Raw genomic sequence first — 230686 nt, 5'->3', positions numbered from 1 at the left:
GGTTGCATAGGTATCTAACCCTTCGAATAATAGCTCCATCTTCTCACCAGGTTTAAGATCAGAATCGTATGAAAAGACCGTACGATACCACCATACCTTTTCTTCAATCCAACGGCATTTCTGATCTTGGTGGCCAAAGAAAGGATCATCAATAATGCCTTTCTCCCGAAGCGTCGTATGGATGTCACCGGGCACTGAGGTGGTCATCCAGAAATAATCAATAAACTCTGGCGATGCAACTTCAAGATCCCGGGCTTCCCCCACATGAAAATCACGAAGTTTCCAGTTTTCAGTTAATTTAATGTTCATTCTCTTCATCCTCTCTCCCAAATTAAAACGCCAAAACCACTTCGGTTTTGACGTTTTATTGTTATACGTATATCAAGCTATCTAAAATTTCTTGTACACTAAGTTCTGCGCAAGCCATTGATGTATCCGCGACTCCGTAATACATTTTAACAACATCGCCTTCCACGAGTGCACCGCAAGAGAATACAACATCGCCGAAGAATCCGTTCTTCTCATAATCCGCTTCCGGCTCCATGATAGGAGCATTGGAGCGCGCAATCACCTTCGAGGGGTCATTTAGATCTAACAAAACTGCTCCCATGCAATAACGATGTTCCAGCGTGGCTCCATGATACAGCTCCAGCCAGCCTTTCTCGGTCTTGAATGGAACCGCACCGCCGCCAATCCGGCCGCTATCCCACATCCCCTCACGCAAACCGATCAGATGCTTATGGTTACCCCAATATAATAAGTTGTCCGATTCTGCGATCCATATTTCCGGATCTCCCGTACTTTTCGTTGTTGGACGGTGCAATGCATAATATTTGCCGTTAATTTTCTCTGGGAAAATCAATACGTCTTTATTATCCGGCCCAAAGATCATGCCGTGGTGAGTTACATTCACGAAATCTTTAGTTGATACCAGCGATTCTCCAACGCCCACAGGGGAGACTGCCGAGAAATAAATATAGTAGGTATCCCCAATTTGGGTTACCCGAGGATCTTCTACCCCGAAGGTCTCCAGTGAATTGGAAGGGTACACAAATGGCTTCTCATCCACCGTAAAATGATGTCCATCCTTACTTCGAGCGATTCGGATATAAGATAATGAAGTCAAGTACTGAAATGTAGCACTAGCGGATTTATTCTTAATCACACGCGGATCAGAGAAGTCGAAGCGCTCATCATCTGTATTCAGATCCAAAATATCCAATTCATTGGTCTCCGGATTATAAATCGGAGCTTTCACAATTTTTGGATCCTTGCTAATTGGGCGTTCTGCTACACGGAGAAACATTAATATTTCACCATTATAGCTAGCAATACCGGCATTAAATGCACCAATCACTTCAAAGTCATCGTGATACGGCTTAACGTCCGCCGGTGTAATAAGTGGATTTTGTTCATAACGATAGATTTTCATGTTGTAATAACTCCCTTAACCAAATGGATTTCATACTTATAAAATTTCAAATTGAGCAAAAGGATCAGGGATTGTTGCTCGTTGTGCTTCCGCATCGCTGATTCCTGCATATATATTAGCTGTACCGTCCTCATGACGTACGAGCCCGCCGCTGAACACGACATCCTCCAAATCAGGACGTTTGGCAACGCCTGGCAAGAACTGATTGCGTACAGCGATTAATTGAATATCCGAGTACTCACCTGTTGCCGGATCGATAGCGAATACCATCGGGTAATAGTGACGATCGCCCGAATCATCAAAAGATGCGATATGCCCAAGAACACCGAGCAGTCCGTTCTTTAGCAAGTGTGCTTCATTCGCACCGCCCCACTCTTCATCAACAAACTGTCCATCCAATAACGGTGTTTCTTCGATCAATGGAATGGATAACGCTTCTAACGATGCAATGCGGGTAAAGCCGATTTTACCGCGTCCTCCTTTATCTCCTTGAGGGCGGGTCAGTACTCCGATGCTATCTTTCAGATCCACTAGGCGCAGATCTTTCATGCCATCCGGTCCTTTAAAGAAGGGTTCTAAGCTCGCGATGTTCTTCCCGCGGTAGAATACTGTACGCCACATTAAGGCATCAGCCTTTACCGGATGCGGATAAATTTGAACGCCTCCAACTATCAATTCGCCATTAATTTTCGTGAAAAAAGGATCTTGAAGTTCAAGGGTAGGCGCTCCTTCACGGGGTACCCATTGTCCATCACGTTCGACAAAAAAAACGACATCGGAATGCTCGCTGTCACGGGATTCAACCCGACCCGCAATCACCCACTCACCCTCATCTTGGAATGGAGCTGTAATATTGTAGACATCTTTATGATCTACACCTGTGAATGTTAATTTCTGTGTATTGGTTACGGATACATCTTTCATCGCGTATTCCATGAGCAGTTGTTCACATGTCTTCACAGCATTCTTGAGCAGTTTCATAATAATAAAGTTCCTCTCTAGTCAAATAATAGCGGCGCACGCATCCATATTGCGGCTTCATTCGGCAACAGAGTTACCAAGTCTGTACCGCTCACTATGTCTCGGCGGCTTGATAATATATTAGTTGCTTGCCCATCCAGCAGCTCACTAGGATCAATCTGTATGCTCTGATTATCGTAATTCAAGGCTACGAGCGCTCTGGTATTGGTTTCTTTCAATGTTCTTACATATAAAATAAGATTGCCTCTGCGTTCCAGTACGTCATAATCCCCGAATTGAAATACATCCTGTGTATTGCGCAAGTGGAGAAGCTTTTTATAATAATGTAATAATGAATTCGGTTGATTGCATTCGGACTCCACGTTTAATTGTTGATAATTTGGGCCCATGCCAATCCATGGTGTTCCTGACGTAAACCCGCCATGTGGACTTGCGTTCCATTGCATTGGTGAGCGAGACGCATCTCTTCCCTTTGCATTCGCAATTTTCAGGGCTTCCGCCCGGGTTATCCCCCGCTGTAGTGCGATTTCATATGCCTTCAATCCTTGGATGTCCCGCATATCTTCCAGCTTATGGGCTACGAAATTCCGCATCCCAATCTCTTCACCGAAATATAAGAAAGGTACCCCTTTTGCGGTCAAGGCCAACGTTGCCATAAGGCGGGCCCGTTCTTCCTCAATCTCCGCGTCCCCTTCACCAAAACGCGAAATTACGCGGTCCATATCATGACTACCGAAGAATAACGTTGGAATCTGATCTGTACGGTGCACCTTCTCCATCGTCTTAAGCTCGGCGAACAAATTCTCTGGACTAAATTCCTTTTGGCTTCCCAGATTGAAATTAAAGACCACATCAAACTTACCCGTTCCGCTGTAACGCTTCAGCATGTCCATATCTTCAGAGCCGACTTCACCTACCATGAACATTCCGCTATGCGCATGAACAAACCTGCTAATTTCCTCGATAGCATCCATAATTCCATCTTGATTCTGATCATGTACATGCTTCTGCTCACCCGTTACTTCATCCATCGGGTTATCCGGGAATTGATCGGACACCGATAAGAAGTTGATAACATCTAACCGGAAGCCACTTACGCCTTTGCCTAGCCAATAAGCCATAATATCCTTCATCGCTTCTTTAACTTCGGGATTCGCCCAGTTCAAATCGACCTGTTCTTTCGCAAACCCATGATAGTAATACTGTTCAGTTGCAGCATCCCATTCCCACGCGGTTCCACCAAAAAATGATTCCCAGTTATTAGGTACGCCGCCGTTCACAGCGTCCTTCCAAATGTACCAATCCCGCTTCGGGTTCGTCCTTGAAGATCGGGATTCCTTGAACCATGCATGCTCTGAAGATGTATGATTCAGGACAAGATCGGCAATCACTCTGATCCCGCGAGCCTTCGCTTCCTGAATAAACCGTTCGAAATCTTCCATCGTTCCAAAGTCTGGATCAATCTGACAATAATCTGCAATGTCATACCCGTTATCTACTTTTGGAGACTTATAGTACGGCGTTAGCCAAATCCCTCCGATGCCAAGTTCCCGCAAATAATCCAGCTTGGAAGTAAGACCGCCGAAATCACCAATCCCATCCCCGTTACTATCACAGAAGCTTGGCATATACACTTCATAGAATACCGTCCCTTTCCACCACGGCTGTTCCAACCGATAACCCCTCCTGTGCAGACCTATTTCAAGTTAAATTGCATGCCTTCCTGGAACTTCTTGCCGAAAATAATGAACAAAATAATGATTGGCAAGGTGAGCATCACTGCACCGGCATACATCGGACCCGGATACGATTGATACGGACCGAACATCTGAGATAATAAAACGTTCAATGTTAACATGCCGTCACTTCGGACGACGATCATATCCCATAGGAGCTCTGTCCAGCGTTCCATTAGCAGGAATAGGAATACAACGGTCGTAATGGACTTCGACATCGGCATCATAATCTTATACAGGATTTTGAAATCGGATGCCCCATCCAGCTTGGCAGCTTCAATGAAAGCGTCGGGTACCGCCTTAAAGAAGTTGGTGTACATGAAGATCCCCCATAAACTCATCGCCTTGGGAATAATGAGCGCCCAATACGTATCGAACAGTCCTACTTTTTGAATAATCAAAAAGTTAGGGATGATCAGAATGATTGCCGGAAAGAACATATGAAACAACACAAAGTTGTTAATAGAGTCTCTCCCGCGGAATTTCAGCTTCGCCAACGCATAAGCGACCATAATCGCGAACATCATCATTAAGGCTGTAGATACCAGGGAAACGAACACACTGTTAAAGAAGGCGTGAATCCATGGTCTTGTAATCCCGGTCTCACCACCTGTAAAGAGCCATTGATACGAGCGCAGCGTAAATTTCGTCGGTATCAGCTTCCGGTCTACCTGTGACCAATCTGCAAGTGAGTTCAATACCATATATAAATAGGGGAATACCATAATCACGAGCAGTACGATCGCAATCAGATAGCGGATCGACAGCCGGAGCTTGATGTTTGAATTAGACCCAACCATTGCGCTTACCCCACATTTCCAGAATTTTTCGGATTACGAATATAGATATAAATGTCGCAACCGCAGCCATAATCGCGATAGCTGATGCGTAACCTGCCTGCAGGTTCTTAAATGCTTGACTGTATATTTCCATTTGCCATGTATTCGTTGCATAGTTCGGTCCGCCGCCTGTTAATTGGTAGACCTCAGTAAAGATACCGAATGTTGCACCAAAGGATAAAATTAAGGTTGTATAAATCGCAGGGTAAAGCAAAGGCAACGTAATTTTCCAGAACCTTTGGCTGTCCTTCACGCCATCAATTGCCGCTGCTTCATATACTTCCTGATCAATGCTTTCTAAACCTGAAGTAAGAATTAACGCATAGTAACCTGTAAATTTCCAAGCCATAATCATCGCAACGACGAACAATGCCGAGAAAGATCCGCCGAGCCAGTCAATATCAAGACCTAACCGATCCCTTAGAAACGTCTGAACAGGACTTGTATGTGACAAAAAACCTTTAACAATAAGGGATGCAACAACCCCTGAGGATAGGTAAGGCAAGAAGAATCCAATAAGAAATACGGTTTTTAATTTAGGTAAGCCTTTTACAATTACCGCTACAAAAAGCGACATGGCTGTGACAATCGGTACAAATACGATCATAAATTTGTACGTTACCCAAAATGCCGATCTTACCCCTGGTGTGCCTAATGCTTTGGTAAAGTTCTTGAATCCTACAAAATCATAAGTTGGTGAAATCAAGTCCCAGTTAGTAAAAGACAAATATAGAGACCAAATAAGCGGGCCCAAGAAAAACACAGTCGAAAAAATAAGGTAAGGGCTGGCAAAAAGCCAGCCTAACCGATTATTATTTTTTTCAATCATTATTGAAGTTCCCCTTCAATCGCCTTCTTCATATTGTCCCAACCCGTTTTTGGATCAATCTCACCACGAACGATTTTGTTAAAGGCCTCTTGACCAATAAAGGTTTGCAATTCGTTGAATTTCGGATTGTCCATGGATGGAACAGCATTCGGGATTGCTTTTGCATACTCTTGCAATACAGGCGTTTTTTCAAATACAGGTTTAAATGCTTCATTCGTACCTACATCATCACGTGCTGGAGGCAAGTTCGTTTCTTGGAAAAAGGCAACATCGTTTTGAACATCCGAGTATACCCACTTGATGAATTCTATTGCAGCAGCCTGTTGCTCTGGACTTGCCGATGCATAGATAACAATTCCTTTAGCATCCGCAAAAGTTTTCGCATTTGCTGGATCCATACCGTCCGGAACAGGAGGCAATGTGACTTCAAAGTTCTTTTTGTACTCAAGCTCCGGATATTTCTCAGCCCACATGTTAAATGTCCAAGGACCGACATCCGTAAATACACCCACGCCATTTTCGAAAGGTTCCGTTACGTTCTGAGTCAAGAGCCCTTTCTCCTTACGAAGATTGTCCACGTAAGAAAGTACGTCTACACCAGCTTTTTCATCGCCAACAAATTGGCTACCCTCAATGAATTTGTTACCATCAGATGCTGCATTGTACAACATAAAGAAGTCGAACCATCTTTTCCATGATGTAGGATCTGCTAAGTCTGGTTTCGCCCAAAGATATTTATCCGGGTATTTTGCTTTTAATTTTTTCGTTGCGTCAATCACTTCACTGTATGTTCTCGGAATTTCGTTCACACCAGCTTCTTTCAAGATATCCGTTCTCCATCCGAACATCATCGCATTCGAGTAGATTGGAAGAACATATTGATGGCCATCGGCAAATTCCCAAGGCTCAATCGTTTTGGTCATATTACGTTTTGTCACAATATCATTGAAGCCAGCAATCGTATCCAATGGAACTAACGCCTTGCTGTTCGCAAGTTGTGCTGCAAAACCACGGCTAATATTCTCAGTCATCGTCGGAGCGCTTCCACCTGCGATTGCGGCTTGGATACTTGCCTCAGAAGTAGGGGACTCCTTGATGGCACTTACGTTAATTTTCACCTTAGGGTTAACAGTCTCATACTCTTTGGCGATTTTCTGCCAATATGCTTGTTGAGTCGGGTTAGGTGCAGCCCAGAACTCAATAGTTGTTACTCCATCTGCTGAAGTGCCTGAATTACTGCTCTTCGATCCACAACCGGCAAGAATCGTGAATACAAGCGTAAGTGCAAGCATTACTGAAAGCTTCTTCTTCATAAAATAAACCCTCCCTGAGTATCGATGCACATCAGTGCAGCATTTTGTAATTCCTAGATATGATTTTGTAACGTTACAAAATAAGATAAACATATACCTGTAAGCGACTTTGTAAGCGTTACATTTGCTATTATTATGGTTTTTAACGAAAATGTCAACCTGTTATTCGAGTATTAATGAAAAAGACACAATTAATCACATTACAAATTAACTTTACTAAAATGGTTTGTAATGTTAAAATAATTTATAGTTGTAATGTAGTTTTACAGCATAATCTTTAGTATTATGAGAGACAGTATGGAAGAATATTCATTACACTTCTAATTAGAAAGGACGTATCTTCGCATGAAGGTGAAGGTAACAATGCAAGATATCGCCGATCGATTGAATATATCGAAGAACTCTGTTTCTCAGGCTCTGTCCGGTAAAGACGGTGTGAGTGAGGAAACGAGACAATTAATTATCGATACTGCGAATGAAATGGGTTACACCTATTCGCGAGGGCGCAAAAGCACAGAAGAAGAAGCTGGAACCTTTGTCATTTTGGCATCAGAATTTGCATTTTCCAAACGTAACTTTTTTGGAGAAATTTATTTGAGTATTGAGAAGGAAGCAGCGAAGCGAAATAAGCGTATGGTTATTCAATCTATTGATCATCACGCTTCCGAACAATTGATTCTGCCTCCTATATTATTTGATCCTTCCGTAGAAGGAATCTTGATTCTGTCCCATATTACGACCCCATATATTCAAGCAGTGACGGGCACAGGGATTCCCACCGTGTTAATTGACCACCATCACCCTGATCTTAAGGCCGATAGTATTCTCACCAATAATCGTTATGCCGCTTATACAGCGGTGCAGCATTTAATTGAATTGGGACATACCCGTATTGGCTTCATCGGCAATATTCAATTCTCACCAAGCTATTACGAGCGTTTAGAAGGTTATCGCCTGGCTCTATACCAATCTGCAATTGAATACAACCCAATATGGGTGTTCGATTGTGCCATTGAAGAAATGGATGATGTGTTCAACGCTGTACAAAAGTTGGATAAGCAGCCTACAGCTTGGTTCTGTGTCAATGACGGCTTTGGGTTCTTGATCAATTCCGTGATGTACAAGCTTGGGTATCAGATCCCCCAAGATGTATCTATTGTGAGCTTTGATAATGGACAGTTATCACGGATAACAACTCCTTTGACTACAACGATGGATGTAGATTTGTCTTACTTTGGACGAAAAGCTATAGAACAACTCTTCTGGCGCATTGATCATCCCGAGGAGCCTTTTATAGAAATTCTCCTTCCTACCCATCTGATCATTCGGGAATCCACACAACATCCAAATACATAATCAGTTCATATAGACAGGAATGTTGTATGGAGAATAAATACACGCACATCACAAAAAGGGAGAGTCCCACAAGCCATGAAATGGCTGTGGAACTCTCCCTTTATTTGCAGATTAGGATGTATGTTGACGCTCGTTGTGGTCACTACGTGAATGGACCGTTGTTCCATTCATCCTACTACCAATATCCTCGGATTCCGGTCTGCATGCGGATCAATGCTTCTAAATAATAATAATCTCCCCAAATCATATAGCCATCAGGCACACGTCCGCCTCTGACATGATAGGAGCCATGCTTTAGAAGCCCCTCCGCCTCCGGATTTCCAGATGTCGCATAATGTTCTACTAAGGATTTCATGCTGCGGAGTAAGGCTGCTTCATAAATAGCGCGGTCCGGGTCATCTGCGTCCAGAAGATCCAGCAGCTCCAAAAGACCGGAAGCCGCAATGGCTGAAGCCGAGCTGTCGCGAGGGGTACTCGCTTCCACCGGCACATCAAAATCCCAATACGCCACATTATCCTCTGGAAGATGGCTGATAAAGTAATGAGCCAGACTTTTAGAAGTATTAAGGAAGTCTTCCTCTCGTGTATAACGATAAGCCAGGGCAAATCCGTATATTCCCCACGCTTGACCACGTGTCCAGGTCGATCCATCCTCATAGCCTTGATGTGTTCCTCCACGAATTGCACTTCCTGTAGCTGGATCAAAGTAAAAAGTATGATAAGAGGAAGCATCCCCACGCACAAGAAATTTCCGGCTCTTTAACGCATGTTCGAGTGCAATATCATAATAGCGATTGTCTCCCGCTTCCTCCGCAGCCCAGAACAGCAGAGGCAAATTCATCAAGCAGTCAATAATGATACGTCCCGCATTCTCGGGGTCACTCTCTAAACCCCAGGCCTGAAGGATTCCAGCGTTTTCACGCCAGCGCTTGCATAGAGTATCCGCAGCCTGTAGACCGACAGCTCGGGCCTCTTCGCTGCCTGTTATTTTCCACTCTGCTACTGCAGTCAGTGAGTACAAAAAGCCAATATCATGATGGTCCAGGGCGATGTGATGATCCAAACGATGCTTAAAGTCTTCTAACCAAGAAGCTGCCGCCTCCTTATAGAATGAATCTTTGCTATATTCATAAGCAAGCCACATCATGCCAACGTAAAATCCCTCTATCCAATCGTCATTGTCTCCCCATTCGTATTGTTGCCCCTCTGCGATATGAGGCAGTTTACCCGGATGGCCCGCGATATTACTCTTGATCTTACGAATAGCATCCTCAATTGCCGTTGTCCACATCTTTGTCTCTCCTTTCCAATAAATCAACCGTATGAAGCACTGCATGGTTACGAGGATCGTAGATAACAATCCTTCCGTCCGACTGCTGCTGAATAATCGGCGGTGATGACAGACTCTCCTGATTCTCCGGAGTATTCGTTGCTCCAAAGACAGCAGATATCAGTACCTGATCTCCCGGCTCCAGTCTGGAGATCAAGCTCGGAAGAAACGTCCGAGGCTTCAGCAGATTAGTATTCGGTTCGGGTAGCACGCATTCTCCCCGGTCAAAACCGCTTAGCATATGTATGGCACTGATTCCCCAGGGCAATTGCACCGAGACAGCAGTGTTAGATACATGAATGGTTTCCCGATCACTGCGTGAGAAGCCAGCAGACTGGCCAATGGCAAATCCACCCTCCGCTACGTCGAGACACCGGGCACTGTGAATGCTGTGAATACGGACATGCCACAGACCCGCTGGAATAATCCATGTCTTCACATGTACATCGCTCCAGGGATGCCAGCGTGAATATACATAATTCTCTCCAATTTCCCACGTCTCGCAGAATCTGCGTACCCGGTAATGTTCATCGCATTCACACAATGCTAACGTAGAGTCGTAAGCGCCTTGAACTAAGCCATAACCCGCCTTCGGCACACTGAATCCGAACAGCGTGGAGTAAGCAAACTTGGAATATTTAGCTGCGCTATGGGCCATATCAAAGTTAGCCATCTGACCAGAGGTATAGGCAATAACATGCTTATTTCCTTCCGGACGACTCACCAGCATACGTGCCTCTTCGAGTGGTAACATCTCTTTCAATACAGGCAGTGGTTCTTCTTCCGCTTGCCAAAAAGGATGATCGTCCGGCAAGGCAAGAATAAGCATAGCTTTAAAGGCCCAATACGGTGATCCGGGGGCATTGTAGTTCTCCGTCATTACCAGATTCGGGTAAGCATATCCGATACTTAGTAATCCGTCTATTCCCATAATAGGCTTCTCAAACCACCAACGAAAATGACGCATTATAATTCCTTTGAGAACGCCATATGAAAAAGGAAGGACCTCGGCATACACCAGCGCACTCCAGAAAGAGACCTGCGCAAAACGATAGGTCAGACTACGTCCGAAAGGAATCGCACTTCCGTCCTCAGCAAACCAATACATAAAATCTTTGGCAAATTGCGCGGATCTTTCCCGGTAAACTGCAGCCCTCTGAGGATCATCATCCGCCATCAATTTAGCATATATCAGCGTATAATAATGCATAGCAAAAGCAATATAATAGTCTCTCTGATCGGTCAGCCCGTCGGAATACCAGCCATCACTCAAGTAATAGGTATCAATCTTCTCCAAATAATGATTCATTATCTCTTGATCGTAGGGCAATCCGACTTTCTTAAAGCCCACATTCACAAGAACCGTGAACATCAGCCAGTTATTCGGGTTCGAACGATCCACATGATTGATCTGGTTCAACCAGTTATATACCTGCATTTTCTGAACATCACTCAGCGGCTCCCACAGCTTATGCGGCGCAAGAGCAAGCCCCAGTCCCAGCACAGCTTGTTCCACCATACGCTGGTCTTTGGTTGAGAATTCACCCCAGTATTCTTCATGTTCAGGGTCAGTCCCATTGACGATCCCCTCGAGGAACTTCGGCCAAAGCGCACTCTCCCCTCCCCCGCTGGCATGGGGAACAAGCCCCCATAACGGACGAGCGAAGGCTTCCATAAGTGCGGTAGCTTCATTGTATATTGATCCTGTAGCTCCCATATCGATTCCTGCACATCCAGAAGTAAATCGACTATCCAGCGGAGCATATAGGTCATTTAAGAACATTTGTAATTCATTTTTAGTACCCTTCAGTTCCACAGTAATGGTTCCTCCAATCCAAACTCAATGCCAAGCCGCATATTCACTAGGCCTCATGCCCATTTCCCGTTTAAACAGCTTGATAAAATAACTTTTGTTGGCATATCCCAGATACTCGGAGATCTCTTCCACAGTCTTTCCAGACTGATTAAGCAGCTCTTTTGCCTTCTGAAGCTTTAGCATATTTACATATTCGATGAAATTCTGGTTTGTTTCCCGTTTAAACAAGCGGCTGAAATAGCTGGCATTCAAGTTCAAGCGTCCAGCCATGTCCTCCAGCGTTATTTTCTCCGTTACATGACTGATCACGAACTGCTGGGCTTTAATAACTTCGCTCCGTTTGGACTTAATAGAGAATATACTTATTTTCCGCGCTAATTCTTCCAAGTACTGAACTAACCACTCTTCCAAATGCTCGAGGGTATCAATGTCACTCACCACGCTAAACAGCTTTTCTTCCGCCATAGGCAATGGAGACTGCAGCAGCTGTTTCGTCTTCAATTGCAAGTCCATCAGCAACCGGAGAACACATTCCTTAACTTCATTTGGATGAAACTTTTGCGTTGCCACCCATTCTCGCCATTCCTTTACATGAACACGAAGCTCTGTTTCCCTACTCAGGGCAATATCATCATTAATAACAGCGTACAGACTTCCATATTCGGCATAAATATCATCCCGCGAAAAGCTAATCTCTTCAAAACGGTGGATGCCCGCTGCTGGAAAATAAAACCGCTGGATCTTCTCCTTTAACATCCGCTGCAGTGTTCCGCGAATTTCCTCAGGACTGCGTGCCTCAGCACCAAATATGCAGGAGACAGACAGCTTGAGATATTTCTGTACCGCAGAGGCTGCATTTTGAATGGAATGATAGATCGCTTGGTGGTCTCTGGAAGACTGATCGCTGCAGAAAAGAATAACAATCTCCTTATGACTGTATCTCGAAATAAATAAACTGTGATCAGCCTCAAGCACTTCCTGCATAATATTCTCGACGGCAAAAGAAATCGTATATTCACTCATACGGCGCACCCGTGAAGCTTCCTCTGGACGGTCAATCACTATAAGCATTGGAATGTAGGTCTTGGCATGGATCATAATTCCGTTTGACCGGGCTTGCTCGATCCAAGCTACCTTGTCCCAAGATTGGTATAATGTATCTTTTAGAAACTTTTCTTTTAGCGCAGCACGGTTTTGTGATTGCTTTTGCTTATATACCTGCATCTCGGTATGCTGCTGCCTGTTCAGACCCACTTCCTTCACAAGTGTTCTGAGTGCATGTTCCAGCTGCTCGATATTCAGTGATTCTTTTAAAATATATTCTCCTACGTTTAGTTTCAGCGCCTGCTGAGCGTATTTGAACTCGTTGTGGCAGGACAGAATAATCGCACGAATTCCGGGCTTCATCGCTCTGAATTTCTCAAGCATCTCCAGTCCGTTCATCTTAGGCATACCAATATCGGTGATAATCAGATCCGGTGGATTCTGCCGTGCTTTTTCCCAAGCCTCAAGACCGCTATAATAACATCCGGTGAGTTCAATCCCGAGCTCACTCCATGACACGGCTTGCGACAAATAACGGATAACCGGATAGTCATCATCCACCAAAATTGCCGTCAGCATTCTCTATACCCACCTTTCCGTAGTTCAGTGGAAACTCCAAACAAATCTCCGTACCCACATCAGGTTCGCTTGATATATTCAACTTAAATGAAGCACCATAAATCATACTGAGGCGTTGGGCCACATTACGTAAGCCTATGCCGGAGAATCCTTTTCTGTCCTCTTCTGCAATTTGCTCACTACTGTATGCGGTTTCACGAAGTCTTTTTAAATTCTCCTGTGACATTCCGATACCATTATCCTTAATGGTGATAACCAAGGTTCCTGTAGTTGCAATAATACGAGCTTCAATAAAGATCTCACCACCAAACTGCTCGAAACCATGGATGATGGCATTCTCGATCATAGGCTGAATCATAAACCGAGGCACCAGTGCTTCAGCAGTTCCGTCTGCTAAATTCATTTCCAGCCTGACCTGATTCGCATGACGAAAATTCATCAAAGTCACATAATGAGATATCGTATCTGTCTCCTCACGAAGCGGGATAAACTCATTGTCTCTGTTAAAGGTCATACGGAGCAAAGACGACAACGAACCAATCAACTCGGCGTTCTCCTTGTCTCCTTGCATCAGAATATTTAACCGGATCGAATTCAACAGATTAAACATAAAGTGCGGATTGATCTGTGCCTGCAGCATTTCCAGTTCAGCTTTTCTTTTCCCTGTTTGCTCATAGGTGATTTGTTCAATCATGGACTCGATTCGATCTAGCATTTGGTCGATGGTACGGGCCAGCTGTGCCGCCTCATTATTCCCACGGATTAGCGAACGTTCGTCCAATTGACCACGACCTATTCGCTTTACAAAAGCACTTAATTTCACGATGGGCTGAGTCAGCTTAGAGATTAGAACGGTTAAGAGAACGGAAAAGAAGGTAAAGAATAGAATTTGCACGGCTAAGCTGATAAATAAAATCTGTTTATTCTTTGACAATGCCGCCTTCATAGGGATAATGCTCACCATCTGCCATCTGTTGCTGCTCAGCTCCTGGTCAACATACAAAAATTTCTCCCCACTGATCTCGACAGTATCAAGCCGACCTTCCTTTTTCCACCACGTCATTGTTTCACCAATTCGGGCTGGATCAGCATGTGAGACTACAGTTCCCTTGTCATCCAAAAGCATCATCTCTTTGCCATTGTCATTGTTCAGATAAGGGCGGAGTTTACGCTCATTGATGTTAATAATCATATATCCGATCGTGCTGCTGGAGGTCGATTGTATAGGTCTCGCAATAGTTACCCAATTGGCTGAGCCCTTATCAGAATAGTTGTAGTATGTGTCGTGCTCCGCTCTCCAGAAAGTCGAAATCGGCTGAGTTTGTTTCAATAGTGACATCCAACGCTCGCTATAAAAGGTTTTCGGATTAAAGTCGCTATAAGGATAACTCGTATAAATAAATCCATTCTTACCGATCAGCGTCACTTTCAAATACTCTGAAAGAACGAACATATCATCCAGCATCCGCGACATACGGTTATACTGGATGATCTCTTTCGCTGAATGGAGCGACTCTGGAACAGCAGACATCATCTGCCTGATTTCGCTGTTCTGAAGCACAAAATTGGACTGCTCCAGCGTTTGTTCAAAAATGGCATTCATATTGGCACTGGACGCATTGAGAGATTCTCTTGCGCTGCCAACGGCCTTCTCCAGAATCAGATCCCGGGTTAAATAATCTGTAACCATGTAAATGCAGACTAGCGGGATCAGTACGCAAATCATTGAAGACCAGACAAGTTTCATTCGAAGTGATTGATGCTTTCTAAACACGGATGACAGGCCCCATATCTGTTTTAAATTTGGAGCAGGAGGCAGAAATGCTTTCCTGCCCCCACATTATAAGCCCCCTTGGGGAAGCGTACAATCAGTCTCCGCCTACTTTCCGCTGTTGTTCTGAACGACTTCCGAAATTTTCTTATCGATATTGGTAACGGTGACATCCAGATCCTGTTGGCCAAGGAGATACATTTCCGCTTCTGGAATAACGTTGTTCTTAGCTTCATCCGCATATTTAGCCGGAACTTGCGTCGCACCAGGTGCCGAATTCTCCATCGTATATTTCAGGGATTCAACATCAATCATAGATGGATCCTTAGAACCACTCACAATCGTATCCACCAATTTGTTCGTATCCGACTTCGCCCAGCCAGAGAAGACACGTCCGCCAATTTCCAGTCCTTCTGAGGTATACCAGCGTACAAAGGTGTAAGCAGCTTCCTTATGCTTGGATTTAGCAGCGATCCCCATATAGGTTGGCTGAACAGGTGAGTAATGTTTGCTCTCACTATCCAGTCGAGGGATCGGCGCAAACGCGGTAACGAAGGTCGCTGGAATGGCATCCGTTCCACCCGATTCCGCAACCATCCAGTCACCCATCGGAAGCATCGCTGCTAAACCATTAAAATACTGATTCCGGTAGGCAAGCTTCTGCGAAATAATATCCTCGTAAGGAGTAGCACTCTTATCTTCGTACATCATTTTCTTCATCATCTGCAGATTAGCCTTAAATTGCGGGTCCAGGGCATTGGAGGTTCCGTCAGATTTTAGAAAAGTATTATCCTCAGGTTTACTCATCAGCTGGAGTTGGAAATAATCTGGCCAATTGTGCAGATATGCGCCAAAACGCTTCGTTGCGTCCTCACCCTTGGTCAATTTCTTGGCATACTCTTCGAAATCCGCCCAAGTCCAATCGGTTGGAACCGGCAGACCAGCCTCATCTAGCATTTCTTTGTTAAGAAGCACGAACCAGCGCTGCATAGATGACGGTAACGCATAGACTTTGCCATTGACCGTAGTGTCCACTAGATATTCATCGGAGAGCTTATACCCTTCTTTCTGAATATATTCGTCCATCGGTGCTAACACACCGATATCTGCACGCTGCGAATAGTTGGTATACGGCAGTTCGACAATATCCAGCGGGTCACTTGCAGCGGCCATCAAATCCAGCTTCTGCATAGAGGCTACAGAATCGCCTTTTTCATTCAGTAGATCCACTTCTACATGAATGTCGGGATGCGCCTTCTCAAACTCTGCGATAATCGTGCTCCACTTCGCTTTGGCTTCCGTCTGCCAGGTACTCAGCTTCAACGTAACCTTCTCTGCTGCAGGCTCCTTATTTCCACCAGCATCAGGCGCATCTGTTGCTCCTGCATTATTTGTTTTCGCATTTCCACCGCAAGCGGCCAATGACAACGCCATAGATGTGATCATAAGCACGGATAATAATTTCTTTTTCATATAGACCCTCCTATAAATGTGTTGGGTATACCTCGCTTTACAGCCAAAGCTATGTAACTGCTTACAAGAACATCCTAACATGCAGGATAGACGAGGAAAGTTCTCATATTCTACCGAAGAGAAACTATTTTGACTTTTATTATCCTTTCACGCCTCCGAGGGCAATCCCCTCAATAACCTGCTTCTGACCGAGAGCAAAAATAATCAGCAGTGGCAGAATTGCAGATACCGCACCAGCCATCATGAGGGAATAAACATCCCCGTATTGGTCCCCAAACAACCGAATACCTAACTGAATAGTAAACAGCTCTTTAGATTTCAAAAAAATGAGTGGATACTGATAGTCGTTCCAGGTCCAGATAAAACGCAGAATAGCATAAGTAGCTACAGCGGGACGGATCAGCGGAAATGCAATTTGTAGAAAAGAACGAAAATGACCTGCTCCATCCATCCGCGCCGATTCAAGATACTCGTTGTTTACCCCCATAAAAAATTGCTTGAGCATAAACGCACCGATAATACTAAAGCTGTTAATTAAGATCAATCCTAAATGCGTATCAATCAGATTCAGCCAGTTAAATAGTAGAAACTGTGGAACCAGCGAAGCCTGCGGAGGAACCATGTAAAGGGCCAATACAACTACAAACATCGCATCTCTACCCGGAAAACGTAGCTTGGAGAACCCATAAGCAGCCAGTGCGCATATCAGCACATTAATTATAGTCGTTGCCAGCGTAATATAAATGGAATTTCCGTAATAACGAGCGAAATCACCTGACCAAACTTGTTTATAATTCTCAATGAGGTTCCACTGCTGTGGCAGCCATTGTATCGGAAAATCAAACACATCTTTCTCCAGTTTAAAGGACGTGGATAACATCCATAGAAACGGTAAAAGAAATGCGATACCTAGCAGTCCCATTGCGATTGTCCAGAACGTTCTGGATAGAAGCTCTTTTCTCACTGTAATTTCTCCTTTCTGCCTTTAATAATTGACCCATTTTTTTTGCGCTAACATCTGCAGGGCTGTAATGATCAGGCAGATGAGGAACAGGACAAGTGCCATGCTAGAGGCATAACCAGTCTTCAATTGATTGAAGGCAGTGTCATATAGCTCATAAACGATAACGGTCGTGGAGTTGGCCGGTCCACCCTGTGTCAGCACTTGGATCAGATCGAAGATTTTAAATGAACCAATGACCCCTGTAACCAGCAGGAAAAAGGTAGTTGGCGAAATACAGGGAACCGTGATATTACGGAATTTCCGCCAGCTATTGGCCCCATCAATATCAGCTGCTTCATAAAGGTCCTTCGGAATACTCTGTAACCCAGCGATAAAAATAATAATGTTGTACCCGAGCTGAATCCAAATCTGGATCAACATAAGCGACGGCAAAGCATAATGGATATCAGCTAACCATTTTGGCGGATTACTCCACCCCAGTGACATCAGGAATTGATTGACAGGTCCTAATGAGGGATGAAACATTACCTGCCAAACCATAGCGATGGCAACTACACTGGAGATGTAGGGAAGGAAGTAAATCACTTTAAACAAGTCCTTCAGGAACACCTGTTTATCAATCAGGATCGCTAACAGCAGAGCAACGATGATCGTAACCGGTACTGTGATAATAAAGAGCAGATTGTTCAGCAAGCTTTTCATAAAAGCATCATCATGAAACAGTCTTATGAAATTATCCACACCCGCAAACTTAATCCCCCCTAACCCAGCTACAAAGTTCCAGTTCGTGAAGCTTAACAGCAGTGAGCCCAGCACTGGGATCAACGTCAAGATGATCAGCCCCAACATCAGTGGAGCGACGAATAAATACCCAGCGATTGCTTCGCGCGTATCCATTTTAAGATGAAATTTTCGTATCATAGTTCTCCTCCTTTACTTATCCATAATTGTAGAAAAAGTAAGCCGTAATCATAAGAACTAGAATTGTTCATTTTGGAACTAATTTTACCGATCCTTTAGTTGCGAAGTTTTCTAGACAACCAAGTATAAACGCCTTTGGCGTCCTTATAAGGACGCCAAAGGCGTTTATGCGAGAAATATAAGACATAAAGTATATTGTAAAACTTATACTTTCTTATATTTGCAAAAAAAGCGCGAGCCAAGCTCCCGCCATCCACTACATTTCTATTTTTCCACGTAAAGTAAAGATCGTTTTACACGGACGCAACCTCTACAACACCTTTTCCATCCCCACCCGTGCTTTTCAGCTTCTTACTAAAAATCATAAACAAGATGACGCCCATTAAGCTCGTTATAACTTCTGTTATGGTCATTGACCAGATCACGCCATGAAGTCCAAAAACAGAATGTAACACGATAATCATAGGGATAAACAATACGCCTTGTGTGATGGCCATAATGTTGGTTGGTACTCCCTGTCCTGTCGCTTGAAAAATACTCATAAACAAACCTGTAAATCCATTAAATAAAGCAGAAATCAGCATGGCTACCAAAATATAAGTTCCCATACTTAACACTGAAGGGTCATTCGAGAAGAAGTGCAGGATCGTTCCTCTAAACAGAAACACTAGACCTACAAAGACAAAAGCAATACCTCCGATATAGGCAAAAGCATGTTTAATCGTTGATTTAAGTCTCGCCATATTTTGACTAGCAAAGTTAAACGCAAATAGTGGAATTAAACCTAAGAATAGGCCCATTGATAAGAACTCCGGAACTTGCACAATTCTTAAGGCCACACCAAATCCGGCAACCACATTCTCTCCATATTGAATCGCGAAGTTATTTAACAAAAGCGTGCTCACAATCACAAAACTAAATTGCAATAACTCTGATACACCTATTTTGTATACTTCTAATTGATCTCGAACAGATATCTTGAAATGCTTCAAAAATCCTCTTAAATGCTCACTTTTCGTTTCTAAAAAATAGACATAATAAATCGCGGAACCCACATTCGCTAAAACCATCGCCAACGCAGCACCTGCCACATGCCATTTCAGCACAAGAATAAAGAGTGGATCAAAAATTAAACTTAAAGCCGTACTAATAAAGATACCGTACATCGATTCTTTGGAGGCACCTTCGGAACGGACTAGCTGTTCCAAGGCAAAATTAAGCACAATGGCAAATCCACCGGCAAAAAGGGTCAAAGCATAAGCCTTAGTAAAGTCTAGAGTAGCAGCATCTGCGCCTAGTAATCGCGTAATTGGATCAATCGCTAACATCGCTATTAGAGCAATAAGAATACCCACTATAATGCTTCCATAAAAAGTGTATCCGGCAACCTTCTTTCCCTTCTCCGTATCCTTTTGCCCCGCGAGCCTTGTAATAAATGTTCCGCCACCTACGCCAAGCATATTCCCAAAGGCCATTAAGACTGTGAAAATGGGTAGACCCAGCGTAATGGCAGTCAGCATACTAGTATTGTGGAGTAAGCCAACGAAATAAGCATTGATTACATTATAGATGGTACCAACAGACATCCCGATCATCATAGGAATGGATAAATGAGCAATTGCCTTCTTGATCGGCGCCGATTCTAAATAATATTGATTGGAGACTTCTGTTTCCATGATTAACCCTCCGAACGTTTATAGACTTGAATTAACTTTTTGCAGTAAAGACTTTAAGTTTGCTGTTTCTTCCGGACTGAGTGCTTTTGTAATGCTTGCTTCTACCCCTGAGAAAATCTCATTGAACTCCTCGACCAAAAGAGCGCCCTTTTCCAAAACAAAAATGCTCTTCTGCCGTTCATCATTTTCAGGTGTGACACGCTTGATATAGCCTTTCTTTTCTAACCCTTGAAGCATGCTGGTGATACTCGCCCCTTTTCTATTAAAGACTTCCGCCAAATCCTTTTGAATCACACCTTTTTCTTGATGCTCAAAAATATAACCGATCATGCGTCCTTGCTGTGAATTCAGCCCTAGCTCATTCAGCCTGGCGTCAGCTGTACTTTTTAGTTTCATCCCGATCTCTCGAATCAAATTAGAAAATGGTGTGTTTTCAACGGGTTTGCTCATTGTTATTTCCTCCGCATTCGTATTAGTTAGAACTCTAAGTAACATCATTATCATAATAGTTAGAACTCTAACTGTCAATGTTCTAACTAAATAAACTGATTTTATTCTTCCTTTAAGGTAAGTACATGACGGCGGTGAATGTTTGGACTTCCGGCCGCTGTTCCTTTGTAGAATGTTTTTTTAGTTCACCTTATTAAAAAACGCCCCTCTCCAGAACATGCCCGTAGACATGTACTGAAAAGGAGCGATTAGAGAAACTCACTTCACAAGTTCTTCCAGCTTTCCGAATAAAGCGGTTTTCGATTTCAGCTTGGACGCATTGCCGACTACAGTGAAATAGTTCTGTTCCGTCACAGCCTTAAGTAAATCGGTGTACTGTCTGATATCTTCTGGTGTTGTCGACAAGATTTCATCCCGCTCTCGCTGCAGTTCAGCCTCTGTCACCTGTTCAAAATAATGCCGGTCCGCCCGCCGTCCCTGTGCGCTGGGACTAAGAGGCTGATCCAGCATAGATAAGGTACCAATGATCGCTTTGGTCATCTCATCGGGATCTGCTTCATACCCCTCAACAAATCGATAAGCCTGATCATAAACCTCCAGCGTCTCCTGCAAATTCGGATCACGGTAGGAGGTGAACATCATTATCCCATCTCTGCGCAGAACCAGGTTCCCGCCATACGCACCGCCCTTCACACGTACGGCATTCCACAGATAGGTAAGGCTCATAATTTTCTTGAGCACCTGCATTTTCCCTGAATATGTGAATCCTAGCCTAGTGAAATCGTATCCCTTGACCACATATTGCACCTGGCTGGAAGACATGAATCCTTCATTGTCCGCATGTCCCTGTGCCGTAATCTTAGGCCTATTTACTACTGGCCGATCCTGGATACCCAGCTTCGCTGCATTAGCTATGAATTCTTCGTACAAATCAGGCGTACCAGTCACGCTGATGATCAAATTGTTTTTATTGAACAAATCCCCACAGATGCCCTTCAGTGTGTCTGCCACCTGAGCTCCCTGCTGATCGAACGTCTCGGCAAGCTCGCGGATAAAGCGATAATAAGTAACGCCGCTCTGTTGTTCCTGATACGCTCCCATATTTGAGAAATAGGACATCAGACGGCTGGCCGCAATCTCATTCCCTCTTTGATTCAGAATCGATTCCATCTGCGAGGCTTCCCGGCGGACGATTTCCTGCAGCTTGGTCAGATTGTCGAGCGCACTTGTATAGAGTATCTCTCGCAGCAGGTCCAGTGATTCACCAATATGCCCCGCCATCACCTTCACCAGCGCAGAGAATTTAGGCTGATAACTCGCCCCCGTAGCTTTTGCAGCGCCAAAGAGCTCATTCCTGAAATATATGCCCCCGGTTTTCATCCCGATTTCACTGGTGAGCTCTTTAATAGCGTAAGAGGCAGTCTCCATTTGGCCCAGTACCTCTGCCAATAGCACCAAATAAGGAATTCGTTCAGGAGCTATAACACCCGTATCCCAATAAAGCTTGCAGTAGGCAATCTTATGGGTAGCTACCTCATGGTGGATCACCTTTATGCCCTCATGGATTTGTTCATGGGTCGGCACCTGAGGTTCTACGCTGCAGTTAATATCCTGTAAAGACAAGCTCGGTAGCTTCTGTAAATCTTCGGCTGCATCCGCACGACTCTGCCGCGCCAGAAGATGCTGTGTACTCTGAACAAGCTGCTCCAACTGATCTGGTTGCAGTGACGCTTTGTATTCACTCAATTGATGCTGAGTGGATGCTTCCTTTTCCGCTGCGATCGTCTTGGACGGGTTCAGTACCACCACACTGCAATGATCACTGTTCAGCAAATAGTCCTCAATCAGCTTCTCAAAATAACGGTCCGCAAGCTTTTCCCGAATGGCCGTGATCACCTCTTCATAGCGCATGTGAGTAGTCGGCTGACCGTCATAGAGCCAGGACTTCATCACTTCGATATTGTAAGTAAGACCCTTCGGATACTGGTTAAAGTCCGCTTCCCGCAGTTCAAATTCCTTACTGTTAACCGCTGCAAGCACCAGCTTCTCATCTAGTCCGTCCTGGACCAAACGCTTTAATGTAGTCTTCACCAGCTCCACAAAAGCATCTTTGGAGGAGGCATTGGAATGCGTTAGCGTAATACCAAGCAGCGGTTGAACCATACTGTCGGAATAAAAAGCAAACGCGTCTTTGCCCAATCCGCTTTCGAGCAAGGCTTGCTTGAGCGGAGCTGCGTTGCTGTCCATCAGCATGCTTTTTAAAATATCAAAAGCGAGGTTCAGTTCCCGATCAGTAGAAGTTCCAATCACATAATTTAGACTCAAATAAGTCTTATCAGTGGCTGCTTCTGCTTCCAGAATCGGATAATCCGCTACCAGCTCCGTCATTCCAATGGGCTGTTGTAGGGCAATGGAAGTATCGAAGCTGTTTCGTTCATAAGACCCAAGATATTCCTGGTCTATGAATTGCAGCTTCTCTTCAATATTAACGTCTCCGTAGAGATAAAAATAACTGTTGGACGGATGATAATAATTGCTGTGCGCCTTGAGAAACTGCTCATAGGTTAGCGCAGGAATTTCCTGTGGATCTCCACCTGAAGAATGACGGTAAATCGTGTCCGGATACAATGACTTTTTGATTCTATCCATCAATACCGTAGTCGGCGAGGAATATGAACCTTTCATCTCGTTGTAAACCACGCCTTTATAGATTAACTCATCTTCGGGATGCTGAAGCTCGTAGTGCCAGCCCTCTTGCTCAAAAATTTCTTGTTGCTTATAAATATTCGGTTGAAAAACACTATCCAGATAAACCTCCACCAAATTAGAGAAGTCCTGATCGTTCCGGCTCGCTACTGGATACATCGTCTTATCCCCAAACGTAAATGCGTTCAGGAACGTCTGCATCGAGCCTTTCAGTAATTCTACAAAAGGTTCCTTGACCGGATATTTCTCTGAACCACATAATACGGAATGCTCCAAAATATGAAAGACCCCCGTACTATCTTCAGGCGGGGTCCTGAAGCTTACACTAAACACCTTGTTGTCATCCTGATTCTGCACGAACAGCAGCCTGGCGCCGCTCTTCAGATGTTCCAGCGTGAATACGTTGGATTCGTTCTCCGGGATAAATTCCTCATTAACAACCTGAAATCCATAATAAGTGTTCCCTGTGATCAAACAGCTCATAGATTTCCCTCCTCTGTTTAGGGATATGATAACTCTACATGAGCTTATCATATCCCTGGGCGATTATTCCATCAGCAGAAGGTCTCCGGGATTAATTTCTGGTTCACATAAAACAAGACCACGCCAGTATAATTACTGACAAAGCCTTGTTTTATTTCAAATGATCTTTTAATATTGCTCCGAGTTCAGCTGTGTATTTAGTCAACCTTAAGCTTATCTCTGTACGCATAACATCTCGAGTTAATCCAAAGCGTTCCTGATATCCTCGGCAAAAGATTTTGTAATACACCAAGAATTCCTCCTGTTCATCTGCCAGCACCCTGATATTCCGCTGTTTCAGCTCTTTTTGCAGCCGATAAGTATCCTGCATGATCCGGCGTTGAATGGCTTGACCAGCCATCAGATAGGCACGTTTAAGAATGTTGCTGGAGGGCTCGATCTCTTTCAGGCTCTTGCTAACCATAGTATCTATATAAGGAAGCAAAATGAGGTCTCGAACCATCGTACGTTCCTCCATAGTTATCATTTTATCTGGGTTCTCACGCTGCTGTTCCTCATACTGCTCAACATGCTCGGTCATGATCATTTTCGTTTTCCAGCGTTCATTACCCTCAAGTTTACTCATTTATAGTGACCTCCAATCTGTTCAGCTCTTTCTAGGGCAACACCGGATTCAAGCATAGATGAAGCTCTGATAAGAGCTTTACTGCCATAACGAGCTTTTATTTGATCGATTGCACGTTCTTTGTTGTAAGCCCGAACCCTGTCATCAAAGAGTGTAAGTTGGACGACGCTATCATCTGATAGGTTAGTCAAGGAAATCGCTAATCGACCTATGGGAAGGCCCGACCAGTTGTCTGCAAATAATTTTTGCGCAGCAGCAGCTACTTCGTGGGTTAGTGATGTTGGTTCGGGCAATGTCATCTGACGCTCGTAAGCATTTGAACGCTCTCCGTCCGTCTCTAAAACTGAAATAGATACTACCGATCCCATATAACCATACCGCCGTGCTCGCTGGCATACTTCAATGACGAGCTCAAGCAGCACAACCTCAATATCCGTATGCCTGGTGTATAAATTCCAGCGCAGAGCCTTACCATGTCCCACTGATTTGATTTGATGACGCATTCCTGTGACCACTGGACTAGGATCTAGCCCGCGCGCAGTTTGCCAATAATATTCCGCTTGAATATCACTTTGCTTACCCATGGTAGTTCGCATTCGTCGCTTAAATTCTGACAGTTCCATTCGCGCAATATCTCCAATTGTGGATATACCCATACGCCAAAAATTCTTGGTCATTCTAGCCGCTACCATAAACATATCCTGCACGGGAAGTTTCCAAAGGGTCGTCTCTAATTGGTCAAAAGAAAGTTCATATATCCCATCCTTCATCTTTTTGGCGTAGTTATCTGTCGCCATCTTTGCCATAACCTTTGTAGATCCAATACCTACCCGTGTCCAGACTCCCGTCGAAAGTAAAACATGGTGCTGAATTTTATGAATCATATCCTGCAGCGATCCTCCGAAATACGCAAGAGATCCTGTGACATCCAGAAACTGCTCATCGATACTGTAGGGTTCTACCAGATCGGTATATGTTCGGTAAATCTCTGATATCAAGAGTGATACTTTAATGTAAGTCCCCATGCGTGGCCTTATTACGATTAGCTCTGGGCATTTTGCTAAAGCTTCACCTACACGCGAAGCCGTTGTTACCCCCTTCGCTTTAGCAAGCGGGCAGGCCGCCAACACAATACCGTTCATTCTTGCTGGATCCCCCACTGCAACAGGTTTATCTCGATATTCAGGGTGGGCAGCTTTCTCCACAGAGGCGTAAAATGCCTGGCAATCAGACAGTAGAATGACGCGATTCTTAGGCATGGCGTTGTTCCTGCACGGGTTGCCATGAAAGAATATTTGCTACCAAGAACATGCGAGGCGTCCCTGTAGTCAGACAGCTTGCTCGTATGCGTCCGTCACGGATACTGTGTATTTCAATTTTCCGCTGGCTGATATTTCTCGCCTTATCCTGATATATAATTTCAATTATTTGGCCGATGCTGATTTGCATGCGATCGCCTCCATAAAAATAAGAACACTTGTTTGTATTATATGCGTAATCGGGAATTTTAAGCAACAAAAAAGGTGAGGTAATTTCCCCCACCATACCGGATCTGATTTTTTAAAGCTGAGAATAATCTAATCCAGACCGAACGAGATCACAGTTCATTAGATTGCATCCATGTGCTATAAAAAATGAGTATCCAGACTTGCGTATTCAATAGAGATTGAACAGACAACGAAAAAAGTTTACACTTTGATAGAGTAAACAACAGTAGTAAATTATTGATCTGTACTCAAAAGCTTTTTCTAGAAAGGAATTTTGCTAATGTTCCGTTCCTCCTACACCTTTCGCTCGGAAGAAGAAGCTTCCATGCTTCTGTTTGATTCTATCGGTTGGGAACAACTCGATTCACCTGCCTACTCCTTCAACGGCCAGAACCGGACGGAGAGAAGTTGTGTTATTTTTCAGTACACATTATCGGGAGAAGGTAGAATTGAAATAGATGGGGTTGTTCATCGGTTAACGAAGGGCAAAGCTTTTCTAGTGACTGTCCCCAGCATACACAGGTATTATTATCCGGAAGAAGGCACCGAGCCTTGGGAAGTTTTATGGCTCAATCTACGGGGGCCTTTAGCGATTTCACTTTGGAACCAACTCGCTGCTCATTGCGGTCCAATTGTAGAACTCCCCCAAGAATCGGTTTCGATAGATTTATTGTGGAGTACATTCAAGGACATTCAGGTTCATGAAGAAAGAGATTTGCATCTTTTAACGGGAAAAGTCTTTCAGTGGATCTTGTCCATGGAGAAATACCTCAAGAAACCAAATTTGTTAACCACCTATATAAAAAATGACAAGCTTCACGCCGCTATTCAATTCATGAAGGATGATCTGCATAATAATAATCTAAGCTTAGACGATGTTGCCGCTCATGTTGGTGTTTCCAAACATCATCTTTGCAGACTGTTTCAAAAAAACATCAATCTTTCACCCTTTGAGTATTTAAAAAGACGGCGGATCGAGTTGGCAGCTTCCAAGCTTAAAACAACAGATTTGAGTATCAACCAGATTGCGACGGAAAGCGGATTTGATAATGCCAGCTACTTCGGAAAAGTTTTCCGGTCCTATTTTGGGGTCAATCCTTCGACTTACCGCGAACAGGATCTGGCGTTCCAAACCAAACATGTATTTTTCGAAAATTGATCCATATAACAAAGGAGCAAGCCAGTGGCTTACTCCTTTTCTTATTAAACCTCTTTGAGTACAAATAATAAGCTTTTGAAATCGCCCTCAAGCTGTGGAAGTGAGAGTCCGAAGTGCATCAGCTCATCCCCTCTGTACACTTCACCGTTAAGCTCAAGTTTGTAGTTCTTAGCTGGGTCGAGTCCTTTCAACCGCAATCTGCGGAGAGGTGCATTAGGCTCGGCCAGAACTCTGAAGTACGTGGCAAAAGCTTCTTTTTTATCATCCGAAACAAACATCCACGCAGTCTGATTCCCCTCAAATGGACTAAGCAGTCGATAGAAATCACCGAACTGAATCAGCATTCTCAGTTCCTTGTACTCAGAAACCTGTTTCCGGATATCCTCCCGCTCATCATCAGTTAGCTTGGTCATGTCTAGTTCGTAGCCAAAGTTACCAGACATCGCAACATGACCGCGTGTTTCGAGTGGTGTGATACGGTGCACCTGATGGTTAGGAACAGCCGATACGTGAGCACACATAGAGCTTGCAGGATACACCATGCTTGTTCCATATTGGATCTTCAATCTTTCAATCGCGTCCGAATCATCACTGGTCCAGGTCTGTGGCATATAGTACAGCATTCCCGGATCATATCGTCCGCCGCCGCCGGAGCAGCTTTCGAACAAAATATGAGGGAAACGGGTGACGATACGCTCCAGCACATCATACAGTCCGAGAATATAGCGGTGAGCCGTTTCGCGTTGACGTTCCGCTGGCAGAAGAGCAGATCCAATCTCCGTCATATTCCGGTTCATATCCCATTTCACATAAGTAATCGGAGCCGATGACAGCACGGAGCTAACCGAATCAACGATATAATCACATACATCCTTACGGGATAAATCCAGAACGAGCTGCTGGCGAGCTAACGTTCTTTTGTGACCTGGTACATGAAGACACCAATCCGGATGCTCGCGATAAAGATCGCTTTCTGGCGACACCATTTCCGGTTCGAACCATAATCCGAACTCCATGCCCATTGCCGTAATGTCTTCCCCGAGTTTTCCGAGACCCTCTGGAAGCTTGCGGCGATCCTCTACCCAATCTCCGAGTGAGCTATCATCATTGTCTCGCTTCCCAAACCAGCCGTCATCCAGAACAAACAGTTCAAGGCCAAGATCTTTACCTGCTTGAGCAATTTCTTTGATTTTATCTGCGTTAAAATTAAAATAGGTCGCTTCCCAGTTGTTGATGAGAATAGGGCGCTTACGATCACGGAATTCACCTCTGCATAACCGGGTCCGGTACAGACGGTGATATGTTCTTGATAATCCACCAAGTCCTTGACTGGATCTTACCAGCACTGCTTCAGGAGCCTGGAAGGATTCTCCCGGTTCAAGCAACCATTGAAAATTAAACGGTTGAATGCCTATGCCCACTCTGGAAATGCCGTATTGATCCACTTCCGCTTGCGCAAGAAAGCTTCCGCTATACACAAGGCTGAACCCGTATACTTCACCGTGATCCTCTGTTGCATCTTTTGCAAGCAAGGCCATAAAAGGGTTCTGCTGGGAGCTACTAGCGCCGCGCTTACTGTCAATTCGCTGGATACCAGGTACGAGTGGTCTTTTGTGGATATGACGTTCTCTTGTCCAAGTACCAGATAATTGCAGCATGTCATAATCAGAATCATGGAAGTCAACATTTGCGCTTAACACACGCTTCAGCACCACATTGTCCTTACCTTGATTCTCAATCCGCACAGAACGTGTGATCACATCCTGATTATTAAACACGGTGTAGCTCAATACAGCAATCAGTCCGCTTTTGTCATCTTGAAGAAAAAGTTCCAGTGTCTCTGCTTCTTCTTCACTTTCAACATAAGTGGAAGGCAATCCCTTTAACTCAGGCTTCCCTTTATTGATCTTATAGCTCTTATAAAGGAAATCCGTAACGGTCGTACCATCTACCAAATGAACCTCAAGCGCTGGTTCCCGGAAATCACCATTCCCATAAGACGGAAATTCACTTGGAATAGTGTCGAGGGAAATCCTCTTGTCCTCCATCGTATAGGTCGGGCTAAAGGAGCAACGTTCCACCAAATTCAGCGGCTGCACTATTCCTTCTAATTTAGGACCCCAATAGATATGCGCTGGAAGCTCACCTCTAACGACTTCAATAACGTAGCTGGACTGCTCAGACTGTAAATGAAACACCTTGCGGCTGTCATCATAATAAATGCTCATAATATCCTCCTACTCTTCTTATCAGATCTTGTTGTAATATAACTGACTTAATTTATCTTGTTGTTTGAAGTCTATTTTAAAGATAATTGGAAGGGGATACAATCTTAATATCTATACCTTAAGTAGTAAAATATTGATCTATAAAAAATTCAATTTCATGTTATTAAGCTTTGCAGAACAATAAATGATTATTAGCGGCTATAGTAAAAAAAATACATAAAAAAAGAGGCCCCAAGATAAGGGCCTACTTCCTGTGAATCTTCCTAATTAAATATCAAATACGGAACGTACAGTAAGCTGTGCACGAAGTTCTTCCACCGTAGCTGGCTTGTCGAGATCTTTTTTAGCGATGGTAATGGTCCTAGTTGTACCACCCGACATATCAAAATAGTTGTCGCTGAAGATGGCATCTCTCTCCTTGAAGTCTAGGCCGACAAAACGAGCATACGTCTTAGCCTTCACGGTAATGACAAATTTTTCTTCTTCCTCGGTAAGCATAGCTTCAAGCTCAGGGTCAACGAAGCTAAAATGCTTCGGCTTAACAAACAGGACCGTGCCGCCACTCTTTGTCTCGCTCTCTACCTCAAAAGAATATTCCAGATAAGTCTCACGTTTCTTCCCTTTCGTATCCAGTATGTGGCCGAAATCAAGCTGTTCGAACTCAGCAGTACTTAACGCGGCAATCTCCACTGGCTTTGTGCCTTCCAGCAAGACCTCCGATGTCGTAGTAAGCAGTCTCCAACTCAGTTCACCAATAACTCGTTCTCTGCTTTCGTTAGAGACATGAAGGGAGACCTTCGTTCCTTCGTCATGGGCAGAAACAAGAATCGGCGCGAAGAAATGTTTAGCCGCATAATGCATAGCCTTCCACCGGCCATAATAGTCGATACTGGACCAAGAAGCTACCGGCCAGCAGTCATTCAACTGCCAGTACAATGCACCCATGCAGCGACCTCTATGTCTACGCCAGTGCTCAACGCCGCAACGCATCCCTTCTGCTTGGATCAGCTGTGAGGCATACAATACAGAATCAAAATCTTTCGGATATTTGTAGGTCTCCCCAATATAATAGAGAATTTTCTCATTCCCGGTATTGTTCTTCTGATGGGACTCCATGACATAAGAGAAGATATTGCGATCCTCCGGCAGCGTGAACGACTCGATGGTCTTCAGGCCCGGAAACGACTGTAACCCGAATTCAGACATATAGCGCGGATATAGCTTCCGGTAATCGGTAAACGGTTCCTTCCCATGCCAGACTCCCCAATAATGCATATCTCCGTAATTCTCGTCATTTGGCTTGTCAAAGCTACCTTTGGAGGATGGTGAAGCACGCCAGTAGAAGGTATTCGGATCAATTTCTTTAGCGATTGCCGGTAGAAGCACCTCATATTGCTTAATATAATCTGCCTTAAGCTGCAGTGAGTAATGCTTCTCCCAGTCCCATTCGTCCCAAGCCAGCTCCTGCTCGTTGTTGCCGCACCACAAGCCTAGCGAAGCATGATGGCGAAGACGTTTCATGTTATCGATGGTCTCGTGAGTGATATTCTCCTCGAAGGCTTCCGTCAGAGCATAAATGCCGCAGGCATACAGATGATCCTGCCAGACAATGAGGCCATATTCATCGCAGAGATCATAGAAATAATCATCCGGGTAATACCCGCCACCCCATACGCGAATCGTATTGAAATTGGCAGCGACACAGCTTTGGAGCAAGCGATCCGTGCGCTCCCTAGTCACGCGAGGTAGAAGATTATCTTCCAGAATATAGTCGGCACCTGTAGAGAAAATGAGCACACCGTTGACTTCAAAAGCAAACGATTCTCCCCACTGATCTTCTTCCTGCTTCACAGTAATAGTTCTAAGTCCAATCCGCAATTCTCTACGATCTAACTCCTGTGACTTTTCCTCAATTACAACCTCTACGTTATACAGTGGCTGAGCACCGAGATTATTCGGCCACCACAGCTCTGGCTCCATAATTTCCAGTGCAATATGTTGATCCGTCCCAATCATTTCAGACACACGATGCTCAATGCACAGACCCGCTGGTGTGTGAACTTTAACCACAATTTCTCGATCAGCCGCTTGCCAGCTCTCTGTTCTAACTCGAACATCCAGCATGACCTTATCCTTCTCATGGAATTGCGTAATATAAACATCATCAAGGCGAGCACTGTTGTAACCCTGAATAGAGAGACTACGCCAGATTCCTAGATCGGGTAACTTTGGACCCCAGTCCCAGCCGAACATGGAGTGCGCTTTGCGCAGATGCGATATCCCCTCTACCGCATCAGCACATCCACTGAGTGGCAATTCTGCTTGCTTCCGTAAAGTGAATTCTACTGGGGAGCGAAAAATGGCGTGGATAGTATTATCACCAGGCGTTAATACAGCCTTGATATCTACTTCATACGTCCGGTGCATATTGTCACTGTTCAGAATATTAGTTCCATTCAGGGAAAGCTCACAAAGCGTATCGAGCCCTTCACACAGCAGAAATACTCGGTCATGCTCTAGTACGCCTGCTTCCAGCTGAAAACTACGCTTATATTCGTAATCGTAATTGGACAGTTCCAGAACCTCATACTCCTGCTCGCGGTAGAACGGATCTGGCATTTCACCGGCATTCAACAAATCATGGTAGACAGAGCCTGGCACGCTGGCTTCCAGCCATTTCGGTTCATGAAGCCGTTTCATTTCCCATTTTCCGTTTAGATTGACAAGTTGCATATTTTCGCCTCCGCAAATGTGCTATTTTAACTTCTCGTATTAAAATGTTAACAATAATATGTATATATTTCTTCTATTGTGTTCGCAAAAATAGTGTGCTATTTTAACATCACTAACCCTGGAGGAAAAACATGATCAAATACACTGAGGCAAGCCATATAAACCCCGAATTGCTAGCTGATCCCTTCTGGGTAGAATCTCTGAGTCAGGTATCCCCAGAACATACGCATGATTTTTATGAATTTTTCATACTCACTGAAGGCCGATGCCGGCATATCGTCAACGGGGCTACCCAGCTTCTTCAATCTGGCTGCCTTGTCTTCATCCGGCCCGATGATACCCATTGCTATGAAGCTGACGGGGATAGCGATTGCCGCTTTCTGAACATTCCCTGCCGAAAAAGCTTCATTAATGATGCCTTTAGTTACCTGAATGAAGAAGAATTCCTGCACGGGCTATTAAATACTCCGCTCCCTAGAATCGCCATGTTATCTCAACTGGAGATGGATGATTTCATTCGTTCTTTCGAACGCATCCGAATGCTTTCTACCTTAGACAAAGTAAAGTCCAGGATTTATCTGAAAGGAATACTCGTAGATACACTTACCCAGCATTTTTTCTCTCCAGAAACCATCGAGCAGCCAGAATTCCCACTGTGGCTCGAACATGCCGTTTCCAAGATGCATCTAAAAGAAAACTTAAACAAAGGCCTTCATGCCCTGTACGAGTTGTCGGGCAGAAGCGCCGGTCATGTCAACCGGGCCTTTCGCCAGTACTTGAACCAGACACCAACAGAATATATCAACCAACTTAGGCTCAACGTGGCACGTAATCTGCTACTTACTACTGAACTACGTGTGGTCGAAATTGCTCTGGAGTCCGGCTTTGACAATGTCAGCCATTTCTATCATCAATTCAAAAAGTACTATCACCAGGCCCCGCTGGTTTTCCGCAAAAATGCGCATGCTAATAGACTAGTTTAATTAACATTTGAAAACATAGAAAAAGGCTCCCCCTCTGTCTGAATGCAGAGAGGAAGCCCTTACAATAATTATTTTGAATTCCACAGCTCCATACGCTCTGCGTACTTCTGGTTAATGATTTCTTCTACTTTCTCATCCCCAGCCTTTTTCATTTCCGCAAGCATCTTATCGAATGTCGCGTTGGCTTCGGCTTCAGTAGGAGCAATGATTACTCTCGTAATGCTTTGATCCATAATATCTTTTACCTTCTGTGCAGTCAGTGCTTCAGGTGTTCCGCCATCAGGGCTCAAGTTGTCATATGCCGCTGTATCCCATACGGAATCCCCAAGACTCTTGATTGCCATCTGATCTACTTCACTGCGTTGATATTTAACGGCCATATCGTAAGGCTGTTCATTTGCATCCAGACCATTCTTGATAAACCACAACCATTTGCGGACACCGCTCTTCTTGACTGTGTCGTCCCAGTTTTCCTTGAAGCTATCCAAGAATGCAGGGTCCGGTTTTCTCTTGCCATCCACCATGGTGTATTGAACGCCTTCTTGGCCCCACAGCAGCAAATGCTGTCCTTCATCACTTGCCAAGAAATTGAACAGCTTCATTGTTTCTTCAGGGTGCTTGTTGTTCTTAGTAATAGCGATAGCATCCCATCCAAGTGAGCTTCTTGGTCCAAATGTCGTTTGGGCAGGGTCTACTCCAGGGGCAACAACCTTGTATGGGAAGAGCTGATTATCTTCTCCGCCATCCTTCTTCAAAGTTCCGTTCCCGTTACCTGGATCCCAGTAAGCGCCTGGTGTGGAGAATACTGCGCCAGTAGCCAGCTTTTGAACCCAAGTTTGCGTTTTGCTAATCGCAAATTCCTTCTCAATCAGACCTTCTCTGTATAATTTATTTACGTAGAGCAACATTTCACGATACTTTGGATCCTTAACATCATATTGCAATGTTCCATTGTTATCATAGTAAGTTTTCAGACCCCACATGCCTTTGAATGTTCCAAGGTTGGCGCCCATATTCTCGCCGTTCATGGTCATTGGAATCGATTCTTTTCCATCAATCATTTTGTTTTTCGCTTTAAAATCCTTCAAAATCGCTTCTAATTCATCTGTTGTAAGCGGTGTTGAGCCATCTGCTTTGTCCGGTGCCAGATCTGCAAGCAGATTTTTTCTCATCAGCATCCCGAAGACTGGATCACTATCTAGTCCATACCAGTTAGCCAAGTAATAGTTCTTTCCATCTTTATAACGAGTCTTGGTCAGTGTGTCGCCATACATTTCCTTGATATCAGGGCCATTCTTCTCAATCAGCTCATCGAGTGGAATAAAGGCACCGCTTGTAATGTATTTATCAAGTGAAGCATCCCCACGGCTCATCACGACCACATCCGGATAGTCACCGCTGGCAAGCATCAAGCTTAGCTTCTCTGTCGGATTTCCTGTTGGCTGCTGAATAGAGATCTCAATGCCAGTCTTTTTAGTGATTTCTTGGGCGACAGCATCAGTAAAAGGCTCTCCCTTAGTATTTGAATCAAACCATGTAAGTGTAATCGGCTCTTGTTTTGTATTGTCTCCAGCCGCTTTGTTTGTATTGTCTGTTCCATCATTAGAGCCACAGCCCGCTAATAGTGAAGCAGATAATGCAGCAGTTATACTTACGCTCAACAATTTGTTTTTCTTTATCATAGACACCCTAATTCCTCCCATTAATTAAGTTACGTCACAAGTCTATCAAGCAACCAAGCAAGTCTGTCCGCTCACCCCCCTTCAGGGCCGCCAGCTGGACAACTCCTCTCCGGCTGGCGTTCGGTTATTTAATCATATTAACTCTTAACAGCTCCCAAAGTCATACCCTTAACAAAATACTTTTGCAGGAACGGATATACTAGAACGATAGGCAATGTTGCAACCATCGTCGCTGCCATCCGGATCGTATCGCTTGAAACAGCATTTCGCTTGGCGGAGTTTGCCAGCATTTGCGATTGCGATACCATACCTCCGGTCTGGAATTGACTCAGTATTTTGACGAGGACAGCTTGCAAGGTCTTCAGGTCTGAGCTGTAAGTAAATGCATAGGAGTCAAACCACGAGTTCCAATGCGATATTGCCTGAAAGAGGCCCACTGTCGCGAGTACTGGTGTTGTTAACGGCAGCACAATCCGGAAGAAAATCATTAAGTCGTTCGCTCCATCTACCTTCGCTGACTCCTCAATCTCACCAGGTAATCCCTCCATAAAGGTACGGACAATAATCATATAGAAGACATTCATCAAGCCTGGCAGAATAAAAACGGAGAAAGTGTCGATCATATTCAGGGCTTTAAGCACCATGTAATAAGGAATCAAACCGCCTCCGAAATACATCGTAAAGACGAAGTAAAGGTTCCAACCCTTGCGTCCCATCAAATTCCGCCGGCTTAGCGGATAAGCAAGCATCGTAATCACAAGAACCGACAGTGGTGCACCAATTACGGTCCGTTTAACTGTTACCCATATCCCATTCATAATTTCGGTATCTTTCAAAATTTGTTTGTAGCTATCAAAGGTGATATCTCTTGGCCAAAAGTAGACGCCGCCACGAACAGTATCCTCAGCAGCATTTAATGAAAGAACGAGAATATTCCAAAAAGGTAAGAAGGTAACTAGCAACACAAGGATAAGAATCAAATATACAAAACACTTAAAGATATGATCTCCGTATCTGTTCAAAAACATCTCAAGCGCTCCTCTCCATTTTGTTATTTAGAACAACGCTTGGTCGTTCACTTTTCTAGAAATTCGATTCACGATTACAACAAGAATGAAGGCAATAACGGATTTGAATACCCCCACGGCAGCCCCGTAGGAGAACATGCTGTTTTGTAACCCGTATTTGTATGCATAAATATCGATAACTTCCGAGTACTCAAGTACAGTGTTATTTTGCAACAGATATTGTTGTTCAAAGCCGGCATTCAAAATACCTCCGACTGCAAGAATGGCCAATATCACAATAGTTGGACGTAAAGCAGGGAGCGTAATATTCCACATTTGCTTGAATCGGCTAGCTCCATCTACTCTTGCGGCTTCGTAAAGCTCTGGATTAATAGCGGATATTGCAGCTAGGTACATAATGGCGCTAAAACCCATTTCTTTCCACATATTAGATAAGGCGATAATCCACCAGAATAAGGGTCCGTTTTGTAGAAAAGCTACCGGTTCGTTAACAATCCCGAGCGTTACTAAAAGATTATTGAACATCCCATCGGAAGCTAGCAGCGTAATTACAATGTTAGCGGCGATAACCCATGAGATAAAATGCGGGAGATAAGAAACCGTCTGTGTAAAGCGTTTGAAAAATCCCTGTTTTGCTTCATTCAGCACAAGCGCGAGTATGATCGGCGCAGGAAACCCGAATAACAAGGTCAAGAGGCTTGTCGCAAGCGTATTACGCATTACACGGTAGAAGTCTCCTGTGGTAAAGAAATATTCAAACCACTTAAAGCCAACAAAGTCAGCATGGAAAAATTGTTGAAAAAATGTTCCTCCACCCGGTTGATAGTTTGTAAATGCCATATACATACCAAACATAGGTCCATAGGAAAATAGCAATGTCGCAATTATGGCAGGGAGCATTAGCAAAAATAACCATTTCTGCTCTTTTAATCTGTACCAAAAATTATTGCCCCTGACTGTTTTGATAGCGCTTGCTTTATGCATCAAATACCCTCCCTTTTTATTTAGTGCAGCATACCCTGCTACATCTCGATTCAGCTTCTCTCCTATTTATCTTAAGTCCGTATAGGGCTCCTTTCTATACTTCAATCCTCCGAATGATAGCGCTTTTTAAAGGAGTTTCTGAACATTCGAGCATTGGATTTCGATATTCAGTCTGATATGATAAACTTGGCTTTCCGTGAATTCACAGTAAAGAAGGGACTTCTACGATGCGTCATTTTTACAAAAAGTATATTTATATGCCTTTTATCGACCTTAGCTTTCGCTCCAAGCTATTCCTCGTGTTCGTTCTGGTCACCATTATTCCAATGATGCTTTTTGTCTATTTTTCATTCGAACTTACAAAATCAAAGCTGACCGATCAAATCTACATCAATATGATGAATTCAACGGCCCAAATCAACAAGAACCTGGAGAACAAACTGGACAGCTATGAGCATATTTCCGCTTCTATTTACTTGGATAATAGGCTAGCCACTTACCTCACGAGCGAATATCAAGATGATCCATCTTATCTGGACGTCTATCAATATATTGGCAATCGTATAGACACGGTAATGGCTGCTTATCCCGATTTTGGTAGCGTTTTCATTTATTCCGACAATCCATCACTGCCCAAAGATAATTACTATATCAAGCCGGTTACACCCGAAGTGAAGGAGACAGAGCTGTACAAGCAGCTGATGCAGTCTCACGGGAATATTATTCATCTGTCCTCACCGCAGTCACAAGATAATCCCGCAATGTTTACACTGGCTAGGTTACTGAACAATAATCGCAACCAATATCCCTACGGTATTCTGGTCTTCGAAATATCCGAATCGGTGATCTATTCTTTAATGGAGAAAGAAGCAGGCGGCAAAGATATTTTTATCGTTAATGACAAGGGCCTTATTTTATCAGCCGCCGACAAACAATTATTAAATACAAGTCTGCCGGAAATGCTTGACCAGAACTTTGATGAATTGCCTTCTGGCAGATTTGATACTACCTATAAAGGGGAAAAGGCTTTCGCCGTCTATAACACGCTCACAAATGGATGGAAAACCGTCTCTATATTCCCTTATGACAGTATCATTCAGGATGCGAAATCACTGTCAGAGCTCATCATCAAAATCTCTTTAGGCTTTATAGTCGTCGCATTATTGCTGATTTATATTACTGCATCGATGTTTAGCAAGCGTATTCGAATGTTAATCCGAATGATCCGGCGGCTAGAACGTGGTGACTTCAACCCTACGAATGATGAATATTTAGGCAATGATGAGATTGGCCAGCTTCATTTTGCCTTCAAGCAAATGACTACACGCTTAAAAAGTCTAATCACCGAAGTGTATCAGAAGGAGCTACAGAATAAGGAGGCAGAGCTTGACCTGCTTCAGGCCCAGATCAACCCCCATTTTCTGTACAATACACTGGGCTCCATTTCGTCTCTTGCCCTAAAACATCAAGATACTCGCATTCAGGATTTGGTGCTTCATCTCGCCAAGTTTTATCGCATCTCCCTGAATAAAGGAAAGAGCATCTTAACTATTAATGAAGAATTGAAGCTGACGCAAAGCTACAATGCCATTCAACTGATCCGATTCAAAGGACAACTGAACATCACCTACAATATTGATGAAGCGATCTTACCTTACTCTACAGTCAAGCTAGCCTTGCAGCCTTTTGTAGAAAATGCGGTGCTTCATGCGGTGTGGAATCAGGAAAGCCCGCTAAATATTCATATCAAAGGCATAGTCGAAAATAGTGATATTATTCTATCTGTAATTGATGATGGCATGGGGATGAGCCGTGAGACACTTCACACTTTACTTGACGATAAACCCGGGCGAGGTTATGGGATTTCAAACGTAGATCGACGGATAAAACTGAGATTTGGTGAACATTACGGCGTTACTGTGTTTAGTAGGCTCGGAATAGGAACCACTGTGCAAATTCGCTTACCACAAAAGGAAATGTAAGGAACGACGCATCTGAATAACCGCAAAGCTTATTGAGAAATCAGAAATATTGATTAACAATTAGGGAAATCCTCCCTGAAATTTGGCGATTTTTGCTCATTATACTGATAATCAGGGAAATCCTCCCTGATTATTTGCTGATTTGGAGGTGAATTCAGAATTCGCCCGATTATTAGGGAGGATTTCCCTAATTACATCGCATCCAAGAATTTTTTGGCTATTTTTAGGGAGATTTTCCCTAATCGCTCTCACCTAGCCTAGTTACCACGAGCTTGCCACGAGCCCCTCGATATAACCATTATCATTTTAATAAAGCTTCAGTGAACACCAAAAACGAAGGAGCTAAGCATCTAGAGATTGCTTAACTCCTTCGTTCATTTGTATATTTGCAATATTTTACTTCATAATCAAGTTATAAATCACTTGGGTCGCTTCTGCTCGGGAAGCGATCCCTTTTGGTGCAAATAGACCTTCATTTTGACCTTGAACCAGTCCTAGGCTGGCTGCTCCCTTTACAGAAGCGGCTGCCCAAGAGGAGACCTGCTTCATATCTTTGAATGTCACATCAGTTGAAGCAACAGTTACTTTGCCATTCTTCAGCTCATAAGCTTTCATTAACATGACCGTGATTTCTTCACGGGTAATCTGTGCAGCCGGCTCGAACTTGGTCGCACTCCTGCCGCTCACGATGCCCGCCTTGTAAGCGATAGAAATGGACTCCGCGTACCAAGCAGACGGTGCAACATCAGCAAAGCTAACATCTCCCCTTGTGGTCAACCCTAGGGAATGAACGAGCATAGAGGTGAACTCGGCACGCGTAATCGCACGGTTTGGTTCAAACTTGTCTTTGCTAGTCCCTTGAACATACAGCTTCGCCGCCAGCTCTTGGATTGCAGGACTAGCCCAGTGATTGGCTGGCACATCGACAAAGGTCCGTTTGAGCTCCAGCACAGCATATTTACTGAAGTGGTTAACTTGTGCTGTCAATACACCATCAGCATAATTCGCAGAGATATATTCCAGCTTACCGTTATCCGCAATATAGTAAATGCCTCCACGCTTGGAATCAAAGCCTTCTCCCACTGTCAGGCTTAGCGTAATGGGTTGTTCGAACGCAGAAAGCATTTCTGTTGTGCCAGTTTTCGTGGTCACCGACAGACTGAACTCATAGATATCACCCATGAGTCTAACCTGTGCTTGAGTAGTTCCCTCCGCTGCAGCAATGATCTCATTCGCCTTGCTGCTGAGTGGTGCTAATTTCAGGGTTATCGTGCTATCATCCCGCTGACCTTCCGGTAGCTTGCTCTGCAACTGGCGGAGCAGATCCGCAGGCACCTTTATGGAGAACTTACCCGACTTCAAAACCAGCGTATGATTCGCCAACTGGCGAACTACATCGGAGGATAATTGTATCTGCTGTGTATCTCCCTTAATCTCCACGATGACATTACCAGATGCACGATCCACTTTCAGCATCTCTGATGTAAGGATTAGAGTGCCCGCGCCATTCTCTTGATCTACAATGCTACCAGGAGTACCGTTGTTGTTACCCGGATTCGCAGGGACTTCAGGATTTCCCGGTTCTACAGTGGAGGCTGCTTTGACTGTAACTTCTGCCGCAGCTTTGAAGCCGCCGTCTACTGTTTCCACAGTAATTGTGGTTTTCCCAGCATTTACAGCTGTTACCGTTCCATACACTACGGCAGCTACAGACGTATCGCTCGAAGTCCAGTGTACTGCTTTATTCGCCGCCTCTTCCGGAGATAGCGTAGCCGTCAACTTTCCGGTTTCACCAGCGGTTAATGTTAGCTCTGTCTTATCTAGCGATACACCTGTTACTTTCTTAGGTGCAGCTGTCAATTTTACCAGTTTCGATTCTGTCGGCTGCAAAGACAACGCGAGTGTTCCTGAAATAGTCGAAACCTCTCCCGTCCATAGGTCTTGCATCGTGTACGAATCCGCTACGTCCAGTCCGGCTCTACCAAGATTCACCGTTTTGTCTGCAGAAGCATTGGCGCTGTAGTTGAATACAGCCAGATAATAATCGTTGCCGTCTTTCATCACAAAAGTATCCGCTGCATTTGCATTCGTATTTCCTTCCAGCGGCTTGAACACTTTTCCTTTTAACGCTAATTCGAGAACCTCCTTGTTGTTAAACAAAGCAGTCATGTACTCCTGTGCCTTTGGATCGTTAACATCATCAGAGCCGAGAAGTACGGTACCGGCGATAACGCCAGAGTTCATTCGACTGCGAGCTTCAGTTAAGCTGGAAGCGCGGGCCAACGCCAAATGATCGGGATCCGTATAGGTGTAGATCGTGCCATTTTGCCAGAAGCCATAAGTTAACGAATTCAGCATGTACTCCGTTTCATTGATCTTGCCGTAGGTGTCGCAGGAAATACGTCTGCTGTGTGCATATTGGCTTGGAAAGATTGGCGCAATAGATGCGCTAATGAACATTTTTCCATCCAAACGATCCTTCACATAAAGCATTCCTTCATTGTAAGCTTGAATCCCTGTCGTTATGGTTGGATCGAAATGTTGTCCCTCAAGCGAACCGTGCGTCAAGAAATCCAATTTGATGAAGGTAAAGCCCAGATCCTTAAATTTGTCCAAAAAATAATTCATGCGCAGTTTAGCACCTGGATGTGTCACATCCAGAGGAAAAGCCCCATCCAGCGTCGGCAGCGGTTTACCCTCGGCATCTTTGAGGACAATATCGCCATACGTATACTTATTGTCGGTACCCTCTACCGGCTGGCTCATATTGTTGCCCCAATATACAAATGGTGCCCAATAAATACCTGCATGCTGACCATTGCCCTTAATTACTGATACAGCGTCAGCAAGCTGCTTATCATTCAAATTGTCCCAATAGGAATCCATATTAATAAATACATTACCGTTATTATTGAAATCATTTAGGTGCTCCTTATAATAATTGGAGACATCCACAACGTCTTGGTATGAAAGTGTACCTTCGTAAGCTCCCCAGCTGTTAAAACCAACAGGTACGCCTTGCGGCAACTCAGGATTCAGCAACAGTGGAGGTGTGATGATCGCATTAGCTTTTCCGTATTCCTCGAGTCCTGTGCGATAATCACTGAATGCCCCCACCATAATCATCGGCGAAGACAATTCTGCACCTGTAAGCATGCCATGAGGCTGGGTATCCCGTGTAACGTCGCTGGCTGCCCCGCCATAAACCGCTAGCTCATTCAGCCGATTAGAAGAACCTTTCCAGTCGATCCCGGTCTTCCACGTATCATGAGTTACCGACCCGAGCACAAGGCCGCTGCGTGTCGAGTTATTAAAAATAGTCGTCATTTCATAGCTGGTATCCGCTCGGTTCATAGATTGAGATTTATAACGAATCCAAGCATCATTGTCAAAAGGAACGGTCAGTACCCGGTTATCTGCACTGGCACCGATATCTACTCCACCTGAACGTTTTACGGTAATAGGCGACATATAATTAGTCTGTAGCGCCGTATCGCTAATGGCATCCAGACGAGTTAAGAAATACTTCTGATCGTCATAAAACTTGTAAACCTGTTTGAGCGTTGGCTGTCCAGCTGAGGTGTGAACAAAAGTAAGCTTCACTCCTTTGCCAAAGCCATCCTGAATTTCTACTGGAGCACCAGCACTTGCATGATTCTCATAGCTTGTAGTCTCAATGAGAGTATCACCGAGTTTGATGCTGCTATAGATTCCTTGCAGCTTCTGACCATCCGTCCACTTGTAGCTTGCGTATCCAGACTTAGTATTAAAAGAAACCTCATATTGTCCATTCGATACGAGAGTTCCATAAGTATATTCGGTAACGGTGATGGCCCCGTAGTTATTCGAAGTCCCTGGTGTCCCCAGATCACCATCCTCTTCAACTGGAGGATTAGGATCTGTACCCAATGCCGGTTCTACAATAATTCGATCCAGATCTGGCGCGTACCAGTTGCCGTCTGAGAATTTGATTGTATTCTCGCCTTCGTTCAGAGGCAGTGTAAGCTCATATGTGAGCGCCGTATCCCAGTCTGGTGTCTTTGGCAGTTCATAATACTGCTCTGCCCCACCATTAGCGCTGAGGTATAAGCTGCGCGGGTCACCTGAGAAATAAGCTACCGTGATCCGATAATCCCCTGTCATCGGAGCCGTAATCTTATTGAAAGTTAAGGAACTGCCGCCATTCAGATACCCTACCTTCTGTCCACCGGAAGCATTCGGGCTATCGCCAACTCGCGCTTCTCCAGTTAAATCATTGACCGGAGACTCCGCTTCATAACTGATCGTATACGGAATGACTTCAATCCGGTCGAAATCTGGAGAGTACCAGTCATGATCCGAGAAAGTGATCGTGTTCAGCCCTTCCTGCAAGGAGGCTTCTACATCATAAGTTCCTACCGTATCCCAACTTGCTGTCTTTGGCAGATCAACCAATTCATCCAGTCCATCATTCACCTGCATATAGACAGGCCGCTGGTCACCGGAAATATAGGAAATACGGATCAAATACGTTCCCGCTGCCGGCACAGTGACATTTGTGAACTGTAAAGTACTGTTTTTATTCATATCCTTTACAATTTTTCCACCGGAACCAACGCTGCTGTCCGCTATTTTGGCGTTGCCTGTAATTATATTTTCAGGCGCTTCAGCTTCTATGATTGCACCATGCAGCTTCTCCTTCCAGTCGCCTCCAGATCCTTCACCTGGGTCGCTGTCGTCCAGTCCACGAATTACGATCTTGTCGATGTCTGGAGAATACCAGTTGTTGTCATCAATCAGGATGCTGTTCTCTCCAGCATTCAGCGGAAGTGTCACATCATAAGTTCCCACCGTATCCCAGTCCACTGTCTTGGGTGGTTCTTCAAACTGCTTATCGCCGCCATTGGCACTGATATTGAATGGCCGCGAATCGCCAGAGATATAGTACACTGTAATTTTATAATTCCCACTCTCACTTACAGTCACATGATTGAACTGCAAAGTGCTTCCTTGATACATGCCTCCGACTTTCTGCCCCCCGGAAGCCGCTGGGTGTTCAGAAATAGAAGCATTGCCAGTCATAGCATTTCCATCAGCTTCAGCTTCATAGGTAGTATTCTCCGTATCATCGGCATAAACCGTACTGACAAACTGACCGCCACTGCCTATTACCAAGCAGATGATGACAAAGAACAAAAATCCTCTTTTCATTGCTTTCCCAAACATTTAATCCCTCCGTTTGTAGGTCTCCTTGCACTTTTGTGATATTCGGGCTATATCTGTCCATCAAGTCATTAAAGGAGTTGGTTAAGAAGCATCTTGAAAGCGCTACCGATTTTCGATGAACTAAAACTCCTTTGATTGCCTTGATGAATGAAGCCCCTCACATGTGCTAGTTATAATACATGCTTAATTGTAAAAAGCAGAGGGATTAATATCCATATCGCAAGTTTACTATTCGTAAGGGAAAGTAACTTTATTTCCTATTTGCCGAACTGAAGCGCTGGCACAATTATAGACTCTTCCTATACTCGTTAGGTGTAACCCCTTGGTTCTTCAGAAATAGGGAGATAAAATAAGATGTGCTTTCGTAACCGACTCTTTGGGCGATATCCTGAATTTTGAGCGAGCCGTCAGCCAGCAACTCTGTAGCCTTATCGAGCCGGATACGTGTTAAATAATCGTGAATCGTGATACCAGTCTTGTCTTTAAAAATGGAGCGTAAATAGTTGGGCGATAAATAAACCTGATCAGATAAGCTATTGATCGTAATCGGCTGATCAAAATTCTGGTCGATCATACTGCGAACCTTGTGAACTAGCTTCGTGTTTTTGTCCATAAGCCGCTCACCCAGCAAGCTCATAGCATTGCCTGCAGTGCCCAGGATCAAATCCTCAATCTCATTTAAAGTCAGTGCATTATAGATGGAATGATATAACTCCGCCCGTTTAACCCCCTCAGGAACAGGTTGATGCAGTTGCTCCAGCAGCTCGTCGACAAGATCAATCGCCCAATCGCAGATATTTTTTTTCTTGATTCTTAGTGTGGCTAGCCCCTCGAAATACTGATGCAGCTTCTGTGCGGCTTGCTCGAAATCTAGCTGATTGATAGCTTCAAACCACTCTTTCCTATTAAAAGGTGGCACATGCTCACTATCAAACTGGTTTGAAATCGCCAAGGCATGAATAATTGAACCCGTACCTTTATAGAAACGCTCGTTTAGGATTTCACGCGTCTGCTTATACAGACAATGAACCTCCGTTAATTCGGTTTCCTGTGCACCGACTGCTGCCGTCACTGTGAAATCCAGTCCACTTCGGATAGCCGCGGCCAGATCCTCCCACGCATAATACCCAGGCTGTTGGCGTGCTTCCATAAACACACCTACCTCCCCATCTTTGTAGGGCACAAATACCGTCTCTATATTCTTCGACTTGAAGAAATGATCCAGAAAAGCTACCAACCGGTTCTTACAATCCTCCAGACTCTGCTGTTCCCCCTCTGCCTCAATCGGATCGATACTGAACAGCGCCATTGCGTAGCGATTCCTCTCAGACTCACGGGTAAGCTTGCAATAGCTGGTCGCCAGATCAGCGGCATGTTCCGCATTTTTTTCATAGGAAAGCTCCTTAAGAAGGTTCGTTTTAGCCGCCTCCATGGAACGTTTCTTCATTTGAACTTCCTCACAGCGCTGCTTCACCTTTGCGATAACGCTTCCAATTTCATTCAAGTCGAGGGGCTTCAGTAAATATCCAACAGCACCTACATTTAGAGCCGATTTTACATAGTTGAATTCGTCATGCCCAGTCAGGAACATTAACTGCATCCAGTCATAGCTCTCATGTATTTTTTTAGCCATTTCAATACCGTTCATAATCGGCATCTGGACATCTGTAAGAATAATATCAGGTCTAATGGCCTCTATCTTCTCTAGAGCCTCTCTACCATTACTCGCAGTTCCGACGACATAAATACCCATTTCTTCCCAGCGGATATAATCTCTCATCATCTCAAGGCCTATTTCTTCATCATCAACTAGAAAAATACTATACACTGATGTCCCCTCCTCTTTGTTGTCTGCATCTGTTTCTTCTATTATATTCTTTTCCCCTTAGGCTACTATGATCCAAATAAATGAAAGTTATTTTCAGGCATAAATCGTTAATTTGCAGACATCGGCAAAAGGGCTATCCGGTCCATAACAGACCGGATAGCCCTTTAATCATGCGCTAATAACCCAGCATAATTAAAGCGGGGGTTCATATCACCCCCGCTGAATCATTATACCAACTCTAACTGACTGTTAAAATAGTAGCTTCCTCCTATTTCTCCTTGAACAGTAGCTCTTCTATCTCCCAACCGAAGTGTCACGGTTCCTGGTGAGTAGGTACGTATCGTAGCTTCCACCAATTGACCATTGTCCCAAGCTACATCAACCTCAGCATTTCCTTTGGCCCGCAGTCCAGATACCGATCCTGTACCCCATGCTTTTGGAAGTGCAGGCAGCAGATGAATCTCACCCTCATGGCTTTGCAGCAGCATCTCGGCAATAACAGCCGTACCCCCGAAATTCCCATCGATCACAAAAATATTGCACTCCGCTCCTCCAATGCCCGATTTGGAAAAACTAAATAAATTATCGAAACTGAGTCCACCAATCAAATGAGAAATATGATTAAAGGCCTTTTCCCCATCATACAATCTGGCAAAGCCGAGACCGAACAATGCGGCGGTAAATTCCACATCCTCCAGTTCTTCCTGAACCATCCGATTCTCAAGTGTTACTCTCACCGCAGCGCTAAGTTCAGGTGTCTTACCTGGTGTGATCTGATTACTTGGATATACCGCGAACAAATGGGCCAAATGCCGATGCTCCGGCTGCGCTTCCTCGTAGTCCTCGAGCCATTCTTGCAGCTGTCCTCTCTTGCCGATCTGAAATGGTGGCAGCTTGGATATCGCTTGCTCCAGCTGCTCCTGTAGTTCCTCATCCGTATTCAGTAGTTTCGCAGACTTCAAACAGAACTCAAAAAGGTCTTTCACCAGCATCTGATCCATAGTGGTACCCATAGACAGCTGCTGTGCGCCCTCGCTGCTATCCGTAGGATAGAAATGATTCTCCGGCGAATTAGAAGGTCCGGTCACCAGCCAGCCGTATTTTGGATGAATGGTCATATAATCTAGGAAGAATGCTGCGGCTTCTTTTAGCACTGGATATGCCTGTTGCTCCAGAAACACACGGTCTTGACTGTATTCATAATGCTCCATCAGATGCGTCGCAATCCATAGTCCACCTGTAACGTTTAGCCCCCAAGATGTCTCCCAGCCCGGAGCCGTGAATCCCCAGACATTCGAGAATACATGTGCTACCCAGCCTTTGCTGCCATAGAAATCGCGAGCGCTTGACTTTCCAGCATGAGACAAACCCTCAATATAGCGCATTAATGGTAAATGACTGTCCCCAAGATTTACGACTTCCGTCGGAAAGTAATTCATTTGCGTATTGATGTCCAAATGATAGTCACAGCTCCACCCCATACGGCAAGCCTCACCATCATTCCATATTCCCTGTAAATTCAGCGGTAACGGGGAGTCTGCCCGAGCTCCAGCAATAGTCAGGTAACGTCCGTACTGCAGGAACAACGCGAACAACTGCGAATCCTCCTCCTGGCCCTGTGCCAGTAATCGAATACGCCTGTCAGTCGGCAGATTCACCTTCCCAGTGGTACCTAATTGGATATCCACCTTACCATATTCTTGCTCATAATCTTCGATATGATCTTCTTTTAACTGCGCATATCCTTTAATCAAAGCCTGCTGTAATGTGCTGCTGCTCTCCATTTCCCACTCCGAGTTACTACGGTTGTAATCGGTGCTGACGGCAAAATAAATTCGCGCCTCATTGGCTCCGGCAATTCTCAATTGACCGTCCCCTCTGTACATCGTACCACCGGAAATGCTTACCTTAATTTGTCCCTTTGCCCATACCCCGCAAGTGCCGTCACTATGCACATTCTCTGTGGCTTGTCCTCTGAATTCAATAGTGTCGTCATTCACGACTTGAGTCGTAAACGACTCTGAACCACCCTCCAGACCGATCGTAAAGGATACACCTCCCGGTTCATCGCTCCAAATTCTTGAGACTACCAGATCATCAGCATGGGAGGCAAAAATCTCACGATGCAGCGTTGTTCCACTACTTTGAACCACTGTCTGGGCCACCGCACAGGTCAAATCCAGCTCTCGCTCGATAGCCGCTGCTGACCCGGAATCCGTGTCCTGTTCTGCAAAGTCAATGACAACCTCGCATAAACCAAGGTTCGTACCGAAATTTCGTTTCTTCGGCTGCAGATGTTGTTTGGCTAGACGGTCACCTTCGTTATAATCGCCAGCAAAGAAATACTTCCGCATCTCTTCCAGCGCAGCTTTGCCTCCGAAAGGAGCAGGCTCTGACTCAGCTTGACCCGACCAGTAGGTAACCTCGGTCATGTTCCATACCTCACGATACGGAGCAGCTATCACTACCGCACCTATTCTTCCGTTGCCCAGTGGCAATCCTTGTGACCAATCCGTTGCAGGGGTAGAATACCATAATCTAAAATCGCTCATTTTATTTTCTCCTGTCCATAGTAGAATCTGTGCAAGCGCGACAACCCTCTAAAAAATGTTGTTAATTAATCCGCTATATAGTGTAAAACTATTCATAATTCCATCTCTTTCAAGATGAATCATACTTTCATAAACCTATCCAATATGTTGCGGATTCATTGTATTTATCGTATCATTTGGATGAATCACTGTCTTTGTTGACCTGTTCGATTATTTGACGATTTGTACGGTAAGATAAGAAAAGAGGGGCCGCATGAATAAACTATCTGAAATGACTCCGTATGTCGGCGCAATCATGCCTTATGTGTACGACGGCAGCAGCAATGAGCATCTGAGAGTCGGTAATGCATACGCGTTCCACTTGTTTACTGATGGCCCCGGTGAGATGGAAATCGACGGAATACGTTATCCGATTGAACGGAGGACACTTGTCTTTCTCCGTCCCGGTCAGCCCCATGCTTTTCATATCATGCCTTCTCATCCACTGTCGTCCTACAACATCTATTTTGATTTATGGGACAACCGCTCTCCAGTATCTAATAACCTTTTATTTATCCATGCCCCTGAAGTCTTACAATTTGAAAAAAAAGCCACCGAAGCACCCTGCGCCGAGCTGAACGAGTTGCCTTGTGTATTTCCACTAGCTAAATATCCTCTGCTATACGATAGTCTTGTGATGATTGCCAAGTCTTACAATAACGTGCTGTTCTATCGTAATGAGATGGCCAATAGCTATCTGTACGGCTGGATCTTGAGCTGGTATAATGCCCTCCATCAGCATCAGCCAAGTGATTATCGTATTGTCCGCCTGCTGGAATATTTGAACACCCACCCCGAGCGTGGTAAGTCTATCGAAGATTGGGCACAGTTCTGCGGGCTCAAGCGGACATATTTCCATGAGCTGTTTCTACGGGAGACCGGAATGACGCCACGCGTCTACCATCATAATTTAGTCATGAGGCGGGCGGCAGGACTGCTTCTGGAGAGTGAGCTTAGTGTGACTGCGATCGCTGAGAAGCTGGGTTATCCTTCCATCCATCCTTTCTCCAGACATTTCAGTACCTGCTACGGCATTAATCCAACACAATACCGCCTTAATCCGCAAAGCCGAATACGAATGTAAGACTCCAACAAAAAAGAATACGCGCTATCCGCGAGAAGCGGTTACGCGTATTCTTTTTTCAATGTGTATAATCAGTTGGCTTTTGCCGTTAATTTGAAGATTTTGGACTCTGCCGGTTCGAGCGTAACTACAAGCTCTCCCGCTGTTTCCCCTTGTGTGCCTTCCCATAGATCAAGCAGTTGGTAAGCTGTTTGACCCTTCAACCCTGCACGCTCCAAGGAGATAGATTTATGAGCAGAATTCACAGCATCATAGTTGAAGACAGCAAGATAGAATACATCATCTTCTGCATCTTCAAGTACGAAAGTATCGGAAGCTTGCTTGCCAAGATCCCCTTCGACAGGGTGGAAAGTCTTCCCTAGGCGGGCGACATCCATAATCTCTTTATTGCCCAGCCACGCTTTGGCCCGTGCGGCAGCTTCTTCTTTTCGGAAATCATCGCCTAGCAGAAGTACCGTTCCAGCGATGACCGAAGCAGTCAGTCGGCTCCGTCCTTCATGCCAGCCAGTGGCATCTTGGTTGTGGCTCTTGTAGAGCACGGAATGATCCGGGTCATTGTAATGGTACAAGGTATGACTCATCCACCACCCATGTGTCAACGAGTTCAGCAAATATTCCGTATCGTGTAGCGTGCCGAAGACATCACAGGAAACCCGGCGGCTATGCGCAAATGCATAAGGGAACAATGGCGCGATGGATAGATTGATAAAGAACGGCCGACCGATCACCTCTGGTGAGAGCTTGTTCTGCAAGTAAGTCATCCCATAGTGATATGCCGCAATTCCCGTCGTAATTTCCGGATTGTAATGTTGCCCTTCCAGTGCACCATGTGCCAAGAAGTCTAGCTTGACATACTCGAAGCCTTCCGAGATGAATTTATTCGTATACCAATCTATTCTTTGCAGGTTGCCTGGATGTGTCGGGTCAATGGCCAGCCCTCCATCAACATCCGGCAAAATTTCTCCTTCGCTGTCTCGCAGCAAGATATCACCATAAGTGTATTTGCCGTTTGTACCTTCCACGAGATCTCCAAACTGAGCCGGACTTCCCCAGAAGGCAAAAGGCGTCCAGTAAGTTCCCGGTCTATGACCATTCTCCCGAACCAGGTCCAGTGCATTCTTCATTTCTTCTGGTGTGAAATTGTCCCAGAAAGCATCAAAGTTGATGTACAGTGTGTCCTCATTCTGGAATCCTAGCGGCTGCACTTCATTTTTCAGAAAATTACTGGTGGATGTATACAGATCATAATCAAGCTCAGCCATTGCCGCAGACCAGCTATTCCAGCCGATAGGAACGCCGCCATCCCATGACAAAGGAGCCTCTATCCAGGTATTAGCCTGACCGTACGCTTCAAGCCCTTTTCTATAATCATCATAGAACCCTACGAAAACGAGCGGTGACTCTACTCTTGTTCCTTTCACATAACCATGTGGCTGGAAATCGCGGGTCATTTCACTTACAGCGCCGCCGTAAAGATCCAGCTCCTCGATCCCTCCGCTCCGTTCGCTTTTGATACGAATCCCTGTCTTCCACACCTTGTGCGTAATGGAACCCATAATAATTCCCTGCCGGCTTTCCGGCGCGAACAATGCAGTTACTTCATAGCTTTCCGTATCCATCGGCGGCTTCACTACTGTATATCTGACCCACTTGTCGTTGTCGTACGGCACACGCAGAATGCTTGGTTCTTCGGGTTGCCCTGACTCCCCGCCAAGTGACACCGATTTGGTCTGAAGGACAGCCATCCGGTTTGCCTTGATCTCTTCATCGCTTGCGATTACGATTTGCATCAATACAAATGATGAAGATTCATAAATATAGAAATGCTGCTCCAGCTGTGGCAGCAGGGACGTTTCGTGCAAAATGACTACGTGAACACCTTTTCCAAAGCCCTCACGAACTACCACTTCCTGAGACTTCAGTGTGTGGCTCTGATAATGTTCAGTGTTATATTCCCTGCCCTGCCAGCGGAATGCACTGCGAATCCCTTTTACATGAGAAGTGTTTCCGCGGGCAACGGATGCTTCACCCGTCCCGAGATCAATCTCTAGATTCACCTCATCATTGGTTACACGGATAAGAGATGCTGTGTCCGTATTCACTTTTACCGTTGTAGCACTATCAGTTAGCATGATTTGCCTCCTTGTTACTGCGTTTTGGACCTTGAAGGCGGCAGGCTCTGTACCTGTGTCCCCCAAGTATGCCCTCATTATAAAGATCAGATAAAGCGTTTTCTATACAACGATCTTCCGATCCATACCGCGATCTAACACATCTAGCACAAACCTAAATCCCCCTAGTATTCATGTCGATGACAAGAAGAAGAGGCTGTACATAAAATACTGCTCATGCTCAACAATTTCGTATCCACACTCCGTTTTCACCTTCGGGCAGCTAGAAGAGATAGATTAGGGAAAACCTCCCTAAAAAAAGCCAGAAAACACTATATTTCAATGTAATGAGGGAAAACCTCCCTAAAAAACAGAGTGAATTCCAAATTCACCACCAGATCGGATGAATTTCAGGGACAAATTCCCTGATTGTTAGTCTTACGAGCAAAAATCTCCGAATTTCAGGGAGTTTTTCCCTAATTGTTGATCAGTATTATATTCGTACAAAAAAAACAGCAGCAGGACCTGTAATTCATGTCCCTGCTGCTGTCCATATTCGTATGAAACTAACTATTATTGCTTACCAACTATAAGCTTGTAGGTCTGACCTGCGGTCGTTGGAAAGCTCACCGTTCCATCTACGGAGCGGTCAAATTCCATCTCGTTGCCGCCATTACTCACCATAAGCGAAGCATCTGTGCGGATCACACATTCATTGCCTAGAAGGGAGGTAATCTGTGCTTCCACGAGATGGCCTCTATCCCACTGAATGCTAACTTCAAAACCACCGCGGGCACGTAGCCCCGCCACGCTTCCCTCCTGCCATTCATCTGGCAGTGCAGGCAGCAGATCGAGATACTCCAGGTGAGATTGCAGTAGCATCTCAGCAATTCCGGCAGAAGCGGCGAAGTTACCATCAATTTGGAACGGTGGATGTGCGCCAAGCAGATTGGCATAAACACCGCCGTGACTATACTGTTCGGACTCCCCATCCTTCACCAGCCGCAGCATGTTTGAGAGCAGTCGTAGTGAGCGGTTGCCGTCCCGGAAGCGGCTCCAGAGCGCAACTCTCCAGCCCAGACTCCAGCCCGTGCTCTCGTCCCCACGCCGTTCAAGCGAAGTTTTGGCGGCAGCGAACAGCTCAGGGGTCTCTTCTTCTGACAACTGCCGGCCCGGATAGATACCGACCAAATGCGAGGTATGTCTGTGATACATATCTTCATCCTCAAAGTCTAAGGACCATTCCTGCAACTGTCCGTACTTACCAACCTGCAGTGGCAATAAACGTTCACGAGCACTTACCAATTCTGCACGCAAATCCTCATCCGTTCCAAGCGTTTCCGAAGCCTCGATACAATTCGTAAACAGCTCCCAGATGAGCGAAATATCCATAGTAGCACCTGCGCTGACTGCAGCCAAGCCCTCCGCTGTCTGGAATTTATGCTCTGGTGAAGTGGATGGGGAGGTCATAAGCCTTCCGTTACCATCGTCAATAAGCCAATCCAGTGCAAACAGAGCCGCCTCCTTCATCACAGGATAAGCGGAAGTCCGTAAATATTCCTCGTCCCCGCCAAAAGCATAATGCTCCCAGAGATGTTGTGTCAGCCAAACGCCACTCATCGTCCAGTAAGCCCAGCTTGGATCTCCGTCACCATAATCCCCGACCGGTGCTGTCTGTGCCCAAAGATCCGTATTATGATGAGCCACCCAGCCTCGGGCACCATAGTTGACTTGAGCAGTCTCCGCACCCATCTTCGCCAAATTTCCGATCATATCCAACAACGGCTCATGACATTCCGCCAGATTACAAATTTCAGCTGGCCAATAATTCATCTCTGTATTGATGTTCAGTGTATAATTGCTACTCCACGGCGGACGGGTAACCGCATTCCATATTCCCTGCAGATTAGTAGCCTGTGTTCCGGGGCGCGAGCTTGCGATCATCAAATAGCGCCCATAATGAAACAGCAACTCGACAAGACCAGGGTCTTGTGCCGCGTATGTCGTAATCCGTTGCTCCGTGGACATCGACTCCGGGGCTTGTGTCTTACCTAATTGGAGCTTCACTCTGTCAAAAAGTGATCGGTAATCCTCGACATGCGCTTGAAGCAAGCTGTCGTAAGACTTTCCATTCACATCTGCCAAGTAAGAAGCTGCAATAGCAGAAGCATCTTTCCCCTCAGCTCCCGGGATTTTGTCAAAGCCATTAAAGCCTGTAGCCGCGCTGAAATAGAAGGTTGCAGCCGTTCCTCCCAACAGATGAATTCCACTACCGTCAACGGTAACTTCCCCATCCTCTGCTACTACGGAGAGTTGTCCTTCAAAGGCCATGCCCTTGCTCTTGCCAGGTTCTCCGTATTGGATCGGATTGTCACTCCAAAAATAGCTTGGATCAACATGCTCCGGTGCAGTTCCCGAGAGTACAAAGTTATCACCCTGAGCGTGAAGGCTATGCCGAAGCGAACTATCTAGTGTAGCATGTACATTCAGCGCTCCCGGTGCACTTGCAGTCAGACGCAGCACGAGCAACTGATCAGGATGTGAAGCGAACATCTCACGGGTATAAGTAACATTACCAATCTTGTATTCAACGCGGTGAACCGCATGTTCAATATCTAATGTCCGCCGATAGGATTGATAAACACCACCATGCTCAAAACGAAGTAGTAAATCTCCAAAAGGCAGATACGATTGGGTGTACGGACCTAGCATCTCTCTAGTCAGGGTGTCCGCTTCTGTATACCGGCCCTCCTGAATCAGCTTTCGAACCTTTGGCAAAGCTTCCTTAGCACCTGGATTATTCCCATCCTTCGGGAATCCCGACCATAATGTATCCTCGTTTAGACTGACTTTCTCCTGCTCCACACCGCCGAAGATCATACCACCCAGACGGCCATTCCCAATCGGAAGCCCTTCGGTCCATACATTTGCTGGCTTGTCATATTGAAGTTTCATTGGTTCTCTCCCTCACGATCTGTCATGAATTAAATAATGTATTCCCCCAAGTCTGCCCTCATTATAAAGATCAGATAAAGCGTTTTCTATACATCGATCTACCGATCCATATCGCGATCTAACACAACCTGCCCTAGCTCATTGAATTAATTATCCTGAATATCGACCTCGCTACAGGCGGTTAAACGTATCGCATCCGCAACACTGGAAAGACAGTTCGTACTTTCCCCACCCATGACAATTTCGTTAGCACTGAAGACCAGTCCGCGGGTGCTCTTGGCACTAAGGACTAACGTTTCACCAGTCTCGAACCTGTTGTTCTTAATAACTATACCCTCATGAACAGGAGTGCTCTCATCAACCTCTGTGTTCTCTGGCGAAATGAAAATAACCGGATGCTCGATGCCCCCGCATTCAATAAAATGATTCTCAGCGATGGTTACCTCCTCCACCTTGCCAGACTCATACCAAGACTCCGCATCCAGGGCAACCAGAATCGCACTCATTTGCATCCGATCAAAAACATTCCCCTTAATCCCTACTTTACGCCGGGTTGTCACAAGGATACCGCGGGTCGGTACCCGCGCGAGGTGATTATTTACGACTTCAACCTCAGGTGTCCAGGTTACATTCTCGATCACATCATGGCTGCCAATTCCTTCAGGAATAGACTGTGCTAAAGTCAATATTAGCTCGCGTGGGTTGAGACGCGTAACCTCTATCACTTCATTAGCAGCATAGGTGGTCAGAGAGCCAGAACGAACAAATTCAATTTCGTCTCCTGGATGGAAGGCCATAAAACCGTAAGTCTGCGGATGCATGAACCGAACCTTCACCCTATTCGTAGACAGCTTCTCCACGATCCGTAGATAGGTACCATGGACATTGACGACGTCATCATGAGAACCGGCAAAACGGCTGTCCACAATAGTTATTTTACCTCGGCAGCTGGACATGTGGATGAAATCCGCAAAGCCAGTAACCGTTCGGCCTGTCTCCAGGCGCGGCGAAATATCCATGCGTTGAAAGGTGAGAGTGTCGCTGAACTGCCCTACAACACCAAGTCCGTGTAAAAAATGCAGACCCACATCGCTGAAGGTGATGTTAGCGCTCTCCACAATGAAGACACCTACCTGATCGCGAATACCATCACGGCTTTGCAGAACCTGCCCGGGGACAACCTCAGGCCCATGATCAAAATGCAAGCGGAGCTTCATCGGCTCCAGCTCTTCAACCGAATCAGCCAGCCCCGACCAGTTGTCCACCCGCCAAGTCGTATTGCTAAGTGGATCATAGGTCTGCATTGGTCCTTCCGAGAAGCTCCAGCCCTCACCGATCCAGACCAGCTTGCCATCCCTGATCTCATACCGTGAATCGGAGTGAACCTGGACATCGAAATAATGAGTACCGCTTTCAGTAATCGTCATCTCTGTCACAGTCGGCCGAGCATAGTCGGTATGTAAATTACGAATCTCTATATTTTTGCAGCCATCCAGCAAGAACATAGTCTGCTTGCCATGGAAGATAAATAGAGAGCCATTGCCCTCAAATGTTAAATTGTGCAGCCCCTTTAAGAGAATTCCTATAGTCTTGGTGACATCCGGATTCTCTTCTTCACTGGTAGTGTTGGAAATGTAGTAGGGTGCTCGGATGGCCTCTTCCGGATAGAAATGATAGCAGCCTTTTGGACAATCCAGCAGGACCGGCCCAGTTATTTCGGCGGCTGCCTCAATAGCTCTTGTCATGGCTGGCTGAGCATCCAAGCCGGAATCCGGCAGAACACCAAAATCAGTCAGGCAGATTACGATAGGAGAAGAATCGACGCTGTGTTCTGTAGAAGAAATGATCAACACCCACTTTCCTAGAATTGTAAACGCTTAATAAGAGGCAGTATAATCCTCTAGGTTAGAATAATCAATTGTACATTAGCTGCAAAATGCGCAGACTAGTGCCTTTACTCTGTTCATCCTTTTCCCCTGTAATTCGCACGGTTACTTGCAATTCCTGACGTTGTTCCTCGATTCCGAACATAGCAATAATAGGCCGAAACGCAAGCGGACACCATTCATCGAATAAGTTAAACGCATGAAAGGGACCTCCATTGAGCGAATATTCGAATATCCCACTGTCCGGGCCGTAGAGCAGCAGCAGACCCACACTCTGTCCGGTTACTGCGTAAGAAAAAGATGCCTCTTTGCTGTCTGTATATAAATGCTCCGTTCCAAATCGCCAGTTCATCAGTGGATCATCAGAGGTAAGCTCGCGTAGCTCGAACCCATCTGCATGATCAGCGCCTCTGAAATCCAGTAAATTACCGTATTCATAATTTCGCTCCTCCAGAGGAGCAATACTTAACGCGCTTCCGGTATTTGAATGTGTGTTGTCAGGAACAAGAGCTGCATCCAAATATTCCTGTAAAAAAGAAGCATACAGCGCATGTCCGTCATCATTGGGATGATATCCATCCGGAGCCAGCTCAGTCCATTCCATTTGTCCGGCCTGGGTCTGTGCATAAACTCTAGCTGCAAAATTAACAGATGGAAGATCGTAATGCTCAGCTACTTCTTCGTGGACGGCAATGTTAAAGGGATTGCTCCCTGACAGATTCTTCTCTGCTGCCGTATACAAGAAGCAAATGTCAGTGCCGGGCGACAACCGTCTGCACTGGCGCACAATTCCTTCCAGACCTCTAATGGATTCTTCCCGGTCGTTGCCGTCATTGACGCTAAATTCAACGAATAGTAGATCAATCTTGCCGTATTGCAGAACATGCGACTGTAATCGGTGAGCGCCCAGCGTGGAATTCGTTCCACCCACTCCTGCATTGATGAAGCGGAATTCATGATTCGCAAATCGCACCTGCAGATACTTACCAGTCAGCGCTCTCCAGCTAAATGTGTCCGCGTCGGAAGCACCTGCCCCCTCTGTAATGGAACCACCCAAAAAGGCGACAGTCACCGGCTCCTTTCCCGCAAGTCTTACGCTTGTATTCGGTAGTCCCCGTCTTGGAACTACAAATTGATGATTGCAATGTTTCTCTTCTGTCATGACTAATCCTCCGTAAATAAAAATGTATATTTTTCCTTGAAATCAAGAAATCAGGTGCTGGGGTATATCTTACAGCACCTGATTCTGATTTCAATATTTTATTTTTTAGAAGTTTCGTAAGCCTTTTGCAAGATTTCGAGATAACGATCTAGCTTCAAGTCTTTCAGACCTTTTATATATGCATCCCAATCTTTATTAAGATCCTTGTTGCCCGTGATGAATTGAAGCTGATTTTGCTCAATGTAATTCTTGATGTTGGTTTGCAGTAAACTCGCTTCATCGATTTCACTTGGATCAATCCAAATCGACCAGATCGGGAATAATTCTTTAGGCTCATGTCCTTCATACAGCAGAGTCGCATCATACAATCTGCGTTCATAACCGCTGGAAGCGTAGATGTCAGTAGCTTGAACGAAGGTATCACGGTACTCTTTTGGCATATAGAAGTGCCCCATACCGCTCCAGCCCGCATTGCGCGGCGCTTCGCCCTCCGCCATAGGAATGGTCTTGATCACTGGTTTAACATCTTTGTCCAGCGCTACATCGCCTTCTTCTGGATCAGTCCAATCAATGCCCTTCATACCGCTGCCACCATTGGTCTGTCCTTCAGAAGTAAACATGTAGTCTACCATTTTAATTAAAGCGATCTGTGCTTCCTCGCTAGCTTTGTTGGTGATGACAAATTTCGCTCCTGGGGATACGCCACCTGCATCATGAGTCGCATAGGAGATACCTTCCGGTCCGCTAATCGGTGGTACAGGATTGTAGTGTGCCGAGCTTCTATTGCCCGGATCAATATTGACGAAAATCGCAGGGTGCATGCCCGCACCAGCGCCCAGAATTTCCGCATCGGCATTTTCACCGATTTTCTTAAAGGCTTCCGCATTCTGTGTGAATGCCCCTGGATCAATCAAACCTGCGTCAAACAGAGATTTGATATAGGTCAGGCCTTCCTTCCACTCCGGTGTGACAGCCGCAGATTGAACTTTTCCATCCATCATGTTCAGATAATTGCGGTCATCATCGTATACAAAGGCATTCATGAGGAATGGTACAATGCGTACACCAAACTCCTCAATGGAGCCACTCAGCGGCACTTCATCTGCTTTTCCATTCCCGTTCGGATCTTGTGTTTTGAAAGCTTCCAGCACTTTTTTGAATTCTTCGGTTGTCTTCGGCATTTCCAGATTCAGCTTCTTCAGCCACTCGGTATTGAGCCACATTTTGCTCGGATAGGAGCAGTGAAAGCATTCTGTGTAAGCGACAAGCCCGTAGATGTTACCATCAGGCGCTGTGTTAAGCGTTCTTAAATTATCGTTCTTTTCCATAGCCGCTTTAATATTCGGAGCATATTTATCAATTAGATCGTTCAGAGGAATCAGCACGCCCTGTTTGCCATACTTCAGAAGATCTGCCTGTGAGAACTGATCGATATAGTGAGTGAGCAGGTAAGCATCAGGGTAATCGCCACTAGCAAGTGAGATTTGGCGCTTTTCCTTGGCTCCGTCTGAAGGGTTGATTTCCCATTTGAATTTAATATTGAATTTGTCTTCCACAAATTTCGAAAATTTATTGGTAGGAACATCGATCCCGGATTCCTGAACCGAGAACACGCTGATTTCCACCGGTTTGCTTGCTGATTCCGAGTTACCTGAGTCAGCAGGTGCGGAGGATGTGTTATCTGTATTTTTATTAGCACATCCGCTTAACACCACCGTAAGAATTAATACCAGCACCAATGACAAGGTCATCATACTTTTCTTCAAATCCGATCACTCCCTTTTATAATTTAGACAGGTACGATATCTTTCTGTCATTTTACTGCGTGCCTCTCCCCCTCTCCAGATTCTGAAAGCTGTGAATTAGCCTTTAACTGAACCGACCAGCATTCCTTGGACAAAATAACGCTGAACAAACGGATAGATAACAAGTACAGGCAGAGTAGCGATAACTATAAGTGCATATTTGAGTAGCTCAGCAAGCTGCTGCCGCTCCACCATTTTCATCGCATCCATTGTACCTGCACTGTTGTTCTGGATGATGATGCTTCGTAAGACAAGCTGAAGCGGGAACAAATTCGCTGATTTCAAATAAATCAAAGCGTCAAAGTATGCATTCCACTGTCCTACCGCATACATAAGGACTAACACCGCGATAATGGGCTTCGATAACGGAATGACAACGCTCCAGACAAACCGCATATCACTGCAACCGTCGATTTCGCTGGCTTCCAGCAGCTCCTCCGGAATGGAGGATTGAAAGAATGACCGGGCAATAATGACCTGCCATACCCAAATCGCGTTTGGTATCAGCAGTGCCCAGCGGGTATCAATCAAATGGAGTTCCTTCACGACCATATAGGTCGGAATCAGCCCGCCGCTGAATATCATCGTAAAGGTGATGATCATCATCAAAGTGTTGCGTCCGAAGAAACCTCTGCGTGATAAAGGGTACGCGATCATGATCGTAAGCACAACACTAATGAACGTCCCTGCGGCTGTATAAAAAATGGAGTTGCCGTAGCCTGTAATGATCTCGGGTGTATTTAGCAGAACCTTGAAACCTTTGAAGGAAATATCTACAGGCCATAACCAGACTCGACCGGAGGTAACGGCTGCTGGACTGCTAATCGAGCTGCTGATGATAAAAATTAGCGGATAAATCACCGCGATGACCACGAGGCTGAGTAGAATATAAATAGTGGTCAGAAATAGCTTATCGCCAGTTGATTCTTTAATTTTTTGTTGAACTGCTGCCATGTGGTTGCTCCTTTCCTACCAGATGCTGTTGTTTGTGATGCGTTTAGCCAAGCCATTCACCGTAAGCAACAAAATAAGGTTGATTACCGAGTTGAATAGACCAACCGCAGTTGCAAAGCTATAATTGGCGTTCAGCAAACCGACCCGGTAGACATAAGTGGCAATGATCTCGGAATTCGCCAGATTGAGCGGGTTCTGCAGAAGATAGACCTTCTCAAAGCCAATAGCCATGACATTCCCAACATTCAAAATCAGGATGATGACGATGGTAGGCACAATACCTGGCAGATCAATATAACGAATTTTTTGAAAGCGTGAAGCGCCATCGACTTTGGCTGCCTCATAAAGCGTAGGATCTATACCGGCAAGCGCTGCTAAATAGATAACGGCACTATAGCCCGCAGTCTGCCAAATATCAGACCAGACATAAATCGAACGAAACATTCCCGGTTCTCCAAGGAAATTGATCGACTCCAAACCGAAGAAGTTGAGAGCGATGTTCGCAAATCCAAGACGAGGTGCCATAAATAGCATAATAATGGACACCATGACAACCGTCGAGATGAAATAAGGCGCAAAAGAGACCAGCTGGACGAACTTTTTGAACCTTCCCCCGCGCAATTCATTAATCATGAGCGCAAGGATAATCGGAATTGGAAATCCCGCCAGCAGCAGGTAACCACTAAGCATGATGGTGTTCTTGAGCAGCGTCCAAAACTGCGGATTATCAAAAAATAAACGAAAATTATGAAATCCAACCCATGGACTTCCCCATATACCTTTAATCACGTTGTAGTCCTTGAAGGCTAGAACCGCGTTCAGCATTGGATAATACTTAAAAATGAGGAAAAATAACAGAGGTGGAATCACGAGCAAATGTAGCTGCCAGTGCTTTTTCATACTTCTACGAGCATTTTGTAAAAATACAGAGCCCTTACGCTTCGGTAACGACTTGTGATGTAATACCATTTCTTTCTCCAGAACAATCCCCCCTAAGCAACCGCCAGTAGTTTATGATAGCGCTTTCTACGAGTTGATCATAATTGACTTTTATCCCCAAAGAAAAGGTACACTTGGGCATTTCAGCGTACAAATAACCCTATTCAGGGAGAACAAAATAGCTGTAGAACGGCCATTTTTCCGGAATCAGGCCCCTCTCTGGAGATTTTCAATCTGGACAATTCTACCGGCAGTTGAATAAAGCGCATGAGACAATTCAACCAACGCTTGATAGGATTGCGTTTGCAGAAATGCTATGCTGTTTTTGACAGTGCGCACTGTACATTTTGTTTTATTGGAGGTATACAATGCTCGACTTGCGTAAAATTGGAGCTTATATTTCGAAGCTTCGCAAAGACCAGGATTTGACCCAATTGGAACTTGCCGATCAACTGAATGTAAGTCATCAAGCGGTATCGAAATGGGAACGGGGCGACTCGCTACCCGATATCGGAACGCTTCCGAAGTTTGCGAGGTTATTCGGCAAAACGGTAGACGACATTTTAAATGCAGGAGACAATACAGAAATTCGGGAGCACCCGCACCTAGGAACGATGGTTGAGGAGATCGCAGAGAACAGGCCGGAACAAGTTGCAGAGATGGTCAATACCGGAGAGGCGGAGGTGGAGGAGCTTGTAGAAGTAGCGCCATTTGTAAAAGCAAGCGCTCTGCATAAGGTTACAGAACGATTAGACAGCAGCGTCCTTAAGTTAGACGTGATCATGAAGCTGGCTCCGTTCCTTGGAACAGGTACATTGGATGAACTGGTTCGTCAGGCAGAAGAGGGCGAAATTGTGTGGAATACCATTACTGGACTCGCTCCGTTCGTCAGCAGCGACACATTAAGTCGACTGGTAGATAAATCGATTGACGGTTCCTTAGAAGTGCACAATCTTGTTGGGATTGCCCCATTTCTGGAAAGAGAACATGTAGATCGCTTGGTACAACAAGCAGAAGAGAGCAGCTTGAGCTGGCATTCCGTTCAAGGGCTGGCACCCTTTATTAGCAGAGAAACATTAAACCGCTTGGTAGACCGGGTTGCAGACGGCACTATCGATGCGGACCAGATCATAAGCCTCACACCTTTTCTGGACAGGGAGAATCTCGAGAAGTTGATTGGTGGAGTCGAAGCTGAACATCTTAGCCCAGATCTGCTGGCAAGTCTTGCTCCTTTCGTCGATCAAGGGACATTGAGCAGAATGGTGACAAGCTTATTAAATAAAGTAAAGTAGACACGTATATCGGAGATCAGAGATCGGTGATCCATAGACCGTCGGCGATCCTCAAAGCTATCGGGAAACGTTAGTTGAACGACAACAGCGGCAGTCTAAGACTTTATTTATCAAGTCTTGGTCCGCCGCTGCTTCTTTTAATGAATCAGTCTAATACTTAATTTTCACCAAACAACTGTTTATTCATCAATAGACTGTCTATAAGCGCTCGGTGAAACGCCGATTAACCGCTTGAAGGCCCGTCTGAAAGAATGTGAACTGTTATAGCCCACCCGCATAGCAATCTCATCGACCGTATACCGACTATCTTTGAGCAAAATCACAGCCTGATCCATTCTCACTTTTATCAGATGATCAGAGAAATTGACACCGGTAACCTCTTTAAACAATTGAGAAATGTATTTTTCAGGCCGTTCCACCTGTTCAGCTACCCGGTACAGACTCAGCTCTGTATCCGAATAATTTTCTACGGTATATTCCTTGATCTGCTTAATAATCTGAATATGAACATCCTTCTTTTTATTTGCAATAAGTCCGCACAGTTCTTCCATAATGACAAAAAATTCGGTCTGAATCATTTCGAGTCGTTCCGATGAACCAATGTCTATGACCCTCCGCTTCACACTCTCGATGTCCGGGTATTCTGTAAAAGCCTTTTGATCCAGAAGCTTAAGAAACGTCCCTTTTATTTCACCAACAAGCTGTTGCTTCATTTCCATGGATAATTCACGCTGTTCCATGTTCTGGGCAACAATCGCACGGACAATCCGTTTAGCCTCTTCTAGCTCTCCAGCCCGAATGGTACTGATCAGACGTTGCTCTGTATCCAGTGGATAATAGTAGGTCGTATTCTCATTTTGGGCTTCGCTACTCCATACAATTCCTTTTTTATTCATGTAGACGGCATATTCCAGAGCTTGCTTGGCTTGGTCAAAGGAAAGGCTAACCTCCGTTATTTCTGTGAAAAGATCACCGAAGCCCCCCTGAGTAGTAATACGGTACTCATTAAAAACGTACTGCGCCAAATTCTCCAGAATGTTAGTGATATTTTCTGCCTCATACGCTTTGTCGGTCTCTTCTTCCTTGGAGAAAAACAGAGTTACCACTTTGTCGGAGCCCATATCCGTCATTAGTACATCCACTCCGAGATCCGATAGGGACTGCTTCAGCAGCAAACGGGAAGCATTCAGCTCATTGAGAATCTCAACGCTGTCCATACCGGCATAGCCGTTAATCTGAACAATTCCTACATATCCAGTGTTCTGTTTCAAGTTAATCCCCACCTGCTCGGCGGCAGTGAGAATCTCATCATGCGTTTTGAATTCACCTGCTAATAACCGCTTCAGAAATGCATCCCTGACCAACGGCAGCTGACGATTAAGTTCGGTTTCCAGCAACTTGTTCTTGGTGATCATATTGGCAATATTTCCGCTTAAAAAGTCAAATTCATTCTTGGCGGAGGCCTCTTCCTTGCCAAATTGCTCCTTCATGACGCTAAGCATATGGTTGATTGGAGCGCTGTTACGGTAAGCTAATATTAGTCCAACTATCAAGCCGATGAGTAATGTTCCTCCCGTAATTTGTATGGACATTTGCTTGATCTTGTTAGCATTCTCCATCAAAATATGCCGGGGAATCCCTGTCTGGTATACCCAGCCGTTCGAATCAGAACGAGTCGTGATCACTAGATCGTCTTCATAGAACTGACTAACCTTGTTTTTATCAAAATCCGAATCAGCGGTCATATGGGCCATTTTCTGCTCATCACTTCCCTGCAGAACAATCGTATTTCCTTCAGCATCGCTGATATGAACCCAGCCTCCGTATCGCTCAGTTAGACCAGATAATAGACTAGAAATGATTTTCTCGTCTATGATCACTACCGCGACAGCTGGTGAGGAATCGTTGAAACTATCCAGAGGGAGTGACTGCATATAGGTAATAACGGAGGTTTGCATGCCCCTGCTAACATAGTCACTGAGTGGCTTGATTTCACTGCGGTGGGTTTTCTCAAGCACTTCTTTGGTCCAATCCTGTAGCGAAAGATCCTTATAGTTGAAATTAGAGTAGTAATGTTCCGGCCGGTAAGAAGAACCTGGGGTTAGAATAAGATTATAATTGGCGAGGTAAATATAATAGTTTTGCAAAAAATCATTCGTCTGACCGAAAGTCAGGACATTCCGCATCGTTCTCCAAATGCCATACACGTTCGTCTCATTGTCTCTTTCATTCATCAGAACGTTTAGCTCTTGGTTGACTGCCAATTGCCTGGTAAACCCTTCTACTTCCGCCATGCGGCGCTCCAATATTTCCTGACTTTTCTGGAGCTGGGTGATCCCGTTCTCAATAGAGATAGACTCTGTCACAGAAATCGAAGTCAGATAGGACATATATCCGCCAATGCTGGGAATGACCAAAATGACTACATAGGAGATTAAGAATTTACGAAAGATATTGGAATATTTAAGCGTAGTGACCCCTCCCCTAATATCATTTCGATAGCGCTATCATTACCATAGATTAAAACATTTTACTTAATAGTCAAGTGTGCAAACCCAATTTTACAGGTACTAAAACTTTCAGAACTGGATAAAAAGCACCGATATACGCCGTTATCACTGCTTTTTATTCACCATCCGAATTTTTTTATCTTTCCAGTGTGTTAACCCTTCTAAGTTGTACCCATCGTATGGCGGGTAGAACGTGAAGGCACAAAACCGAATTCCTCCTTGAAACGATCCATAGCATACAAAGGCTTATATTCTTGACCGGAAAAATGATAATAATCCAAATTATAATCATTCCCCACCAACGGGGTAAGGAGCTCAGCCACTGGCAAATTGCTGCTAGCATCCGGCCCAACCAGATTGAGAGTTCTTACCCCCGGCTTAAGTGGAGATTCCAGTGCCGCAGTAATTCCCTCCACCACATCCTCAGCATGGACATGCCCCAGTGTGATGAACGGGAGCGTTGGCTTGGATCCTGTCTTCAAGACAGGAGGAATCCAACCTGGGGAGGCTACAGCTCCAAAGCGAAGATTGATAAAGTCGGTATCTTTATGATTGCGATGAAAATACCGGGTCAACTCCTCGACCATAGCCTTGCTTAGCCCATAGGCATCCGCTGCCAAACAGGGATGATCATCTGGGATAGGCAGCTCAAGCGAAATAAAATCCTCAGTGAGTCCACCCACCACGGCAATGGAGCTCGCTGTGATGAACTTTTGGCAACCGTGGTCAAGCAGATATCGGTACAATCTCCTTGTTCCCAGCACATTAACAGCAAGGCTTTCCTCCTCAGTAGAGCCGCCAGTAACTGCGGCAAGATGAATCACCGCCTGAATATCATACGAGTCCAGCCTGCTCAAATCCTCCGCCGAATCAAAAGAACCCTGAACATACGCAAAAGCCCCTTCCGGAGCTTGGCGTGACAGACAAATCACTGTATGTTTATCTGCCAAATACTTGGCTAGAGCCGTTCCGATAAATCCACTTGCTCCGGTAATTAGAATATTCATGCTCATCTCCCCTTCTTTTTCTCATCTCATATCATTCAGAAAAAAGGGGCCAAAGAAGGCCCCTCCGTTCATTCATCGCTCAACTTATTCTGTCCACTGTTCTCCGCCTTGTGTACTAGGCTTCGAGATATGGTCGGTCGATGCCTCCTCAATATCACCGAATGCCCAGTGGGAGACTGGAACATCGTTCCACCCTGACTGTGTGACACCCATAAGCGGGCCCCTGCCCAAAACTCTGTTGATAGCTGTAACGGCTTCCGCACGAGTAAGCTTGGAATTCGGGCGGAAAGTTCCGTCACTGTAGCCATTCATTATGCCTATATCTTGGGCTTTCTTTATCGCTGCCTGTGCCCAGTGACCGGTGATGTCAGAGAAGCCGCGACCCGATGTTGTAGAATTCGGGCTCAGCATGGCTGTTAAACTAGCCATTTCTGCACGCGTCAATGGTTGATTAGGCTTAAAAGTACCATCAATATAACCGTTCATTAGTCCCATCTTAGCTACTTTCGCAATAGCATCTGCCCCCCAATAGCTGGAGGGAACATCACTGAATGTTACGCCTGATCCAGTGGCCTCTTTCTCAGCAACCTTCGCTAGGATGGTTGCCATCTCAGCACGGGTAATGGGAGCATCGGGTTTAAAGAAGCCTCCCGGATATCCGTTGATATACGCCGAATGTCGCATCGTCTCGGCATCATCCTTCCCATCAGTTCCAGATGCCGGAGTTGGCGTCGGAGTCAGGGTAGGTGTGGATGAAGGCTGAGCTGGTATAGACGGCCCCCCTGCATCGGTCGGTGTAGGTGTTGCTGTCGGCGTTGGTGTTGGAGGTTCTGTAGGGTTCGTTGTTCCGCCATCACTGGTTGAGACTGTGAATTTCAATTGATCTGTCAGCATGAGATTACCTGATTTCTTCACAGCTTTAAGTGTGTGTAAGCCGCTTGCCAATCCAGAAATACTGTAAATCTCCTGTTGTGTCAGTCGACTCTGACTATAAGTATTCACGGTCTGAATCCATTGTCCGTCCACATAAATATCTACTTCACCTTGATCTGGACCCGTAGGTGTGATCAAGCGGATTCCAGTGCCCTTGAAGGTATATTCAAAGGAATCGCCTTCCACTGTCGTTGAATGCACATCATTAAGATAATCGCCACCAATAGTAAAGCTGAGGTTCAGCTTTCCCACTGGTTGTGATGCGAGATAAGATTTGTTCAGTGTAACACGGTCACCAGCTACCGTATAATCGGTCCCAGGAACCAGATGATATGATCCATTCGTAATGCCTATAAAGCTTTCCGGCTGTTGTAGAAGTGTAATCTCAATGTCCTGCTGAGCAGAAAGCGATTTATCAAAGCTCGCTGCGACCGGATTAATCATATTCGGAATCTCTACCTTGAGCATGTCAAGCAGCATGAATCTGCCTGATTTTTTCACAGCCTTGAGTGTGTGTTGTCCATCTGTAAGCCCAGAGATACTGTACAGAATCTGCTGTGACAATCGCCCGTTTCGATAAGCGCTTACCGTGCCCTTGAATTGATCGTCTACATAGATATCCATATCCCCTTGTGATTCGTCTACCTCAGTGAACAGTTGAATCCCTGTTCCTCTGAAGGTATATTCAAAAGAATCACCATTTTGCTCCGCATACTGCACATCGTCATTGTAGTCGCCCATTCCTCTTCCACTACTGCGGGACCAAGTACCGTTATATTTGATTCCCGGATCGTCATTATTAACCATCACATAACGGATGCCTGTAGAATCGCTAATGTGTACCGCTAGCGTCTGTGGATCACCGGCGTTAAAGATGATGTTAAGACTTGTTATGCCAGCAGATTGCTGTGCAAGATATTCCTTCTTAATGGTCAATTTGTCATTAGTCACCGTATAATCTTCTTCGCGGAGTGCCACTCCATTATTCTCAATACCACTCAGCGTATTACCATGCAGATTAAGCGTGACTGTGACATCCTTCTGTTGTTCCGTTGCTTTATCAAAACCAGCGGAAGTCGGAGTGATAGAACTGTTCTGACCCCCAGCCGGACTTTCTGTTGTCACTCTCAGCGCGTCGAGCAGCATATAATTTCCCGATCCCTTGCTTACCTTAAGCGTGTGAGAGCCGTTAGAAAGTCCTGATACACTATAAAGAGATTGTTGTACCTCTCTCGGTCCACTTGTATACGCATTTACAGTCTGTGCAACCCCATCGTCTAATGTAACAATCATTTCTCCTTGCGATTCATGCTTTTCCGTCAGCAGCTCAATGCCCGTTCCCGTAAAGGTGTACTCAAAAAAATCACCGTCTTTCTCGGTATAATGCACATCGCCATTATAATCTCCATGTTCTCGGGATGAGCTTACCTGCCATGTGCCGTTGTATTTAATGCCGCTGTCATTATCATTAATGTAAACCACATCCGTAACGGTGGTATTGCTTGCCGAAGCTGAATCCGCAGCAGGGTCAGCCCCAGAGTTAAGAGCATCCTCTTGAGGAGTGTTCGTAGCAGTAGCACTGGAATCCTTGATTGTAATGCTCAGATCCTGCTTCCCCTCTAACAGCTCCTTGCCTCCATTTCGCTTCCAATCTCCGCTGTAGCGCATCCCTGTATCATCGTTATTGACAGCTGATGTACCGCTTAGCGCGGTTACTTTAAGCATGCGAGAGGCATGGGGTTCAAGGATGCCACCGCTGAATTCCTTCTCAAAGGTTCCCAGTTCGGAATGGCTCCATAGGTCGCGCACTGAAGCCGGACCATCAAGGCCAAGATCACTCCATTTGACTTTAACCTCCGCACCCCGACTACCCAGATTGAACAAAGCAACGCTGTAAGTCCCATCTCCATTATTGGCGTACCAGACCTGCTGCTGGGTATCCATCGATACCGGATGACCAGGACGTCCGGCCTGATTTACGGCAATTACCTCATCATTGGTAAGCAGTTCTAGTCCATAACTATCCAGCCGTGTCATGTCATTCCCTGTATAGAGCGGTACGGAAGAAATGGACCAAAACGTCATCGCAGTCTTCCGCTCATCCTTGGTCAGACCATCCATGGAGCCGTTACCAACATTCAGAGAATCGAAGTCATTCCAGCCGCCAGGGCCTGCATCCCGCCACCAAAGTGCTGCTTTGGGGAATAATCGGGAAATACTCGGCCATGCTGTCAACCCACTGCCGTCATAAGATTCAACATCCCAATCAATTCGCCAACCGTTAGCATATTTTTTCCAGAATTCTACGTAATTGTGGTCGAGCGCCCAGGATAGCTCAAACCAGATGTTATTTCTATCCAAAGCCTTGGACCATGCTTCTACATCGCCGCGTGCATCCCGGCTCAAGTTGTCAATCCCCGACCCAGGGGTTACGCTGTCGAATTTGACGAAATCGATCCCCCACTCACCAAGCATATCTGCAATGGAATCCACATACTTCTGGGCACAGGGATTCGTGAAATCAATTTTATAGGTGTAGGAATTCCAATAATCCATAATGGTAAGCGGCTTGGCCGTAATATCCTGAATACGACATTCGCCGCCTGTCCCATACACCTCAAGATTTCGGTTATATGCATCGATAGATACCCCCGGGATCAGATAGATCCCAATCTTTTGTCCATTATTATGAACATAGTCAATGACCTCCTGAAATCCGTTCGGATAAAGGACTTCACTAGGAATAGGTCTCCCGTATTCATCCATATCGCCATTCCAGCCCGCATCAATATTAATATATTCATATCCATGGGCTTGCAGCTTCTCATGCATCGCATCCGATTGCTTCTTAACGCTCTCCGCCGATGTCCAGTTTCCTGCCCCATCATAAACTTGCATACTGTAACTGCTCCAGCCCATATACGGCTTTTGAGCCATACTCTTTTCCGCCGCTTGCGCAACATTGCCTTTCATTCCTGTAAAACCGAACTGTGCTGCTGCAATAATGAATACTAGCAGACTCATACCCAATCTTTTTCCCATTCGCTTCAAATCATCCTTACCCCCTCATGAAATGTGGTCAAAATTACTTTGATAGCGCTTTCTTTCGGAAAGATCATAATTGAATATGGATTTCCAAGATAGGTACATTTCGGTATTTTACGTACAAATAACCCCTAAATAGAGGGGCAAATAAACAGCCTAACAAACATAATTCCCTCGATTCTATGGAACTTAGTGAGAACACTGTACCTTAGTTATATTTGGACAATCACAAAACAAACTCTTGTTTCCTCGTTCCAGTGATGAAAATCACTTACTTTATTGGTAAAATAAAGAATAGTCTAGAGATACAAACGACATAGCAATAACAGATGAATGATATACAGAAGAAAGGAAGATCGCATTGAAGTTGGATTTGGATGGATTAAATGCTGATTTCTTAACTAGTATGCTTAAGGCATCTTTTTCATTGGAAAATTGGGGTGCTATGATTCAAATTGCAGATAGATTGATTACCCAGATTGCATTCATATATGAGACAAGCAGTGACACATTGAGAGAACAAAACCTGAAGCGGAGTATTCCCTATTATTTTGGATTTAGCTTATGTTCAAAAGGAATCGCACTGCAAAAGCTCGGTAAGTATCCTGAAGCTAGAATGTGTATTCAAAAATATGCTGAATTAGGATGGATCAAAGGGTTAGATGATGAAGGAATTAATGAAGTCAAATACTACTGTAATATTGCAAAAGCCAATACCTACGTGCTCGACCTTTTGGAAGGCCAGACAGGAGTCCTAAAGGAGTATGTTGAATTTATTAGAAACAGTGCTGAGGAAGAGTTACTACCGGGACTAATTACCATCTTGGAATCCTCGATAAAATATAACTATTCCGTAGATTGGATTCTGAGTGATCTTAAAAACAACGTAAATGACATAGAAAAGTATGTGACTAATGTGGATATAAGATATTACGAGGAATACATTTATTTGCTGGTGATGTATTACTACGAACAAGAGAATATGAACGAAGCAATCAACACTATTCTAGAAACTCTAATTTTTAGTATCAAAATTGAAAACGATACAAACCTCAAGAAATCAGTAGCACTCTTTGAGCTCCTAAGAGAACATGCTCATCAATCACAACTTCAAATGTATCACAACATAATGGAAAAAATAATAGTCAAAGAGTTTACTAATGAAAAAGAAAATGTTCTTGCTTACAGTCGTGGTCTTGATTAGTTCCAGCTTAATGATCGCCTCTGCAGGTGCTTCCGCTGTCGATTCCGGTTCTACAATTTACACCGTTAACAATCACGGAATGGGTCATTGATTGAAATTTTATAAGTGGATTATACAAAGGAGCGATCATCCGGCTATTGGATAATCGCTCCTTTGTATGTAAATGCATAAGATAGCTTAACTAAAGACAACAAAAAGTACTAGTTTCACATTATACATAATCCTATGTACTCTATCATTTTTTTATATACAATAATAAGAGACAACTGATGCCTGTGCTACGAAGGTGTTTACATACTAATCAACCATTAGAGGTGTATTTTAAAGATGAACAGACCTATTCGTTTTGGAATAATCGGAAGCGGCTGGCGGGCGGAAATGTATCTTAAGTTGGCTCACCTGCTTCCGCAGCAATTTCAGGTAACAGGTGTATTGATCCGCAACCCTGCCAAATACCAGCAACTGATCGACAAATGGAAACTGACCGTATACAGCTCGATAGAACACCTTGCGGCCGAGAGCGATTTTGTGGTCCTGGCGGTGTCCAAGACCGCTGCCGCCTCACTGCTGTTGGAGCTTGCAGCGCTGCAAGTACCTGTGTTGGCCGAAACACCCACCGCCTCTACGCCGGCTGAATATGAACTGCTTCGATTCAGCGCCATGGATTCCCCTCTGATTCAAATAGCTGAGCAATATCCGCTGTTGCCTCACCATCAGGCAAGAACCGCCTATATTCAAACCGGACATTTGGGCGAGGTAGGTCATGTTCAAGTCTCTGTTGCGCATGGTTATCATGGAATCAGCCTGATCCGTAAATGGCTCTCGATCACTGGCACAGCATGTGAAATCACAGCTCGCCGGCTAGAGGTTCCAATCATGGACTTCTCTTATAGGGGGAGGGAGGCCGAAGATGACCTGAAGACAGAGCAGCAGGATATCGCAATTATGGTGTTTCCCTCCGGCAAAAGCGCTGTGCTTGACTTCACTCGCTCCCAATATTTCTCGCCCCTCCGTACCAACCGGGTACTCATCCGCGGATCACATGGGGAAATTCGCGATAATGAGATTATCCGTCGCCTGGGAACCGAAGAGACGGAGTATATGAACATTAGTCGGATTCAAAGCGGACAGGAAGGCAGTCTGGAAAGTCTCTCCTTGCATGAATTGCGTGCAGGACAGCTTAGTCTATTTCAGAACCCGTTTCATCCCTCTCCCCTTTCTGATGAAGAGATTGGGATAGGACAAGCCTTATTGAATATGTCCAGCTTCCTGCACACGGGAATTTCAGCATACTCATTAGCGGATGCCTTAATAGATATCAGACTGTCATTCGCGGTCGATGAAGCCATCGCCCTTGGAAGCACTATAACTTTGCAAGATGAGATCAGGTCTGCCAAATAAAAACAAACACATGAGAAAGTTAAGAGCCTTCTCATGTGCCTGAACAATTTTATCCGATTCAATGACTCGAACAAGTGTAGCATGCAAAACAGAAATCAATGACCGCCCGATTTCAATGCCATGCCCTCATGCTCCATATGAAATTTAATTAAACGAACAAATATCCGATTACAGGACCCATAAAAATAACCAAATATATAAGTGTAATCCATGGCTGATAATGAATATAGAATTCTTTGAAAGAAAGACTCCAAGGGTGCTTAATGATCACCCAGCCCAAAACATCAATTATAATGCAAACTCCGGCCCATATTGCCCCTGTAATAAGAGCTTCTTCAAGGTTGGGTACAGATAACCCCCGCATATATAGCCAACCAAAGATAGAAAACAGAATGACATTATAAAGAGGATGCCAAGGCTTTGTTTTTTCATATCCCTCCCCCATACCTTTTTCGTCCATTGGACTCATTTTTAACGCGAAAATATTAAATACGGTATGTAAGACTCCAACAATAGTCACTATAAAATAGCAAATCCATAACCATAACATCGACATTGCAAAATCCTGCATAACTGCCTCCTTTTATTACCCCAGCGCATGCAACTGCTGCTTTTCCGGCTATGGAAATGAGACCATTCAAAACCGAGTTGTTGTTTGAATTGAAAACATCATATTTGACACGCTCAAGCTTGTGCTTGATAATACGATGGCTATTATGTTTACAGCCGGACTGTATCCAACCTGGTAACCCTTATAAATATGCGCTTGCATTGGATCTGATGAATTCAAATCATTGTACACACCCTTTTCGCGGAACCGAAAGAAACGAGTACGAAAAGGGAAAATTGCATATTGTTGGCAACCGCTCTTTTGACGGAAATGCGGTAAAGAGGCTGCCGTTATAAAACCAGAATGAACCAGCGTTAGCAAAATGCCAGCAAACCCGCTTAAAAACAAACAAGGGTTCCAGCTCAAATGAGCTAAAACCCTTGCTCTTAGTAATGCCGAGGACGGGGGTCGAACCCGTACGGTACTCACGTACCGCAGGATTTAAAGTCCTGTGCGTCTGCCTGTTCCGCCAAAGCCTTGATAACACTGGAGTTTTCAGTGCTTAAAGTTCAACACCTAGCCCTTTAATAGTCAGAATTATGTGCGTTTCTGGCTTTCTTAATTACTTGCTCTTAGGAAATACCCAACGATCATAATACTCCCACTCTGGTTTTCTTTCCTCGGGAATATTATCAATGCTTCTTCCATTGTTGCTGGTGCCGCATTTTCAACTTTCACTATGATCCAGAGGATAAAGCACGTACCGCATATTTCGAGCAATTGTTTCAAACATCAGCGATCATCGTCCGGTTTCTTCCCCTGCTCTTGGCCAGGTATAACGCCTGATCCGCCTTCTCCAGCAGCCCCTCCCGCTCCAATGCATGAACAGGATAATGGGCGATTCCCTGGGAGATCGTAACCCGTGTCGGGATTGGACCCCTGCTTTGTTCCAGTGCCCGCCGGACTCTTTCAGCTACGGTGAAGGCTTCCTCAGGTCTAGTGTGGGCCAGTAAGATGACGAACTCTTCACCGCCGTAGCGGTGGCAAACATCGTCTGGGCGAAACGAAGTAACTATAACTTTGGCTACATGTTTCAGCACTTCGTCACCGATGAGATGGCCGTAGGTATCGTTCACGAGTTTAAATTTGTCTACATCCAGCACAATGAGCGAAAACGGTTGCCCTGAGGCAATCCACTGGTCCATCGTATACTCTAACGATCTCCGGTTCATTAAACCGGTCAGTGCATCCGTCGTAGCCTCTTGGGTCAGTTGATCCGTCTGCTTCTGAATATCCGTCGCGGCAAGCAACACAGCCTTGGTCAGCAGATCTGCCTCTCGGCTCCATTGCGGCTTCGCTTCCGGCAATACAATCTTCTCCTTGCCCATCCTGCTCACCAGATTCGCCAGGGAGACAAAAGGCCGGGCCAACTTGCACGCTACGAGAATGACGCCCATTAGGAGTATAATGAACGGAAACAACGAATACCCGAGAATTGTCCGAAGGTGGCCCATCAGTTGATGATGAATGACACTAATCGGCGAAACGACCACAATTCCCCAGCCATTGGCCGGTACGCTGGAGTATCCGGCAAGCATTTCAACGTTACGGGTGTTGCGCACTTGCTGTTCCCCGCTTTCCCCTTTCATAAGTTTCTGTACAACCTTGTTACGGCTGACATCCTCCCCAATGAGCTGCTTATCCGGGTGGTACAACAGATGCCCGCTTGAATCCACAATATAATAATAAGAGCCAGAATCGTCCACGTTGTTGTCGCCAAAAATCATAGACAAAATATTGTTCTCTTGCAGATAAAACGTGCCGCTCAAAATACCGCGATATATGCCATTGTTGCTGAAAATCGGCTGACTCATAAAAACGATTAGTCTCTTGGTGGTTTGGGTCATATAGGGGGAGGATATGTAAGGTTTTTTGAACGCCAGAGCTTCCAAACCGACTTTAGAAGTAATATGGTCGCCTGTTGTCCCCAAACTAGTCGGTACTACGTTGCGGACCAGCCCGTCGGCATCGACCACGGCGATAGAATTGAAGTAATTGCTACTATTGCGCATCAGTTCTAAATTATCATCTACTTGCTTCGGCGTTGAGCCATCGTCATCGGAGAGTGTGGCAGCGCTATATTCCAAACTGCTGCGCATGGACTGAAATAAGGAATCCATTGTCTTGGTCATTCGGTCAGCGTTGTAGTAATTCAAATGGAGCGTAGTCTCCATCAATGATTGTTTTTTGGACTCGTAAGAACCGATCAGAAGAATGCTTGAGGTTAGTAGAACCACCAGCGTAACCAAGCCCGTAAGCAGCGATGTGAGACTGAGCTTTTTACTTTGACGCGGCTCGGCTCTTCTCAGTGTAAGCAAACTATAACCCTCCTTGAATCTTGAAAACTAGCTTTATCAATAATACAACAAATTAAGATGTTATTCGACAATAATCAACGAACTCCAATCTCTCACACCACTGTACGTACCGTTCGATATACGGTGCTTCATGAAATATTACATATTAAAAAGCTCCTCTCCAGAGCTTGTGAATTGACAAGCACTGAAAAAAGTATTTCCATATTACGTGAATAATGAAGACCTTAAAGAGTTTGGCTCTCTATTTATTGAGGAGATTTTACAATACTCCAAAAGTTTGACTCAATATAAATATGAGTAAATACACTTCAAGAAATAGTTTTTTTCATATTGGAGTCCTTCATTGTGCTTAATGAAAAGAGACTCTAAGTTGTGCAATAATTCATCAGGTAGTGGCTCTTTCATTAGTTTGTTAAGTATTTCATTCCTTGCTCCGTTGTTCTTCAAAAATGAGAATAGCAGGTTTGCCTTATCCATACGATTCATTAGAGCATAGGCAACAAACCATACTTCAGGAGCAGAAACTTGAACACCATTCCAACTCGAAGTCGGAACTGTTGGCATTTTACAAAGCCCTTTAGTAGAATAAATCGAGAAGTTCCCTAATATTTCAACCTGAGGGTTTCTTTTGTGAATTAATAGTTTATACTCACTTCCGAAAGGATAATCCCCACTCTTTAGTTCCTCAACTTTGAAGTTTCGTAGAGCATCTATGATAGTTTCTTTAGGTGCGTCAGTCATAATATCCCAATCATGAGCGAAATTGAATAGACCTAAACTTAGTAATAAACCACTCCCACCCAAGGAATAGTTAATGCCGAATTGCTCTAATTTTTCTGTTACGATAACCAAATTGTTAATATCTGAATTCATTATTCGAGAACCTTCCTTAGTTATTTTTTTCATTTACTATACCATATACTGGAAGACTAATAGATGCCCAATAAGCTTCGATAACCATGCGAATATTTTGCATTTAAATTCAAGCACTGTGTTCACATCATCTAAGCGAAAGTAAACGTTATTCTTGGCTCTAATATTATTTCGGTGTTGCGATCATGAATAATTTAGGAAATACGTGTAGGGTTTGATTGATGATTTTGCTCAATGCTGCCTGTTCCGTTAATTGATATCTTACTAGGGAAGTATAGAAAAACGAGGGAAAAATACGTGACGACTAACTTTAGACTTGGGGCTTAATAATGACGGCAGCCGAAACTCAACAGATTCAAACTATAGAAAAACAAAAAAACCTTGATTTCTCAAGGTTTTCACTGTGATGCCGAGGACGGGGGTCGAACCCGTACGGTACTCACGTACCGCAGGATTTTAAGTCCTGAAACAGTCCCATTAGTCCATTTTCCACACCACGGGAAGATCGAGCATGAAAGCCTTCAGCCATGCGGGTTTAAGGCACTTTTTTGTGTTCTATACTCTCTGCATTCGGAGATTTGGATATGTAGATATGTTAGCAAAAATGTTAGCAAAATGGAGGGCAGAAACATTGCATTACTGCCCTTTTGAATGAAAACGGATTTCTTCGCTGCCAGTGGAGAGATGGTGTTTCTGTAAGATCTGGACACAGCAGAATAATGCATATAAGAAAAAGACTTTTTAGGTTTGATATTCTTGGGATGCTGTATACAGTCGCTCAATCAAAAGAACAAGTGTGACCACCTTATACTAAGAAATGTCTAAATTAAGGATCAGTGGTATTTGAACTCTCATATTCTTAGACCCTCCCCCTCAAGATGAAAAGCACTGGTTTTTAAATACGTTCTCTTGGGCAAAAAACAGTCGCATTAAGGGGAGGCTTGGACATAATTTAGCCAGTGACATCCAATTTATAAAAACAGATTATTTTTGATCAAATCTTGACCATTGTCTTGTTCATCATACTGACCATGACTGTTTTCTAACACTAGCATTTCTTGAATAAACAAGCTTTTGAGCTCATTTAAGCATCTTGAACTTTCACAAATTATTTTACAGACCCATAAAATTCTTTATTTCGTAGGAAAATAGACTTCCTTCTTTTGATTTAAATATTCCAGTAATTCATGAGTGCAATAATCTATATAATCAAACTCTTTGCCTAATTTTTTTATTATTGTTTCAACATATGGTTCCAGATAATCATTAAGGGAGCGAAATGAACTACCATACTGATTCCTTCCACCTAAACCGGTAAAATCATTGTTATTAGAAATATTTGATAATAACTCTTTCAAGCTTTCTCTGTTAAATTTATTAATTGTAAGTGGCAATATTTCCGTTAAAACTTCAATACTATAATAATAATCGTTTGATTTTTTAATATTATCTACAATAAAATTATTTAATTCTTTGAGATACGGTGAATTATTAAATTTATTATGCATTTTTAGTATTGAATATGGTTTGACTTTAGGATAGTCACCTATAAATTTTGGTTTATTTTCAATATTCAACTTTGACAATAACTCTTTAGATTTAATTAAATGCTCGTCTATGTTCTCGTTTTCTATGAAATATGAGATAAAGTAATAATTGATGTTTTCTTTACATTTAATGATAAACTTGTTTTTTTCATAATCTTCTAAAATATAATAGAACTCTGGATACTCGAAAAATAGATTTATAATTTTTGAAATATTATTTTCTGAATTTTCAAGTGAAGATTCTCCGTAATCTCTAAACGATATTTTTTCTTCTGTATAATTAAATTCTAATGCAACACTCTTCATATTTTCCCTATAAAAATTTAAACATAAATCCCGTCTTTGTTTTATTAAGTCAAGTAGTAAATTCATCGCTAATATTCGTCTACTATTTGATTGCCCATTTTTTAGCATATAATTAAATAGATAATTGAATGTTTGTTTTGTTGCAGCGTCTGAGAAATTAATGAAATATTTTGTAATAAAGTAATTTGTAATATTGCTATCTAAGTTTTGATAACTAACTTTGTCTCCATAATAACTTATATCGTTTTCAATTAATTCTATGAAATTTGCAAATACTACAGTATCTTTTAAAAATATATGTTCAAACATATTTCTTAAATGCACTCTAGCATCGTCCCTATTGAAATTACGCAATTCATGATTTGAGTCATGGGCTGGATGTGCACATTTATGTCGATCATTTCTTAGCCTTTTATATTTACCATAAGTATGTGAGTCAAAAAAATTAAGATATTTCTTGTTATCATCATGTTTATTATCGTCACAATGTTCAGTAACTCGATTCATAATCATTTCTTCCCATTCAGGAGAACGTTCATTCTTTTTTCGGGATTTTTCTATGTCTTCTAATATTGCTTGTGCTTCTTCGGAATTATATATACTATTTAATTCTATTATTTTTTGTAAAACATCATATATTACGACAGAATATAATGTAACTATTGTAGCTCTATAATTGCCTGTATTATAACAAGAAATCACTTCTTTTAGGTAACCCCTTGTATTGTGATTTTTTATCTTTTCTAATTCATATTCTATAATAAATTCACTCATTCTATGCCCCCATTCTAGTAAATACAATGATAGTCTGATGGTGTAGGAAACCCTAAAGAAAAATCACTCAAACTATCTAACTTAGAAATCCAAATTTCATTTATATGCACCTTATCTCCTCCATTGAAACCCTTATTTTTCTTTTCACTCATGAATTTTGGAGTAACGCTTATGATTTTACATATATTATTACTATGTAAAATCAAGTATTTCTACATTTGAATTTGATAGCATTTGATATAAAGTCGAGATATTTGAAGTGAATTGCTCTATCTCTTTGAGTTCTTTGTAATGCATAACTTCTCTGATATTAGAAAAAGTAAAATAAACTTCTTGTTTTGCTCTGGACAAGGCTACAAAAAAAGCACACAGGTCAGCATCTTGTTGTGACTTGAAACTCCAAAAGGCACTGTCCTCAAGACCAATAAAATATACTGTATGATATTCAAGACCTTTACTTTTATGAATAGTCATTATAGGAATACTGAAGTCTCCTAAAAATTCTTTAATAGCATCTCTCCAATTAGTACGTTTTAAATTTGACTCAACAAGTTTTTCAGATAATTTATTTAAAATATTAGACATAAGGTTTCCTCTAGCGTACTTTGGAAAAGCCGCCTTTAACTTCTCAATTCCTACAAAAGTAACTATTCTACTTATAAGATCATTAACAAATACTTTCAAAGCAACTTCATCAAAAAAAACAATCTCTAAGTCTTCTTTTAAAGAACTGATAAATAGTTGTAAAGAAAATTCATAGTTAATAAGTTCTCTAGCGTTTTCTTCAGAGTCATAACCGTTTAGATTAATTAATAAGTCCATCGTATTATTCCAAGACCTTGGGGATTTCTCAAAACAAGCCAGCTTTAATATATCAATAATAAGTTTTACACATTCATCGTCAATTATTTCTTGGTATTCTTTTTCTAGCCTTGAATGAATACCTTTCAAATTCAACTCGTTCATTATAGCTTTAGCATATATATGCTCATGTTGTTTAGTTAAAATGCAAATATCACGAGGGGTTGTTATTATTCCAGTCTTTATTTTTTCCTCTATATCTAATGAGAGATGCTTGGCCTCAACTTCATAATGAGTGAAACACCAAACTTCACATATCCCTTCAGAATCGCATTTCTTTTTAGCACTTTTTACTCTTACTGTATTTTCTTTCATCATGCTGGCTATAGTATTTTGTATTTCAACTAACTTTGGTGCAGAACGATGATTTTGCGTTAATTCAAATGTTAAAGCTTCAAAATCAGAAGAGAAATTTTCAAAGGAATTACTCATGGCACCAGCCCAACCCATTATACGTTGTTTATTATCTCCAACAGCAGTCAAGAAATTAATGGGAGAATTAAAAGCAGTAGATATTAACTCGTATTGTAGATAAGTTGTATCTTGAAATTCATCCAAGAATATATGACTGTAAGTTGATTGCAGTACTTTTTTTATGAAAGGATTTGTTCTTAAAATAAATTCTGCAAGTCGAGTTATCATCGGAAATGTTATTGAACTATTTAAAGTGTTTTTACCATGTATCAGTAAATTCCAAATATTTCTCAATATCCAATTAGATGAATCACTATCGATTTGAGAAAGAGGTAATGTTTGAGATGCAAGTGCTTTAAATAATTTATCGAAATGCACTTCATGAATCCAGTTAGGACGTATGGGATTTCGTTCTGTCAGAAAACCTATTATTATTTCCTTAAATTCTTTCGAATCGAGGATAATATTATAGTCTTTTTGGGGCCTATATTCCTCAGCTATTGAAAGTCTAAATCTATCTACAATTAATTTAGCGAAAGAATCAAAAGTTTTGGATTCAAATCTTTTAGACAATTCTTTACCACATCTTACTTCTACTCTTTTTTGTAGATTTTCCGCTGCATCAACTTTGAAGCTTATTGCTAATATTTTTTGAGGAGGATTACATATTTCTGTTTGTAGGAAGTAGCTTGCCTTTTGAGCAAGCAGTTCTGTTTTGCCTGCACCAGGGCCAGCTAAAACCACTGAATTCTTTTCTGATTTTATCGCAAGTTCCGCCGCTGGTTCTAAAACTATCCCCTCTGACGGAATCCAATCGTCCTTTTTTATCATTTTCCATTCTCTTTTCGCTCTGATAAATTGAGTAACTTAAAAATGCGTTTTATGAGTCTATTAAAATATGGAGGGCAGTTATTTTTTAAATCAGTATCTGCTATTTTCAATAATGCTTCGATATGTGTACTAGGCTTACCTCGTCCTAAAAATAATGTATTATACCAAACCATTAATTCATGTTGTTCTTCAGTATAGGAGAAGCCTGTAGAAGACTCGTTTTTTAATGTTGCTTGAATTCCACTAATTATTTTTTGTTTGTATTTATCTGGTTCTTCAAATTCATCAGGAAACCTGGGACCTAGAGGAACTGTTTTTTTATATGCTTCAGGAAAAGCTTCAAGCATTGAAAAATCCAAATCAAGTGGTGAAGAAAAGAATACATTATAACCTTCTTCTTCCAAACGAGGTAACCAAAATTTATTTATGGAATTTATTGTTTTCGAATTCAATGGTCGATTATGAAAATTTTCAAGTTCTTCAGTAGTTATTTTATAAGGTTTTCCATCTCTCGTTACCGATAAAACTTCACTTTCCTCTTTACCATTTGCTATCGATTGATTTAGTACATACTTGATCCTTCCCCATCCTCCCCCGTTACGTTCACGGTCTAAATCTAACAAGGTAATATGAGGGATTGATAAGTGATTTAAAAGTCTCCACATATGGTTGACGTGTCTCCCACCTAAGGGAACTATAGAAATTCCTTCATCATCTGTCATTATTCCATTTACTTTAAGAAGTTTAGGTATAACAATTTCTTCAGAATCTCCTTCTCCTAAAATTACAAGTCGTGCGAAATATAGCTCTGGATAAGCTATAACAGCCTCTTTAATGTAAGTATATGAATCGCTCAGACGATCAGGGAGTGCTATTTTATTGACAATTGTATCCCCTTGAACAAGATTAATCCTAAAGTGGCGTATATTTTCAGGACTAACTCTTTTAATGATTGAGGAGCTATGTGATGAAAGTAGAACTTGTGCGTTATCTCTTTTAGAAATTCTGTTGAGATTGTCCATAACACGACCAAGTAAATGTGGAGACATATGATTCTCTGGTTCTTCAACAGCCAAAATCGTTAGCGAAGTTGAAGAGTTAACGACTAATTTTTGTTCGACTTCTAACAGTGATGAAACAAGGGATATATAAAATAATGAACGCAAGCCATCACCTAGTTTATCAATTGAGTAATTTCCTAATTCTTGAGTAGGAGAGAACTCCACTTCGATTCTTTTTAGTATAGTAGCAAGCGTTGCACTGCTGAATTCAAGTGAAGCATTTTGATAACGAAAATCCCGATGGTATTTTTTCCATTCTTCACTAATTATCTCTCTAATTTCTTCAACTCCCGTTATACTACTAAACAAATCATTTACCGGAACCATCTGATCCTTTATCTGTTGGTCAATATTTTCAGGCCACTTAATGTTTCTCATAATTCTCCATAATATCGTCCCAGAGGCATTCTTTAATTGCGTAACAGGCTCGCGTATTGCAGGGACATATATAAATTGAATAGTTGACCGTTGGTGTGGTGACACTGCTACAATGTCATCTTCTGTTATTTCTTGTTCCTCTGGAACAGTAATAAAGTTCAGCTTTTGTTCAATCTCACCGTCTGGTGTATTCCCGGGTGTCCATTTACCCGTAAGTCTCATTCTTAAATAGGGAATATCTTGTGGAGCCTTAATAATTAATTGATGAAAGAATGGCGGGATTGCATTTGTTACCGTTATATCTCCCTCTTCTAGTTCTGGAAACATTATTTTCACTTCAATGAATAATTCCATTATGTCCGTTTGAGTAGTTAAAGAAAGAGGGGTATGGAAGTCACCCTTTGTAATGGATCGTTCAGTTTGAGATGATCCGAACATTTTTTGTAAGGACTGAATCAATGCGGTTTTACCAACGCTATTACTGCCAACGAATGTTGTTATTTCAGAAAGATCGATAGTACTTTCATTTGGTCCAAAGCTTCTAAAATTTTTGATTTTTATCTGAGCAATTTGCATCATTAACCTCCGAAAAACTCGAATGTGGACTATTGATCTAAGTCAAAATACATAATTCGCCATAATTCTACCACCTCCTTCCAAACTAGCGTTCTATTTAAGGAAATAATGTAAATTTTTCGTAAATTTGAATATTTTAAATCTATATTATACATACGATAATCAGAAATTACTGGGGAGGTTAAGCATTATGCAACAGGCTAAGGAACATGATTTAAGACAACTAGTATCAGAATCATTAAGAGAAAGCAACGACAGCTACACAATTCAAGAGCTTTTCCAGCGCTTTCCTACAGCTACAGAACTAATGGATGTATCAGAACAACAATTAGTTTCTATAAAAGGAATCGGCAAAGGAAAAGCCAGGCAAATTACCGCTATGTTAAAACTTGCAAAGTTATTGGCTTTACCTGATGAGAATCAACATGTCATTCGTAGTCCTAAAGATGTTTTCCATTTACTCGAATCAGAATTACGTTACGAACAGAAGGAACACTTCATCTGCCTTTTCCTCAATACCAAGAACCGCCTCATCTTCAATGAGGTCATCTCCATAGGCTCTCTGAATGCCGCGATTGTTCATCCTAAAGAAGCATTCCACGCAGCGATTAGACGCTGTAGCACCTCTCTCATTTGCGCTCACAACCACCCGAGCGGAGACCCGGAACCATCAATCGAAGACGTTAATCTGACTAAACGGCTCATAGCCGCAGGGGAAATCATAGGAATAGAAGTCCTTGATCACGTCATTATTGGCGGCAATCGCTTTTACAGTCTGAAAGAACAGGGTCATTTCTAAATTTCATTAACTCCGATTTGTATATCCCTCAGATAATGAGATGTAAAAAACCTCCTCTAAATGATTTTATCCACGATTTAACCACACTCTGTATCAATTCTCTACTATAGGCATTGAAATCCGCACTAAATCCTGTTGAGCCTCTTACCAAAAAATTCTATCGTTTTATTAGGGGTGAAGGGAAATGAACAGCATCGAATCAATCGGGGAAAATATCAGGATTTTACGTTTAAAAAATAGTTTCAGTCAGGAGCAGCTTGCACTAAGTGCAAGGGTAAACACATCTTACTTTGGGCAGATCGAACGTGGAGAAAAGAACCCTACGATCAAAATACTAGAACAAATATCGATTTTCTGGAGATCACTTTAGTTGATCTATTAACTTTGTATGATCCGAAGGGAGGTGTGAGAAGCGGTTGCCATCCATCAGCTTTAACTATAACCCCTGAAACCATTAAGCAGTGTCTACTGGAAGTATTGATGGACAACACAAATATGATTATTGAAAACAAGAAAGAAACTTAAAGGTCAGTTGGTCTTTAAGTTATTGAAATAGCTTATCAATCAAATTGGAGGAAATATAATGATGAATAGCGCTCCAGGAAAGCATACATTTGCCCAAGAACCTATAGTCTTAGAGAATCCTATGAAGGGCTATAGAAAATGGTATTACAGCTTAATTTCTGTATCATGTATTGCTTTTATGATAATCGGAGGTCTGGGCTTTGGTTTGTTTATTGGTTTTATTATTGGATGGGCTTTGGCCTATATGATTGTAAATGGAATAGCTGGAGTGAGATTATTGAAGTTAAACTTCACTAATCATCCTATGTCATCACTGATTACAAATGAACAGTTATACGAGCGGTTAAGTACTTTTGTCCTTCCTGATTTCATTATTGAAAAAGGGCGGGGACGTTTCGCTTTGTATTTAAAAATAAGACTGTGCATACAATCTGGATTGACGAGAAAAAACAGACGTATTCTATTATTTCAAAGTTCAGAAAAAAGAGTATGATCACCAATGGGAATAATTAAGGTATCATAGAATACATACATGCTTATAATGCCAACCCTATTTTTCAAAATGCTGTTAATTCAGCAATTCCATTCTTCAAAAAACAAGAAAATGCTACTTTTCAAGAAGCATCATTAATATTGTATTAGAGGATTTAAAGTCTTGATTGAAATATATGTTCTTCTTTCCATACCTTCTGGTTGAAATTCATAAGCAAGCTACAACGTAACATCACTTTATTCACAAAAATTTCTAATTATATCGTTTACAAAATCATCTTGTCTCTATTTATTGGTTGGGCGGCAACTCCGTCGAATATCTCTTTAAGTTAGTCGAGTGCTTAATTCACCAAGGACTAAGCAGTAAACAAAATAGAATCATCAGTACAACGGGGAGAGCTGCCGCTCTTCCCGTTTATTTTGAGTTAATCTCTGAGAGAAGGTGAGAAAGATCGATAGAGCACTTGAAAATCCGGGAAGTCAGCGCTGAGCGTAGCAGGTGCACTTATTGAAGGAGTAGGCGTAGCACTTGGTACAGCAATATTCCCCAGTGCAGGAACATCCGTTGGTTATTTTTTCGGTATTGGATATGGAACACTCAGCGGCCTTAAAGCTGGAAATATTAATCAAAATGAATTATTGGAGGAATAAAACGATGAGTGATTTTTGGGAACGTGTAGTGGAATCTGCTGTATGCAGTGAGCCAAACAATTGAAAATCAGTACAAAAGTATTATTCAATTATTTTCCAATATGTAAATTCCCTTCGTTTTTTGTTTTATAATCGATCTTATTTCTTTTTAGCTTTTCAAATTGTTCATATACTTCGTCACGCGATATTCGTAGATATTTCGTTTCATTCTTTGATAACCATAATTCTGTAATTTTTTCTACATCAAAGGCAAAAAGTTTATCATCATTTTTTGTCCTTGAGCCAAATGTACCACTTATAGAGGCGAATATTGTTGCCTTTGTTACTTCATCAAATTCTTTGAAAAGATCAAGTTTAATTCTATTTCGATTCATTCCTTTAGATATTTTCAATATATGTTTTGGATTATGTAAAGGTTGTTCTATATCAAAAGGCAATGAATTATTATCTACTAACCTTTCATAGATCAGAAGTTCATTAACACTAGAATAGATCCCCCCTCTAACATTTAGCCATCCGTATTCGTTCATCATTTCAATTGTTACTTCATTTTCTTTTTTCAGTACCTCATCCTCTGTACAAATACCGTTATCTATTATTTTAAGGAAATTAATAGGTTTATAAATATTAGTCCACTCAGCGCCTTTTTTTGTGCCATGTTTTTTCATTCTTTTTATTAGATTGTCGGTTTGTCCTACGTAAAGCTTTCCTTCTTCTAGTAGTAATACATATATCCATCTTTGACCTTTTTCAAAAGTGAACATATTTCACATTACACATCCAATCCATGAATTTTTTTACGACCATCTATTTTTTATATTTCAGTCTTCCCTGCAATACAGACTTAAGATATTCGATATACAAGAAATGCTATCCCATGAAACTGTTACAGTTATTACAAACATGAGCATTACTCGCTTGGTAGGCACGCGTAAATATAAAAAAAGAATGACCAGCATCAATCATTCTTTCTCATTAAAAATATATTCATTTGGTTTCAGCAATCTTTTGCTCCACAAGCTCCACTAACTCCGATGCCTTCATGTTCAAAGCTTCAGCAAGAGATAGCAAAGAATTTAGGGTAGGCTGGTGAACGCCACGTTCCAGCATAGATATGTAGGTTCGGTCAAGGTTACTTTGGAACGCTAATTTTTCTTGACTCATCTTTTGCTTCTTCCGAGTGCTCCTTAATACTTGTCCAAATATTTCTTCTGATTTCAAGGTAATACCTCTTTTAGATTCATTATCTAGTTGTCTTAACCATAAAATCCACGTAGTATACTCTACAAAATGATGATAATCTATGATATGATTCATTCAAGAAAAACTCTGATATGTCAAAAACAATACTCCATTTATAAAAATCACTGTTGAATACAAAGTACATTATAAAAGAAGGGGATGAGGAAATGAGAAGTCTTTTAGAGAAGCTATATCATGGTAGCTTGCATCCAGATGAAAATATCATATCTAATGACCCGCAATACTTTAAGTTAAGCCAAAAAACATCTGAAATCATAGAGATTTGGAAGGAGCGACTTTCAGAGGAGGAATTCGACGAGTTAGAAACGTTATTAGACTTATATGCTCAAACTCATGGCATGGAGTTAACATCTATTTTCAAGTATGGATTTCGCTTGGGGGCGGGCATCATGGTCGAGGTCTTAACCGGGGAAGAGGAACTTGCTAGTAAATTGGGTACCTTTCATGACAAAACTCCATAATTAAAGGAGTAAATCCTGTGCGCTTAATAATTGTTCTAAATACAATTCCCTTTTGCAAATAATCAAGAAAAACAAAAAAAACCTTGATTTCTCAAGGTTTTCACTGTGATGCCGAGGACGGGGGTCGAACCCGTACGGTACTCACGTACCGCAGGATTTTAAGTCCTGTGCGTCTGCCTGTTCCGCCACCCCGGCATATTATGTGTTGTTGCTTCATACGATGTTTACGTATAACGCGACAAGAAATATAATATCATGAATATCGATAACGCGCAATCCCTTTTTCAAAAAAAGTTTTATCACATTAAAAATAACCCGTTCCAGCGTGTGCCGACACGGGTTATTTGGCATGTCGATTATCTGCGTTCGTCACTTCTGCTTCTCATTCCGACAAGGCCCAAGAGTCCAAACAATCCGAGCCAGCCCCAGTTAGATCCTCTGCTGGTAGTCCCAGTATTTGTAGTTGTACTGGTTGCCCGATATCTACCATCCGTTGTAGTGTTGGATAGTGGAGTTACCGTATTTCTGTTGTAGTTATCCCGGGTGTAATTTTCATTGTAGTTATTGGTGTTAGGTCTATAATTTTCCCCTGTGCGAATCTTATCTTTCATAATGCTCTCATGCTGATTCATCGTTCCCGTGGTACCGTTCATTAGATTGCCTTCCGTATTCATCATCCGAGTGTTATTCACGGTACCATCCATGCCCGTATTCGCGTTCGGGATACCGCCTAAAGCGGCTGACCCGATTGGATTAGCGTAACTAGCTCCCATTATACTCATTGACAGTACAGTACCGCATGCAAGGCTTGTTATCAGCTTGTTCACAGTGTTATGCCTCCCTTTATGGTTAGTTATCACTGATAATTTCCCCTTGGGTGGCACTGTCTATACATGAATAGCTTTACTCTTTTACAACATTCACTGTCTTGCTCGCTGCGTCATACGTAACCTTTGCTCCAAGCGCCTCAGCCAGAGCACGCACGGGTACATATGTTACGCCGGTATCAAGAACACCCTCCGTAAGTTTAGTACCGTTTAAGGTTATCGTTACTTTAACGTCTTTGTTCACCTGGTCATCCTCCCCAGTAATTCTTTTTAAAGCTTCATTGACCTGATCCGTCGTAGGACGTTTACCTGCCCGAAGTTGAGTCGTAGTTAAGCCGAAGGCCATTTGCAGATGTGAATAATCTTTAAAAGACGTCCAGTCTCCTCCCCACTCAAGCCCTAGCTGTTTTCCCACCTGTACAACCTCTTGCCAGTCCGCTATTTTATCTTTATCACCATCACGATTCATATCCCAGGAAATACTATTTCCATCCGGCAGCAAAAGCGCAAAATCAAACGCAAGGCCATAATTGTGATAGCTGGTTCCACCCTTGGCGTTGGTAACTATAGGTCCAGGCTTACTTCTCCCCTGCGCATACAAGGCATTTTGTTCAGCAATCGACCGCAATCCCTGAGTAATAACGATGGGCACTCCTCTGGCATAGCTTTGCTGAATCAAAGCCTTCGCCCCTGCTGCCAAAACAGGATGAAGCCCAACAAGCCTCGCTGCCGATTTGTCCCTCACTTGATCTAAAGTCAGCATAGAATCACCCCTTGGTATAATCAATGATCCCGCTTCCCCATTCGCTTGTACTAATACCCCTGCTTGCATCTGCAAAAAAAAGACCCCGGTATCCCCGAGATCTCCCCTGAAAAGCACCTATTCATAGCTTCTTCACCTTGGATCATTTCTACAAAAAAGGGCAAAATATTAGCGAAAGGTGGGAACACATATGGACATTCATAGTGATAGCTATAAAGTTGCTGCCCTGAGCGAGCAGGAAGAAGCACTCGAAATTATTCGAAATGCCGAAGCTTCCATTGCAAATCTGACCGGCAACCCAACGGTGACCCTAATTGCTTATGAAAAAAGTGAAGTCAGCGGTTCTCAGCATTAGACGATGTAAACCTCCACTAGATCATCTACATTGATCCACTTCCATTCCTCCGCCCACTGTAGCTTAAACTCACGCGAGTGGGTGTGAATGGAAGTCACAAAACCACTAATTGTCGTATTCTCAAAAGGATCAAACAGCACAACAGTGACGCGCACATGACTCCGTAACGATAAGGCAAGTGTACATTCGATCTCCTCCAGCTTCTGCTCATCCAGAATAGGCTTAATGCGGCGCAGGGTCTCCCGTTCATCCCTAATAATTCTTACCTTATGCTCCGGCAGCATCATGCGACTACTTTCCCACAGTCCGTTTTTCTCCAGCTTTTTGCCCATGGTAACCCCTCCCTAATTTCTATACTTATTCCGCTACACACGAACGTATGTTTGTATTATATCCACACCTTCGCTGAATAATCAATAATCAGGAAAAAGATCCCACTTTAAAATCCTCCTCTTTTATCTAAAAGTTGTATAATATTGAATATCTAATTGAGAGGAGCTTTCCACTTGAAAAAAAACAATGCCCTGCTCATCCTAATTCCCGTATTATTCCTGTGTCTATACCCCCTCGTATATCGAAGCAGTACCCTCTCAGACCTCACAAAAGGAATCGTAGCTGGCTTATTTATAGGATTGGCAGTGTTACCTCTACTCAAGCTCAAAATCGCATCAAAAAGACGCTGACAGTTGAACTGTTCAGCGTCTAAATTTCGATCTATTCTTGAACTTTCTCTGATTCAGCGGTGGACTGACCATCAGCATCGATGAGTCCTGTTGCTTCTCTTGCTTCATTAAGCTTGGAAATGCCGTATAGCATCGCGACGTCAGCGTTCTGATTCAATTCCTCGAACTTCTCAGCAGTGACCTCTGCGGAATCAGCACCTTGAGAGGCCTGTTCTTTTAGAGAATAAGCACTTTGAAAAGCAATTTTGGACTCATCAAGCAGTTTACGAATGTCTTCGGGCAAGCTAGAGGAAATTTTCACTTTCTCAGCCTGATTGGATAGGTCTGTTGCGGTCTTTTGGAATTCGTTAATCTTCTTCTCCAACTGCCTATCCGAAAGTTCTCCTGCTGAATAAGCAGCAATAGCTTCGTTGAACTCCGCTAAAGATGATTTTCCTAATTCATCAAGTTTAGACATTTCATTGTAGAAGTTTTGCACGGTTTCCTGCACTTCTTCTTCCGAGGCAGGAGCCGATGAAGTTGAATTATTATTGCTGCAGGCGCTAAGGATGACAGTCAGCATTAGCGTTCCTATTAGTAACACTTTTTTCATTATTTATCCCTCCACTTAACAGAATAATGTCGGTTTGTGTAAAGCGCAAATGAAATTTATGTAAAATGACTATTATGTTATAATTATTTCAATTGTAATCAGGGAAGGAGAGTATTTATGCCTTATTGCACAACCTGCGGATCAGAATATAAGCAGGGCGCTAAATTTTGTGGAGAATGCGGATCTAGCATTGACGGAACTGCTCCAGTGACCACCCGTCGTCCATCAGCAAATCCAAACGCTACTCAAGAAGTCGTGCTCTGGAAAGGCAAACCAGCCAGTATCTCTGATCGCCTCAAAGGAATCGTACGCCTAAACACGACTACGTACACCATTACAAGCCAGCGCATTATGGTAAAGACCGGACTTATCGGTAAAAATGTCGAAGAAATCGAATTACTGCGTGTACGCGATTTATCCGTAGCACAATCTATCATGGACCGGATGCTCGGCATCGGTACATTAACTGTATTTTCTGATGATGCCTCAGCGCCTCAGCTTCTTTTCCGAAAAATCCATGATGCCCAAACCGTCAAAGATGTTCTGCGCAAAGCTGTTCGTGACGAGAAGATCGCCAACAACATTAGCTACCGTGAACAAATCTAAGAACCTTTCACATTAAAAAAGCCCCGAAATCCGGGGCTTTTTCGCTAATATTCCGATGCTCGAATCAGTTCGGATATCGTCTTATGGAAGATAAAACGCTCCTGCTGGAATAATCCCTTTGGGTTGGCTAGGACTTTCCCACTGCAATACAATTCGCGCGTCCCCCTCATTCTCATAGTACTCCACTTTTATTTCATGTAGCTTGCCAGCTATCAGATTCACACTGCCTTTTCGCTCCTGTCCACTCTGATTCACCCAGCTATCAATGATCAGCCCTCCATCAATCCACACCCGTACCCCGTCATCAGAGGAGGAGTAAATGGTATAGGTTTCACTATAGGCTGCAGTCAGTTTTCCACTCCACCGTACAGAGAAAGCGTCGACACGAATGGCTGGATCAGGCGAACCCTGTTTCCACGAAAATTGGATGTTAGCATCGGTTCGCGTCAGCGCAGGTGCGCCGCTAAGAGTCATATTATTGTAATATTGCCCCCATAGTCCACTCTGCAGCACACTGTCTCCCTTAGCGGCTACAATTGCCGCCTCAACAGCATACTCTTCCCGCGTGAATACAAAGCTGTCATTCATAAAGGCTCTAATTACCGCATCGGTATTCTTCTCATAAAGAAGCTTGCCCCAGGTCATCTGATAAGACCATTTAGGCTGTGATTTAGATAGTAGTACAGGGGACGGTAGCTCTCCATTTTCTCCAATCGCAATCACTTTTCCACGACCCAGATCCCATAGACTATCATAGTGACTCCCCTTAAAATCCCCATCATAGATATCTAGTGCCAGCACATCTACTTTGTCACCGCTTGGGTAGTATTCGGCAGGGTCATCACTCCACTGATTTTTGGCGTTTGGGCTCCAGACCCACAATAAATTATGCAGCTTATGATAGCTGGTGAAACGGTCAAACATAAGGTTCCACAGTCCCACGTAGTTGATCTTCTTCCCCCACCAGAACCATCCGCCATTCATTTCATGATACGGCCGCCAGAGCACAGGAACTCCTTCATCATTTAGTTTTTTTAAAGAAAGGGCTATCTTATCCAGATCAGCGATCAGTGCGTTGTACTGAGAGGTACCCGGGGTTATATATTTGTCAAAATCAGCGTTGCTTATGCTCGTAGATACGTTATCCCAAGCTGGCGCAGTCCCTGGCAACTGTGCGTGATAGCTAATCGTTACGATTCCACCGGCTTTATACCAGCGAATAGCGCTGCTAACGACCCAATCCCGCTGATTGTCTATTAGTGCCGCCGTCTGATTATTGATTGCCCCCAGCTCATAGCCGTGAAGGGCGGCGAATTGCCCGCTAGTATTTTTCAGCTTCCCATTGAACTCATCGGCGCTCTCCAAATAATCATGTTGTCCACTAATCCATCCTTTTCCTTGCAGAAAATAAAGGGTATTCAACAATTTCTGAGCAGAAGGTACCGTTTCCGAATCCGCCGGAGCCATTTGCAATTTACGATACGCGATTTGCCACTGAACATCGCTCACAAACCTCGATGCCGAATCAACCATATTTCGAAGATTGCGCTGTTCCATCCACTCTCACATCCTTTTAACTTTTTTAAGTTATAGTATGGGGACAATAGTGACATGAACTCAGCGAATGGACATGAAGTTGTAAATTAATTTAGGGCAGTGTAAGGAACTGCTGAATAAATTCACGGTTCAATAAAAAAAGGAGCCCGGCGGCTCCTGACTATATCTCCAATTTACCTTGTATATCTCAGCGGTAGTAATTCAGAAATATCATATTTAGCTAACCGGCCGTCCTCGGATACAATAACTTTGCAATCCTTCCCGTAATCAGCAATTAACTCACGGCACATCCCGCAGGGAGAAACTACTTTAATTTCTCTTTCCTCGCTGTCCGGATCAGAATGCCTTACCGCAACAATCGTATCAAATTCCTTGTAGCCTTCGGATATCGCTTTTCCAATCACCATCGCTTCTGCACAGACTGTAATTCGTCCCATGCTAGCTTCTACATGTACCGCTGTAAAGATTTCCCCCGTCTTAGTACGGAGCGCCGCCCCTACATGGTGTCTTCCCCATTCATAGCGTCTAGTAATAATATCTTCAGCAGAGGCTATAAGCGTCTGATCTTCAATCGTAATCAAATACTCCATATCCAATTCCGTCCTCCTCTTATTTTTCCTAAGTATATTAAATCGCACTGCATTATGATATAAGATATACTATTTTAAGTTCCAAAAAAGGAGGAGCAGATTTGAAAATACAGAAATTACTCACCAGTCTCATCATTATTGTGTTACTTGCTTTGGGCGGTTACTGGTATGAACAGAACGGAGATCCGTCAGCCCCCTCGTCCACATCTGATTCAGAAGTTGTTCAGCTGATCTTCCCATCAGATCGTTATCCTGAGACTGCTAAGCACATTCAGGACGCGATTGCTAAAGGGGAGTCCGCGACGTGCACGATTAACCGTGAGCAGGCTGAAGACAACCGCAAAGAATCCTTAAAAGGGATCCCCACCAAAAAAGGCTACGACCGCGATGAATGGCCCATGGCCATGTGTAATGAAGGCGGCAAAGGGGCCGACATTGAATACATAACCCCAAAAGATAACCGCGGCGCAGGAAGCTGGGTTGGCAATCAGTTAGAAGATTATGCGGATGGAACCCGCGTAGAATTTATGTTCAAATAATAAGCTAACGTGAACAGTGCTTCAAAAGAATAGCCCCATCCGGTATACCGGATGGGGCTACAATGTGCATCAGCTAGCTTAGAATAAGCAAGCTTTAGTGATGATAACCAGCAAGATGAAGAGTACCAGAATAGCTCCTGTTGAAGTAAAAGGACTACACACCGGACCTACATTTACTGGGCTTACTACAGGACCTACGTTACAACCACAATGTTCCATTCCCATAATTAATTCCTCCTAATGATTAATGACTACAGCACAAGATATGTAAAAAGGAGATAAGCCGTTTGGGCGAACTGGCAAACAAATGCTATTCACCTAATGAATTAGGTAGGCACTGTCGATAAACAGGATATACACGAAGGAGGTGCAATATGGATATAGCCGCATTATCAATGGCAATGAGCCAGGCATCCTTAGCTCAAAATGTAGGAATACAAGTCATGAATATTGCCAAAAATCAGGCTGAAACCCAGAGTCAAACGATGGTGGAAATGCTGGGCAAAAGCGTTGCTCCGAATTTAGGAAAAACACTTGATATTAGTGTTTAATTGCTTTATGCTAAGGACACACGAGAACACTCGTTCTTATGTGTCCTTATGTTTTTTACTTTACATAGCCTTCGGGCTTTTCTTTTGCTCATTTATGCGAACATACGATCCTATAACTGATTCTGAATGAGGTGAATGATATGAATAACATGAAATCCTATTATCAAATGACTGCGCTGGAGAAGTGGACAGAAGATTTATACAAGCGTCTGAACCTTACTCAGCCTTCGCAAATTTCGATTGCTTATATTGCAGAACGGCTTAATATTTGGGTTCATTATTTGGATGTAAGAAGCAAGAGCATCGAAGCATCAGCGGGGATGTACACCATGTTTATTGACAACCGGCTTCCAGCCAGTCTGCAGCGGCTAGAGTTTCTCCATGAGCTCTGTCATCTGCTCCGCCATGGTACTGATCAAATATTGATGCCAGAACATTTTACGCGGGCACAGGAGGATGAATCTGAGCGATTTATTCTTTATGCAGCTATGCCCTACTCCATGATCTCCCGCATGACATTGCCTGAGCAACGGGAAGATGCAATCAGCTATCTTGCAGCAGAATTTCAAGTGCCAAGCGAGCTGGCTTTACAGCGGATTGATCAAATTCAAAGACGTGTTTTTCAGGGGCAATTATTGGCCGTGATGGGAAGAAACGAAGAACGATTAACACATATTCAATAATGACTGCGGAGATAATAAGGGTAGTCGCAATGAAGGACCATTAATTATGGTGGAATTTCTCGCAAGGGGGATCGATATGGAAGCCATTAAAGTAATTGAATTATTGATGACTCATCCAGATTATAACGTAGATGCAGTACACCCCGAAATTCCGGATTTTGTTGGGATCGAGTCGATTGAAGTGGATCATGAAACGGGGACCTTCTCCATTTTATTGCAAGAACCCAAAGAAGACTGAAGATGATTTGTGTAAGTTCATAATAAAAAGGCAGCAAGTATAGTATACCCAGGCAATTCTTTACCTACGCGGGTTTAACTATCGGCAGGAAATTTGCTGCCTTATATGTAATTATAAGCTCTGTTATGCGACAAATTGAATCAAACCAATAAGAATTAGAATGAGGAACATACCCACAACTCCCCAAATAATAAACCATAAGATTCTGAGACCTGGTAGGCTGGGACTAGTATGATTCTCCAATACCTTAATTCGCCGCTCCAGCTCCTGTATTTTTTCTTCTTGCTGCGTCATCTTTCTCTCCACCCTTCTAATGTGTAGATTACAAGATACAATAGATATGACATACCAGTCACAATATATTATCTTATAATATATACATTTTAGCTAAATGGAGGGAATTAATGAAGAAAAGAACAAAAATAATTCTTATTACCTTCGTTATTGTATATGGAGTCGCTTCTTTAGCGCTTCAGGCCTTCCGAAATCATATGGACAATGAAGTGATTCATTATTTGGTAGCTACGAGAGATTATAAGAATGAAGATCTTTATAAAGTACACACCCAGATTAGTAAGGCTCCCGTCGTAAGTACAACGGTGATTTTTGCAGATGAACCTAACGCAAGATACTTTTATCGAAAAGAGAAGGATCGGATTTATCAATATAGCATGGCTCTTGTAAAAAGGTTTGATCCAAACTATACATATAAACATATTGAGGAGGGCCTCCCGTAAAGGGGAACTTCTATTATAAAGGCGCGATTGTCTCAGTAGTCATGATATGGCTGCTGGGGCAATCGCGCCTTTTTTAGATTCTAACCCTTGATCTAGACGCTAACAAATTTTCTCAGGAACATAATGTGACCAAATGCCGTCCTAAATGGTGTTATAGGTAAAGGGGGCATAGAATCATGCAACGATCCATGACCCGGCCGGGAAATCATGTGATAAAGAGTTACGAAATCTACGCAGATATGCTGTTCCGGATTGCTTTGGTCCATTTAGGCAACCGCCAAGATGCCGAAGAGGCCACTCAGGACACCTTCATCAAACTGATAGAAAAAGCACCAAAGTTCATAGACGCTGAACATCAGAAAGCATGGCTGATCCGGGTAATCACCAATCATTGTAAAACATTACTGGGCAGAGGCTGGCGCAAGCGCGAGGTTAAACTGGAAAATGCTGAGCCGATTGCGGTAGACACTCCCGAGGATTTGGCTCTACTGCAGTTAGTTATGGCGATGCCTATGAAGTATAAAACCGTAATCCATCTTTATTATTACGAGGACTATCCCATCCAGGAAATCAGCAAGATTCTGCAGATTAGTCAGTCTGCCGTGAAGATGAGACTTCAGCGGGGACGGCAACTGTTAAAACTGGAGCTGGAAGGAGTGGAATCACAATGAAAGAAGATCAGTTTCGAACATTATACAAGAAAGCGGTGGATTCTATGAAACCAGGTGAAGAGATGAAAAAAGAATTGATCGACAAACTGGAGCAACAGCAGGAGCGGAAACGTCCACGCAAGACGGTTTATATCGCGGCAAGTATCGTCCTCGCCGCCGGGATCGGCTTAGCTGCACCTAATATATGGCAGCAGTTAAATGGCCAGAGTACTCAAGGGCAAATCGCTCAGGTAACTCCAGGTCCAAACCAACCAGACAATTCTGGCATAAATGCGTCCGGAAGCATTGTTATCCCCAAGTTGGAACTGCCAGATACCAAATCTGGCGTTATGGCAGATATGATCGCTCTAGTCGTATATAAAGATAACATTTATACACAGTCTGCGACTCGAATCAACGCAGCCGATGCTGCCGCTCTGCGTGGTGACAAGCTGGGACGTACTACAGGTGGCATCGATGAATGGAGCGGTAAAGACAAATATATTGAGTTGGCTTCTAACATTGGCGAAACGGATATCTATTCCGTGAAGGGATATGATTCCAATTTCCTGATTATGTCCTATTCGGAAATCAACGGCGAGGTATTCGCCGAACTGTATGAGCATACAAACGGGATCACCGTAAACAGCGGCGCAGATCTATTTGGCAAGCTAAATCTGGAAGGTCGAATTACTTCCGCACAGTGGGAAAGCTTCGACAGTTGGAACAACGGACAGCAGCAGTACACACCGCTTGCTGACGACGAGGCGCTTAATGGCTTCTTGAAGGCACTCCAAGCAGCCAAACCGCTGGCAGCAGAGCCACTTATCGCGCAAGGCATCTACGACAGCGAAGACCGCAAGGTTCTCTATCTCCAGCTGGAAGACAACGCCCGGGTAGAGCTGACGCTGTTTGGTCAAGGGCTAGTACGTTACGGTCAGGCACCTGTATTCTTCGAGGTCGAGTCCGGGGCATTCCAGCAGCTATGGGATAGTATGAAACCATAAGAATGATGGTCGGAAACCGAGAGTATAGCGATAGGAACAACGATTGGGACAACTTTTCGGGCACCATACCTATCAGAAAAGTCTAACTGGATACAAAAAAAAGGCGCTGCTTCAAAACCATTTCATGGCTTGCGACAGCGCCCTTTTTGTGTTGGCTGCATGGTTTGCATTGCGTCATGTCAGAATATCAGATTCTAAGTATAAAAGAGCCGTTGTAGATTAATCCTATGATGGCTCTTTTACATGTTCAATACTGCTATGATAACGGGACTCAAAAAAAGAACGCCCACCATGGACGTTCCTGAGATTCTTATTCGTATACAACGTTCCAGCTAGTTACGCATTTACACTTTCTGTTTTACGATCCTGTCTTGTGTGTAATGTTTTCATCGCAAATCTTGCTATCGGCTGAGCAACCAACAGTTCAACCCAAAATGCTATACCAAAGTTTCTTGGCCAGATGTGAAGGAAGTTTTTAAGTGGCTCTAGACTTATTTGTTTCGTCCCAACCCATGTACCGATTATCGATAATAAAATAGATAACACCGTAACATTCAATAAAGTATTCAACAGCACCCTAGCATTAAATCCATCGGTTTGTCCCATGAATTTCGGCATCACTTTCCCAACAATCGGCCCGGCAACTAATCTTACGGATAAAACTACGATCATCCACATAAACGGAATAACCTTTAGTGTATCTATATACACTTCCTTACTGAAGCCCCGTTCCAACCCCACAATAATAGGGGCAATAGTGTTTACTGAAATGATTGAAATAATGAGTAAAAATAATATACCTTCTTTTCCGTTTCTGGGCAGTCTTGTGTCTCCATGCATGTTTGTCATCTCCGTGAATCATATTTCAGATGGCAGACGTATCATGAGACATATATTTTTGGCCCAATAAAAAGACCAATATCTCTACACACTGATTTAATAATTATAGCACTTTTTTCAAATGAATGTCAGACCTCTATTTAAGATTTATTAAATCCCTCTGCTCTTTAGTGCATTCAAAAGATTTAAACTATCCCTGCAAGCGCATGGCGATAAATCTGGTATCAGTGCATCCGTTAGCAAGCTCAAAATTCCAGCCTTCCTAATTCCCTGCCTTTTGAATTTATGTACCTATAGCCAGCAAAAAAACCTTACAAAGTAAGGTTTTTTGATAAGCGGGCCCTGAAGGACTCGAACCCCCGACCAATCGGTTATGAGCCGACCGCTCTAACCAACTGATATAGAGGAAAGGGATAAATGCCTTAAACTCTATTTAAGAACTCTTGTTTTTATTGGGATTAGCTAATATCGATTAAACTTAATTAAAATGAGTTTGTGACCAAATTTGTGACCAATGTGCCCATTAGACCCTGGAGTTTGTCCTGGGTTTCTTTATGGACTTTTAAGCACAACTACAAACTCAACATTTTCTGTTTTTTAAATAGTTATATCCACCAATAGATATGAGGGCTCCACACATCATTACAACCATCAAAGATTGTTATTCCTCATTCGCAACATCATAATTATTGAACAATAATGAAATACCTGGTTTCATTTTCTCTGCTTTATGTATTTCTTAATCAAATAAAACAATACAAATCCTAACAACACCAAGCCAAGTATGGTGATCCATAGAATCGTTGGATTCCCTACGAAAAAGTATGTATTTCTGTATTGAAAATCTTCATTGTTCATCTGTATAAAAGCTCCTTGTTCTACGAACTATCTATTTCTTCGCAACCCATCGTTTTTCAACTTTGAAGTCCTTCTTAATTACTTTATTATCCCATGACTCCAGTATAATCCTGGGCTCTGACTCAAGGATATCCTTTGCCTTATCAATCTGCCCTGACTTGAAAAAGTTTATAATTTCTATAAGGTCACTTCTACTATGTAATCTTACGGCGTTATAACTAGCAAGTTCTTCACACGCTGAGGTATATTGATTTGAGGATATTACCATGGACTTTTTTGCCCTGTAATATCTCATGGAACTATAGATCTCTTGAACAGCTTCTAACCCTACTGGATAAGAATAACACTTTGCCTGAACAACATTTCGAACCCCCTCCCCGTCTGTAAACACTAAGTCAGATCCAAAATCTCTGCCTCCTCTCGTTTTATATGCATCACTATAACCCATGGCCAAAAATAAACGATACAGATATTCTACAAAGCCAGTTCCGTCTTCCATTCGGTCTATGTCCTGGATCGTAATCTTAAGTGGATCAATTACTATACTTTGGGGAGGGTAACTCTTCTTTCTTGATAAAACTTTGAATACAAAAACAGCAGTAATGATAGCAAGAATAACCAACAAAATTATCATTTTTGTCAACCAGCAACCCCCATTAATATAAGAACCTCGCCAATGCCGGCGAGGTTCTTCCAAATTGCAATGCCATTACTCCCAAACCCTAGAACCTTAATATAAATTATTTGGAACATTATGTATATATGACTAGTAAGAAAAAGTCCTAGACTACTGTTGGTTTTTGGACTCACGTTTCCCGTTAGCGTAAGCCCTTGCTAGTCCTGAATATCATTAACTAAAGAATACTTGTGTTCTTCTTCCTACTTCAATTCGTTCAGTAAATTTTCCTCCTGTATATTCTTCTATTGCCTTTTTCCAAAAGAGTTGAGCGGGCTTGTTGTTATCTATTTGGTAAACTTCCCATTTTCCCTGGTGCATATCAAATATATCTTTAGCAACCAATCTCCCTAATCCCAGCCTACGATACTTCTTCGCAATAAAAAATTCAGCAATAGAAAAATATGCGTCATCTTCTTCCCGATTTTTTAATTTGACTAAGACAAATCCAACAAATTTCCCATTGAGACTGATTAAATATGGATAATTGGGGTCTTTAGACCAATATTCATCAATTGGATAATTACCATATTTACCGTTTGCCTCAAACTGCAACTCCATAAATTCTGAGAAATCATAAATATAGAATTGTAACAGGTTGCTGAGTATTTCTTTATGTTCCAAGGTTGCTATTTTGATTTCATAGTCCATGTTTGATACCATCCCTCTGTAGATTCAACTATCGTTTCCCATTAGTTAAGTCCCAAACAAACCATGTTGCGATAAATTACTTTATAGTGTCGTGCTCATAGATTTTGGTGGGTCGTCCCCATTCGAAATTATCCAAACCGATTTCTCTGAATCCATATTTCTCATAGTAACGAATATGGTCAGTCGTTATATAAACCTTCGTATATCCCAATTGCCCCACCATTTTTCTGGCATGCTCCAACAATACTGAACCTAAACCTTGCCCTCGCTCATTCTCGTCAATGAATAAAGGAGCAATCCATGGCGATAAATCTTTTCGAATTATATTTTTCTTTAACATATTCAGCAATCTCTATATGACGCTCTGGACACTCTATTATAGATTTAATAGCTTGCATTAAGTCACTCCTTCATAAATACGGTTCTTGATGAGTATCACCTTCAAAAAAAGGTGCTTTCAGATTACACCTTAAGTTAACTGCGGGAAACGGAAAGTTTATTTTAAGTTAAACTTTACTGCCTGTTAGCTTGATGAGGCGCCCGCCAGTCTATTGTGTTTTCATTGGCAATTTATACTGGAATGAGACGTGGTGAGATCCTTGGACTTCGCTGGGGTGATATCGACTTCGAAAAGAAAGAACTCAAGGTGATTCAGACGGCCAACTGGACACGTGATGGTTTAGTCATTCAACGCCCGAAGACGAATGATTCCATACGACGGGTAAAACTTTTTCAGAATATTATTGATGACCTTAAGAACGCTACAAACAAATCGAGGATTATAAAAAAAGAATATGGGAAATTATTCGGGGAAAATCACTTAGTATGTTGCTAGCTGGTGGAGGCTATATAGATCCAAGGTAGCTCAACGGCTGGGTATGACTCTAGCGATGTTAAACTAACTTTATTCCCATCTACTCCCCGATATGCAAAGAGATGCTGCAGACCTGATAGATACGAAGATGAAAATGAGCAAGAAACCAGAGGATCAAACAACGCCGTGACCAAAATGTGACCATTTCCAATTTTATCGCTTTTCCAACTCTTCTACTTCTACTTCTACTTCTACTTACAAGGGAACCTATGGACAGCAAAAAACCCTTACAAATTAAGGGTTTTCTCTAAGTGGGCCCTGAGGGACTCGAACCCCCGACCAATCGGTTATGAGCCGACCGCTCTAACCAACTGAGCTTGGGGAAAGGTTAAAATGAGCTTAACTGCGTTTCTATTTCTTCTATAGAAAAAATTACCTATAACTGAGACACCATCGTCGATCTTAATCCAATCATAGCCATATTCCATTTGCAGCTTGATCCCCGGATCTTAACTATACTTACTACTTTATCATAGATTCCAAAACAAATAATAAACGTCGCTAAGTTAATATTAGCAAAACACTAAAGTGCTTAACTACATTTCAGAATTCTATTATAATCACTACTGCAAAAAGCTCTATTTTCACTAGATTTCAGAAAAATTCCTATATATTCTATTATTTACACGATAAAATATTTTTCTAATAAATTTGCTATATTCTCCTAAAATATGTATAGTTAATTTGTTCCAAAAATAAAATATTAGGAGGATTTAATTATGTTTAGGTTTTTTTACCGTATTTTGCCACTTGCTCTAGTCGTATTTTTATTAAGTGTCAGTATTCCAGTTTCAGCTGCAGAAGCACAGACAAGCGTTGATTCGGGAACAAAAGTATTCACTTCTGATTACAAGGATTATGATGGGAATATTGTGGGCACAGAGACTAAAAAAATCACAATAGATACCCCTGTATATGACTCCGAAGGTACAAAAAGTATTACTATTTCAGAAACTGTTTCCTATAATTTTGACAATGATTTTGAATTTAAAGATAAAATAAAAGGTGAAACCATCGTAACTGTTTTCTCTGTAGATAAAGATGGTAACAACTATGTTAACAACGAATTAGTGGTACAAGAACCTTATGAGCAACCCCAAATTTCTACAAGGGACTCAGGCGGGCATTGGAAGTATACATATTACAATGGTGATAACCCATCAACTCAAGTCTACATGTATACTGGCTCAGGCGTTTCTTTTGATATGAGAGACGTCAAAAACGCATATAAAGAGGTATACTTAATGAAGAATACTACTAACAATCCTAAGATTTCAGATTTCAAAATGTATGCCACACAAGTTTCAAATTCTTATGATAGTTATAATAATTACGGGGGAATGTATGCCTTAGAAATTCTTGGGGTAGTTGGAGCTATACCTTTTGCAAATGCAATAGCCGCAATAGCTGCTGGGGGTGTTGTGGTATGGACTGCCTACCAAGGATATAGCGCTTGGAGTTCTATGAATCAAGCCATGGCAAATGCCTATTCCCTTCTTTAGATTTTAAAAAAAACTGTATTTTCAATGCAGTTAGAGTGCCGAAAAAGTCCGTAGGACTTTTCGGCACTTCGATTTTTATATGGGTAGATTCATCTTTCAAAACAAAAATTGATTTAAAACGATCTAAGGATCTTAGTTTTTAGAATAACAAGATGAATTTAACCCCCCTGCGTAAAACCAGGTTTTCTCGACAACCTGACTATTTTAATGTATATTTTTTCGAAATTTTATATAATTAATGTAATCACACGAGCGAGAGGTAAATGTATGAAAAAAACCAATAAATTATTTGTATATTTATGTTGGTTCGCTGCTCTAGGAATCAATATAAAAATTTTAATAAGGTCACTTTCGAATAATGAGCCTATATTTATTAATGTAGTAGGTGTGATTTTATTAATAGTTGTTATTTCAACCTTACATTTTAATATTAAGACTAAGAAAAAATAAGTGTTTGCTACCTTCTGATCTTTAAGCAGAATCGTGTTGAAATTGCTCATTTTTCCTTCTTCTCTTTAACCTAGGTCGGAGTTTCTCTGCAACATCCAAAAAATCAAAGAAAAGATCATCCAGTCGCTGCACTGCCTGTCCCTCGCGGAAAGCATGCACCCCACCCCACTTGTCCTCTCGATCTCCTGCCATGGAAAACACACTACATGGCGGCGAACCATCCAGAATGTCCAGGTCAAATAATTCCGGCGGCAGCTCTGAATCTGACACCTCCTTAAAAGTCCTGAATAGGCATATGGTACGGATAACGGGGATTATGATTCTGCCGATAGATCCGCATCATTTGCGGGTCGATTTCTACATTACCCAGCACCGTGTATCCAGCCAACTTATATCCCATCGTTGAGCCACCACCGCAGCTGAAGCAAGAGAACACGGTATGTCCATGCTTCGGCACGCTGGCAAGATCTGATAACCGCCAATCCCATGCTGGGCGACTCATGATACATCCTCTTTATCAAAGACGAATCCGCAACGAGGACACTTGCAGTCAAAGCGTGACTCATCGAATTCACTGACATCTAACTCACGGTTCTGAAAGTCTCCAAGCTGATCGGCAGCCGGCTCTGTGAAATCAGCAATTAATCTTTCGGCTTCTCCCGCATCAAAACCGGACAGCGCCAGATCAGCCCCACCCTCTTGCAGCTCACCTAGTAATTGCGCCAGCGCCTCGTCATCCCAGCGACCAGACACTTTATTCAGTGCCAGATTCAGTAGCCGTTCACGCTCAGGATCCAGATTGACCACGGATACGGGCAACTCTGTGAGACCCTGTTCACTGACAAGCACCTTATACCGCTGATGGCCGCCGACCATGTTGCCGGTCTGTTCGTTCCAAACGATCGGGTCTACATACCCGAATTCGTCTAGGCTGCGTCGAAGCTTTTCATACTCTGAGTCGCCTGGCTTAAGGTCCCGGGGGTTATAGACAGCTGCATTGAGCTGCTCGATCGGAATAATTCTGATGTCCATAGAAACCTCCAATTAAATAAAAACAAATTAAAAAACAGCACCCAAATTAGGGTACTGTCACACGATTATCCTTATTAAAAAAGGTCAGGCAATACTTCTTGTATTTTTTTGAATACTGTTAAATATTCAGAGAAAAACATTTCAAAAAACATTTGTACAAGCTGGTCCTTCTCTGATTCAATTTTATTTTGTATTACGTCTGAAATTCTTTCTTTATTAAAATTAAACTTAGCAGAAACACTTGGAGCAGTTAGTTGGGATATTGATTGTGAAATTTCCGAATTAATTGAAGCAATAGCAAATTCAGAGGTAGATTTATCTTTGTCTTCTGGTAATAAAAAGTAAATGTTTAGCTGCACTAATAAAGTAGCTTTATCTAAGTTGAGTTCCAGATCCGGAATAGCACTAATTGAAAGTTGACTCTCAATTGGTGCTAATTTTTCTTTTAAATATTCTTCACCGAGTTCTTCCGCTCTGTTAAGCACTTCAGCTTTTAGCTTATCTAAATCAGTTAAGTCTCGTAACTCCTGAAGCTTTGCTACTAATTGTTTTCCTTGTTCATTAAGGCCTTCCAGATTTTGATTAATATTTGATAGTGCACTATTTACTTGGTTTTTAATCAAGGCCTCTGTTCTTTCCCTTAATTCTTTTGCAGCAGCTTCAAGTTGAGCTGCTGCCTGAGCTTTCGCTGCTTCTTCAGCTTCACGTGCTTTCTTTTCCAATTCCTCGGCTATTCGTTTTGCTTCAAGTTCTGCTCTTTCCTCCGCTTCTCTTATAGCTCTACGTGCTTCTCTCTCAGCTATTCGAGCGGCTCTTGCAGCAGCTCTTGAAGCAGCTTTTGCAGCAGCATCATTTGTACTTTGCACGAGGTTTTTCGCTGCATGTGTAACAACATCGGTAGATATCTTTAAACTTCGAAATCCCATTATCAAATTACCTCCATATCGTAATGGAATTATCGTTTCCTAATATCCTTTTTTAATTCTTTTTACAATTATTTGTGTTGAGTTGGTTTTCCATCTAGGGATTGGCGCAAACTCAGTCGGAGACGAAGAGAACCTGCTCATCATGCTTTTTTCTGAGCTTCACCACACAAACACACGTTCTTGATATAAAGCCTGAGAATGGCTCACAGAAGGTCAATTCTAAGCATGAAAAAGCACCCAACTCTACATTAGGTGCTACTCTTAATTATTATCGGATTCCAAAAGCTGAATTTAAATTATCGAGAGTGTATCCATAATCCACGAAATCCGGTCTTTTGAGATGAAGTTCTGCTATTCTTACAATCATAGTTATCCCGAAAGAATTTAAAGCAGTTGGATTTTGTTGTACAACTCTCATTACTTCTCCAAGGTCAGAAAAATCAGCAGTTCCATTCTTCAGCTTACTTTGAACGATGTAAATACTCCTCTGATCATCTTCCCTAAAAGTTCAATAGGCTTTTTTGCTTGCATCATCACTGCATCTCCTTTCGACATCATATTTCGACGCTCAGGGAGTTTTTCCCTTCTGGCATTTCACCCTAGAACAAAACTGTGCAGTTCCTTCCCAGCGCCCCCATATGCAACCCTTACACTTAGTTGGCTGCCGAGGCGGATCTTTTAAACGCCGCTGCTGTTGCTTCTTCAAATTAATTACCCCCAATAGAAAAAAAGCCGCCCAGTAATGAGCGACTTCACGAATATGTATTATTGTGTGCTAACTTGCTGTATTTTTGCGCCAAAATCATCTATTCCATATTGGAAGAAGAGATAAAGCCCTACTAGACCAACAATCCCAACTAAAAACTTATGCGCTTCACCTTTTACTCTCAAAATCCGTAAGAGTATCGCAGTTACCAGCATAGGAAAAACCAAATACAAACCTAATCCTTCAGCTATTGCCCAAGCCATCGCATTAAAAGTTTTTCCCACTGAATCTCCAAAATTGATCATATAACACCTCCTGCCACTGAATTTCGACAGAAGGAATAAAATTCCTGCAATACAAAATAAAAGCATGGCGTCCGCTCCGGTCCGTAGCAAATGCGCTGTGCTCTTTGCTTAAAATCTTTATCTCCATTGTTACAAAGGAGAACAAGACCATTTTAATATTAGATATAATTTAGAGTCAAGTAGAAAAGATCAAAGAAATGTCTTAACTATGGTTGTATCTAAAACTCTTAATCTCTCGCTATTCGAAGAAGGGGAAATATAAAACCCCTCTTGCCTCCCATTTATCAATTTGCTTCTCAGAGAATCCAATATTTATTGTAGTTTCAGATGTTGGAGTTCTTGGTTTTTTATTTACGATCTCATCTACTAATACTTGGTGTGGAATTTGAACGAAATAGGATATATCCTTCCAATATTCGCTTTTCCCCTCGCTTATTAGCCGTCTGTAAGTTCGTGGTATTAGTAAAAAAGCCTTATCAACTCTAATTAAATTTTCTTTAAACTTGTTGTACTCTGTTTTTTTGATTGTGACCTGTTCTAGAGGGTTTTTAATATCCTTATGATCACGGGGAATTATCCAAAAACCATATGAAATATCACCAATAAGGCCCGTAACCAATGATCCAGTGCTATTTACTTCTTTTGCTTTTTGGGACTTCAACCACTCTATGGCCCATTTAATTCCTAGCTTTGTATTTGGTAGTATTTCGTTTAAAGTTATATTTTGGACAGTTATTTTCTTCGCCTTCTTTCTGGAATATTGTTGAAATAATCCTAACAAGAGTGCGCTGTAATCACAAACTGTCAGAAAACTTGCTGTTTTCGAAAAGAGACACTCTGATAGTGCATTCCTTTCTATTTCTATGTTTTACCCACTATTTTGAGAAAATCAAAAATACAAAAAGCGAGAGGAGGTACGCCCCGGTTACTGCTACATTTCTGTAGCCGTGCGTGTCACTCTCGCCTAATTTTCACAATACAAATATATCATGATCAAAGCCAAATGAACGGTCAATGTGCGGTCAAATAACGGTCAAAAAGCGGCTATTTTTTATATTTCATATCAAGACGTTCTTGTCTCAGTTTTACAATTCTAAGTTTCTCTTTTGCCGTCTCAGCTTCGATTTCTTTATTACGTGCATCATCTTCTCTTTTTAATTCCTTTACAATATGAAGTATTTCCTTTTTCTCCTCTATAGCTTCATTAATGATGTTATTCATAGCAAAAATTTTTTTTGCCATGAAATTGAAATACATTAAACATATTAAAATAAATATAATAAAAACAAGATACATTACAGCGGTTAAAAAGTAAGTATCAGCAGTTCTTTCACGCTTAATCTTTGCCGCTTCATCATAAGCGTTGGCGATTTGTTTATTTTTTAGATTAGGAACATTAGCTTCTTTGATTTGTTCTATAGTCATATCTCTAGCAGCATCGGTTATAGAGTTATCAATGTTGTCGTAACTCTGATTAGTATTAGTAATTACTCCTGCAACCATTGTAAAAACAAGACCCAAAACCGTGAATAAGATTGTTAAAGTTTTAATCCACTCACTTAACGAACTGGCATCGGATTTCAGTACTCTAAGCTCACTAACTTCCTTATCCAGCAAATTTTTCTTGGCTGCTTCTAACCCCTTTATTGTTATTCCTTTCCATGAAATCATCTTTATTCCAAATTCCTCTTTAAAGTAGCTTTCAATGTTTTTGTACTTCTTGATCGTTGAGTTTGTCATCTTATTTCTCCTCAGTACTTATTTCCCTATATTACTATATATCGGAAATCAACTAATGAAAATAAGGACCACTTATGACGATTCGTTAATGCTCTGATTGTCATAACTCCCTCCTCCTCCCTTATTTATCAAGAACTTATCCCAGCAGGTATTACATAATGGTGGTTCAATAGGCAAGCCCCTGCATCCGCACTCCCGTCCATCGCAACAGTATTCAGGCTCATATTCGATGGGTTTTCCGCATTCCATACACTTATCTGCACTGTATATCTGTCTTCTCCTCTTCCCTTTTTCTCAGGGTCACCCGGACCTCGCCAAAAGCTCTCTACTTCAACCTAGGTTGCGTTTTGATATTTTTCTTTTCCGTTTTAACCACTCTTTTTTTCATATCCAAACATATTATTTTATATAACTAAAAGAAGGAGGAACAAAAATGCTTAGTGTTATCAACTTTAATAGTTCTCTGCTTACGAATTTGGACGACACTGGAATCTCTCTTACTACCGTACCGGGGTTATTACTCGAATTTGGTATATTCGTAGCAACACCAATAAACGTTCTAAACATTCTTTCGTGTATTGGTTCCGATCCACCCACTAATTCAGTTGTTGCAACTTTTGAAGTCTACCTTGATGGTGTGCTTACGGGACAAACGATGATTGAGGCCGTGAACGAATCCCAACAGATTACTTTTTCAACGATAGTGTCGAATGTAACTCCAGGCCACCATGTTATCCAAGTATTCGGTTACGCGGATACAGCTAATGAATTTATTGTAGGTGGTCCTATTAACGCTACTGCAACAGTTTATGGGTAATGGTTTGATCGGCCTCATTCATCTTCATGAGGCTGACTTTCATGCCCCTCCCAATTCCAGTCTTACTGCAGGTGCATTTCAATAAGTTCAGCACCTTTACCCAGCCAAAATAATACCGGTCCTCGTGAGCTCAGCATCCTTTTGAATAAACCCTCTGTTATTCATGATGGCCAGCTGTCCGCGGGTAACCAGAATCAAATTATCCGAATCGAAATTTCGCCTGTCCCCATCCCCGAATATGACAGCATGTCCCCTCGGAACAGCGTGCCCGCATTGCTGCTCCCAAATTAGTAGGTGCTTCCCGCGCCACATATTCGGATCAGCAATCTTTATATCTACATAATCATCCCCGTTAACCCTCTCAGAGCCTACAGGAACATAATTGTGCGGCTTATGGCCCTTCTTGAATTGAGTATCCTCGCCACCGGTCCATAACTTCTTCTTTCCCTTATTGGGTGGAACGCTACCTAGTTTGATCCTGGCATCGATTCCGCTCTTCAACCCGTTATTTTTGATAAAGGCTCGCATTTGCGAAGGCTGGATCTACACTTCGAACTTCTCATTAAACATTGAAGTCAATTCCAGAACATATCGTCCATGAATGTTGGTGCTGATAAATTCCTTGTGCTCCAAACTGTATCGAAACATCAATCATCCCTCCAGCATCTTAGGGATAACCATATTAGCATTCATCTTGTCGTCAGTCAGCTTGATGGCATCCAACACCAGAGATCCGTTTGCAATGATTTGGGAAGCAACGCTTGTTACTGCCTTCGCTCTGCTGAACCACTGGGTATGACTCCAGCGATGTTCAACGAACGATACTCACACCTACTCCCAATCATGCAGGAAGAGGCCGTTGACAAAATTGAAGCAGGACTGAATAAATACGCTGAAAAACAGCTCGAAACTGCAGAAAAATAATTCACGTTAGCAAATCCGTTAGCAAACTTATACTCCCAGCCTTTCCCCATCCTATTTTCTTTATATCATTAACCCTATGGACAGCAAAAAACCCTTACAAAGTAAGGGTTTTTGATAAGTGGGCCCTGAGGGACTCGAACCCCCGACCAATCGGTTATGAGCCGACCGCTCTAACCAACTGAGCTAAGGGCCCGGATCTAAAAATATCCGAATGTAGAATTGCTGTTGTAAATAAATTGGTTGCGGGGGCAGGATTTGAACCTGCGGCCTTCGGGTTATGAGCCCGACGAGCTACCGGGCTGCTCCACCCCGCGTCAGAAAAAATATTCAAACAGCGACAATAAATAATATACAGTACAAATCGGGTCTACGTCAAGGAAGAATTTATAAAAGTTCTCAAGGCAGAAATCTAACCCCGTACCTTCCCTTACGGGATCGATAAATTTCTACAAAACGCGGGTCATGATAACCGTAAATCCAGCCATCTTGCTCCAATCTTTTAGCCAAACAACCTGCTTGAAATCTGGTCCTGAACAGTTTCGCGAAGTATATCCAATTCATGATGCCCTCTTCTCCTTTTCGCAAATTTATGATACACCGCTCTGAACTTATCATGCCCAAGTTCCACAAAATAAGCCACCAGAAAACTGGTGGCTTAGGACATATTCCAGAGTCATTCACCGATCGAGTCAAAATAGACCGTGGGATCTTTTTCAAGTGTATCCAGCATGGTATTCCCTTGCTTCTCCCAAGCTTTGAGTGCATTCTCGACGGTTTTCTTCCCCTGATAAACATCAATGAATAATTGACGTCCAACATCACTAATCCGGCTAATCCCAGGCTTCTGCATCTGTAAACTGATCAATAAAGGATCCGTTGCAGGTAAAGGCTTAAGCGTATAAAAAGCTTCCAAATTTACAGAAGGGGTCTGAGCGGTAATATAATCCTTACGGGAAGTCAGTTCACTCTTGTTATGGGCTTTGATTTTCGCAACCTCATTACTGTTGACGAACTTAATCAAATCCCAGGCATCTTCCTTATTAGTAGCCGTAGAACTAATAGCCATCATATTACCAAGCCATGTTCCAATGGCAACATCCGGTTTTTCCTGAAAGGTAGGTACAGTAACCACACCCCATTTGATGGGACTGTAATTTTTGATCTTAGCAGCATTACGGGCCACTCCCGCCAGTTCATTGAGATAACCATATTCTCCAACGACCATTGCTGCTTTACCTGTGAGGAACAGATCGCCTTGGATTGGACTGTAGGCATTCCCTTCTGTTCCTGCAAAATCCAACCCATTTAGCTCAGGTACAATTTGTTTCTTAACCAACTGGCTGTAAGTAGTCCAAGCCTGATTCCACTGTGTGGTATTTACAGTCATGTGCTGACCCTTATTATCGTACATCGTAAGTTCTAGCGGTGCGACATAGCTCTGCATATCCCAGAATGGATCACTTAAGTAACGGTTCATCGAGAACCCGTATATCCGAGTTTCTTTATTAGATGACTTCTTCGTCACCTTATCTGCTAGCGTAAACAGTTCATTCCAAGTCATCTTGTCCGTTGGATAGCCCACACCAGCAGCATCAAAGATTCCCTTGTTATAAAAAAGCGCACTAGACGAGAAGATCGGCGCCAACGCAAAAAGACTTCCTCTACCCAGCTCACGAACTCCATTCAGCATTGTAGGCGCCATATTGCTTAAATCATACTGATCACGCGCTATAAGCGGCTCCAGCGATTGGACAAGATTATGATCCACCAAACTCTTCACTAATGCGCTATCACCGACGATCACATCAACAGGCTTATCCCCGCCCATAATCGCCCGGATATTTTCCAAATTGTCAGAGCTTGCGTCTGAGGAGGTGTTATTGTACCGAAGGTCATTCGTATCTATAGCCGGAATAATCTCCAATTTGATTTCTGGATGCTGCAATTCATACATATCTGTAAACTGCTGACGAAAAAACGAATCGTCCTCCCCAGACCATAGACTCCCAATACGCAATACACGTTGCTCCACTGAAGCCTTAGAAGGCTCAGCCCAAGCCGTATTCCACCCATCAGAGATTAGTGGTAGTATCAGCGCAGCGCATACCCCAAGGCTTAACCAGCGGCGCCACAGCCGTTTATTGTTGTTTATATGATTCATTATTATATCCTCCCATAAAATACTTGATTCTTCTACATCTTATGGATAAATAATCCATAATCCTAGTAACAGTATAAAGCTTTAATCAAGAAGGGAAGTTACAGGACGTTTAAAGTTATACTACGATTTCTTCATATTATTCTCATAAAAATGTTACTAGGAGCTTTTGCAGATACACGATCTCCACTACTAGAAGGTTTCGGCAGATACTAGGCTGATTATAATTGCACAAAGTGCAACTACAGTGCCAATTCCTCTAAGAAAAGTTAGTTTAAGTGTACAAAATACAACTATTCGTGTCTTGGATGACAGTTGAGTATGTTGTGTCTGTTAAAAAATAAAAGCCCCTCACTGAAAAGTGAGAGGCTCGCCTAAACTATACTCATTTATTTAAGCTTAAACACCAAATGATGAAGGATCTTTTCTCCAAGATTTCAGTACTTCTACGTCCGTCGATTCAATTTTACCTTGTGCAAGAGCCACATCAATCAATATGCTGTAGTTGGACAAGCTTTGTAATGGCATTTCAGCTGCAGCAAAAGCATCCACTGCACGGTGCAGCTCATAGCTGAAGATTGCGAGTACAGCCAGCACTTCTGCGCCAGCTTCTTGCACGGCCTGGGCCGCTTTGATGGAACTTCCACCTGTGGAGATCAGATCTTCAATAACAACAACCTTTTGTCCCGGCTTAATCAGACCTTCGATCTGATTCTGCTTGCCGTGGCCTTTAGCTTTATCACGGATATAAGCCATAGGCAGATTGAGCTTATCTGCTACCCAAGCTGCGTGTGGAATACCCGCGGTTGCTGTACCTGCGATCACTTCAGCGTCCGGATACTCGCTCTTAATAAGCTGGGCGAAGGCATCTGCAATATAGTTACGAACTTCTGGGTAAGCCATAGTCAGACGATTGTCGCAATAGATCGGCGATTTGATACCAGAGGTCCATGTAAAAGGCTCCTGTGGACGCAGCGCTACTGCTCCAATCTCCAGCAAATAACTTGCTACTTGTTCACTTCTATTTAATGAGCTCATGCTAGGGTCATCTCCTCAATAATGTTTAGTGCTGCTTGACGTGGATCTGGTGAAGCTGTAATCGGCCGTCCTACAACAAGGTAGTGACTACCCTGACGAATGGCTTTTCCAGGCGTCATAACCCGGGACTGATCGTCCAAGGAAGCACCTGCTGGCCGGATACCCGGTGTAACCGTGCAAAATGCTGGGCCGCAAGCTTCTGCGATAGCTGCGGACTCTTGTGGCGATGCTACTACGCCATCTAGACCCGCATCGGCAGCCAGCTTGGCGTATCTTACCACAGTATCCGCTACCTCTCCAGCGATCCCAATTTCGTTATTCATCACTTCTTGACTCGTACTGGTTAGCTGGGTAACTGCAATAATCAAAGGCATCTTAAGGGCAGCATTAGCACTAACTGCTGAAGCCGCTCCTTCGCGTGCTGCAGCCATCATGGCTGAGCCTCCTGCCGCGTGTACGTTAAACATATCAGCGCCAAGATTCGTAAGACTTTGAGCGCCACCTTTTACCGTGTTAGGGATATCATGCATTTTCACGTCAACGAACACAGAATAGCCACGAGATTTCAGCTCTTGAATAAATTCTGGTCCTGCCGCATAGAACAGCTGCATGCCTACCTTCATATAGCAAGGAATTCCTTCCAGCTTATCGATCAAGGCTCTTGCTCCAGTCACATCAGGATAATCCAAAGCGATCATCAGACGGTTCGCCATCGCTTTCCACTCTACTTCTCCTACTCCCATAACCATGCTCCTATCCAGTGCAGACTACATCCACACCCTTTATTTATTAGACCCTAGGCATAGCGGAACGGTCTGCGTAAACGCAAACCGCCCTATGCATCTTTATGAGATTAGTTCAATTGTCCGACAAAAGCAGGCATGGACTGTGACGAGAAGTTAATCGTCTGCAGCATTCTGAGAAGTGCCGTCACTGTATCCAGTGAAGTCATACATACGACGCCGTTCTCAACCGCTTCACGGCGGATTCGGAATCCGTCACGTTCTGGCGTTTTACCTTTAGTCAGTGTATTAAAGACGAAGTTAGCTTGCCCACCACGAATCAAGTCGAGAATGTTTGGCGCACCTTCATCCAGCTTATTTACATTCATTACGTTGAGGCCTGCTTCTTCAAGCGCTTGTGCCGTGCCTCCAGTAGCAATGATTTTGTAACCCATGGAGTGGAAGCCTTTCATAAGTTCTACAGCTTCTGCTTTATCTTTATCTGCCACCGTAACGATGATAGCGCCAGTAGCTGGAATTTTCATCCCTGCTCCGATCAGACCTTTGTATAAAGCTTTTGCATACAACTTATCACGGCCCATAACTTCACCGGTCGATTTCATTTCAGGTCCGAGTGTAGGTTCTACTCTGCGTAGTTTCGCAAAAGAGAACACTGGTACTTTAACCGATACATAATCGCTTTCCGGCCACAAACCTTCTGTATAACCGTCATCCTTCAGCTTGCTGCCGAGAATGATTTTGGTTGCCAAATGCGCCATTGGAATTCCTGTCACCTTACTCAGGAAAGGAACCGTACGCGAGGAGCGTGGATTTACTTCGATTACGTATACTTCGTTCTGATAGATAACAAACTGGATGTTGACCAGTCCAATCGTCTTCAGTTCCTTAGCGATTTTGATTGTGATTTCGGCGATTTTCTCTTTTAGACCTTCATCCAGATATTGCGGAGGATATACAGCGATAGAGTCACCGGAGTGAACACCTGCGCGTTCGACATGTTCCATGATGCCCGGAATTACTACTGTCTCACCATCACAAATCGCGTCTACCTCAACCTCTTTACCTAACATGTAACGGTCAATCAATACCGGATGCTCCGGATTCACTTTCACCGCTTCTACCATGTAGCTAAGCAGTTCAGTATCGTTATATACGATTTCCATTGCACGTCCGCCTAGTACGTAGGAAGGACGTACCAGCACCGGATACCCAAGGGATTGTGCAGTTTCTACAGCTTGATCCACGTCGGTAACCGTCTTACCTTTCGGTTGAGCGATATCAAGGCGTGCCAGCAAAGCTTCGAATTTCTTACGGTTCTCAGCTTCATCAATGCTATCAAGGCTAGTTCCAAGAATCTTCACACCAGCAGCACTTAGAGGTGCCGCAAGGTTAATCGCTGTTTGACCTCCGAATTGAACAATAACTCCAATCGGATTCTCTTGCGCAATTACGTTCATGACATCTTCGAAGAATAATGGTTCAAAGTACAACCGGTCCGAAGTATTAAAGTCTGTAGATACAGTCTCAGGGTTATTATTGATGATAACCGCTTCATATCCAGCCTTTTGAATGGCCCATACCGCATGAACTGTGGAGTAATCGAACTCAATCCCTTGACCGATCCGGATTGGACCAGATCCCAGCACGATAACCTTTTGCTTATCAGAATGAATGACCTCGTTCTCAGTCTCATAAGTCGAGTAGTAATAAGGTGTAGAAGCTTCGAACTCAGCCGCACAAGTATCTACCATTTTGAACACAGGTGTTAAACCTTGCTCCAAACGTAGCGCGCGCACATCAGCTTCTTTGGTGAATTTCCCATTCGCTTGTCCTTCTGCACGAATCTCAGCAATCGCACGGTCTGTAAAGCCTTTACGTTTCGCTTGGTATAGAGTTTCCGCAGACAAAGTTTCTTCGCCGCGAATAACCTCTTCAAAGTTAATCAAACCTTCAATTTTGGAGAGGAACCACCAGTCCACGTTCGTAATATCCTGGATTTCTTGCAAACCGTAACCACGGCGGAAAGCTTCAGCAATCAGGAACAGACGCTCATCGTCAGGCTTCGCAAGACGTTCACGCAGCACGCTCTCTTCCAGTGTCTCTGCACCTGGCAGACGGAACCGGTGAACACCAATTTCCAAGGAACGGATCGCTTTATGAATCGACTCTTCAAAAGTACGGCCGATCGCCATTACTTCGCCTGTCGCTTTCATTTGCGTACCCAGCTTACGGTTCGCATGAATGAACTTGTCGAACGGCCAGCGTGGAATTTTACTTACAATATAGTCAAGTGTTGGCTCGAAGCATGCATAAGTCTGTCCGGTTACCGGATTGACGATTTCATCCAGCGTGTAACCCATCGCGATTTTGGCAGCCATTTTGGCAATTGGATATCCTGTTGCTTTGGACGCCAAAGCCGAGGAACGGCTGACACGCGGGTTTACTTCGATTACATAATATTGATAACTTTGCGGATCAAGTGCGAATTGTACGTTACACCCACCCTCAATATTCAGGGCGCGGATGATTTTGAGCGAAGCTGTGCGCAGCATTTGGTATTCACGATCCGATAACGTCTGGCTAGGTGCCACAACGATACTGTCACCTGTATGTACGCCTACAGGATCAAAGTTCTCCATGTTGCAGACAACGATACAGTTGTCATTAGCATCACGCATAACCTCGTATTCAACTTCCTTCATGCCCGCAATACTCTTCTCAACCAGACATTGTCCGATCGGGCTGTAACGAATTCCTGCTTTGACAGTTTCACGCAGCTCTTCTTCGTTATCGCAGATCCCGCCGCCTGTGCCGCCAAGCGTATAAGCTGGACGTACAATCAGAGGGAATCCAATTTCCTCAGCGAATTTCATTGCTTCATCTACAGTAGTGATAATGGTGCTGTCCGGTACAGGTTGATCCAATTCACGCATTAGATCACGGAACAAATCGCGATCTTCTGCTTTCTCAATGGAATCAAGCTGTGTACCGAGAAGCTTAACATTCTCTTGCTCAAGCACACCTGCACGAGCCAATTCTACAGCCATATTTAGGCCAGTTTGACCGCCCAGCGTTGGAAGCAATCCATCTGGACGCTCTTGGCGAATAATTGCAGTTACGAATTCAAGCGTAATAGGCTCGATGTACACTTTATCTGCAATATTTGTATCTGTCATAATCGTTGCTGGATTGCTGTTAATCAGTACGACTTCCACGCCTTCTTCTTTAAGGGCTTGGCAAGCCTGAGTTCCTGCGTAGTCAAACTCCGCTGCTTGGCCGATGACGATCGGTCCGGAACCGATCACTAGTATTTTTTTAAGTTTATCGTTCTTTGGCATGTTATAGAGCTCCTTTCACGGCTTCAAGCTGTAAGTTAGTTTTTGGCGCCGTGATTCTGGCGTTTGCCGCAAGTTGTGCCTGACGTGAAACAACAGGTGTCTTTGCTTTATGATCGGCAATCAATTGAAGGAAGCGATCGAACAAGTAGCTGCTGTCATGTGGTCCTGGCGCCGCTTCTGGATGATATTGCACCGAAAATACTGGGTAACGAGTATGTTTAATACCTTCAACAGTCTTATCATTATTATTAATGTGAGTAACTTCTAGTTCAGTGTTCTTCACAGATTCCTCATTCACGGTATAACCATGGTTCTGGGAAGTGATGAAGCAACGTCCGCTTTCCAGTTCCTTCACTGGGTGATTCCCACCGCGGTGACCGAATTTCAGCTTCTCTGTATCCGCTCCACAAGCAAGTGCAAACAACTGATGACCAAGGCAGATGCCGAAGATCGGATATTCACCAAGCAATTCGGAAATCGTCTTGACAGCGTGAGGTACATCTTTCGGGTCCCCAGGGCCGTTGGACAGTAGGATACCATCTGGGTTCAGACGGCGAACTTCTTCCGCTTTTACATCATGTGGCACTACAACAACATCACAACCACGTTCGTTAAGCTCACGTAGGATACCAGCCTTCGCACCGTAATCCACAAGTACAATTCTTTCTTTGTTGCCTGGGCTGCTGTATGAACTTGCAGTTGATGTACGAGCTACCTGATTGCGCAATTCCTCAATCGTAGTATTTCCCATCATTTCCATCAGTTCCTCTACACGTTTGTTAGAGGTGGTCAGGATCGCTTTCATTGTTCCGTAGTGGCGAATAATCCGAGTCAACATCCGAGTATCAATCTCGCTGATCCCTGGAATATCGTATTCTTTCAACAAGTCGTCCACACTATATTCAGCACGCCAGTTACTAGGTACCTCTTCATGACGGCGCACTACAAAGCCGTGTACAAAAGGTCGAACAGATTCAAAGTCATCCCGAGTAATCCCGTAGTTCCCGATCAATGGGTAAGTCATTGTAACGATTTGTCCGCAATATGACGGGTCAGACAGCACCTCTTGATATCCTGTAATTCCTGTATTAAAAACAACCTCGCCTGTCTTCTCGCCCTCAGCGCCAAATGCGGTACCTGTAAATAAAGTTCCGTCTTGCAGCAGCAATCTCGCCTGCATTCCATTCCACTCCTTCTTGTTTCTGTAGTCTAATGCCTATGCCTTACAAGCCTTCCGGAGTGAACGTGTACACAATCGCTGCATCCGTAAAGATCAGCAACTCCGCCCCACCAGTCCGCTAGTTTTTCTCAGTCCATACGGCTTTGCCGTCTACCCATGTCATTACTGGCCAGCCCTTAAGCTTCCAGCCACCGAAAGGAGTATTCCGTCCTTTACTTGCGAAAGATCCTGGGTCTACTTCTTTCTCCTGCTCCAAATCAATCAGTGTCAAATCTGCAGGAGCTCCGATATCCATCACACCGGTGTTCAGTCTGAATACCCGTGCAGGATCAGCAGTCATTCTTTGTACTAGTAAGGATAAATCCCATTTCCCTGTTGCTACAAACGCTGTGTATAGTAGTGGGAAAGCTGTTTCGAATCCAACGATACCAAAAGGTGCAAGTTGCATGCCTTTAGCCTTCTCTTCCTCACTATGCGGCGCATGATCCGTAACAATCATATCTAGTGTGCCGTCAAGCAAACCTTCGATACATGCTTCAACATCGCGGCGGGAGCGAAGCGGCGGGTTCATTTTCCAATTGGCATCAAGGCCTGGAATATCTTCTTCAGAGAGCAGCAAGTGATGCGGACACACTTCAGCAGTTACTTTAATGCCGATTTCTTTCGCTTGGCGAATCAGTCGCACCGATTGTTCAGTACTTACATGGCACACATGGTAATGAACGCCTGTCGCTTCAGCCAGCAAAATATCGCGTCCAACATGGATGGCTTCTGACTCATTTGGAATTCCTTTCAGGCCATGCTTTCTTGCGAACTCACCTTCGGCTACACAGCAGCCTTCAACCAGTGAATTATCCTCGCAGTGAGCAATGACTGGCATATCCAGTGCTGCGGCGATGTTCATAGCATCTTTCATCATTTGAGCACTTTGCACGCCCACGCCGTCATCGGTATAACCAATAGCTCCAGCTTCTTTAAGCGCTGCAAAATCAGTCAGCTCACGTCCGAGCTCATTTTTCGTAATGGCTGCATAAGGAAGGACTTTAACGAGTCCTGCTTCACGCGCTTTGTCTTTGACAAATTGTACGATTTCCGGGGTATCTGTTACTGGACGGGTATTAGGCATACAAGCGATGGTTGTAAATCCGCCTTTGGCAGCCGAACGACTTCCGGTTTCCACTGTTTCCTTGTGTTCAAATCCCGGTTCGCGTAAGTGCACATGCATATCAATGAGTCCTGGAATGAGCAGCTTACCTTCAGCATCAATGATCTCTCCAGCTTCTGGAGCAGCTTCATTTCCATCGATTAAGGCCGAGATAACACCTTCTTCAAGTACAATATGTTTCCGCTCTAACAAGCCTTCCTTAGTCAATACGCTGGCGTTTCTAATAATCACTGTCATGATTCTACCTTTACCCACAGATCCCGACTGCGGGCCCTCTCGTTATTATATAATAAAAATTCATGTTTGTGTATATTTATTAGTCCTTATTCATCATCATTCTTTAAACTTTATAATAAAGCTCTTTCGAGAACTGCCATCCGAACCGGAACCCCATTAGACATTTGTGGGAAAATCCTTGATTGACTGCTCTCTACAACTGCATCATCAATCTCGACATTCCGGTTAACCGGAGCTGGGTGCATAATGATTGTATCTTTTGCGAGCTTAGCTGCGCGTTCTTCCGTTAAACCATAATGTCTGCGGTAATCTTCCGCGGAAAGTACGATGCCAGAAGAATGACGTTCCAGCTGCACACGAAGCATCATGACTACATCTGCTTTAAGAGCTTCTTCTATCGTTACATAAGGTGCGTATTCCATAAGCTCAGGAGCCTTCATATTCTCCGGTGCACAGAATTGCACTTTAGCCCCTAGCTTTGTAAGTCCCCACAGATTGGAGCGTGCTACCCGGCTATGCATGATGTCCCCGATAATAGAAACCGTGAGACCCTTTAAATCTCCAAACGTTTTGGTCATGGTGTAAAGATCAAGCAGCGCTTGTGTTGGATGTTCATTGTTGCCGTCACCCGCATTAATAAGCGGTATGGACACCTTCTCAGCTAACTGCTGCAGCACACCTGCAGGCTTCAAACGCACAACTCCGGCATCGATCCCCATCGATTCCAGTGTGCGTACTGTATCGTAGATCGACTCCCCTTTTTCTACACTAGAAGCTGCAGCCGTAAAATTCAGTACTTGTGCACCCAGTCGTTTCTCTGCCATTTCAAAGGAGAAACGAGTGCGTGTGCTGTTCTCAAAGAACATGTTAGAAATAAAATGCGAGTTCAAAATGGGAGTTAACTTCTCACTTTGATTGTCCCAGTATGCTGTTCGGTCGAGCAGCCCAGTGATTTCCGACCGGTCAAGCTCTTTTATTCCCAGCAGACTACGTTCCTTTACCTTGGTAAGTGTCATGATGTTATCGTTCCTCCCGGTTTGAAATAATGTAGACCTCGTCTTTGCCGTCGTATTCCTTCAGCGCCACTTCAATCTGCTCATGCTTTGAGGTAGGTACATTCTTACCGATGTAGTCTGGTCGGATCGGCAGCTCGCGGTGTCCACGGTCAGCCAGTACTGCCAGTTGAATCATTCGTGGGCGTCCGCAATCCATCAAAGCGTCCATCGCCGCGCGGATGGTGCGTCCGGTGTAAAGCACATCGTCGAACAAAATAACCTTCTTATCATGGATGCCATCATTGCCGGAAGTAATAATGACGTTACTCTTCACTACTGCTTCACTGCCTCCTACTTCACGGTCATCCCGATAATGTGTGATGTCGAGTTCGCCGTAAGGAATCTCGACGCCTTCAATTTCCTTGATCCGCTCAGCGATGCGCTGTGCTAGGTACACGCCTCGTGTTCGGATACCGACCAGCAGACAATTTTCAATCCCTTTGTTCTTCTCCAAAATCTCATGAGCAATACGCGATAATGCCCGGCGGATCGCCGTTTCGTCCATAATTACATTTTTCTCAGTAACCATAATCTTGTCACCCTCCACTTGTTTCGCCTGTTCAAGTTCCTGGAAATCAAAAAACTCCTTGCCTATTAACAGGCAAGGAGTGAAATCCGCAGATGAAGAAGATGATGGCCGCGCGCATAAAAAGACAGTCCGGTGTATACACTCGGATACCTTTCTAAGAGTCGCGAACCTCGATTCACGTTACCTTGCCAGCCTCACAGGACTGAATTAAAGGCGCTATTCATTTAATGAGAATTATGACAGAACAAACCCTGCATGTCAACTTTATCTGCCTAAACTACAACACTTTCCAAGCCTGCTTCTATTAACAACAAAAGGAAGGCGGTATTATAGGGAAAACCGGAAAACCTCCCTATAATTAGGCCACAATAGTCATTATGATCAGTTTATGCGGAAATCCTCCCTATAAATTGAAGGATTTCCTTGAATACAACCAAATATGCTGAAATAGAGGGGGAAATTCCCTATATTCTAGCGGATTGAAGCTAAAACACAAAATTAGAGGGAAGAATTCCCTATCTTACAGTAGCTCTATTCTACAGTAGTCTAATCCACAGTAGACTTGCCACTACATAAAGAAAAACCACCCAAGGTTTCCCCTAGGCGGCTTCAATGTCTAACTAATGTTTAAAATTCAAACTCCACATCGCTTAAGCGTCTTTGGATTTCAGAGATGACACGTCTTTCTTCCTCTTCCCCTTTAGCAATAAAGGTAACAGAGAAACGTACAAACGGACCTGCATCATCCCAAGGCACGGTGGAGATTAGCTTCTCACGGATCAGGAATTGCGAGAAATCCTCACCGGATTCGAAACGGCGACCACCTTTGACACCCTTAGGTGCTGCAACATAAAGGAAGAAGGAGCCCTTTGGTTTCTCAGCATGGAAGCCCAGGCTGTTCAGTGCATCTACCAACAGGTTGTGACGACGAGAATACTTGGCAGCAATCGCTTCAGTAATCTCTGGATGAGCAAGACCGTAAGCCGCAGCTTTTTGAATCGCGATAAATTGACCGGAATCATTATTATCCTTCACATCACTGAAGGCTTTAACTACTAGCGGATTACCGGCCACAAAACCGATTCTCCAGCCTGTCATATTGTAGGACTTGGACAGGGAATGTAGTTCCACGCCAACATCCTTCGCACCCGGAACTGACAAGAAGCTAAGCGGCTTCAAACCGTCATAGGTCAAGGCAGCATATGGTGCATCGTGGATAACGACTACATCATATTTTTTAGCCCATGCAACTACCTCAGCAAAAAACTCAGGAGTCGCACTAGCGCCCGTCGGATTGTTTGGATAGTTCAAGTAAAGAAGCTTAGCTTTATGAGCAACTTCTTCTGGAATTTCGTTCAGATCTGGAAGAAAGTTATTCTCCTTCTTCAGCTCTACTGTAAACACTTGTCCACCCAAGTATTTAGTGTGTGTACCCAGCACTGGATAACCCGGCACCGTCATGATCGTAATATCTCCTGGGTTAATGAAGCAAGAAGGCAACATCGCCAATGCAGGCTTAGAACCGATAGAGTGAACTACCTCCGTAACGGGATCAATACCTTCAACACGGAATACTTCCCGCAAATAATCAGCAGCAGCTGTCTTAAACTCAGCAATTCCATTGTCCGCATAACCACGGTTCTCTTCCTTAGCTGCTTCTTCAGCAAGCTTAGCCACGATACCTGCATCAGCCATCTCATCTGGTTCGCCTACGCCCATGTCGATCAATTCAATATCAGGAAAATCCTGTTTCGCGGATGCTTTGGCACGTTTGATTTTCTCGAATTTATAAATCGAAGTGTCCTTGCCGTAGTTCGCACCGCCGATACGGTCTGCAAAATTAGTCTGAATGAAGCTGTCTTGGTATTGTTCAATACTCATACTTTCATCTCATCTCCTGGATATCTATTCTAATTTTAGAAGAAACGGCTTCGCCGTCCCTTGGATGGCTTATGTTTCTAGAGATCCGTTTCTGTGATAAAAAATAAGGATAAAGAATAAGGCATAACCTTCTCTTTATCCTTATGTTATTAAATATGATGGAAAGCAGAGTTCAATACCATAGACTAATTATCACTTCATTTGTACTTATCTGCTGCGCAATGTGAACAGAACATCTTCCATGTCTTCCGGAATAGGTCTGCTGAATTCTTTATATTCACCTGTCGTAGGATGAATAAATCCAAGCACCGCCGCATGTAACGCCTGTCCATTCATAGCTGTTCCTTTACTGCGTCCATAAATCGGATCCCCCACAAGCGGATGACCAATGAATTTCATATGCACTCTGATCTGATGCGTGCGGCCAGTCTCCAGCTGCAGCTCCAGTAGTGTACAGTCACCGAAACGTTCCATCACTGTAAAATGGGTCACAGATTTCTTGCTGTTCTTTTCCGTCACAGTGTATAGCTTGCGATCATGTGGATCTCTACCGATCGGAGCGTCAACCGTTCCTTTGTCATGCGACAAATTGCCGTGTACAACTGCTATATAGCGGCGTGTTACACTGTGCTCTTTAAGCTGTGCTGCGAGCGACGCGTGACTGGCATCATTTTTAGCCACCATAATAAGACCAGAGGTATCCTTATCAATACGATGTACAATACCTGGACGAATCTCACCATTAATACCGGACAGATCCTTGCAGTGATACATCAGTGCATTTACCAAGGTGCCTGACGGGTGCCCGGCAGCCGGATGTACAACCATACCACGCGGCTTATTTATAACAATGACATCGCTGTCTTCGTATACAACTTCAAGTGGAATATTCTCTGGGATCAAGTCTGTAACTTCCGCTTCTGGTACGACAATGGAAACTTTATCGCCTTCTGAGAGCTTATAGTTAGCTTTAACCGGTGCCCCATTAACCGTAACATGGCCACCACTGATCCACAGCTGCACCTGAGAACGAGAAATATCCTCTTCCCAAGATTCCGTTATATATTTATCGATTCGCTCCCGCGCGTTCTCTGCTGAAACGGTCCACTCCGTGACGTCCCTCTCTTCTTCGCTCGTAGATGCCGCTTGGTGATTGACGTCTTTACTCAAATCATTCATTCCCTTCTTTTACTTCCTTTGCTTCTTTTACTTCTTTGATTTCCGTGATTTCTTCACCATTCTTAAGATCGCGGAAGGAGTCCAAAAGAATCAACCCAACCCCAATGACGATACATGAATCCGCAACGTTAAAAATCGGGAAGCTATAGCTTCCAAAATTAAACAGAAGGAAATCGACAACCTCACCACTGATCATCCGGTCTAGGAAGTTACCTATCGCTCCACCCAGAACAAGTCCAAGGGCAACCGATAGCATTTTCCGCGAATGTCTAGTTTTGTTCAAGTACCAAACGATACCTGCAACCACTACAACCGTAACTAAAAAGAAGAACCATTGCTGACCTTGTAGAATCCCAAAAGCAGCCCCGCGATTACGATGTGAGGTAATTAGGAAGAAATTCCCGATCACCGGAATCTGTTCCCCAAGCTCCAGACGTGTGGCAATGAGATACTTCGTTCCCTGATCCACCAAAAATACAATAAGAGCAATCAAATAGTACACCACAGAAGTTGTCACTCCGTTCTTATTTTTCCCGCCAAATGCGGTACGAATACTGTTATAAGACTTGTATATTGTAGCACAGCCCTTAGAAGATCGTCTATTGCGTGACACCTCTCGGGCGCTTAATCTTGGGGACTATTTTCCATCGCTAAAATAACGCCTCTCAGGTCAACCTAACAAAGAACCATCCGGTGCAAATCGGTTTGTCGGAAGGATTCTTAAAAAAGTACAGAAAGGAGCTTACTCATCATGACGCACCTGACAGTACAGCAGCTCTCAGAGCTACGCGCCCGATTAGAAAAAGACCGTGATACTATTCAGCACAGGCTTCAGAATAATGAAAATTACGGCTTACAGGAATCCATGCGGGATGGCACCGGAGAACTTTCCGAGAATGACAACCATCCAGGCGATGCAGCCACCGATTTGTATAATCGCTCCATGGATATTTCACTGCTAGAGCGGGACGAGCATGAGCTGGATGATATTGAAGCTGCTCTCAACGCTATGGATGAAGGCACCTATGGGATATGTAAGGCTAGCGGTAAACCGATCCCTTTTGAGCGTCTATCCGCTATTCCCTCCACGCTTTATTGTAAAGAGCACGCCCCACGTCAAAATGCACCTTTTACTCGGCCCATTGAAGAAGAATTTTTGTCTCCTCCATTTGGGCGTACGAGTCTCGATGAACGAGAGGATCAAAACGGCTTTGACGGTGAGGATGCCTGGCAGATTGTAGAAAGCTATGGCAACTCCGATTCCCCCGCCATGGCGGAGGGCAGCAACATTGACTCCTATAATGATATGGAGATTGAAGCCGATGAGCTTGAAGGCTGCGTAGAGCCTTGGGAGAACTTTATCGCCACCGATATTACAGGCAACAACATAGTTGTAGTACCGGGACGTAGCTACGAGCGTTACAAGGATAGTGGCGAGGGAAGTTACATGCTTGATCCGCTCGAAGGCGAGGAGTAAAAGCATTGTCCCCCACAAGAAAAATGAACAGCGTGCGGTTCCAGTTTCATTGGGAATGGCCCGCTGTTTTTTTGTTTTTTTCAGCTCTACTTCATTTTGTTAAGAAAATGTTCAGATTCAGCTGGTAAACTGATCTAACGCATGCTGAAATCGACATACAAGGAGTGTAACGTAAGTGAATCACGACTATTTTAAAAATGTACAGCAACTCAGTCATGAAGATGACCGACGATATTTATTATTAATGAGAGGCTTACGCATCTTACACGAGGAAAAAAAGCAGCGCAGCCCTCTCCAAAGATTAAAAAAGGAAAGGTACGGACTGGGGAGAAACATAGAAGTCCAAGGTTGGATAAATCCACCAAAGAAGATTGACCGAACCCCACTCTCTCCTACAAACCAAGTAAAGACAGCTACGCCTTAAAAAGCTATTTGAATTCCAGCTGACGCTGAACAATTCGTACAATATCCGCAATATAATCTCCGATGATCGGTAGATTCAAGGCTCCAAGAACCTGAAGAACATAGATGATCGTTGCCGCAAAAAAAGTAAAGCCAAGCGCGATCCCTACTCCACGAGCCGCTCCATATAAAATATTTTTCCAAATTAGAGTCCAAGGTGAATATAACAGCTCCGTATACTGATAAATTCGTGATTTCTCTAAGATATGGGCCCATTCAAAGGTTAATCGATACATTGTATTCATTTTTTCTTCCAGTGGAATGTCTTCTGGATTGCGATGATCTGCTGTTAAACGCTCAGGGTTTTCCTCAGGAATAACCTTTTTCTCCACTCCCTTATCTGGGCTGTTCTTGTTGCCGGATGTCTTGACGGAGATTCTGTTCTTCTGATCCTCCACAGCCACAGCTCCTCTCATACGTCTATATTCGCCACAAAGTAAACGAGCCCGGTCAAAGAGAATACATCTCCTTGAGCACGAGGCTCGTTATTTTCGCGGGCGAAATATAAAGACTATATTTCCCGCATAAACAGAAGTTCTCTGTTTACACTTGTGCCGCTAGTATATGCTGTTTTGGGACAGGTAATGCAGATTTACACTTCAATATGGATACCGATGGATTTACCACCGACATCTACCGTTTCAAAAGCGTGTTCTCCGCCAAAATCAACCGTAGTCACAAGTACATTGTCTCGCAATACATTCTCAAAGGCTGTAACTGCTGCTTTAAGCTCATCGTCTACACTCAGCGTGAGTGCGATCCGTTTCTCGATCGGCAGATCCAAACGTTTACGGTAATCTTGAACCGCACGAATGATCTCACGAACCCAGCCTTCTTGTTCAAGCTCAGGTGTGATTTCGGTATTGAGCGCAACCGTAATTCCATATCCGGAAGCTGCGGCGAAACCTGCTTTAGCTTCTTTTTCAACGAGTAGCTCTTCAGAAGTGATCACCAGTTCTTCTCCCTCTGGCGTCGCAATCGCGATTGAGCCATCTTGCACCGCTTTGCGGGTAGAGTCACTGTCCAAAGCTTTTAGGAAGCCTTGCAGGAAGCCGACGTTTTTACCGTATTTTTTACCGGCAACTTTAAGATTCAGCTTGAGTGTGAAGTCAACAAATCCACTGTCGCTAGTCTCTAGCACGATGTTCTTGATGTTGATCTCGTCTTTGATGATCTCTTCATACTCAGCCAAATGGAAGTCACGGTTCATCGAAACGATCAGCTCAGACAGCGGTTGACGATTCTTAATGCCTGTTTCGTTACGCACGTTACGCGCCAGCTCAACGATTTGTCTCGCACTTTCCATATCCTCTTCCAGCTCTTTATCGATCAAGCTCTCATCAGCAACCGGATAATCTGCTAAATGCACACTTTCTCCGCCGCCAAGGTTCGTGAAGATATCTTCAGACAACATCGGTGTAAATGGAGCCATCAAAGACGCTGTCTTCAAAAGCACATGGGTCAGTGTACGGTAAGCATCCAGCTTATCTTCACCTAGACCACTACCCCAGAAACGATCACGGGAACGACGGATATACCAGTTACTCAGCTCATCTATAAAGTTCTCAATACCTTTGGATGTATTCACGAAGTCATTAACTGCAAGTCCTTTGTCTACCAAAAGAATCAAGCTGTTCAGACGGGACAAAATCCAGCGGTCCAGCTTATGTTCCGATACTTTAAAAGGATGATCGGCAGGATCATAACCATCGATGCCGGCATAAAGCGTCAAGAACGCATGCGTATTCACCAGTGTATCTACAACTTTCGATTTGGTTTCCCCTACAAGACCACGAGAGAAACGTTTGTTATTCCACGGTGCACTATCGGATAGAATCGCCCAACGGAAAGCATCCGTGCCGTAATCGTTCATGATATCCCAAGGATCAATAACATTGCCTTTTGATTTGGACATTTTTTGACCATTCTCATCAAGGATATGACCGTGAGCAATAACAGCTTTATATGGAGCTTTACCTTTAAACAAGGTAGATACAGCTAGTAAGCTGTAGAACCATCCACGTGTCTGGTCGATCCCTTCACAGATCATATCCGCTGGATATTGATCATTCAGCTTATCCTCGTTCTCAAATGGATAATGACTTTGCGCAAATGGCATCGAACCACTATCGAACCAAACATCGATAACTTCTGGTGTGCGAACCATCTCTGCGCCTTCGCTGAAAGGACTGCGTAGCTTGATCTTATCTACAAAAGGCTTATGCAGCTCGATATCCTCAGGTACATCGCCAATCGCCATCGCTCTCAGTTCTTCAATGCTGTGTGGAGCGAACTCTTTGCCCGTTTCTTGACATACCCAAACATTAAGCGGTGTGCCCCAGTAACGATTACGGCTGATATTCCAGTCCACCAGTTCATCCAGGAACTTCCCGAAACGGCCTTCACGTACATGATCAGGATACCAATCTACACTGTTGTTGTTAGCAATCAGCTGATCTTTGATCGCTGTAGTGTTGATGAACCAGCTGTCTGTTGCGTAGTACAAGAGTGGTGTATCACAACGCCAGCAGAACGGATAGCTGTGCTCGTATTTTTCTTTGCCGTAAAGCAGTCCTTTTTCAGACAAAGCTTTAACGATATCCAAATCGCAATCTTTCACGAAGCGTCCAGCAAAATCAGACACTACATCCGTATACTTACCGGAATTATCAACTACGTTCACGAAGCTGATGCCGTTCTCGCGGCAAGTCTTGTAGTCATCTTCACCATGCGCTGGTGCCATGTGTACGATCCCTGTACCACTGGAATCTGTAACGAAGGAAGCACCTACGATGACATTGCTTTTCTCTGCCTTGATGTATCCGAATGGAGGAGCGTAAGTTTTACCGATAAAATCGGAACCTTTATGTGTAGAAAGGACTGTGTGCTCGCCTTTCATTACTTCCTCCACCAAATTTTTGGCAACAATGTAGATACCGTCTTCTTGTTGTACACGTACATAATCCATGTCAGGGTTCATGGCTAACGCCATATGTGCTGGCAGCGTCCAAGGTGTAGTCGTCCAAGCTAGTACGTAGTCTCCACTGTCATCCAGTTTAAACTTTGCAGTCGCACTGAGATCCTTGACAGTCTTGTAGCCTTGGGCTACTTCATGGGAGCTTAGGGTAGTCTGACAGCTTGGGCAGTAAGGACTAACGCGGTGTCCGCGGTAGAGCAACCCTTTGTCATGCACAGTAGCCAAGATGTTCCACACGCTCTCGATATACGTGTTATTCAAAGTTACGTAAGGATTATCTAGATCCGTCCAGTATCCGATACCCTCTGTAAACTCGCGCCATTGCTTCTCATAACCGAAGACGCTGTCTTTACATTCCTGAATGAATTTTTCTACGCCATATTCCTCGATCTCTTGTTTGCCGGAGATGCCAAGCTTCTTTTGTACGCCTAGTTCTACTGGCAAACCGTGTGTATCCCAGCCCGCTTTACGTACCACGCGGTAACCTTTCATCGTTTGGTAACGACCGATGAAATCCTTGATTACACGGCCCAGCACGTGCCCGATATGCGGTGCACCGTTCGCTGTTGGAGGACCTTCGTAAAATACATAGTTCGGACGTCCTTCACGATTCTCCATCGATTTACGGAACGTATTTTCGTCGCTCCATTTCTTGAGTATGCGGACATCTCTTGCCCGCGCTTTTTCTTTGACATCTACTTTTTGCATGTGATGGTCAATCCTTTCATGGTTTAGTCTGTAAAGCTCTTTTCGATCCTTGGGCAGTCTGGTTCAGCTGGCGCATTCAGCTCTTGTCTTCGGTACCCGAGCTGCGATCCCGCAGGGCAGCACTGGCTCGGGGTGCCACTGGGACCGGCGAGTGAAACGCCGGTCTGCTCTAGCAGTGAAGGCCCCGCAGGCGAACCCGCCAGGGGAGCCTAAGAAGGGCCGCTCCTTCAGCCACATGAGTCCGTTCGCTTCCACCACCGTACCCGTTTGCACGAGGCTTTACATTGCGGGTGTCCAGAAGGCGGCAGCCCTTGGGGTCCCCCTTAGAAAGGGGGATTTAGGGGGATGGCCACCCCGGAACAACAAAATAAGCGTCATCCCACCCCCAAAGGGGCGAGACAACGCTCGCGATACCACCCTAATTCTGCGCATGAGCACATCCTTAAGGGGAGTGTATTCAGCACAATCTCAGTCCTGCGCGTAAATCTCATGCACAGGTCCGGTGTAACGTCCGGCGGACGGCTAAGCTTACGCACGATCAACGCTTCAGCTTAACTTCTAGGGGAAGATCTTCCGGCAGGGTTCGAACAATCGGCTCTCAGCAATCGCCGACTCTCTGGAGAACGTTACCTTGTCGTACTTGTCCCGTCATCGAATACATATAAACATTATACAGATATGTTCTATTTATAGACTTTTTAAGTCTAAATGTCAACAACCGCTAGCCAAATCCGCAATTAGGAGTATACCTGTGCAGGCGGAATACTTTATTATGATCGATTTTAGCGGAAAATAAAAATAGAGGGAATAACTCCCTCTATTTAGCCGATTATAGCATGAAATTATAAATTAGAGGGAATTCCCCCCTATAAATTCAAGCAGCATTCATTCATCATAGTGCATTAGATACGATGTAGAACATCATCCTTAAAGGTTACGTTCTCGCTTGCCTCACGACTCTCCAAGGCATTCCAGTCATCCTGTGACAACAGCTCGAGCTGTGCTTCCACCAATGTGCGGAAACGAGTGCGATAGATCGAAGCTTGCTTACGCAATTCTTCAGTCTCAATAGCAACCTTACGGGATTTGGATAACGCTTCGTTAATAATCCGATCCGCGTTCTTTTCCGCTTCCTTGATAATGAGCTGCGATTCCTTCTTGGAGTTGTTCTTCACATCATCCGCCGCTTCCTGAGCGACTAAGATCGTTTTCGATAAACTCTCTTCAATATTCACAAAATGATCTAAACGCTCTTGAATGGACAAAAGCTGATTCTGCAGCTCTTTGTTCTCACGGATGACACTTTCGTAATCCTTAATTACTTGATCCAGAAATTCGTTGACCTCGTCCTCATCATAACCGCGAAGTCTCCGAGAGAACTCCTTGTTATGTATATCGAGCGGTGTTAATGGCATGCTGTGCACCTCCTAGAAATTTCGGACCTTCTAAGTCTCTGAACCATACCTGCGCAGCAGACAAAGAAGAAAGACTGTACTTCAAGTAAAGGCAGAGGATGTATCGACGTTCCAACTGCCATTCATGGTTCGCCTCTTTTATAAAATATCGGCGTCCTGCTTTAAAAATGTTTGATTCCCTCGAAATAATCAATTTCGACAAGTAAAGCCGGATTCCTGCAAGGGATTCACACAAATTTACCAACCTGAACACGGTATCGGCCCTTTTTCGTCAAACTACCAACCTCTAGAACCTTGAATCGACCAAATCCTTGAATAGATACCATGTCACCATCTTTAAGTCCGCAGGAAGGGTCTTCTTCCACTTTCCAATTTACCCGAACGCGCCCAGCCTTGATGGGAGCAAGAATTTTGCTTCGACTAAGCCGTGTTACATCTGCGGCTATGCCATCCAATCGTAGGGACGCTACAGTCAAATCCATCATTTCCAGCTTCACCTCACTATTACGCAAGGCAGAAAGTGGCAATACCTCCGTGCTCACCTGTATTCGGTGTACTCCAGTTAAATTCATGTCTAAATAATCTGCAATATCTGCAGCTACTACCACATGACAACCATCGTCCAGAACATGAATATCACCGATTTTTCCACGTTTTACTCCAAGACCCAGAATAGAGCCCATGTAGTCCCCATGCTCTAACGCCAGAAACTTTTGCTCACCAGAGGTTATCGCAAGAACGCTCAGCTCCATGTCCTCATGATCCAGATCACGGTAATCAGGCGCAATGAGTGCTCGCTTCCGCTCTGCCTCAGGGTGGCCGCCTTCCCATCTAACGATAACATCTGGATGTCGATTGACGAGACTTTGCAGAATAAATCCTTGGCGCGGATCTAGAAATTCGGTCAGTTTCGTCTCATGATATTCTCCAGCATGGGTAACCCATTCCCAAGCCTTGTCCACAAATTGTCTTTCATCGGGATGAAAATGCCCGTAAACTTCTGTCTTCATCACTTCTGCCTAAAAAATTAAGTGCAAAATGGACTTGAGTCCACCTGCCGCAAATTCCAAGACGAATAGTGCAATGATCGGGGAAATATCAAGCGTACCAAAGAGTGGCGGAATAAACCGACGAAATGGTGTCAAATACGGCTCAACAAGCTTGCTCAGCAGTTCTCCGATAAAGTTCTCACGAACGTTTGGTAACCAAGACATCAGTACGTAGAAAATAATCATGTAAAAATAAATATTAAACAGCATATCAATAATGTAATCAATTTGGGGCAAAGCTCATTCACCTCATTCTGTTATAGTCTGGATCGTCACCTAGGATTTCCGTAATGGCACCTTGAATTTCAACGGTATCTGGCGTGCACATAAATATATTGCCCCCAATTTTAGAGATTCCTCCCCCAAGGGCATAAACAGTTCCACTTAAAAAATCAATAATTCTCATTGCCTGATCATTACGGACACGCTGAAGATTGATCACTACCGTCCGGTGAGAACGGAGATGGTCCGCAATTTCCTGAGCCTCATCGTACGAACGTGGCTCATAAAGTACAACTTTTACATTCTTCTGCGAATGGATACTGACAACGTTGCCCCTTTGATTTTTGCGGGTTTCGACAGGGGCTGGCTCATACTCATCCTCTTCGTGGATTTGCTCCCGCTCCACAACTTCTTCTTCCTCCTGCAAGCCCAAAAAACTCATAAATCGGTTCATAACGCTCATCACGATCCCTCCTAATGGCCTACTAACACCGTACCTAGGCGTACCCAGGTGGCTCCTTCCTGTATCGCCACTTCAAAATCATTCGACATTCCCATTGATAGCTCCGTAATCGGTTCAGGTGTCAAAGCAAGTTGATTGAGCTCATCGCGCAGCTCACGAAGTCCGCGAAATACAGGGCGGGTAAGCTCCGGATCACCTTCTAAAGGTGCCATCGTCATTAGTCCAATTACTTTTACACGGTCTAGACTAGCAATTTCACGCAAAAATCCAGGTACCGCCTCAGGCGACAGACCAAATTTCGTATCTTCTCCAGAGATGTTTACTTGAAGAAAGACATTCACTTCTTGATCTGCGGCAATCGCCTTTTTGTGTAATTCTTGCGCCAGAGATATCCGGTCCAAAGAGTGTATATATTGAAACTTGCCAATAACGTCTTTAACCTTATTGGTCTGCAAATGCCCGATAAAATGCCATGTCCCTTGGTCCCCTAAAACCTTCCATTTGTGCTCAGCATCCTGCCAGCGACTCTCGGCAATATGCTCCAGGCCTGCCTCCAATACGGAGGACACCATTTCCAGAGAAACATATTTCGTCACTGCAATTACCTTGACGTCATTTCGATCCCGGCCGCTTGCCGCGCAGGCACGTGCTACACGTTCCTCTACCTCAGCAATTCTCTCCTGCAGTGTTAAAGCCAACTTTCAACTCTCCTTTATTCCGATCCAGCTCGTCATCCTGCCTGTAACCCCATCTTCTTTACGATAAGAAAAGAACAAATCTTGATTACAGCTTGTACACCAAGATGTACATTCGATATGAGTCGGCAATATTCCTGCTTTAATCATAATGCGTCGATTCATTTCTTTCAAGTTTAGCATGTATTTGTTCTCATCTGTGTCAGATGTTCTGTACAGCTCCACAGTACTGGCTGTTTCTGTTGGTTTACTCAGATCACCTTCCAGTCGATGAACATGCTCCATCACATAATCGTCCACCTCATAACAGCAGTCTCCAATGGATGGTCCGATCGCTGCAATAATGTCCTGCGCATGGCTTCCGTAAATGGTCTCCATTTTACTCACCATAGCGGCTGCAATCTGGGCCACAGTTCCCTTCCAGCCTGCATGGGCAAGACCGACGACTTGGTGCACAGGATCATAAAAATAAAGGGGTACACAATCCGCATAAAAAGAAGTCAGAAAAACTCCCGGTACATCCGTAAGCAAACCATCGGTTGCCTGAAATGCCGAGGTTCTATCCTTTTGACCCCGCCCACGATCGGCTTCCCTTACCACTGCTATTTCTGCTCCATGGGTTTGTTCTCCACAGGTCCAAGCTTCAGGTTTGAAATCAAGAGCTTTCGCAAGCGCCCTACGATTCGTTAAGACATCTTCCGGAGCATCCCCAACATGAAATGCACAATTCAGGCTGTCATAAGGCTTTTTGCTAGCCCCTCCCTGTCTACCCGTAAAACCTGCTGTAATTTCTTTATGCTTCACACGCCAAGGCTCCAGATGGAGCAGCATAAGTGTTTCCTTCCCCTGCACAAACGGTTCCATATCCTCACCTCCGCCTTAGTGTACCACATGTAAATACCCCTACAAAATGCCGCTTAAGCTAGAACATTAAATTTACTAACTTTTAAGCCATGCCATTTCGAATCATTTTATAAAAAACAAAAAACGCACCTAATTAATAAGTGCGCCGTTCGCCTCGGTCCCCTCGTTCCAAATACATCGTTTCTCGTTCGTCCTGCCCTTGAGGCATTCTTGATTCTTCAATCTTCACAAGCACTACATCAGACCCGATTTTGACAATATTTCGCCATGGAATAATCAGATCGGTTCCGCCTCCGAACAACCCCATAAACCGAGTGTATCCGGGAATTACGATTGCATCAATGACACCTCGGCGTAAATCAAGCTCTAAGTCACTGATTTGGCCCAGCCGCTTGCCGTCCACAATGTTAATAACGTCCTTAGTCTGAAAATCAGAGATTTTCATTTTTTTGGCTGATCCTAAATAATCCTCGTTCATCTCACCACCCCTGTACAATCAGACCTATAGTCCAATATATGTTATGAAAGCTTGGCCACATGCATGAAATATCCCCACAAAGTGAGGCTATGCTTAGATGCTTACCAAGGTACTTTGCGGGGGCTCAATATAATTCCTGAAACAGTAAAAAGAGGAGATCACCCAAAATCCGTATCAGGGATTCTGGATATCTCCTCATTTCAGACGATTTAAGACTTCACATGCTTTTGCATTTGCTGAATCGCAGATTTCTCTAGACGTGAGACTTGTGCCTGTGAGATACCAATCTCATCTGCGACCTCCATCTGTGTTTTCCCTTCGAAAAACCGCATGGATAAAATTCGTTTCTCCCTTTGACCTAACTTACGCATCGCTTCACGTAAGGCGATTTCTTCGATCCACGACACATCCTTATTCTTATCATCGCTAATCTGGTCCATTACATAAATAGGATCGCCACCGTCATGATAGATCGGTTCGAATAAGGACACTGGATCCTGAATAGCATCAAGGGCAAAGACTACATCTTCCTTCGGTACGCCAAGTGCTTCAGAGATTTCGAATATCGTCGGTTCCCGCGAATTCTGATTGGTCAGACTATCGCGTACCTGCAGCGCCTTATAAGCAATGTCTCTGAGTGAACGCGATACTCGAATCGGATTGTTATCACGCAAGTAACGGCGGATCTCACCAATAATCATCGGAACCGCATATGTGGAGAACTTAACGTTTTGTGATAAATCGAAATTATCGATGGCTTTCATCAGACCGATGCAGCCCACCTGGAACAAATCGTCAACAAATTCTCCCCTATTATTGAACCTCTGGATAACACTTAGAACGAGCCTAAGATTACCATTTACCAATTTCTCTCTGGCGGATCGCTCGCCCTGCTGCTGCAGCGAAGTGAACAGTTGCCGCATTTCCACATTCGTTAGAACAGGCAGCTTAGCAGTATCCACACCGCAAATCTCGACTTTATTTCGGGTCATGATGATTTACCTCCCAAGGAGAAACATTACTGTACATTATCTCCCGGGTTGGCCATTTTATTCCTTGCTAATTTCACCTTACACCATCTTGTTAAACTCCTTACGCAGCCGCTTAATAATTCGTTTCTCCAGACGAGAGATGTAAGATTGGGAAATGCCGAGCAGATCCGCCACATCTTTTTGCGTCTTTTCTTCGCCCCCACGCAGTCCGAAACGCAGCTCCATAATGAGTCTTTCCCGTTCGCTCAGCTTTTCCAGCGCCTTTTGCAGCAGCTTGCGATCGACCTGTTCTTCAATGTTCCGATAGATGGTATCATTTTCCGTCCCTAAAACATCTGAGAGCAGCAACTCATTACCATCCCAATCGATATTAAGAGGCTCATCAAAAGAAACCTCACTCCGTGTCTTGCTATTACGCCGCAAATACATCAAAATTTCATTCTCTATGCAACGTGATGCATATGTTGCTAGTTTTATTTTTTTCTCGGGATCAAAAGTGTTAACCGCCTTAATTAATCCGATAGCCCCTATCGAAACCAGGTCTTCAATATTGATTCCGGTATTCTCAAATTTACGAGCGATATACACTACGAGGCGCAGGTTACGCTCAATCAGCATCGCACGAACAGCAGCATCGCCGCTAGATAGCCGCTGAAGCAGATACTCTTCTTCTTCCCGTGTCAGCGGTGGAGGTAGAGCCTCGCTCCCGCCGATATAATAGATTTCCTGACTCTTCAGCCCCAGTAGAAACAGCATGCGGTAATATTGCAGCTGCAGAGCAATTTTCCATTTGACCATTATTGTTCCTCCTCCAAGAAGTACACGGTTAGCGTATGAAGCTTTTAATTACCGCTTTCAGCCATCAGAAGTTTGGTTCAGCTAGCTTTAAAGATTAGGAAGGTAGTGCTGCATCAGTGGCGCTCTCTTTTTGAGTTAAATCCGGATGTATGACCGCCCGATAGGCTCCATCTCCTGAGAGCGTCCCGCCATCCAGCCCAATTAAGACTCTTTTACTATAAAAGATATCTTCACCGAGCTTTATCGTCACAAGGTCTGGCTTCAGTGCGAGCATAAATGATGCCCCTCGGTTAATCCCCCTGTAAGGTACTAGTCGCATCCTATCCTGCCAAGCAAACGACTGCCCGTCCGTTTCTAGCAAAAGTCTGTCCGCACCATCCTGAGTGAGTCTCCCTTTCCATGCAGCAGGCAGATGCCCCTCCCAGAGCGTCGATTCCATCACCATCACCGGTATGCGGGTCAAAGGATCACAGAGACGATTACCTGTGTCTAGCAGGCCAGGACAGGAAACACTTACACCATCAATTTCAACAACCACCTCACCGATATAGGTTTCAAGCTGCTCCCTTCTGATTCGTGAAGAATGCACTGCCTTGAAGCAGATTAACACCAGGGGGAATACTGCAATGACAAACCAAAAGCCGATCTTTAAGCCGTAGGCATGCCCTCCTGAAGCAGTGAACATAATACCATTCCAAATGTCGCTGGAGCTCTGCAGCAAATAGTGAATACCAACAATTCCACCTGCGGCTGCAAAATTGATAATATAGAAAGCTCCCATAGTGCGAAGGTAGCTTTGCAGACTCCCAAAACCAAAGGCAATCCATAACATAACCACCGACAATCCAAACTTGATAAGGAAGGTATACATGAAAGACAGCTCCGGTACAAACATCATCACTACATACAGTGCGCCAACGAGAGCTGAGAGGATTAAACGCCACCATGAGATTCTCAGCTTAACCATCCAGCCTGTCAGCCACAAAAGAATTCCGTCGATCACTAGATTGGCGGCGAATATCAAGTCAATATAAACAACCAGTGCATTCACCTGCTTAATGGCGGAATCTATCCTCTAGCCAAATTGGATCAGGCTCTGTTTTTGGACGATATGATTAGTATAGAAAGTCTCGCATTCAAAGTCTGTCTAAACTTGGGGGGCATTCTTACGGTTTTTTTGTCGAGTTATAGCGCGTGGGGATTTATTCCTTCTTTATGGAATTTCTTATATCTTTTATTCACTGCGTCATTCGCTCCATCATTCGCTGGATCATTTAATGGAATAGAGGAATCCTGCAAATATACAACTTTTTGTGCAAAACTCCGCTTCATGAAGTCCAAAAACTGCAAATATACAGGATTATCCTCACTTTTGGCTAGAAATCTTTATTTGGCGCAGGAATTACTGCAGATTCGCAGGAATCAACGCTTCAACCATCTACTTATTATTAAATACTGTATTTTTGCAGGATTATCTGATGGTTAATGGTTGCCGCTCTCCGACTACCAGTTACCACCTACTGTAACTACTTAGTCAACCATCACCCCCTTGGAGCTACACAGTGTCGTTCATAGTCTTGCTTGATCCTTATTGCATTTACGCAAAAAAAACACCGTACCGCTATAGCTAATCAGCTAAGCGATACGGTGTTCTCGTATAATCTTGATTCTATTTAATTAGTCATTGTTGCCCCGAGTACGATTACGCAGGAACGTCGGAATATCGAGCTGGTCAGAAGAACTCTGATTGCCGAAAGGACGTAAATTAGCTGAACTCTTATCCGGTGCTGCCGCAGGCTCGTTATTCGTCGAGACCGGACGACGTCCTGGAGTTTCAGGCGATGGTTTATGTTCAAAGCCAGTAGCAATTACTGTTACTTTGATATCATCCTTCAGGCCTTCATCAATAATCGCACCAAAGATCATATTCACTTCAGGATCAGAGGCGGATGTAACGATCTCAGCCGCTTCATTAACTTCATATAGAGAGAGGTTGGATCCTCCCGTAATGTTCATGATTACGCCGCGGGCGCCTTCAATAGACGTTTCCAAGAGTGGGCTCATGATGGCTTTACGTGCTGCTTCAGACGCACGGTTCTCACCATTTGCAATACCAATACCCATAAGCGCTGAACCGCGCTCTGTCATGATCGTCTTTACATCCGCAAAGTCAAGGTTAATCAGACCAGGAACCTTAATTAGGTCAGAGATACCTTGAACAGCCTGCCGGAGAACATTATCTGCTTCACGGAAAGCTTCCAACATCGGTGTTTTCTTATCAACGATCTCAAGCAAACGGTCATTTGGAATGACGATTAGCGTGTCGACTTTTTCTTTCAAAGCTTCGATTCCAAGCATTGCCTGGTTATAACGTTTTCTTCCTTCAAAAGTGAACGGGCGAGTAACTACCCCCACAGTCAAGGCTCCACACTCTCTAGCAATCTCAGCTATAACTGGTGCTGCACCTGTTCCTGTACCGCCACCCATCCCTGCAGTAACAAACACCATATCTGCGCCCTTAAGGGTATTAGAGATCAAGTCACGGGATTCTTCCGCTGCTTTCTTACCGACTTCAGGATTAGCTCCTGCACCCAACCCGCGGGTCAGCTTGTCCCCGATTTGCAGCTTGTGCTCCGATTTGGCCATATGCAACGCTTGGGCGTCTGTATTAACCGTAATAAATTCTACACCCTGAACGCCATTTTCAATCATCCGGTTGACAGCATTACTACCTCCGCCGCCTACGCCGATGACTTTTATTTGCGCCAAGCTCTCCATTTCAAAATCAAATTCTAACATATTGTTCCATCTCCCCCTCAATGTGCTTGGATGGCCGGTCCAAGTATATCTGGACTTACACTTATATAAACTCGCTGAACATGTTCTTTAGACGCTCGACAAACCCGGTCTTCTGAACCGTTTCCTGATTTGGAGTGGCGTTCTGCTTACTCCGGTTGACCGTCTTTTTGTTGCTGCTTCCACCACTGCTTCTTCCACGGAAGCTACGGACAACATTATGCAGGATACCAACACCTCCGGTAAACCCAGGGTCCCGTACACCGATATAATCCGGTACAGCGATGCGTACAGATGCAGCCAGTTCAGTCTGAGCCGCCTTTAATACGCCAGGCATCGAAACAGTTCCACCCGTTAATATATAACCTCCAGGTAGTTCACTGTAACCAAGCCGTTTCACTTCCTGTTTAATCAGATGGAAGATTTCTTGCACCCGTGGTTCGATAATTGCCGCTAAATCCTCTTGGTTAAATTCCTTCTCTACATTACTGCCAATGCGCAGCACCTTGAAGACAACGTCAGAGGCTGCATCGTCAATCCATGCGCAACCATACTTTAGCTTTACTTTCTCCGCTTGATCAGTAAGTGTACGTAGTCCGTATGCAATGTCATTAGTTACAAATTCTCCGCCGATCGGAATCGTAGAGGTTGCACAAAGGGAACTTTCTTCGTATATGGCTATCGTTGTCGACCCGGCCCCGATATCAACCAGAACAGATCCCATCGATTTCTCGTCTTTGGACAGCGCCAATCCACCAGCACCAAGAGACATCAGCACAAGATCCTTCACTTTCAGCCCTGATTTCTCAACACATCGTAGTAGATTATGTATTGGCGTCTTAGCACCCGTAATGATGGTTGCGTCCACTTCTAGACGAACACCAATCATCCCGCGCGGGTCCTGAATACCTTCGAGACCATCGACGATAAATTGTTTAGGAACAACATCAATCACTTCTCGCTCCGGAGGCATAGCGATGACTTCCGCAGCTTTAATAACGCGATCGATATCATCCTCACCGATTTCACGATCCTCATTCTGAACGGCCACGACACCGTGGCTGGATTGCAGGCCAATATGATTACCGGAAATGCCTACATAAACTTCTGATATTTGAATACCCACCATTTGCTCTGCATGATCTATAGCACTTTTGATCGATTGCACAGTTTGGTCGATATCTACAATCGCGCCTTTACGTATTCCTTCCGAATCAGCAGATCCAACGCCAATAATATTAAAGGTTCCATTGGTAACTTCCCCAATTATTGCCCGAACTTTGGATGTACCGATGTCCAAACTAACAATGATGTCATTGTTGCTCAAGTCCTATGGCACCTCCTGTTATAATCGAAATAATTTGCATAATCTTATCCCGGTCCCGGGAAACTTCTCTGTACATATTCAACATACCTAACCCTTTCCCTCTTTTTTCTACAAATTTTTTGAACGGAATAATATTCCAACATCCCTAAATGTGATTAGTTACTCATAATTTTTTATAAGAATGATAATTATCACAAGAAATATATACCTATTTGGTTATTACTAACCATATAAAAGATTATATTTCAAAAAAATCGAAGAAAAAAGAGGGATATAGCTTCTTGCCCGTAACTCCGATTGTAGCATTTTTTGAACTCTATTAGTAGGGACTATTTACCTCTACTCTACTCTTGCACATCTTTTTGCTCATCGCCCTTTTGCTCCTCACTTTCGACCTGAAAAGGAACATACGAGTCAGCTTCAAGCATCGTGATAAGTCCAGGCTCCTTTGTCTCAATTACCTGATTCAAGTATGACACTTTGCTCTTCAATAAAGAGATGGAAGTGATCACCTCGAAACGGGATCTAGTATAGAGCTTGATACGATCCGGAAATGATAAGGTTGGCGAGGGAACAATCTCAGAGATATCACTTGTCAATTCATTAGAAATGCTTCCAAGCGTTTGGCATAGGATAGCCTTATTAGGATCAGCTGGATCCCAGTTGGTTAATATAGGTTTCTCTACAGCAATACCAGTCTCATTAACAGTCACCGCTGCTCCACTCGACAGAATCGCCTTCAAGATGCCGCCCTGTTCCAGTTCATAGGCCACCGCAGGGAATTCTTCAATCTTCACTGTGATTACCCCGGGGAAATCCTTCTTTACGGCCACAGCCTTAACCGTCTTAAGCTCCAGCAAAGATTGTTCCACAGACTTCGTAGAAACGGCAAAGAATTGTCCACCTATATGAATTCCACTTTGCGAGAGTAATTCCTCACTAGTAGAATACTTGCTTCCCTGAAAATCTATCACTGTAATGTGACTAATAGACGATCTGAAAAAAATCACAGCAAGAAGCGCAGTGAACAGTAGCAGCAGGATCGCCGTAATCTTACGGCTCATTTTTTTCTTAGGCTTGTCCTCTTTAAGAAGAGGTAATCGGGTTGTTGTCATTCTCATATCTCCGTAATAAGGCCCTGTCTCCTTCCTTGGTAGAACTGAAGGAGACAGGGAGCTTTAATTGGCCAAATCAAGTGGATCCGGTACGGGTACCTTGCGGCTTATACGCGCGCCAAGCTTCTGAAACAGCTTCTCTATTCCATCATACCCGCGGTCAATATGGTGTGCTTGTTCAACGACTGTAGTCCCTTGTGCAGCAAGCCCAGCAATGACCAGAGCCGCACCTGCACGCAAGTCAGTAGCTTCCACAGTAGCACCATACAATCTCTGAACGCCGCGAATAAACGCACGATTCAAATCAATAGAAATATCAGCGCCCATCCGCGCCATTTCTTCAACATGCTTGAATCGTCCCTCAAACACCGTCTCCTTGATTACACTGAAGCCATCAGCGAGAGACAACAGCACCATGACCTGAGATTGCAGATCGGTTGGGAAAGAAGGATAAGGAGAAGTCACAATTCTCTCAACAGCACGTGGACGCCCCATACAACTGATATTAATTATATCATTGCACACTGTGATTTGAACACCAGCCCGCTTGAGCACATGAATAAGCGAAGTCAGATGCCCCGCATTGGCATGTGTCAAAGTCACATTTCCTCGTGTAGCTGCCGCAGCAATCATTACGGTTCCAGCCACAATCCGATCAGGTATCACCTCGTACGTACAGGGATATAGGTTTTTCACCCCTTGAATTGTGATGGTGTCCGTACCTGCACCGATAATCTGAGCACCCATGCTATTTAGAAACTGCTGTAGGTCCTGTATCTCCGGCTCTCTCGCTGCCCCCGATATTGTTGTTGTTCCCTCTGCCTTTGCGGCAGCCATCATAATATTCTCCGTTGCTCCTACACTTGGATAGTCGAGATGAATATCACTCCCTATAAGCTTAGAACCCCGACAGAATATTCTTCCGTTGCTCTCTTCGATCTCCGCCCCTAACGCCTTAAGTCCCTGTAGATGAAGATCGATTTTACGCTCTCCGATCGCACAGCCCCCAGGCTGATAGATCGTTACCTCTCCAAATCTGGATAACAGCGGTCCCATTAGAAAAATGGAAGATCTCATCTGCCGCATTAAATCCTCAGGGATATGAGATGTCCCGACGGCAGACGTATCTATCGTCACCGTATCCTCTTGATGCACGCACCTGCAGCCCAGCCGATCTAGGATGTCTAGCATAGTCTCGATGTCCAGCAGCTTCGGCACATTATGCAGTGAGTGAACTCCTTCGGCCAGCAGGCTTGCCGCTAGAATCGGCAGCGCCGCATTTTTTGCTCCATGGATACGAATGGTGCCTGACAGGGGACTTCCACCCTCAATCACCAATTTGTCCAATGTATCACCTCCGAGATTACCGCTCACCCACCACAAACACTTCCGTTACAAGCTCATATGAAATGTACAAGTATAAACGTCTTCGGCGTCCTTTATAAGGACGATAGGCGTTTAAGCGAGAAATATAAGGATAATGTATAACGTGAAACTTATACTTTCTTATATTTCAAGAATATCCTGCACTACATCTCAGGTTTGGAAGTGTCCTGGGTGATTGTCACGATTATAGGATTATCCTATGTTCGTTCCTCCAAGTGTGTGACAGAGAGCTGCCAATAAGGAAAACCCGCATGGAAAACGATGATATCTTAAGACTTCTTACCCGCAAGTCTTCGGAGCTCGCTTGTGATTACTGCCGCAGAATCTCTTTTGCCGAGTCGTTTGGAGGCCACGGACATCTGCTCACGCACGGCTTCAGTTCCGATGATTTTTTGAACCGCCTCATATAGTGCCGTGCCGTTTAAATCTTTCTCAAGCAGCACCACAGCAGCACCTTCACGTTCCAACTGTCTTGCATTCGCCTCCTGATGGTTATTCGTCACATTAGGAGATGGAATGAGTACAGAGGGAATACCCAGCGCTGTAATCTCAGCGAGAAAAGAGGCTCCCGCCCGATTAACGATCAAGGAGGTACAAGCCAACACCTCTGGCATATTATGAACGTAAGGAAGGACATGCAACCAGTTTGGTATGCTACCCAGCTTTTGACGCAATTCCGCCCGAGTCTCTTCGAAATAAGGTTCACCTGTAACATACACATAATGAACACCATTACCCTTACCCACTTTAGGGGCCATTTCAATCATGGCTCTATTAATAGCCTTAGCTCCCTGACTGCCACCAACCACCAAAACAACAGTACTGCCATCCGAAATCCCCAGCGATGCGAATCCACGTTGCGGACTTGCTGTAGTAACTGTTGTGGCACGTGGATTGCCAGTATAGATCACATTTTTGCTGCCCGGAAAAGAGGACTCTGTTCCTTCAAAGCTTACGGCAACTGTACTCGCATACCGACTCAGAAAGCGATTGGTTAGACCTGGTATGGCATTTTGTTCATGGATCAATGTAGGGATGCCCAACCGGGATGCAGCATAAACGACTGGACCACACACATAACCGCCTGTTCCAATCACAACATCTGGTTTAAATTCTCTTAACATCTCTTTGGAAGCCTTGACACCCTTCAAGAAACGCATCACGGTCTTGACATTGTCTATGGATAGCTTGCGCCGAAAACCAGTGATGTCAATAGATTTGAAAGGGATATTCTCTTGAGGGACAAGCTTGCTCTCTAAGCCACGCGTTCCACCAATATACAGGAAGGTAGATTTGCTATCTTCCAACTCCATTTGCCTAGCAACAGCGACCGCAGGATAGATATGTCCACCCGTGCCTCCGCCGCTTAATACGATACGCATCTCTTTCACCTCGCAAAACGGGATAAGTTCAATAGAATGCCAAGGGATGTTAGCATCAGTGTAAGTGAAGATCCGCCATAGCTAATCAGAGGAAGCGTGATGCCCGTTACAGGCATTAGACCAATAACAACACCAATATTAATAATGACTTGCACAGCCACCATACAGACGATGCCAACGGCCAGATAGCTTCCAAAACGGTCAGGCAGACTCATCGCCACCTTCATCCCGCGCCAGATTAGAATAAGAAATAGGATCAACACAGCCAAACCACCGATAAACCCCAGCTCCTCGGCCAATATAGAAAAAATAAAATCTGTTTGTGGCTCAGGTACATAGCTGTACTTCTGCCGACTCATTCCTAATCCAAGGCCACCGAGCCCACCAGGACCAATCGCATATAACGACTGAATGATCTGGTAGCCTGCACCAAGGGGGTCGGACCAAGGATCAAGAAAAGCGGTAATCCGCTGCAACCGGTAAGGCGCTGCTGCAATCAAAGCAACAAACCCTGCCGCACCAGCTACTCCAAGTGAAAGTAAATGCTTCATTCTAGCCCCTGCTGTGAAGACCATCATCAAGGCTGCACCAAACATGACGGTACCTGTACCCAAATCCGGCTGGAGCATGATCAGCGCGAAGGCTGACCCAATGAGCGCAAGTGGTGGGAGCAAGCCGCGTGTGAAGGAAGTGATGTCGTATTCCTCTTTTCCTAGCCAATTGGCTAAGAATAGAATCATCCCCATCTTCATGAATTCGGAAGGCTGGATCCCGAAGGAGCTAATTCCTAGCCAGCTGCGCGCTCCCCCGCGTACTACACCAATACCAGGGATAAGCACAATAACAAGTAAGAAAAAGCAGATCAGAAGTGCCGGCTTAGCCAGCTTTTTCAGCACCCTGTAATCGGTATTCGCCGTAACGAACATTGCGACTAATCCTAGTCCTGCAAACAAAAGCTGTCTTTTTACAAAGTAAAACGAATCTCCATAATTGCGGAAGCCCAGAACGGACCCGGCGCTGTATACCATCACCATGCCGATCACCAGCAAAGATAGAATAGGAATCAGCAACCAAATATCGGGAGCATGACGAGTTTTGTTCATCAGAAGCACACCTCTTGCATCCGTAGTAGGGATGGGGCTTATCCACCCCCCTACTTAAAGGTTATGCACCGCCTCTTTAAAAATACGCCCGCGCTCTTCATAGGATGTAAACATATCCCAACTCGCACAGGCAGGAGACAAAAGAACGATATCTCCTTCTTCCGCCAGAGCGGAAGCTTCCTGCACAGCTTGCTCAAGCACGGCAGCGGCACTCTCCCCATTATCGACGGAGATAATCTGCTTTAATCCTGCCAGCTGCGCTACATTCGTTAGCTTGTCCTTAGTTTCTCCTAACGCCACTAGCGCTTTAACACGACCGCTCAGGACAGGCAGCAGCTCCAAATAATCGGAACCACGGTCTAATCCACCAGCGATCAGCACTACAGGGCGCTCAAAGGACGTTAATGCCATAATCGTCGCTTTGGAGTTTGTTGCTTTGGAGTTATTATAATAAGTGGCTCCAGCCTTATCAGCCACATACTCCAGCCGGTGCTCCACACCGCGAAATGAAGCAAGCACTTCACCCAATAAAGAGGGGTCAGCTCCAGCAGCAATGGCAATTCCACATGCAGCCAGTGCATTTCCCACGTTGAAACGTCCCGGAATACTAATGGAATCTACATCAGCAATGATTGTTTCTTGGTCTGCAGATTCGCGATAGATGATGCGGCGCTTCAGATCGTCATCTTGACCCGTAATATAGGATGGGCTAACAAACACACCATGAGTGAGCTCCTCGGACATAGAGAACGGAAGAATAGTAGCTTTCATATACGGCACAAGTTCCCGGCAAAAAGGATCGTCCCAGTTCAGCACAGCCGTATCCGTATCTACTTGATTGGCGAACAGCTTTGCTTTGGAATCGACATAATCCTTCATGCTCCCATGATAATCCAGGTGGGTCTCCGCAATATTCAACAAACAACCTATTTTGGGGCGGAAAGTCTCCGTACCTTTGAGCTGGAAGCTGCTGAGTTCGACCACCATCCAGTTATCCTCTGTAGCTTCTTGCGCAGCCTCACAGAGAGGCGTGCCAATGTTACCTGCAACAATCGGATTCATACCTGCAGCGTCCAGCATTTGACCTACCCAGGTCGTCGTTGTCGTCTTGCCATTGGATCCCGTGATGCCAATCATCGGCGCTGCACAAAGACGGTAAGCAACCTCTACCTCTGTAACTACTTCAATGCCAAGCTCAAGAGCCTTTTGCACAGGAGGCGCAGAATAAGGAATGCCTGGATTCTTAATGACCAGACTTACACCTTCATGAATCAGTCCATCCGGATGCCCACCGCTTATAACACAAATTCCCAAAGATTCCAATTCGGAAGCTTCGGGACTTTGATCTCTTTCCTTTTTATCGTTCACCGTAACTACAGCGCCTCGATCATGCAGCACTTTAGCAACCTGGACACCGCTTTTTGCGAGCCCAAGAACCACAACTTCTTCACCACGATACATATCTGGATGTTTCATTCGCTACAACCCCTTGCTAATAAATAGTCCAACAGCGGCTAATATCAAGCTTACCGCCCAGAACGAAATTACCACACGCCATTCCGACCAGCCACCAAGTTCAAAATGATGGTGAATCGGGCTCATTCTGAATACACGTTTGCCACGGGTTTTAAAAGAAACCACCTGTATCACGACAGATAACATTTCCACCACAAACACACCGCCAATAATTAAAAACAGCAGTTCGCTCTTTGTGACAATCGCAATCGCACCTATCGCGCCGCCAATACCAAATGAACCGGTATCTCCCATGAACACCTTAGCTGGATGGGCATTAAAGACCAGAAATCCAAGAACGGCCCCGATCATTGCCGCTGCACACACGCCAGCTGCAATTGACGTAGCCTGCATCGCTACAACAGCATAAGCTGCCAAAGCAATAGCACTTACACCAGACAGCAAACCATCTACTCCATCGGTAAAGTTAACAGCATTCGTTACTGCCATCATCATAATAATAATGAATGGATAGTAGAAAAAGCCGCCCCAGTCAAAGCTGAAATCAGTACCTGGAACGCTGATACTTGTGCTATGTCCTGCAGAAATCAGCAGACCGCACATCACAGCACCTACCAACAGCTGCCCGAACAATTTTTGACGCGCCGTAAGGCCCAAAGAACGCTTGAATACGATTTTGATATAATCATCCAAAAATCCGATCAGTCCAAAACCAAGCGTAGCCACTAGTAGTACGTAGAAATCGTTATTCACCACGGAAAATTTCAGATAAGCCAATGTAAAAGCCACGATGATTACGATACCGCCCATCGTCGGCGTTCCCGCTTTCTTTAAATGGGATTGCGGTCCGTCATCTCGCACCTGCTGTCCGAATTTCATCCTGCGCAGTAGCGGAATGAAGAGCGGAGCGGCAATGACCGCAAGGATAAAGGAAACAGCAATAGTCAATAACAATAGTTGATAATCCATGGGTGCACCCCCTCCATTTTTTTAGGTCTCTTTAATCTCTTTATTAAGGCTCTGAAGCACTTCCTCAAGCCTCATCCCTCTAGATCCTTTGAATAGTACAATATCCTTGGAGCTGCTTTTCTCGATAAGGACGGCTGTTAATTCTGACTTATCCGTAAAAGCCAGCACACGCTCGTTTCCGAATCTTTCCTTTGCAGCTTCTGCAATATGAACTGACAATGGACCATAGGTATATACAAAATCAGTCACTGCGGGGTCTAGGTAGTAGCCAATTTCTTTATGAAACTGTATTTCATCCGGCCCAAGTTCCAGCATGTCCCCCAGTACTGCGATTTTTTTGCCACTGCATTTCATAGTTTGAAGCACATCAATGGCCGCCTTCATAGAAGTCGGACTGGCATTATAAGCATCATTCAAAAGTGTAAGCCCGGAAGAAGTCCGAATCACTTCAATCCGCATGCCCGTCAACTTAAGATTACTTAACCCATTCTCAACATTTTGTTCTGTAATTCCAAAATGGCGAGCAACCGCTAGTGCAGCCAACGCGTTAACAACGTTATGCTGGCCTGGCAGCGGTAATGTAAAAGCATGTTCCTTATGAAGGCTTGACGTAAACGTCATACCACCACTATGGGACATCATCCCAGTCGGATAATCATCATTATCTCCGTTCAGGCCGAAACGGAAGGACACCATCCCCTCCGGAGCCTCAAAAGTGGACTCTTGCATTACCTCAGTCAGCAGCGGTTCATCACCGTTATAAATTAGCAGTCCACCTGGCTTTAGCCCTTCGACTATTTCCAGCTTGGCACGGGCGATTTCTTTGCGGGATCCCAGTTGCAGCAGATGTGACTCACCTATATTAGTAATGACTGCAACATCTGGTGCAGCCAAAGAAGCCAGCAGAGCAATTTCTCCCCGCGAGCTCATACCCATTTCAAGCACTGCAATCTCTGTATCCTCAGCCATGGATAGAATCGTGAGCGGAAGACCAATATGATTATTGAAGTTCCCCTCTGTCTTGTGCACCTTGTACTGCATTTCGAGCAAGGCCATAATGATATCTTTTGTCGTTGTTTTGCCATTACTGCCCGTAACTGCGACAACCTTCGGAGCGACCTCATTTAAATACGCAGCGGACAGCTTCTGAAGCGCCTCTAGCGTATCTTCAACAACAATGACTCCGCCACCCTCAGGTGCTGGACCTTTATCACGCTGCCACAAGGTCCCAGCAGCACCAGCAGCAAGAGCTGTAGCTGCATAATGATGACCGTCGAATTTGTCTCCCGTTAAAGGGACAAACAGGCAGCCTGTAGTAATCTTACGGGAGTCAGTAACGACGCCCGTAAGAGGTATATTCATAGCTTCGGCAGCAGGAAGTTCCCCTGCGCACATCACAGCAATTTGTCCCAAGTTTCTTGTAATCAATAGCTTCGACCCCTTATAACTTCTTTCGCGACGATGCGGTCATCGAAATCGTGAACCACTCCGCCAATCAGTTGATAGGTCTCATGACCTTTCCCCGCAATCAATACTACATCGCCAGAGCTTGCCATTTCAATAGCCTTCCCAATTGCTTCTCGGCGATCAACAATCATATGATACCGGTCAGAGGTGACTCCATCCTCTACTAGTCCTGCTTCTATATCCTTCAGAATTAGCTCAGGGTCCTCCGTCCGAGGGTTGTCAGAGGTTACGAATATCATGTCGCTATATTTTGCAGCTATCTTACCCATTAAAGGACGTTTCGTGCGGTCTCTGTCTCCTCCGCAGCCAAACACAGTAAGCACTTTACCTGTAGCAAATTCGCAGACCGTTCTTAATACATTTTCCAGCCCGTCTGGTGTATGTGCATAGTCAACGATAACGGCATATTCTTGCCCCTCATCTACTGACTCCACCCGTCCAGCTACCCCATCAATCGCCTCAAGACTAGTCTTGATATCTGACAGTGACACATCTTCCAACAACGCTGCCGTAATCGCCGCAAGTGCATTATAGACATTGAACTTACCAACCATACGAAGCGAAATGTCCGTCTCACCCTTAAACGTATCTACATGGAAAAAAGTTCCTTTTGCAGTGATCGAGATTTGCGAAGCTCGGACATTAGCGTTGTTATCAATGCCATATGTAATCACTTCCGCTGCAGTTTGGGTTGCAAAATAGTGGCTCGCCTCATCATCAGCATTAAGCACCGCATATTTGCGTTCTTCTTTCCAAGGAGAGATCACATTTCCTAGTCTAGAGAAGAATAGACCTTTAACCGCCCGATACTCCTCCATTGTATGATGATAATCCAGATGATCCTGGGTTAAGTTCGTAAATATTGCTGTACGGAAGTCCGCACCCTTCACACGTCCTTGCTGAAGCGCATGGGAGGAGACTTCCATTACGCAACATTCCACACCTTTGGAGGCCATATCATGAAGCGAGCGCTGCAGATCTAGCGATTCTGGAGTGGTCCCTGACATAGGGTAGCTTTTGCCGTCATAGCGCATTTGAATGGTCCCAATCAGACCCGTCTTCATATTCTGGTCTTGCATAATCCGCTCAATAAGATAAGTCGTAGTTGTCTTCCCATTTGTACCCGTAACCCCGATCATTCTCATTCGGCTGCTAGGTGAGCCAAAGAATGCATTCGACATGACAGACATCGCAAAACGGCAGTCATCCACAACGATCTGTGGGATATCAAGCTCTAGCTTATGCTCACATACGATAGCAGATGCTCCAGAGGCTACGGCTTGCGGCGCAAATTTATGTCCGTCTACGGTGTGACCCGGTAAACAGATAAACAGATCACCCGGACTTACACGGCGGGAATCCGTCTGAAGATCAGTAATCTCCACCTCCCCGTCCCCATATAGACGCGAAGTAGCAAGACAAGCAGATAATTCATTAACTTTCATAGTAATCCCTCACTCTACATTTTCGGATACAAACTGAACCCTTATACCTTTATCATTATTCACTAGAAGCTCCCATATAAATCCGGATGGTTGAGCCCTGTTCTACTCTTGCCCCAGCTTTCGGAGCCTGATTGATGACCGTATTGCCAGAGCCTGAACGCGCCAGATTAAAATTCATATTTAAATCCTCATAGATATCTTGTACGGTTGCACCTGTAAGGTCAGGCACGGTCACAATCGGAGTTTCACCATACTTATAAGTTTTTGGAAGCTGATCACTGCGCTCAGGAACCTTCATATAGTGCAGCGAGTCTTCCAAAATATTTTGCACGATTGGAGCTGCAACTACACCCCCAAATTGAATCCCTTTCGGATTATCCACTGCAGTGTAGACAACGATCTGTGGATCATCCGCCGGCGCAAAGCCAATAAAAGAAACAATGTGCTCTGTCGGAGAATAACGTCCATTTACAACCTTCTGTGCAGTACCCGTCTTGCCACCTACACGATAGCCGTCGATAAAAGCCGGCCGTCCCGTGCCTTTGGCAACCACGCTCTCAAGTGCTGCCCGCACCTTCTTGGATGTCTCCTCCGAAATGACCTGCCGCACAAGCTCAGGCTTCACCTCTGATACAGTCTCTCCCGTTTCCGGATTAACCCATGATTTTGTTACATGTGGTTTATAGAGATTGCCACCATTGATAGCCGCGGATACCGCAGCAATCTGCTGAATAGGTGTAACCGAGACCCCTTGGCCGAAGGCCGTAGTCGAAAGCTCCACCGGACCTACTTGACTAAGCTTGAACAGAATCCCATTAGATTCTCCGTTTAGATCAATTCCTGTTTTGCTGCCGAAACCAAAATCACGAATATATTTGAAGAGGGTTTCTTTGCCCAGCCGTTGCCCAAGAGCAACAAAACCAGGGTTACAGGAGTTCTCAACCACCTGAAGGAAGGTTTGGCTGCCATGGCCGCCTTTTTTCCAACAGCGTAGCTTCGCACCCGCCACTTCGATAAACCCAGGATCATAGAAATGATCATTTTGCAGGTCTACCTTACCTTCTTGCAGTGCTGCAGCAAGTGTGATGATTTTGAACGTCGAACCAGGCTCGTAAGTCATCCAAATGGGCAAATTCCGATTATAGATCTGCGGATCATATTCCTTATATAAACCCGGTTCATAACCCGGTCTACTAGCCATGGCCAGAATTTCACCATTCTTCGGATTCATCGCTATAGCCCAAGCACCCTGCGCCTGATATTTTACCATAGCTTGATCCAGCTCACGTTCCATAATGGATTGAATCTGTTTATCAATCGTCAATTGCAGATTAAGTCCATCCTGAGGGGCAGAATACTTCTCCGATGATCCAGGCATGAGTCTTCCACCTGCGTCAGACAAATACGAAATATTACCTGCTATTCCTTTAAGTAAATTATCGTATATGTTCTCGACCCCGGTAATCCCTTGGTTATCAATACCTGTAAAGCCTAGTATATGCGCGGCAAGATCGCCGTACGGATAATATCTTTTGCTATCCTCAGCGACAACGATGCCCGGCAACTGCAAATCACGGATGCTCGCGGCAAGTTCCATCGTAATTTTGCGGCCGCCGGGCTGTAGTTTCACCGACATTGATTTTTTAGTCAGCAAGCTCATCAGCTTCTCCTCGGTCATCCCAAGCAGAGGCGCCAATTGCTGCGCTGTCTTTTGCTTCTCCTTCACCTGCACAGGCACCGCATAAACCGTAGGCGTACTGATATTATAGGCCAGTGGAATACCTTCACGATCCAAAATTTCACCACGCTTGGCTGTAAAAGGAATATTGCGGCGCAAGGAATCTTCTACCTTGTCACTTAATTTCTCGCCTTGGGATAATTGCACATAAGCAAGACGCACGACCAGCGAACCGAATAACACTGCCAGTCCCAGCAGCGTCCACAACATTCTCCGCCGTGTTACGACCTTCGAAACCTTCATTCCGTTCTCCCCCGCTTTCACCTATAGACATGAGCTCTTATCTTCATGACTATTCGGGACAAACAGGGGTTAGAACAAGCCTATGGCCCACTCTCCGATTCCGTACCCTCATCAGCAGTCGAAGTTGTAGGATCCTCTTCACTCTTATCATTTAATGGTTTCAGCTTCAAAGTAACCAATGTTTTGCCGTTCTTTGTTCCTTCAATCTGTTCCGAGACATATCCTTCGCCTTCTACCGCAATCTCCACTTTTAGAAGTGTTAGAATCTCAAGCGCATCACGCAGCGACTCTCCTTGTAATTTTGGAATGGTAGGCTTGTCCCCTTGCTTGCTTAATAGGTATATACGCTGTCCTTGAGTAAGCTTCGTTCCAGCCTCTGGATATTGGGTTTCCACAGATGCTTCTGCACCGACCACTTCAAAATCGAATCCTTGATCCAGAAGCGTCTCTCTTGCTTCCTTCATCGTTTTGCCCATCAGATCAGGTGTGGTCCGGAGCACAGGCGCTTCAGATTCAACTGTTTTTTTACTATCCTTATCGCTAGTTTCAGTCGCTAACTTTGGAACTCCCATGTATTGCAGAGACTGAGATACGATTTCTTTAAATACAGGAGCTGCAGCTTTACCGCCACCAACCTCAACGTTCGGTTCATCAATAATAACAATAACAGCGATCTTTGGATCATTCACAGGCGCATAACCAATAAAGGAGACCAGTACTTTGGACTTCACGTAGTCCTTACCTTCAACCTTGATAGCCGTTCCTGTCTTACCTGCGACACGGTAACCTTCTATGTGAGCGTTGCGTCCTGTACCTTTGACTTGGTCGGCAACTACCTGCTCCAAGTATTCACCGGTTTTCTTGGCGCTTGCCTCATCAATCACCTGACGCACTACACTAGGCTGAGTAACCTTAGTGTCACCGGTGTTTGGGTCCGTAACCTCTTTTACCACATATGGAGTCATCAGTTTCCCACCATTGGCGATAGCAGATACAGCAACCAATTGTTGAAGCGGGGTAACTAGCACTTTACCATGCCCATATGCAAGTGTAGCAATTTCGATAGGACGTCCAAGGTTAGGGTTAACGACCCCACTGGCTTCCCCTGGCAAATCGATTCCTGTCTTCCCATTAAAGCCAAAATCATCAATATATTGTAAAAGTCTATCTTGTCCGAGCATTTCATAAAGTTTTACAAAAAGAACGTTACTAGACCGCTTCACACCTTCCAGGAAACTGATTTGCCCCCAGCCGGAACGATTAATATCATGTAATGCCTTACTGTATCCCTTAATTCTGATAGATCCTGACAGAAATGTAGCTACGGGATCAAAAAGCTTCTCTTCTACAGCTGCAGCAAGTGTTACAATTTTAAAGGTCGAACCAGGCTCATAAGTTGATTTGATAGCATGATTGTAGAAACCCGCTGCATCAGCACCCGTATCCATATATTTATTAGGATCAAAGGTAGGCATATTCGCCATCCCCAAAATCTCCATCGTATTCGGATCAGCAGCAATGACACTCATACTTTTCGGCTTATATTGCGCATATGCCTTTTCCATGGCCGCTTGTATATATTGCTGGATTGTACTGTCGATTGTAAGTTTGAAATTACTTCCATTTACTACAGGTTTATAGGTATCTTTTGAATCCGGCAGCTTAACCCCTTGACCGTCACTTTGATAAAGCAGCTTGCCATCGGCACCCTTAAGCTGTTCATCCAGGGATTTTTCCAGACCCATAATCGCCTTGCCATCTCGATCTGTATAGCCTAATATATGCGCAGCAAGCGAACCTTTAGGGTAATATCGTTTCTGCTCTCTAACAAGACCAATCCCAGTCTCTTGAATTTTATGCTCTTTACCTAGGGCTACATAAAATTCTTTCACCTTATCAGCAAGTTCCTGATCGATCTTCCAGCCTTCGTTACGAACCTCACGATTCTTGAGGTATTTACCGTTCTCGTCTTTCGCTTCAACCAGCTTCCGCAGCTCATCTTCTGGCTTGCCGAGTAGCTCATGCAATCCCTTGACGACCTCATCACCAATTCCCTTTTCAGCAATGACTGCCGGGTTTACAACCACAGTATAAGCAGGAACATCACTTGCGAGCACACTCCCATTACGGTCAGAAATCGTTCCTCGCTCTGCTTTGATAGTCGAAGTGTGCGCCCAAAGTGTAGCAGCCTTTTCTTGCCATTCTGAACCCTCCATAACTTGAATCCAGAACACTCTAGCTATCAAAACAAGAAAAAAGAGGGTAATACACCCTCCTATAAACAGCGTGCGAAGTTTTATTCTCTTTACCATAAGCGAACCTCACAATTTTTTTATTGCGATCTTGCCAATCGCTCACTAATTATCGCCTTCTGTCGATATCGGATTCGCCGGAATAAAGATTGTATCATTTTCATCCGGTGCTACGTATCCAAGATCCTTTGCCTTTTGGGCAACCTTCTGCTCCAAGTTCTGCTTCTCCATCTCAAACGTGGAAATTTGCTTCTTAGCAGTCGCTATATCCTTATCTAATTTCTGGGCCTGCAAGTTCAAATCATAAATATGAACGTAACGTGAAATCAGGGTGATAGCCACCAAAACGCATACTCCTAGCGTCAGCATATACAAAAGTTTCTCTTGCAGCGGAAGTACTCTTCGTTTGGTAACTACTTTTGTCTTCTCGCGGTAAAGGGGGTTTACCTCTTCTTTTCTTTTGGGCTGAACTGCTAAATTGCCGCGGGTATAGGCCATCTCTGACTCTCCTTTATCGTCAATTACAATTTTTCTGCAATGCGCAGCTTAGCTGAACGGGCTCGAGTATTAAGCTCAAGCTCTTCTTCAGAAGGCACAAGCGGTTTGCGGTTGATTAACTTAAGCGTGCCTTTCGCGCCACATACACAAAACGGAAAGTCAGGCGGGCATGTACATCTGCTTAAATAGCTGCTTAGTATTTGCTTGCAAATTCGGTCCTCGAGTGAATGAAAAGTGATAACGGATACTCTACCTTCTGGTGCAAGGCAACGTACTGCGCTATGTAATCCTTCTTCAAAAGCACCCAACTCGTCGTTTACAGCAATCCGTAAACCTTGAAAGCTACGTTTAGCGGGGTGTCCTCCCGTTCTTCGTGCAGCCGCCGGAATACCTTCCTTGATAAGCTCAGCTAATTCTCCTGTGGTCTCCACAGGACTTTCTTCTCTTCTGTCTACAATTTTCTTAGCAATTCTCCGCGAGAACTTCTCTTCTCCATATTGGAAAAGCACACGGGCAATCTCCTGCTCAGACCACGTATTCACAATATCAGCAGCCGTTAATAGCGCCGTCTGATCCATTCGCATGTCCAGCGGAGCATCATGATTGTAACTAAATCCGCGTTCTCCCTCATCAAACTGGGGAGAGGATACGCCAAGATCAAAGAGGACCCCATCCACTTGGGGAATGCCATCTTTTTGTGGTACAAAGGGCACATCCTTAAGTACACTCTCCAGATCACGGAAATTGGTCTTAATGAGTACAACCTTGTCTCCGTATTCAGCAAGTCTTTCTTTTGCGTTCTCCAGAGCCCAATCATCTTGATCCAAACAGATTAATCGGCCTTCGCCGCTAAGTTTGGAAGCAATTAGTGCGCTGTGGCCTGCTCCACCGAGAGTGCAATCTACATAGATTCCGTCTTTTTTGATGTGCAGCCCTTCTGTCGCTTCTTCTTTAAGCACCGTGATGTGGTGAAACAAGCTGCATCCCTCCAGGACAGTATTCGATATTGTGTTTTATAGATCAAAATTGAAATCCACCAATTTTTCGGCAATTTCGTTGAACGATTCCTCGGACTGTTCGAAGTACTGCTCCCATAGCTCTTTGTTCCAGATTTCCACCCGGTTCGAAACGCCCAGAATAACACAGTCTTTGTCCAGTTTGGCATACTGCCTTAAATTGGCCGGCAGATTTACCCTTCCCTGTTTATCCCATACACATTCTGTTGCGCCTGAGAAAAAAAAGCGACTGAATGCACGGGCATCTGATTTCATCAGTGAAAGGCTTTTTAGCTTTTGTTCCATGATTGCCCATTCTTCCATGGGATAAACAAATAAACAGGAGTCTAGACCACGGGTCGTCACAAAGGAGGTTCCAAGCAATTCACGGAGTTTAGCCGGAATAATAATTCGGCCTTTGTCGTCAATGCTGTGTTGATACTCTCCCATGAACATCCTTTTTCCCACCCCTAATCCCCGAATCCCCACTTTACCCCACTTTTCACCACTTAAGCATAATAGATTCGCCATTAAAAATCAAAAACCTTTTTCTGGTGAAAGGAATTTTTTGCTAAATCAGACGGATCGTTACCCAAAAAACATTTCGCCACAGAAAAAAGCCATACAATCGGAATCTTGTCCGCTGCATGGCTTTTCAAGCATAAACGTCTTCGGTGTCCTTATAAGGACGCCGAAGCGTTTAAGCGAGAAATATAAGGATAATGTATAGCGTAAAACTTATACTCTCTTATATTTTACAAAAGTTGCTTCAGTTCAAGGTACACTTGGTTAATATACTTTATTGTTGTGCGTTCCGTAATTAATCGTTCAGATTCCAGCTGTCCAAATAATCCACTTGTGCAGAAGTCAGACTATCAATGTTAATGCCCAGACTTTGCAGCTTGTAGCGTGCTACCTGCTCATCCAGCTCGTAAGGAACATTCTCAACTTTTACGCCGATGCTCTTATAATTATCATTTACATATTTCAACGACAGCGCTTGTAGCGCAAAGGTCGTATCCATAATTTCGGCAGGGTGTCCATCCGCAGCACCCAGATTTACAAGTCTGCCTTCTGCAAGCAGATATAGTTTACGTCCGTCGTGAAGCTGGTACTCTTCGATATTTTTGCGAACCGTACGCTGAGATACGGATCTTTCAGACAATTCAGGCTTATTCACTTCAACGTCGAAATGACCTGCATTGCACATAATTGCGCCATCCTTCATCACATCATAATGTTCACCGCGAATGACATAACGATTACCAGTTACTGTAACGAAGAAATCACCAACCTTAGCAGCTTCCAGCATAGGCATAACTTCGAAACCGTCCATATGTGCTTCAACGGCTTTAATAGCATCCACTTCTGTGACAACCACTTTTGCGCCCAAACCTTTGGCACGCATAGCAACACCTTTACCGCACCAGCCGTATCCGACAACAACTACGGTTTTGCCCGCAACGATCAGGTTGGTTGTTCGAATAATTCCATCCCATGCGGATTGGCCTGTGCCATAGCGGTTATCAAACAAATATTTGCAATAAGCATCATTTACTGCGACCATTGGGAACTTCAACACACCTTGCTTTTGAAGAGCTTTTAGACGAATGATGCCGGTTGTTGTTTCTTCAGCACCCCCACGAATATTCTCCATTAGATCAGGACGCTCCGAATGCAGCAATGTAGCAAAATCCCCACCATCATCAATAATCAAATCCGGTTTGCTTTCCAGCGCCTTGATATTAAGGGCTTTGAACTCTTCAGGTGACGGGTTGTATTTAGCAAATACGGTAATTCCGTCCTCTACAAGCGCCGCACATACATCATCCTGTGTAGACAGTGGATTCGATCCAGTAATGGTTACTTCTGCACCGCCTGCTTTGACTACCTTCGCCAGATAAGCGGTTTTAGCTTCCAAATGAAGCGTAATAGATACTTTTAGTCCTTTGAATGGCTGCTCAGCTTCGAACTGCTCACGGATACGGTTCAATACCGGCATATGTTGACGAACCCAGTCGATTTTCAAATGACCTTCGGGTGCGAGTGACATATCAGCCACGATACTATTTTGTTTTGATGAACTCATAATGAAACCTCCTAAAAGTTTTGTGAGCGTTACTACATTGAATCTACTTCGTACAAAACTTGCATCGTAAGCATACGCTTTGTTTTATGGAGCAATACTTCTCTACATATAAATGATACGATGCGTCCCACTATAATCCGGTTCAATAGCCATCAGCTCATCTAACCATGGAAGTCCGTAGCGGTTCAAGTAATACATGATATTGTACACTCTTTCTTGCAGTTTACCCAGTGGCATTAACGACAGCTCGATTCGCTCCCATTGACGGATTGCAGCTTCATTCTGTTTTGCCATTGCATCTTGGGCTTTCGCTTGTAAAAAAGTGATCTGATCTAAAATCTTATCTTTATTGTTATTCCCTAGTTTTAGCAGACCTGCCTGAATGGTTCCAAGCTGCTCAATCAGTGGTTCGTACATGGCGGAGAAAGTAGCTTTGGTTTCTTCGAAACGTTGTTCAATCCCCAGCTCATCCTGTGCAGCCAACCACTCATGTCTTTTACGATCTAGTCCCTGTCTTACGTCCTCAAAGCTTAGTTGATATTTATCCATATGCTTATGAAGCGTACCTTCCACCACTGTGAAAGACATTCGCGGGATGATCAGGGGCATTTGTCCCCCAATGATCTCAAACGCACGATGCGGAATGGCCCAATAAGCAATCTCACCTTGACCTAGCACCGTTGCTAGAACCGGCAACACATAATCCTGCATAAGCGGACGTGTCAGCACGTTGTTACTGAATAGTTCCGGATGTACCTTCACTTCCTCCAGTAGTTCATCCCGGGTGAACGATACCTGGCCCTTGCGATCGGCAAAAATGCCATCTTTCTTATGAAGCAATAATCGTACACCTTCATGTATATAAAAGAGGTTGGCATTGCCTGCCGTAACGTCAGCTTGAAGCTCATACCCAGCGTTCACGATATCAGAAGCAGAATTCATATACGCTGTTTCCAGTGCATCATTCTGCATAATTAGCGAAGTAAAGAAAGGCTCTTCTAACTTACGAAGGTTAGGATCAGCAGAATCAAGCAGGATCAGACCAAATTTACCAAATAAAGAACCCATCAGTTTGGCAAAAGCATCCGTCATACTATCTGCTCTAAACGAAGAAGATCGAATAAATTCCATAATTTGCGGTTTAAAGTCACTGTCTTGAAGTAGCGCATCCAGCTGTTCCACTACTTGCTGCCAGCTTTCATCTTCTACACGAATATTACTCACCGAGGAGCGTTTCTCCTCTGATTTCTCTATCTTAATCTTTGTAATCTCGTGCGTACGATTCAATACATACGTATGATTCACTTCATCCCAGTCATGATCCTCTCCTGCAATCCAGAATAATGGGACTACAGGTCGACCGAGCTGTTCTGCTGCTTCTTTTGCCGCCATAATGGTTGTCATTGCTTTATATACTACAAGTAGTGGTCCTGTAAATAATCCGCTTTGCTGTCCGCCAGTAACCACTAACGTTCCTGGCTGTTCTAAAAGTGCCAGGGAAGACATCACCGCATCATGTGAATTATGCTTTTCATTATATTGCCGTAGACATGCAGCAACTTGTGTCCGGTCTGCACGGAGACCCTCACTACGATCCAGCCATTCTGCCCGAATGCTTCTACTCTCTTTGCTTCGGAAATCCCCACCATACAAATGACTAACTTTTTCAAAATTTTCTATATAGTCGCGCGCGAGTGCAGATCCACCCGGGAGCGGTTCCTTAACAATATTCATTTGCTAGTGCCTCCAGTTCTACTGAGCAGTTATATGTAAATCCAAGTTCGTAAACTCTATATGATTGTATCCAAAGTCAGGGGCCGCGTCAAAAGAATTACATACCTGCAAAAAAGCAATGCAAGAGCAGCCGTTTTATTTTCTTATCCATTAAAATGATTATTAAATATCCCCACTACATACAAGAGGCGAGAGCATAACGCTCCCGCCTGTCTAATACTCGCTATAGATTTAAGCAAATTTTTTGCTTACCCAGTGTCCTTTGGATACTTCTACTAATTCAAAGTCACTATCATTGCTCTTTTCGTTAGCAGAATAAATAGGACTACCAAGCTCATCATGCAAGTGAATACGTTTCTTGTTCACTTCAATTTCCGGATCCGGAATTGGAATAGCTGACAAGAGAGATTTGGTATAAGGGTGGATAGGATTTGCATAAAGCTCTTCACTTTCCGCCAATTCTACCATTTTACCCAAATACATAACTGCTACGCGATCACTGATATGTTTAACCATGGACAGATCATGCGCGATGAAAAGATAAGTCAATCCCAGACGATCTTGCAATTCTTTAAGCAAGTTTACGACCTGAGCCTGAATGGATACGTCAAGCGCGGAAATCGGCTCATCACAAACGATGAACTTAGGATTTACCGCTAACGAACGGGCAATCCCAATACGTTGGCGTTGTCCACCAGAGAATTCATGCGGATAACGAGTAGCGTGATCATGGTTAAGACCAACCATATCGAGCAGCTCTTCGATCCGTTTTTTACGTTCTGCACGACTGCCAGCCATTCCGTGAATGTCCAGTGCCTCGCCGATGATATCAGAAACCGTAAAGCGCGGGTTAAGTGATGCGTACGGATCTTGGAAAATCATCTGCATGTCACGGCGCATTGCTTTCATTTTGTTAGAAGGCAATTTATAAATGTCTGTACCATTATATTTCACACTTCCGGCAGTTGGCTCATACAAGCGAAGAATTGTACGTCCAGCAGTAGTCTTACCACAACCGGATTCTCCTACCATTCCAAGCGTCTCGCCCTCACGGATGGAGAAGTTAATATTATCAACAGCCTTAAGAACCTTGCCTTGACCTACATTAAAATATTTCTTAAGACCTTCTACCTCTATTAGGTTCTTACTCAAGAGTACTGCACCTCCTTGGCCATCGAATGCAGATTCCAGCAACGCGCCATATGCGTTTCGCTGAATTCTGTGGCGCCGGGATCGATTTGTTCGCAAACATGCATTGCTTCATTGCAACGCGCGGTGAACGGACAGCCGATCGGCGGCTTGATCAGATCTGGCGGTGTGCCGATGATCGGAATGAGCGGCTCGCCCTTCTTTTGGTCCAGACGCGGCATCGAGCGCAGCAGACCTTTGGTATATGGATGCTGTGGATTCTTAAAGATTTCCCATCTTGTTCCGGTCTCCACAACTTCACCTGCATACATTACAATAACCCGATCACACATACCGGCAACGACGCCAAGATCATGGGTAATCAAAATGATGGAGGTACCTAGTTTTTGCTGCATCTCTCTCATAACTTCCATGATCTGCGCCTGAATGGTTACGTCAAGAGCCGTTGTAGGCTCGTCCGCTATGAGTAAAGCCGGACGGCAGGCTAGCGCGATTGCAATCATTACACGCTGGCGCATACCGCCTGAAAACTCGTGGGGATATTGGTTAAAGCGAGCCTCAGCATTTGTGATGCCAACTAATTTGAGCATCTCAATACCTTGCTTTTTCGCTTCGGCCGCTGACATTTTCTGATGTTTAATCAAAACTTCAGTGATCTGTTTGCCCACTTTGATGGTTGGGTTCAAAGAAGTCATCGGGTCTTGAAAAATCATGCCAATATCTTTACCGCGAATGGATTCCATTTCTTTCATGCTTTTGTCTAGCAGATTTTGTCCTTGGAAAATAATTTCTCCCTTTTTCACTTTAGAGGGTGGGGAAGGGATCAACCGCATAATCGATTGTGCAGTTACACTCTTACCGCTGCCGGACTCGCCGACGATGGCAACCGTTTCACCTTTGCCAATTTCAAAATTCATACCACGGACAGCTTGCACTTCTCCGCCTTTAACAAAAAACGAAACATGCAAATCTTTGACTTGTAAAATAGGTTCCATCCATAACCCTCCTATTTTTTCAGCTTAGGATCAAGCGCGTCACGAAGACCATCACCGAAAATGTTGAAAGAAAGCATGGTTAAACTGATCAGAATGGCAGGGAACAGGAAGCGCCATGGATAGTACAACCAACCGGTGAGTGAATCGTTAATCATAGATCCAAGTGAAGCGATAGGAGCTTGTACACCAAGACCCAAGAAGCTTAGGAAAGCCTCAGCAAAAATTGCATTTGGTACAGAAAGTGTAATCGTTACAATAATCGGACCCACTGCGTTCGGCAGAAGGTGTTTGAACAACAGTCTCGCAGAACCTGCACCCATGGAACGAGAAGCCAATACGAACTCGCGATTCTTAAGCTGCATAATTTCACCGCGTACAATCCACGACATCGTAATCCAACCCGTGATGGTTAAGGCCAGGATGATGGTACCAAGACTTGGTTCAAGCACAACCAAAAGCAAAATTACAACAAGCAGATAAGGAATGGAGTACAAAATTTCAGAGAATTTGTTCATGATATTATCTACACGGCCGCCGAAGAAGCCCATAATACCTCCATAGATAACACCGATAAACAAGTCGATGGCTGCCGCAGCTAGACCAACGATCAAGGAGATCCGTGCGCCGTACCAAGTACGAACGAAAATATCACGTCCAAGATCATCCGTTCCAAACCAGTGATCGGAGGAAGGGGGCTTATTGGTATTCATCAAGTCATTGGAGTAATAGTTATATTTCGAGAATAAGGGAGCGATAATCGCCGCAAGCACGATCAAGCCTAGAATCCCAAGCGCGGTCATCGCCATTTTGTTTTGACGCAACCGTTGCCAAGAATCTTTCCAGGCAGAGAGACTCTCCCGCTGAATTACCTCGGCTTCTTTTTCATCTACACCGACTTTTTGAAAGTCTTCCGGTTTTAGATTCATGTTCTTTAACAAGTTATTATCAGATGCCACTCTTTAGCCCTCCTTTCCTCCACTTAATTTCATACGTGGGTCAATCAATACATAAGCAATATCAGTAATGAAACGGGCCACCATGAGTAGTACACCATAGAAAATGGTTATTCCCATAATAACGGTATAGTCACGGACACCAATCGCTTCCACGAACTGTTTACCAATACCCCCAACACCAAAGATCTGCTCGATAACAACCGAACCAGTTACGATGTTAGCTGTCATAGGTCCCATGTAAGTAACAACCGGCAAGATACCATTACGAAGTACGTGACGGCTTAGAATAGCCATCCAGCTTAATCCCTTAGCCTTAGCCGTTTTGATATAATCCGCATTCAGAACTTCAAGCATACTTGAACGTGTCAAGCGCGCTATAAATGCTATTGGCTGTGCCGAGAGCGCTGCTACAGGAAGGAAATAATAGATTGGTCCTTTAAAACCTGAAACCGGTACCCAACCCAATTTGAAAGCGAACACATACTGTAATAATGACGCGACTACAAAGCTCGGAACCGCAATCCCCAGAACTGCCAACACCATCGCGGCGCTGTCAAGAAACTTTCTGTGATAGAGTGCCGCTAACATGCCGAGAAGAACCCCAACAATAACCGCCACAACAATTGCGACGAGTCCCAGCTTCAGCGACGCTGAAAAGGTTTGACCGATCAAATGTGATACATCTTGATTCAGGCGCTTCATGGATACACCCAGATCACCTTGGATAATATCACCTAAATACTTAAAATACTGATGAGAGAGCGGCTTGTCCAGACCATATTGCTCCATCAAACGCGCTTTAATTTCTGGCGGTACTTTTTTCTCAGAAGTAAACGGATCCCCTGGAATAGCTTTCATCAAGAAAAAAGTTGCTGAAATCAGTACAAATAATGAAACCAACATATAGAAGAATTTATTTGCGACATAACGAACCATCCCCATCACACCTCCTCCGACAAATTTTTTGAGAGCATTATATTGATTTTATGAAAAAAACGGATTTTTGTCCATTTTCTAAATATGTTATAAATAACAATAAATAACAAATAGACGGAAATACAAAAAAAAGGGATATATATGGAGTTCCACATATATATCCCGAAGTATTGTGTTACTTCAGTCAACTAACTATTCTGTTTAAATTACATGAGCTAAATCTTAGTGCTCAAGCAAGTATCCACGAGTCAAGTCAATTGCACCACTGAAGTCAAGAGTAACACCTTTGAGGTACTCTTTAGTCAGGGAGTTGTTAGTGTAGTAGTACAACGGAATCAAAACTTGATCTTGCTCGATGAGCAATTTCTCAGCTGCTGCAAACTTGTCTTGACGTACTTTCAAGTCAGTACTTGCTTTAGCTTCGCTGATCAATTTGTCATACTCAGGGTTAGCGTAACCAGTATCATTGTTACCGCCACCTGTTACCCACATATCAAGGAAAGTCATTGGATCATTGTAATCCGCAGTCCAACCAGCACGTGCAACTTGGTAGTTCAGGTTTTGACGGTTTTCAATAAATACAGCCCACTCTTGGTTAACGGTTTGTACGTCGATACCAAGATTGTTTTTCCACATATCAGCAATCGCCAAAGCGATTTTCTTGTGACCTTCACTTGTGTTGTAAGTCAAAGAGAATGTAGGCAGTTTATCCATACCTTCTTCTTTCAGACCTTCAGCAAGCAAAGTTTTAGCTTGTTCTAGATCTTCAGTGAAGTAGCTATCTTTAACTGCTGTACGGTATTCACCATCAGCACCAGCGATACCCGGAGGTACATAACCGAATGCTGGGAATTGTCCACCTTGTACTACATTGTCAATCAAAGCTTGACGGTTAATCGACATTGCAAGAGCTTTACGGATTTTAGCGTTTGTGAAAGGTTTTTCAGTGATATTGAATTCGTAGTAGTATACGGAAGCAATACCTTTACGGCTGAATTCTTTAGGAAGTTCTTTTTGCACGATTGGAATTTGTTCTGATGGAATTTCACCAGTTGGTCCACCGGCACGATCGTATTCACCGTTCTTGTAGCTGAGCAGTTCAGTTGCACCGCTGTTTACAAGGGAGAAGTCGATTTTGTTAAGTTTAATGGAATCTTTATCCCAGTATTTATCGTTTTTAGTTACAACAAGTGTTTGACCTGTAGTCCACTCAGTAAGAGTGAAAGCACCGTTAACGATCATAGTATCTTTGCTTGTTGCCCATTTTGGATTACTCTCAATGGATTTGTGTACAGGGTAATAAGTGTAGAAGGAAAGCAATCCAAGGAAGTAAGGAGTTGGGGCTTCAAGAGTAACTTCGAGAGTTTTCTCATCAACCGCTTTGACACCTACTTGACTGAAATCGGTAATTTCCTTGTTGTAGAACTTTTGAGCATTTTTGATGTAGTACAATTGATAAGCGTAAGGTGCAGCGGATGCAGCAGCAGGATCGAGTACGCGTTTCCAAGCGCGAACGAAGTCTTCTGTTGTTACAGGATCGCCATTACTCCATTGTGAATCACGGAGTTTGAAAGTATATACCAGACCGTCAGCGGAAACATCCCAGCTTTCAGCAACACCTGGTTCAGCTTGACCAGATTCAGCATTCATGCGAGTCAGACCTTCGTACATTGTTGTCAGGACAGTGTGAGCTTGGCTATCTTGAGCCAATCCTGGGTCAAATGTTGGAGGCTCAGAGCTTAGGTTGATTCTCAGTGTTTGGTCCGCAGCCAATTTCTCTTCTGTAGCCGCATTACCAGTTCCCGTGTTACCAGTGTTACCAGCATTACCTTTATTGCCGCTGTTCGCGTTGTTTCCGCCGCAGCCAGCAAGCACTGTGCCGATAACAAGTACTAATGCAAGCATTAGCAATAGACTTTTACTCTTCTTCATCTAGCAGTTCCCCCTAAATAGAATGTGGTATATGGTTTATGATTATACAACCAGTGGTCAAAAAAATCTAGTGGTATGTTTTCAGAAAACTCTTTTTTTATTAAAACTTTAAACTTTTGTGACGTTGCCGCTTCACCGGAGCAGTGGAACATTACATCGCTTGTGATATGTACTTAATTAGCCCTACAAACATAAATAATAAATATCCGACGCTCATAAAAAAGAAGGAAAGTCTCCAAACTGCCCGAAATAACCGCTTCCCATCTACTTTTCCTTTCAGTCGATTCTGAGCGCCGCCAATCAATCCAGTGGATATTAATACAATAAGTAGTATAAGATAAAACCCAAAACCGTTGTTAAACAAGTTGTTAAATAATGCGGAGACCGATAATAATAAAAAAAATGTAGTCACGTCCATAGCGAGCATAAAAGTTTTCTTTTTATCTTTTTTTAAGCCTCTTCCAATGAAATAAACAATTAAAAACGGTATTATTGGAATCAAGCTTAAAGTAACGACCGAATTCATCAGCAATCCCATAGCTTCACCTCTCCTCCGAGATCATACCTATATTCCCTCTACTAATTGGCAGATCAAGCGATGTAAAGGAACCAATGTTCCAGTGCGTTCTGCCATTTCTACAAGACTTCCATTGATCCAATGAATTTCTGTGCTTCTTGAAGCTAGAACATCTGCCAGCATGGACGAAGTATTGCCAGCCGTTGTCCTGCACACTTTAAGGATGTTATCCCACGCATCATGATCATAAATAATTCCGCAGGCATCATATACCATAGTAGCTTCTCTAAAAAGTTCTCTCATTAACTGCAGGCGCTCTTCTGAAGCAAGCAGTTCACCATTTGGAATACGCCAAATCGCTGTGAGCGGATTAATAACGGCATTGATTAGGAGCTTCCGGTAAATCATGGTATCCACTTCATTCGACAAAAAGGCTGAGAATCCTGCCATAATGAGAACTTCTATTAAATAATTCACTTGTAAATCAGTATGTATACTATGGGCTTCTCCATTCTTTAAGCTCCATTTCCCTATCCATACCTCCCCCGCACCTGCATGAATGACCTCAGTTAAAGACTTTCGCTTCGCAGCTTCTGTTGTTACGGCAGCATATAAATTAGCTTTCGGCAGCAAGTTACTGAGCATCTCCATATGTCCAATGCCATTTTGAACACAAATGATGTGTACCTGTTGTTCCCTAAGAGGGGATAGAAATTCAGGTAAAACATTATGTAGTATGTCCTGTTTAACCGTTACTATGATCCAATCACTGGGCTCACGGAGATAGGCATCTGCAAATCCCTCTATTGGTGCGGACACAAATCGATCCCCCGAAATCGAAATTGGATCGCGTCCATCCTCATAGCTCACAGTTAAGCCCTCATCTTTTAATTTCCGGCACTGCTCTACCCCTCGACACCACAATCTCACTTCATTCCCGGACTGGGCCAGCCTCCCTGCCAAAAGCAGCCCAAGTGAACCCGCACCGATTATATCGATTTTCATCTGATCCTCCTGTTGATCTCAAGCGCAATTTTTCTAAGTATAGCCTTAATATACCAAGAAGAACCGCCGTTGTCGTCCTCCATAAATGACAATACAAAACCAAAACGCCCGCAAATGGCGCTAATAAAGCGAACCACTTACGGGTGTTTTAGTTTGCCTATCTTTTATTCAATACGTTCTAAATTTCCGTTCCCATCCATTTTGAAACGAGTCTTCATTTCTTCTTCTTCTTCGTTTAAGAAAGCTAGCCTACGCGCACGATCCATAATCTGAATTAAAGCTTTGTAATCATCATTGACTACCCGGTAGTCACTTTGAGCAAGATTAACCTCTTTTGACAACCGCTCATTCTCAGATCTTAATTCTGTTAATTCATCTTCCTTCTCGCGCAAATCTCTCTCCAGCATTTTCAGCTGGCGTCCTGCCTCCTGGATCGTACCTTTCCATTGTCTCAGGAAACGTATAACCGCATCAATGGATAATGTGTTTTCACTTAATCCTTCGCCTCGTCCGAATTCCTCATCGGTATCCCCGAGAATAAGACCCGCTACCTGCGCTCCTCTTACCGACGGTTGCTTTTTCAGGTAACTTCTCTTTTGACGTTGGCCTTTAGCGATTCCAATTGCACCTTCATAGCTTTTTCGAACACAGCTGTTCCAGCGGAATCCGCAAGCAGCCGACGTTCTGCCGATTTTCTCACCCACTTCTTCAAAAGCAGCAAGTTGTGTACTGCCCTCCCGAATGTGGCGCAAGGTTACTTCTGCCAGTATTAGATCATCTTCTGCACTCCAAGCATCCTGTCTAACGGCTGTCATCCAACCAAACCTCCTAACAACATCTTGAAATAACCATCTCCATAACCGACAGCTCTGCCGGGTAGTGAATAGGGATAAAAGCTGCTTACTCCATTTCTATGCTTCTCATAGAGTTCATAGAATCTATTTGATACTAAATTGTATTTCCATTATCTGCTCACATCATACGCTTTAAGTAATAAATTCTCTTTTTTCAAGCACTAATCACTTCAGTCAATTATAAAAATCACATTTTTTCAAGATTAGTGTATTTTTTTCAATGAATTCGTTTACACATTTTTACTGAACGGGTATAATAAGTCGAAGGAATATTCGTGAGATACATACTGGAAGGGGGACTCTCTCTTGGACCGCATGTTTCGGGTATTAGGTTTTTTTACATTGGCTATTGGATTGATGGCTTTCGCCGGAGGTCTGACAGAAATGGCCTTGCTTTTCTTTTTGCAAACCGCTTTTTTCGTAATTCTCGGTTATTTGAAGTTTACTGAAAAAACTTATGTCCTACTTTTCTGGGCATACATGATTTTGACTTTCACCGGTTTCAGCTATTGGACGATCTTTCAAATGGGTCTTCCACTATAAATTGCAGTGCTCTCTTGAAGCGGATGAGGTCCTTATCTAATAAGGATCACTTCCGTTTTTTTGTTTATCAGTTAATATATTATATATGAGGTCCCCCATATACCTGTGTACGCATTGAAGGATAGCCTCACTTTGTGGGGATTTTTTGTATGTATGCTATTTTAGAAGGGTTAAACATATTATTAGTACATACATATATCCATTCAAGAAGAACCGGTTTTGCCGTCTTTTACGGACAGTTTCCGTTTCTACGAGAAATAGAAGGATGATTTATGGAGTGAAACAGATAATTTCTTATCTTAAATTCAAAAAAAAGGTGGTGGTGTGGTGCGCTCCCGCAATGCCCAAAGCCGCATGATGGCAACCATACTAATTCTCTTCTGCTGTACATTATTTCCGTTACAATCTACGATGTACCTGTCTGCCGATCCTAGCGGTTCTTTTTTCAATTCCTCTATACCAGATAATGAAGAAACGCGTAAACTTCTGGAGCAGACTTTATCTTCCGCAGAAATCGAACGGGAGATCATCAAGATTACAGCCGAACAAAAAGCGCTTGAAGAAAAGGTAGATTACCTAGAAGAGCAAGCTATCCAGAAAAAATCTGCCATCGCAAACCAACAAGAGCGTGCAGGTGCGGTCCTTCGTTCTTATTATATGGGGGATAGAGACGGTCTCTTGGCCGCATTTCTATCCGCGAAGAGCATTAGCAGATTTCTGGCACTATTTGATTATTATGAAATTATTATCGGAAATGACCGCAACATTCTCACACAATACGAGGACCAATATAAGGATCTAAAGAAGACCCTCCAGACTGCACAGCGCAGCTCGAAGGATCTTGCACAGCTGCGAACCGCTCTGGAGGAACAGAAAATTCGGGTAGCCGCGCTCAATAAAGAAATTGAAGGCGGGATTAAAGACAGTAGTGATCCTGATAATATGAGCGCTCTACTTCAAGAATTCACATTATATTGGGAGAATATTGGTTTGCGCGAGGTAAAGACCTACTTCAAAGCATTGTCTTCCGCAATGAATAAATTACCGCAGTTTGTCCAGAATCGAGAGGGAGTTCTTACTCGTAAGGGGATGACTTATGTTCTGAATCTGAAGGAAGAGGATTTAAACGAATTCCTTCAGTCCCAGAATAAGCTATTTAACGATTTCGCATTTCATTTTAATGACGGAACGATTACTGCCACAGGAAAAAGTGGTGCTTTAGCCCTTTCATTAACCGGTCACTACATCATACAGGAAGAACCCATCAATGGACTTATATTCCAAGTAGATCATGTTGTATTTAATGGTCTCGAATTACCTGACACCACTAGAAGAACACTTGAGGAGGAATTTGATTTAGGCTTTTACCCTGGAAAAATCGTTTCTTTCCTCCGCGCCACAGAAGTAGATAGTAAAGAAGGCGTCCTCCAAGTTAAACTTTCTATCTCATTCTAAGCCTTCCTTGATGAAATCTTTGTACCCAGCCGCATCCATTTTTCCTGTTAGCAGTAAGGATACTGCTTCAACAATCTTACTCCAGCCGCCTTGGAATTCGACCTCCGGGGCGGTTTCTTCTGTCAGTAATAATTCGACTCCAAAAGGAAGCCTGTATTTGAAATCATGTTCTGAACGATATAGGACATCCAGCGCAGGCAAGCTTCCCGTGTTCTCCAGCCAATCCATTTGAGAATCCTCAGAAGTGATAAACGTCAGCCAATTCACGGCTTCCTTTGGATTTGGGGATTGAGCTGGAAGTGCAAAGGAACGGCTGTAATAAGATTCAAGTCCTCTCCCGTTACTTGCGGTCAGTGGTGCTTCAGCAACTAAAGACGAATTCCCATGTTTTTTCCACTCAGATAGCGGTAGAGCAGCAACAGCAACGCTTCCGCTCTGAATCATATCCCAAACATCTTTGTTATATCGACTGGTAAGGTAAAAATAACTCCGAGCATTCTGAGTCCAATTTATCACTTCTTGGTTATCCGATAGCAAGCTGCTGTTCATACTCTCCATAACAGCGGACAATCCATATGGATTACGTGTATCCATTGCGAGCAAATATTTTCCTTGCTCTTTAAGCACATTCTGAAGCAACGTGTTCCACTGTTCCAGACTTCTTGGTAAGGTAGTGAATCCCAGTTCCGCAAGACGCTGTGGTGAATAAACAAGTACATAAGGGTCAATATCCAGCGGCACTCCCCAATTATATCCGTTCCATTGCATCCATGGGATTAACTGAGTTAACGGTGCAGTTCCCGGAATGCTCTGATACACATCCACCGGCAATAAATATCCACGTGTTGCCCAGTCGAGAATACTTCGTCCATCCGCCATAACGATATCCGGGCTATCCCCGATGGTTAGATCATGCTTCAAAACTTCGTCTGCATCCTCGCTATCAATATTTCTTAATATTACCTTTACTCCACTTTCTAAAGTATAACGATTGCTTAAAAGCTCCAGTTCATTGAATTCCTCACTATTTAACGATACTGTTATGCGCAGGCTATCTATAGTTCCCTCTTCCCCTGAAGAGGGGTTTGTCGACTGACTTTGTGGTTTTTTCATAGGATGTGGGTCGTTATTGGTATTCAATTCCATACTGGGTGACAAGCTTGTCAGCGATAGTAGTAAAATTGCAAAAAGCAGCCAATAATTTTTGCGTTTCAGCACAATTCCCCACCTTCCCCATGATTCGTCACCCCTATTTTACCAAACCCTCCGCTGCTTGTCTTTAGAATGTGAAAACGTTCTCTTTCTATTATATAGGGGAAACGAACGGAGACAATTAAAAGCTTAGAGGTGATCCATCCGCCATTACAAGAAAGCTTTGGACTTCCGATAGCTGTTATCCTCAGATTTCCTGATTTAATTACCGCATATTGCGGTTGAAATCCGAGGATAAAGGCGAACGCTTCGCTTCTACAGTTCCAAACTTTCTTTCCATGGCTCTAATCACCACTATAACCTACCAAATTCCTCCGCCGTTTCTGGGCGGGCAGGAAAAAGCCGGGAGTTATGCTTCTCCCGGCTGAGATTGAAGATAGGAATAGGTTAGAGAAGATCCGCTGCCAATTGGGCCAAGCGGGAACGCTCGCCTTTTTCCAAAGTAATATGTCCGCTAATCCCTTGCTGCTTAAACTTCTCAACAATATAACTAAGTCCGTTACTCGCAGCATCCAGATACGGATGATCGATTTGCTCCGGATCACCCATAAGAATCACTTTACTTCCTTCACCCGCTCTGGAGACGATTGTCTTCACCTCATGACGGGAAAGGTTCTGAGCTTCATCAATAATAATGAACTGCGCAGGGATTGAACGGCCACGAATATAAGTTAAGGCTTCTACCTGAATGCTGCCTAAGCCCATTAAGATTTTATCGATATCGCCAGCTTTTTTGGTGTCGAACAGAAACTCCAGATTATCATAAATAGGCTGCATCCAGGGTCTGAGCTTCTCATCCTTCTCTCCGGGTAAATAACCAATGTCTTTACCCATAGGAACTACTGGACGAGCAATAAGCAGTTTTTTGTATTTATGCTCATCCTCAACTTTGAATAGTCCGGCAGCAAGCGCCAATAATGTCTTCCCTGTACCAGCCTTACCCGTAATGGTTACAAGCGGGATTTCATCATTGAGAAGCAGCTCCAATGCCATTCGTTGCTGAGCATTTCGTGCGCTGATCCCCCAAACTGAATCATTGCCCAGATAAAGCGGCTCCAGACGGGTCGCATCACTATTCACTTTAAGAAGAGCTGATTTGCCCGTGCCTATCTCATCCTTGAGGATCACAAATTCATGAGGGTACAAGGGATATGACAACCCGAGCTGTTTAACCGTTAAAGAGCGGTGACTGTAATATTCATCAATCAATGCCGGATGTACCTGCAGAGATTGGTAACCAGTGTAAAGTTCATTTAAATCTCCAGTACGATCTGACAAGTAATCCTCTGGCGTGATTCCTAGCACATCCGCTTTAATGCGAACCAGCACATCCTTACTCACAAGCACTACGGGACGCGGATCAGGCTTCTCTTTCTCTTCGATTAAATAGTTGAGAGCTACAGCCAAAATCCGATTGTCGTTAGATACCTCACCAAACATTTCCTGTACCTTCACAAAACTGCGATGGTTAAGTTCTACCTTCAGCTTGCCTCCATGCTCCAGCTCCACACCACTATGCAAATGACCTAGCTCACGAAGTCCATCGAGCAATCGGGAAACCGTGCGGGCATTTCGACCGATTTCGTCAGCGTTGCGCTTTTTGGAGTCGATTTCTTCCAGCACAACCGCCGGAATAACCACCTCATGCTCCTTGAAAGAGAAAATCGAATTGGGGTCGTGCAAAAGCACGTTGGTATCTAGCACAAATATCTTGTTCATATTATCCCCTCCACAGCGCCTGGTTTGATTGATCATACATAACTCTTTCCGCCAAGGGAAAAGATAAGGTACAGAAACGATCTTGGCTGAAAGGAGTAATCACATATGAGAAAATCAATGTGTCTGTTGCTGGTACTGCTGCTATTGACAAGCTGCGGTATCGCTAATAAAAAGACATCACCCTCTCCTCAGAATAAACAATCTGCGAATGCTGTAAAGGGTACGGGAAACCATGAGGTTCGGCAATTGGCCAACGATGGTGCAACTAATCCTAAGGCCACCTCAAAAGCTGGTCACACCGTCAGTGTTAAGGGCGAAAGTGAAATTGCACTTAAGGACCATTTTGAACAGTTAGCCAAAAGAGTTCCTGGTGTGAATGGTGCACACTGTGTAGTCATGAACAAGGTAGCCATTGTAGGTCTTGACGTAGAAGGTTCTCTAGACCGATCACGTGTTGGAAGCATTAAATATTCTGTAGCGGAAGCTATCCGCAAAGACCCGAGAAGTGTACGTGCACTTGTCACTGCCGATATGGATCTCTCCAGCCGCTTAGCGGACATGAGCCGCCATATCTCTCAGGGACATCCAATTTCCGGATTCTCATCCGAACTGGCTGATATCATCGGTCGAATCATGCCGCAGCTGCCAGAGGATACTAAGCCGATTAAAAATGCACAGTAGAGGACAAAAAAAGCCCAGTGATATTCTCACTAGGCTTTTTTCATTGCAGCAAATACTTGTCCGTCCAGCTTCTCAGCGGCACGTCCATCATAAACCTTTGCATATCTTGGGGCGGATTCAAGCTGCGCTCCATAAAAAAGCGCGTTACGCACCGCCATAATTTCAACATCAAAGCAGCACATCTTGAAAGGTACATCCTGAAGTGGATCCTGCTTTACAACGGCAGTGCCGTTAATAGCATAGACAGTACCCTCACCGAACACAGTGACGGTTACTAACGGGTTGACCTTCATGTTGTTCACGAGTCTGGAACGATGATCTACAGCCAGACGCACAGTACTAGGACTAACTGCATAAATCCACGAAATGGCCGTGGACGTTGGACCTCCTGATTCCGCATCAACTGTGTTGAGAAGAACAAAAGTTTCCGATTGCAGCATCGATAACAAGGTTTCGTTCAGCTGAGCAACGGCTTCGGACATAAGTACTGGCCCCCTATGCGGCGTAAATTCATTCAATTTATTATATTATAGCACAGGCTGAAACTTGCATTCAATTTTAGGGCGAAGTGTTATTAAGGACTTTAAGGCGCCTCAGTGGATTCTGAAGTGGAATTAGCAGAAACTCCTGCTAATCGATCCTGCAAGCTTTTCTTGGCAGCCTCAAGCTCCTCATCATTAATATATACATACGGACTTCGCCACGTTCCAGTCACGGGCTTGAATTCGATATCATCTTTGGAAATCTTCCAATAAGTCGCAATCATATCTTTAATCTGCGAATTTTCGATATCAGTCTTCATATTACTATCCACTGCGTCAAGCACCTTGCCTATCTTTAATACTCCACCAAGCGATTGCATCTGATCCACCAGTGAATGAAGGACCTCATTCTGACGTTTGTTTCGATCAAAATCATCTGAACCCTTAGTCTTAGGCTTGCAATTAGATTTACGGTATCGCACATAATCTAGCGCTTTATCTCCATCAAGCTCCGCCGGACCTTTTTTCAAATTGATATTCGTACCGTCAACGCTGTCTGTATAACACATATTATCGCTAATGTTGACTTTGACTCCACCAAGCTCGTCCACCACATCGCGGAAGCCTTGAAAATCCAGAATCGTTGTATAATCTACGTCAATATCTAGATATTTACCCATCATTGTCTTCATCTCATCTTCTGCCAAAATACCAGAAGAATCTTCTTTCCCCTTAAAGCGGGCATAGAATTCGTTAATCTTCGTTTGCTTGTATCCATTGAGCTCAACTAAGGTATCGCGTGGAAGAGAGACAATGGTTGCTGATTTCGTCTTAGGATTAAGCGCTGCAACCATAATAACATCTGTCAATCTAGATTGATGTTTTGGTCTATTATCCGTACCCAGGATAAGCATCGTCAGTGGTTTTTCTGTAGCCGAATGTCCTGGGGCAACCGTTCCTTTACTACCTGCATTAAAGACCCCATTTTCAAGCTTCCAATACAGATAGCCCCCGTAGCCCAATACGCCAAGAATCGCAATAATGAGTAAGGTTAACAGGATTCTAACTAATCTGCCAAAAAAGCCTCTCTTTTGCGGTTTCTTCTTTTTTTTCTTAGGAGCACCCTTCACAGGCTGTTTTCTATTATTCGGTTGTTGACCACTTGCTCGTGGAGGTAAACTGCTGTTTCGTGTACTCATAGTAGAATAAAGTCCTCTTCATTTCATTTGGAATTAAAATTGCTACACTTAAATAGACGTTGCATAAGCAGTAAAAGTTTCGATTACTGTCTTTTTGCTGCAGCTGCAGCCTTTCTCTTCTGTCGAGCTTCTACGATATAACGTATCCGTACCATCAGCATTAATCCGACGGCGACCAGCAGACACTGAATGATCGGTAGCTTATCATGTTGAAAAATGAGGAGCATGCCGGAGCCGATTGCCATCATTATGTACAGCATAATCTCTTTGCCAATCGATAACTTTTGATTCACACGAAATACCTGATTATACACAAATGTAAGCAATATAAAAATAACAATATAAGCGACGATTGGATGCTCAGCAAACCAGACTTGCATAGATACCGCACTCCTCCCAAATTTAAGATACGTTTACATTATATCATCAGTAAGGGAAGTTTTTGTTATAAAAAAAACCGCCGAAAGTTAAACCTCCGACGGCTCTTTACTATAATAAGCTGATCTTACGCGTTTGCTTGTGCCATTTTACGTTGCTTCTCTACACGTTCGCGTTCGCCTTTGTTTAGAATCTTTTTGCGCAAGCGAATGGATTTAGGTGTGATTTCACAATATTCATCATCATTCAAATATTCAAGTGCGCCTTCCAAAGAGAAGGTACGTGGTGTCTTCATTTTTACAGTATCGTCCTTACCTGAGGTACGCATGTTGGTAAGTGCTTTTTCTCTACAGATGTTAACGATAATATCGTTATCACGGGTATGCTCGCCTACGATCATACCTTCATAAATTTCTGTACCTGCATCCAAGAAGAGAATACCACGATCCTCAACGCCCACTATTCCATATTGTGTTGTTGATCCAGTCTCACTGGCTACAAGCACACCTTGATGACGTCCGCCAACTTGACCAGCAACCAGTGGAGCATAGCTGTCAAAAGCATGGTTCATAACGCCGTAACCACGTGTCAAAGTCAAGAAGTAAGTGTTGTAACCAATCAAACCACGTGCAGGAATCAGGAACTCCAGACGTACTTGACCCGTACCGTTGTTAATCATGTTGACCATTTCGGCTTTGCGAGTGCCCAGACTTTCCATAACAGAGCCCATGCTTTCTTCAGGAATGTCAATCATAAGACGCTCAAGTGGCTCCGATTTAACACCATCGATTTCTTTAATGATTACTTGTGGTTTAGAAACTTGCATTTCATAACCTTCACGACGCATATTCTCGATCAGAATACCAAGGTGAAGCTCACCGCGTCCAGAAACGATAAATGCATCAGGACTATCCGTTTCATCCACACGCAAACTCACATCTGTCTCAAGTTCTTTAAAGAGACGCTCACGCAGTTTACGGGAAGTTACCCATTTACCTTCTTTACCAGCAAAAGGACTGTTATTCACAAGGAAAGTCATTTGCATCGTAGGCTCGTCGATCTTAAGAACAGGCAGTGCTTCTGGATTCGCTGGATCAGCAATGGTCTCACCAATGTTAATGTCCTTGATCCCTGCGATAGCAACGATATCCCCTGCGCCCGCTTCTTCTGTTTCAATACGTTTTAAACCTTGGAACCCGAACAATTTCTCAATACGTGCGGTTTTACTCTTACCGTCACGCATAATTACAGTTACAGATTGACCTTGTTTGATCACACCGCGGTTTACACGGCCAATAGCAATACGACCCAAGTATTCGTTATAATCCATCAATGTTACGAGGAATTGAAGCGGGTCTTCTACACTTTCAGTTGGAGCTGGGATATGCTCAACGATTGTTTCGTAAAGTGAAAGCATTGTCTCATCTTGCTTCTCAGGAACCATGCTTGATGTACCATTAAGAGCAGATGCATAGACAACCGGGAATTCCAATTGTTCGTCATTTGCTTCCAGTTCGATGAACAAATCGAGAACTTCATCAATAACTTCCTTAGGACGAGCAGCTGGACGGTCAATCTTGTTCACGACAACGATCGGTGTAAGTTTTTGTTCCAATGCTTTACGCAGAACGAATTTCGTTTGCGGCATGCAGCCTTCATAAGCATCAACAACCAGCAATACACCGTCAACCATTTTCATAATCCGTTCTACTTCGCCACCGAAGTCAGCGTGTCCAGGTGTATCCACAATATTGATCAAAAACTCTTTATAAGTAATTGCTGTATTTTTAGCTAGGATTGTAATTCCGCGTTCCCGCTCGATATCGTTAGAGTCCATAGCGCGTTCTTGTACGTGTTCGTGTGCGCTGAAGATCCCCGATTGCTGAAGTAGCTGATCGACGAGTGTTGTTTTGCCATGGTCAACGTGGGCAATGATCGCAATGTTGCGAATATCTTTTCTTGAATGCATGATTTGTATCCAAATCCTCTCATTTATCAAATTAAAACTGTTAAAATTCTTAGCATGTCACGGCAGTCTCACAAAAGAAGCGCCAGGCAGAAAGCCGACGCTTCAACATAACATTAATATTATAGTGAAAGCACTATGAAAAGCAAGTCTTTTTATGAAAAAAACAGTTGGCAAATTCCGTTTTTTTTCACAAGATCCAACATTAATTAACTTCGATACCATCTATTTCGGCCACGAGTTCTACCCCGACCTGTAATCAGCCAAATTCCTGCCACGATGAATACAATACCAATTAGATAGATTACACCCGTACCCATAAGACTGAAAATACAAAGCGCTATGCTTAGAACGCCTAATATTACAGCAATTGCAGATAGTCCCCCTGACCGTCTTGGAGAATTTATGGAATATTCATACAGACCTACGGCAATGCCGAGCAGAAGCACAGGCCATAAATATTTCATAAGCCCCCATCCCCATATATTGCAAAGACCAAACAATAAACCATATACCGTTAATATTCCCGCGGGAATCAATACTGTTGCCGAAGCGCGGCGGCTAAAAAATAACATATGTAGAACCAATCCTGGAAGTAAAATCACTAGCGGCCAAAGGGCTCGTCCCAAAAATCCGAAGACCCCCAGCTTACCGAATAAAATCAAGACGCCCGCAGCTACAATGAATATACCTAGTCTCATGTCATTCTTGGAAGACATCCTTCACCCATCCCTTCAAATTCACGTCTACCTCATTACCTTGCCGTCTCATACCCAGAAAACGACAGGATTCTTATTCATATATTATCTGAAACATACACAAAATGCCATCACTGACCATGCAAAATATCCCCACAAAGTGGCGCTTTGCTTCGATGCGTACTCAGGTACTTTGCGGGGGCCCCAAATATATACTTTCTGATACGTCAAAAAAGGACGATTCCAATTTATGGAGATGTCCTTGTAGTATTGCCTTTTATTGCAATTTATTAACCTACTGATGTTGTTCTTCGTTTAATTGCTCCTGTAACAACTACTAATATTCCTAAAGCGATCGGCAGTATGGAATGCGTGGATGGGAGCAAAAAGGAGAGCATTGTCCCTAATTTTGCATCCTGAAGCATCATATCACCTGCTGTAAAGGCTAAAATATAAGCGCCGATAAATACGAGTATCGGAAATCTATGCAGCCACCCCACAATGAGGCCACTTCCCCATACTACAATCGGAATGCTGAACGCAATCCCGATGACAATTAAAGCCAAATCCCCTTTGGCTAGACCGGCAATTGCCAGGACATTATCAAGACTCATAATAAAATCAGCCACGAGAATCGTTCGGATGGATTTCCATACGGAGGATGTTTCCGCGACTCTAAGGACCTCCTCTTCTTCCAGCAGCAGCTTGAACGCAATCCATAGCAGCAGAATTCCTCCTCCAGCCTGGATATAAGGGATTTTCAACAGTAATACCGCAGCAAAAGTTAGCAAGCAGCGCAGAATAACAGCTCCCGCAGCTCCCCACCATACCGCAATCTTCCGGTGCTTCTCCGGAAGGTCCTTACTGGCCATCGCGATGACCATAGCATTATCTCCACTCAGCACAAGATTGATCATCAATATTTCACCAAGGAGCAATAATGATTCCATTCGCTTTTACCTCCCCGAATCACATGTAACTACATGTATGTTCGGAAGTGACAAGCTATGCTTCCTGTCCAACTTTTTTTTGAGGATGAAAGCATGTATGCCCCTTTTTTTGCGTATACAAAACTAAGCATATCTTCGTGCTCATCTTAACTAACTTTAGGGGTGACTATGCCTTGAATACATCCATATGGGAGTTTGTATTATCACTGCTCAATATTATTTTTCTAGATCTCATTCTGGCGGGAGACAATGCCATAGTCATCGGACTTGCAGCGCGTAATTTGCCGAACAGCACTCAAAAAAAAGCAATTGTGCTTGGAACAGCAGGTGCCGTCGTATTACGGATTTTCGCAACGGTTCTGGTCGTATGGCTATTAAAAATCCCTTGGTTACTGCTGGCAGGCGGGATTTTACTTATTCTAATTGCCTATAAGCTGTTAACAGATGAGAACAATTCAACGAATATCAAGGCTGGTCAAAGCTTAGGGGCCGCTGTGGGTACAATCATTCTAGCCGATGCTGCGATGGGGCTGGATAATGTCATCGCCATTGCGGGAGTCGCTAAGCACAATATCTCTCTAGTTGTCATAGGACTGTTAATCAGCGTTCCAATTGTGGTCTGGGGAAGCACTCTCTTTATTAAATTAATCAACAAATATCCATGGATTATTTATATTGGCTCAGCAGTCCTAGGGTTTACAGCCTCAAGCATGATTACAGATGAGCAGCAGCTATCCCCATTTTTTGAGCAGCATCCACTATTGAGAGCTCTGTTTATATTTGTGATCATTGTTGGCATCTTAATTGGAGGACACTGGAGACGCCAATCAAGCCATAATAATTCAAAAAAGCTGCCTCAACCGTAGATGTTGCTACGAATGAGACAGCCTTTTGTTTATAATATTAGAACCATTCTTCCTGTAATTCAGCTTGAGCACTTACTACATCTTTAGGCTTCTCATCTCCATACGGAGTGATCAGCACGGTCTCCGTGGCTTCAATCGCTGCGTCCAGCAATGCAGAGTAACCTGGGAGCGTAGCTTCAATCTTATCTACAATCCGTAAATTCGGATTCGTTGTAGGTGATTTAGGTACAAATAATGTACAGCAATCCTCATAAGGAAGAATTGACAGGTCATAGGTGCCGATATTCTTAGACAGCTCTACAATATCACTTTTGTCCATCATTACCAGCGGACGTAAAAGAGGAAGTTCTGTCGCACGACCGATCACATTCATACTTGGTAACGTCTGGCTAGCAACCTGTCCAAGACTTTCACCGGTTACGATCGCGAGGGCACCCTCACGTTCAGCAAGCTGTGTAGTAATTCTCAGCATAGCTCGACGCATCAACGTAATAATCAGATTATCCTGACCTATTCCGGTAAAAGATGTCTGCACCTCTGTAAAAGGTACTAAGTGTAGCTTGATGACTCCCGCATATCGTGACAATACCCGCGTAAGATCAACCACCTTTTGCCGGGCAAGCTCACTCGTATAAGGATAACTATAGAAATGTACGCACTCCACTTCGAGTCCACGACGCATGGATGACCAACCGGCTACAGGACTATCAATGCCTCCGGACAGCAATAACATCGCTTTTCCATTCGTACCAAGCGGAAATCCACCAACACCAGCAATATTTTCACAAAATATAAAAGTATGACCTTGACGAATTTCGACTTTCAGCTCCAATTGAGGTGACTTTACATCCACAGTAAGTCCGGAATAGCCTTGCAGCAGTGGTGTCGAGACTAGCTTATTCATCTCCATGGAGCCATATGGGAACTCTTTCCACACCCGGCGTGCATTAACTTTAAATGTAGTTCCCGGTGCAGGAGCGATGATCTCCAAAAAATGACGGCTGACAGCCACAATATCCTCGAGATCTGACTTGGCCACCTTTACCGGACTGACAGAAGCGATTCCGAATACATTCTTCAATGCTTCTACCAATGGGGCAGCAGTTTCTCCATTCAGTTCCACGTAAATTCTTCCAAATTCTTTGGTTAGAACCACCTTTGGATATGGCTTAATCATTTCTTTCACATGACGTAGTACCGTTTTCTCAAATCTGGCACGGTTCTTGCCCTTTAATGTAAACTCCCCGAAACGCAAAAGCAGCATATCGGCATAATCAATACTATTGGCACTGCCTTTAGCAGATACTTGATTCATCACACTCATTAGTTACTTCATACCTCCTTCAGCAATCTTTAAAGCTCGTACCGCAGTAATTAGTGCTTTCTCAAGCGCCGCGACATCATCTTCAGTGTGACTATCACCGAAACTGATGCGGATGCCACCTGAAGCTACAGAGACATCTTTCCCCATAGACAATAGAACACGACTAGGTTCTGCCAGCCGGGAGGAGCAAGCTGATCGAGTAGAAACAGCCATCCCTAGTTCCTCCAGCTTACGGGCGAACACTTCCCCTTTCATGCCAGGGTATGAGAAATGCACAATATGAGGGGCACCATCCCCTCTGCTGTTTATAACAAATTCAGGAACGCTGTGCAAGAAGCGTAACAGCCGATCCCGAAGTGGGAGCAATCGGGCATAGAAGGTTTCGCGCTGCTCAACACCCATCCGCACGGCTTTGGAAGAAGCAACAATTGCAGGTACATTCTCAGTTCCAGCACGTAGTCCCTCTTCATGAGAACCACCTGAAAGTAAGGGGAACAGCTGAATTCCTTCTTTAATATAGAGAAGCCCCGCTCCGCGAGGACCTCGAATTTTGTGAGGAGACAAGCTGTAAAGATCCGCTTTCCATCCTTTGAGGTCAACAGCAAGCTTACCATATCCCTGAACGCCATCCACATGAAATAAGGTTCGTGGATTTACGGATTTAATCAGCCTGCCAATCTCCATCAGCGGCTGTACTGTTCCAATTTCATTATTTACATGCATCACACTTACGAGTATGGTACCACGCCGTACTGCAGCAGCCACTCGCTCTGGATCAATCATTCCAGTGCTGTCAGGCGCTACAAAAGTAATCTCCCAGCCATTTTGCTGCAGCTGCAGACAACTTTCATACACAGAGGGATGCTCTATTTCTGTAGTTATCAGATGACGTCCTCTTGATTGATATTGCAAAGCAGCACCTTTAATGGCTAAATTGTTACTCTCCGTAGCCCCAGATGTAAATAGGATCTCCTTTGGTTGTACAGATAACGCAGCTGCACATACTTCTCGTGAACGCCTGATCAGCTTTGCCGCTTCACTACCGGCACGGTGTAAGGAGGACGGGTTAGCATAATGCAGCTTCATAATTTGTTCCATCGTCTTCACCACGTCTTCATAGGGTGGTGTGGCGGCGGCATAATCCCAGTAAAGCATATATCGATTGTCTCCTTTACTTCTTCAAAGTACAGAATCATTCTTTTTTAAATTTCGAAAAAGGATCAAACGGTGATCCCAAATACCAGCATGTGGTTTAAGGGAAATACCTGTTTGATCCTTTTTATTATACAGCGTATTCCGCGCGAGCGCGTTCTATTTTAGTGAGATAAGACTGCGTCTCTATAGGGAGCAGTGTAAGTTTCTCCAATAATTCTTGATCATTGCTTACTCCAAGGTTAATTACCCTTGCAGGCCCTGCATTGTAAGCCGCTAATGCCATCTTTTCCTGTCCGTCAAAGCGTTTCAATTGATAAGACAGATAGCGTACACCACCATCAATATTTTGAGCAGGATTGAATGAATCAGAAACCCCTAAACCACGCGCTGTTCCATCCATTAATTGCATTAATCCTTTAGCACCAGCCGAAGAGACAACGTTTGGATTAAAGGAAGATTCTGTATCAATCACAGCTTTTATCAAATCGACTGGCACCCCGTACTTAGCACTCGCCGTTTGAATCAGATCATCATAGCTTGTTGGTTTAGTATCCGTTATTTCCCCGGAAATTACACTATCGATGCTTTCAGCTGTTCCGATCTGTTGCCATAACAAGCTACTAACTGATGAAGCATCCGGAAGTGACGTCAAGAAGTTTGTATCCCCGCCATTAGACGAGTTAGAAGATAAAGCTTGAAGCATTGCTGCAAATTGAGAGGCTGACGCGCCCGATCTTTTAGTTTCATTTGCTGAGCTACTCTTGTCGGTTGCACTCTTTAAGCTTACCCATTTAAGCTGCCCTAACCCATTGGTTACAGCGGGATTAATCTCCATACCGGCGCACTCCTTTGATCCTGTTGAATCATATCTATTGGTCTAACCTTAGATTTCGATGAATTACGGCTTAATATTACATTTTATCCGAGATTATTGCTATATGCTGGAATGAAAAACAGACTTCAGACCCTGATATTTAGGTCTAAAGCCTGTTATAATTCAAACTTACCAGTTCATTTTTAGCGAGCAAAGGGTATCATCACAAAGTAACTAAGTGTGGATACAATCCCTAACCCCATCGCCCATGCCCCAAGCGTTTTTTGCTCCTTGGCATATGCATAATAACCAATCACAACTGAAATGGGCCCAAGTATGATGGACCAGAGAAACAAGGAGGCAATACCCATAGCTAGCCCAGTATAACCTATCGCTTTGCTTCCACTATATTCCTCATCATGCTCCTTAGCTTCACTCGCCACGCGTGGTGTTGTATCCCGGATCGGCATCGAAACCGGATTCACCTCTGCGGCATATTCCTCTTGATGTTCTCTGTCCCGGCGTGGATAGTCTACTCTGCGTGGACGCAAAATAACTTTTCTCGGACCGGATTGTTCATTTGATGAACCTGATTCATGTTCCTTTTCTCTGTCCATTAGGGCGGCCTCCTAGGAGTTCGGCTTAAATGTTAAACAGCATGTTGCAGACGATGTTGCGACTTGATCGTGGTGACCTTCATTCGTCATTTCTTCAGCATATTCTTCTTTAAATCCACTGCCAGCGTGCTTGTCGATCTCAATAATAATTTCTTCTGCCCGGCATAAATTATGCTCGCCCCAATAATGACAATTGCTTACACTGCATTTGACTAATGGCTTTACACTCGACATATTTATCACCTCGGCTTCATTATGTCCGCACGATTCACCCCCTATTCGACAGGACGGTTTCCAGTTGATGTAACGATGCCCACGCAAAATTTCCCCACAAAGTGGGGGGGTGCTTCGATGCGTACTCAGGTACTTTGTGGGGGCCCCAAATATATAAATTCTAATACGTCAAAAAAGGATCAGCCCTCGTCATTATGACGAAGTGCTGATCCTTTACACGAACGAGTTAACTGTTAAACCTGATTTTGCATACGTTTCTCAGTCAAATAGTCGTTCTCATAATAAGTAAGGTCATCGCGTAGCTCTTCATAGGTCTTGGTAATTTCTAGAATGATATCACGCGCCGGACGAACTGGCTTTTTACGGAAACGGATAGCATCCTGTCCAGTATAAGCATAACGTCCATCTTCAGAATAGCTTTCGTTCTTTGGATAGAAGAAGTTATTCACGCCATAGTGATATACATTATAAAGCGCTTTCTGCGCAAAAGATTCATCGAATGTAGCACGACGCAGCGCAACTCCCAGCTTCTCATAAGACATTTCCGAGAACACTAACAGATGACGGACATCGGACAGAAATCCTTGATAAAATTGTACAGTTTCTTCATCATCTTCTGTTACAAGCTGAGGCAATGCATGCTCGTTCAGAAAAATTTCCATCTTATCAATTACATCTTTAAGTTTGTCTCTCGTCGATTCACATAATTTCTGCACATTGGCTGCTGACATGGCGGTTGCTCCCCCTTATTATTCCCTGCTCTTGTAGTCAATAAAGTTAATCTTATGAAGAAATAGTCTTTAGACATATCTCTTTATTCTTGCAATATCAGGATGCAAACACAGAGAAGTCTAACCTTCTGAAAATCAAAAGAACATCTATCAACGTATCTCCTGCAATATCAGGATGCGAACTCAAGATGCTTATTCTCTCTGATATTATCATAAAAAACGTTAGGAAGGTATCCTTTTCTAAGATGCATAAAACATACGCTCTCTTCTAAACCTATAGGCATTACAATGCGTAGAGGAGCGGAAATCATGTCACGTAAAAATCTAACGGTTGCAGGTTTGGTAACAGCTGCGTTCACAGTTGTATTACTTACCTTTGCGCTACGTCCTGCCACTAATGGGACGACGACCAGAGAAGTCGCTAATGTTGCTGTACCAAATCCTGCTCCAACTTCAGCCCTACATTCAGCACCAAACCCTTCACAGGAAAAATCATTGAAGAAAAGCTCCTTATCTCAAGATGTTGATGCGACGGATCATCTGAATAGAGTGGATGTCAGCAGACATTTGACTAAGCTCCTCTCTGAAACGGATGGAATGACTTCGCTTCATGATAAATCAGTGTATGCAAAACGTTTGCAGCAGAACCACGGATTTATCACTATGCTTATGTGGATTGATTTTCGCAAGCATAAAACGGAAACCTTTAAGTCCTCTTCATTTCCTCAAGGAACCGAACAGGAGAATCAGCAGCTGCAAAAATATCTTAAGACGGCGAAATCAGCGATCCATGGTCATCAATCCTATGAATCTCCAACGTTTACAATCGGTAAGGAGAAATATTACTTTATCGCTCAGCGGAACAAAGAAAAAAATGTAGGCATCATTGCACTTATTAACCAAAAGGTGCTTGGTCGTGTGGCAGACCATCAGTTGAAGAACCTGCGTCTCATTCCTTATCCGAAGGAAGGTAAGTACCGTGTAGAATCCGTTCATACCGATAATTTAAAAGATATCACCGTTAAGACCGGTCATGATAACGAAAACGCTAGCCATTTTTATGAGAATGAAATTGTCGTCCGTTTCCGCAACAACTCACCTACTCCGGGGGAGCTTCAAACGATAACCGCTGATATCAACGGCAAGAAGCCACGTAAGCTTGGGTATGCCTACATTTTCCGTTCGGAGAAGATGACTTATTATGAGCTCAAAGACTATTTCACCAATAAATGGCACCCCGAATATACGGAGCCTCACTATATGTATTTAACCAATGATACGATATCTAAAAACGCAGAGGGAGCAGTTACTCCAAATGACATGTTATTCTCCACCTATCAATGGAATCTGCCAGCGATCGAAACGGAGCTGGGCTGGAATCTTTCTAAGGGAAGTAAAGAAGTGATCGTAGCCGTAGTGGATACCGGAGTCCAGATCAATCATCCGGATTTGAAGGGTAAGCTTTTGACAGGGTATAACGCGATCACCAATGATTCCACTCCTGAAGATGATGTAGGACATGGCACACATGTATCTGGAATTATAGGCGCCCTGGTCAATAATGGAGAGGGAGTAGCTGGAATCAGCTGGTACAACAAGATCCTTCCGGTAAAAGCACTCGATAATTCAGGAGCAGGCACCACTTATTCTGTTGCAGAAGGAATCATTTGGGCTGCGGACAACGGTGCGAAAGTCATAAACTTAAGTTTAGGTAACTATGCGGATTCCCAGTTTCTTCATGACGCGATCAAATATGCCTACGACCGAGATATCGTCCTCGTATCTGCTGCAGGCAACGATAATACAGAACGACCAGGTTTTCCTGCTGCGTATCCCGAAGTGATTGCAGTAGCTGCAACAAATGCTTCAGGGGAAAAAGCTTCCTTCTCCAACTACGGCGATTATATTGATGTCGCAGCACCCGGAGAAAGCATAGCAAGCACTTACCCAGATAGCCAGTATGCCGCGTTATCCGGTACATCGATGGCCAGTCCTCATGTCGCTGCGCTGGCGGGTCTAGTGCGTTCACTAAATCCGAATCTAACAAATACGGAAGTTATGGATCTTATGACCAAAAATGCTGTTGATTTAGGCACTCCCGGGCATGACAAATATTTTGGCTGGGGTCAGGTCGATATCTATAAAACATTGCAAGCCGCTAGCGGCAATCAGGTTCCACTACAGCTATGGCCACAGCATGTACAAAAACAAATGAATCAATTGAAACAAAGATTAAGTAACTCTAAGTAACAACCTTAACCACCCATCTGCAAAAATCTACCAAGCAAACGGAGAAATAATCGTAAGCCTTCCTCCATATCCGTTTCATTCATTTGTGAATAACACAAACGGATATGCCGGGAAGGGGTCTCCGCAGAGTAACAAACATCACCCGGTAAAAAAGAAATGCTCTCCTGTTCGGCCAGCTCATGTAGCCTTCCGATATCAGGTGAAGCCGGCAACTCCAGCCAGAGATTAAGACCACCCTCTGGGAGAATGTATTTTACTCCAGGCGGCGCGTAAAGCTTCAGAAGCTTCGCCGCCTTTTCCATGCGACCACGGAGTGTAACTCGTAACTGAGCAGCATAGGTTTCATACTTGCCAGCTATGAATGGCAGTACCGCCCTTTGTGTAAGCAGCGGACTCCCTAAATCACTTGCGGACTTGGCGGCGATAAGCCGTGACAGAATATTCCCACTAGCGGCTACACAGGCAATTCTGCAGCCGGGTGCAATAACTTTACTGAAACTCTTCATATAAACTACATGCCCTTCGGAATCCATCGATTTGATCGTAGGCGGCGGAGGCGCATGGAAATATAAATCACTAAATGGATCGTCCTCAACAATAAGACAACGGTAACTGCGGGCTAATTCCAGCAGACGTTGTCTTCTTGCTATGCTCATGGTTACTCCACTTGGATTCTGAAAAGTAGGGATTGTATAAATTAGCTTAGGTGGTCTTTGATCACACATTCTTGTGAGAATATCCACCCGCATCCCTTCACCGTCCGTAGGTACAAAAATCATCTCTGCACCTCGTCCTGCAAAAACATCTATAGCCCCTGTATAACTAGGAGCCTCAAGATACACTGTGTCCCCAGGTCCGACAAAGGTACGCGCCACCAGATCAATGCCTTGCTGAGTTCCGCTTGTGATCATTACATCAGAGGAAGTAAGTGCAATTCCACGTGTTTTTAAATGATCTCTCATAATTCCTCGCAGCTCCAGATCACCTTGGAAGTTCCCATAGGTTGCCATAAGCTCCGGCTGCTGAGTAACTAATGATGCGAAGGAGTCACCAATATTTTTTAGAGGAAGTAACTCACTATGAATTGCAGCTATGTGAAAGGGATACTTAACTTCAGAGTAATCAAAATTGCGCCAAAGCTGAGCTCGCGGCAAATAATCATCATATACATCCTGCCAGCGACCATCTTCCTGACGTCTAGTGTGTTCAGGGTCGGCTACAAAGCAGCCTTTTCCTTGTCTGCAATAAATAAGTCCCCGCTTCTCAAGCACATCGTATGCCTTGCTTACTGTAACCTGGCTTACTCTCAAAGCTGTAGCCAAACTTCTTACGGAGGGCAGCCGGACACCTTGCTGGAGCAATCCTGATGAAATCCGCTGACTTAGGGTTTCACTGATTTGATGAGGCAGAGATTTACTGCCGCTGCGAATCAAATCGATATGCATGAACCCCTCACCTCCACTGTTATATTCAACGCTTTACTGTTATACAGTACTCCTATTATGATAGCACCAAATCGAAAGGTGGAGAACTCATTTATGGATATCAAATACTCGGCCGCAGCCAATCATCTAGGATCATCAGCCGTTCGTGAGATTTTAAAGGTTACACAGGGCAATGACATCATTTCACTTGCAGGCGGGCTGCCTGGGGAGGATTTGTTTCCCTTGGAGGCAGTACGAGACGCTTATAACCGTGTACTCTCCAGCGATACCTCAGTGCTTCAATACGGACTAACCGAGGGCTTTACTCCACTACGTGACAAAATCGCTGAAAGACTTACTCGGCAAGGAATCCCTGTAACAGCGTCTGAGATGATTCTGACCACAGGTTCCCAGCAAGCCATAGATCTACTATGTAAAATACTGCTTGATCCCGGTGATGCTGTCCTTGTTGAAGCTCCTACTTATCTGGCAGCCTTACAGGTACTTGGCTCTTACCGAGCTGATATTCATACGATAAATAACGACGAGCAAGGCATTTTGCCAGATCACCTGGAAGATCAAATTCAGAAACTACGGCCCAAACTCCTATATGCAGTTCCGACCTTCAACAATCCTTCAGGAGCAACCTGGAGTAAGGAACGCCGTGAGAAAGTGGTGGAAATTTGCCGCCGCTACAATGTTCTTATCTTGGAGGATAATCCCTACGGTGAAATAACCTTTGAGGAGAATAATGATCTTTATCCACCCTCACTAGCGTCCATCGACAGAAGTTATGGTGGCGATTATTGTGTCGCTTACACTGGAACTTTTTCCAAAATCGTAGCCCCTGCCCTGCGTACCGGCTGGATTATCGGCAATTCCAATCTAATCAAGACCATCGCCAAAGCAAAGCAAGCAGCAGATCTGCATTCTAGCACCATTGACCAGCGCGCTTTAGATGAACTGCTGCTGCATTTCGATATTGAGCAGCATATCCGTGTCATCTCACGAGAATATTATTCCCGAATGAAGCTCTTATCCGCGGAACTCCGATCGCAGAACTGGGAAGGAGCTCATTTTCTGGAGCCACGAGGCGGTATGTTCCTATGGCTAACACTTTCCCAAGAGATCAACACGAAGGAATTACTTCCTCTAGCAGTAGAGAACGGTGTTGCTTTTGTTCCAGGTGAAGTGTTCTATTCATCACAGCCCCATAAGAATAAGATGCGTCTGAATTTCACACATACGCCACCTGAGCTTGTACCCGTTGCTGTTCAGCGTCTGGAGAAGGCGTTGGTACAATGGCAGGAAAGTCAGACCGGCATTCGATCATGAGCATGACAAAACCCGTCTTCTTCATCCTTTATGGGATGAGGAAGACGGGTTTTTTTTATTTTCCAGCCATGCTTAGAATAATTTACTTCTTAAATACTTCTATGCTATCTTTATTGAGCCTAAAATATCCATTTTCAACGAAAGACATGATTCGACTGACACTTACCCCTGTTTGAAGGGATATATTTAATACCATCGTGTCGGGTGAAGTCTCTACGATACGCCTGATTCTCTGATACATCTCATCACAACTATTGCACATCCTCTTATTGTTTCGTTCATATAAATGTCCGCAGAACCCGCAAATCTGATAATTACCCATGCTACACGTTTCCCACTTTCTACATATCTTCTTGCCACGAGCATAAACACCTTCGGCGTCTTTATAAGGATGGTAAGCGTTGCGAGAAATATAAGGATAATGTATAAAGTGAAACTTATACTTTCTTATATTTTAAAAAAGCGACGTGATCCGGTTTCCCGAGATACGCCGCCGCTTGTATGGTTGTTGTTGTTATCATAACGTTGCAGTTAGGAAAGTTTGCCGTAAGCCGGGTTCTGTGCTCGTCGTGGTTCAATCGGGAACTACCCTCCCACCATAAGCGACAATCATCTATCTAGGCCGTACATTACTGCACAGCTCCAGCGACCAACCTAGACGCGCCTCAGGCTAAGGCTGCCTATTCCAATAAAGGAATCTGCTGCGTCTCATTAGGTCTTGCTCCAGATGGGGTTTACCAGGAACGAAGTCACCAGCGTTCCTCGGGGTCTCTTACACCTCGGTTCCATCCTTGCCTGTGCCGCCCTAAGGCGGCCATCGGCGGTCCATTTCTGTGGCACTATCCTTCGACTCGCGCCGACTGGACGTTATCCAGCATCCTGCCTTATGGAGCCCGGACTTTCCTCCCGTGACGTCTTCACGTCACCGGCGATTGTCTGTCAAACTTTCCGAACAACATTATATATTATACAGACATCACCTGTCTGGCACAAGCATTATTAAATGGCAATTTTATAGGAACTTAAATGGCTCCGTATTCACCTGCGAAGCATGTACAGCTGTATCGTACTTATGCTCCACCAGTTTCCCAGTCATCCACTCTGCTACTTTCTCTTTCATGATCTTCTCTGCATTATGTCCTGGATCAATCAGAGTGATCCCAGCGAGCACGGCATCCTGTGCTGTATGGTAATCAAGATCTCCCGTAACCAACACATCCGCACCGCGGAAAATAGCACTGTTATAATACTTTCCACCCGAACCGCCGAGAACAGCCGCTTTACGAATTGGACGATCCAAATCACCCACAACACGTACATGGTCAACTTTCAGACCTTTTTTTACCGTCTCAACGAATTGCCCAAGTGTGGTAGGCTCTTTGAGCTTTCCAACCCGCCCAAGCCCTAAACTGCGGCCTTTAAGATCCATCGTGTACAAATCATAGGCAACCTCTTCATAAGGATGAGCCTTGAGCATAGCCTGTACCACTTTATTGCGGATATTGTGTGGCACGATTGTCTCAATACGGATCTCCTCAGCACGCTCCAGCTTCCCTTTTTCCCCGATATAAGGATCTGTGCCTTCTCCCGGAATAAAAGTCCCGTATCCCTCGATATTGAAGCTGCAATGACTATAGTTGCCGATTGCCCCTGCTCCTGCATTCAAAATGGCATCCAGTACCTTCTGATGATGATCCTTCGGCACAAACACAACCAGCTTTGACAATTGCTCGGAATGAATGTCTTTAATAGGCACTCCGTTCTCTATACCAAGAGCTTCCGCCATCCAATCGTTCATTCCACCTTCGGTAACATCCAGATTAGTATGACTGATGTATACCGCGATGTCATTTTTAATCAATTTTTCATACATTCGGCCCATTGGAGTGTCTGTTTGAATCCCTTGCAGCGGACGAAAAATAATCGCATGGTGGGCAATGATTAGATTACAGCCGAGACGAATTGCCTCTTCAACGACTTCATCGTTCACATCCAGTGCAACCAGTACATTGGTTATTTCTTTCTGTAAGGAACCTAGTTGCAGACCGACTTTGTCCCAATCTTCAGCTAAATGCTTTGGAGCCAGCTGCTCCATATATTGAATTACTGTTTGTCCTTTAGCAAGCATTGCAGCACCTCCGTAATCTCCTTGATCTGTTCTCGAATTAATTTTCGTTTATTCTCCGCAGATTCGAGTTCTGAACGTGACAATGAAGTAAGAATGCCTTCCAATTTTTGAACCTCTCCCTGCCATTTGGCAAAAAACACTTCATTCGGTGCTTGAATCAGAAAAGGTCCCATCTGTAGCAAGGTCTCCTGACCACGAACCATAGCGGAATCGCCTAACGTTACCTCTCGATATACATTGGCATTCGTAATTCCAGCATTAGTATCCTCTGGAACAGCTGTTAATACTTCATATAACTTGCCGTCTTCTTCCAGAATACTTTCAGAGGTAAGAACCCATTCATTATTTAACAGCCAGCGGCGCAAAATATCCTCGCCCACATTCGGTTGAAGTACCAGTGTTGTAACATCCTTAAGCTTGCCTTGACTCTGACCACGGTCTAAAATCGAGGCAATTAAAGCCCCTCCCATGCCAGCGATCGTGATACAATTAACTTCACCAGGTTCCAGTACCTCAAGGCCATCTCCTCGACGCACCGAGATTATCTTCCCTAGTCCGGCCTCTGCAACGCCCTTACAAGCAGCATCAAAGGGACCCGGGTTTACCTCACCTGCTACTGCGAATACAGCCTTACCGCTTTCTACAGCAGCCACAGGAAGCAGAGCATGATCAGAGCCGATGTCTGCCAACCTGCTTCCTTGCGGAATTTGTTCCAGCAATTGCTGAAGTCGATCTGATAATTTCACATTGTTCATGTTGCCACCCACGTTATCCATTTTTTTCGAAACAAGAACAGCAGGGCCAAGCCTACCGCAATTTTTAAAATTAGCATAAACGAAATCCACTGTGGATAATCCTGCCTCAATAAAAGAGCATCGAGTTCCGGCATCATCCATAGTGATACTCCCACTGCAAAAAAAACACTGGCAACGCCTTTAACTTTGTGATGTAATAGCCAGCTCAGCCACACCATCATTACACAGAGTGGAAGCCATAAGAGCTCAAGCTCTAGCATCGAAGCCTCAGGGCGTTTTCCACCGAAGAATCCCGCATATAATAAGGCCCAAAAAGCATAACCGCAATACTGCAGCAAGCCTATACGGAGCACAAATCCCAGAATACACCATAACAAGCCGCAAGCCCCAATCAGAATCGGTCTCCAGAGCTGAGGATCAAGATCATGCAAAGCAATCAGCCATAGCCCAAAACCAAGCGATAACACACTGCCCAGCCCCGCCAGGATAAGACTAATAACATGATTTCGGGTCCTGTAAACCGCTGAGTATCCATAACAAATAATTAATACGGATAGTGCTGTTGCAAGTTGCAAAGGCCAGGGAAAAACGCTAAAATAAAGACTAATCAAGAAAATCAAGGAAATAATTCCAAAACCAAACAGCCAAATTTTGATGTTTCCCTGCTGTAGATTCTTCAGCGAAATCGGATTACTATCCTTCGCCGCAGCTTCATCATCATACAGGTTGGTTAAGAAGTCGCAATATTGCTCTGGTAGCAATCTGTTGTTTCTCCAATACTGAATCTCTTTTATAATAATTTCGCGTTTTTCCAAATTCACTGGCTCATCCTTCTTTCCAGATACACAGGGTCAGCACTTTTAGGGTCGTAATTCAAATAAAAGAACCTCCTGCTACTGAGCAGCAGAAGGTCCAGTTCATGAAATACTATTCAAGGAAATCCTTAAGCCGTTTACTGCGGCTAGGGTGACGAAGCTTACGCAATGCTTTAGCTTCAATCTGGCGAATCCGTTCGCGGGTAACGCCGAACACTTTGCCCACTTCTTCAAGTGTTCTCGTCCGGCCATCATCTAGGCCAAAACGCAGACGAAGTACATTCTCTTCACGCTCCGTGAGCGTGTCCAGTACATCCTCCAGCTGTTCCTTCAGCAGTTCATAAGCTGCTGCATCCGCAGGAGCCAAGGCTTCCTGATCCTCAATGAAATCTCCCAGATGAGAATCGTCTTCTTCACCGATCGGTGTTTCGAGCGATACTGGCTCTTGGGCAATCTTCATGATTTCTCTAACTTTCTCAACCGTCAGCTCCATCTCAGCCGCAATTTCCTCTGGCGAAGGTTCACGTCCCAGTTCTTGCAGCAATTGACGAGAGACACGAATCAGCTTGTTGATCGTCTCGACCATGTGTACAGGAATACGAATCGTACGTGCCTGATCCGCAATCGCGCGGGTAATGGCCTGACGAATCCACCAAGTTGCATACGTACTAAATTTGAACCCTTTGTTATGGTCAAATTTCTCTACCGCTTTGATCAGACCCATATTACCTTCCTGAATCAAATCAAGGAACAGCATACCGCGTCCAACATAACGTTTAGCAATACTTACTACGAGACGAAGATTTGCTTCCGCAAGACGACGTTTAGCTTCCTCGTCACCATTCTTAATACGCATAGCAAGCTCTACTTCATCGTCAGCCGACAACAGCGGAACGCGTCCAATTTCTTTTAGATACATACGGACAGGGTCATTAATCTTGATCCCTGGCGGCAGTGACAAATCATCATCAAAGCTGAACTCATCGCCCTCTTTGTCTTCATTGTCCTCATTTGGCCGGAGGCTGTTAACCTCCTCATCGTTCTCGTTTACAACTTCAATCCCCAAATCACTGAGTTGTTCATAGAACTCCTCCATTTGCTCGGGGTCTTGATCAAACGGCGATAATTTCTCCATAATATCTTTGTATAGCAATGATGATCTTTTCTTGCCTTGCTCAATAAGCTGATCCTTAACCTGATCCAAAGTAAATTCTGCTTCCAATTCAGTATGCTGATCGTTCGCCATAATTCGACTCCCTCCTCCCTAGGTACATCCTGTCAACATTTCATTGTCTCTCTAGGGCTATAATCTCACTTGCTATTTGTGCCGCACGCAAAAAGTCACCTGACTTTTCCGCCTGAATCATCTCTTCACGCTTCTGATCCATCTTGCGCTGCAGTGGGTATTTCCGTACTTCACGGATACAATCATCCAGCACCTGCATATTCCAGTCTGGAGGTGTATCCATCATGGAAATTGATGTAGCAGTTTTCTCTAGACGATCATCCTGAAGCGATGATAGAAACCGACTAATGCCGGGTGGTTTGCCTTGCGCGTAATAGGCATATAGATAAGCGGCAATTGCCGCATGATCATCGATGTTGAAATCTTCTCCGAGGCGTTCGCCCACATACGTGGCAGCTTCCGGGTCCTGAATCATAAAGGACAATAGACGCCGTTCCGCGACATGATAAGCGGGCAGCAAAGTTGGTGTCTGCACTTGCCCTTTTTTATGCCTACCATTATTCCACCTTTTGTCGTTATTATCCCCTTCAGGGATGTTTTTTTGCATCGATGCCCTAAGTAAATTACAATCCTGCTTCAAACTATCATATGAAAGTTCCAGCTCAGAAGCGATTTCCCTTAGGTAAACCTCTCTCTCTGTCGAGGAATGTAACGAAGCAATGACCTCCAAAGCTTCTTTGACGTAGGCAATTTTGCCATCTTCCTCTAGGAGTATATGGTTTTTTTTCAGATATATAAGCTTAAATTTTATGGATGAAACCGCTGAATCAATAACCTGATCCATAAACCTTTCTCCACCATGCATTGAGATGAATTCATCTGGATCGAGTCCGCTTGGCAGTAAGGCGATCTTTACACGCAAGCCACTGCCTTCAAGCATTGGAATGGACTTCATAGCAGCTGCTTGTCCTGCCCGGTCACCGTCATAAGACAGTACAATTTCATCGGCCAGACTCTTCATCAGTGCTACATGACTTTCAGTTAAAGATGTTCCCATTGTTGCTACACCGTTATGCACACCTGCTTCCCAGGCCGAAATGACATCTCCGTATCCTTCAAAGAGGACGATTTGCCGCGTTTTGCGGATGGATGCTTTGGACTGGTGCAAATTGTATAAAATCCGGCTTTTGTTAAACAATCTACTCTCTGGAGAATTAAGATACTTGGGTTGTCCTTCACCAAAAATTCTTCCGGCAAACGCAATCACCTTGCCTGTGCGGTTCGCAATCGGAAAAATAATCCGACCACGGAAACGGTCTATATAGCCTTTACCCTCACCTCGGGCAGACAAGAGTCCACCTTTCTCCATCTCAGCAAGGTCAAAATTCCGTTTCTCCAAAAATTGTAGCAAAGTATCCCAGCGGTCCGGAGCATATCCGATCTGAAACTGGTCAATCATTTTATCGCTGAAGTTCCGGGCTCTTAAATACTCCATAGCGGCTTTGCCGTGTTCCGTATTCTTCAGCAAGTAATGATAAAACTTTGCAGACCATTCATAAGCTTGAATCAACCGATCGCGTTCCGGATCAGGAGGAGACATTAGGCCTCCCTTACCTTCAGGAACGGGAATATCACTTTCTTCAGCCATTATTTTGACGGCTTCGGGGAAGGTTAATCCTTCGATTTCCATCCTAAATTTGATGGCATTTCCACCCATGCCGCAGCCAAAGCAATGAAATACTCCCCGGTCGGGGGTAACTGTAAAGGAAGGGGTTTTCTCCGAATGGAACGGGCAGAGGCCCCATAAATATTTCCCCTGCTTGGACAAATGGACTACCTTACCGACTGTATCGACAATATCATGACGTGCAAGCACGCTTTCGATAACTTCTTCCGGAATATTCCCGTGTCCGCTAGCCACTTCAACCACCTTCAATTCTTAACAAATAAATATAATTCGCTATTGCTCCACATTCTCCTGCAAAAGTATTAAAAGTTTTGTCATTTTATGTTGAAAATATATTTTTTCTTCTGCCGTTATAGGTTTTGGACCCTTAGAATAATGTCCCCGTCTTCGTTCCACGGCCCTGGCATGCCTGCCTTCCAACATAAAATCCATTTTGGAATCGTCATATTCCTGGCCACGAAAAGAAAGAACACTGCAACGTTTCCCGAGCGCAAGTGCTGCGAGACCATAGTCCCCAGTCAATACCACATCTCCAGCAGAAATATGATTGGCAATATATAGATCGGCGCTCTGATCTCCCCGGTCCACCTGCACAACCGTTACACCCTCTTCAGCTTTCAGTGCATGGTCATAAGAAGATACCATCAGTACCGGCACACCAAAGGCGCGGCCAACTTCAGCAATCTCTTTTTTGACCGGACAAGCATCCCCATCCACGACTATAGTTCTAGACCGGGACTTCTTCTCCATGATCATCACCAATTTCCCGTGTAATATATATACGCCCTTACCGCAAGAAATCCTTCTTTCTATGCATAAATACGGAACGGATGTCAAATGACGCATTGGCACCGTTCCGTATATTTATACCCCAAACCAACATTCTATACCATAAGACACAAACTTTTCTTATAGATGTTGTTCAAAAAGCTGTCCTTTGATCAAATGTCGAATCTTGAATTCAGCCGGGAACTCCGGTGCTCAGTCGTTTACCAAACGAGCTTGCCAAAATCAGCAAACGCCTTGGAGTCAGCATCAATACCAGCTAGCAAAGCTAAACGGTTAGCACGTACCTGCTCATCCTCTGCCATAACCATAACGGAATCGAAAAATGCTGTAACAGCATCTTTTAGACCCGAGAGAATACGGAGTGCTTCTTCGGCATTATTCGCGGACATCGCTTCAAGATACGGTGTGTGTAATTCCTGCCATGTCTTGTACAGCTTCAGCTCAGCATCTTCTTTAAGTAAAGAAGGATCAATCACTTCGCTGGTTGCTTTAGCTGCCAAATTACTGACACGAGTGAGTGAATCTACTGTAATTTTAAAGTCTGCTTGGTCTAACACAGCACCCATAAGCGCACGGCTTCTGCCCACAACATCTACCACGTTGTCAAAGCCAGCTGCTGTAACAGCGTCCACAACATCATAGCGTACATTGTCGGATAAAAGTCGTTTAACACGCAGACCGAAGAACTCGTACAGGTTTATACGTAGTTCATCGTCAGAATGTTTCGAATTCCCTGAATTTTTATGAATTTCAATCGCTGCTTCAAAAATCTCGCGCAGCGTAATCGGCAATTTATGCTCCAGCACGATTTGAACAATCCCTGCAGCCTGGCGACGCAGTGCGTAAGGATCCTGTGAGCCTGTTGGGATAATACCGATAGAGAAGCAACCTACAATCGTATCGATCTTGTCCGCAATGCTGACAACTGAACCGGCATCTGTCGATGGTACTGCATCACCCGCGAACCTTGGCTGATAATGCTCAAAGATTGCTTTTGCCACAGTTTCAGGTTCTCCTGCTTTGCGTGCATAATCTTCACCCATGGTGCCTTGAAGTTCTGGGAATTCATAAACCATTTGAGTCACAAGGTCGAATTTGCAAATATCAGCAGTCCGACTTACTTCAGAAAGGGTTATATCAGACAATCCCAACTTTACAGCAAGACGATCGGAGATTTGGCGAATACGACGCACTTTATCTCCAACACTGCCAAGCTCTTCATGGTAGACGATATTCTCCAATTTGGCTAGTGCATCATCAATCTTCATCTTTTGATCTTCTTGATAGAAGAATTTGGCATCTGATAGACGAGCACGGAGTACCTTCTCATTACCCTTAGCAATAACATCCAAAGATACTGCATTCCCGTTACGCACCGTTACGAAGAAAGGTAGAAGTTTGCCCGCTGCATCAAATACCGGGAAATACCGCTGATGCTCACGCATCGAAGTAATCAGCACATCCTGTGGAATGTTCAAGAAAGATGGGTCGAAGGTTCCGAACAACACGGTTGGTGTTTCAACTAGGAACAGTACTTCCTCCAAAAGATCCTCTTTGATCGCAATCGTCCAGCTTTTTTCTTCAGCCAATTGATTGATTTGTTTCAGGATCAATTCTTCCCGTTCCTTCACGTCTACAAGGACATGCTGCGCACGCATGCTCTCAACATATTGTGCAGGCTCCGAAATTACAGTCTCTGTACCCAGAAAACGATGTCCACGGCTCACATTACCCGCTTTTACATCCGTAATTTCCAAATCAATAATATCTTTCCCGAAAAGAGCAACTAACCAGCGGATCGGACGCACGAATTTAAAATCATAAGCTCCCCAACGCATATTTTTAGGAAAAGTCATCGCATTTACGATCCCTAAAAGACCTTCAGAAAGCAACGAAGCTGTCTCTACCCCAGCACTATTTCTAGTAGCATAGATATACTCAACTCCAGCAAGCTCTTTGAACGTAAATTGCTCCGGAGATACATCCTGACTACGGGCAAACCCTAAAGCAGCTTTGCTCCAGTCCCCGTTTGCATCCAGTGCGATTTTGCGTGATGGTCCTTTGACTTCTTCGCTGATATCCTCTTGCTTCTCAGCCGCATCCTTAACAAAAACAGCGAGACGACGTGGCGTTGCATAAGCAGTAACTCCAGCATGTGTAATCCGTGCAGAATCCAACCACTTGGATGTTCTATCTTGCAGCTGTTCCATCGCAGCGCGGATAAAACGTGCAGGAATTTCCTCCAGACCGATCTCAAACAGGATATCTTTAGACACGGTCAGCACCTTCTTTCTTCAGCAGCGGGAAGCCAAGCTTCTCGCGTTCCTCAAGATATGTTGCGGCTACAGAGCGGGCAAGATTACGCACTCGGGTAATAAATCCAGTCCGTTCAGTAACACTGATGGCTCCACGTGCATCCAGCAGATTAAAGCTATGTGAGCATTTCAACACGTAATCATAGGCAGGGAACACAAGATGCTGCTCCATCGCTCTACGCGCTTCTTCTTCGTACATGTTGAACAGTGAAAATAGCATTTTTACATCAGATACTTCAAAGGTGTAAGTAGAATGTTCAAACTCCGGTTGATGAAAAACATCACCATAAGTCATGCCGCTAACCCATTCAAGATCAAATACATTTTCTTTATCTTGAATGTAGGATGCTAGCCGCTCCATTCCGTAAGTAATTTCTACGGCAACTGGATTGGCCTCAATTCCACCGACCTGTTGGAAGTACGTAAACTGAGTGATTTCCATACCATCTAGCCATACTTCCCATCCTAGACCTGCACAACCCAGTGAAGGGTTCTCCCAGTTATCCTCAACAAAACGGATATCATGCAAGAGCGGATCAATGCCGAGTGCTTTCAAACTATCCAAGTAAATCTCTTGAATGTTATCAGGCGATGGTTTGATAATGACTTGAAATTGATGATGCTGATACAAACGGTTCGGATTCTCCCCATAACGTCCATCGGATGGGCGACGTGAAGGCTCTACGTACGCAACTCTCCATGGTTCAGGACCTAGTGAGCGTAAAAATGTCATAGGGTTCATCGTACCGGCGCCTTTTTCAGTGTCATAAGGCTGTACGATAATACAGTTCTGTTCAGCCCAGAACTGCTGCAGCGTCAAAATCATCTGCTGAAAGTTCATAATACCGTCTCCTTCGCTTTACAAGTTTTTTAGTTCATCTTGCTTAAAACTTCTTACCATGGAGGCGGCATTTTTCGCTCCTGACAGCAACAAAAAACCCCCGCCCCCATGCCTGATTAACAGACATAGGGACGAGAGCTTAACTTATTCTCCCGCGGTTCCACCCTACTTGATTCCATTCCTTGATTCAGCAATATCACTTGCTAAAGACAAGAACGAAATCCACTTTCATTCGCCATATCCGTACTCCCGGGTGCCATGTTCATGAACATTGTCCCGCCAGGCTCTCACTACCCCCAGCTCGCTGAATCGCAACAATATCGCTCATTACTTTCCCGATCAATGCACGTTCTCCCGAAGTGGAGCAAAACGGCGATAATCTTATAATTAAACTGTTCCTATAGTAACGGAAAAATCGGATTTCGTCAAATCTTGTACTTGTCGAGCTGATCCAGGAAATTCTGTGATTTTAGCTTTAATCCAAGCTGCACATCCATAAAGGCACGCATAATTTTTTTTAGCTCATCACGGCTGCTTTCTTTGACATCCACATTCCCTAATCTAGTTAGATCAAGTCTGGCGAATAAGCGTAGTAATTTCAACGCACGAGCAGAGACCTCCATTGCTGGCGGATCATTATGTTTACAGCTGCGGCAGAGTGCTCCACCAAGGCGAGGGCTTATCAGCAGTTGTTCATCAGGCTTTTCTGCTCCACATATCACACAGGTGTCGAACTCTGGACCATAACCGGCTGCTTGCAAAATCTTCATTTCATAAACATTTATGATAACTCCAGGTTCCTTATCTTCTTCAAGTGCGTTCAAGCAGGCCGTAAGCTGGCGAAACCAGAAGCTCCCCGTCTCCTCATCATGCAGGACTTTATCAAGCAGTTCACAAGCGTATGATGCATATGCTGCTTTAATCAAATCCTCACGCAGAGGGTGGTGAGACTTCGTGATCTCGCCGGAATTCAGCGTTCCAAGACCTCCGTTATTTCTAAAAAAAACAAATTCCCCGACGGTGAACAGCTGGATCAGGGCAGCATGGCGGCTCTTAACCTTCTTAGCACCTCGTACCAGAACTCCTACTTTCCCGGCGTTCTCGGTGCAAAGCGTAATAATTGCGTTCCCCTCGCCGTAGTCCATGCTGCGGATGACGATCCCTTCCACCCTGTGTAGCATGCCTCTTCCCCCAACCATTCGGCAAGCAACCAGTCCTTATTGCGCTTCTTCATCACAGACCTTCTCTTCTTCCACTAGCTGTAATCCACTGTCTTCAAGTGGATAGCCAGCTTCCTTGTATAGCAGGTAAGCATCGACGTCTCCTGTCATTGCAAAATACTTCCACGAAAAGTTTCGCATTCGTATTCATCCTTTCTTGGGAAAGACGATGTCTCTTCAAGAATTAGGATGTGCGATGAGCCAGGTTCTATCCTTGCAATTCCTGCCAAACGAGGAATGACGGATAAAGATCTTAAAGGTCTTTATGGAAGCCCAAATCCCGCAGAACGCGGTCCTGATTACGCCAGTCTTTTTTCACTTTTACCCATAGCTCCAGAAAAATCTTCGAACCCAAAAGGTTCTCAATGTCAGTTCGAGCACGTCTGCCAACCTCTTTCAGCAGCGCACCTTGCTTACCGATAATGATCCCCTTCTGAGAATCACGTTCAACAAAAATAACGGCAGACACATGCACAACACCATTCGGCTCAACCCTCATATCTTCGATAGCCACAGCAATGGAATGCGGTACTTCTTCGCGCGTCAAATGCAGAATCTTCTCACGAATTAGTTCTGCGCACACAAATTGCTCAGGGTGATCCGTAATTTGATCTTCTGGGTAGTATTGCGGACCTTCTGGTAAATACTTAGCGACTTGCTCTAATAGCGTGTTAACATTGCTACCCATCTTGGCAGAAATTGGAATGATTTCAGCAAAGTTATGCAGCTTGTTATACTGAGCCATAAGTGGGAGCAATGCTTCCGGCTCTATTTTATCGATCTTGTTCAGTACAAGAATAACTGGCGTCTTAAGTCCGTTTAATTGCTCAGCAATGTATCGGTCTCCACCACCCAAACCATCTGCAGCATCCACAAGGAACAGCACAGCCTCAACTTCACCCAGCGTGCTCATTGCAGTTTGGTTCATGTAGTCGCCTAGCTTGGACTGTCTTTTATGAATACCTGGTGTGTCCAGGAACACGATTTGCGAATTATTCGTTGTATAGACCCCATGGATTTTATTTCTAGTGGTCTGTGGCTTATCCGACATGATTGCAATCTTCTGTCCAATAACCTGGTTCATGAGTGTCGATTTGCCTACGTTCGGTCTGCCGATAATTGCGACAAAGCCTGATTTGAATTTCATATTATCTTCCTTCCATACTTTCCTTCTAGTTCAATCTTTTTCAATCATTCAATCTTTTTTAAAGCTTTTTCGATTCCCCCTAAATCCCCCTTAGCCAAGGGGGACTCCAAGGGCCCTGGCCCTCTGGACACCCGGAAATAGACGTACCTGCAACGTTCGGCGGGATTAGAAACGGTCGTGCATGAGCGCTTTCGTCCCCTATCGGGGACACGCTTCACTGTCGCTTATTCACACGGTTCGCATTAAGCTCACCATGGATAAAGATTACTGAGATGATTGGCTTTAGGCTGTGTTACAAGTAACCTTACGTAATTAGAATCGCTGGCGGCGTTGCCGCGGCGCTTACCTCGTAATGTTACTCTAACAACACATAATTTGCACGATTTTAGCCTAACTTGATTGTTAGCGCACACTTTTAATTGTATTTTGTACAACTAATTTGAGTTTGAGTTATGCTTTTGGTGTTTTAATTGCATTCTGTGCAACTAAGTTCTACCTCAAAAGCCAAATGTGGATTAAAGCGTAAATTTAATTGTATATTCTGCAACTAAATTAGGCTTGGACCGAAATAGTGGCAGTTTAATTGTATATAATGCAACTAAAGTAGCTTAACACTCAACAATGAGCTAAATTTACTCTGGAGCTTGTCCTTGCTTCAGATCTACGGGACCAAAAGCGCCGGGAAGTAATTCTCCCACCGTCGTCTCAACAATATCGCCCTTCATGTTTCCAAGGATAACCTTCATGTCGGGTGAACACAACTCGATCATAACTTGGCGGCATACACCACAAGGAGATACGGGGCCATCGGAATCGGCAACAACGGCAATTGCCTTGAAAGAACCGATAGCATGACCGTCAGCGATGGCACGGAATAACGCGGTGCGCTCTGCACAATTGGTTGGGCCAAAAGCAGCATTTTCTACATTACATCCGTGATGAATATGACCATCCTGATCAAGAAGGGCGGCTCCAACTCCGAATCGGGAGTAAGGAATATATGCCTTAGCACGTGCTTTAATCGCTTCTTGCATAAGAAGAGCGGAATCCATATTTGGGTCCTCCTAAAGTTTTGTTAGCGCTACATCGTGGAATCACTTCGTACAAAACTTGCTTTGAAAGCATCCACTTAGTTTTGTTAGCAATACTTCATTGAATTTTCTTCGTACAAAACTCGCTTCCTAAACATCCAGTAACCAAAGAGGCGGAATCGCAAAACGCGGGTCCGCCTCTCCCCTGAATTGAATTGTAACCTGATTATGACATAAGTCCGGTAATCCAGTCCATCACCGGGTGGTAAAAAACATAGACCCCGACTAAGACAGCAAACACCGCCGTAAGAAGCACAGCTCCTGCGGCGGTATCTTTTGCTCTCTTAGCCAGTGGGTGAATCTCCGGCGAGATCAAGTCTACCGTCGCTTCAATTGCTGTATTGAGCAACTCGGCGGTTAAGACAAGCGTGATGGAGAAGAGCAGCAACATCCAACTGGCCAGCGGAAGTCTGAACACGGCAGCGGCAACAAGTACAACCACAGCCAAACAGCAATGCACCTTCATGTTAAGCTCGGATTTGAATGCCGATACGATACCTTGCGATGCAAACCGAAAAGAGTGCCAGAACTTCTTATGTCCTACCGCCGTGTTCTTCACCATTAGCGAGTCAACCCAACCTGAGCTAGTACTTTCTCTTGCTTAGACATCATTTCAGCCTCTGAAGCTTCATCCTGATGATCATATCCTAACAAATGCAGAAATCCGTGCACAAAGAGGAAACCAAGCTCACGCTCCAGCGAATGACCATATTCCTGCGCTTGCTCCTGAGCACGAGTTACGGAAATGATGATATCTCCCAGTACATCCGGAACATCTTCCAGCGCTTCGCCTTCTTCTACTTCGTATATAATGTCCAGCTCGTCCTCTCCGCTTTCATTCATCGCAAAAGAAAGTACGTCCGTCGGACGGTCAATTCCCCGGTATTCCAAGTTCAACTCATGAATACGAGTGTTATCGACAAAAGTAAGCGCAACCTCTCCCTGATCGATCCCTTCCGCCTCACCTGCTTTTTGCAAAATGCTCTCCAGCAGTGCTATGAGATCGTCCTTTATCTCGTATTCTTCTTGCTCGTTATCCCAAACGATCTCCAAACTCATGGGTTAGCTGCCCCTTCCTCTTTTTTCGGCTTACGCACATCTTCTGGGTATTCGATCCGTGAATGGAAAATCCCCATGACCGTTTCTTTCAGCGTCCGTGCAATAATGTCCAATTCTTTAATCGTTAAATCACATTCGTCAAACTGATGATCATCCAGTCGACTTTTAATAATTTTCTCAATCATCGTTTCCACCTGAAGGACGGTTGGTTTGCGCAAGGATCGCACCGCAGCTTCAACACTGTCGGCAATTCCTACAACAGCCGATTCCTTCGACTGGGCTTTCGGGCCAGGATAACGGAAATCTTCCTCGGTAAAATCAGGCTCTACACCTTTTTCTTCCGCCAGCTTCAGGGCTTTATGGTAAAAATAATGCAGGAACGTCGTCCCATGATGCTGCTCAGCAATATCACGAATCGGTTTGGGCAGCTTATATTCTCGTTGCATCTCCACCCCATCGCGGGCGTGAGCTACAATGATAGATTTACTAAGCTTCGGTTCAATAGAATCATGTGGGTTTTCCATATTATTCTGATTTTCAATAAAATAAAACGGACGTTTTGTTTTACCAATATCATGATAATACGATCCTACCCGGCACAATAGGCCGTCTGCTCCAATCGCTTCTGCGGCCGCTTCTGACAAGTTACCTACCATTACGCTATGGTGATAGGTTCCTGGTGTTTCCGTAAGAAGCTTGCGCAATAAGGGATGGTTCGGATTAGACAACTCTACCAGCTTCAGGGCAGATAGAATACCAAAGGTAGCTTCAAAGAAAGGCATCAGACCAATCACAAGCACTGCAGTCAAAAGTCCACTCGCAAAAGCAAAACCAACGGCATACAGCGTGCTTACATCTTTCCATTCACCACCAGCTAAGAGGGTCAGCATAAAGACGGTCACACAGCCAAAAAGGGATACCATAATCCCGCCTTTTAATAATGTGGAACGCTGGCCTGCACGATGAGTGGCAAAAATAGCTACATAACAAACAACAATTGAAAAGAAGCCAAAGGTAAAATCAAACACCGAATTCTGCTGAACATTCAAAATGATACTGGCGAGTATACTGATCAGAATAGAACAGAAGTACGCTAATGTCATATCCAGAAGCATGGTAATCAGCATAGCACCAATGGCTACTGGAGCCAGATACCCGAGATAGGAATGGACATCCGTCTGCAAAATTGCGGTCAACCGCATGGAGATGATCGTAATAACAAACACAAGCACCAGCATTAATAACTGGGAATTATTATACTTGAAGCCCGCAGTTCCGCCAGAGTAACGGATAAACACCATCAGACCCGCAGATAGCATGGTAGCAAGTAATAGCAATCCAACCTGAGGCCAATAGTTGACCTCATTGCTTAGCAGGCCATTCTCATCCAATAGGGCGTACAGCTCAGGGGTGATTTTTTGCCCTTTAGCGACAAGAACCTCCCCTTGCTCAATAAACACATCAGGTGTGTTCTCACGAGCCTGTACCTTCGCTTCCTTCGTTGCATCTTCGTCATAGAACTTATTGCTTGTAATAACGAGCCGGACTAACTCTTGCACAACCTCACGCGCCGTACGCTGACTCAGAGAGCTGATACTGACCTGCTCCGCCACTTTGGCGCGCGCAGTCTGGGCGTCCGTGATTTGATCGTTCATCAGCCTAGTCACAATATCACGAGCGACAGGCTTCATTTCGATAATGTCCTGAGAGGTCAGTCGCGGAATCTTAATGTAAGTTTCATCTGGAATGACATAGGTCTGCTCTTTTATGACAGATTGCATTTCCTCCAAAAGATGATCGGAATAAGTGCCTCCACCCCGATTTGAGGCTATGAAATTCAAAATAAAATCATTGGCTCTCTGCGGGATCTCATCACGATAAATCTCAGTCTTATCGCTTTGCGAAATCAAATCATCCTGATTCAGGCGATCAATCCGGTCCAGTAGCGATGTCACAAGATTATCGGCCCTCATCGGGATGATTTTATACTTTGGAGATACACCTTCGGCCGCTTCTTCCGCCGCCTTTAGTGTTGCCTTCTTGTCCAAAATTTGCTTAGGCGCTGTTATCTCCTTCGCGCTGAGCGTATTCTCTTTAATATCGTACCGCTTAGGTAGTAGATCGGGCGACAGGCTGAAGTAGAACACAAGTCCGAGTAACAGGAAAAGAGCATAGCGTGTCGCCGCGCTATACTTCCATCCGTTGTTCGTATATACAAATCCGCTTAATTTAGATGGTTGCTTTGAAGCCATGAAGACAATCCCCTTTATTGGAGGTTTTCGGCAGAGCGGTCATAGGCAACGATAATTTTCTGCACCAGGGAATGCCGTACTACATCCTGCTCCGCAAAATAAACAAAACCGAGTTCTTCTATGCCGGATAAAATCGCTTTAGCCTCAATCAAACCGGATTTCTTGCCGCGAGGCAGGTCAATCTGGGTAACGTCACCCGTAATCACCATTTTGGACCCGAAGCCGAGTCGAGTCAAAAACATTTTCATTTGCTCAGGCGTTGTATTCTGGGCTTCATCCAAAATAATAAATGAATCATCCAGCGTACGACCACGCATATAAGCGAGCGGAGCAATTTCAATCAATCCCCGTTCAAGTGCCTTAGCCACCTGATCGGGCCCCATAACGTCGTATAAGGCATCATATAACGGACGAAGGTATGGATCTACCTTTTCTTGCAAATCCCCTGGGAGGAACCCTAGACTCTCTCCTGCTTCTACTGCTGGGCGCGTAAGAATGATACGCTTAACAGAACCTTCTTTAAGTGCCGTAACTGCAAGCACTACCGCCAAGTAGGTCTTACCCGTTCCTGCAGGACCGATTCCGAATACAATATCACGCTTCTTGATCGTTGTCACATAATGCTTCTGGCCAATCGTTTTGACACGGATAGGCTTTCCACGAAAAGTTGTTGTAATTTCTCCCTTGAACAAATCGAGCAATTGATCGACCCGAAAGTCTTTCGCCAGCTCCACAGCGTACTGCACATCACGTTCAGTAAGTATGTAACCGCTCCGAATGAGGGACAGCAACACATTAAACAATTGTCCCAGCATGTCTACTTCCCGCTCCGCACCACGTATCGTTAACTCTGCTTCACGGGAATCAATAATAGCAGGAATTTCACTCTCGATGATTTTTAGGAATCCATCTTGCGGGCCGAACAGCGATTGCGCCTCTCCCGCATTTTGCAAAGTAATACGAATGCTTGCAGTCTGTTCTGACAAGTAGCCTCATTCTCCTCAATTGTTTACTATTGGCAGTTCTTCGGAAATTTTTTCTTCTACTTCAAAGATCACTTTCATATAAACTTTACCATTCTCTTTCTTCTCATGCAAAACTTTTTGACTTTTGATGACGCTATCAACGCCATAACGCGCCAAAATATCATTCTTCGCTCGCTCTATTCCCTTTTCAAATCCAGCCTCTGGAGTTAATGTCTCACTTGTTTCACTAATCTCCATTTCTTTCTCAGTCATTAGGCCCAGCGGCAGCTTAATGGACCGCCAGGACAGCGGATCGTGCTCAGTAAGTGTTCGTGATTTCTCAAAAGGAGAATCGCCATAACCCCATAGCTGGATAGCCCATTTACCAAGCACCAGATAGGTTCGATCCTTACGCTCCCCTGTATATGAGCTATTTGTTGTTGTAAGAGGCACTTCTATATTGTATTCATGCCACACTAGACCCTTAACCTCACCTTTAGCCACCACATACTGTACATTCTCTTCGTCGCCTAAAGCACCCGAGATCAGGATATCCCCTTTTTTAACCCGTGAGTTACGAGCCACAACCGGTCTGCCCTGCTCCGCATATATTTCAGTTACCACCGCATCTGTTCTGCTAATCAAATGCCGCTGACTAAGTAGAGGTTTGATATCCGGCTGTTTAGATTCTACCACCTGAATTTTAATGCTCGTCCCCGTCCGCTGCACCCCTATCCATGAAACGCCGGGTAATTGGGCTAGGAGCCCCTTAGAGAGCTTGTCCGGCTCATCCAGACGCCATATCCATTGAAAAGGATACACCCCCTCCTGGCGAGCAGCTGCCAATATATCCTCGGAGGCAATTTTTTCATTTCCCTCGACTCTAATGCTCCATATCATCGTGGATAACATAAAGAGCATAATCCCGAATACCAATATTCCCATGCCAAAAAATTTACGTTTCCAAAGCCGCGCCATCAAAAAAGGCAGTCCGCTTCTTCCTGTAACGTGCATCCGACAGCCTGTCTTCTTTAAAATCGGACGGAGGACATAAAAATCATTCAGAAGCAGCTTAAGGGAAGCGCCGCCCTCAGCGGGCCTCACATCCCAAATCACTATACCTGCTTCAGAAATGACATTAATGAATCTCTCCACCTGAGGCCCCGTCACATGCAGTGTAACGAATCCCCGCAGTGATGAAAGAGGTGGTTCCTTCATGATTTCCCCTCGCTTTCTTTATATCTGATCTCTCCGATAATGCCTTCTACCGCCAGCTCCTGACCAAGAATATTGCGAATGACAAGATCCTCGCCTGTGATTTCAAGCGATCCTTTAGCTAACGCGAGCTTAAGCTGGCCTGAGGAAAAATGCAGCACGCCGCGATGATTCTCGATATACAGTTCCTTATTGCCGATCAGGGTGATCCGGGGCATTTCCTGTAGTAAGTCCTGTGGTAAATCCAACACCCCGTTTGTCCATCCCCGCAGCCTGCGGCCAATACGGGTCATAAGTAGACGCTCCCCCTTCCTGCCTTCTGTACACCTTATGCGGCAACGCTTTTGTTTATGAGAAGAACTCATAAAGGAGCACCTTTCAGGTATAAAAAACATAAAAAAGCCTCAGCTTTCCTATCGTTAAGATAAGAAAGCTAAGGCTTAATTGTTACTTGACCGAAAATTACGATCTTCGGGAGGAATGCGGCTGGCGAGCACGCGGAGGTCCTAGAATCTCCGCCCAAACCACACCATTACGCAGCTCATCCCTATTCCCTGTTCTATTTGACTGAACATCTGTATCAGGGGATGAACTCTTCGTCTTCTTCGACCTGGGATCTGCTCCCGCTATTCCATCAAAAGCAGATTGAAGACGCCGCACCTCTTCCTGCATTCTTTGTGTGCGTAACTCAACTCCGTCATCAGCATGCTCCAAAGACATACCTTCTCCAGTAGAATAATCTGGTGTCGGGATGTACGCAGGCTCTGGAAAGGCAGGTGATGCGTCATACTCACGGGAGGATGTAGTAACAGGAGCAGGAAACCCGCTACCAGACTGTTCTGGCTGATCTCTGTTCCCGTCTACATCCTTATTACGGTGGAGAGGATTCCCGTCTCCTCCGCCAAAGGTCGGCATCCCTCCGCGTGTAGTACCTTTGGGTTTGTTCTTCGTAGCTTTGTTCACATTGGATACAATCGCGAAGATAATAACCGCAACAATATAGATCCAGCTCATGGAGATTCACATCCCCTTTTATTTATTATTGTTAGGACGGTTATTATCGTCCTGATCATTCATTTTGCCGAGGGAACCGCGCATTTGGGTATCTGCCTCGATATTTTTGATGTTCATGTAGTCCATCACACCGATTTGACCATTTCTGAGTGCCTCAGCCATCGCCATAGGCACCTGAGATTCAGCTTCCACAACAAGCGCCTTCATCTCAACTACACGTGCTTTCATCTCTTGCTCATGAGCGACAGCCATTGCTCTGCGTTCTTCTGCCTTAGCTTGTGCAATACGTTTATCCGCTTCTGCTTGTTCGGTTTGAAGATACGCACCGATGTTCTTGCCTACATCGATATCCGCAATATCAATAGAGAGGATCTCAAAAGCAGTACCTGAATCCAGACCTTTCGACAATACCGTCCGAGAAATCAAATCCGGATTTTCCAAGACATCTTTATGTGAATCACTTGAACCTACTGTCGTTACAATCCCTTCACCAACACGGGCAATGATTGTTTCTTCACCCGCACCACCCACGAGACGGTCGATATTGGCACGTACAGTTACACGTGCTTTTACCTTAACTTCAATCCCGTTTTTAGCGACAGCCGCAACAACTGGTGTTTCAATTACACGAGGGTTAACGCTCATTTGCACAGCCTGAAGCACATCGCGTCCTGCAAGATCAATAGCCGCTGCGCGTGTAAATTCCAAAGGAATATCTGCACGTTGTGCTGCAATAAGCGCATTAACCACCCGGTCTACGTTACCACCTGCGAGATAGTGGCTCTCCAGTTGATTAATATTCAGTCCAAGACCTGCCTTAGTCGCTTTAATCATTGGATTAACGATTCGACTTGGTGTTACACGACGCAGTCTCATCGCTACTAGGGTAATAATACTAATCCTAACCCCTGACGCCAGTGCAGAAATCCAGAGCATGACCGGGAAGAAGCTTAAAAAGACACTCAACAAAATGACTACGACTACCGCAATCAACAAAAAAGTAATTAAAGATGCTTCCATAACTTTACAACCTCCAGTAAATTATTGTGGAGCTACTATTCGCCATACCCTTTATCTTTTACCTTATTCCTTAATTTCCTTCACCACAATCCGTCCGCCCTCAACTTTTACAACAGAGACCGGTGCATTAACACTAATAAAGCTGCCTTCAGTAACGACATCTACTCGCTCGCCGCCAATCATAGCCGTTCCGGATGGACGAAGTGGAGTAATACTGTTTCCTATAGCTCCAACTAAGCTTAACTTTTCTTCAACAGGTACAAATCCCTGATCTTTAGAGAGCGTATCCTTTAAAATAAACCTATTCCAAATTCCACGTTCTTTAAAGGCGACAGCCACAATCACAATGACTACTGTTGCAGCCGCGAATGCGATACCGAGACTAAACAATGCATGTGTGAAGCTGTATGCTGCGCGTACGACACCTGCCACAAGGCTCACGGAACCAAGTATCCCCAATATCCCAAAGCTCGGCACGAATAGCTCCAGCACAAGCATGACAAGTCCGATTATGAACAAAAGCCAAGTCTCTGATCCGGCAAACCCTGCTACAGAATTTCCGAAAAAATATAAAACAAAGGCTAATGTCCCAATAATCCCAGGTGCACCGAAGCCCGGAACGATCAACTCAATCACAATGCCTGTGATCCCGATGAATAGCAAAATCGTCATAATAATCGGATTCGTCAGAAATTGCGACATTTTCTCGGCACCCGTATGCTCCACACGAAAAATGTCATCTGTAGTATAACCTAACCAAGTAATCGCCTCTTCTGGAGTGGTTGTAATTTGATCAGCATAACCAGCTTTTAAAGCTTCGTCACTAGACAAGGCAATAATTTCGCCCTGCGCTTTAGATACGCCAAGATCTGGCTTATCCACAACCAAATTACTATCGACCATTCCCGCAGCAATATCAGGATCACGCTCATTTAGAGCAGCGGCTCCAATCATTTTTGATTTCCAGTAGGAGACCATCTTCGCGTCATCTACTTTCTGGCCGCTACTATCTACTAGAGATGCAGAACCGATCATGCTGCCCGGCTTCATGATGATTGCACCTGCGTTAAGTGCTATGTAACTGCCTGCGGAAGCGGCATCACCTTTAATAAAAGCAGCCGTAGGTATGTCACTATCTCTTACCATCGTCCCAATCTGTTCTGCTGAACTCACCAGTCCACCCGGTGTATCCACCTCCAGTACAATTAGAACCGCTCCATAATTAGCAGCTTCTGCGAACCCTCTTTCCAAAAAGCTTTGCAGACCTCTTTCAATTTTCTGATCAACCGGAATAATAAACACAGGGCCTTTCTTCATCTCACCATTCGCAGCATTCGGTGCTTTTGGTACTGTTACATCAGCGCTGACATTCGGGATAAACGGCGTTAAGAGCAGTAGCAGTAAAACAACTGGAATGCTGGCTAACATAATTTTCCGTAATCTTTTCAATGTTTTTACCTCCCTTCTTCAACTTGACCCGGGACACATAAACTTTATTACGTTGTAAGCGTAACTACGTTTCAAAACAAAGAAAAGCACCCCTTTTACAAGGGGTGCTGGCGCTATATTATTGCAGAAATTGCTGAACCGCTTGGTTCACGAGTTTACCATCGGCGCGACCTTTGACCTTAGGCATCAGTGCGCTCATGACCTTACCCATTTCGCTTTTCGAAGAAGCACCGGTTTCCTGGATGGTCTGCTGTACAATTGCTTTAATTTCTTCTTCGGAAAGTTGCTCGGGAAGATACTTAATAATAATCTCGATTTCTGCCTTCGTACTCGCGGCAAGCTCGTCGCGACCCGCTGATTCAAATTCTTGGAGGGCATCTTTGCGCTGTTTGATTTCACGACTAAGGATATCAAGCACTTCGTTGTCGTCCAATGTTCTCTTCAAATCTATTTCAAGATACTTTATTGTAGAACGAACCATTCGAATCGTGGAGAGCGTGAACTTGTCCTTACTCTTCATCGCTTGCTTCATATCTTCGTTCAATCTCTCGCTAAGATTCATGCGTGGGTAATCCTCCTAAAACTTTCTCTTACGAGCAGCCTCAGACTTCAGCTTTTTCTTAACGCTTGGCTTTTCGTAATGTTTGCGTTTCTTCACCTCAGCCAAGACACCATCTTTTGCGATGGAACGTTTAAAGCGACGAAGTGCAGCATCAATTGTCTCGTTTTTGCGAACTTTCGTTTCAGACACAGTTTCCCCTCCCTCCGACCATACCGTCCAAGAGCATAACACGGTTTATCAAATTCCATTATAGGTCAAACGGAAATAGGGTGTCAACCTTCGTGTTATTCTTTTTTTCTGGCAAGTTCTTCAACATTTAATGATTGTACTATGCGTGAGAAGCTGAGTTTCCTGTGAGAGCTCCCAGCTTGGCCCCACCAAGCAAGTGATAATGAAGATGAGGCACAGCTTGTCCACTATCTGGACCACAATTATTGATCAAACGATAACCAGATTCGGCAATCCCAAGGTCGATAGCGATCTGTTGCGCTACACTGTGAATTTCTGCAATTAGCGGAAGATCCTCAGGTGTGACATCATTCATGGAAGCAATGAACTTCTTTGGAATGATCAACACATGTACCGGTGCAGCCGGCTCGATGTCGTAGAATGCAAGAATACGTTCGTTCTCAAATACTTTTTTGGAAGGAATAGTACCCTCAATAATTTTGCTAAACACGGTCTCCATAGAGTGCTTGCCTCCTAAAAATTGGTGAAATTTCACTTCATCATAAGATAATCATACAGGATAATCACCAATTACGAAAGACGCTAGAAGATTCAACATCCACACTCTAAAACTGTATCTATTACAGAATGAAATCCGTTTACAAATGAAGTTGAGCTATATATATACCCGTAGGGCCTAAAAAGGCAAAAAAAAGAGAAACACCCTTCACAGCTTATAAAGCTGATTCGGCGGCGGACGTATGAAAAGGAGTACATTCCCGGTCATACGTCCGCCGAGGTGTTTCTAAAGTAATGTCGGCTTAGCTGTATTATAACAGCGCGTTGATGCTGTATCTGTGATATCGATCACACAGTTTAAAATGCTTCACATTTTTTCCAAAAGGATACGCGATCCCCCTCCACCTTGTTCAGCAGGAACTACCACCAGCTTGCGCGGCAACCTTGCACGAAGCTCTGGAACGTGGCTGATAATACCGACAGACAGCTGGTCATTATGCAACCTTTCAAGTGATGTAATCACTGTATCCAGCAGCTCTGGGTCGAGAGTACCAAACCCTTCATCTAGGAAGAAAAATTGCAACGGATATTGCCCACGCAGCTGGATCTGAGCTGAAAGAGCAAGTGCCAGCGAAAGGGATGTTAGGAAGGTCTCTCCACCAGACAGGGTTGAGACAGGTCTTCTCACCCCGCCGTTCCCGTCATCACGGATCACAAAGCCGCCACCCGAATCAACCTCCAATGCATAACGCTGCTTACTCAGGAATCGAAGCCGCTGGGAAGCGGACTGACACACCTGCATCAATTGTTCCTCAGCAATGTACTCAACAAAGGCGTTCCCACGTAAGACCGTCTGTAGTTTGGAGAGTTGATCTTGCATAGAAGCGTGCTCAATCCGCTTAGCTTCGAGCTCCATCCAGCGAATATGTCGATGCCGCAGGTCCTCCAGATCACGCTCTGCACGTGCTCTTGACTGAAGAGATACTTCATCCTCAGCCTTGCTTTCTCTTAAGATCCCCTGACTTTCTTGCCATTCTTCTTCACTTAAGCTGGCTCCGTCAAGCTTCTCTTCAATATTACGCAGTTGCAACGAGACCTCAGCTTCTTCGGCACGATGAGCACGTACGCGGGAATAAGCCATTTCCCTTGCTTCGGATGTGAGCGCTGCTCCTTCAACCTCAGTGGCTGAACTAAACGGTGAAGAAGCCAAGCTTTGTTCCCAATGACTGGTAGCTGCTACGTAATGTTCACGCGCAGATTCCGCAGCCTGGCGAGTAATCGCTGCTTCCTTAACCTCATGCTGAGCCTTCTCCGCCGCTGCGAGATGTGACTGCTTGCTTGTCTCCAGAGCAGTTAACAATTCCTGCAGACGTCCTTCACATTCCGCTAGAAGAGGAGCAGCAGAACGACCATTCGTCCACTCCAGTAGACGCTGTTCTTTTTCACGCTGCAATTCTTCCTTGCCTTCGATCTGTGTGATCCACTGAGCCAGCTCTTTATCCAGCCCCGTTATGGTCTCTTGAAGGTTCTGCACTGAAGCACTTTTCTCCTCCAGAAACTTGACACTGATATCAAGTCGAGATCTAATTTCTTCAGCTTGTGCATCCTTAGCTAACAGATCACGGTAAGCTTGTTCCACTTCTCCAGGTGCCAGATCCGGGAACTGCTGTGTCCAGTTCTGCCGTAGAGCCGTTAGCTGGGCGCTGAGTTCCTCAGCTTTGGCAGCAATTCCTTCTACCCAGCTCCGTTCACCTGCGACAGCTGCCGCTTCTTTGAGGCACAGCTGCTGGACCTCCTGCATCGATTGCTGCCACTGTACCGCAGTTCGGCGTACTTCACCTGACTGTCCTTTTAATCCCAAATGTGCAGCTTCAAGTTCTGCCAAGGCTTTTTCATCTGGAATGATTAAATCGGTGGAAGTAACTGCACTACTTACTTCTGAACCTGCAGCTGCAGGGTGATTTGCCGCTTCGATGACTTCATTTCCAAATACCTGCTCCAGCCATACTTGATCCTGTTCACGAAGACCACGGAACAGATGACGAGCTTCCAAAGCCCGTCTAGACAATGTTCGAACTTGCTGAAGCTTCATTTCCAGTTCTTGTTGCTCTAAGCTATCCTGCAATAATGCAGGTGCAGGATGATGCTCGCTGCCGCATACAGGGCAGGGTTGTCCTTCTTCCAGCTCCTTAGCTAGTGCTAACGACAGTCTGTGAAGCTCTTGATCCTTCATAGCCGCTTCCAAAGAGCTGACATGTTGCTCCAGGCGGTCCGCTGCAGTACGCGCAGCTTCTTCTATCGCCAGCAGCTTCTCTTGATGCAGCGCCGCCTCGCGGATCAGTTGCCCGCGAGCAGCTTCCTGCAGCTTGCGACGGCCCTCGGCCTCCGCGAGTCGCGCCTGCGCAGTCGCAAGTGCAGCGGCACGCTCGCGGCGCTCCTTCTCCGCCTTATCCCACTGGGATTCGGCGGAGTGCAGCCCTTGCAGTCTCTGCATCGCTTCTTGCAGAGACTGCCGCTCCTGGGAGCGGACACCGAGCGGCTGCAAGCTCTGCTGCAGCTCTTGCTGGCGCTTTTGGCCCTTGGCCAAAAGCTCACGCTCCCGGGCCATTCCCTCCCGCAGCTCCGCCAGCTTGCGGGAGGCCTCTTCGCGGCGCTCGCGCAGAGCCGCGAGTTCGCGCCGTAGGCCGCCGAGCTCGGACTCGAGCTCGAGCGCGCGGCGGTAGATGCCGGCCCCCTCCCGGAGGGCCGGCTCTTCCGCCGCAAGCGCGGCCTGCGCAGCAGCCGCGACGGCAGCGGCACGCGCCGCCTCCTGCTCGGCGGCGGCGGCCAGCACCTCTTGGCCCTCCGCGCGGGCCAATCGGCTCTTAAAGGCTTCTTCCGCGCTGCGCCATGCTTTCAGCGCGGGAAGCCTTGCCTCGGCCTCGTCAGCTTGGCCGAGCTTCTGTTCAAGGAGGAGAATCTCCTCCTCCTTGGCGAGCAGCCCCTGCCGCTGCAACTCGCGGCGGGTCCGTTCCTCTTGGAGCTCGCGTATACGCGCAAAACGCTCCGAGACCTGCAGCGCCGCCTCCAGTTTGCGGCGGCATTCCGCAGCATAAAGGGTGGCCTGCTCGAGGCGCTCCGCCGCTGCCTCTACATCCCCTTTGCCTGCACTGCCAAGGCCCTGCTGCTCCGCTTCCAGCGCGCGAAGCGCAGCCTCATTCTCCTTCACCCGGCGGCTAAGCTTGATCGCAAGCTGATCGCCATACTGTTCCAGGTGGAACAGGCGCTGCAGCATTTGCCGGCGATCTACGCCACGAAGCGATAAGAATTCGGCAAATTTCCCCTGCGGCAATACAACCGCTCGCGTGAAGTCATCCATTTTTAGACCGATATGCTCCTCCACACAGCGTGTAACATCTGCGAGCTTATCCGCCATAACATTATCACCGTCAGGTGTGATTTCAATGAAACGGCTAATCGTGTTGCTGACAGTTTGTTCACCAGTCCGCTTGAACTTCCTTTCAACACGATAACGATGTGCCCCCGCGGAAGAAGTGAGCTCAAAGGTAAACGCCACGCTAAGTGAATCTTCAGAGTGGTTCATAATCCCCTGTGTTCCATTAACGGCACGTTCCACTTTCCCGTACATCGCCAAAGTAATAGCATCCAGCAAGCTAGACTTGCCGCTGCCCGTAGGTCCAAAAATCCCAAACAGACCCGTCTCACACAGACTTTCAAAATCTATTTCTTGCATTTCTCTATAACTCTGTAATCCTGCTACTTTTAATAGAATAGGTTTCACCTTAGTTCTCCTCTCCTTCCTCCGGCTGACGCCGTTCTTCTTCGGTTAGCTGTAAGAACAGCTCTATCAAGCTATCCTCCGGTTCTGCTCCACCTGTCTGACGCTGATAGAATTTACGGAACAATTCTTGCACCGGCATTCGTGAACGGGCAGTTTGTTCGAGCTCCATCTCCATTTGCGGGTAGATTGGACGAATATGAATGATCCCCTCGCGTGATTTGCGCAGGCGCTGAATATCATTCATCGACATGGCTTCACTAAGCCGAATCTCCAAATCTATAAAAGCAGAAGCATCTCTACCTTCATCCAGCCAGTTATATACCTCCTGCAATCCACCAGTGGAGCTCCATCTTACAAGCGGACGCCCACAGCGAAGATAAATTTCTTCAAAGGTTGGCTCACCACCCGGCGCAACATCAATAAGCGTCACCGATTTAGCCTGTCCTGCTTCAGAAAAACTGTATGCCAGCGGAGATCCGCTGTAACGGATCATTCCTTCCCCTTTGACACGTTGTGCGCGATGAAGATGACCTAGTGCAGTATATTGCGCTCCACAAGCCAAAGCAGAAGGATCAACGGTATACGCTCCGCCCACTTGAATTGGACGTTCCGAATCACTTTCCACACCACCAAGCACATAAATATGGCTCATCGCCAAATTTACAGTCTGCGGCGTGAATTCCCGTCCCAACAGCTGCATGAGCTTGCCAACCCGTGCACTATAAGCCAGTCGAAGCTCCTCTTCTCCGCTATCTCCTGCAAGCAGTTCACCGAGACGCGCCTCGGAGGGATAAGGAAGAGCTGCGATTTTGGCGATCTCACCCGTGCGTGCAGCATGAACAGTCACTGGCTCTGAGGTAGGAAGCCCCACTAATGTAATCCCCTGCCTTAGTACAAGCGGTGAAACTGAAGATACGCGCTCCGGTTGATCATGATTTCCGGCGATCACAACAAGGGGCCTGCCCCCTGAAGTCAGCCTTGCGGCAGCCTCATAGAATAGTTGTTCTGAAGCCGCTGGTGGATTAACGGAATCGTACACATCTCCCGCCATCATTATCAAATCCACTTTATGAAAATCGGCGATCTCCACCAATTCATCTATGAACTGCTCTTGCTCCTTCTGCCGGCTTCTTCCTTCCAGCGTTCGGCCGAGGTGCCAATCTCCCGTGTGCAATATCCGCATCTTCGTCCTCTTTCCCCGCTCCTATGCGGTAATAAATAGATTTATAATTTCACAGCATGTCCGCCGTCAAAAAAGTACAGCCAAATCTCGCTGATCGGTTCTCCCAAAATATCATGTAATGCCTTGCTGTATAACTCTAGCTGAAAACGATATTTTTCCTTAAGCGCTTCTAACCCACCCTGATGTTCTAAAACAGAGTCCGTCTTATAGTCTAACAGAATAATCCGGTCCTCCTCGCGGAACAGGCAGTCAATCACCCCTTGGATCAGCACTCCTTCACTAAAGCCTTCATTATTATTTCCATGGCTTAGCTCTGAGACGGCTTTATTCATATAATCGAGCCCTCCATAAGCCTCGCCTGCGGGAAGCATATAACTGAACGGCATTTCTCTAAGCTTCCAAGAAGAATCTATTAATCTACGACCAAGCTCATTCGTATAAAAAGTCTCTATCTGATCGGGGGATACCGCCTCCACCTGCTCAGCAGTTAGAATAGCTAATCTCTGCAAACGGGCTAATGTTTCTTCCACAACTTTAGAATCAACAGAACCCTCCAGCGGAATATGCTGCATAACCGTATGGTAGGCTGTCCCACGCTCCGCTGGGGTTAGACTGCGCTTTTCCATAAATTTCGGACGCCGCAAATGCAGACTGTCTGCTCCTGCCACATCTGTACGTTTATTGTTTTCTGTTGAGGTGACAGGATAGCCACCTTCCTCTAGGAGATCATAAGAAGGCTGGTCCTGCATCGACAACAAAGATTTCAACTCTGTAACAGAGGTTTTGGCAGGAATACCAGAGGCAGCCGCAAACGGATAGGGCCATTCTAGTCTTCTAGCAATTTCATCGCTATTCACTGATCCATAGACACTTACAGATTCACCTTTTTGCAGCGCCTTGAGTACAGATTGACGTTCTTCTGCTTTGTCCTCTGAGTTATCCGAAGGAAGGAACGCCCCGGAATTCAGTTCGGAAGCATTCTGCACACTGATGCTCCAGTTCGAGACATCGCTGTGCAGCACTGTCGAGACTGTGCCTTCAGAGCCGCCTAGCTTCCGAAGAATAGCCGCCGCCGGATGCCGGATCAATGCCGGTCCAACCCAGTCCAAATAGCTGCGACCCCGGGCTAGTAAATGATCAGCAAGCAGTAGCTCATCCCGATTCTGCACACTGCTCCAGCTAGCAATTTTCCGTGGTAAATCTCTTACGGTACCGACTAGAATCATCTTATCTCTCGGACGAGTTAAAGCTACATATAATACCCGCATTTCCTCAGCCAATAATTCAAGTCGTGTACGACGATTAATAGCCAAATAAGGAAGCGTTGGGTAGCTGACCCGTGTTTCCCGCTCCACAAAACGTGGCCCGAAGCCAAGCTCTTTGTGCATCAGGAAAGGAGAATGCAGATCCTGTCGATTAAACTGCTTGGCCATACCCGCTATAAAAACAACAGGAAACTCTAAGCCTTTGGATTTATGGATGGTCATAATTCTGACCCCATTGCCCTCTTCGCCACCACCAGCTACACCAAGATCTCCGCCATTCTCACGAAGCCGTGAAATGAACACCAGAAAACGGAACAACCCACGCGCCGCAGTATCATTCTCAAATTGAACAGCCCGATCATACAAAGCTTTAAGATTGTTCTGTCGCTGTGAGCCTCCAGGCAAGCCTCCAACCCATTCCAGATAGCCGCTCTCACCATAAATACGCCAGATCAGCTCACTGAGACTGCCTTGTCTAGCTGCATCTCTCCAGCTTTCAAGCCGTTCTAGAAAATTCTTAAGCTTTTGCTTCAGCTTTAGGCTGATTTGCGGTAAAGCTCCACTTCCAGATTCCACCTCATTAATGATTTCATCATTATTATCTGAGGTAACTTTCTCTTCCGCTGCACTTGCTGTTTCTATCACATGAGCCGAGAAAAGATCGTATTCTTCCTCAGCTTCGTTTGCATCTTGCATGTTCGCTGCCATTTGTACAGCACGATAGAAAGAACCATGGCTGTACATCCGAACTTTAGCCAGTTCCTCTTCAGTTAAACCAACAACAGGTGAACGAAGCACACCAGCGAGTGGAATATCCTGCTGAGGATTATCGACTATTTTTAAGAGTGAGAGTGCAATTTCTACTTCTGTAGCTTCAAAATAGCCTTTATTCAGATCCCCGTAAGCAGGGATTCCCTCCATCCGAAGCTCTTCAATAATTAAAGGGGTCCATATTCTCGCCGAACGAAGCAAAATCACGATATCACCATAAATCACTGGGCGCATAATCTTAAGCCCTTTATCATAAATAAGCAGCGGAGATCCGCCATTCAGGCCAGTCATCTGTAAAATGCGGCGAGCAATCGCCCGTGCTTCCAGTTGCGCAGTCTCACTTTCAATAGCTTCACTTTCCTGAAGTGGAGTCTCACCGTCCTCAGTCTCTTCTAATTTACCTGCTGCCGCTCCGCGATCGATCAATAATAGCTCTGGTGCAAAAAAAGTATCTGGCCCCTTCTCTGCTGCACCCGGGAAATTCGCTCCATACACAAGCTCAGCACGTTCGTCATAATTAATCTCCGCCACTGTCTCGTTCATAATCTGCCGAAAAATCATATTTACGGCATTTACAACCTCCATACGACTACGGAAATTACGGGCTAGATCGATAACCGAACCGCCGGACGATTCATTAGGCTTCTCAGATAACTCGCTTAACTCGGATTCGCCAACTGTATTACTGCCACCTCCGGCATTCTTAGAGCCAAAGCTACGGTATTTATCCAGGAACAGCCCCGGCTCTGCCAGACGGAACCGATAAATACTTTGCTTCATATCTCCGACCATAAATCGGTTACCAGGTGTTTCGCGGGAGATAAGCCGCACAATCTCTTCTTGCACACTATTCGTATCCTGATATTCATCTAACAGGACCTCATCGAATTGGGCACGGTACTCCATCGCTGCATCAGAAGGCAGGGAATGGCCTGGTAGAGAATCATGATGGCGCAAAATTTGCAGACAATAATGCTCCAAATCACTAAAGTCGACGAGACCCCGTCCTGCTTTTTCGATTCGATAACGTTCACCGAACGCTATCACCGTCTCAGCAAGCTCTGCCATAAGAGGAGCCGCCTCGTTCAGTTCTCTCAAAAAAACATCTGCAGGACGGCCAAACAATGCCTTCTGAAGATCTAAAATACTCTTCTTCACACTATCGCGCAGTTCTTTAACCATTTCCTGCAGTCCAGGATCTGTCGAATCCTTCTTACAAGCTTTCAATTTTCCAAAGTATACTTCCATGAAAATATCATATAATTCTGCCCATGGCCGTTCATTCACAGCCTCCTGCAATGCATTTACCATCTCAAGGTCAGTCGTCAAATTCTCGGCATAAGGCGCCGGACCACCCGGCTGTAGCGCGATCTCCCGGCCTTGGATAAGCTGACTGGCTGCACCCGCAAGGGTCAGCTTCGCTTCTTCAAGAATACTTAGCACCCAAGGAGTTCGACCTAAGCTATCTGTGTCTGGTAATGAGAAATCAGCTGCGGTATCACGAAGCCACTGCTCTGGCCAAGGATGGCTGCGGGCATAATCATGCAGTCGCTGTATGAGCGCATGTACCGCATCATCGCTGCGTTCACCACTGAACCAGTCAGCAAGCTGTACAAATACGCTATCCGCGCCATCTTCACCTACTTCACCGTATTTTTCCTCCAGCAGCTCTTGAAGCAGCTCCTGCCGCATCATCTCTGCTTCATGTTCGTTCAGGATACGGAAACCAGGATCTATAGGAATAATCTGATAATAACGCCGGATCACTTCCAGACAGAAGGAGTGTAGTGTTGTAATCGAGGCTTTCCCGAGCAACGACAGCTGACGGCGTAAATGGTCATTCTCTCCATTCTCCTCAAGCTCCCGATCTAGTGCTTCCCTAATCCGCTGGCGCATCTCGGCAGCAGCAGCTTTGGTAAACGTAGCTACTAGCAATCTATCTACGCTAAAGCCATTCTCTTCCTTGCTGATTTTGCGAATAATCCGTTCTACAAGTACCGCTGTCTTACCGGAACCTGCCGCCGCGGCAACGAGGATATCATCACCGCTCTCAGCGATGGCGCGCCACTGGTCATCACTCCATATGCTTCCTTCCGGTTTCGCTTCTATTTCAGACTTCATACTCACGGTGTAGTTCCTCCTTTGCGGGACAGCAGATCCCAAATAACGTCCTTCCCTGGCTTACCCAGATTGTTGTAGCCATTGCCTTCCACGGCTTCATCGAACTGGCAGACGGGTCTAAAGGAACAGAATGTGCAGGCTGTCTCTTGCCCAATCCGGTATGGCTCAATCGCCACATCACCTTCCGTAATGCGTGTCCCGATATCCGAGATCGTTCCCCGAACGGATGATAATAAGTGTCCCCATTGCTCTGGTGTAGCTACAGAAGCACTACTATAAAAACTGCCATCAGCTTTTACTGCTACAGGCACGATAGAAGAATACCCTTTGTCTAAAGTCGTATCCATCAGGGATACTACCTCGCGGTCTGCTGTAAGCAGTCCTTTCATCTTGAAGCGTTTCAGCAATTCTTGTTCTGCCTGTTCCTTGTTCATCCCGTTAGATGAGGTTAACAGTGGGTCATGTACGTGGAAATACAGTGTCCCTGCTGGAAGCGCCGGTTGCCCGAGCCATTGCTCCGAGTACGTAAGCAGCACATCCAGATAGGTCAGCATCTGTAGCGATAATCCATAGTACACCTCGTGCAGCTTGAGGTCTTTTTGACTCGATTTATAGTCAATCACCCGCAGAAGAATTCCATTCTCTCCTCGGGCCATGTCTACACGGTCAATCCGTCCAACAACCTCCATCACACAGCCATTCGGCAGCGTAATTCTTAAAGGAGGCAACTCCTTATCCGGTCCAAAATCCAGCTCCAGCCCTACCGGCTCAAAGCTGCCTCGGCGGGCATGCTCGCCCAGAATTACAGAAGCACGTCCAACAATATTTTTCAGCTTGCGTGAGATGTATCCGTAACGTTTAGAGCTCATCAGAATTTCACCCTGCAGCATCGGCGATAAACGTTCTACCGTCTCACTTGCCTCACGCCGACATTCCTCTGGAGACAAGCTTCCCCAGCCGCGGCCCTCTTCTTTCAGTCTTACCGCCATGTCACTTAACGCAGCATGGAACAGTTGTCCAATATCAGGTGCTTGCAGCTTATATAGCTGGCGTTCCTTCAGTCTAAGTCCGTAAGATGCAAAATGGGAGAAGGAACAAGCAACAAACTTCTCCATCCGGGACACACTGCCTCGCAGTGTCGATCCACCGTACAATCTAAGGCTTGTTCCACGTTTTAGCTTCGTTCCCACGTTACGGTAGAACAATGAACTGAGCAGACGTTTCAATTCGAGACTACGAATATCATCAGCAGCGAACCAGTTATACACATCCCACCATAATTCAGGTATCTCCGTCCCCTGGCGCCACTGGCGTAGCTGCATAATCAATGCACGAAGACTCTGTTCTGGATGACCAATGTAACCGAGGTGAATGGAATCTCTGACTTCTTCTGGTAGTCCTGCAGGTGGAAGTGCTGCCAAGCTGTGCTCATGAACCCTTGGGAACATTCTATGCAAATGACGGATTACCTCAGAGGGAAGAAGCGCCTTGCCCTCATCATCAGCAGTGGCGTAGCTAATCCAGAGCTTTCGACTTCCTGTCGTTAGCGCATTATAGATCAAAAACCGCTCGTCCAGCAGCTTACGAGAAGCACCAGGAGCAAGCTCCATACCGGCGTTCTCAAGCACAGAGCGTTCGCCTTCCGAGAGAATTCCATCCTCCTTAAACTGCGCAGGCACAACACCTTCATTAAATCCAAGCAAAAAAGCGTATTTAACTCCCGTTGGTCGAGTCCGATCCATGTTACCAACCAGTACTTGATCAAGCGCGGGAGGAACAAGTCCCATCTTAAGCTCAGCAAGTCCTGTCTCTAGGACTCCGGTGAACACATCAAATTCAAGTCTCTCGTTGCCCATCATCTCGACGATCTGATCTAGCAGATCAAGCACTGCACCCCACAGCTGACTATGTTCTCTAGCCTTCTCGGGTTGCCCCTTCTCCATAGCACCGACACTAAGTTTCTCCAGCTTCCGAGCAACATCCGTCTCATCAAGCAGCTTGTACACTGCGGTACATAGTTCAAGGCCGCTTCTACTCTTCTGTATCCGTTTCTCAAAAGCAAATAGAGGACCCGTTATACGAGCACGGCATCGCTCCATTGTAGCAAGCAGTTCTTCATCCATCTGTCTGCCGCCTTCCAGCGACAAGCTAGGAATCCCTTTCCATGAACGGCCATCCGTCCAGCGATACCCTTGAATCCCACAAGCCAGCACATAATTCTCTAAGGCGTCCATATCCTCACGCGTAATACTACCGTCCAGCGGTAGCAAAAGCTCTGTCTTTACACAGCGGAATACATCCTCGAAGCGCCAGCGTCGACGCACCACATCCAATGCGGAACGTACAAACTCTACCAATGGATGGTGCAGCTCATTTACCTTCTGATCCAGAAAAAAAGGTACTCCGTAATCTTGGAACAACGGTTTAATCAGTTGCTCGTAATCTCCAATATTACGCATCAATACGGCCATTTCACCATATTTTGCACCTTCATCTCGCGCCAGTCTGATCATTTCACGCAGTGCTCCCTCAACCTCTGCTCTGTGAGAAACTGCTGCGCCTATAGATATCGCTTCATTTGCCAGTTCATCTGCACCCATCCAGACCTTTCGGCGGTCATATCCCCTTTCGAGATGAGCAAGAACAGGACTTTCTTCAAAACGCGGAAGAACCGCTGGCTCCAGAAGCTCGTCCCACACATCAATGCCTAGCTCTTCAGCTATTCCACACAGTTTAATGTAAGTAACCGCAGTTGGGTGAAACAATTCAAGCTCATTCAACTGATCTCCATAGGGATACGAACGATCAAGTGTAAGGGACACGGTCAGCTTCGATGCTTGCTGCATCAATTCACGAAGCACTACGAATTCCTGCGGGGTAAAGCCGTGGAACCCATCTACCCAAATCTCCGCCCCGCGAATGTAAGAGGAATCAGGAATATGCTCAGCTAGTTCCGCTAAACGATCCTCTTCGTCGATATAGAGGCGTGACATTTCCTTCTCTAAATCGCTGAATACCAGCTGTAAATCATCCAGCTTGCCTTCAAGAATAGGACTTCTTGCAATAGCGCCTCGCATTGCGGATAACTGCTCCTCTAAATCAGAGGAAGCCAAGCAGCAACGCTTCATCTCCGTATGCAGTTGATTCAACCGTTCGACAAAACCCGGTCTGTCGGCAGAGGCACCGAATAATTTCAGTTCCTCTTTACGGCGACTGATGATTTTGTAAATCAACATCTTTTTACCTTCTTCACTGATCGGCAGACTAGCGCTGCCTCCAGTTTCCTGTTTCACTCGATAGGCAAGCCGAGAAAAGCTCAGTGTCTGCGCCCGAATGCTTCCCTTCACATTCCCTACGGTCAAAAGCCCCCGTTCTGCTCCAAAGGAACCTTGTTCCGGTACAAGAATAATGATCGGCGCGCCAAGAGGCTCCTTCTCTAATGAAGAAGAAATAGACTCCCATATTTTTGTTGTCTTGCCACTACCAGAGCGGCCTAGTAAAAAGGTTACCGACATAAATGATAGACTCCTTCCGTAGCGGAGAAAATGTATATGATACAAGGTGAAATACTCACCGTTTGATAATGTTCAAATGAAAAAGTTCAGTCGTTCCTCGTCCCCTCAGTATAACATAGCTGCACATATCAGAACATGCGTTTGCTAGTATTTTCTAATGATTTACAATAAAAAAGCTACGAAGTAAACAGCAACTATTGTATTTTGGTGACTTGCTGTTTAGTATTTCTAGTTTGTTAAGCAAGAAACATGATTCCTTAATCAAAAAAAGCCGCTAAATTAGCGACTTTCAATCAAATATTTTTCTTTTCCTAAACCTTTCCTTTGTATTTCATCTAACATGAGCGTTTCTTAATGAACAGTTGTATCTGATAATCCCACTGCAATATTCCAGTCACAATAATGTTATGAAGAACAAAATCTGGACACACATCGTATTCCGTCTTTGCCCTTTCAAGTAAATTTTGTAATACAGCATTCTTATTCTCTTCGGTACAAATTGCACACAGATAGTCCCCTTCTGGTAGCACAGTCAGCCCCTCTAAAGACGGATATTTCAAGCAAACAGCAAATAATCGTGTTATTCCTTCAGTCGTGAACATTCCTGCCATATCTTCAAACAGAAATTGTGAATGCAGAGACGTTTCAATTTGTTGATAGAAATGTCTGTGATAGTCCCATAAATTCTTAAGTGTGGGGCTTTCCATTTTATTCGAAAGCATAATTACCCTTTCCTCTATGTGTCTGACAAAGTAATTTTCACTTTGACTATAACCATCGTGGAACTTATTTTCATAATGTAGATAGGCACGTTTAATTTTCGATTTTGCATACTGCAGACGAGCAATTTTATCGTCTGCTCTTTTTTCTGCTTGTTTTAGAAATGCAATTACTTTAGAGAGATCATTCTGCTGCAAAATATCTTTAATATCCATTAAAGTAAGGTCCATTGCTTTGAGCAGTTCAATGGTTTGCAGCTTTACGAGCTCCTGCTCGGAATAGTATCGATATCCCGACAATTCATCTTTATGGCATGGCTTGACTAATCCAATACGATCATAGTGCCGCAAGGTCTCAGTGGTCATCTCTACGATCTCTGCTGCTTGCTTAATTGTAAAATAGTTGTTCATATCTACCCTCTTGACCTTTTTGTAACACAAAAGTTTATGATGATTAAAACATATGCGACTGATAAACGCAACGAAATACAAAATGAATTTATTACCAGAGAGGAAGGCAAATATGAAGAACTAAATCATGTATCAAAGGATTATCCTTTGTTGTATATCGGAATTTGTCTGCATGGCAGCTTAAGATTGGCATTCGTAGGACTGGCTATATTTAAAAGAAAAATGATTTAACGAAGGAGCATTTTACAATGAAAAGTACTGCAAAAAAATTACTAACTACTATAGGCACATTGGTGACACTATTGATATCATTAGCAGGATGTTCCTCCGACTCCACTTCCATGGAGGAAAAAAATTACACCATACCTGCCCAAAAGATTGATACCTTAACAATTGATGTAAAGGACAAAAAAATAAATATCCTCAAATCTAAAGATGAACAAATTCATATTGTTTACTATGAAAGTGAGAAAGATTTTTACAAGATTGATCTATCTGACGATAAAGAACTGTCAATGGTAAGTGACAGTAATAAGGAATGGAACGACTATATCGGAGGAAAAGGCTCGCAAGTAACCAGAACTATTCAGGTATCGATACCTGATGCAACTTTAAAAAATTTGACTTTAAAAACATCAAATGAAAGTATTGTATTACCGACAATCGTGTTTTTAGGGACAGTGGAAGTAAACATAAATAACGGAAATATCCAACTGGACAAATTGAATGTAGGAACGGCTATAACCCTTGAAACAAAAAACGGAAATATTAGCGGTTCAATTTCAGGGTCATATGATGATTTCGCGATCTTAAGCAAGGTAAAGAAAGGAGATAGCAATTTGCCTGCCAATAAAGAGAATGGTTCGAAAAAATTATCTGCTTATACAAATAACGGCGATATTACCTTACAATTTTCTGAGTAGCCAGTAGTTAAATATTGGCTCGTATGAAATCAAATACAAGGGATAACCCCTGTTTCACTTTTGAAACTTCTGGTCCTACCTCTTCGACTATTCCACCGGCCTATAACCGATAAAATATCCGTCTTGTAATGGAAAATCACCTTGATAAAATTGTTGATCCGACCCGTAAATCGATTATCTGATGATGTACCCGAGGCCCAAAATTAAGCTTGATCGTGACTTCCATCCAAATAAAGTATAAGCCGCATTACAGCGGCTTATACTTTCTGGATTACATTCGGATTCAGGAGTCGCTATTCATGAATTTCGTGCTGTTTTGGCAACTTTTCGGACTAAGCGGACATACCTTGTTAATCCCGAATCTTACTCTTCTTAGAACATAGC

Annotated in this window: 193 protein-coding genes, 4 tRNA genes, 1 other RNA gene, 1 pseudogene and 1 other annotated feature (1 of these 200 running past the window's edge); of the genes and pseudogenes, 34 read left to right on the top strand and 165 right to left on the bottom strand. The window is 44.3% G+C overall.

Annotated elements, in window-relative coordinates; translation table 11 throughout:
- From NSQ29_RS04165 to NSQ29_RS04135, 7 genes are all read right to left on the bottom strand, one after another.
- A protein-coding gene (locus NSQ29_RS04165; RefSeq protein WP_341126728.1) for a beta-mannosidase crosses the window boundary here: on the bottom strand, positions 1–303 show its 5' end (the start). 2247 nt of this gene lie to the left of the window's left edge; the window shows 303 of its 2550 coding nt (coding positions 1–303); it begins with the start codon at positions 301–303; its stop codon lies off the left edge, out of view.
- Between the two features lie 67 nt (positions 304–370).
- Positions 371–1432 carry a BtaManbiosPhlase gene (locus NSQ29_RS04160; protein WP_042190695.1) on the bottom strand — a complete coding sequence of 354 codons (1062 nt, stop codon included), beginning with the start codon at positions 1430–1432 and terminating at the stop codon, positions 371–373.
- A gap of 36 nt (positions 1433–1468) precedes the next feature.
- On the bottom strand, positions 1469–2413 hold the full coding sequence (locus NSQ29_RS04155; protein WP_076284698.1) for an MTP-1 family protein: 945 nt from the start codon (positions 2411–2413) through the stop codon (positions 1469–1471).
- A gap of 17 nt (positions 2414–2430) precedes the next feature.
- Complete coding sequence (locus NSQ29_RS04150) at positions 2431–4086, bottom strand: alpha-glucosidase (protein ID WP_341124428.1); 1656 nt, start codon at positions 4084–4086, stop codon at positions 2431–2433.
- Between the two features lie 23 nt (positions 4087–4109).
- On the bottom strand, positions 4110–4949 hold the full coding sequence (locus NSQ29_RS04145) for a carbohydrate ABC transporter permease (protein WP_076284699.1): 840 nt from the start codon (positions 4947–4949) through the stop codon (positions 4110–4112).
- The gene (locus tag NSQ29_RS04140; protein ID WP_188114673.1) at positions 4936–5814 is read right to left on the bottom strand and encodes a carbohydrate ABC transporter permease; all 879 of its coding nucleotides are present in this window, start codon (positions 5812–5814) and stop codon (positions 4936–4938) included. The genes NSQ29_RS04145 and NSQ29_RS04140 overlap by 14 nt, the downstream gene beginning before the upstream one ends.
- A gap of 2 nt (positions 5815–5816) precedes the next feature.
- Complete coding sequence (locus NSQ29_RS04135; protein ID WP_341124427.1) at positions 5817–7130, bottom strand: ABC transporter substrate-binding protein; 1314 nt, start codon at positions 7128–7130, stop codon at positions 5817–5819.
- Between the two features lie 345 nt (positions 7131–7475).
- Between NSQ29_RS04135 and NSQ29_RS04130 the strand changes: the two genes are divergently transcribed.
- Positions 7476–8486 carry a LacI family DNA-binding transcriptional regulator gene (locus NSQ29_RS04130; RefSeq protein WP_341124426.1) on the top strand — a complete coding sequence of 337 codons (1011 nt, stop codon included), beginning with the start codon at positions 7476–7478 and terminating at the stop codon, positions 8484–8486.
- Between the two features lie 175 nt (positions 8487–8661).
- Here the strand turns inward: NSQ29_RS04130 and NSQ29_RS04125 are convergent, their stop codons facing one another.
- From NSQ29_RS04125 to NSQ29_RS04065, 13 genes are all read right to left on the bottom strand, one after another.
- On the bottom strand, positions 8662–9777 hold the full coding sequence (locus NSQ29_RS04125; RefSeq protein ID WP_341124425.1) for a glycoside hydrolase family 88 protein: 1116 nt from the start codon (positions 9775–9777) through the stop codon (positions 8662–8664).
- Entirely contained in the window at positions 9758–11632 is a 1875-nt protein-coding gene (locus NSQ29_RS04120) for a DUF2264 domain-containing protein (protein ID WP_340972000.1), read from the bottom strand. Before NSQ29_RS04120 ends, NSQ29_RS04125 begins: the two co-directional genes overlap by 20 nt.
- A 24-nt stretch (positions 11633–11656) precedes the next feature.
- Positions 11657–13255 (bottom strand): response regulator transcription factor, encoded by a 1599-nt coding sequence (locus NSQ29_RS04115; protein WP_341124424.1) that lies wholly within the window; start codon positions 13253–13255, stop codon positions 11657–11659.
- Positions 13230–15002 (bottom strand): cache domain-containing sensor histidine kinase, encoded by a 1773-nt coding sequence (locus tag NSQ29_RS04110; RefSeq protein ID WP_076300792.1) that lies wholly within the window; start codon positions 15000–15002, stop codon positions 13230–13232. The genes NSQ29_RS04115 and NSQ29_RS04110 overlap by 26 nt, the downstream gene beginning before the upstream one ends.
- A 132-nt stretch (positions 15003–15134) precedes the next feature.
- Complete coding sequence (locus tag NSQ29_RS04105) at positions 15135–16499, bottom strand: ABC transporter substrate-binding protein (RefSeq protein WP_341124423.1); 1365 nt, start codon at positions 16497–16499, stop codon at positions 15135–15137.
- 139 nt (positions 16500–16638) lie between these two features.
- Positions 16639–17421, bottom strand: a complete 783-nt coding sequence (locus NSQ29_RS04100) for a carbohydrate ABC transporter permease (RefSeq protein ID WP_042194330.1) — start codon at positions 17419–17421, stop codon at positions 16639–16641.
- Between the two features lie 63 nt (positions 17422–17484).
- Complete coding sequence (locus NSQ29_RS04095) at positions 17485–18384, bottom strand: carbohydrate ABC transporter permease (protein WP_042190714.1); 900 nt, start codon at positions 18382–18384, stop codon at positions 17485–17487.
- Between the two features lie 293 nt (positions 18385–18677).
- On the bottom strand, positions 18678–20060 hold the full coding sequence (locus NSQ29_RS04090) for an MATE family efflux transporter (protein ID WP_341124422.1): 1383 nt from the start codon (positions 20058–20060) through the stop codon (positions 18678–18680).
- Positions 20061–20078: 18 nt separating this feature from the next.
- Positions 20079–20510, bottom strand: a complete 432-nt coding sequence (locus NSQ29_RS04085) for a MarR family winged helix-turn-helix transcriptional regulator (RefSeq protein WP_042190718.1) — start codon at positions 20508–20510, stop codon at positions 20079–20081.
- 258 nt (positions 20511–20768) lie between these two features.
- Positions 20769–23699, bottom strand: coding sequence for an insulinase family protein (locus tag NSQ29_RS04080; RefSeq protein ID WP_341124421.1), 2931 nt, complete (start codon positions 23697–23699; stop codon positions 20769–20771).
- A 151-nt stretch (positions 23700–23850) separates the two neighbouring features.
- The gene (locus tag NSQ29_RS04075; RefSeq protein WP_042190722.1) at positions 23851–24324 is read right to left on the bottom strand and encodes a hypothetical protein; all 474 of its coding nucleotides are present in this window, start codon (positions 24322–24324) and stop codon (positions 23851–23853) included.
- Entirely contained in the window at positions 24321–25583 is a 1263-nt protein-coding gene (locus NSQ29_RS04070; RefSeq protein ID WP_341124420.1) for a DNA polymerase IV, read from the bottom strand. The genes NSQ29_RS04075 and NSQ29_RS04070 overlap by 4 nt, the downstream gene beginning before the upstream one ends.
- Positions 25576–25773: a hypothetical protein gene (locus NSQ29_RS04065; protein ID WP_341124419.1), complete on the bottom strand. Its 198-nt coding sequence runs from the start codon at positions 25771–25773 to the stop codon at positions 25576–25578. The genes NSQ29_RS04070 and NSQ29_RS04065 overlap by 8 nt, the downstream gene beginning before the upstream one ends.
- Positions 25774–26091: 318 nt before the next feature.
- On the opposite strand from NSQ29_RS04065, the gene NSQ29_RS04060 reads away from it, so the two are divergent.
- Complete coding sequence (locus tag NSQ29_RS04060; RefSeq protein WP_042190729.1) at positions 26092–26970, top strand: helix-turn-helix transcriptional regulator; 879 nt, start codon at positions 26092–26094, stop codon at positions 26968–26970.
- Between the two features lie 44 nt (positions 26971–27014).
- Here NSQ29_RS04060 and NSQ29_RS04055 read toward each other — a convergent pair whose 3' ends face one another.
- Both NSQ29_RS04055 and NSQ29_RS04050 read right to left on the bottom strand, forming a co-directional pair.
- Complete coding sequence (locus NSQ29_RS04055) at positions 27015–29198, bottom strand: alpha-galactosidase (protein ID WP_341124418.1); 2184 nt, start codon at positions 29196–29198, stop codon at positions 27015–27017.
- 267 nt (positions 29199–29465) lie between these two features.
- Complete coding sequence (locus tag NSQ29_RS04050; protein WP_341124417.1) at positions 29466–31931, bottom strand: beta-mannosidase; 2466 nt, start codon at positions 31929–31931, stop codon at positions 29466–29468.
- Positions 31932–32062: 131 nt separating this feature from the next.
- Here NSQ29_RS04050 and NSQ29_RS04045 point away from each other — a divergent pair, with 131 nt between their 5' ends.
- Positions 32063–32914, top strand: coding sequence for a helix-turn-helix domain-containing protein (locus tag NSQ29_RS04045; protein WP_341124416.1), 852 nt, complete (start codon positions 32063–32065; stop codon positions 32912–32914).
- 68 nt (positions 32915–32982) lie between these two features.
- Here NSQ29_RS04045 and NSQ29_RS04040 read toward each other — a convergent pair whose 3' ends face one another.
- The 3 genes from NSQ29_RS04040 to NSQ29_RS04030 form a co-directional block, all read right to left on the bottom strand.
- A complete protein-coding gene (locus NSQ29_RS04040) occupies positions 32983–34596 on the bottom strand; it encodes an extracellular solute-binding protein (protein ID WP_341126727.1) in 1614 nt (537 codons plus the stop codon).
- Positions 34597–34733: 137 nt separating this feature from the next.
- Positions 34734–35624 carry a carbohydrate ABC transporter permease gene (locus NSQ29_RS04035; protein ID WP_042190738.1) on the bottom strand — a complete coding sequence of 297 codons (891 nt, stop codon included), beginning with the start codon at positions 35622–35624 and terminating at the stop codon, positions 34734–34736.
- A gap of 27 nt (positions 35625–35651) precedes the next feature.
- Complete coding sequence (locus NSQ29_RS04030) at positions 35652–36608, bottom strand: ABC transporter permease (RefSeq protein WP_042190740.1); 957 nt, start codon at positions 36606–36608, stop codon at positions 35652–35654.
- 227 nt (positions 36609–36835) lie between these two features.
- Between NSQ29_RS04030 and NSQ29_RS04025 the strand changes: the two genes are divergently transcribed.
- Positions 36836–38590, top strand: coding sequence for a cache domain-containing sensor histidine kinase (locus NSQ29_RS04025; protein ID WP_149646666.1), 1755 nt, complete (start codon positions 36836–36838; stop codon positions 38588–38590).
- A gap of 396 nt (positions 38591–38986) precedes the next feature.
- Here the strand turns inward: NSQ29_RS04025 and NSQ29_RS04020 are convergent, their stop codons facing one another.
- The 3 genes from NSQ29_RS04020 to NSQ29_RS04010 all read right to left on the bottom strand — a co-directional run bounded on the left by NSQ29_RS04020 (position 38987) and on the right by NSQ29_RS04010 (position 48175).
- Complete coding sequence (locus NSQ29_RS04020; RefSeq protein WP_341124415.1) at positions 38987–43795, bottom strand: S-layer homology domain-containing protein; 4809 nt, start codon at positions 43793–43795, stop codon at positions 38987–38989.
- A 286-nt stretch (positions 43796–44081) separates the two neighbouring features.
- On the bottom strand, positions 44082–45623 hold the full coding sequence (locus tag NSQ29_RS04015; protein WP_076300757.1) for a response regulator: 1542 nt from the start codon (positions 45621–45623) through the stop codon (positions 44082–44084).
- A 227-nt stretch (positions 45624–45850) separates the two neighbouring features.
- Positions 45851–48175 carry a glycoside hydrolase family 95 protein gene (locus NSQ29_RS04010; protein WP_341124414.1) on the bottom strand — a complete coding sequence of 775 codons (2325 nt, stop codon included), beginning with the start codon at positions 48173–48175 and terminating at the stop codon, positions 45851–45853.
- Between the two features lie 253 nt (positions 48176–48428).
- On the opposite strand from NSQ29_RS04010, the gene NSQ29_RS04005 reads away from it, so the two are divergent.
- Positions 48429–49298: a helix-turn-helix domain-containing protein gene (locus NSQ29_RS04005; RefSeq protein WP_341124413.1), complete on the top strand. Its 870-nt coding sequence runs from the start codon at positions 48429–48431 to the stop codon at positions 49296–49298.
- Between the two features lie 71 nt (positions 49299–49369).
- On the opposite strand, the gene NSQ29_RS04000 is transcribed toward NSQ29_RS04005, so the two are convergent.
- The 7 genes from NSQ29_RS04000 to NSQ29_RS03970 form a co-directional block, all read right to left on the bottom strand.
- Complete coding sequence (locus NSQ29_RS04000) at positions 49370–51430, bottom strand: alpha-galactosidase (protein ID WP_341124412.1); 2061 nt, start codon at positions 51428–51430, stop codon at positions 49370–49372.
- Positions 51431–51982: 552 nt separating this feature from the next.
- Positions 51983–54364 (bottom strand): glycoside hydrolase family 95 protein, encoded by a 2382-nt coding sequence (locus tag NSQ29_RS03995; RefSeq protein ID WP_341124410.1) that lies wholly within the window; start codon positions 54362–54364, stop codon positions 51983–51985.
- A 146-nt stretch (positions 54365–54510) separates the two neighbouring features.
- Positions 54511–56214: an alpha-1,3-galactosidase-related protein gene (locus tag NSQ29_RS03990; protein WP_341124409.1), complete on the bottom strand. Its 1704-nt coding sequence runs from the start codon at positions 56212–56214 to the stop codon at positions 54511–54513.
- Between the two features lie 64 nt (positions 56215–56278).
- A complete protein-coding gene (locus tag NSQ29_RS03985; protein WP_341124408.1) occupies positions 56279–57412 on the bottom strand; it encodes an SGNH/GDSL hydrolase family protein in 1134 nt (377 codons plus the stop codon).
- A gap of 98 nt (positions 57413–57510) precedes the next feature.
- On the bottom strand, positions 57511–59166 hold the full coding sequence (locus NSQ29_RS03980) for an extracellular solute-binding protein (RefSeq protein ID WP_042194338.1): 1656 nt from the start codon (positions 59164–59166) through the stop codon (positions 57511–57513).
- Between the two features lie 108 nt (positions 59167–59274).
- Complete coding sequence (locus NSQ29_RS03975) at positions 59275–60171, bottom strand: carbohydrate ABC transporter permease (protein ID WP_042190759.1); 897 nt, start codon at positions 60169–60171, stop codon at positions 59275–59277.
- A gap of 15 nt (positions 60172–60186) precedes the next feature.
- A complete protein-coding gene (locus NSQ29_RS03970) occupies positions 60187–61071 on the bottom strand; it encodes an ABC transporter permease (RefSeq protein WP_143759569.1) in 885 nt (294 codons plus the stop codon).
- 407 nt (positions 61072–61478) lie between these two features.
- Here NSQ29_RS03970 and NSQ29_RS03965 point away from each other — a divergent pair, with 407 nt between their 5' ends.
- A complete protein-coding gene (locus tag NSQ29_RS03965; protein WP_340972057.1) occupies positions 61479–62402 on the top strand; it encodes a helix-turn-helix transcriptional regulator in 924 nt (307 codons plus the stop codon).
- A gap of 179 nt (positions 62403–62581) precedes the next feature.
- Here NSQ29_RS03965 and NSQ29_RS03960 read toward each other — a convergent pair whose 3' ends face one another.
- From NSQ29_RS03960 to NSQ29_RS03950, 3 genes are all read right to left on the bottom strand, one after another.
- Positions 62582–64792, bottom strand: coding sequence for a helix-turn-helix domain-containing protein (locus NSQ29_RS03960; RefSeq protein ID WP_341059837.1), 2211 nt, complete (start codon positions 64790–64792; stop codon positions 62582–62584).
- A 281-nt stretch (positions 64793–65073) separates the two neighbouring features.
- On the bottom strand, positions 65074–65919 hold the full coding sequence (locus NSQ29_RS03955; RefSeq protein WP_341059835.1) for an NAD-dependent epimerase/dehydratase family protein: 846 nt from the start codon (positions 65917–65919) through the stop codon (positions 65074–65076).
- Positions 65920–66003: 84 nt separating this feature from the next.
- Positions 66004–69894 (bottom strand): X2-like carbohydrate binding domain-containing protein, encoded by a 3891-nt coding sequence (locus NSQ29_RS03950; protein WP_341126726.1) that lies wholly within the window; start codon positions 69892–69894, stop codon positions 66004–66006.
- Between the two features lie 364 nt (positions 69895–70258).
- On the opposite strand from NSQ29_RS03950, the gene NSQ29_RS03945 reads away from it, so the two are divergent.
- Both NSQ29_RS03945 and NSQ29_RS03940 read left to right on the top strand, forming a co-directional pair.
- On the top strand, positions 70259–71101 hold the full coding sequence (locus NSQ29_RS03945; protein WP_341124407.1) for a DNA-binding protein: 843 nt from the start codon (positions 70259–70261) through the stop codon (positions 71099–71101).
- Between the two features lie 327 nt (positions 71102–71428).
- On the top strand, positions 71429–72502 hold the full coding sequence (locus NSQ29_RS03940) for a Gfo/Idh/MocA family oxidoreductase (protein WP_341124406.1): 1074 nt from the start codon (positions 71429–71431) through the stop codon (positions 72500–72502).
- 148 nt (positions 72503–72650) lie between these two features.
- Here NSQ29_RS03940 and NSQ29_RS03935 read toward each other — a convergent pair whose 3' ends face one another.
- The 6 genes from NSQ29_RS03935 to NSQ29_RS03910 form a co-directional block, all read right to left on the bottom strand.
- On the bottom strand, positions 72651–73073 hold the full coding sequence (locus NSQ29_RS03935; protein WP_341124405.1) for a hypothetical protein: 423 nt from the start codon (positions 73071–73073) through the stop codon (positions 72651–72653).
- Between the two features lie 764 nt (positions 73074–73837).
- Entirely contained in the window at positions 73838–75430 is a 1593-nt protein-coding gene (locus NSQ29_RS03930) for a sensor domain-containing diguanylate cyclase (RefSeq protein ID WP_341124403.1), read from the bottom strand.
- A gap of 282 nt (positions 75431–75712) precedes the next feature.
- Positions 75713–76303 carry a hypothetical protein gene (locus tag NSQ29_RS03925; RefSeq protein WP_341124400.1) on the bottom strand — a complete coding sequence of 197 codons (591 nt, stop codon included), beginning with the start codon at positions 76301–76303 and terminating at the stop codon, positions 75713–75715.
- 1133 nt (positions 76304–77436) lie between these two features.
- Entirely contained in the window at positions 77437–78930 is a 1494-nt protein-coding gene (locus NSQ29_RS03920) for a hypothetical protein (RefSeq protein WP_341124398.1), read from the bottom strand.
- A gap of 192 nt (positions 78931–79122) precedes the next feature.
- Positions 79123–81036: an ATP-dependent helicase gene (locus NSQ29_RS03915; RefSeq protein WP_341124397.1), complete on the bottom strand. Its 1914-nt coding sequence runs from the start codon at positions 81034–81036 to the stop codon at positions 79123–79125.
- Positions 81033–83054 (bottom strand): ATP-dependent nuclease, encoded by a 2022-nt coding sequence (locus tag NSQ29_RS03910; protein WP_341124396.1) that lies wholly within the window; start codon positions 83052–83054, stop codon positions 81033–81035. The genes NSQ29_RS03915 and NSQ29_RS03910 overlap by 4 nt, the downstream gene beginning before the upstream one ends.
- A gap of 187 nt (positions 83055–83241) precedes the next feature.
- Between NSQ29_RS03910 and radC the strand changes: the two genes are divergently transcribed.
- The 4 genes from radC (at position 83242) to NSQ29_RS03890 (ending at position 85582) form a co-directional block, all read left to right on the top strand.
- Positions 83242–83850 (top strand): RadC family protein, encoded by a 609-nt coding sequence (radC, locus tag NSQ29_RS03905; RefSeq protein ID WP_341124395.1) that lies wholly within the window; start codon positions 83242–83244, stop codon positions 83848–83850.
- Between the two features lie 184 nt (positions 83851–84034).
- Positions 84035–84220 (top strand): helix-turn-helix domain-containing protein, encoded by a 186-nt coding sequence (locus NSQ29_RS03900; protein WP_341124394.1) that lies wholly within the window; start codon positions 84035–84037, stop codon positions 84218–84220.
- A 213-nt stretch (positions 84221–84433) separates the two neighbouring features.
- Complete coding sequence (locus NSQ29_RS03895) at positions 84434–84868, top strand: hypothetical protein (protein WP_341124393.1); 435 nt, start codon at positions 84434–84436, stop codon at positions 84866–84868.
- A 528-nt stretch (positions 84869–85396) separates the two neighbouring features.
- Positions 85397–85582, top strand: coding sequence for a hypothetical protein (locus NSQ29_RS03890; protein ID WP_341124392.1), 186 nt, complete (start codon positions 85397–85399; stop codon positions 85580–85582).
- A 25-nt stretch (positions 85583–85607) separates the two neighbouring features.
- Here NSQ29_RS03890 and NSQ29_RS03885 read toward each other — a convergent pair whose 3' ends face one another.
- Together NSQ29_RS03885 and NSQ29_RS03880 are read right to left on the bottom strand one after the other, a co-directional pair.
- On the bottom strand, positions 85608–86282 hold the full coding sequence (locus tag NSQ29_RS03885; protein ID WP_341124391.1) for a GIY-YIG nuclease family protein: 675 nt from the start codon (positions 86280–86282) through the stop codon (positions 85608–85610).
- A gap of 223 nt (positions 86283–86505) precedes the next feature.
- On the bottom strand, positions 86506–86835 hold the full coding sequence (locus tag NSQ29_RS03880) for a helix-turn-helix domain-containing protein (RefSeq protein WP_341124390.1): 330 nt from the start codon (positions 86833–86835) through the stop codon (positions 86506–86508).
- Positions 86836–86927: 92 nt separating this feature from the next.
- Here NSQ29_RS03880 and NSQ29_RS03875 point away from each other — a divergent pair, with 92 nt between their 5' ends.
- Positions 86928–87242, top strand: coding sequence for a DUF6809 family protein (locus NSQ29_RS03875; RefSeq protein ID WP_341124389.1), 315 nt, complete (start codon positions 86928–86930; stop codon positions 87240–87242).
- 109 nt (positions 87243–87351) lie between these two features.
- Here NSQ29_RS03875 and NSQ29_RS03870 read toward each other — a convergent pair.
- The 3 genes from NSQ29_RS03870 to NSQ29_RS03860 all read right to left on the bottom strand — a co-directional run bounded on the left by NSQ29_RS03870 (position 87352) and on the right by NSQ29_RS03860 (position 88832).
- A tRNA-Leu gene (locus tag NSQ29_RS03870) sits at positions 87352–87437 on the bottom strand.
- Between the two features lie 161 nt (positions 87438–87598).
- Positions 87599–88069, bottom strand: a complete 471-nt coding sequence (locus NSQ29_RS03865) for a hypothetical protein (protein WP_042190773.1) — start codon at positions 88067–88069, stop codon at positions 87599–87601.
- 76 nt (positions 88070–88145) lie between these two features.
- Positions 88146–88832, bottom strand: coding sequence for a M15 family metallopeptidase (locus NSQ29_RS03860; RefSeq protein WP_341124388.1), 687 nt, complete (start codon positions 88830–88832; stop codon positions 88146–88148).
- A gap of 190 nt (positions 88833–89022) precedes the next feature.
- On the opposite strand from NSQ29_RS03860, the gene NSQ29_RS03855 reads away from it, so the two are divergent.
- Entirely contained in the window at positions 89023–89187 is a 165-nt protein-coding gene (locus NSQ29_RS03855) for a hypothetical protein (RefSeq protein ID WP_179283823.1), read from the top strand.
- On the opposite strand, the gene NSQ29_RS03850 is transcribed toward NSQ29_RS03855, so the two are convergent.
- Both NSQ29_RS03850 and NSQ29_RS03845 read right to left on the bottom strand, forming a co-directional pair.
- Positions 89184–89519, bottom strand: coding sequence for a YolD-like family protein (locus NSQ29_RS03850; protein WP_042130171.1), 336 nt, complete (start codon positions 89517–89519; stop codon positions 89184–89186). The genes NSQ29_RS03855 and NSQ29_RS03850 overlap by 4 nt on opposite strands.
- A gap of 382 nt (positions 89520–89901) precedes the next feature.
- Positions 89902–90462 carry a hypothetical protein gene (locus NSQ29_RS03845; protein WP_149646645.1) on the bottom strand — a complete coding sequence of 187 codons (561 nt, stop codon included), beginning with the start codon at positions 90460–90462 and terminating at the stop codon, positions 89902–89904.
- A 117-nt stretch (positions 90463–90579) separates the two neighbouring features.
- Here NSQ29_RS03845 and NSQ29_RS03840 point away from each other — a divergent pair, with 117 nt between their 5' ends.
- Complete coding sequence (locus NSQ29_RS03840) at positions 90580–91068, top strand: PH domain-containing protein (protein ID WP_339797888.1); 489 nt, start codon at positions 90580–90582, stop codon at positions 91066–91068.
- Between the two features lie 81 nt (positions 91069–91149).
- Here the strand turns inward: NSQ29_RS03840 and NSQ29_RS03835 are convergent, their stop codons facing one another.
- Both NSQ29_RS03835 and NSQ29_RS03830 read right to left on the bottom strand, forming a co-directional pair.
- Positions 91150–92625, bottom strand: coding sequence for a glycosyl hydrolase (locus NSQ29_RS03835; protein WP_341124387.1), 1476 nt, complete (start codon positions 92623–92625; stop codon positions 91150–91152).
- A gap of 173 nt (positions 92626–92798) precedes the next feature.
- On the bottom strand, positions 92799–93215 hold the full coding sequence (locus tag NSQ29_RS03830) for a cytidine deaminase (protein ID WP_042194350.1): 417 nt from the start codon (positions 93213–93215) through the stop codon (positions 92799–92801).
- Positions 93216–93322: 107 nt separating this feature from the next.
- On the opposite strand from NSQ29_RS03830, the gene NSQ29_RS03825 reads away from it, so the two are divergent.
- Entirely contained in the window at positions 93323–93754 is a 432-nt protein-coding gene (locus NSQ29_RS03825; protein ID WP_339248645.1) for a NucA/NucB deoxyribonuclease domain-containing protein, read from the top strand.
- Between the two features lie 78 nt (positions 93755–93832).
- Here the strand turns inward: NSQ29_RS03825 and NSQ29_RS03820 are convergent, their stop codons facing one another.
- On the bottom strand, positions 93833–93979 hold the full coding sequence (locus NSQ29_RS03820; protein ID WP_156113170.1) for a hypothetical protein: 147 nt from the start codon (positions 93977–93979) through the stop codon (positions 93833–93835).
- 149 nt (positions 93980–94128) lie between these two features.
- Here NSQ29_RS03820 and NSQ29_RS03815 point away from each other — a divergent pair, with 149 nt between their 5' ends.
- The 3 genes from NSQ29_RS03815 to NSQ29_RS03805 all read left to right on the top strand — a co-directional run bounded on the left by NSQ29_RS03815 (position 94129) and on the right by NSQ29_RS03805 (position 95226).
- Entirely contained in the window at positions 94129–94305 is a 177-nt protein-coding gene (locus NSQ29_RS03815) for a YjfB family protein (protein ID WP_076098563.1), read from the top strand.
- 140 nt (positions 94306–94445) lie between these two features.
- A complete protein-coding gene (locus tag NSQ29_RS03810) occupies positions 94446–94988 on the top strand; it encodes an ImmA/IrrE family metallo-endopeptidase (RefSeq protein ID WP_231573332.1) in 543 nt (180 codons plus the stop codon).
- Positions 94989–95034: 46 nt separating this feature from the next.
- Positions 95035–95226: a hypothetical protein gene (locus NSQ29_RS03805; RefSeq protein ID WP_156113171.1), complete on the top strand. Its 192-nt coding sequence runs from the start codon at positions 95035–95037 to the stop codon at positions 95224–95226.
- 123 nt (positions 95227–95349) lie between these two features.
- Here NSQ29_RS03805 and NSQ29_RS03800 read toward each other — a convergent pair whose 3' ends face one another.
- Complete coding sequence (locus NSQ29_RS03800) at positions 95350–95520, bottom strand: hypothetical protein (protein ID WP_179086700.1); 171 nt, start codon at positions 95518–95520, stop codon at positions 95350–95352.
- A gap of 110 nt (positions 95521–95630) precedes the next feature.
- Between NSQ29_RS03800 and NSQ29_RS03795 the strand changes: the two genes are divergently transcribed.
- The 3 genes from NSQ29_RS03795 to NSQ29_RS03785 all read left to right on the top strand — a co-directional run bounded on the left by NSQ29_RS03795 (position 95631) and on the right by NSQ29_RS03785 (position 97620).
- Positions 95631–95963 (top strand): DUF3139 domain-containing protein, encoded by a 333-nt coding sequence (locus tag NSQ29_RS03795; RefSeq protein ID WP_076299638.1) that lies wholly within the window; start codon positions 95631–95633, stop codon positions 95961–95963.
- Positions 95964–96139: 176 nt separating this feature from the next.
- On the top strand, positions 96140–96634 hold the full coding sequence (locus NSQ29_RS03790; RefSeq protein WP_341124386.1) for an RNA polymerase sigma factor: 495 nt from the start codon (positions 96140–96142) through the stop codon (positions 96632–96634).
- Positions 96631–97620: a hypothetical protein gene (locus NSQ29_RS03785; RefSeq protein ID WP_341052335.1), complete on the top strand. Its 990-nt coding sequence runs from the start codon at positions 96631–96633 to the stop codon at positions 97618–97620. Before NSQ29_RS03790 ends, NSQ29_RS03785 begins: the two co-directional genes overlap by 4 nt.
- Positions 97621–97956: 336 nt before the next feature.
- On the opposite strand, the gene NSQ29_RS03780 is transcribed toward NSQ29_RS03785, so the two are convergent.
- The 5 genes from NSQ29_RS03780 to NSQ29_RS03760 all read right to left on the bottom strand — a co-directional run bounded on the left by NSQ29_RS03780 (position 97957) and on the right by NSQ29_RS03760 (position 100985).
- A complete protein-coding gene (locus NSQ29_RS03780) occupies positions 97957–98460 on the bottom strand; it encodes a hypothetical protein (RefSeq protein ID WP_341124385.1) in 504 nt (167 codons plus the stop codon).
- 714 nt (positions 98461–99174) lie between these two features.
- On the bottom strand, positions 99175–99318 hold the full coding sequence (locus tag NSQ29_RS03775; RefSeq protein ID WP_341124384.1) for a hypothetical protein: 144 nt from the start codon (positions 99316–99318) through the stop codon (positions 99175–99177).
- A gap of 31 nt (positions 99319–99349) precedes the next feature.
- Positions 99350–99952, bottom strand: a complete 603-nt coding sequence (locus tag NSQ29_RS03770; RefSeq protein WP_149647046.1) for a restriction endonuclease — start codon at positions 99950–99952, stop codon at positions 99350–99352.
- Between the two features lie 216 nt (positions 99953–100168).
- The gene (locus tag NSQ29_RS03765) at positions 100169–100645 is read right to left on the bottom strand and encodes a GNAT family N-acetyltransferase (RefSeq protein WP_341124383.1); all 477 of its coding nucleotides are present in this window, start codon (positions 100643–100645) and stop codon (positions 100169–100171) included.
- A 76-nt stretch (positions 100646–100721) separates the two neighbouring features.
- Positions 100722–100985: a GNAT family N-acetyltransferase gene (locus NSQ29_RS03760; RefSeq protein ID WP_341124382.1), complete on the bottom strand. Its 264-nt coding sequence runs from the start codon at positions 100983–100985 to the stop codon at positions 100722–100724.
- 222 nt (positions 100986–101207) lie between these two features.
- On the opposite strand from NSQ29_RS03760, the gene NSQ29_RS03755 reads away from it, so the two are divergent.
- On the top strand, positions 101208–101480 hold the full coding sequence (locus tag NSQ29_RS03755; RefSeq protein WP_341124381.1) for a tyrosine-type recombinase/integrase: 273 nt from the start codon (positions 101208–101210) through the stop codon (positions 101478–101480).
- Between the two features lie 291 nt (positions 101481–101771).
- Here NSQ29_RS03755 and NSQ29_RS03750 read toward each other — a convergent pair.
- Positions 101772–101837: transfer RNA gene (locus tag NSQ29_RS03750), tRNA-Met, on the bottom strand.
- 401 nt (positions 101838–102238) lie between these two features.
- Here NSQ29_RS03750 and NSQ29_RS03745 point away from each other — a divergent pair.
- Complete coding sequence (locus tag NSQ29_RS03745) at positions 102239–103021, top strand: hypothetical protein (RefSeq protein WP_341059815.1); 783 nt, start codon at positions 102239–102241, stop codon at positions 103019–103021.
- Between the two features lie 516 nt (positions 103022–103537).
- On the opposite strand, the pseudogene NSQ29_RS03740 reads toward NSQ29_RS03745, so the two are convergent.
- From NSQ29_RS03740 to NSQ29_RS03715, 6 genes and pseudogenes are all read right to left on the bottom strand, one after another.
- Positions 103538–103871 (bottom strand): annotated as a pseudogene (locus NSQ29_RS03740) (DNA cytosine methyltransferase); the annotation flags it as partial.
- Between the two features lie 98 nt (positions 103872–103969).
- Positions 103970–104503, bottom strand: coding sequence for a ParB N-terminal domain-containing protein (locus NSQ29_RS03735; protein ID WP_341059813.1), 534 nt, complete (start codon positions 104501–104503; stop codon positions 103970–103972).
- Between the two features lie 74 nt (positions 104504–104577).
- Positions 104578–105429: a hypothetical protein gene (locus tag NSQ29_RS03730; RefSeq protein ID WP_340972122.1), complete on the bottom strand. Its 852-nt coding sequence runs from the start codon at positions 105427–105429 to the stop codon at positions 104578–104580.
- A gap of 765 nt (positions 105430–106194) precedes the next feature.
- The gene (locus tag NSQ29_RS03725; protein WP_340972126.1) at positions 106195–106440 is read right to left on the bottom strand and encodes a hypothetical protein; all 246 of its coding nucleotides are present in this window, start codon (positions 106438–106440) and stop codon (positions 106195–106197) included.
- A 238-nt stretch (positions 106441–106678) separates the two neighbouring features.
- Positions 106679–107221, bottom strand: coding sequence for a hypothetical protein (locus NSQ29_RS03720; protein ID WP_341059811.1), 543 nt, complete (start codon positions 107219–107221; stop codon positions 106679–106681).
- Between the two features lie 263 nt (positions 107222–107484).
- Complete coding sequence (locus tag NSQ29_RS03715) at positions 107485–108180, bottom strand: hypothetical protein (RefSeq protein WP_340972132.1); 696 nt, start codon at positions 108178–108180, stop codon at positions 107485–107487.
- Between the two features lie 433 nt (positions 108181–108613).
- Between NSQ29_RS03715 and NSQ29_RS03710 the strand changes: the two genes are divergently transcribed.
- Positions 108614–108997 (top strand): hypothetical protein, encoded by a 384-nt coding sequence (locus NSQ29_RS03710; RefSeq protein WP_340972134.1) that lies wholly within the window; start codon positions 108614–108616, stop codon positions 108995–108997.
- A gap of 96 nt (positions 108998–109093) precedes the next feature.
- Here NSQ29_RS03710 and NSQ29_RS03705 read toward each other — a convergent pair whose 3' ends face one another.
- Complete coding sequence (locus NSQ29_RS03705) at positions 109094–109498, bottom strand: HNH endonuclease signature motif containing protein (protein WP_341124380.1); 405 nt, start codon at positions 109496–109498, stop codon at positions 109094–109096.
- A gap of 246 nt (positions 109499–109744) precedes the next feature.
- Between NSQ29_RS03705 and NSQ29_RS03700 the strand changes: the two genes are divergently transcribed.
- Positions 109745–109921 (top strand): hypothetical protein, encoded by a 177-nt coding sequence (locus NSQ29_RS03700; protein ID WP_341124379.1) that lies wholly within the window; start codon positions 109745–109747, stop codon positions 109919–109921.
- A gap of 119 nt (positions 109922–110040) precedes the next feature.
- Here NSQ29_RS03700 and NSQ29_RS03695 read toward each other — a convergent pair.
- The 14 genes from NSQ29_RS03695 to lspA all read right to left on the bottom strand — a co-directional run bounded on the left by NSQ29_RS03695 (position 110041) and on the right by lspA (position 124929).
- Positions 110041–110114: transfer RNA gene (locus tag NSQ29_RS03695), tRNA-Ile, on the bottom strand.
- A 44-nt stretch (positions 110115–110158) separates the two neighbouring features.
- Positions 110159–110235: transfer RNA gene (locus NSQ29_RS03690), tRNA-Met, on the bottom strand.
- An 82-nt stretch (positions 110236–110317) separates the two neighbouring features.
- On the bottom strand, positions 110318–110482 hold the full coding sequence (locus tag NSQ29_RS03685; RefSeq protein WP_019909365.1) for a hypothetical protein: 165 nt from the start codon (positions 110480–110482) through the stop codon (positions 110318–110320).
- A gap of 112 nt (positions 110483–110594) precedes the next feature.
- Positions 110595–112082: an ABC transporter substrate-binding protein gene (locus NSQ29_RS03680; protein WP_339797913.1), complete on the bottom strand. Its 1488-nt coding sequence runs from the start codon at positions 112080–112082 to the stop codon at positions 110595–110597.
- Between the two features lie 396 nt (positions 112083–112478).
- Positions 112479–113117, bottom strand: coding sequence for an orotate phosphoribosyltransferase (pyrE, locus tag NSQ29_RS03675; protein ID WP_341124378.1), 639 nt, complete (start codon positions 113115–113117; stop codon positions 112479–112481).
- The gene (pyrF, locus tag NSQ29_RS03670) at positions 113114–113860 is read right to left on the bottom strand and encodes an orotidine-5'-phosphate decarboxylase (RefSeq protein ID WP_341052318.1); all 747 of its coding nucleotides are present in this window, start codon (positions 113858–113860) and stop codon (positions 113114–113116) included. The genes pyrE and pyrF overlap by 4 nt, the downstream gene beginning before the upstream one ends.
- 110 nt (positions 113861–113970) lie before the next feature.
- Positions 113971–117198: a carbamoyl-phosphate synthase large subunit gene (carB, locus tag NSQ29_RS03665; RefSeq protein ID WP_339243103.1), complete on the bottom strand. Its 3228-nt coding sequence runs from the start codon at positions 117196–117198 to the stop codon at positions 113971–113973.
- A gap of 1 nt (position 117199) precedes the next feature.
- Positions 117200–118378 carry a glutamine-hydrolyzing carbamoyl-phosphate synthase small subunit gene (carA, locus tag NSQ29_RS03660; RefSeq protein ID WP_341124377.1) on the bottom strand — a complete coding sequence of 393 codons (1179 nt, stop codon included), beginning with the start codon at positions 118376–118378 and terminating at the stop codon, positions 117200–117202.
- Between the two features lie 118 nt (positions 118379–118496).
- A complete protein-coding gene (locus NSQ29_RS03655; protein ID WP_042190810.1) occupies positions 118497–119780 on the bottom strand; it encodes a dihydroorotase in 1284 nt (427 codons plus the stop codon).
- Positions 119781–119890: 110 nt separating this feature from the next.
- A complete protein-coding gene (locus NSQ29_RS03650) occupies positions 119891–120796 on the bottom strand; it encodes an aspartate carbamoyltransferase catalytic subunit (protein ID WP_042190812.1) in 906 nt (301 codons plus the stop codon).
- A 4-nt stretch (positions 120797–120800) separates the two neighbouring features.
- Positions 120801–121364: a bifunctional pyr operon transcriptional regulator/uracil phosphoribosyltransferase PyrR gene (gene pyrR / locus NSQ29_RS03645; RefSeq protein ID WP_149647673.1), complete on the bottom strand. Its 564-nt coding sequence runs from the start codon at positions 121362–121364 to the stop codon at positions 120801–120803.
- Positions 121365–121991: 627 nt separating this feature from the next.
- Positions 121992–123245, bottom strand: coding sequence for an LL-diaminopimelate aminotransferase (locus NSQ29_RS03640; protein WP_339243106.1), 1254 nt, complete (start codon positions 123243–123245; stop codon positions 121992–121994).
- A gap of 207 nt (positions 123246–123452) precedes the next feature.
- Positions 123453–124424 carry an RluA family pseudouridine synthase gene (locus NSQ29_RS03635; RefSeq protein WP_042190820.1) on the bottom strand — a complete coding sequence of 324 codons (972 nt, stop codon included), beginning with the start codon at positions 124422–124424 and terminating at the stop codon, positions 123453–123455.
- Positions 124417–124929 carry a signal peptidase II gene (lspA, locus tag NSQ29_RS03630; RefSeq protein ID WP_042190823.1) on the bottom strand — a complete coding sequence of 171 codons (513 nt, stop codon included), beginning with the start codon at positions 124927–124929 and terminating at the stop codon, positions 124417–124419. The genes NSQ29_RS03635 and lspA overlap by 8 nt, the downstream gene beginning before the upstream one ends.
- A gap of 246 nt (positions 124930–125175) precedes the next feature.
- Here lspA and NSQ29_RS03625 point away from each other — a divergent pair, with 246 nt between their 5' ends.
- Complete coding sequence (locus NSQ29_RS03625; protein WP_341124376.1) at positions 125176–125901, top strand: TraR/DksA C4-type zinc finger protein; 726 nt, start codon at positions 125176–125178, stop codon at positions 125899–125901.
- A gap of 428 nt (positions 125902–126329) precedes the next feature.
- Here the strand turns inward: NSQ29_RS03625 and NSQ29_RS03620 are convergent, their stop codons facing one another.
- The 38 genes from NSQ29_RS03620 to NSQ29_RS03435 all read right to left on the bottom strand — a co-directional run bounded on the left by NSQ29_RS03620 (position 126330) and on the right by NSQ29_RS03435 (position 169344).
- On the bottom strand, positions 126330–126620 hold the full coding sequence (locus NSQ29_RS03620) for a DUF5665 domain-containing protein (RefSeq protein ID WP_371915735.1): 291 nt from the start codon (positions 126618–126620) through the stop codon (positions 126330–126332).
- A gap of 335 nt (positions 126621–126955) precedes the next feature.
- Positions 126956–130048 (bottom strand): isoleucine--tRNA ligase, encoded by a 3093-nt coding sequence (ileS, locus tag NSQ29_RS03615; protein WP_341124375.1) that lies wholly within the window; start codon positions 130046–130048, stop codon positions 126956–126958.
- A 386-nt stretch (positions 130049–130434) separates the two neighbouring features.
- Positions 130435–130709 (bottom strand) — a binding site (T-box leader).
- A gap of 241 nt (positions 130710–130950) precedes the next feature.
- A complete protein-coding gene (locus NSQ29_RS03610; protein WP_042130215.1) occupies positions 130951–131463 on the bottom strand; it encodes a DivIVA domain-containing protein in 513 nt (170 codons plus the stop codon).
- A 227-nt stretch (positions 131464–131690) separates the two neighbouring features.
- Positions 131691–132473 carry a YlmH family RNA-binding protein gene (locus NSQ29_RS03605; RefSeq protein WP_042190831.1) on the bottom strand — a complete coding sequence of 261 codons (783 nt, stop codon included), beginning with the start codon at positions 132471–132473 and terminating at the stop codon, positions 131691–131693.
- 9 nt (positions 132474–132482) lie between these two features.
- The gene (locus NSQ29_RS03600; RefSeq protein ID WP_042194359.1) at positions 132483–132722 is read right to left on the bottom strand and encodes a YggT family protein; all 240 of its coding nucleotides are present in this window, start codon (positions 132720–132722) and stop codon (positions 132483–132485) included.
- A 34-nt stretch (positions 132723–132756) separates the two neighbouring features.
- Positions 132757–133197 carry a cell division protein SepF gene (locus NSQ29_RS03595; RefSeq protein ID WP_042190833.1) on the bottom strand — a complete coding sequence of 147 codons (441 nt, stop codon included), beginning with the start codon at positions 133195–133197 and terminating at the stop codon, positions 132757–132759.
- Between the two features lie 11 nt (positions 133198–133208).
- Entirely contained in the window at positions 133209–133895 is a 687-nt protein-coding gene (locus NSQ29_RS03590; protein WP_042190837.1) for a YggS family pyridoxal phosphate-dependent enzyme, read from the bottom strand.
- Between the two features lie 3 nt (positions 133896–133898).
- On the bottom strand, positions 133899–134756 hold the full coding sequence (gene pgeF, locus NSQ29_RS03585; RefSeq protein WP_340972166.1) for a peptidoglycan editing factor PgeF: 858 nt from the start codon (positions 134754–134756) through the stop codon (positions 133899–133901).
- Between the two features lie 133 nt (positions 134757–134889).
- Positions 134890–135234 (bottom strand): YlmC/YmxH family sporulation protein, encoded by a 345-nt coding sequence (locus tag NSQ29_RS03580; protein ID WP_076284758.1) that lies wholly within the window; start codon positions 135232–135234, stop codon positions 134890–134892.
- 209 nt (positions 135235–135443) lie between these two features.
- On the bottom strand, positions 135444–136226 hold the full coding sequence (gene sigG / locus NSQ29_RS03575) for an RNA polymerase sporulation sigma factor SigG (protein ID WP_036683631.1): 783 nt from the start codon (positions 136224–136226) through the stop codon (positions 135444–135446).
- A 78-nt stretch (positions 136227–136304) separates the two neighbouring features.
- Positions 136305–137027 (bottom strand): RNA polymerase sporulation sigma factor SigE, encoded by a 723-nt coding sequence (gene sigE / locus NSQ29_RS03570; RefSeq protein ID WP_028530613.1) that lies wholly within the window; start codon positions 137025–137027, stop codon positions 136305–136307.
- 91 nt (positions 137028–137118) lie between these two features.
- The gene (gene spoIIGA / locus NSQ29_RS03565; protein WP_042194361.1) at positions 137119–138066 is read right to left on the bottom strand and encodes a sigma-E processing peptidase SpoIIGA; all 948 of its coding nucleotides are present in this window, start codon (positions 138064–138066) and stop codon (positions 137119–137121) included.
- Between the two features lie 143 nt (positions 138067–138209).
- Positions 138210–138356: a hypothetical protein gene (locus NSQ29_RS03560; RefSeq protein WP_223179028.1), complete on the bottom strand. Its 147-nt coding sequence runs from the start codon at positions 138354–138356 to the stop codon at positions 138210–138212.
- A 345-nt stretch (positions 138357–138701) separates the two neighbouring features.
- On the bottom strand, positions 138702–139823 hold the full coding sequence (ftsZ, locus tag NSQ29_RS03555) for a cell division protein FtsZ (RefSeq protein ID WP_042130228.1): 1122 nt from the start codon (positions 139821–139823) through the stop codon (positions 138702–138704).
- 61 nt (positions 139824–139884) lie between these two features.
- Positions 139885–141147, bottom strand: coding sequence for a cell division protein FtsA (gene ftsA, locus NSQ29_RS03550; RefSeq protein ID WP_042190844.1), 1263 nt, complete (start codon positions 141145–141147; stop codon positions 139885–139887).
- 344 nt (positions 141148–141491) lie between these two features.
- Positions 141492–142262 (bottom strand): cell division protein FtsQ/DivIB, encoded by a 771-nt coding sequence (locus tag NSQ29_RS03545; protein WP_042190846.1) that lies wholly within the window; start codon positions 142260–142262, stop codon positions 141492–141494.
- Positions 142263–142325: 63 nt separating this feature from the next.
- Positions 142326–143609: a UDP-N-acetylglucosamine 1-carboxyvinyltransferase gene (murA, locus tag NSQ29_RS03540; RefSeq protein ID WP_042190848.1), complete on the bottom strand. Its 1284-nt coding sequence runs from the start codon at positions 143607–143609 to the stop codon at positions 142326–142328.
- Positions 143610–143917: 308 nt separating this feature from the next.
- Positions 143918–145030 (bottom strand): undecaprenyldiphospho-muramoylpentapeptide beta-N-acetylglucosaminyltransferase, encoded by a 1113-nt coding sequence (gene murG / locus NSQ29_RS03535; protein ID WP_042190850.1) that lies wholly within the window; start codon positions 145028–145030, stop codon positions 143918–143920.
- 5 nt (positions 145031–145035) lie between these two features.
- Entirely contained in the window at positions 145036–146133 is a 1098-nt protein-coding gene (spoVE, locus tag NSQ29_RS03530; RefSeq protein ID WP_042130238.1) for a stage V sporulation protein E, read from the bottom strand.
- 54 nt (positions 146134–146187) lie between these two features.
- Positions 146188–147609 carry a UDP-N-acetylmuramoyl-L-alanine--D-glutamate ligase gene (gene murD, locus NSQ29_RS03525; RefSeq protein ID WP_149647593.1) on the bottom strand — a complete coding sequence of 474 codons (1422 nt, stop codon included), beginning with the start codon at positions 147607–147609 and terminating at the stop codon, positions 146188–146190.
- A gap of 3 nt (positions 147610–147612) precedes the next feature.
- Complete coding sequence (mraY, locus tag NSQ29_RS03520; protein WP_042190854.1) at positions 147613–148578, bottom strand: phospho-N-acetylmuramoyl-pentapeptide-transferase; 966 nt, start codon at positions 148576–148578, stop codon at positions 147613–147615.
- A 21-nt stretch (positions 148579–148599) separates the two neighbouring features.
- The gene (locus NSQ29_RS03515) at positions 148600–150006 is read right to left on the bottom strand and encodes a UDP-N-acetylmuramoyl-tripeptide--D-alanyl-D-alanine ligase (RefSeq protein ID WP_341124374.1); all 1407 of its coding nucleotides are present in this window, start codon (positions 150004–150006) and stop codon (positions 148600–148602) included.
- Entirely contained in the window at positions 150003–151490 is a 1488-nt protein-coding gene (locus NSQ29_RS03510) for a UDP-N-acetylmuramoyl-L-alanyl-D-glutamate--2,6-diaminopimelate ligase (protein WP_042190858.1), read from the bottom strand. Before NSQ29_RS03510 ends, NSQ29_RS03515 begins: the two co-directional genes overlap by 4 nt.
- A gap of 55 nt (positions 151491–151545) precedes the next feature.
- Positions 151546–153471, bottom strand: coding sequence for a stage V sporulation protein D (locus NSQ29_RS03505; protein WP_076284763.1), 1926 nt, complete (start codon positions 153469–153471; stop codon positions 151546–151548).
- Between the two features lie 80 nt (positions 153472–153551).
- Positions 153552–155783 (bottom strand): penicillin-binding transpeptidase domain-containing protein, encoded by a 2232-nt coding sequence (locus NSQ29_RS03500; RefSeq protein ID WP_341124373.1) that lies wholly within the window; start codon positions 155781–155783, stop codon positions 153552–153554.
- Between the two features lie 45 nt (positions 155784–155828).
- Positions 155829–156221: a septum formation initiator family protein gene (locus NSQ29_RS03495; protein WP_340972183.1), complete on the bottom strand. Its 393-nt coding sequence runs from the start codon at positions 156219–156221 to the stop codon at positions 155829–155831.
- A 23-nt stretch (positions 156222–156244) separates the two neighbouring features.
- Positions 156245–157198 carry a 16S rRNA (cytosine(1402)-N(4))-methyltransferase RsmH gene (gene rsmH / locus NSQ29_RS03490; RefSeq protein ID WP_042190866.1) on the bottom strand — a complete coding sequence of 318 codons (954 nt, stop codon included), beginning with the start codon at positions 157196–157198 and terminating at the stop codon, positions 156245–156247.
- Between the two features lie 36 nt (positions 157199–157234).
- The gene (gene mraZ / locus NSQ29_RS03485; RefSeq protein ID WP_036683674.1) at positions 157235–157672 is read right to left on the bottom strand and encodes a division/cell wall cluster transcriptional repressor MraZ; all 438 of its coding nucleotides are present in this window, start codon (positions 157670–157672) and stop codon (positions 157235–157237) included.
- A gap of 364 nt (positions 157673–158036) precedes the next feature.
- The gene (locus NSQ29_RS03480) at positions 158037–159308 is read right to left on the bottom strand and encodes an adenosylhomocysteinase (RefSeq protein WP_341126725.1); all 1272 of its coding nucleotides are present in this window, start codon (positions 159306–159308) and stop codon (positions 158037–158039) included.
- A gap of 99 nt (positions 159309–159407) precedes the next feature.
- A complete protein-coding gene (bshC, locus tag NSQ29_RS03475) occupies positions 159408–161039 on the bottom strand; it encodes a bacillithiol biosynthesis cysteine-adding enzyme BshC (RefSeq protein ID WP_341124372.1) in 1632 nt (543 codons plus the stop codon).
- A gap of 231 nt (positions 161040–161270) precedes the next feature.
- Positions 161271–162191 carry an ABC transporter ATP-binding protein gene (locus NSQ29_RS03470; protein ID WP_042190873.1) on the bottom strand — a complete coding sequence of 307 codons (921 nt, stop codon included), beginning with the start codon at positions 162189–162191 and terminating at the stop codon, positions 161271–161273.
- On the bottom strand, positions 162188–163183 hold the full coding sequence (locus NSQ29_RS03465; RefSeq protein WP_042190876.1) for an ABC transporter ATP-binding protein: 996 nt from the start codon (positions 163181–163183) through the stop codon (positions 162188–162190). Before NSQ29_RS03465 ends, NSQ29_RS03470 begins: the two co-directional genes overlap by 4 nt.
- An 11-nt stretch (positions 163184–163194) precedes the next feature.
- A complete protein-coding gene (locus NSQ29_RS03460) occupies positions 163195–164109 on the bottom strand; it encodes an ABC transporter permease (RefSeq protein WP_042194363.1) in 915 nt (304 codons plus the stop codon).
- Positions 164110–164142: 33 nt separating this feature from the next.
- Entirely contained in the window at positions 164143–165075 is a 933-nt protein-coding gene (locus tag NSQ29_RS03455) for an ABC transporter permease (RefSeq protein ID WP_042190878.1), read from the bottom strand.
- Positions 165076–165297: 222 nt separating this feature from the next.
- Complete coding sequence (locus NSQ29_RS03450) at positions 165298–167007, bottom strand: peptide ABC transporter substrate-binding protein (RefSeq protein ID WP_042190881.1); 1710 nt, start codon at positions 167005–167007, stop codon at positions 165298–165300.
- A 151-nt stretch (positions 167008–167158) separates the two neighbouring features.
- Complete coding sequence (locus NSQ29_RS03445; RefSeq protein WP_076284770.1) at positions 167159–167545, bottom strand: DUF3397 domain-containing protein; 387 nt, start codon at positions 167543–167545, stop codon at positions 167159–167161.
- Between the two features lie 27 nt (positions 167546–167572).
- Complete coding sequence (locus NSQ29_RS03440) at positions 167573–168529, bottom strand: ketopantoate reductase family protein (RefSeq protein WP_341124370.1); 957 nt, start codon at positions 168527–168529, stop codon at positions 167573–167575.
- Positions 168530–168693: 164 nt separating this feature from the next.
- Positions 168694–169344 carry an RsfA family transcriptional regulator gene (locus NSQ29_RS03435; RefSeq protein ID WP_042130271.1) on the bottom strand — a complete coding sequence of 217 codons (651 nt, stop codon included), beginning with the start codon at positions 169342–169344 and terminating at the stop codon, positions 168694–168696.
- A 345-nt stretch (positions 169345–169689) separates the two neighbouring features.
- On the opposite strand from NSQ29_RS03435, the gene NSQ29_RS03430 reads away from it, so the two are divergent.
- Both NSQ29_RS03430 and NSQ29_RS03425 read left to right on the top strand, forming a co-directional pair.
- Positions 169690–169926 (top strand): DUF2626 family protein, encoded by a 237-nt coding sequence (locus NSQ29_RS03430; RefSeq protein ID WP_042130273.1) that lies wholly within the window; start codon positions 169690–169692, stop codon positions 169924–169926.
- 327 nt (positions 169927–170253) lie between these two features.
- Complete coding sequence (locus tag NSQ29_RS03425) at positions 170254–171381, top strand: coiled-coil domain-containing protein (protein ID WP_262495767.1); 1128 nt, start codon at positions 170254–170256, stop codon at positions 171379–171381.
- Here the strand turns inward: NSQ29_RS03425 and NSQ29_RS03420 are convergent.
- Both NSQ29_RS03420 and NSQ29_RS03415 read right to left on the bottom strand, forming a co-directional pair.
- Positions 171373–172599, bottom strand: coding sequence for an extracellular solute-binding protein (locus NSQ29_RS03420; RefSeq protein ID WP_149647600.1), 1227 nt, complete (start codon positions 172597–172599; stop codon positions 171373–171375). The genes NSQ29_RS03425 and NSQ29_RS03420 overlap by 9 nt on opposite strands.
- A 381-nt stretch (positions 172600–172980) precedes the next feature.
- Positions 172981–174312 (bottom strand): PhoH family protein, encoded by a 1332-nt coding sequence (locus tag NSQ29_RS03415; protein ID WP_042190890.1) that lies wholly within the window; start codon positions 174310–174312, stop codon positions 172981–172983.
- Between the two features lie 105 nt (positions 174313–174417).
- On the opposite strand from NSQ29_RS03415, the gene NSQ29_RS03410 reads away from it, so the two are divergent.
- On the top strand, positions 174418–174993 hold the full coding sequence (locus NSQ29_RS03410; RefSeq protein ID WP_042190892.1) for a YhcN/YlaJ family sporulation lipoprotein: 576 nt from the start codon (positions 174418–174420) through the stop codon (positions 174991–174993).
- 29 nt (positions 174994–175022) lie between these two features.
- Here NSQ29_RS03410 and NSQ29_RS03405 read toward each other — a convergent pair whose 3' ends face one another.
- The 6 genes from NSQ29_RS03405 to NSQ29_RS03380 all read right to left on the bottom strand — a co-directional run bounded on the left by NSQ29_RS03405 (position 175023) and on the right by NSQ29_RS03380 (position 180666).
- Entirely contained in the window at positions 175023–175475 is a 453-nt protein-coding gene (locus NSQ29_RS03405) for a pyridoxamine 5'-phosphate oxidase family protein (protein ID WP_340972206.1), read from the bottom strand.
- 101 nt (positions 175476–175576) lie between these two features.
- Positions 175577–176674, bottom strand: coding sequence for an LCP family protein (locus NSQ29_RS03400; RefSeq protein ID WP_042190896.1), 1098 nt, complete (start codon positions 176672–176674; stop codon positions 175577–175579).
- 83 nt (positions 176675–176757) lie between these two features.
- Positions 176758–177054 carry a YlaH-like family protein gene (locus tag NSQ29_RS03395; RefSeq protein WP_042190898.1) on the bottom strand — a complete coding sequence of 99 codons (297 nt, stop codon included), beginning with the start codon at positions 177052–177054 and terminating at the stop codon, positions 176758–176760.
- Positions 177055–177179: 125 nt separating this feature from the next.
- Positions 177180–179021, bottom strand: coding sequence for a translational GTPase TypA (typA, locus tag NSQ29_RS03390; RefSeq protein ID WP_042190900.1), 1842 nt, complete (start codon positions 179019–179021; stop codon positions 177180–177182).
- 206 nt (positions 179022–179227) lie between these two features.
- Entirely contained in the window at positions 179228–179737 is a 510-nt protein-coding gene (locus NSQ29_RS03385; RefSeq protein WP_042190902.1) for a hypothetical protein, read from the bottom strand.
- A gap of 269 nt (positions 179738–180006) precedes the next feature.
- Positions 180007–180666 (bottom strand): TerC family protein, encoded by a 660-nt coding sequence (locus NSQ29_RS03380; RefSeq protein ID WP_341124369.1) that lies wholly within the window; start codon positions 180664–180666, stop codon positions 180007–180009.
- A gap of 173 nt (positions 180667–180839) precedes the next feature.
- On the opposite strand from NSQ29_RS03380, the gene NSQ29_RS03375 reads away from it, so the two are divergent.
- A complete protein-coding gene (locus NSQ29_RS03375; protein ID WP_042190906.1) occupies positions 180840–181532 on the top strand; it encodes a TerC family protein in 693 nt (230 codons plus the stop codon).
- Between the two features lie 37 nt (positions 181533–181569).
- On the opposite strand, the gene thiI is transcribed toward NSQ29_RS03375, so the two are convergent.
- The 6 genes from thiI to NSQ29_RS03345 form a co-directional block, all read right to left on the bottom strand.
- Positions 181570–182856, bottom strand: a complete 1287-nt coding sequence (gene thiI / locus NSQ29_RS03370) for a tRNA uracil 4-sulfurtransferase ThiI (protein WP_445739153.1) — start codon at positions 182854–182856, stop codon at positions 181570–181572.
- 3 nt (positions 182857–182859) lie between these two features.
- A complete protein-coding gene (locus tag NSQ29_RS03365; protein ID WP_341124368.1) occupies positions 182860–184011 on the bottom strand; it encodes a cysteine desulfurase family protein in 1152 nt (383 codons plus the stop codon).
- 127 nt (positions 184012–184138) lie between these two features.
- Positions 184139–184846, bottom strand: coding sequence for a lytic transglycosylase domain-containing protein (locus NSQ29_RS03360; RefSeq protein WP_341124367.1), 708 nt, complete (start codon positions 184844–184846; stop codon positions 184139–184141).
- Positions 184847–185028: 182 nt separating this feature from the next.
- Complete coding sequence (locus tag NSQ29_RS03355; RefSeq protein WP_256721656.1) at positions 185029–185442, bottom strand: DUF5353 domain-containing protein; 414 nt, start codon at positions 185440–185442, stop codon at positions 185029–185031.
- A 12-nt stretch (positions 185443–185454) separates the two neighbouring features.
- Positions 185455–185676, bottom strand: coding sequence for a DUF1540 domain-containing protein (locus NSQ29_RS03350; protein ID WP_042190912.1), 222 nt, complete (start codon positions 185674–185676; stop codon positions 185455–185457).
- A gap of 233 nt (positions 185677–185909) precedes the next feature.
- Entirely contained in the window at positions 185910–186407 is a 498-nt protein-coding gene (locus NSQ29_RS03345; protein ID WP_042190914.1) for a YpuI family protein, read from the bottom strand.
- A gap of 309 nt (positions 186408–186716) precedes the next feature.
- Between NSQ29_RS03345 and NSQ29_RS03340 the strand changes: the two genes are divergently transcribed.
- Positions 186717–188657 (top strand): S8 family peptidase, encoded by a 1941-nt coding sequence (locus NSQ29_RS03340; RefSeq protein WP_341124366.1) that lies wholly within the window; start codon positions 186717–186719, stop codon positions 188655–188657.
- A 5-nt stretch (positions 188658–188662) separates the two neighbouring features.
- Here the strand turns inward: NSQ29_RS03340 and pdxR are convergent, their stop codons facing one another.
- The gene (pdxR, locus tag NSQ29_RS03335; RefSeq protein WP_341124365.1) at positions 188663–190102 is read right to left on the bottom strand and encodes a MocR-like pyridoxine biosynthesis transcription factor PdxR; all 1440 of its coding nucleotides are present in this window, start codon (positions 190100–190102) and stop codon (positions 188663–188665) included.
- 93 nt (positions 190103–190195) lie between these two features.
- On the opposite strand from pdxR, the gene NSQ29_RS03330 reads away from it, so the two are divergent.
- On the top strand, positions 190196–191416 hold the full coding sequence (locus tag NSQ29_RS03330) for an aminotransferase-like domain-containing protein (protein WP_341124364.1): 1221 nt from the start codon (positions 190196–190198) through the stop codon (positions 191414–191416).
- A gap of 532 nt (positions 191417–191948) precedes the next feature.
- Here the strand turns inward: NSQ29_RS03330 and rnpB are convergent.
- From rnpB to NSQ29_RS03180, 30 genes are all read right to left on the bottom strand, one after another.
- Positions 191949–192364: RNase P RNA component class A (gene rnpB / locus NSQ29_RS03325), an RNA gene on the bottom strand.
- A 64-nt stretch (positions 192365–192428) separates the two neighbouring features.
- Positions 192429–193544 (bottom strand): Nif3-like dinuclear metal center hexameric protein, encoded by a 1116-nt coding sequence (locus NSQ29_RS03320; RefSeq protein ID WP_076284780.1) that lies wholly within the window; start codon positions 193542–193544, stop codon positions 192429–192431.
- Entirely contained in the window at positions 193520–194290 is a 771-nt protein-coding gene (locus NSQ29_RS03315) for a tRNA (adenine(22)-N(1))-methyltransferase (RefSeq protein WP_341126723.1), read from the bottom strand. Before NSQ29_RS03315 ends, NSQ29_RS03320 begins: the two co-directional genes overlap by 25 nt.
- Positions 194291–194295: 5 nt before the next feature.
- Entirely contained in the window at positions 194296–195120 is an 825-nt protein-coding gene (locus tag NSQ29_RS03310; protein WP_341124363.1) for a hypothetical protein, read from the bottom strand.
- Positions 195121–195226: 106 nt separating this feature from the next.
- Positions 195227–196360, bottom strand: a complete 1134-nt coding sequence (gene rpoD, locus NSQ29_RS03305; RefSeq protein ID WP_042130309.1) for an RNA polymerase sigma factor RpoD — start codon at positions 196358–196360, stop codon at positions 195227–195229.
- A gap of 40 nt (positions 196361–196400) precedes the next feature.
- Entirely contained in the window at positions 196401–198221 is a 1821-nt protein-coding gene (dnaG, locus tag NSQ29_RS03300; protein ID WP_042190927.1) for a DNA primase, read from the bottom strand.
- Between the two features lie 39 nt (positions 198222–198260).
- On the bottom strand, positions 198261–198737 hold the full coding sequence (locus tag NSQ29_RS03295) for a YaiI/YqxD family protein (protein ID WP_042194373.1): 477 nt from the start codon (positions 198735–198737) through the stop codon (positions 198261–198263).
- Between the two features lie 239 nt (positions 198738–198976).
- Entirely contained in the window at positions 198977–201052 is a 2076-nt protein-coding gene (gene glyS, locus NSQ29_RS03290) for a glycine--tRNA ligase subunit beta (protein WP_341124362.1), read from the bottom strand.
- Positions 201045–201932, bottom strand: coding sequence for a glycine--tRNA ligase subunit alpha (glyQ, locus tag NSQ29_RS03285; RefSeq protein WP_042130314.1), 888 nt, complete (start codon positions 201930–201932; stop codon positions 201045–201047). Before glyQ ends, glyS begins: the two co-directional genes overlap by 8 nt.
- 425 nt (positions 201933–202357) lie before the next feature.
- Positions 202358–203113, bottom strand: coding sequence for a DNA repair protein RecO (recO, locus tag NSQ29_RS03280; RefSeq protein WP_042190931.1), 756 nt, complete (start codon positions 203111–203113; stop codon positions 202358–202360).
- A gap of 36 nt (positions 203114–203149) precedes the next feature.
- Entirely contained in the window at positions 203150–203293 is a 144-nt protein-coding gene (locus NSQ29_RS03275; protein WP_076117313.1) for a YqzL family protein, read from the bottom strand.
- Positions 203294–203405: 112 nt separating this feature from the next.
- The gene (gene era, locus NSQ29_RS03270; protein WP_042190933.1) at positions 203406–204299 is read right to left on the bottom strand and encodes a GTPase Era; all 894 of its coding nucleotides are present in this window, start codon (positions 204297–204299) and stop codon (positions 203406–203408) included.
- Positions 204300–204931: 632 nt separating this feature from the next.
- The gene (locus NSQ29_RS03265; protein WP_042130321.1) at positions 204932–205351 is read right to left on the bottom strand and encodes a cytidine deaminase; all 420 of its coding nucleotides are present in this window, start codon (positions 205349–205351) and stop codon (positions 204932–204934) included.
- 205 nt (positions 205352–205556) lie between these two features.
- Entirely contained in the window at positions 205557–205952 is a 396-nt protein-coding gene (locus NSQ29_RS03260) for a diacylglycerol kinase family protein (RefSeq protein ID WP_042190936.1), read from the bottom strand.
- Complete coding sequence (ybeY, locus tag NSQ29_RS03255) at positions 205952–206449, bottom strand: rRNA maturation RNase YbeY (RefSeq protein WP_076117315.1); 498 nt, start codon at positions 206447–206449, stop codon at positions 205952–205954. The genes NSQ29_RS03260 and ybeY overlap by 1 nt, the downstream gene beginning before the upstream one ends.
- Positions 206446–208701 (bottom strand): HD family phosphohydrolase, encoded by a 2256-nt coding sequence (locus tag NSQ29_RS03250; protein ID WP_076299663.1) that lies wholly within the window; start codon positions 208699–208701, stop codon positions 206446–206448. The genes ybeY and NSQ29_RS03250 overlap by 4 nt, the downstream gene beginning before the upstream one ends.
- A gap of 14 nt (positions 208702–208715) precedes the next feature.
- Positions 208716–209687, bottom strand: coding sequence for a PhoH family protein (locus NSQ29_RS03245; RefSeq protein ID WP_042190944.1), 972 nt, complete (start codon positions 209685–209687; stop codon positions 208716–208718).
- 15 nt (positions 209688–209702) lie between these two features.
- Positions 209703–210884 (bottom strand): sporulation protein YqfD, encoded by a 1182-nt coding sequence (gene yqfD, locus NSQ29_RS03240; protein WP_341124361.1) that lies wholly within the window; start codon positions 210882–210884, stop codon positions 209703–209705.
- The gene (gene yqfC / locus NSQ29_RS03235) at positions 210881–211174 is read right to left on the bottom strand and encodes a sporulation protein YqfC (RefSeq protein ID WP_060621997.1); all 294 of its coding nucleotides are present in this window, start codon (positions 211172–211174) and stop codon (positions 210881–210883) included. The genes yqfD and yqfC overlap by 4 nt, the downstream gene beginning before the upstream one ends.
- A 169-nt stretch (positions 211175–211343) precedes the next feature.
- Positions 211344–211895: a hypothetical protein gene (locus NSQ29_RS03230; RefSeq protein ID WP_076284785.1), complete on the bottom strand. Its 552-nt coding sequence runs from the start codon at positions 211893–211895 to the stop codon at positions 211344–211346.
- 18 nt (positions 211896–211913) lie between these two features.
- The gene (gene floA / locus NSQ29_RS03225) at positions 211914–212915 is read right to left on the bottom strand and encodes a flotillin-like protein FloA (RefSeq protein WP_042190951.1); all 1002 of its coding nucleotides are present in this window, start codon (positions 212913–212915) and stop codon (positions 211914–211916) included.
- A gap of 63 nt (positions 212916–212978) precedes the next feature.
- Positions 212979–214343 carry an NfeD family protein gene (locus tag NSQ29_RS03220; protein ID WP_076284868.1) on the bottom strand — a complete coding sequence of 455 codons (1365 nt, stop codon included), beginning with the start codon at positions 214341–214343 and terminating at the stop codon, positions 212979–212981.
- Positions 214344–214482: 139 nt separating this feature from the next.
- Positions 214483–214926 (bottom strand): GatB/YqeY domain-containing protein, encoded by a 444-nt coding sequence (locus NSQ29_RS03215; RefSeq protein ID WP_042190953.1) that lies wholly within the window; start codon positions 214924–214926, stop codon positions 214483–214485.
- Positions 214927–214941: 15 nt separating this feature from the next.
- Positions 214942–215115, bottom strand: a complete 174-nt coding sequence (gene rpsU, locus NSQ29_RS03210) for a 30S ribosomal protein S21 (protein ID WP_036657994.1) — start codon at positions 215113–215115, stop codon at positions 214942–214944.
- A gap of 139 nt (positions 215116–215254) precedes the next feature.
- On the bottom strand, positions 215255–215614 hold the full coding sequence (locus tag NSQ29_RS03205; RefSeq protein WP_042130338.1) for a histidine triad nucleotide-binding protein: 360 nt from the start codon (positions 215612–215614) through the stop codon (positions 215255–215257).
- 366 nt (positions 215615–215980) lie between these two features.
- Positions 215981–219394 carry an AAA family ATPase gene (locus NSQ29_RS03200; protein ID WP_341124360.1) on the bottom strand — a complete coding sequence of 1138 codons (3414 nt, stop codon included), beginning with the start codon at positions 219392–219394 and terminating at the stop codon, positions 215981–215983.
- Position 219395: 1 nt separating this feature from the next.
- Entirely contained in the window at positions 219396–220577 is a 1182-nt protein-coding gene (locus tag NSQ29_RS03195; protein ID WP_339266598.1) for an exonuclease SbcCD subunit D, read from the bottom strand.
- A 41-nt stretch (positions 220578–220618) separates the two neighbouring features.
- Positions 220619–224734, bottom strand: a complete 4116-nt coding sequence (addA, locus tag NSQ29_RS03190; RefSeq protein ID WP_341126722.1) for a helicase-exonuclease AddAB subunit AddA — start codon at positions 224732–224734, stop codon at positions 220619–220621.
- Positions 224735–224736: 2 nt separating this feature from the next.
- Positions 224737–228249 carry a helicase-exonuclease AddAB subunit AddB gene (addB, locus tag NSQ29_RS03185; RefSeq protein ID WP_341124359.1) on the bottom strand — a complete coding sequence of 1171 codons (3513 nt, stop codon included), beginning with the start codon at positions 228247–228249 and terminating at the stop codon, positions 224737–224739.
- Positions 228250–228584: 335 nt separating this feature from the next.
- Positions 228585–229379 carry a MerR family transcriptional regulator gene (locus NSQ29_RS03180; protein ID WP_341124358.1) on the bottom strand — a complete coding sequence of 265 codons (795 nt, stop codon included), beginning with the start codon at positions 229377–229379 and terminating at the stop codon, positions 228585–228587.
- Between the two features lie 248 nt (positions 229380–229627).
- Here NSQ29_RS03180 and NSQ29_RS03175 point away from each other — a divergent pair, with 248 nt between their 5' ends.
- Positions 229628–230302, top strand: coding sequence for a DUF4097 family beta strand repeat-containing protein (locus tag NSQ29_RS03175; RefSeq protein ID WP_341124357.1), 675 nt, complete (start codon positions 229628–229630; stop codon positions 230300–230302).
- Positions 230303–230686 lie beyond the last annotated feature (384 nt).

The organism is Paenibacillus sp. FSL F4-0236, assembly GCF_038000135.1.
GTDB lineage: Bacteria > Bacillota > Bacilli > Paenibacillales > Paenibacillaceae > Paenibacillus_AQ.
The sequence above is the reverse complement of the archived record's forward strand: the minus strand, read 5'-3'. Positions and strand labels throughout refer to the sequence as shown.

What these genes read in the sequence shown, in the direction of transcription:
- NSQ29_RS04160 (WP_042190695.1), bottom strand. Translation starts at nt 1,432, where the DNA reads ATGAAAATCTATCGTTATGAACAAAATCCACTTATTACACCGGCGGAC.
- NSQ29_RS04155 (WP_076284698.1), bottom strand. Translation starts at nt 2,413, where the DNA reads ATGAAACTGCTCAAGAATGCTGTGAAGACATGTGAACAACTGCTCATG.
- NSQ29_RS04145 (WP_076284699.1), bottom strand. Translation starts at nt 4,949, where the DNA reads ATGGTTGGGTCTAATTCAAACATCAAGCTCCGGCTGTCGATCCGCTAT.
- NSQ29_RS04135 (WP_341124427.1), bottom strand. Translation starts at nt 7,130, where the DNA reads ATGAAGAAGAAGCTTTCAGTAATGCTTGCACTTACGCTTGTATTCACG.
- NSQ29_RS04130 (WP_341124426.1), top strand. Translation starts at nt 7,476, where the DNA reads ATGAAGGTGAAGGTAACAATGCAAGATATCGCCGATCGATTGAATATA.
- NSQ29_RS04125 (WP_341124425.1), bottom strand. Translation starts at nt 9,777, where the DNA reads ATGTGGACAACGGCAATTGAGGATGCTATTCGTAAGATCAAGAGTAAT.
- NSQ29_RS04115 (WP_341124424.1), bottom strand. Translation starts at nt 13,255, where the DNA reads ATGCTGACGGCAATTTTGGTGGATGATGACTATCCGGTTATCCGTTAT.
- NSQ29_RS04110 (WP_076300792.1), bottom strand. Translation starts at nt 15,002, where the DNA reads ATGAAACTTGTCTGGTCTTCAATGATTTGCGTACTGATCCCGCTAGTC.
- NSQ29_RS04105 (WP_341124423.1), bottom strand. Translation starts at nt 16,499, where the DNA reads ATGAAAAAGAAATTATTATCCGTGCTTATGATCACATCTATGGCGTTG.
- NSQ29_RS04100 (WP_042194330.1), bottom strand. Translation starts at nt 17,421, where the DNA reads ATGGGACTGCTAGGTATCGCATTTCTTTTACCGTTTCTATGGATGTTA.
- NSQ29_RS04095 (WP_042190714.1), bottom strand. Translation starts at nt 18,384, where the DNA reads ATGATACGAAAATTTCATCTTAAAATGGATACGCGCGAAGCAATCGCT.
- NSQ29_RS04090 (WP_341124422.1), bottom strand. Translation starts at nt 20,060, where the DNA reads ATGGAAACAGAAGTCTCCAATCAATATTATTTAGAATCGGCGCCGATC.
- NSQ29_RS04085 (WP_042190718.1), bottom strand. Translation starts at nt 20,510, where the DNA reads ATGAGCAAACCCGTTGAAAACACACCATTTTCTAATTTGATTCGAGAG.
- NSQ29_RS04080 (WP_341124421.1), bottom strand. Translation starts at nt 23,699, where the DNA reads ATGAGCTGTTTGATCACAGGGAACACTTATTATGGATTTCAGGTTGTT.
- NSQ29_RS04075 (WP_042190722.1), bottom strand. Translation starts at nt 24,324, where the DNA reads ATGAGTAAACTTGAGGGTAATGAACGCTGGAAAACGAAAATGATCATG.
- NSQ29_RS04070 (WP_341124420.1), bottom strand. Translation starts at nt 25,583, where the DNA reads ATGCCTAAGAATCGCGTCATTCTACTGTCTGATTGCCAGGCATTTTAC.
- NSQ29_RS04065 (WP_341124419.1), bottom strand. Translation starts at nt 25,773, where the DNA reads ATGCAAATCAGCATCGGCCAAATAATTGAAATTATATATCAGGATAAG.
- NSQ29_RS04060 (WP_042190729.1), top strand. Translation starts at nt 26,092, where the DNA reads ATGTTCCGTTCCTCCTACACCTTTCGCTCGGAAGAAGAAGCTTCCATG.
- NSQ29_RS04055 (WP_341124418.1), bottom strand. Translation starts at nt 29,198, where the DNA reads ATGAGCATTTATTATGATGACAGCCGCAAGGTGTTTCATTTACAGTCT.
- NSQ29_RS04050 (WP_341124417.1), bottom strand. Translation starts at nt 31,931, where the DNA reads ATGCAACTTGTCAATCTAAACGGAAAATGGGAAATGAAACGGCTTCAT.
- NSQ29_RS04045 (WP_341124416.1), top strand. Translation starts at nt 32,063, where the DNA reads ATGATCAAATACACTGAGGCAAGCCATATAAACCCCGAATTGCTAGCT.
- NSQ29_RS04040 (WP_341126727.1), bottom strand. Translation starts at nt 34,596, where the DNA reads ATGATAAAGAAAAACAAATTGTTGAGCGTAAGTATAACTGCTGCATTA.
- NSQ29_RS04035 (WP_042190738.1), bottom strand. Translation starts at nt 35,624, where the DNA reads ATGTTTTTGAACAGATACGGAGATCATATCTTTAAGTGTTTTGTATAT.
- NSQ29_RS04030 (WP_042190740.1), bottom strand. Translation starts at nt 36,608, where the DNA reads ATGCATAAAGCAAGCGCTATCAAAACAGTCAGGGGCAATAATTTTTGG.
- NSQ29_RS04025 (WP_149646666.1), top strand. Translation starts at nt 36,836, where the DNA reads ATGCGTCATTTTTACAAAAAGTATATTTATATGCCTTTTATCGACCTT.
- NSQ29_RS04020 (WP_341124415.1), bottom strand. Translation starts at nt 43,795, where the DNA reads ATGTTTGGGAAAGCAATGAAAAGAGGATTTTTGTTCTTTGTCATCATC.
- NSQ29_RS04010 (WP_341124414.1), bottom strand. Translation starts at nt 48,175, where the DNA reads ATGAGCGATTTTAGATTATGGTATTCTACCCCTGCAACGGATTGGTCA.
- NSQ29_RS04005 (WP_341124413.1), top strand. Translation starts at nt 48,429, where the DNA reads ATGAATAAACTATCTGAAATGACTCCGTATGTCGGCGCAATCATGCCT.
- NSQ29_RS04000 (WP_341124412.1), bottom strand. Translation starts at nt 51,430, where the DNA reads ATGCTAACTGATAGTGCTACAACGGTAAAAGTGAATACGGACACAGCA.
- NSQ29_RS03995 (WP_341124410.1), bottom strand. Translation starts at nt 54,364, where the DNA reads ATGAAACTTCAATATGACAAGCCAGCAAATGTATGGACCGAAGGGCTT.
- NSQ29_RS03985 (WP_341124408.1), bottom strand. Translation starts at nt 57,412, where the DNA reads ATGACAGAAGAGAAACATTGCAATCATCAATTTGTAGTTCCAAGACGG.
- NSQ29_RS03980 (WP_042194338.1), bottom strand. Translation starts at nt 59,166, where the DNA reads ATGATGACCTTGTCATTGGTGCTGGTATTAATTCTTACGGTGGTGTTA.
- NSQ29_RS03975 (WP_042190759.1), bottom strand. Translation starts at nt 60,171, where the DNA reads ATGGCAGCAGTTCAACAAAAAATTAAAGAATCAACTGGCGATAAGCTA.
- NSQ29_RS03970 (WP_143759569.1), bottom strand. Translation starts at nt 61,071, where the DNA reads ATGAAAAAGCACTGGCAGCTACATTTGCTCGTGATTCCACCTCTGTTA.
- NSQ29_RS03965 (WP_340972057.1), top strand. Translation starts at nt 61,479, where the DNA reads ATGCTCGACTTGCGTAAAATTGGAGCTTATATTTCGAAGCTTCGCAAA.
- NSQ29_RS03960 (WP_341059837.1), bottom strand. Translation starts at nt 64,792, where the DNA reads ATGTCCTATCTGACTTCGATTTCTGTGACAGAGTCTATCTCTATTGAG.
- NSQ29_RS03955 (WP_341059835.1), bottom strand. Translation starts at nt 65,919, where the DNA reads ATGAATATTCTAATTACCGGAGCAAGTGGATTTATCGGAACGGCTCTA.
- NSQ29_RS03950 (WP_341126726.1), bottom strand. Translation starts at nt 69,894, where the DNA reads ATGGGAAAAAGATTGGGTATGAGTCTGCTAGTATTCATTATTGCAGCA.
- NSQ29_RS03940 (WP_341124406.1), top strand. Translation starts at nt 71,429, where the DNA reads ATGAACAGACCTATTCGTTTTGGAATAATCGGAAGCGGCTGGCGGGCG.
- NSQ29_RS03935 (WP_341124405.1), bottom strand. Translation starts at nt 73,073, where the DNA reads ATGCAGGATTTTGCAATGTCGATGTTATGGTTATGGATTTGCTATTTT.
- NSQ29_RS03925 (WP_341124400.1), bottom strand. Translation starts at nt 76,303, where the DNA reads ATGAATTCAGATATTAACAATTTGGTTATCGTAACAGAAAAATTAGAG.
- NSQ29_RS03920 (WP_341124398.1), bottom strand. Translation starts at nt 78,930, where the DNA reads ATGAGTGAATTTATTATAGAATATGAATTAGAAAAGATAAAAAATCAC.
- NSQ29_RS03915 (WP_341124397.1), bottom strand. Translation starts at nt 81,036, where the DNA reads ATGATAAAAAAGGACGATTGGATTCCGTCAGAGGGGATAGTTTTAGAA.
- NSQ29_RS03910 (WP_341124396.1), bottom strand. Translation starts at nt 83,054, where the DNA reads ATGATGCAAATTGCTCAGATAAAAATCAAAAATTTTAGAAGCTTTGGA.
- radC (WP_341124395.1), top strand. Translation starts at nt 83,242, where the DNA reads ATGCAACAGGCTAAGGAACATGATTTAAGACAACTAGTATCAGAATCA.
- NSQ29_RS03900 (WP_341124394.1), top strand. Translation starts at nt 84,035, where the DNA reads ATGAACAGCATCGAATCAATCGGGGAAAATATCAGGATTTTACGTTTA.
- NSQ29_RS03895 (WP_341124393.1), top strand. Translation starts at nt 84,434, where the DNA reads ATGATGAATAGCGCTCCAGGAAAGCATACATTTGCCCAAGAACCTATA.
- NSQ29_RS03885 (WP_341124391.1), bottom strand. Translation starts at nt 86,282, where the DNA reads ATGTTCACTTTTGAAAAAGGTCAAAGATGGATATATGTATTACTACTA.
- NSQ29_RS03880 (WP_341124390.1), bottom strand. Translation starts at nt 86,835, where the DNA reads ATGAATCATATCATAGATTATCATCATTTTGTAGAGTATACTACGTGG.
- NSQ29_RS03875 (WP_341124389.1), top strand. Translation starts at nt 86,928, where the DNA reads ATGAGAAGTCTTTTAGAGAAGCTATATCATGGTAGCTTGCATCCAGAT.
- NSQ29_RS03860 (WP_341124388.1), bottom strand. Translation starts at nt 88,832, where the DNA reads ATGCTGACTTTAGATCAAGTGAGGGACAAATCGGCAGCGAGGCTTGTT.
- NSQ29_RS03855 (WP_179283823.1), top strand. Translation starts at nt 89,023, where the DNA reads ATGGACATTCATAGTGATAGCTATAAAGTTGCTGCCCTGAGCGAGCAG.
- NSQ29_RS03850 (WP_042130171.1), bottom strand. Translation starts at nt 89,519, where the DNA reads ATGGGCAAAAAGCTGGAGAAAAACGGACTGTGGGAAAGTAGTCGCATG.
- NSQ29_RS03845 (WP_149646645.1), bottom strand. Translation starts at nt 90,462, where the DNA reads ATGAAAAAAGTGTTACTAATAGGAACGCTAATGCTGACTGTCATCCTT.
- NSQ29_RS03840 (WP_339797888.1), top strand. Translation starts at nt 90,580, where the DNA reads ATGCCTTATTGCACAACCTGCGGATCAGAATATAAGCAGGGCGCTAAA.
- NSQ29_RS03835 (WP_341124387.1), bottom strand. Translation starts at nt 92,625, where the DNA reads ATGGAACAGCGCAATCTTCGAAATATGGTTGATTCGGCATCGAGGTTT.
- NSQ29_RS03830 (WP_042194350.1), bottom strand. Translation starts at nt 93,215, where the DNA reads ATGGAGTATTTGATTACGATTGAAGATCAGACGCTTATAGCCTCTGCT.
- NSQ29_RS03820 (WP_156113170.1), bottom strand. Translation starts at nt 93,979, where the DNA reads ATGGGAATGGAACATTGTGGTTGTAACGTAGGTCCTGTAGTAAGCCCA.
- NSQ29_RS03815 (WP_076098563.1), top strand. Translation starts at nt 94,129, where the DNA reads ATGGATATAGCCGCATTATCAATGGCAATGAGCCAGGCATCCTTAGCT.
- NSQ29_RS03810 (WP_231573332.1), top strand. Translation starts at nt 94,446, where the DNA reads ATGAATAACATGAAATCCTATTATCAAATGACTGCGCTGGAGAAGTGG.
- NSQ29_RS03805 (WP_156113171.1), top strand. Translation starts at nt 95,035, where the DNA reads ATGGTGGAATTTCTCGCAAGGGGGATCGATATGGAAGCCATTAAAGTA.
- NSQ29_RS03800 (WP_179086700.1), bottom strand. Translation starts at nt 95,520, where the DNA reads ATGACGCAGCAAGAAGAAAAAATACAGGAGCTGGAGCGGCGAATTAAG.
- NSQ29_RS03795 (WP_076299638.1), top strand. Translation starts at nt 95,631, where the DNA reads ATGAAGAAAAGAACAAAAATAATTCTTATTACCTTCGTTATTGTATAT.
- NSQ29_RS03790 (WP_341124386.1), top strand. Translation starts at nt 96,140, where the DNA reads ATGCAACGATCCATGACCCGGCCGGGAAATCATGTGATAAAGAGTTAC.
- NSQ29_RS03785 (WP_341052335.1), top strand. Translation starts at nt 96,631, where the DNA reads ATGAAAGAAGATCAGTTTCGAACATTATACAAGAAAGCGGTGGATTCT.
- NSQ29_RS03780 (WP_341124385.1), bottom strand. Translation starts at nt 98,460, where the DNA reads ATGCATGGAGACACAAGACTGCCCAGAAACGGAAAAGAAGGTATATTA.
- NSQ29_RS03775 (WP_341124384.1), bottom strand. Translation starts at nt 99,318, where the DNA reads ATGAACAATGAAGATTTTCAATACAGAAATACATACTTTTTCGTAGGG.
- NSQ29_RS03770 (WP_149647046.1), bottom strand. Translation starts at nt 99,952, where the DNA reads ATGATAATTTTGTTGGTTATTCTTGCTATCATTACTGCTGTTTTTGTA.
- NSQ29_RS03765 (WP_341124383.1), bottom strand. Translation starts at nt 100,645, where the DNA reads ATGGACTATGAAATCAAAATAGCAACCTTGGAACATAAAGAAATACTC.
- NSQ29_RS03760 (WP_341124382.1), bottom strand. Translation starts at nt 100,985, where the DNA reads ATGTTAAAGAAAAATATAATTCGAAAAGATTTATCGCCATGGATTGCT.
- NSQ29_RS03745 (WP_341059815.1), top strand. Translation starts at nt 102,239, where the DNA reads ATGTTTAGGTTTTTTTACCGTATTTTGCCACTTGCTCTAGTCGTATTT.
- NSQ29_RS03735 (WP_341059813.1), bottom strand. Translation starts at nt 104,503, where the DNA reads ATGGACATCAGAATTATTCCGATCGAGCAGCTCAATGCAGCTGTCTAT.
- NSQ29_RS03730 (WP_340972122.1), bottom strand. Translation starts at nt 105,429, where the DNA reads ATGGGATTTCGAAGTTTAAAGATATCTACCGATGTTGTTACACATGCA.
- NSQ29_RS03725 (WP_340972126.1), bottom strand. Translation starts at nt 106,440, where the DNA reads ATGATCAATTTTGGAGATTCAGTGGGAAAAACTTTTAATGCGATGGCT.
- NSQ29_RS03715 (WP_340972132.1), bottom strand. Translation starts at nt 108,180, where the DNA reads ATGACAAACTCAACGATCAAGAAGTACAAAAACATTGAAAGCTACTTT.
- NSQ29_RS03710 (WP_340972134.1), top strand. Translation starts at nt 108,614, where the DNA reads ATGCTTAGTGTTATCAACTTTAATAGTTCTCTGCTTACGAATTTGGAC.
- NSQ29_RS03685 (WP_019909365.1), bottom strand. Translation starts at nt 110,482, where the DNA reads ATGAATTGGATATACTTCGCGAAACTGTTCAGGACCAGATTTCAAGCA.
- NSQ29_RS03680 (WP_339797913.1), bottom strand. Translation starts at nt 112,082, where the DNA reads ATGAATCATATAAACAACAATAAACGGCTGTGGCGCCGCTGGTTAAGC.
- pyrE (WP_341124378.1), bottom strand. Translation starts at nt 113,117, where the DNA reads ATGAGCTCATTAAATAGAAGTGAACAAGTAGCAAGTTATTTGCTGGAG.
- pyrF (WP_341052318.1), bottom strand. Translation starts at nt 113,860, where the DNA reads ATGGGAGTAGGAGAAGTAGAGTGGAAAGCGATGGCGAACCGTCTGATG.
- carB (WP_339243103.1), bottom strand. Translation starts at nt 117,198, where the DNA reads ATGCCAAAGAACGATAAACTTAAAAAAATACTAGTGATCGGTTCCGGA.
- carA (WP_341124377.1), bottom strand. Translation starts at nt 118,378, where the DNA reads ATGCAGGCGAGATTGCTGCTGCAAGACGGAACTTTATTTACAGGTACC.
- NSQ29_RS03655 (WP_042190810.1), bottom strand. Translation starts at nt 119,780, where the DNA reads ATGACAGTGATTATTAGAAACGCCAGCGTATTGACTAAGGAAGGCTTG.
- NSQ29_RS03650 (WP_042190812.1), bottom strand. Translation starts at nt 120,796, where the DNA reads ATGACACTTACCAAGGTAAAGGAACGTAGTCTGCTGGGAATAAAAGAG.
- pyrR (WP_149647673.1), bottom strand. Translation starts at nt 121,364, where the DNA reads ATGGTTACTGAGAAAAATGTAATTATGGACGAAACGGCGATCCGCCGG.
- NSQ29_RS03640 (WP_339243106.1), bottom strand. Translation starts at nt 123,245, where the DNA reads ATGAGTATTGAACAATACCAAGACAGCTTCATTCAGACTAATTTTGCA.
- NSQ29_RS03635 (WP_042190820.1), bottom strand. Translation starts at nt 124,424, where the DNA reads ATGAATGATTTGAGTAAAGACGTCAATCACCAAGCGGCATCTACGAGC.
- NSQ29_RS03625 (WP_341124376.1), top strand. Translation starts at nt 125,176, where the DNA reads ATGACGCACCTGACAGTACAGCAGCTCTCAGAGCTACGCGCCCGATTA.
- ileS (WP_341124375.1), bottom strand. Translation starts at nt 130,048, where the DNA reads ATGCAAAAAGTAGATGTCAAAGAAAAAGCGCGGGCAAGAGATGTCCGC.
- NSQ29_RS03610 (WP_042130215.1), bottom strand. Translation starts at nt 131,463, where the DNA reads ATGCCATTAACACCGCTCGATATACATAACAAGGAGTTCTCTCGGAGA.
- NSQ29_RS03605 (WP_042190831.1), bottom strand. Translation starts at nt 132,473, where the DNA reads ATGAAGACAGAAGTTTACGGGCATTTTCATCCCGATGAAAGACAATTT.
- NSQ29_RS03600 (WP_042194359.1), bottom strand. Translation starts at nt 132,722, where the DNA reads ATGCTGTTTAATATTTATTTTTACATGATTATTTTCTACGTACTGATG.
- NSQ29_RS03595 (WP_042190833.1), bottom strand. Translation starts at nt 133,197, where the DNA reads ATGAGCGTTATGAACCGATTTATGAGTTTTTTGGGCTTGCAGGAGGAA.
- pgeF (WP_340972166.1), bottom strand. Translation starts at nt 134,756, where the DNA reads ATGGAACCGTTTGTGCAGGGGAAGGAAACACTTATGCTGCTCCATCTG.
- NSQ29_RS03580 (WP_076284758.1), bottom strand. Translation starts at nt 135,234, where the DNA reads ATGAACGAGGATTATTTAGGATCAGCCAAAAAAATGAAAATCTCTGAT.
- sigG (WP_036683631.1), bottom strand. Translation starts at nt 136,226, where the DNA reads ATGACCCGAAATAAAGTCGAGATTTGCGGTGTGGATACTGCTAAGCTG.
- NSQ29_RS03560 (WP_223179028.1), bottom strand. Translation starts at nt 138,356, where the DNA reads ATGAAGCGGAGTTTTGCACAAAAAGTTGTATATTTGCAGGATTCCTCT.
- ftsZ (WP_042130228.1), bottom strand. Translation starts at nt 139,823, where the DNA reads ATGTTAGAATTTGATTTTGAAATGGAGAGCTTGGCGCAAATAAAAGTC.
- NSQ29_RS03545 (WP_042190846.1), bottom strand. Translation starts at nt 142,262, where the DNA reads ATGACAACAACCCGATTACCTCTTCTTAAAGAGGACAAGCCTAAGAAA.
- murG (WP_042190850.1), bottom strand. Translation starts at nt 145,030, where the DNA reads ATGCGTATCGTATTAAGCGGCGGAGGCACGGGTGGACATATCTATCCT.
- spoVE (WP_042130238.1), bottom strand. Translation starts at nt 146,133, where the DNA reads ATGAACAAAACTCGTCATGCTCCCGATATTTGGTTGCTGATTCCTATT.
- murD (WP_149647593.1), bottom strand. Translation starts at nt 147,609, where the DNA reads ATGAAACATCCAGATATGTATCGTGGTGAAGAAGTTGTGGTTCTTGGG.
- mraY (WP_042190854.1), bottom strand. Translation starts at nt 148,578, where the DNA reads ATGGATTATCAACTATTGTTATTGACTATTGCTGTTTCCTTTATCCTT.
- NSQ29_RS03510 (WP_042190858.1), bottom strand. Translation starts at nt 151,490, where the DNA reads ATGAAAGTTAATGAATTATCTGCTTGTCTTGCTACTTCGCGTCTATAT.
- NSQ29_RS03505 (WP_076284763.1), bottom strand. Translation starts at nt 153,471, where the DNA reads ATGAAGGTTTCGAAGGTCGTAACACGGCGGAGAATGTTGTGGACGCTG.
- NSQ29_RS03500 (WP_341124373.1), bottom strand. Translation starts at nt 155,783, where the DNA reads ATGGTAAAGAGAATAAAACTTCGCACGCTGTTTATAGGAGGGTGTATT.
- NSQ29_RS03495 (WP_340972183.1), bottom strand. Translation starts at nt 156,221, where the DNA reads ATGGCCTATACCCGCGGCAATTTAGCAGTTCAGCCCAAAAGAAAAGAA.
- mraZ (WP_036683674.1), bottom strand. Translation starts at nt 157,672, where the DNA reads ATGTTCATGGGAGAGTATCAACACAGCATTGACGACAAAGGCCGAATT.
- bshC (WP_341124372.1), bottom strand. Translation starts at nt 161,039, where the DNA reads ATGAATATTGTTAAGGAACCGCTCCCGGGTGGATCTGCACTCGCGCGC.
- NSQ29_RS03465 (WP_042190876.1), bottom strand. Translation starts at nt 163,183, where the DNA reads ATGGAACCTATTTTACAAGTCAAAGATTTGCATGTTTCGTTTTTTGTT.
- NSQ29_RS03460 (WP_042194363.1), bottom strand. Translation starts at nt 164,109, where the DNA reads ATGAATCTAAAACCGGAAGACTTTCAAAAAGTCGGTGTAGATGAAAAA.
- NSQ29_RS03455 (WP_042190878.1), bottom strand. Translation starts at nt 165,075, where the DNA reads ATGGTTCGTTATGTCGCAAATAAATTCTTCTATATGTTGGTTTCATTA.
- NSQ29_RS03450 (WP_042190881.1), bottom strand. Translation starts at nt 167,007, where the DNA reads ATGAAGAAGAGTAAAAGTCTATTGCTAATGCTTGCATTAGTACTTGTT.
- NSQ29_RS03445 (WP_076284770.1), bottom strand. Translation starts at nt 167,545, where the DNA reads ATGGGATTGCTGATGAATTCGGTCGTTACTTTAAGCTTGATTCCAATA.
- NSQ29_RS03440 (WP_341124370.1), bottom strand. Translation starts at nt 168,529, where the DNA reads ATGAAAATCGATATAATCGGTGCGGGTTCACTTGGGCTGCTTTTGGCA.
- NSQ29_RS03435 (WP_042130271.1), bottom strand. Translation starts at nt 169,344, where the DNA reads ATGACAGCCGTTAGACAGGATGCTTGGAGTGCAGAAGATGATCTAATA.
- NSQ29_RS03415 (WP_042190890.1), bottom strand. Translation starts at nt 174,312, where the DNA reads ATGAACAAGATATTTGTGCTAGATACCAACGTGCTTTTGCACGACCCC.
- NSQ29_RS03410 (WP_042190892.1), top strand. Translation starts at nt 174,418, where the DNA reads ATGAGAAAATCAATGTGTCTGTTGCTGGTACTGCTGCTATTGACAAGC.
- NSQ29_RS03405 (WP_340972206.1), bottom strand. Translation starts at nt 175,475, where the DNA reads ATGTCCGAAGCCGTTGCTCAGCTGAACGAAACCTTGTTATCGATGCTG.
- NSQ29_RS03400 (WP_042190896.1), bottom strand. Translation starts at nt 176,674, where the DNA reads ATGAGTACACGAAACAGCAGTTTACCTCCACGAGCAAGTGGTCAACAA.
- NSQ29_RS03395 (WP_042190898.1), bottom strand. Translation starts at nt 177,054, where the DNA reads ATGCAAGTCTGGTTTGCTGAGCATCCAATCGTCGCTTATATTGTTATT.
- typA (WP_042190900.1), bottom strand. Translation starts at nt 179,021, where the DNA reads ATGCATTCAAGAAAAGATATTCGCAACATTGCGATCATTGCCCACGTT.
- NSQ29_RS03385 (WP_042190902.1), bottom strand. Translation starts at nt 179,737, where the DNA reads ATGTCTTCCAAGAATGACATGAGACTAGGTATATTCATTGTAGCTGCG.
- NSQ29_RS03380 (WP_341124369.1), bottom strand. Translation starts at nt 180,666, where the DNA reads ATGGAATCATTATTGCTCCTTGGTGAAATATTGATGATCAATCTTGTG.
- thiI (WP_445739153.1), bottom strand. Translation starts at nt 182,856, where the DNA reads ATGAGTGTGATGAATCAAGTATCTGCTAAAGGCAGTGCCAATAGTATT.
- NSQ29_RS03365 (WP_341124368.1), bottom strand. Translation starts at nt 184,011, where the DNA reads ATGCTTTACTGGGATTATGCCGCCGCCACACCACCCTATGAAGACGTG.
- NSQ29_RS03360 (WP_341124367.1), bottom strand. Translation starts at nt 184,846, where the DNA reads ATGGAGATTAATCCCGCTGTAACCAATGGGTTAGGGCAGCTTAAATGG.
- NSQ29_RS03355 (WP_256721656.1), bottom strand. Translation starts at nt 185,442, where the DNA reads ATGGACAGAGAAAAGGAACATGAATCAGGTTCATCAAATGAACAATCC.
- NSQ29_RS03350 (WP_042190912.1), bottom strand. Translation starts at nt 185,676, where the DNA reads ATGTCGAGTGTAAAGCCATTAGTCAAATGCAGTGTAAGCAATTGTCAT.
- NSQ29_RS03345 (WP_042190914.1), bottom strand. Translation starts at nt 186,407, where the DNA reads ATGTCAGCAGCCAATGTGCAGAAATTATGTGAATCGACGAGAGACAAA.
- NSQ29_RS03340 (WP_341124366.1), top strand. Translation starts at nt 186,717, where the DNA reads ATGTCACGTAAAAATCTAACGGTTGCAGGTTTGGTAACAGCTGCGTTC.
- pdxR (WP_341124365.1), bottom strand. Translation starts at nt 190,102, where the DNA reads ATGCATATCGATTTGATTCGCAGCGGCAGTAAATCTCTGCCTCATCAA.
- NSQ29_RS03330 (WP_341124364.1), top strand. Translation starts at nt 190,196, where the DNA reads ATGGATATCAAATACTCGGCCGCAGCCAATCATCTAGGATCATCAGCC.
- NSQ29_RS03320 (WP_076284780.1), bottom strand. Translation starts at nt 193,544, where the DNA reads ATGCTTGCTAAAGGACAAACAGTAATTCAATATATGGAGCAGCTGGCT.
- rpoD (WP_042130309.1), bottom strand. Translation starts at nt 196,360, where the DNA reads ATGGCGAACGATCAGCATACTGAATTGGAAGCAGAATTTACTTTGGAT.
- NSQ29_RS03295 (WP_042194373.1), bottom strand. Translation starts at nt 198,737, where the DNA reads ATGGAGAAGAAGTCCCGGTCTAGAACTATAGTCGTGGATGGGGATGCT.
- glyQ (WP_042130314.1), bottom strand. Translation starts at nt 201,932, where the DNA reads ATGAACTTTCAGCAGATGATTTTGACGCTGCAGCAGTTCTGGGCTGAA.
- recO (WP_042190931.1), bottom strand. Translation starts at nt 203,113, where the DNA reads ATGCTACACAGGGTGGAAGGGATCGTCATCCGCAGCATGGACTACGGC.
- NSQ29_RS03275 (WP_076117313.1), bottom strand. Translation starts at nt 203,293, where the DNA reads ATGCGAAACTTTTCGTGGAAGTATTTTGCAATGACAGGAGACGTCGAT.
- era (WP_042190933.1), bottom strand. Translation starts at nt 204,299, where the DNA reads ATGAAATTCAAATCAGGCTTTGTCGCAATTATCGGCAGACCGAACGTA.
- NSQ29_RS03265 (WP_042130321.1), bottom strand. Translation starts at nt 205,351, where the DNA reads ATGGATTCCGCTCTTCTTATGCAAGAAGCGATTAAAGCACGTGCTAAG.
- NSQ29_RS03260 (WP_042190936.1), bottom strand. Translation starts at nt 205,952, where the DNA reads ATGGTGAAGAACACGGCGGTAGGACATAAGAAGTTCTGGCACTCTTTT.
- ybeY (WP_076117315.1), bottom strand. Translation starts at nt 206,449, where the DNA reads ATGAGTTTGGAGATCGTTTGGGATAACGAGCAAGAAGAATACGAGATA.
- NSQ29_RS03250 (WP_076299663.1), bottom strand. Translation starts at nt 208,701, where the DNA reads ATGGCTTCAAAGCAACCATCTAAATTAAGCGGATTTGTATATACGAAC.
- yqfD (WP_341124361.1), bottom strand. Translation starts at nt 210,884, where the DNA reads ATGAAGGAACCACCTCTTTCATCACTGCGGGGATTCGTTACACTGCAT.
- yqfC (WP_060621997.1), bottom strand. Translation starts at nt 211,174, where the DNA reads ATGACCCGTATTGGCCGCAGGCTGCGGGGATGGACAAACGGGGTGTTG.
- NSQ29_RS03230 (WP_076284785.1), bottom strand. Translation starts at nt 211,895, where the DNA reads ATGAGCTGGATCTATATTGTTGCGGTTATTATCTTCGCGATTGTATCC.
- floA (WP_042190951.1), bottom strand. Translation starts at nt 212,915, where the DNA reads ATGGAAGCATCTTTAATTACTTTTTTGTTGATTGCGGTAGTCGTAGTC.
- NSQ29_RS03220 (WP_076284868.1), bottom strand. Translation starts at nt 214,343, where the DNA reads ATGTTAGCCAGCATTCCAGTTGTTTTACTGCTACTGCTCTTAACGCCG.
- NSQ29_RS03215 (WP_042190953.1), bottom strand. Translation starts at nt 214,926, where the DNA reads ATGAATCTTAGCGAGAGATTGAACGAAGATATGAAGCAAGCGATGAAG.
- NSQ29_RS03205 (WP_042130338.1), bottom strand. Translation starts at nt 215,614, where the DNA reads ATGGAGACCGTGTTTAGCAAAATTATTGAGGGTACTATTCCTTCCAAA.
- NSQ29_RS03195 (WP_339266598.1), bottom strand. Translation starts at nt 220,577, where the DNA reads ATGCGGATATTGCACACGGGAGATTGGCACCTCGGCCGAACGCTGGAA.
- addA (WP_341126722.1), bottom strand. Translation starts at nt 224,734, where the DNA reads ATGAAGTCTGAAATAGAAGCGAAACCGGAAGGAAGCATATGGAGTGAT.
- addB (WP_341124359.1), bottom strand. Translation starts at nt 228,249, where the DNA reads ATGTCGGTAACCTTTTTACTAGGCCGCTCTGGTAGTGGCAAGACAACA.
- NSQ29_RS03180 (WP_341124358.1), bottom strand. Translation starts at nt 229,379, where the DNA reads ATGAACAACTATTTTACAATTAAGCAAGCAGCAGAGATCGTAGAGATG.
- NSQ29_RS03175 (WP_341124357.1), top strand. Translation starts at nt 229,628, where the DNA reads ATGAAAAGTACTGCAAAAAAATTACTAACTACTATAGGCACATTGGTG.